Below are 230,686 nucleotides of genomic sequence, written 5' to 3'. Positions count from 1 at the left end.
AACATGGTTCAGCGCCTGCTGATCCTGGGTGAGGTCGATCACCTGATAACCAATCCCTTGTTTATCGAATGCGCGATAGGTGGCGTTGCACTGGACACAGTCCGGTTTACTGTAAATAATAATGCTCATGATTCGCATTTACCTTTTAGGCTGAAGGAAAGGCGGACAGGTCAGATAACGGAGCATTGAACGGCGTTTCTGACGGCGTTACCAACCGCTACATGTTCCCTGCGGTTGATGGGTTAAATACTATATGTGGATATTTAATTTATCAACCACGCTATATATGGTGTTTTGGCAGGATTCACGTTGAGGCCGCATCAGGGCTGGAAAAGCAGAGGGAAAAATTTTTTTTGGCGGTTGTTGGCGGGAAACCCCTCTCGGGCGAGAGGGGGATAAGTGCGGTTTCGTCATTGACGCATGCTGATGGCCAGGCGGTTAAAGGCGTTCATGATGCTGATGGCGAAGGTTAAATCGGCAATCTCCGCCTCGCTAAAGTGCGTCTGCAGCGCTTCAAACGCGCTGTCCGGTGCGCCAGTTGCGGCGATCAGGGTCACGGAGTCTGCCCACTCAAGCGCCGCGCGCTCGCGGTCGCTGAACGCATGACTCACGCGCCAGCCCGCCAGTTGGTCCAGCTTGGCGTTGTCAACGCCACTTTCTCTCAGTGCTTTACCATGCATATCCAGGCAGTAGGCACAGCCGTTAATCTGCGATACGCGCATAAACATCAGCTCAATTGTCGCCTTGTCCAGCGCGCCTTTCTCCAGTGCCATCAGGGCGGTCACCATGCCTTTGTAAGGGGCGGGAGAGAGTTCGGAATATTTCAAACGTTGCTTAATCATGGTCAACCTCAGTTAGCGAACAGCAGAATAATGAGGCTACTTTAATGGCGATATGGACTATGCTATAGAGCCATAAAATGATTATTTAACCAGGCCATGATGCGTCAGTTTCTCTCCTCTTTGCGGCTGGATGCTCAGCTCGCAGATCCTTTGTACCGGCAGATTTATCTGCGAATTAAAGACGCCATTGCGCAAGGAAGCCTGCAGGCGGGCAGTCGGCTACCTTCTGTACGTGGGCTGGCGAGCGATCTGGGCGTGGCGCGGGCCACGGTGGAAAGCGCTTACGGCCAACTTATCGCCGAAGGTTTTCTGCAAAGCCGGGGACAGGCTGGCACTTATGTTTCGCCGCAGCTGCAGAATCTGCCGGTACGCGCAGCATTGACGACGGAAGTGTTGCCGGCGGTGGCGGCTAATCCATTGCATCCGAGTGGGGCAACGCAGCCTTTTCAATTGGGGCTGCCGGCGCTGGATGCTTTCCCGCGCGCACTATGGCAGCGGATTGTCGGTCGCCAATTGCGTACTGCTCCTTTGGCGGCCATGGCTCATCCGTCAACTCAAGGGTTGCCAGAGTTGCGCGCGGCGATCGTGAATTATTTGCAGCTTTCGCGTGGTATCAATTGTCGACCGGAACAGGTTTTTATTTGTGCCGGCTATCAGGCATTGCTGGATTTGGTGATCGGCACTTTACTCAAGACCGGTGACGAGGTGTGGCTGGAAGACCCTGGCTACCCGGTGACCCTACCGCTATTTCGCGCCGCCGGCATGCAGCCGGTGGCCGTGCCGGTTGATGAGCAGGGGATGAATATCGCCGTCGGTGTTGCCGCTGCACCCCGAGCACGCATGGCGGTGCTGACGCCGACCCACCAGAGTCCCCTGGGCGTCTCGCTTAGCCTGGCGCGGCGCATGGCCTTACTGGAGTGGGCACAGCAGCAGGGGGCATGGATCCTTGAAGACGATTACGACAGCGAGGTTCGTTATCATGGTCGGCCGCTGCCGCCGTTGAAAAGTCTCGATCGTCAGGGCAGGGTGCTGTACGCCGGGACTTTCAGTAAAACCTTGTTTCCGGCACTGCGTATGGCTTATTTGGTCGTGCCGCTTGAACAGGTGGACGCTTTTGGACGCAGCAGCCGGTTACGCGGTTGCGGCTGCCCGCCACTGATGCAGGCTAGCGTGGCTGATTTTATCCATCAGGGGCATTTCTATCGCCATCTGAAACGTATGCGGCCTCTCTATCGCCAGCGCCGTGAATGGCTGGCGCAGGCGCTTGCACGACAGCTGTGGGAGTATTTGACGGTATCGTCGCAGGCCGGGGGCATTCAATTACTGGCACGATTGACGGCAAAAGGCTTGGATCGGAGGATCGCGCAAGAGGCCTGGCAACGCGGGTTGTCGATACAGGCACTTTCGGATTGGCACATAGCCAGTGCGGCGGGAGATGGCCTGCTGATGGGGTTTGCCAACTTTACCCAGCAGAGCGAGGCTGAGCGGGCAGTGGCCAGGCTAGCCGAGTTGTTTGAAGCCACAAATTAAACGGCCCGCGGTTTCCCACGGGCCAGACGCACATCTGTTGTTTTATCTTTATGACTGCAAGGGGTGTTAACGCCGGGCCAGCAGAACGCCGAGGACGATGCCAACCGCGGCCCCGATCCCTACGCCCTGCCAAGGTTTGTCGCGCACGTAGCTGTCGGCTTGTTCGACGGCATCGCGGGCGTGCTGTGTCAGATTGCTGGAACCATTGAAGCGAGCACGGGCGTCGCGTAACACGCCTTTGGCTTTGCTGTGCAGCTCTTTCAGTTCCTCTTTGGTTTTGTCACCGGATGCACGTAGCACCTCATCCAATGTATCAGCCAAAAGAGTGACGTCCTGATCAATGTCGCGTTCTACTTTTTCTGATTTCTTAAACATTCGACTCTCCGTTTTTGACACATGTCTCTTAAGTGTAGACCATTTCTCAAAATGTGCCGGCGATCACGGTAAAATACCTGATGGGATTACGTCACCGGCGATGCCTGTCTGTGTTGTACATTTGGTTACTCGGCGAAACCAATCACTCACGGAAGCGGCTCATCGATTCCTCTAGTATCTGCTTCAACGGCCCAACGGGGCTTACTGAAAAAACACTCTGAGGAATTAAAGATGAAAAAAGTATTAGCCCTGATCGTTGCTGCCACCATGGGTCTGTCTTCTGTTGCTTTCGCTGCTGATACTGCTGCAGCTCCGGCAACGGCTGCTCCGGCTGCAACCACCACTACCGCTGCGCCAGCTGCTGCTGAGAAGGCTCCTGCTAAAGCCACTCATCATAAGAAAGCGCACCACAAAGCGACCAAGAAAGCCCCAGCTCAGAAAGCCCAGGCGGCTAAAAAGCACCACAAAGCCACCAAGAAAGCCCCAGCTCAAAAAGCTCAGGCCGCTAAAAAGCACCAAAAAGTAAGCAAAAAAGCTCCAGTACAGAAAGCTCAGGCTGCTAAAACTCACCACAAAGTAAGCAAAAAAGCGCCAGCTCAAAAAGCCCAGGCTGCTAAAAAACACCACAAAAAAGCGCCAGTGCAGAAAGCTCAGGCCGCTAAAAAACACCACAAAGCCACCAAAAAAGCAGCAACTCCAGCCGCTTAATTGAGTGAGGAATGCGGTGCCTGAGGGGGCCGCATCATCCCGACGTTATTGAGACACCCGGCTTGGCCGGGTGTCTTCTTTTGAGGGCTAGCTCATGATGATCAATCGCTATCTGTTCGAAGTGATTTTCAGCGCCGTCACCCTGTGTGGGCTGATCGTGGCCTGGGAACTGTTTCTGGCCGACGGTTTTCTCTGATTACTGCGCGATGGGCGTTTCATGCAGGTGCCGCCAGCCCAGCCCGGTTTGGGTTTGTTCAAACACCACGGTGGAATTGCGCAGCGTCGCCGCCTGTCCAGGCAGCCTCTGTTTCTCGCGATAGCTGACCACAGCCCCCGTCGGCCATTCGGCCACCAACGTCATCTCTTCTATGCTGATTGCCAACCCCGGTTTGGCGGCCCGATGCGCACGGAAAAAAGCGCTCAGTGCGGCAAAATCGAGTCGGCTGCCGTTCAGCGCGATCATGCTGAAGGCGGGATCAAAACGCGCCAACAGCCCCTGTTCATCTCCGGCCCCTTTTTCCAGCCAGTTTTCAATGGCGACGTGTGCGTCGATCACTTCGGTAAAATATTGGTTCATTGGTGTTCCTGTTGAGTATTGAGACGGCGCACTATGGCGCGGTTTGCGATGCGCAGGCACAGCAGCATGGGGATCAGCGTGCTGGCGGCGGCCAGGTAAAAACAACTTTTGTAGGCGACGGCGGGGGTAAAATGTTCCAGCAGCAGGTTGAGTAACAAGCTGAGCAGGGCGACACCCAGGCAGAAGCTGAGCTGTCGGTTGATATTCCACAGCGCACTGGCGTCGGCCAATTGCTCATCGGCAATATGCAAAAAGGCGCTGCTCTGCGCGGTGCTGCTGCACAGGCTGCCGCCAAAGCCCATCAGGGCGAAGGCCGCAACCTGCAATCCGTAATCCCCAGCGTGCGCAATCTGTGACAGCGCCAAAATGCCCAACCCTTGCAGCAGACAGCCGAAGATAAACAGCGGTTTCGGGCCAAAATGGTTAAATTTCCTGCCGGTCAACGTGATGGCCAGGAACGAGGCCAGCGACCAGGGCAGCATCAGGCTGCCGACCTGCGCGGCACGCATGCCCAACTGATTTTGCAAATACAGCATGGCGATCAGGCTGACGCCGATAAACAGGCCGGGGATGCACTGATAAATCATCATCGACGTGCGCAACAGCGGATCCTGAACCAGGCGCAGATTCAGCAAAGGGTGGGTAATGCGCAGGCTACGGCGCAGGAAATAGGTCAAGGCGATCGCTCCTGCGGCCAACAGTAACGCGCCTTGCGCAAGGCCCCCGTTTTCCCCCAGTCGGGTGAGGCCCAGTAAGATCAGCGTCAGGGCCGTACAGGCGCTAAGCAACCCCTTGATCTCGAGCGGTCGACGTTGCGGATCGGGTACCTGAGGACGCAGCCAGAGTGCGGCCAACAGCAGCGCCAGCGCGGCGAGCGGCAGGTTGGCAAAGAACACCCAGCGCCAGTCGAGCCGGTCGACAATAAGCCCCCCCAATGCCGGTGACAGTGCCGGGGCCAGCAGGCCTACCAGCATAATGGCGGCGGAAAGCCCCGCGCGCTCATGGCTACGGTACAGTTGGTAGGTCAGCGTTTGGCCGATCGGGATCAACAACCCGCCGCCCATGCCCTGCAGCACTCTCCAGCCAACCAGTTCGCCGATGGAATCGGCATAGCCCGCCGCCGCCGTTGCCAGCATAAACAAGGTTAACGACAGCAAAAACACCCGCCGTCCGCCAATGCGCTGCGCTAACCAGGCGCTGAGCGGGATCACCAGCGTCAGGCCGAGAATGTAGCCGTTACTGACCCAGGCCAATTCACCGACCGAAGCCTGCAGCGCATGGCCGATTGAGGGGTAAGCGACGTTGGCGATAAACATGTTGATCAGATCGACAAAAAATCCGAGCAGGTAGACGATTGCGACTTTGATGCGATAGGGCATGGTGCCTCCGGTTGAAGGCCAGCAGTGTAACGGGCGGGAAAGTGCGGATAAATCGGCTACGAGCGATTACACTGTCAAAATTATTTTGACAATAAGGGGCGACAACATGCTTAACCTGCAGCGTTTGGCTATATTCGTGGCCGTGGTGGACGCTGGCAGTTTCACCGCTGCTGCGGTGGCGTTGGGGCAAACTAAGGCGGTGGTCAGCTTCAATGTCAAACAGCTGGAGAGCGAACTGGGGGTGTCGCTGCTGGTGCGCAGCACCCGACGGCTGGCACTGACCGACGCCGGCGAACGTTTTTATCAACGTTGTCTGCGGTTGTTGCAGGATGCGGAAAACCTCTTGGATGACGTACGTCGGGATCACCATGGATTGAGCGGCGTATTGCGCATCACCACTACGCCGGAATACGGCGCTCAGGTGGTGGTACCGGCGTTGGCGGCGTTTTCCCAATTGCATCCGCGCCTGCGCATTCAGCACGTTTCCTCTTCCTATCATGCCGATTTGATTTCAGAGCGTTTCGACGTGGCCATCCGGCTGGGACAACTGGCGGATTCCAGCCTGCGGGCGGCACTGCTCGACAGCTTTGCTATTGTGCCGGTCGCCTCGCCAGCCTACCTGGCCCGCCATCCCATTGCGTCTCTGGCCCAACTGGCACAGGCACAGTGGATTGCCCACAGTCGCCTCAGTTCGCCGCTGAGTTGGCAGGTCATTACCCCTGATCGCCAGGCGGTGCTGTTCAAGGTGGAAGATGCCGCCACGTTGATGGGCGACAGTGCCGCAGCGCTGTTGGCGTTTGCTTTGCACGGTGCCGGGGTGGCGCTGTTGCCCGAATGGCTGGTGCGGCCTGCCCTCGCCGAGGGCAAGCTGTGTCCGCTACTCACGGACCATCAGTTTCCTGCGCAGAGTATTTATGCGCTATACCCCAACACCCGCCACGTACCGGAAAAGGTGAGGGCGTTTATCGATTTCCTGCGGGCGCGGGTAGCCACGGATGAATAAATGCCATGATGGCGGCCAGCGTTTGCCGGTGTACGGCTTCGCGTTGTTCGCTGGAAGAGGCGCAAAGCACCGCCCCATCATCTTCTTCACTCGCCAGGATTTGCCGGCCTTTGGGCTGACAAACCGGCAGGAAATCGAAATGATTGCCGCTGGATAGCCTCAGTGCATGAATAGGTTGCTTTCCGTTATCCGCCGCCAGCGTGGCACCGCCAAGCCCGGGTTCCTGGCCGTCGGGCAAAAAGTGCTGTGGCTCGACGATCAGTAACGGTGCGCTGAGCCGACGCAGGCTGGTCGGCAGCAGGTAGGGCACCATGCCGGGATCTAGAGCCACCGCAAAGCGAATGCGCGGGTCGGTGTAGTCGGCGTCAAATGCCCTGGCGGAAAGCTTCGTCAGTGCGACGTTGGCTTGTGTATAAAACTGACAGTTGGGCGACTGCGGTGCTTGTCGGCAGCCATCGATGAAATCGCTCAGCCGGACTTTACCGCCGATAGCTGCAATGGTGCTGTAACCGCCCTTGGAGTGGCCGATAACGCCAATCGCCTGAGGGTTGAGCATCGGCTTCCAATGAGGGTCGGTGGTGACGGCGCTAATCAAGGCGGAAATATCGCTGGTTTGTAACCACAGCTCGGCAGATAAAGCCGGAACCGAGTTACCGGTAGTGCTGCCTGGGTGGTTGGCCGCCACCACGATCGCGCCTTGTTGGGCCAGCGCTGCCGCCAGCCAGGCCTGGCTGGCGTTATTGCCGCCGCTGCCGTGGCTGATCACGATCAGCGGAAAATGCCCACTTGCTGCCGGCGCGTCCGGCTGACTCTCAATGCCGGTAAAGACCGGGTTTGCACCGATGAGCTGCGGTTTAGCCGTTTCGGTGGTGGGGTAGTAAATTCGGCTGACTAACGAACGCGAGCCGGCCTGAAAGGTTTCATCGTGGGTGGCGACCTGATAGGGGGACGCGCTCGCAGCACCGCACCACAGCATCAACAACAACAAGGTTGTTTTCATTTTCACTCCTCAAGGTATCGAGATTGAGAGGGTGGCATTGGCGGTGCCATCCGGCGACCTCGATCGCGATCCGGGTCGTTAAATGATTGTTTTAACAGTACACTGTTGATTCCGTGTGCAAACGACAAGACCTTGATGATGCCGCTTATTCCTCTCACATTTCTGTTCGGTCTGCTGTGCCTGGGGCTGCTGTATCGCCTCGGTCGTCCAACGGCGCGGCGCTGGGTCTTTCAGCTATTGTTGTTGCTGTGCGCGTGGCAAAGCCTGCTGGTGGGTATCCGTTATGGCTACGGCATAACGCAATTCAATGGGCTGCAACCGTTCGGCGCGATGGCGATCCCTTCACTGGCTTATGTCGCGTTTTTGGTGAGTACCCAGGGCCGTTTGCGGCGGCGCGAACTGTGGCATCTGATGCCACTGTGCCTGACGCTGTTGGCCAGCCTGACGGCGCCCTTTTTGCTGGATGCCATGATTGTCGGGGGTTATTTGGGGTATGGAGCCGCATTGCTGTATGCGTTGCGGCGCGGTGAAAACGCTTTGCCGCAGGTGGCGCTGGCGGAAAGTTGGCTGAACTATCGACTATGGCGCGGTGTGGGGGGCTTGCTGATCATGGTGGCGGTAGCCGAAGGGGTGATTGCGCTCGACTTTTCCCTGTTTGACGGGCGGCACGCCGGTTGGCTGGCAACGATCGATAATCTGTTGGTGGCGTTGAGCCTATGCCTGGTGCTGTCGCGCAGCCGACCTGCGGAAAGCCCGGTTGAGGTCATATCGGAAACGGCGGATAGCGGGGGGGAAGATGAGGATCAACTGGCCGAGTGGTTTGAGCGGGTGCAACAACGGCTGCGGCAAGATGACTTTTACCTGGAGCCTGAGCTGAACCTGGCCCGGCTGGCGCGCAAGGTGGGTTTGCCGGCGCGACGGGTTTCGCAGGCTATCAATCGGCATACGGGAATGAATGTGTCGCAATATGTGAATCAACTGCGTATTCGTCAGGCGGCGCAGTGGTTGCTCGCCGGTGATGAGCCGGTGACTGATATTATGCAAAAGGCCGGATTCACTACCAAATCGAATTTTAACCGCGAATTCTTGCGCATTCAGGGTGTGAGCCCAAGTGAATGGCGCAGGCAACAACAGCGGCTTTAAATAATACTTTGTTATCCCTTGCCGGGTTTGGATCGGAGCTATGCTAAATGCTGTTGATGAGCCGTACGGGCGTGCCGTAGATCTCTTAATTTTACGGTACTGAGGGTGTTTCCGGGCGTGATGTTGACGCTGCGCCTGCTGTTGCAAAAACGGCAAAATACCTAGTTAAGGAATATTCCTAAACCCACATCTATACCGAAAAATTTATTGTTTCATCTCATGATTACGGTAAGGTCGCTCAGCGGTCCAGAACGAGAGGAGAAATCGATGTATTTACGGCCGGATGAAGTGGCTAGAGTGTTGGAGAGTACGGGGTTTGAGCGTGATTATGTCACCGATCAAGCCTATGGTTACCGCAAGGGTGAGCACTACGTGTATGTGAATCGTGAAGCGCGGATGGGCAGAACCGCGTTGGTGATCCACCCGGCGCTGAAAGAGAAAAGCGTGCATTTCGCCACGCCGACCTCGCCGATACGCACCAGCGATCAGTACCTTGAGTTTCCCCTGGATTTAAGCAGCGATACCCCGAGTGCGCGTTATGGCATTCCCCACGGTTTCAGCTCGCGTGACGCGCTTTCGCGCTATATCTACAGCATGTTTCTGTAATGCCTCCCCCGCCTGCGGGGGACATCTTCACCAATTGGCAATGGCTTCCTGGTTAAAACGCTCGTTGTAGGCGCGGCGGAACTGTGCCAGCTCGAAAGCATCGATATCCAGATCGGCAAAATAAAACAGCGCGGCTTCGGTGTGCTCGGCATGTAACTCTGGCGACAGACCGGCACGCAGCAGGGTTTCCCGCCACAGGGCAATCTGGTGGTCGTCTGCCTGTTTGATAAAGGTCAGATAGATAAACAGCAAATAGGCCGCCTGGTGCATCTCTTCGGTGTAACCGTTGTTCAGCATGCGGATAAAGGTCTGGCTGTTGCGGCTACCCATCTCCTGAATCATCGATTCAATAAGCATAGGTTTCACTTTCAACAGGTGGGCCAGAGAGTCAATGGCTTTGCGAGTATCGGAAGTCAGAATGCGGTAACCAATAATAAATACAACGATCAGGGCAGCGATGATGATCCAGGTCATTTATGATTTATTACACTCTCGGAACGCCAGTATTTGGCAGGAGGCGCTGCAGGACAGCGCCCGGTGTCAACGCTGTTCGCCGCTGAAATTGTCGGCTGCCCGCTGCTGATTGCGCAGGTGGTGGTTGAAGCTGGCGGCATCTTTGGCCAGTGCGTCCAGATGGGCGCCCAGCATTTTAATTTGCTTCACCAATGCGTGCTGCTCCGGCACTGAACTGGCGGTGCTCAGCTTGCGTACCAACTGTTCGTTCTGCATACGCAGTGCGACTTCGCGCTGTTTAGCCTCTTCCAGCAACTGCTGCAGGGCCTGATAGCTGTGCTGCCATTCACGGTGCTGCTTTTCGAAGCTGGCCTGCAACTCACTCATGGCATTTTGAAACTGGGTTTCCAGCTCGCGCATTTTCATGGGATCGATCCTTTGCGGCACTCAATAATGGTTTTGCAGTATAACGAAAACTGCACAGAACCTCACCCGTTGACGACGATTGCGGAAAATTCCCGGCTTGCAACCGGAGCTGTGGGTCTTACAATCAGGCTTATTCCGGCATGAAAGGCTTAGTGTCCAAGAGTGGCTTTGAGATGAGCAACCAAGACAAAGATTTTTTTGAACAGGCGATGGCGGATGTCATTCCGTTATCCCGTGGTCCCGAGACGTTGTACTTGAAGCCGCAGGAGACCATGGATAAGCGCGCGCGCCGTGAAGCGCAGGCGCTGCAGCAGGAAAACTTTCTCAGTACCGGCTTTCTCGAACTGATCCCCTGTGAGCAACCGTTGGAATATAAAGGCGAGGGCATTCAACAGGGCGTGCTCGACAAGCTGAGCCATGGCCGCTACCCGCCACAGGCCAGTCTGAACCTGTTGAAACAGCCGGTGGAGGCCTGTCGGCAAGCTCTGTTCCGCTTTATTGTGCAGGCGGAAAAGCAAAGTCTGCGTTCGCTGCTGATCGTTCACGGCCGTGGGCGAGATGATGAAAGCCATGCCAACGTGATCCGCAGCTATGTCGCCAAGTGGCTGGCCCAGTTTGAGCAGGTGCAGGCTTTTTGTCGGGCGCTGCCGCGTGATGGCGGTGAGGGTGCCTGCTACGTGACGTTGCGCAAATCTGCACAGGCGAAAGCCGATAACTTCGAACGTCACGCCAAACGTAGTCGATAAACGGGGCAACAGAAGGCCAGCCGGTAGCGAGGCCACCGGCTGGTGGGGGTTATTTATTGAAGAATTTATAATCCAGCGAATAACGTCCGGCGCCGGTGACCGCCAGCAGCAACAGCCCGCCAATAATGCTGATGTTTTTGAAGAAGTTTATTTCATTGCCCATCATTTCCATGCCGGTCATTTTCCAGAATGGGTGGCCGATAAACGCGGTGCCGAGTACGTAAAGGGCAAAAATAACCGCGATAGGGCGGGTAAATAACCCAAGAATAAGCGCAATGCCGAAAAAGAACTCCACCACCACGGCGATAATCGCCGCTAAATAAGGCATGGGCGTACCATACCCTTCCATTGCCGTGACGGTTGCACCAAAGCCAACCAGCTTCATCCAGCCAAATATGATAAACAGGATCATCAACAATATTCGGGATAGCAGAATAACGCCGTCTTTTGAGCTTTCACCCATTTTGAACTCCTCAGCCACTGTCACAATTATGTTGTGTTACTGATTAAAGAGTAGACTAATATTGGCTTTGTTGTAGCGACAACCGAGAGTTACGCACTTTTTTATAGGAATAAATTCTATGGATCTTAAATTTTTGGAAGATGAAAAGCGTTTCTATATAAACGATCAGCAGGGGAAGATGATTGCCGAGATATCTTTTGTGCCCAGCGGCGACAAATTAACCATCATTGATCACACCTGGGTTGACGAAGTGCTAAAAGGCCAGGGGGTAGGTAAAAAGTTGGTGGCGCTGGTGGTTGCCAAAATGCGCGCGGAAAACCGCAAAATCATTCCGTTATGCCCGTTCGCCAAACACGAATTCGACACCACGCCAGAATATCAGGATATACGCGCCTGAAACCTAGCGGGGCGTAACCACGTCCCGCTGCTCAGCGCATGTCAAAGTTGCTACCACTGCGTTGGCCGGAACCTGCGGTCTTTGCGCGTAATCCATGCTGATAAGCTTTTCCCCCAATAGCTAACTCGCTCTTTGTGGCAGCGCTGGTTGCATAATAATCGCTGTATAATATATTACATAACGATTATTAAAACAGGGGGATAGCCATCTAATGCCGGGATTATTGATGTTCTATGTGGGCGGCACCGCACCGGGTGCCAATATCGAATTGCACGACGTACAATTCGTTGCAGCGGAGCGGCCAGAACAGGCTTATCCCTTGCTGCGCGAGAAATGGTTTGGCGATAAGAACAAGGTGCATGTTGATGGCTATGCGCGTATTGAATGGGCGGATGGCTATGACGTGGCGCTGAAGGCTGAGCCGTTCGTCGGGCCGGAGAAGCTGTTCTTCGTTAACGTGGGCGGTTATCGCAGTGACGAGTTGGCTGAGCTGCACGAGTTTGGCCTGTTTGTCGCGCACAGTGCGGATGAAGCCAAAGAAAAAGCCAAGCAGACGCTACTGACCAGCAGCTTCAAGCAGCATAAGGATGATCTGGCTGAGGTGGACGATTGCCTGCTGTTGCAGTCACTACAGGGATACCATGTACATTTGCAGGCCAATGCGCAGGGTAAAGCGGCGCAACCGCTGTGGCAGGGCTATTTGCCGATCGGCGAGTAGAACGTGATAGTGGCGCCGATGCCTGCAACCGCGCCCTAAGCCATTGGGGGGAGGCAGCCTCCCCAATATTGGATGTGTTCAGGATTTATTGCGGAAAAGAAGCATTAAGCAGGTTTATGAGCGGCGAGAATAAATATCATTGGGCGCTCTTTTTCTTCGTCCAGCGCCGGGTTTTCTGCGATTTGTTGAGCCGAAGGGCCCCATTCGTTCAGATAGCTAATGACGAAGCCTTGCCGGATCAGCAAGTTTACGTAGCTGCCAAGCGTGCGGTGCTGCTTGATGACCCCATCTGCCAACCAATTTGAAATCCGCTGACCTTCCTGCTGATAGCCGTTAACCGGCCACGACTTCTGCCCGTTTTGATCGACCCACCATCCCTGATGCTGCGGTGCGGTATAAATGGGGTGCTCAGCGGTGAAGATAAACTGCCCGCCAGCCGCCAGCGCCTGATAAACCGTGGCGAACAACCGCGCCAGATCTTCGATGTAGTGCAGCGTCAGTGAGCTGTAGGCGATATCAAAAGACGCCTGCGGCAACTGAAGCTGTTCCAGATCCTGCTGGCGGTATTCAATGCCGGCATCCTGGGTCATCGACTGCGCTTTACCCAGCATTTTTTCTGAGACGTCCAACCCCAGTACGCTTACGGCACCTTGTTCACGAGCGCTGCGGCAGAACCACCCGTAGCCGCACCCGAGATCGACTACCCGCTTGCCGTGCAAATCCGGCAGTATGCTGCGGATAGTCGGCCATTCCGGTGCGCCGTCCAGCCCGTTCACCGAGCGGCTGAGCTGGGCATAGCCGTCGAAGAAGGCCTGATTGTCATAAATATTTTGCGTCATAATGACTCCTGTTTTGGTGAAATCGCTGCCGGTTAAGGGGCAGCGTTGCCATATTATCTGCCCACCCTGCTGATTTCCATGATAAAGGTCGTGCTAACCTCCACGGGTTGCCGCATAATTTTACGCCAGAAAAAGAATGAAAAATCACCTCAGGAAAAGATATGAAGATTATTTCGGTGCGTCAGTCCCCCGAGTTTAAACAGCAAGCGATCGGTTATTTCCAACAACAATGGGCTTCGCAAGAAACGTTGATGATGTATGAGGATGCCATCACTCGTTGCATCGGTGCGGCTAATCCATTGCCGCAGTGGTATTTGCTGGTGGATAACAGTCAGATCCTGGGGTGCGCAGGATTAATCACCAATGATTTCATTAGCCGCGGTGAACTCTATCCATGGCTGTGCGCGCTGTATGTGGAGGAGGCCCACCGTAACCGCGGTTACGGCAGGTTGTTGATTAACCATGTGGCGCAGGAGACTCGTCAGCTGGGTTTCCCACAGTTGCATTTGTGTACCGATTTGGAAGGCTACTACGAGAAACAGGGATTTGCCTTTAATGGGTTGGGTTACCACCCCTGGGGTGAGGCTTCGCGAGTGTATACACGGGATCTGTAAGAGGATTAACTGGCTCTGATAGCCAGTTAATAACGCTTTGGCAGCCGGTTAACCGCCAGCAAAATACCTTTTTCGACGGTAATATAATCTCCCTTGCGCAGGTCAGATAATATTTTCATGATGCCACTGCGCGAGAGCTGCGTTCGTTGCTGAATATAGCGTGGAACCGTGGTGGATAAGCGAAAGGCTTCTTTTTCATTCATTAGCATCAGCAAGTGATTGCAGACAACCTCGTAGGCATCGTTGCCTGACAATAACCTGTCGCGGATGCTCAGAGCTTGGATGACATAGGCTTGTATATGCACTAAGTTTTGCCAAAGGTTTTCCCGTGCTAGCGTTTCCAGTACATCACTTTCCTGGTACATCACCAGTTCAACCGGTGATTCGGCCAGGAAAAAGATCAACTCTTTAGGGAAGAAGGTTTCCGCGATACCGGCGAGCGAGGGTTCTCTAAAGTTGGCTATTTTCAAACCATCACTGTCGCGGCATGCGGACATTTCACCGGACTGGAGCAAGAACCAATGCCGAATACCATTGTGAAATAAGCGAATTTTTTTGCCCGCTGGAAAAGAACATTTTTTACCATAGGGCATTAAGGCGTGCTTAATCGCCAAGATATGCTCTATCGGCTTATCATCTTTATTAAATAAAGTGGCTGAGTTTCTTTTCCCAAGAGTGAAGGGAACGTCTGTTTCCATAATGTCATGTTCCAGGGGCGTAAATTTATTACGGTGAAGCCAGGGTCGAATTTTTCCGCATACTATATTATGCCTTGTAGCTATGCAATTATGCGGCTCTGTCTGGTGGGTGGTGGCGGGCAGTGAATGGTAAAATAGGGTGAATGTGATTAAAAATCAATTTGTTGCCTGGTGTGCATTTTTGGACACTTAAGCCGCTATCAGACAATTACCCTGGTGGAGTAGTATGCACGGCGTTTGATGCTCCCACTATGGATGATAATAATGAAACCGTGCTCAGATTTTCTAACTCCTCGCATTAGGGGGAGTAAGTTTAGTATTTCTCTTTCGCTAATTTTTGCTTACCTTATTTATTCGCCTTTTTCAGTTGCAGCGAGCTGGTCCTTAGGGGCAGCTGCGATGGTGAATGATTATGGTTATGTTGATACCGATGCTAAAACCCAGGGATTGCCCACGTTAAACTATGAGAAAGGGAACTTTTATATTCACTCTTTGGCGGCGGGATATTATCTGCTGAATATGCCAAAGGATCAGATTTCGATCATCACCTATTATTCCCCCCTGGGTTTTGATCCGGATGATAGCAATAACAGCCAAATGAAAAAGCTGGATAAGCGCGATGGCACATTAATGGCCGGGATGGCCTTCACCCATAAAGAGAAATGGGGGGTTATTCGCGCCTCGCTGGCTGGTGATACCCTTGATAACAGTAACGGTGTGGTAGGGGACGTGGCCTTCCTGTATCCAATCAAGGCGGGCAAGCTACGCCTTGTTCCCGGTATTGGCGCGGTCTACAACAACGGTAACCAGAACGATTACTACTATGGCATTGGCCATGCGGAGGCAAAAAGCAGCGGTTTCTCAACGTATTCGGCCGGAGAGAGCTGGAGCCCTTATGTGGAGCTGAGCGCCAACTACCAGTTTAACGAACATTGGTATGCCTTGGCGTCAGTGCGTGCCGTGCAGCTGAGCAGTGAAATCACCGATAGCCCAATGGTGGATAAAGATATCTCCAGCCAGGCTTTACTGGGCGGTGGATACCGGTTTTAAGCTACATGTTCGTAAGCCTGTGCCGCCTTCAGGGCATGCGTGCCTGTCTGCTCTGGCGACGCGACCAGGTTGCGAGCGAAGTGACGATCGGGAAAGACCGGTAAACGAGTAACTGTCGACGGTTCGGAAAGACGAACAGCATCACCTCGCTTCGGCGGGGTTTTGCTTTTAGTGTTTGTGGCCGTTATCGCTAAATCAGGCGCTGCTCATGCAATTTCATGTTATGCATGATGCTGTCCATCATCACCTGAACCCTGTGGGGTAATACTCCACGCTGGCGATAAATAAGAAAGGCTTGCATATCGATACAGCGCTCACGTTCAATGCAAGGCATCAGTGACCCCGATTCCAGCGCAGAAGCGACGGAGTAATAAGGGGCATAGACGATGCCAAGCCCCTGTTTTGCCAGCTCGATGGCCGGCAGAATATTGTCGCATATGCTGCTGCCGGTGACTGCTACCTGCATCAATTGGCCCTGAGAACTATAACAGCTCCAGGTATTGTGGCTCCCTCCCAGCACCCGCAAGGTAATGCAGCGATGCGCTGTCAGCTCCTCTGGCTCGACAAGAGGGGCGTTTGCGATATAGTCCGGTGAGGCAAATAACCCGACGCGAAAACGGGTCAGGGGCCTGGCGATCAGGCTTTCATTTTGCGGCTGGAAGAAACTGATCAACAGATCGCAGTCACTGTCGAATACCGCACCGTACTTCTTCTCACGTTCATCCGGATTGCGGGTGACCAAATCGACGATCAGCTCCGGCGATTCGCGTAACAGCGGCGGCAGCAGATAACGGGTCAGGAATGAATGGATACCAATAGGTGCGCCCAGCGTCACCATGCCATTCAGACTGCGTTTATAGGTACCTGATATATCGAGCAGATCGTTATGCTCATCTAACAGCTGAGTGGCTCGGCGTAAAAATTGTTCGCCAAATTCGGTTAGCGACAAGCTGCGCGGGGTGCGTAAGAAGATCTCCAGGCCAAGCCGGCGCTCCAGCGCCGTCAGGGTGCGCGACACATTTGACTGTGGCATGTCTAGCCGCTGAGCGGCCTTGCTGACGCTGGCCGTTTCGGCAATGCAGCGAACGATCCTGAGTTCGTCGATCTTGAAGTCTTTTGATTTCACTCTACGCGCCAGTCTGATTTTGTATATCAAAAATGATATACATTTTTGCCTGTATTGTCATATGACTTATCAGTCACTAGCGGGTACTATTTCGATTAATTATTTATTGCTTATTAAATTAATATTGGAAGTTATGATGAGAAAAAAACGTGCGGCCATTTTGCCCTTGGTATTCATTCTGGCCGCTTGTTCATCCAAGGTCACCGAAAAAGAAAAGTATTCTACGTTCCTGAATAATTACAATGATATTACCCAGGGGAAATCGGCCTCCGGTAAGGACGTTTTATATTGGAAACAAACTAACGTTGACTATTCTAAATATAAATATTTGGTTTATCAGCCGATGATCTATTTCCCGCGTCCGAAACCCACTGAGATGGTAAGCCAGCGCGCACTTGATAATATCCTGAACTACACCAACCAGCAGTTTAAGCAGTCTATGGCATCCCATTTTATCTTAGAAGATGTGCCACGTGAAAATACGCTTATTTTCCGAGGGGCTATAACGGCTATCGATACCCATAAAAAAGGGCTTCAGGTGTATGAGGTACTGCCAATCACGCTGCTGGTGGCGGCAACACAGAGCGTAACCGGTCACCGCACCATGGAGAGCTCTGTGTATATGGAAGGCGAGTTTATCGATGCTTCGACTAATCAGCCGGTTATCAAAGTGGTGCGCAAAGCGTCCGGAAATAATTTGAATAATGAAAAGGCAAAACTCACCGTGGACGATGTTAAAAATGCCATTGATATCATTGCCAAAGATATCAAAGAGTATAAGACAACATAAGCCTCGATGCGTTATTTAGCGTTACCAGCCAGGGTGTAGCATGTTTCTAGATTATTTTGCTTTAGGCGTATTGATCGCCGTGTTTTTGATTTTATTTTACGGCGTGATAATTATTCACGATATTCCTTATTTGCTGGCCAAAAAACGGCAACATCCCCATCAGGATGCCATTCACGTTGCAGGCTGGGTCAGCCTGTTTACCCTGCATGCTATTTGGCCACTGCTGTGGATTTGGGCGACGTTATATCGGCCAGAGCGGGGCTGGGGCATGAGCGAGAAGGCCGAACACCCTGAAGTGCTGCAAGCGCGAATTCATCAGTTACAAAGCGAGTTGCAGCGAATGCAGATGCCTGCTGCGGATGAAAGCTCGTCGTCCAATAAAGGGTGTTGAAAGGGTATGGATCTCTTAATTATTCTCAGCTACGTAGCGCTGAGCTACGGCGTTTTCAAACTGTTCCGTATCCCCATCAATAAATGGACCGTGCCGACCGCGGTATTGGGCGGCATTTTTATCGTAGGAGCTTTGATTCTGGGGATGAATTACAACCATCCTTATACCTACCGGGCGCAGAAAATCGCTGTTTCGGTGCCCATTGTTCCCCAGGTATCGGGAGTGATTGCCGAGGTTACGGATAAGACCAATGTGCTATTGCATAAGGGCGATGTGCTGTTTCGCCTGGATGATACCCGCTACCGTGCCCGGCTGAACAAGCTGCAGGCAGATCTTGCCAGCGCGCAGGCGGATGTCAGAACACGACAGGCTACGCTAAATGAGTCCTCGGCCAATGTGCAGCGGGTTTATGCCGAGTATGAACGCACGCGCCAGGATTATCAGCGTTACGCCAAAGGCGCGGCAATGGCAGTTAACCCTTTCTCTGAACAAGACATCAATCATGCCCGGCAGCAGTATCAAGCGCAATCTGCAGCGCTGCAGGCTGCCAAAGCTCAGCATCAGCAGGCGCAGGAGCGGCTTTCGGGCCACTACAACGGTGAGGACGCCCGCATTGCCAGCCTGAAATCACAGATTGCGGAAGCGACCTACAATTTGGAACAAACGACCATTCGAGCACCCAGCGAGGGTTATGTTACCCAGGTGCTGGCTCGGCCTGGCACCACCGCAGTGCGCTTGCCGTTCAAGCCGGTGATGATTTTTATTCCGCAGCAAAAACGGCAGGTGGTGGCGGTATTCCGTCAAAACTCGATCCTGCGTTTAACCCAGGGCGATAAAGCCGAGGTGGTATTTAACGGCTTGCCGGGGAAAATCTATGGCGGCTCGGTCACGCGGGTGCTGCCGATAGTCCCCGACGGCAGCTATCAGGCCAGTGGTGTTATGCAAGGGCTAAACGTTGGCGCTCAGCAGGAGGGGGTTTACGTAATGATCGATTTAGACCCTGTTCCCGCGCTGGACAAATTGCCCGATGGGGTTACCGCACAGGCTGCGGTCTACACCGAGCACTTTGAGCATCTTTCCATCATGCGCAAAGTCCTGCTGCGCATGACCAGCTGGCTGCATTATCTCTATCTGGATCACTAACGACCAGTCTGCGCTACAGACACAAAAAAGCCCGCAACGTGAATTGCGGGCTTTTTCGTTATTGCCACCGGATCTATCTGGGGTCACCGGTGACCTATTTGGTGGGCTGGGGGGATTTGAACCCCCGTCCGAAATTACAACGGTGCAGGCCAAAGATAAAACCATGGTGCTGGTCACGTTAACCTTGCTGGCCGGTGCAGTGCAGCATATTGCCGAGGGGGATTACAGCGTAGCGACCAAGGGTAATTTGGTGGCCAGTGTGGGAGGAGATGCCACCACGGCAGTGGCCGGCAGCCTGACGGAGAAAATAGGCAATATCCGAAGTAGCATTGCAGCAGTGCACCAGAATGTTATTGCCCCGGTGGTGTGGATAGGTAGCCAACAAATCAACGTGATGGCGCTGATATTGGAAACCCTGGAAGTGTAGCAGGAGCTGGCGCAGCAGACTGCCGTCCATACGTACAGTAACACCGGCGCGCCGCAGAACGCGGCGGCACTCAGCGCCGCCGGCACGAAGTCCAGCCAGCTGAAAAGAAAATACGCGCCAGTGATTGGGTAGGGCTAAATATTGGTCGCCCACACCGATCAATAATGAGTAATTGATCTACACAACCAATTATCTTTTGAGCGCGTAACCGTGTAGAAATTGAACAAACAAGAAAGCAAGCACCAGGAAAGACCAGCCCGCATTGCGCGGGCTTTTTTAATGTTTTGATCTGACATGGAGGTGTTAGTAGGATTACGTGAAAGTCCAGAAAGTGCCAAGAGCAGACGTTGGTCACATCATTGCCCATCAATCAATTGACAGTTATTAACTTTATATATCTGTAAGATACAGACGGTGGGTAACTTTATCGACATCTACTAGCGGAATAAAGCCAGCACGTTCATAGAAGATGAACGCTGATTGAGGCGCGTTAGTGTTGATAAAATCAAACCAGCGGCCAGAACCCTCCAGTATTGCCCTGAGCAAAGCAATGGCAACTTGCCTTCTTCTCCATTCAATTCCTACATAGAGATGACGGAGTCGTCCAGTCCGAACTGAAGGCGTGTAGGGGTCTTGGTTTAATCCACACACGCCAATGAGTAGCCCGTCGGCATAAAAACCTAACAGGTTCTCACCTGCCTTATCAAAGCGGTTTCGCCCGTTCAGCCAGTTTTCTTCCAGTCTGTGTAGCATGTTAAATCCAGGAGCCATGCTCTCTGCTTTTAACGCAAAAAAGCCTTTGTTATCCGGGGTAATGCTCTCGATAAGAATATTCATGAGTAGTCCCTTTGCATTTAAAGTATTAAGTATCCCGAATAGCTGACTGTGCGCCAGGAGCGGCAGTTAGATCCGATAAATGCAATCAGTACAATAACTTTGAGAAACAGACGGCTTCTTCTCTGCCTATGTATGGGCCATAATTATCAATACGAACATATCCATTTTTCTCGTAAAAATTGACAGCCCGGAGGTTGATATGTCGGGTTTCCAGCTTAAGTTCTCGATATCCCATTTGCTTTGCAGAGGTTTCCAGAAAAGTAAGTAATGCACTACCCACGCCTGGCTCGCTTCGGTCCGAAAACATTCTTTTAAGCTCAGCTATGTTTTGTGTTAATGGGCGGATTGCACCGCATCCTATCGCGTCGCCATGTGCATTTTTTGCCAATACCCATAATGTTTTGTCATTGTTCATAGCTTCAACGCTGAAGTTGGTCTTGCCATTATCGCCAGTAATAGCAGCAAGTTCAGCTGACAGCATTTCGATTAAGCGATAGGATTCTGAAGAAAATGGGTTTGATTTCGCTACTGTTATCATGGCCATATCCTGTAAAGGGAGTTTAACCAGAATACAGTGCGCCGCCTAAAAAATCACCATATTGGAACAGATAATGGTGCATGCATCCCTGTAATCCGAACCATTCACTTTTAGAGATCTTCCGACATACTGATTATGTCCCCGGAGGAGATCGCTATGCGTAAGATCCGATTCACCGAACACCAGATCATCGCCGTATTGAAGTCCGTCGAAGCCGGACGTACCGTCAAGGATGTGTGCCGTGAAGCCGCTATTTCGGAAGCCAGCTATTACAACTGGAAGGCAAAGTATGGCGGGATGGAAGCGGCCGATATTAAAAAAATCAAAGATCTGGAAGACGAGAACCGGAGGCTCAAACAGATGTTTGCTGACCTCAGCCTTGAGTGCCGGGCACTTAAAGACGTCATCGAAAAAAAGCTTTAAAACCAGCGATAAAGCGTGAACTCGTCAGCTATCTGACAGCGCAATTTGCCATGAGTTTACGTCAGGCCTGCAGGACGTTATCGCTGAGCAGGACTGTCTATTTTTATCAGCCCGATACCCGGCGTGATGAACCGGTGATCCATGCGCTGACTGAACTGGCAGAACGCTATCCGCGCTACGGTTTTAAGAAGCTGTTCCAGCTGCTGCGCAGGCAGGGCAATACCTGGAACCACAAACGCGTTCACCGGATTTACTGCCTGCTGAAACTGAATTTTCGTCGTAAGGGAAAACAGCGGCTGCCGGTACGCAACCCGTCGCCACTGGTTACGCCTGAGGCACTTAACCAGAGCTGGTCGATAGATTTTATGCATGATGCGCTGGTCTGTGGTAGACGCTTCCGAACCTTCAATGTGGTGGATGATTTTAACCGGGAAGTACTGGCGATAGAAATTGACCTGAATATCCCGGCTCAACGTGTTGTCCGGGTACTGGAGCGGATCGTGGCAAACCGTGGCTACCCGCTGAAAATGCGGATGGACAACGGACCAGAACTGATCTCACTGACGCTGGCACAGTGGGCTGAAGAACATGGTGTGTTGCTGGAATTATCAAGCCTGGCAAGCCGACACAGAATGCCTTCATCGAACGGTTTAACCGGACGTACCGGACAGAAATCCTGGATTTTTACCTGTTCAGAACACTGAATGAGGCCCGGGAAATCACAGAGCGCTGGCTGACGGAATATAACAGCGAACGCCCTCACGAATCGCTGAACAACCTGACGCCGGAAGAGTACCGGCTGATGGCTGAAAACACGGAAGTCTCAAAAAGTGCGTGGAACTAAAACGGGTATGCTTACAATGTGATCTCGTTTAGCTTTCATACGTTCCGCCGGGATACGCCATTCACGGTTTTCTATATCGATTTCAGCCCATGCGGTTGCCGAGGCTTCTGCAGGACGTATAAGCGTAAGTAGTTGCCACTCAAGTAAGCAGCGGGTAGGGATTGATAAATTGCTCATCGAGATTGTGCGCATCAGCTTAGGCAATTCTTCGGGGCGTATAGTTGGCATATGCTGTTTCTTAGGGCGCTCGAACGCATTGCCGATACCAGAAGCCGGGTTAGCATCAATCAATCCGGTGTTGACGGCGTAGATCATGATTTCGTTGATGCGTTGCACTAATCGGCGAACAGTCTCTAATGCACCACGAGCCTTGATAGGTTCCAGTACCTGGATCAGCAAACGTGCTTTGATGTCCTGAACCGGGACATTTTCGATAGACGGTAATATGTCCTTCTCGAGAGAACGCCAGATGTCCTCCGCATGCTTAGCGCTGACGCTGGCCTGTTTCAATGTGAACCATTGTTTTGCCACATTCAGGAAAATGCTTTCTTGCGCTATCTGCTGCTGTTCCGTTTCTGCTGCCTCTTTAGCCTGCGGGTCAATGCCTCTCGCCAGTATCGCGAGCTTTTCGGCGCGTATTTGTCGGGCGTCGGCAAGTGACAGGGCAGGGTAGGCACCGAGGCTAACCATAGTTCGTGAACTGGTGCCGGGGCGGAGGTAGCGGAAACGCCACAATTTCTTGCCGGTGGTTTTGACTAACAGGAACAGACCGTCACCATCGTGTAGGGTGAGGTCTTTCTCGATTGCTTTGGCTTTTTGTACTTCGGTATGTGTGAGGGAGCGTGTAGTCCGCGCCATGTAAGGATTCTTCCATAATTGGTATACGTTTATGGCATACCTTTTAACGTATACCTGAATGTATGCCAATAAACCCCCGGATTTAGCCGGATATTCTTGGACTACTACAGACACAAAAAAGCCCGCAACGTGAATTGCGGGCTTTTTCGTTATTGCCACCGGATCTATCTGGGGTCACCGGTGACCTATTTGGTGGAGCTGGGGGAATCTGAATAAATCGATTAGTTTGTTGTAATCATTGATAAAAAATGAGTTCAGATTTGTTGGGTATACCTAAACGTATACCAATGCAGGAAAGTGACACCGATTTAGAGGGTGATTCTAGAATCTGGTATCAGCAGTTAGCGCCTTTTTTCCCATGCTTGTTTGATGAGCTGCACATCAGGTTTGAAGCGCGACATGTGGCGGATACCTACCACAGGCACATCGAATTGCTTAAACCGTGCCGTAAAGCAGAACGTGGAGTAGTAGCGGTTTCGGCTTATGTACTCGGGTTCATCAACATCGCCGAATGCTTTTAATAGCAAGCGAGCTGCTGAGTGGGAATTCATTCCGTTACTGTAAGCAATAATTAGCTCAGGTTTGCATAGGGGGACGGTAACGTTTTCAAAGAAACCCATCGATTTTTCAATCAGTCGATCCAAACTGCCAATTGCGCTCTCTTGAGCACTTTTTTTGAGCGACAGGGCATCTTTAGAGCACATGAGTAGTGCGTTGGTGTAGACAGTATCTTGCCATCTAAAGCCTAGCTGCTCAGGGATTGATTGCAGGCGGTTTGCCAAATGTTTTATACCCCATTCACCTTCAGTACCGGCCTGAACATTAGAGAAATAAGGTGAATTAAAGCCGCTTATCACTGCTTCAGCATTTGTAAAACCGTCATCCGCAGATGAACCATTGAACCCAACCATGATTAAACGCTTTCTTGCTGGCTTGGCGGCCAGTAATTCGAAGGAACAGTCATAAGGGCGGCCGGGGAGTTTGCTTAAACCATGCCGCTCTAATCCTTCCATAATTATTTTCTTGGTCGTTTCCATCTTAGTGGTTACCCCTTAAATGAGTCTGTTTTTGGCTCTGCCCCATGATAGATGCAATCCGTCATCTCACTCAGAAAAAAAAGATTTATAGAAAAACTGGTCACACTGTTCACTTTTTGTTTTAGTTGTTTTAAAACAATACATTAACTGGTTATTAGTCGGTGATGAGTTTGCCCTGACTGGTCACTTACCGTGAACAGTCAGCCCCAAAAAGGCAAAATGCCGACTTGAACCGATTATTGAGTTACTTTTCACTATGATGTCGGTGATTTCTGCTGTCGCAGAATTTGAGCGGGATCTGTTGCTTGAGCGCACGCACTCAGGTATTGCGAGGGCAAAACAGCTGGAAAGCGATTTGGTCGTCCTTCAGCACTGAATGAAGAACAGCAACTTACTGTGATTATACGTATAAACACCGGGATCAGTGTCAGCGCCTTTGCACGGGAATTTGATAACACCTGATAAACAATACTCTGGGTTAACAGGTTGCTATGTGCCAGAAGCAAACCCTGCGAGCATCACTGTGTAGTAAACGGGTATTACCATATCTCCAACCTTTATTAATCAGGTTTTTTATAAATAGGTTTTTAGTAATGTGATGCTCTCCCAAGTTAAAGGCAGCAGTTAGAAGTATGATGCTGGCTAGATTGTGGCAGATGCCCATTACATCGTTGCAAAAATGACCAAGCCCAACAAATTTAACAAGATATCCGAGAAACCACGTTATTTGAGATTTTCATTTACCTGTTGGAGTGATTTAATCGAGTCTCAATTTATTTAGGATACCTGTAGCCTCGGGATTGCTTAGATGCAATATTTTGAAGTGGATACGTTTTATGACGAGGTCCCTACATGGGCTGCTACTGCTCTAAGTCTGGGCTATCGGTGGAACCTAGGTTGCGGTAATGCTCGCCGGATCGGTCTGTTGTCTATGCCGTGCGAGTCGGAGGCTGCTGGTCTTATCGCTCTGGGCGCCCTGCGGAATGATCTGGAGCGTACGACGGCAAACCACGTGGATATGCACTTCGATTTTCTGCTGCGAACATGCCACGAGCGTATTGCCGCGAAGGTGCGATGCGGGGCCCATCCTGAAGAGCTCTCGTGGGATGTGCGTGACTCCGTTGACGATACTCGCTGGCGTTTTGTTGCCTTTAATGGCGAGTTAGATGCCATTGTTCTCGAGAAAGCTACATACCGGCCTTTTGTCAAAAGGAAGGGCAAAAGCATCCCTAATCCGCACGGGGTCTGCACCTGTTACATCATGCGTGGCAACGCCATCCGCTGGCAGTTGCGCGATTGCCCCTTGCCGCAGTTACCTCATGACGGGAAGGGGCTGGAATACTCCGAGTATCGCGATCTCCCGGGATGCGTCGGCCCTATCTTGGAAGCAAATCTGCGTCAGTCCTATGATGGCCTAGTCTTGGTTGGGCAGGGGGGGGCGCGTGACTCCAGTTATATGCAGAAGCTTTATTCTGCGGGTTTCGCAACAGCTGACCGCAGATTTTCGCTGGGCGATCTGCTGACTCTGCATCACACTGAGCGGCAATACATACGGCGCCTTCGCTTCCTCAACGAGAGAGTGCATCAAGACGAGGCCATACATGCGGCCTGGTTAGTGGTGGCCGATGGCATATCGGCGCTGCTCTGTGCGGAGAAACTGTTCCCTTCGAGCGACATCATTGGTGTCTGCAACCGTGATGCATCTGTCGAGTCGATCCTCCAGCTCAAGGACTGGTTGAATAATATCAGCCGCTACTACAAAGATAGGGACGCCAGCAATTGTCTGTTGGGTGAAATGCAAACCGGAATGCAGCTGCGCGTGCTGCAACGAAGGATGTGACCATGATTATCCCGACAACCGCGCGCTTGCAGTTTCTAGATAGTAATCCGCCGTTCCAAGAGCTCTTTATTGGCGAGTCTCCGCTTTTTTCCGCGATCCGCCACCATATGCGGATACTTTATTCAGCACTTTACCAGCTAGATAGCGGCCCTGACGTGAACGAGTCGGCCCTGCTGCTTCGCTTCGAGATGCAGAAGTGGCTGACGTCACCTTTGATACCCGATATTGGCCTCTTTCCCCGCTGTGGCCTTGCCGATGCAGCGCAGATTCGCCGGCAGTGGGGGGCGCATGCCGTACAAACCGTCGAGCTCCTGAAAGACCTGATCACCTGTTACGCTGAGGAGGGCTCTGTACTTAATGCGGAGTTCGTCCGGTTATTCATCGAACTTAAGTACGAATATGGGAAAGACAACGTCAGGATTTGGTGCCATCCCAAAGAACGCGACCTTTTTCGCAAGCTGCTCGAAGGGTTGGTGGACCTCAATGATGGGGGATTCGTAAGCACACTTGCAGAGTACCGCAAGATCCCTCCGGCAGATGCGTTGATCCGATTCGGACCTTTGCGCACGCGTGGCTTCGGCAGTGCGCCGGAGGCATTAATTACTTCCCCATCATACCGTCGGCTGGTCCGCTTTGTTTGGTCAGGGCTGGCAGATGAGGAAGGATTTGCCGATGATCCGGTACTGCCCACCTACAACTATCTGGCCAGCCTGCGTTCAGTTCGGACTACCGTCAGCGAGAATCCCAGAACGATGACTGTGCCTCCTACGGCTGAACAAGTTGATGATCTTGTGTACCTTGACAATAAGACGTCCACGGGCAAAGCCTTGCATCGATGTGTGCTAGTGGAGTTTCCAGCTGAGTACGGAGTGCTTCTTCGTCCGGGGTCCCGCTTGCTGGTATTCAGTCCCCATCGCACCGACATTGAGGCCATTGGCTACAGACAGATTAATGAAGTAGAAGCAGATGATTACCTGCTGATTCACGATGCTGATGCTGACCTTGGTGAGGTTAGTGTCGATGCCTCTAAAGCGCCGCTGGCTGCCCTCTGGAAAAAGGCGCTGGCTGATGCTTGGAAACGACATCCCAATATATGTCTTCAGAAAATGCAGCAAGCTGGCATTGATCTCCAAGATCTGCATCGTGCGGTCCACAAATGGAAAGAAAGCAATGGTACTGTGATTCCGGCGCCGCTGCGTAAGAGGCATTTCGAAGCATTGCTGATAAAGGTACTTGATCCGGATCTTATTCCACCGATGGTGGTTAATGGCAGAACTGTTCCTGGATGGCGTCGGGCGTGGAGAGAGGTCGAGGCCTCTCGGGTTAACGCGATACAACATGGAGCGGTTGAGCATGCCATTGTAAACGAACAACTAACTGCGGAGCTGCGTAGAGAATTGCCTGCTATTCGCAGTATGCTCTCGTTAGTATATGTATATCCTCACCGGCTTGAGCCGGAAAGTGGCCTGACCGGCAGCGTGTTATTTAAACCTGTGATTAGTATTTCGCCGGACTTTGCTGCTCCGGCAGAGGTGCTGGAAAAACTGCTCAAGCTGCCGATTGCTGAACGGTATCGCGCAGGCTTAGGAGGCGAGCATTTGTGCGTATGATTCCCGGATTTATCGACGAGACTTCACCGCCCGGTGAGATTGACCTTTACCGGAAACTCGAAAGTGCCCGGTGCAACTGGACCGTTATCCATTCGCTGGATCTGGCACCGAGCAACCATAACAGGCGCACCGAACTTGACTTTGTGATTGTGATTCCCGACGTTGGCATTCTCTGCATTGAGGTCAAATCGCATCGAGAGATTGGCTTCGACGGCGATCACTGGTACCCAAAAAGCATTACAAAATCGCCGTTCCGCCAAGCACAGGATGCTCGTTATGTTCTGCGTCGTCGGCTGGTGGAGCGGTTAGCGATCTTTTCTCAAGTCCCAGTGATTCACTGCTGTGTTTTCCCTCGGGCAGATTTTACCGTGCCGCCCAATCTGTCGGTTAGTCCATACGAGGTGATGGACCGTTACCGGTTCGATGCCTGTACAACGGGCGATGCGCTGTGTGAAGCTCTTAAAAAAATGGCCCTGCGGATCATCTATGCGGATCCAATGATCGCCCTGCTGAAGGCACCACTGTCAGGGTCGCAGGTAGAAGATTTCGTCAGTTTCTGCTTCCCCATCCGTACACGCCGGCCGGAAAAATTCACCGAAATTCGCTATCGCGAGGAGGAGCTTGAGAAGCTATTGCGCGATCAACAATACCCGGTGCTTCGTTTGACGGATTACAACCCGAGGGTGCTAGTTGAAGGGGGGGCAGGAACCGGTAAGTCACTAATAGGTATTAGCGTGGCTCGGCTCAAGGCGGCTCAAGGTCTAAGGGTAGGTTATCTCTGTTTTAACAGGTTGATCGGTCAATGGGCTGCCAGTCAGCTAGAGGAAGAACACAACCCGCTTTTGGTCGGGGGCTCTGCCTTAAGCGTGTTGATGTCCCTTACTGGGGTAAGTGTGCCGGAAAATCCAAACGATGATTTCTGGTCCAGCGTAGCGCTGGAGGTTCAAGACCGCCTCACGGATCCATCTTGTGCGCATGATGCTCGGTTCGACTATCTGGTCATCGACGAGGCGCAGGATATTCTCGGGCGCCCAGACCTGTTGGACTGCCTCCGTCTGCTTATAGATGGTGACCTAGATGGCGGCCGCTTCCTTATGTTAGGTGACTTCCGCAATCAGGTACTGACAGGAGCAACGGCACTGGAGGTCCCCCTAGCTACCGTGCGGAAGAGTTCAGCCCGCTGGGTACTTACGGAAAACTGTCGCAACTACAAGACCGTTGGCCAGTTCGCAATGAAGCTCTCTCAGGCAGACAGGAGCACCTACTCCGGTTACCTACGACAGGGGGGCGGCCTGAATGCATGGAACCTTGAGCTGTACAAGGACGCAGCGGATCAAATCCGCAAGATAATGATATGTATAGATTCAGCTTTGGCCAGCGGATTCCGGGAGGCCGACATTACGGTGCTTTCCTTCGGGTCTGAACGTCGCTCAGTGCTCCCATTGCTTCGCGAGGCCTGCAACCGCGCATTCGTCTCCGTCGGAAATTCGAGCACCAAGGGTATACGCTACTCCACTGTTCCAGCCTACAAGGGGCTGGAGAACAAGGTCATCATCATCACTGATGTAATTCCTTCTGATAGTGGGTTTGATCGCAACCGCTTTTATACGGGAATCACCCGGACCCAAGAGCGGCTCCATCTATTTTGTCATGCATCAGGTGCATCACAGCTAGCTGAATGGGTGACAAGTGCCAGGTAAAAAGTATGAATAAGGAACGATCTGCAGAAATCGAGTCTCTTCGTGGAGAGCTGGTGGGGCCCTCGCGCGTCATCGAAACCGTTACAACCTTCGGAATGGTTACTATTGATGCACAAGGCAGCTTCCGGCTTTCCGGGGAAGAGTTCGGGCCCCTTTACTACCAATGCGGAGACAGCGATGTTCTGCAGGAAATCGTCCACTACAATGGCGAAACGCCTATGCAACGTTATGGCGCGGGCCTTTTGTACCCACGTAAATATATGCAGGGGATGGTAATTGACGATCATGCGGACCCTGGATCATCCGCTGGGCTAATAAACGACGGTGAGAATGGAGAGAACGCATTGACTGAGACAGTGCTGGCAGTGGTCTCCAATCCGGAAGTGTCGACGTTGCCTGCAATGTTTACCAGCGGTGACCCAGCTTCAGAGGGAGGTGGCACTGAGGCGGATGACGATGATTTCGAGGTTGGCAGTGACGATATGTACCAACCCTCGGTCATGGGTATTAGCTTCTGCCTGGAGGAGAGTGAAGGCGAATTTGTCGTATCGCTTCCCGCTGCTAAAAAGTTCTTTTGGCAGCTACCAGAGGCCGCCGCGTTCCCAGTCAACGGAAGGTATGAACCCTGTATTAAAGTAACGAGCAAGGAGAATGGTGAACATCGTGCGGAGGCGTGGCGGCGTGTGCCGGCTACAACTGTTGCTACGTGTGAACGATTTCTGTTGGCTAGCCTAAAGCCCGGAAAAACCGAGTCAAGGAGCCTGAGCTTGCCTGGGGGGCTTGCTTTACAGATCCAAGTTTTTCCACGACGCATGCATGGCAAGTGGATTGTCACATGCGTACTGCGCAACCAACAGGATGCCCAAGTGGCCAAGAGCAAAGCAGATCAGATCCGAAGCATCCTCTTTCAGGCGTACTTCCAGGTGCGGGTGCAGGGCGGTGCAGTCTTTAGCCGTTACCCTGAAGGAGTCAGGCCGTTCGAACAGCTCGATGATGACGAGAAAACGCTCTCCCTGCTGTACCGTGACCAAGCTACTTGGGCGATCGGACACGGTTGTGCGGCGGGATGGGATCTTGTCGAAGGGGGAGTACCGGATGCTATTTTCGCGGATGTGATGCCGGCCGTGGAACTGCCGAGTATGACTCCTGACATCACGGACCGCGAGGGAGACCCTGTCACCCTATCTATGCGTGATCTGTCGGGGCTTACAACCTTTGCCCCGGGCGCTCAGGACTGGGCACCACTCGATAGTCTCGTGCAAGAGTATGCTGCTTGGATTGATGCTCGCGAGGCAGGCAGCGAGAAGCTATCGCCCCAGTTGCGTGATGTAGCCACAAGCCATCTGGAAGACTGCCGCCAAAGCCTCAAGCGCATCAGACACGGCATTGCGATCCTGCAAACCGACACCACTGCACTAGAGGCATTTCGTCTGGCCAATCAGGCAATGCTGCTCCAGCAGGTAGCGTCCAAACAGATCTCTCGTCGCCCGCTAGTCCTCCTCAACAACTATGTGGTTGCTGAGGAGGTACCTGAAGGACAGCCACGCACACCATGGGAGGTGTGGATTGATGGTTCCGAAAAACAGGGTGTCGGCAAATGGCGAGCCTTCCAGGCAGCGTTCTTGCTTATGAGTATCGCCGGACTGGTTGAGGAACGTTGTGATGACCGGGAAATCGTCGACCTGATCTGGTTCCCCACAGGCGGAGGCAAGACCGAAGCCTATCTCGCAGTCGCCGCTTTCTACATGTTCCACCAACGCTTGATTTCGCGCGTAGATGATGAACTGCGTCGTGATGGCACCAATGTATTCATGCGTTACACCTTGCGGATGCTGACCACACAGCAATTCCAGCGTGCTGCCAGCCTGATCTGCGCTATGGAACAAATCAGAGTACGCCGGGAAAAGGAGGCCGCCAGCCCCTCGCTAGGGACCTCCTGCTTCACACTTGGACTCTGGGTTGGTGGTGATGGTTCACCAAATAAATGGGCTGATGCCAGCAAAGCGGTCCGCAAATATGACTCCGGAGATGTGACAGGAAATCCGTTAGTCTTGACGGAGTGCCCTTGGTGCCGGAGCACAATCGGCCGGTTGACTCAAGCCTCGTCCAGTAAAGGCAAGAAGAACAAGAACAGCAATCTCGCTGGGCTGGTCGGTGGAAGGCAGCCGTACCTGATGTGCTCTGACACTGGATGTGAATATGGTGGCGAACGCAGCAGGCTACCTGTCGAGGTTATCGACGAAGCCATCTACAAAGATCCACCATCCATGTTCATCGGGACCGCTGACAAGTTCGCAATGATGGCCTGGAAGCCGGAAACCGGCGCACTGTTTGGCTTGGATCATGGCAAAGAGGGAGAAGTGATTCCTGTCAGACGCCCCCCAGGATTGGTGATCCAAGATGAGTTTCACCTGATTTCAGGGCCTTTGGGTACGATCTATGGGTTATATGAGGGGGTGATCGAGCAGCTTTGCAGCGCAAAGAACAGGCGTTATCTGATAAAGCCCAAGATAATCGCCTCGACCGCCACCATTCGGGGGGCGGCAGAGCAGGTACGTACTGTCTATGCCCGTGAGAAGCTGCAGCTGTTTCCCAGCCCAGGGCTGGAGATGGGCGACTCGTTTTTCGGCCGTTACGCCAAGGACAAAGATGGACAGCTGAAACAAGGCCGACTCTACCTAGGAATTCACGCCAGCGGTTATCGGTCTTTCCTGACAACTCAGGTCCGTGCATTTTCGACTGTGTTGTTCAGAGCGTGGATGTTCGATGACAACAAGAAAGATGCATGGTGGACCCTGCTGGCGTTCTACAACAGCTTGCGTGAGCTGGGTGGTGCCCAGACCCTGTTCCAGTCTGACATTGCTGCGCGTCTAAAGGACTATTCATCGCGTTATGGGCTCAAAGGCGGCCCTCAACGCTACCTCAATACTGTGGAAGAGTTGACCAGTCGTCAGAGTCAGGCACAGCTGGTTGAGTTAATGGATCGGTTGGCGCTCCCTTGGGATGCCAAGGACAGCTTGGATGCCTGTCTTGCGTCCAATATCATCGAAGTTGGAGTGGATATCGACCGGCTAGCGTTGATGGCTGTTGTCGGTCAGCCCAAGTCAACCGCTCAGTACATTCAGGTGACAGGCCGGGTAGGACGGCGCTGGTGGGAACGTCCTGGACTGATTCTGAGCATGTTCAACCCGGGGAAGAGTCGCGACCGCTCGCACTTTGAGCAGTTTCATAGTTATCACCGCCGTCTCTATGAGCGGGTCGAGCCGACTTCGGCTACACCATTTTCGGTTGAAGCAGTGGAGCGCGCACTGGCAGGAGTAATGCTGCTCTGGGCACGGCAGCGGCATGGTGCCAGCTCGCCTGGTGAGGCCTTCGGCGACTATGCCGACTATTTGAACGAGGCGCTTGAGCTGCTGCTTGAACGATGCGGAGCCATCATGGAGGTTCAACCAGATGAATTGGATCGAGTATGCGAAGCCATGCGCAAAGTACACAGTGAACTCCTCAATAAGTGGAAAACCAATCCACAACAGTGGTGGGAGTACCCGCAAAAGAAAGATGGAGAGTATCTGATGCTATGGACAGGTGAGTTCGCGACTAGGGAGCAGAAACGAAAAGGGATGCGGGTTCTCAGCAGCATGCGCAATGTTGACGGCACTGCCCGGGCAGCAATCAGCAGCAACTATTTAGGCGAGGAGCATACAGAGCATGGCCAGTGACATTCGGCTGGGGCAATTGATTGTCCCCTTCGGGCCGGGGAGCATCTATACCGACAAGAACGGTGTACCTAATATAATCTGCGGGCTAGACTTCTGGCATAAACAGATGGATGAGAAAGGCAAGTGGACGGTGGATGAGGCCGCCATGCGCAGGCATGTGATTGACGAGCCTCGACTATCTGCTCTGCTTCAGGTTCCACAATTCCGCCAGCCGCCAGAATACTGCCGTGACGACCAGAATCCAGGGCTATCGGGGCTGGAAATCCAGACTCACCGCTTTCCTACTTGGTATGTCGACAGCTACAGCGGAAAAATGCGCCGTTTCAGCCTAGAAACCCGGAAACTTACCCCGCTCCCAAATGACAAAAAACCAAATTGGCGCCCCGTGCGTTTCATCAGCGTCTGCAGCCAAGGGCATATTGCAGATTTCCCATGGAAAGCTTGGTGTGGATGTACCTGCCCAGGGGATAGCGGACTGGTGCTTAAGGATTCCGGCGGCCCAGACCTGAGGTCCGTTAAAGTCACCTGCTCGATATGCAAGAAATGGAAAACCTTGGCGGGAGCAATGAGCATGGTTCGCGATCCAGACAGTGGCAAAATCGATAAATCCGGACTTAAGTCGGCAGGGATCTTCTGTAGTGGTGAGCGTCCTTGGTTGGGCTTGGCAGCTCAGCCATGCCAAGAACCCCCTGTTGCAGTGCTGATCAACCAGTCGAACATCTATTTTGGAAAAGTGCTGTCTTCAATCTATCTGCCGAATATGAGCAGCGAACAATGCGTTACTGACATTCAGAAGATACTGAGAAATGATGATCTGGATTTAAGCGTCGTAAAGCTATTTATCCAGCTCGGAATTATCTCGGAAGCACTAAAAAAGCTCCATGAGATCCTGCTCCCCTATTACCCCAGCCTGCCTGATGACGCGTTGATAATGCGGGCCATGGACGCTCTCAACCAAGGCAGCTTGCTGGCAGATGGAGGCCCTCAGCCTGTAATGGCAGAATCAGAGTCTCAGAAATACCGTCGAGCCGAGTACAACGTACTGCGCAATGAAGTAGCCCTCGGAGTAGACAACGAACTAAGGGTAATTCCAAGCTTGGTTCCGCTTGGGCTGAAATCTTGGTTCGGGCGGATCAATCTGGTTGAAAAGCTGCGGGAAACCCGGGTTTTTTGTGGCTTTGACAGACTTATACGGGAAAGGGAGCCGTTGGCTAGCATGCCGGACTCAGCTATGAACCAGCTTTTCCTTCACCCGCCGGCACCAGAATCCCAGTGGCTGCCTGCTATCAAGAATTATGGTGAAGGTATTTTCGTCGAGTTGGATGAGGGCGCCATCAGCAATTGGCTTGCAGAGAATGCTGAGTGGCTTGCACATCGGCTGGATCAGGCGTTTGTGGCACGCATGGCTGACGAGAAAAACCTGATGCCACCGCTCCAGAGTAATTACGTTACGTCGCAATGGGCTGCCCGATATCTTCTGGTTCACACCTTGGCTCACATCATGATCAATCAGATGGTGTTTGAATGTGGTTACTCCTCAGCCTCGCTGAAAGAACGCATCTTTGTATCTAACGATCCAGATGCACCAATGGCATCCTTCCTCATTTACACTGCAGCCGGAGATTCGGAAGGTAGTCTGGGGGGGCTGGTTCGTATCGGCCGGACTGAGCTTTTCGAGCCGATGGTTCTTAGGGCCATTTCCCGTGCGTCTTGGTGTTCTGCTGATCCTGTCTGTTCAGAGGATTTGGGTGGGACGGGTTCGCGACGGGTCAACAAAGCAGCCTGCCATGCCTGTGTACTATTGCCGGAAACAGCATGCGAAACACTCAACAGCGGGCTGGATCGTGCTATGGTCATCGGGACGCCGCAGGCACCGCATCATGGATTCCTATCGGAATTGATTAAGGGTTTTCTATCTGACTTGCTTTAGCAACTCAGCACAGTAATCCAAGGAAAGGCTACGATTAAAACTGATCTAGGCGGTACCATTAAAGTGATGAAGATATAATCTCACATTTTCTCAACAGGTTTAGAGCTATGCCGTGTCCCGCGTTAGCTGTTATCAGCTGAACAATGTACAATGAAAAATGGGGCTCATCGAGCCCCATTTTTCTTATCGTAGTCTGAGTGGACGGCCTACACGTGAACCAGTCTTAGTGCTCAATGGTATTCTCTTTAATCACTAGCCTGTGAACAAGCTTGTGTGGCTCTACCACCGAGCAAAGAATTAGGAGCAGAGCATAACAGGCCAATCCAGCTGGTTTGTGTCACTTCTAATAAGTTTCGGTAGCATTTCTAGTGCCGACTCATCAGTGTAAACATCCCGCTTAACCTGACTATTCACTTTTAGATATCTTCCGGCAAACCAACTTCTGCTCTTCGCTCAAAGCTGCCAGTGAGCTGTACCTAGGCCGTTCAGTGCCAGAAGCAGACATTGCTTGTTCCTCGCTGTAAAAAAATCATAATGCTAACTAGCGAGGACTATAAGTTGTCAATCGACAGTATTGTGTTTATTTTGTGACTCATAAGTTAAATTGGAGGCGTTGTTATATGGATATTAATGAATTTCCATCGGGAGTAATCGAACATCTTGGCTGGTATGTATACCGCTTGATTGACCCGAGGGATGGCAGTACGTTCTACGTAGGAAAAGGGAAAGGTAATCGTGTCTTTGCTCATATGCGAGGTGAGGTTGCAGGAGTGGATGATGATGAGTTACTTAGTAACAAACTCAAGCAACTTCGAGAGATTAGATTAGCAGGTCTTGAGGTTATCCATGTTATCCATCGGCACGGCATGGCTGAAGAAAAGACCGCTTACGAGGTTGAAGCAGCACTCATAGACGCCTATCCCGGTTTAACTAACATCATGAACGGTTCTGGCAGTAATGAATTCGGTGCTGCGCACATCAAAGAGTTAATCGCTACGTACCAACCTGAAACAATTACGTTCCAACATAAGACCCTGATGATATCGGTTAACAGGAGTTCAAAGGATATTGCCCTCTATGATGCTGTACGTTTTAGCTGGCGTGTCAGCGTTGAACGCGCTCGTAAAGCTGAGGTCATCCTGGCGATAGTAAGAGGAATAGTGAGGGGCGTATATATCGCTGATGAGTGGCTCAAGTCTACCCGTGAGAATTTCCCAGAAATACCCTCATGGGATGCAGACGATGAGTTTGAAGCGACTCAAATTTCCCGCTTTGGATTCCGGGGGAGTGTGGCATCTCCAGAGATCACGCAGCTTTATTTAGGTAAGAAGATCCCTGATGACCTCAGAAAGAAAGGTGCTATGTCTCCTGTGAGATATTCTCCAGGTTTTTGATTTCTTAATGGAGCTGGAGTCACTTTTCGCGCATGACTACTGTGGGAGCCCGTCATAACTGGCTCCTCCGTGTCAGGAGCGGACAATGAATAAAAAAGCATTAAAGAGGTGTTTAAAAAATGGACTGTAGTGAGATTCGAAAGTTGGACAAAGGAGAGTTGCATGTTCATCTAAATGGTTTGGTGAGCACTTCGGTAATTAAAAAATTATTGGAGAAAACTGATAATGAAATCCTGAATCAATGTGATTTGGATACTGACCTTAACATAATTCGCCCTGCAGGTTCACTTGTTGAGTACCTAAAACCTTGGAATCTATTAAGGTTAGTGCCAATCAGTAGGTATGACTTGAAATTAATTGTTGAAAGTGCCTTCTTAAACCTTTTAGAAGATAATATTAAGTTTGTAGAGTTACGAAACAGTGTTATTTATATAGCGCTTTTAAATAATATTTCTGTTACTGATGCTTTGGAATGGGTGCTAACAGAGATAAACACGTGCTCGAATAAATTTAATATTCAAGCTGGTCTTATTTTAACAGTAACTCGTGGTGAATATACTTCTGAACATTTACGTTCTCTTCTCAATGCCTACAAAAATTTAGGATGTCCTAAAAATGTTATTGGCTTGGACTTGGCTGGCAATGAAGATATTGAACCACCACGAGATACCGCGGGGTTATTTCGCGAAGCAAAAGATTCGTACGGCCTAGGAATAACAATCCATGCAGGAGAAACCGGAAACTATACAAACATAAAAGATGCAGTAATTAATTATGGAGCTGATCGCATTGGACATGGCACTGCAGTTGTTAAATCTCATGAGATTATGGACCTAATTATTGACCGAAATATATGTATAGAGGTTTGCCCTATAAGTAATCGATTAACAAAAGCTGTACCTGAACTTGAATCTCATCCAGTGAATGAAATGATAAAGTATAGTGTACCATTTGTTTTATGCTCTGATAACCCAGCGATTCATGCTTCAAGTCTTAGCGAGGACTACCTTGTTTTTATGAGAGAAACTAACAACAAAAAAAACTTAGATGAAATGTATAAGACTCAGAAAAAATATACTTTTTTAGAAGGTTTAAAATGAATATTAGATTCATAACTAAAAACAAATATAAAATAAAGGAGATAACATCACTCCTTGAAAACACAGGGGTGTCTATTATTGCCGCAGAATACTCCATAGATGAAATTCAAACGGAAAATGTAGAGGCACTCATTAGAGATAAGCTTTTAAAAGCCTTCAACTTAGTAGGGAGGCCAGTTTTTGTTGAACACACAGGATTGTACATCGAAAGCTTAAACGGATTCCCTGGCGGTTTGACTCAAATATTTTGGGACAAACTTCAAGCCGATAATTTTTCGAAGCTATTAGGTGTCGGAGAAAATACAAAATTAATAGCTAAAACAATCATTGGATATTGTGACTCGATGAAAATACATATATTTGAAGGTGAGGTATATGGAAAGATCTCCCCAGTGCCAAAAGGTCCTCGAGATTTTCAGTGGGATTGTATATTTATTCCTGATGGGGAAAACAAGACATTTGCCGAAATGGGGGGAATGAAAAATGAAATTTCCATGAGAAAAAAAGCGTTTGATAAATTTAAACATTATTTGTTAGGAGAGTGAGAATGATGGAACAGTTACTTGCTGACTATAAAAGGGGAAATGTTATTCTTTTTGTCGGTGCTGGAGTTTCAATGAATTTAGGCTTGCCGTCATGGAATCAACTTATTGACCATATTGCGACAGAGTTGGGTTATGATCCGGATATATATCGTACATTCGGAAGTGCGCTTGAATTAGCTGAGTATTATAAATTAAAAGTTGGTAAAATAGGTCCACTTAGAAGTTGGATGGACAGGAAGTGGCATTCTAATGACATAGATATAAATAAATCAAAAGTACATGAATACATTGCAAAAGCCAATTTCCCGATAATATACACGACAAACTATGATCGTTGGATAGAAAATTCATTAGAAAACTATGGAAAACAATTCACAAGAATAGCTTCGGTTTCTGATATAGCTAAGATTGATAACAAAAAAACTCAAATTATTAAGTTCCATGGGGATTTTGATGATGATAGTTCCATCGTTCTCGATGAAACAAGTTACTTTCACCGCCTTGAGTTTGAAACACCATTAGACATAAAATTCAGAGCCGACGTCCTCGGTAAGTCTGTACTATTTATTGGGTATAGCCTTTCAGACATTAATATTAGACTTCTTTTCTATAAATTATCTAAACTATGGAAAGAACAAAATCTCGAAGAGGCACAGCCTAAATCATATATTTTTTCACCTCGGCCCAATCCAATCCAGGAAGAGATACTAGAACAGTGGCGAATAAGTATGATTTCTTCCGAGATTGACAACCCAGGGGAAGCACTAGAGGAGTTTTTGAAAAATTTTGTATCTGCTTAGACATTGAATTCAGGAGATAAAGTGATGGTTGCATTTTGAACATCACTTTATTACACATAATTAGCTAAAATCATTATTTTCGCTCACAGTAGCCTGCTTCTAAAGGTATTCCATATAGTTAACCGCTTTCATCAACTCATTTTCTATAAGCGGCGATACCACACTTTCCCCTGTATCTTTCTAAACTTTTATCAAAAACTCGCCGCAAGCAATTCCCAATCATTTCGCCAAGTGGTTAATGCAACTCGGTGCGTGGGATGCTCTGTGCGTCAAGGGGCATGATGTATCCAAAACCTTTCTTTATGATGACGAGTGAGACAATAATTCCTCCTTAAGTCGAAACTATCATCCATACAGGCATTATCCGATAAGAGAAATGATAGATGTTGCTCTTCAACTTCTACCCAGAGACACCGCTTGTATTATTTCTTAAGCCACAAGATCTGAAGATGGTTATAGTGTCTGCTCCTCGCTCACAGCAGACCTGTAGCTCTGTTACCTTGTCCGCTCCGAGCCAAGAGCGGATCTTGCTAATCTGCCTGTGTATGGAGCAATGGGAACTAGTCACAGGACAATCTGCTTCTAATTGCTTAATATTCTGGGCATCGGTTGTACAAAATTTCAATTTTCTGTCAGGACTATGCCGTGGCGATCTTCGATATCGATAAAGATGAATTACTCGGACTCTCAGATACTCTTTTGGAAGAGTTAATTGCGCGCCTTGCTGAAGCCGAAGTGGCGGCCTGCGGTCATAGCCCGGCTCGGGTGCGCTGGTCGGGATCGATAAACGCACCTGATGGTGGAATTGATGTCCACGTGCAGGTGCCGGTTGAACAGCTCAACTCCGGGTATATTGAGCGACCGGATACCGTATTCCAAGCAAAAAAACACAGAATGCGCAGGGCAGATATTCTGCGAGAGATGGCTCCTTCTGGCGTCCTTTCTCCCATGATATCCGGCCAGGCCACAAAGGGGGGAGGCTATATCATTGTCAGTCTGGATGAGGACTGTTCCCCCTCTATGCTTGCCGAACGCGGCAAGGCGATGCATGAGGCCGTCAGGCATGATCCCTCTCACCCAACTCTTCATCTGGCTTTCTATGATCGCGCAAAGTTGGCTCAGTGGATAAGACAGCATCCGTCAGTAATGCTGTGGGTAAACAGAATTCTGGGGCGGGGATATTCCGGCTGGCAGCCATATGGAGCATGGAGTTGCCCTCTAGAGGGGGCGGAAGATACCCTGATTACCGCGTCAGGTATCACGATCTCACTTCCGTCAGAAAAAGGTCACCCCCTTAGTATTAAGGATGCCATCGGGCCGATACGCCAGCTTATCCGGACCACTCGGAAGGCCGTGCGTATTACTGGTTTATCTGGCGTCGGTAAAACGAGGATTGTTCAGGCCTTGTTTGATGAATCCATAGGAGCTGATTCCCTGGACCGCACCCTGGCGGTCTATGCCGATGCAGGTGACGGTCCGCTTCCTTCGGCTGCAGCCATGCTGGAACGCCTCATCGCTGACCAGCGCAGCGCAATTATGGTTCTTGATAACTGCCCGTCTGAACTGCATGCTTCCCTAGCGGCGAGAGTTACCTCGGTGGGGAACAGGATCAAGCTAATTACCGTTGAGTATGATATTCGGGAGGACAAACCTCAGACTACGGAGGTTATCCACATTGAGGCGATAGGAACGGAAGTCGCGGAAAAACTTCTGCTACGGCGGTTCCCCGGTATCGGACAATTGAACGCCCGTAGAATCGCTCAATTCGCTGACGGGAATGCCAGAGTCTCGCTAGCTATTGCCGAGAGAGTGGAGGAAGGGGAGTCGCTGGCCGTTCTGTCTGATGCACAACTCTTCAACAGACTTTTTGAACAACGTCATGAACCGGACGAGGGATTACGGGAGCAGGCCGAGCTACTTTCACTGGTCTACTCGTTTTCGATTAACTTTTCTGAAACAGGCAATAGTGAACTGGCGAGCCTGGGTACGCTCGCGGGCTATTCACATAACCAGCTGTACCGGACGCTCAAAAAGCTGACCGATCGCCACACTCTTCAGGCCAGGTCGCACTGGCGAGCCATCTTACCCCATGCTATCGCGAACAGGCTGGCCGCCTCCGCGTTGGATAGCTTTCCGGTGGCGTTTCTTCGTTCATGCTTTGAATTGCCGGGACGGGAGCGCCTGCTTATGTCGTTTGCTCACCGGCTGGGCCATTTACACGATCATCCGGTGGCAAAGGAGATTGCAGCTGCATGGCTTCAGCCGGGGGCGTTGCTGAGTAACTTGCTGGTGTTAGAGGACTTACCAGCTCGTATGCTGGAGTACATTGCACCGGTGGTGCCTGACGTTCTACTTAACCGGATTGGCGAGGACCTCAGGACTACAGACTTTAAAGGCCTGAAAAGACATTACGATCCGTGCTGGAGCACTATCCTCGACCTTTTACAGGCACTGGCCTGGGAGTCTTCATACTTTGACCGGTGCGCCAGCCTTCTGCTGCAAGTCGCGGATCATGAAACGGATAAGCCTGGTCAGAAGAATGCACGGGACAAACTCACCTTGTTCTGTCAGCCCTACCTGTCAGGCACACATGCTTCTCTGGAGCAGCGAATTGCGCTTCTTGAAGAATGTCTCTCTTCAGGTATGTCACAGCGTCGGGCGCTCGGACTGAGAATGCTTTCTGCTGGACTTAGCGGTTCGACGTGGACAGGTTCGGGTATCTGTGAGTTTGGTGCCCGGCCGAGGGATTATGGGGCAGAACCAGACTATAAGGCGTTGATGACGTGGCGGCGTGTGTTCATTGCGATTGCTGTTCGCGTCGGGAACTCTGGTGATATGCGTCTTGCCAGCGGTGCACGAACTATTCTGGCAAATTCACTCAGCGGCCTGTGGAGTGATAAGAAGATGGGCTCAGTCTTGGTTGATGCCGCACGTACACTACATGCTCATCATTCGTGGGGGGAGGGCTGGAAGGCTATTCGGACAAAACTGTACTTTATGCAGAAGGATCCTCAAGTATCACCCGTTCTGCTTGAAACTTTTGATGCTCTGCAAAGGGAGCTCAGACCGAATGATTTGCTTTCAAGTATCCGGCTTTACGTCTTGAGCAAAGGTCACTACAACTGGGTGCTTGATGACGAATTTAACCGAAATGATCAGGACCTATACGCTGAAGCTGAAGAGCGACTGATGGCCAGAGCAGAGCAACTGGGGCGTGAGTTTGCCGCTTCAACACTTTGCCTTTCTGATCTGACGCCCAATTTGTTCTCTTCTGAGTGGATGCCTTACCGGAGCGCATTCGGGCAGGGGCTTGCTCAGGGAACTGCGAGCCCTCGTGACATCTGGCAATTGCTTATAAAAGAACTAGAACAGGACTCTACAGAAAATAAAGATTTTTCGGTCTTTCTTGGCTTTATCGACGGTGCGGATCGTATTAATGAAGCTATGGCCCATGAATTTCTGGATCAGTGTGCTGTGCATCCTTCCCTATGTCGAGTTCTGGTTAAATTGCATCCTCGGCGAGATTTTACAGAAAGGGATTTGGATCGATGCATGTCGCTTCTGGATAAACCGGATATCCATCCGTTTATGTATGACACCTTTTTATGGGATAAAAAATGCTGGCATCTTCCAGTTTCCCGGGTGCTCGAACTGGCTGAACGACTATTAGTCATGGAAAGCGGCGAAGAACCGGTTTTGAATGGACTCGGCATGAGGCTACACGGCAAAAAAGCGACAGAGGACATGCCTGGGCCGGAACTTCTTCAAGTCGGTTTAAGGGCAGCCATTCAGGTTTTACAGAAAGATACTGACGCTCGGGGTAGTCTTGTAGATGTCTTTATGGAATCGGTTGTGGCGGCGGCATTGCAGTTAGACGAACATGACGTGCTCAAGCATCAGTGGCTGGATGCTGTCTTCTCAGCGATTGATAAACACTACGGCTATATGAATGAGTATCGTAAAACCATAGAGACAACAGTGGCACTTATACCTGAAGCGTTTCTCTCCCGCCTGTTTGCAGATTCTGAAGACCAAAGGTGTATGCGATTGTTCTTTATGCGTGGAAGCATTGGGGATACTCCGCTGCTTTCAGGCGTTGACATCGAAACCTTGATTGACTGGTGCTCCAGCAGTGACGATCCTAGGATATGGGCATTTGTGCCGCAGGGGTTAGAACTTTGGGTAATAATTCCTGACACAAGCGGGACGGTCTTACATGAAAATGCTGTCAAATTCCTAGAGGCGGCACCTGAACCATCCTTGGTCCTCGATTCTTTTGCAGAATTAACGAGTTCCACAAGCTGGAGTGGCAGCCTTGCAAACATATGGCAGTCACGGGCTGACGCTTTCAGTAAACTCATTGAACACGAGCGGGACGACATTTCAAACGTTGCAAAAAAAATCCACGAGGGATTGATGCTTATGATTGAGCGTCAAAGGAATCGGGAACAACAGGAAGATCGTAAAGGTGAACAGCGGTTTGAGTAATGATGACTATCCATAAGGATCTTAATGACACTTTAACACAAGTGTTTTCAGGCATCTCAATTGCAGTCAAATCGTCCGCTGTTGCTCAAAGCTGCCTGTCAGAATCTGTTTGCCTAAAAAAGTCTTAGAGTGGGATTTTTTCCGTTTTCCAAACGGCCCCTCTATGGCTGACGTTGAATAAGGCATATCATTTGAAGGTCTTTATAGATACCCAATGAAAGGATTCGGATGATGCCATTTGAAGATAAGAAGAAAAAGGCAATAGCCCTGATGGAAGATAAAAAGATGTGGCGGAGCAATTATGCACCACCGATCTTGCGCCTGTTTTGGAAAATGGGGGGTAAAATGCCACCGCCACCGTTTGCCCCCTTCTGGCTGAATACGTTGTTCTTCGCCGTTTGGTTTGGCCCTCTATGGGGTGTGATCATGTGGTTTAGTAGCTGGAAAAATCAAGACTTCAGCGTATTACTTGCGGTGTTTACCGCCCTTTTTGCCGGTTTGCTGTTTGGTTTATTCATGGCGTTAATCCACTCTTGGCGCAAGCGTGCCAACAAACTGCCAGACTGGAAAAGTCTCTAGCCGGGCGACAATCTAAAAGCCAGAAAAAAATAGATTTATAGAAAAACTGGTCACAGTGTTCACTTTTGATTTTAGTTGTTTAAAAACAATTAATTAACCGGTGATTAGTTGGTGGTGAGTTTATCCTGACTGGTCACTCACCGTGAACAGTCAGCCCTATAAATGCAAAATACCGGTCTGAGCCGGTTATTTATTGTGCTGTGGGTGAGCGGCAGGGAAAGATTTCAGGCATAGAAAAGGCCTGCAATGCAGGCCTGAGTAGTCACCGCTACGGGGTTCCCCGGTGTTGGGTGTATGCGGTTTGTACCGCTCGACTATAAGCGGCCCCGCGTAACAGCGTCCAATGGGTTCGGCAGATCAATAGCCGCCTATTGATCGGCAGAAACGATCGTGATGCCATTCACTCAACGCATTTCACACTTGGGGAGCCAGTCGGCTTCGCAGTCTTCGCTCAATATCAGGTTGGTCTGCATTCCCTGATTGGTCTTGCGCTTCAACAGCGCTATTTCGTACTCACGCAGGGTTTGCGGCACGGCACGCCCGAATGCGGTCAGATTCAATGGGTACTTGTGTCCTCGCGCTTCCATGTAAGACAGATACGCGTGATACAAGTACTTGCGCGGGTTAGCCGGGGTAATGTTGGCATTACCGATATACAGACCGTCGGGTGCACTGACTGCCAGCAGGTAGCCGCAAAAGTCGACCAGCGGATCGGCACTGCGTTTAATCTCCAGCGCCTCGTCGGAGTTCTGTTGCGCTTCGAGCAATACGCGTGCGTCATTGGGCACAGCAAAACGCTGCATCAGGTGGCGCACGATCACCGCCAGTTCGCCGGTGATTTTCGTCAGTAACTGCGGGTCACGCTCGTTGGCCGGTATCACCTCCGGGAACGGCAGGATCACCCGGCGACGGGACACCCCGCCGCTGCGGTCACTGAACTGCATCGGATTGTTATTCACCGCCAGAATCACCGCCGGAATGTGCGTGGAGTAGGCATCCCGGTATTTTGGGTCGATAGCTACCGCATCGCCGCCGGTGATCGCTTTGATGCCCGCCCCGTCACCGCTCCATTTCTCTTGGTCAGGCAGGATAATCAGCGAGAACCCAACCACAGAAGCGCGTTCCCGCGATGATTCCAGCGTATCGATGGTTGCTGAGGTGGTGTTGTCTTTTCCGGCCAGCAGGCTGGCTATGGCGGCCATCACGCTTTTGCCGCTGCCGCCCGGCCCGGTGACCTCAAGGAACAGTTGCCAGTCATAGCGGTTCGCCAGCACCATAAACAGCGCGGCAAGAATACGCACCTGCTTGTCGGGTTGCTGTCCGGCGGCACGGGTCAGCCAGCGCCAGAAGTGCGGGGCGTGGTCGGCCAGATTTTCCCCGGCCTTGGGGGGCGTGTAGTCCACGCTGTTGACGGTGCGCAGCCAGTGCGTTTTTTGGTGCGCACTGAATTGCTCGGTGGTGGTATCAAATACCCCGTTACGAAAGCCAATCAGGTAGCGTGCCGGCGTGCCCATTTGCGGCACCATCAGCCTGAGCGTGTCCAGAATGCTGTTGATACCCGCCGCCGAGAACGGGGCACGGATTTTCTGAAACAGCGCGGCAATCTCCCGGCTGAGTACCCGGTACGGTAACACCTGCCATGCGCCATTTTCATAACGGCACAAGTCTTCACCGACCTGTGGCACGGCCAGCAGATGCTGGTAGTGCTCCGCCAGCAGTTCAGCCTTTTCACTGGCGCTCAGGGCTTTCAGGTCGGCATCGCTGAGCGTATCAAACGGGCTGGGTTGCTTGGGCTGGCTGAAGGCCGCCAAACACGCAAGCGCGGCCAGCTTGCCCTGTCGCAGGTAAACGTCGTTCCAGTCTCCCGTCTCTGGCGGTAATGCCGGTTTACCGCCGCTCAGTTGCGCGGCTTCGGTGGCACGGGCCTGCCCGGTGCCGTTCTCATCATTGTCGGCTGCCAGCAATAGCAACGCATCAGGGTAGTGGGTGCGCAACTGCTGCGCCATCGCTGGCAGGTTATTGGCGCTGAGCGCGACACATACACTTTCCCCGGTCAGGTGGTGCACGGTCAGGCCGGTGGCGTAACCCTCGGTTAACCAGATAACGGCATTATCCTGCCCCGGCAGGAAATGGCAGGTGTTTTTCACCTGTCCCCCGGCCAGCGTGCGCTTGTCGCCTGCGGCATTGATTAACTGGACGTTAACCACGTCCCCGGTGCTATCGGTCAGCGGCAACAGCAGGTCGCCGGGCTGGTAAGTGATACCGCCCACGCGCAGTGACGGCTCCTGTAATGTCAGGGCGTCAGTGTCCGGCCAGCCCTTGGCGATAAGATAGCTATTCCCGGCCTGCTGACGGGCGCTGGCGAGCAGTTGTCTGGCCTGCTGCGCTGCATGATGCTGTGCCTGCGCCTTGTCCTGCTGTTCCTGCTGGGGATTGTGCTCCGGCAAGGCGCTGCCCGATGGCTCACCCAATACCCTGGCTACCTTCACAGCGGCCTCTTTGGCGGTCACGGCCAGTGCCTTTTCGACCAGATTCAGGCCATCGCCACCGCCGCACTGATTACAGAACCATGTGCCGCGCCCCTGCAGGTTATCAAAGCGGAAGCGGTCTTTGCCGCCGCAGACCGGGCAGGGCTGCGCCCGGCCTCCGGCAGTGATATGAATGCCCAGCGCGAGGAGTAAGACCGGCCAGTGGCCGGTCGCTGCACGTGAGGTGTGAGAAACGCTTAATGCGGTCATTGTTTTGCCCCCTCAGTGCACGGTGGTGTGACAGGCGACGGCCATCCTGCCACAGCACAGCTCATCCATCATCTTTTGCCCGAGCGTGGTCAGGCGCGGCGGCGCTACCAGAATATCTGGCTGCACCATGTCACTGAGCATGGTGCAGGCCATGTCCATGCCCACCTCTGCGCCGTGCTGGCGGACAAAGTAGCCCTCAATGTCCATCGCAATCGCCATTTGCAGCTCATCCAGCGTGTAGCCGGGATTCACCCGGTAAAAGGCGCAGGTATCGAGATAGGCATGCGCCAATGCGCGACGGTAAACAGCGGTACGGACTTCAACGGGTAAACAAGACTGTGGGGTGTTCATGCGGCGGAAGCCTCCATGCTGGCGATAATGTGGGAGTCGCAGGTTTTGACGACCTGTCCGAGCTGGTCTGTAAGTACCGCTATGACAGACGCGAAAGCGGCTTTTTGAGTGGCGTCCGGACACTGGCCGGTCGATTCGAGGATGTCCAGCATGTCGAGAAACAGCACGCCGGTAGAATGCGCGTGCTGAAGACGCAGGAAATCAGCATGCGGAATAGGATAGAAGGTTTCACTGTGGAAACGGGCGGCCAGCGTATTCATGCCACCCCCTGTACGGGCAGACGGCCCGCAAACGACAGAATGTAGTCACGCGCCAGCAGGCGGCGTGCGCTGTGCTCGGAATCTGCCATGGTGCGGAGCATGCACGGGGTTGCCGTCAGGGCAGTACGGCGAATGGCCGCAAACAGGAAACAGAATTCAGGGTGAGTCGGGGTGAGGATGGTAGCCATGGTGGCAGCCTCCAATAAGTATTGGTTATTGCTACCACCGAAGTTCCTACGCTTATGGGTGGTAGCCCAGACGGGGGTAGGAATACCGGCCTTATTGGAAACCGGCCAGCCCGAAGGCTGCCCCGCCTGAGCCACCATTGTTTGATAGCCACAGTAGCATATAAACCACTGTGCAAAAAATGAGCGCACTAAGGCCACGACATAAAAAAACACGCATGGCGCGTGTTGTGTCGCCAATAAGTAACACGGGTTCCTACGCCCGGCTGCCGAATGTGCGACAGCGGGGGGACTATAGCGCAGGGCCGGATGCGGGGGCAAGCGGTAAGACACCCCCGGATGTTCAATCGATCGCATAGTGATCAACAGTCGGTAAGCTGGTCATTGCGGGTATAACGTGGTTCGGCCAGGCTGCTGGCCAGGCGGATCACGCCGTGCTTATCGCTGCGGTGTTCCGGCAAGGCAATATCGGGCTGTTTGCGTTGCAACAGGATAGCCTCTGCGACAAACAGTGCGTCGTTATCGTTCAAGGTAAAGCTCTGTCGGCCGAGCGTTAACCGCATCATGCTGTGGCCCCCTGATGACGGTTGGCAATGCGTTCAGCCATCCAGTTTTCGATTTCTGATTCGAGCCATGCCACGGTTTTACCGCCAAGGGAGATTTGGGCCGGGAACTGACGGCGGGTCATCATCTCGTAGACGGTAGAACGTGAAAGCCCGGTGGTGTACAGCACTTCCGGCAGGCGAATGAAGCGATCGCGTGGCGTGTAATCAACCGGGACGGGCGAGAGTGTGGAAGGGGTCTCTGTGGCAACTGCAAGCATGGAATGCTACCTCGTTTATGCCCGGTGGGATCTCACCGGCGCTGTGTGGGTTCGTCTGGTAGCGCCCTATTATGTGAATATTTTCCCGGTTGGCAACAAGGTACTGTTGTGTGATGGACTAAGGAATTGTACGTAAAAACAACGAATTGCACTAATTTTCATTAGCTCATCTCTTCTCGTACTTCCACACCTTTAGTCCATAGTTTTCAACAATCAATAAGCGATTTATAAATAGGCAGGAATATTAAAAATAAATCTAACCATGGCTAGCCAGGGAAAAGGTCTTTTTTAGAAAAGTGAACAGTAGTGAACACTCGGTGATGAGTTTTAGATAAACTGGTCACTACTTTATTTACTGATTTATCTACCTTTTTAATTAAAGTGAACAGTAGTGAATAGTTTTTATAAGAACTAAAATCTCCTTGATGGTTTTATCGTCAGTTTTTGGGGCTGTTGTCCTGCAGACAGTCCAACGGGATGAATGGCGATGTTGTACGGCAGTCAGCAGAATAGCTTCACATTGACTGACACCGGAGATAGCCCCATGAGCACGACTGCATTACCCCAGCACATCAACGACAAGCTGCAAGCTCTGCGTGACGCACGCGCCGCCCACGACAAGAACTATCAGGCGCTGACAGACGTCATTACAGGGATCGCCCGCTGCCATCAGCAGAAGAAAGACACAGAGGTGGAAAGTCACGAGGCGGAAGGTCAGTGGCGCACCCTGTTCCGCAAGCTGCGTGGGGAAATGACCCCGGAGCTGCAAACACAGCACCACAGCCGGATCTCCAAACGGGAACTGGCGAAAGAGTTCGACGGTCTGGTTGAAGAAATGGAGATGGATAAAATGCAGCCTCACCTCAGTTGTGGCAGTACAGCCCCGAAGGTGGTGACGGCGCCCGAAGCGGCTCTGAAGGCCTTTGCCGAACATGCGATGGATAAGGCCGTCGATGCCCTCAATGCCGCCATGCTCAGTGCCGAGGTGGTTAATGCCTGCGCCCTGGCGAAACAGGCTTACGGCGTGTATTGGCGCGACCCGCAGGAAATGCTTGAAAAACGCCTGCGGGGGGCGCTGAGTGGTCGTGTTATTGCGGCCACAGCGCTACAGAATATTGAACACCTGGTGCTCAATGACATCGGTCTGACGATCCCTATTGAGACGGGAGTGTTGCCAGAACTAAAAAATAGCCCGATGACACGGATGAAGGTTGCGAGAGAACTGGCGGAAAAACGCCAGCGCTTGCAGCAAAAGGAGGCAAAATCATGATGCGTTGCCCACTGTGTACTCATTCGTCTTATACCCGTACCAGCCGTTATGTCACGGAACAAACGAAAGAGGCTTATTATCAGTGCCAAAACATTGTGTGCTCTTGCACCTTTAAAACGGTAGAGAGCGTCGATAAAATTTTATGTCAGCCCATTCAGATAGAGACGGTGACCGGTGATGATTTACCGCCGCCGAAAAAAAGGACATTAAATCGTTACCGCCGTTATAGCCGAAATCAAACACTTCACTGATGGAACTGGCCCCGCTGCAATGCTTATTTTGTTGCGGGGCTTTTACCGTTCCCCAAGTCCAAAAACAGCTTTTTTCTGGCTAGCCTGCCTTAAATCGAGCTTGCATGCATAGGGTGCATGATTTTGCATTAATCCCCAGCCTCTCAAAACACCCGAAACCCCGCGCCAAAAGGGCTTACAGGGCCTCTGAGTCATGCATGAAATGTGCATGATAAAGTCAGAGCGCGTAGGCGAGGGAGTATTGCGCGCGGCTTGATTCAGAGTCATTGCAGTTTGTCCAGCCTACTAGTGTATATCCAATGATTCGTTTTTAATTCAGATAAGGAAAATCGTATAATATATTCCCAATCATAATTAATGTTGTTATTTTTACAAATAAAAACATTGAGGAGAGTGTCATAAACTTGAGCAGATATCAGGTCAGTATCATAAAGTGTTTTATAAGTCTTCAGTTGTTTTGCATTTCTCCAAAATGAATTGCTTATCATTTCTTGATGGAGTAATCCTATTTTTACGTTTTTCAGATGAAAGTTAATATGTTTTTTTACAATGCTTGAAAGTTTGTTGTTGGCAGTAACAACGAAACTCATATCGACATTTAAAAATGGGTTTTCTTTGAAAACAACTACTATCGGTGGTTCATTTGGCAGTAGTGAATCATAATCATCATAATACGGGTTGATTATCCTTTTCCATTTTCCAAATGATTTTTTAACACTTTTATCCTTATTACAATCACCACAGCAAGGTATAAGGTTTTCGGGTAAAAATGAGAATTGAGGTAAAAGGGCTTTGTTATAATAGTGATCTAATGTTCTGCAGGGAGATACGCCGCAGTAAGGACACAGGATTCCGTTGTTTACGAAGGAATCTCTTATTTTTTTTATAAAATCTGTTTTTCTTTTAGCGCTAGGGTTATTATATATCCACTCTAGTTGTGCTTTAAATTTAGAAAAGTTAACTCTTCCATTATGAGTTAGTCGTTTGTTTTGTGACATCTCGGTATGGTAATTTGTAATTTCATCTAACCACTCTTGCTTTCTATTATTTAGTTCTGATATGCCAGCGGGTTCATCGAGTGAAGTTATTTCATCTATAGTTAATACTAGATCAATATCTCTTTCGATTATTTCTAATTCAGGTGGTTTAGTAAGGGTTCTCATCTTGATTTCACCTCCATTATTATTTTATTAATTAACTCTGAAGATAGGTGTGAGTAGTTACCCAATATTTCAGAGATACTCTTGTTTTCTGCTATTTTTGAAATCTCTTCTCGGAAAATTGCGTTTGAGTGAAGATCTCCAAATATATCAATCATTATTTGATGAGTATCTGCCCCAAATGTTTCTATGTTTGGTTTTTTGAATTTAGTGACATTTCCATTTCTATTCAAAATTGTCACTTGAATAGAAGGTATCTCTCTCAAAACCAAAGCCGAATGAGTAGATATTATAGCAACAGAATTTGTATCTCGTAATATATTGGTGATTGAGTTTATGAAGTGAGTCAAGAGGCTAGGGTGTAAGTAATTTTCAGGCTCTTCTATAATCACAAGGCTATTAGACTCAACAATTGAAATCAGTGAAAACATACAAGACATAAATGCTATTTGACCAGAGCTTAATTCGAAAATATCATTGTTTTTATAAAATACAATCTCTCCAAGAGGTAAAATATATTCTATTTCAGCGCCGCTAATTAAATCCAGATTACCATTGAGGTTGACAAGGCTGTAACGGTCAATTAAGCTTGAAAAACTTGGCGACCTTATTTCTGTGAGGTTGGTTTTAATGCCAATAGAGAAGCCCGGAATTATTGTTTCAGTAACGCGGTCTAATAATTCACTTTGCTTGAAAAAACCTTCTTTTGTTAAGTCTCTATCTTTAATTATTTCCATAAGAGATAGTAGGGTTAACTTTCTCCCGCGAGGAAAGAAATTATTGAAATATTTTTTAGAAGTAAGCGACACAAAGTGATAATTATTTGTCTTGGATTTATTTCTTGTTATTTTCTGTGGGCGATAACATTCATCATTGATCGTATTGGATAGTGCTATTATCCTACTGAATACCTCGCCTTTATAATATACCTCATGACCAAATGTTAAATAATCTTTCACTATCCTTCGTAATAAGTATGTTTTACCACTGCCATTTTTACCTATAAGCACGTGGAGTGGTATTCTTATATTTTCACGATTTGAGAAATGTAACTTATACTTTTCATTCTCAGAGCTTAATATTGTCAAGTGCTCTGGGGGTTGCGTTTGAAATATAATCCCACCTTCGGATCTTAAGTGTTTATATCCATTTTCAAATGCGTAACGGCTAGACGTGTTATGCATTAGTAGGTTAAAGAAAATTTTATTCGAATATCTTTTTATAATTCCACTTGATTTTCTTATGTTATAAATAGTCCCCATGTCTTTTATTAATGACAAGAAAGCTATGGAAATTTCGCTACTCATGTTTTTATTTATATAGCGATAGGTTTCTTCATCATCAACTTGGCTCAAGTGGTCATAGTTCATTTTAGAGGATAACTCTCTTAACGAAATTTTTCCAGAGTTTAGTTTTTGGAGTAATCCATATTCTGTATCGTCATCACCAATTAAAAGCATTGTGAGAATGTTTTGATTCTTTTCTTTACTATAGGACTTACTCCTTCCTTCAATAGAGCTGAAGTCCATAAATATCTTAATAACGAAAATGGTTTTATTTAAATATGTACTTTTCGATTTAGTCACATCAAGAACTTCGAGGTAAATACTGTTCTTGGAGTAAGCTAGTCTTTGTGCTTCCCCAAAAATAATATCATCAACTAATATCATTTAACTATCCCCTTATTGCAATAAACGTAAATTCCCCACCAACCCATTAAATCATTTCTCTGTTTGAGATAAATAGAACGGTTATATGCCTTTCTGACTTCATTTTTATCACTGTGCGCCAAAGCAGCTTCAATTACGTCCGAATTAAACCCAGCCTCATTCATGGCTGTGCTGGCAATAGAACGTAGACCATGAGCCACGAGCTTTCCACCATAGCCAATACGCTTCAAAGCAGCATTAGCAGTCTGACTGTTCATTGGCTTGCGTGGGTCGTTGCGGCTTGGGAATACGTACTCACGCTGGCCGCTGATAGGGTGCATGATTTCGAGTATCTCTAAAGCTTGGTCTGAAAGTGGAACAACATGATCACGCTTAGCCTTCATACGTTCCGCCGGGATACGCCATTCACGGTTTTCTATATCGATCTCAGCCCATGCGGTTGCCGAGGCTTCTGAAGGACGTATAAGCGTAAGTAGCTGCCACTCAAGTAAGCAGCGGGTTGGAATTGATAGATTGCTCATTGAGATAGTGCGCATCAACTTGGGCAATTCTTCAGGCCGTATAGTCGGCATATGCTGCTTCTTAGGGCGCTCGAATGCATTACCAATACCAGAAGCCGGATTAGCATCAATCAAGCCAGTGTTGACGGAGTAGATCATGATTTCGTTGATGCGTTGTACTAATCGGCGAACTGTCTCTAATGCGCCACGGGCTTTGATCGGTTCCAGCACCTGGATCAGCAAACGTGCTTTGATGTCCTGAACCGGGATATTTTCAATAGACGGTAATATGTCCTTCTCGAGAGAACGCCAGATATCTTCCGCATGCTTAGCGCTAACGCTGGCCTGCTTCAACGCGAACCATTGCTTTGCCACATTCAGGAAAATGCTTTCTTGCGCTATCTGCTGCTGTTCCGTTTCTGCTGCCTCTTTAGCCTGCGGGTCAATGCCTCTCGCCAGTATCGCGAGCTTTTCGGCGCGTATTTGTCGGGCGTCGGCAAGTGACAGGGCAGGGTAGGCACCGAGGCTAACCATAGTTCGTGAACTGGTGCCGGGGCGGAGGTAGCGGAAACGCCACAATTTCTTGCCGGTGGTTTTGACTAACAGGAAAAGGCCGTCACCGTCGTGTAGGGTGAGGTCTTTCTCGAGGGCTTTGGCTTTTTGTACTTCGGTATGTGTGAGGGGGCGTGTAGTCCGCGCCATGTAAGGGTTCTTCCATAATTGGTATACGTTTATGGCATACATTTTAACGTATACCTAAACGTATACCAATAAATCCCGGATTTAGCTGGAAGTTCTCGGACTACTACAGACACAAAAAAGCCCGCAAACCTAGGTGGAATGCGGGCTTTCCGTACTTCTCCGGACTTATCTGGTAATACCCGGATCATTATTTGGTGGAGCTGGGGGGATTTGAACCCCCGTCCGAAATTACTACACCGTCGGCACTACATGCTTAGTCCAATCTTTACATTCGCCGGTCAGCTGCGGATGGACACGCCACTAACAAACTAGCCTGATTGGATTTAACGCTTCAGCCCCAGGCAGGACATCCACGCGATCTCTTTTGGGTTTGACCTCTCTTGATCCCCGTCCTAAGAGCGGAGGCTAGGGAGAGAGGGCTCTTAGCAGGGTATTAAGCTGCTAGGGCGTAGTTTTCGTCGTTTGCGACTATTTTTTTGCGGCTTTTTACGAGGCCAACCGCCCCTCGGCATGCTCCTAGGGCTTCGCAAATCCCGTCGAATCCAGAATCAGCCCCAAGTAACTTTGTGCAGTATACCAGAAGTTTAACCCGTTAAGCCAGAGGCTTATCGGTTGGCGTGCTTCATGATACGGGCTTTCGCCGTCTGCCACTCACGATCTTTGATGTCATCGCGCTTATCGTGTTCTTTCTTGCCTTTGGCTACGCCGATTTTGACCTTGACCCAGGCATTTTTCCAATACATGGACAGGGCAACAACGGTATAGCCTTCGCGGTTAACGCGGCCGAACAGCGAATCCAGCTCGCGCTTGTTCAACAGCAGTTTGCGGGTACGTGTCGGGTCGCAGACCACATGCGATGAAGCCACGCTGAGCGGCGTGATGGTGGCGCCAAAAAGATAGGCTTCACCGTCACGGAAGGTCACGTAGCTGTCGCTGAGGTTGGCTTTGCCGGCACGCAACGATTTGACTTCCCACCCTTGCAGGGACAGGCCCGCCTCGATTTCTTCTTCAATGAAGTATTCGAAACGTGCTCGCTTGTTTTGCGCAATGGTGGCTGAACCAGGTTTGTGAGCTTTTTTCTTTGTCATAGTGCGTTCATTATACTGGATGCGACAGCGAAAGAAATCCTTTACCGCTCAGCACCTGCGCAATTTTTCGCATTTTTGGCTCCTGTCTTGCATAGCAGATTTTTTGTTTGCCGATAGATAAATGGTATGATTTGTATGTTTTGTGTCTCACAGGAAATGATATGCCCCAGATCAGTCGGTCTGCGTTAGTGCCGTTCAGCGCCGAGCAGATGTATCAGTTGGTTAACGATGTTCATTCTTATCCCGATTTTCTGCCAGGTTGTACCGGTAGCCGGGTGATTAACGCGTCCAACAATGAAATGACCGCCGCGGTGGACGTTGCCAAAGCCGGTATCAGCAAAACTTTTACCACGCGCAATACGCTGCTGGATAACCAGAGCATCAATATGCAACTGGTTGACGGCCCGTTCCGCAAGTTGATGGGGGGCTGGCACTTTACGCCGCTCAGTCCGGAAGCTTGTAAGGTTGAGCTGCACCTGGACTTCGAATTTACCAACAAACTGATCGAGTTGGCGTTCGGCAAGGTATTTAAAGAGTTGGCTGGCAATATGGTGCAGGCATTCACCCAGCGGGCGAAAGAGGTTTACAGTGTCTGAGATACGGGTTGAGGTGGTTTACGCCTTGCCGGAGCGTCAGTATCTGCGTAATGTGAAACTGGCAGAGGGCAGCAATGTTGAGCAGGCGATTGTGGCCTCCGGATTGCTGGAACTGCGCAGTGACATTGATTTGAAAAGTAACAAGGTGGGCATTTATAGCCGACCGGCCAAGTTGGGCGATGTGCTCAATGATGGCGACCGGGTGGAAATCTATCGCCCATTGATTGCCGATCCCAAAGAACTGCGCCGTCAACGGGCAGAGAAGGCAAAAAAATAAGGCGCTGAGTGCGCCTTATTTTTTATCAGAATTTTATCTTCCGAGTTGCAGCCTGTGACTGTCATGAAGAACTTGATTCGTCCCTCACGGGCCGGACGACAGTTCCTGTGCTGATTATTTGGTCAGCGCAGGCTTGTTCTGAATATCCGTCAATACGCCCGCGCTGTTAAAGGTCAGCGTCAGAGTTTGCTGGGTGATATTTTCATGACCCGGCTGCTGGCGGAACACATAGAACCACGTCTGAGTACCGAACGGATCCTGCAGCATTGGGGTTCCCAATGTATAAGCGACCTGTTGCTGGGTCATACCTTTTTGGATTTTAGCTACGTCGGTTGACGTCAGGTAGTTCCCTTGGTTGATGTCAGGCCGGTAAACCACCTTCTCAAAAGTAGAACAGCCTGCAGTCAGCATCACAAGAACCACAGCGGCGGCAGTCAGCGTTTTACAGCGCATAGTAATCACATTCCTTTAGGGCATAGGATGCCGATGATAATAGACCTTGCAGCAGTTGGAAACCTTTACAGGGCCCCAATATGACCTCAGGAAAGTAAAAAAGTTGAGCTTTTCTATGCAGCAAGCAGTTCTTTTGCGTTCGCCAGGGTGTTTCGGGTGACTTCGCTGCCGCCAAGAAGGCGCGCCAATTCTTGCAAACGAGCACGTTTATCCAACGGTGACATCTGCGTTTCGGTTTCCGTGCCGTCAGTTTGCTTGCTGACAAACAGGTGCTGATGCCCACAACCGGCCACCTGTGGAAGGTGGGTGACGCACATGACTTGGGTAGATTCTCCAAGTTGACGCAACAGGCGCCCAACAATGGCGGCCGTCGGACCGCTGATGCCGACGTCCACTTCGTCGAAAATCAGCGCCGGGGTTTCCATCTTGCGAGCGGTAATCACCTGGATAGCCAGCGCAATGCGGGACAGTTCGCCACCGGAGGCCACTTTCGCCAGCGCTTGCAGCGGTTGGCCTGGGTTGGTGGACACACAGAATTCGGTGCGGCTGGCCCCTTCAGCACTCAAATGCTGCGGCTCGAAGCGAACGTCGATATTGAATTTGCCGTGCGGCATGGAGAGGGCCTGCATGCTGTCGGTAATCAACGTGGTCAGCTCTGCGGCATAGTGCTGGCGCTTCTGGTGCAATTGTTCCGCTAACAGCAGCGCCTGCTGATGATGCAGAGTGACCGCCTCGTTAAGGTGTTCATGGTCGTTCTCTTGCTGCGACAGTAACTGCTGCTCATCCAGCATCTGTTGGTGCAGCTGTGGCAGTTCCTCTGGCGCAACGTGATGTTTCCGCGCCAGGTTAATTTGGCGCGACAGACGCTGTTCCAGCTCTTGCAGGCGGTTGGGGTCCAGATCCATGCGATCGGCATAGTGACGCAGTTCGTCGCTGGCCTCACTGATTTGGATCGACGCCTCTTCCAGCATGTCTAGCAGGCCGCTGAGTTTCTCATCCATGCCGACCAGCTCAACCAGCAGATGTTTGGCGGTGTAAAGCTGGCTCAGCATGTTGTTTTCTTCATCGTCAGCCAGCAATTGCAGGGTCTGCTGGCTGATGGTCAGCAATTGGCCGCTGTTGGCCAGGCGTTTGAACTCCGAATCTATCTGTTCGAACTCACCGGCCACAGGCGCAAACTCGTTCAGTTCTTTCAATTGGTATTGCAGCAACTGTTGGCGTGCGTCGCGTTCGATGGACTGTTGCTGATGATGGGCCAGTTCGCGACAGCTTTGGTGCCAACGCTGATAAACCTGCTGCATCTGCGCCAGCAGGGCAGGTTCGTCGGCATAGGCGTCGAGCAGCTGCTTCTGGTGATCGGGTTTGAGCAGCAACTGGTGGGCATGCTGACCGTGGATTTGAATCAGCAACTGACCGAGTTCGCGCAGTTGCGAAAGCGGCACGGAAGTGCCGTTGATAAAGCCGCGTGAGCGGCCGTCTGCATTGATGACCCGGCGCAGCAGGCACTCATTGCTGTCGTCCAGGTGGTTCTGTTCGAGCCATTGGCGTGCAGAAGGGGTATCTGCCAGTGAAAAACGGGCGCAGATATCGGCACGGGCGGCTCCCAGCCGGACGACGTTACCGTCGGCGCGGTTGCCGAGGCACAGCCCCAGTGCGTCGATGGCGATAGATTTACCGGCGCCGGTTTCACCGGTAATCGCCGTCATACCCGGTTGAAAATCAATTTCCAACTCACGAACGATAGCAAAATTGCTGATGGTCAATTGCGCCAGCATGGGAACCTTCCTGTGTATAAACACATAACTGTAGTTTCATACAGTATAAACTGGTTTTATATACAGTAAAGGGGCTGGCGATATTTTTAGAACAATTTTTTAGACCAGCCCAGCTTGGTGCTTAACGTGTTGAAATAGCTGTAGTCCTTTGGATGAATAAGATTCAAATGGAAATCACTGCGGCGTATCAATACTTCCTCGCCTTCCTGGATAGGCAGTGCGATCTGGCTGTCGCAGCTGATTTCCAGATCGCTGCCGATCTGCGAAAACTTCAGGCGAATGGTGCTGTTGCCGTTGATCACCAACGGGCGGGCCGAGAGGGTATGCGGGAACATCGGCACCAGCGCGATGGCTTCCAGCGATGGCGTCAGGATCGGGCCGCCGGCAGAAAGCGAATAGGCAGTCGAACCGGTCGGGGTAGCGATAATCAGACCGTCAGAGCGTTGCGAGAAGGCGAAGCGATCGTCGATATACACTTCGAACTCGATCATGTGCGCCACTTTACCGGGGTGCAGCACCACTTCGTTGATGGCGGTACTGATGCGGCACTGTTGGTTCTCTTTGTGCACGATGGTTTCCAGCAGGAAGCGCTGTTCATCGATGTATTCGCCCTCCAGCACGTCGGCCAGTTGCTGCAGTGCGTTGTCGGGGTCAAGATCGGTCAGGAAGCCGAGATTGCCGCGGTTAACGCCGATCACCTTGATGTCGTAGCGGGCCAGAACGCGGGCTGCGCCGAGCATATTGCCGTCGCCGCCGACCACTACTGCCAGGTCGGCCTTTTGGCCAATATCCGCCAGGCTGCCGGTAATCGCATCTTTTAACCCCAAATCCTGAGCGATTTGGCGTTCAATCATCACTGAATAGCCTCGGGCGACTAACCAGTGAAACAACATCTCATGCGTTGCCAGCGCCGAAGGGTGACGCGGGTGGCCAACAATGCCAATACAGGCGAATTTTTTATTCATTGTTGTGATTTTCCTCACCGGGACCAGTTTATGCCCCACATTGTGACCGGTTGACTTGAAACCCCGGTTTTGATCCCCATAATAAGCCAAGTTGCGAGATTAATGCTAAAACGCGGAGATATTCATGAGTAGTAAAGAACAGAAGACGCCAAACGAGCAAGTCTCGGAAGAAATGGAACAGCAGGAAGTCTTGCCGGAAGCGGCTGAGGGCGTCGATCTGCGGGATGAGCGCATTGCTGAGCTGGAAGCTCAACTGGCCGAAGCCCAGCAGCATGAACGCGACAGCCTGCTGCGTGCCAAAGCGGAAATGGAAAACGTCCGCCGCCGCACCGAGCTGGATATCGAAAAAGCACACAAATTTGCGCTGGAGAAGTTTTCCGGTGATCTGCTGCCGGTGCTGGATAACCTGGAGCGCGCGCTGGAACTGGCGGATAAAAACAATCCGGAACTGACGGCGATGATTGAAGGCATCGAGCTGACGCTGAAGTCCCTGCAGGACGTTGTGCGTAAGTACGGGATTGAAATCGTTGGTGATATTAACGTGCCGTTCAACCCGGATGTGCACCAGGCAATGAGCCTGATGGAATCTGCCGATCACCAGCCGAACCACGTCATGATGGTGATGCAGAAAGGTTATACGCTGAATGGTCGCCTGCTGCGCCCGGCGATGGTGGCGGTTTCCAAAGCCAAGGCTTAAGCCGAATTCAATAAGGAAAAGGCACCTGCGGGTGCCTTTTTTGCGTCTGGGTTATGCCTGCGGCAGCCGCGGTAGCCAGTCGATAGGCGCCAGCCCCTGCTGTTCCAACAGTTGGTTGGTTTGCGAGAAGTGGCGACAGCCCAAGAACCCTCGGTGGGCGGAAAGCGGCGATGGATGTGGCGCTTTCAACACGTGGTGGCGGTTGCGATCGATAAAGTTGCCTTTTTTCTGCGCGTGCGATCCCCAGAGCAGGAACACGATGCCTTCGCGGTTTTCATTCAGCGCGGCGATCACTCTGTCGGTAAAGGTTTCCCAGCCCAGTTTGGCATGGGAGTGCGCCTGGCCGCCTTCTACGGTCAATACCGTGTTTAACAACAGCACACCCTGTTCCGCCCAGCTTTGCAGGTAGCCATGGCTGGGGCGCTCAAAGCCCGGGATATCCGTCGCCAGCTCTTTGTACATGTTTACCAGCGAAGGGGGAGCGGGTACGCCAGGGAGCACCGAAAAGGACAGCCCGTGGGCCTGATTCGGGCCGTGATAGGGATCCTGACCGAGGATTACCACCTTCACGTCCGCCAGCTCGGTATAACGAAAGGCGTTGAACACGTCTTTTTGCGGTGGATAAATGGTCTTACCGGCCTGGCGTTCAGCGGCAACAAAGGCAAGCGTTTCATGAAAATAGGGCTGCTCTTTCTCCTTGCCGATAACATCATGCCAGGTGAGGGAGGTGGACATAAACGCTCTCCTTTGTTTTCGTTAACAATTCACTGGGCATAGCTTACCGTTTAGTGCCACGCAGCGAAACCCGCTTTTCTTTTTCCGCCGCACTCCTGCATATAAATATTTTTTAAAATTTACAAAAATAATTGCGATGTGCTCTACAGGGAAAATTGACATAAAACATAAACTTGCCCATTCTCGCTCTGTGGGTACCCCGTGAAAATTGACTTTAATCAAAGAATTGCCCCGGCCAGACTGGTATACAGAACAACAAGACAACAATGGTTTTACCAAATGGCCGAAACCAACATTGGGTTTTCTTTCGAAGTAGAATTTTTCGCCCTTGTACGGAGGCAACAAAATGATTACTGGTATTCAAATCACTAAAGCGAACGACCAGGCGCTGGTGAACTCTTTCTGGCTGCTGGACGACGAAACATCAGAAGCCCGCTGCGTTTGCGCTAAAGCCAACTATGCGGAAGATCAGGTGGTACCGGTCAGCGAACTGGGCCAGATCGAGTACCGTGAAGTGCCATTGGAAATGCAATCGACCGTTCGCGTAGAAGGTGGTCAGCACCTGAATGTGAACGTGTTGCGTCGCGAAACTCTGGAAGACGCGGTTAAGCATCCGGAAAAATACCCGCAGCTGACCATCCGCGTGTCCGGCTATGCAGTGCGTTTCAACTCGCTGACGCCAGAACAGCAGCGTGACGTGATTACACGTACTTTTACAGAAAGTCTGTAATTTTACGCACGCTTAATAAGGGAGCTTCGGCTCCCTTTTTTCTTGCCGCAACGGCCAGAAAGTGAATCCGGATCACATTCCTCGCAAAGATAATTCTTCTCATTACAGAACTGCTCCGACCTGCCGATAGCTACATCAGCACCCAATGAGGTGCGGCATTGATAAGTCTATCGACAAGGAGTCGGCATGAGTATGTCTTTGAGTTTTACCTCTGCGGTCAGCCCCGCGGCGATTCTGCCCCCGGCAACGCGTACGCTGCCAGAGCGTTTGGATCCTTCCCAGCCTACTGAACCCTCGGCATCAAAGGCCCCCGCGGCCACGCTTTCCCAGAATAGCCTGAATGCCCAGAACCTGCTGAACACGCTGGCGAGCGATTTGTCGGCAGCAGCGCCGGCGGCGGCGAATCAGGGCGTGACACGCGGTCAGCAGCCACAGAAGGGGGACTATACGCTGGCGTTACTGGCTAAAGACGTTTACAGCACCGGCAGTCAGGGCGTAGAGGGATTCAATCGGTTGAGTGCCGATGCTTTGCTGGGGGTCGGCATTGATCCTGCCAGTCTGCAAGATGCAGCGTCGGGTTTTCAGGCCGGGATCTACAGTGATAATCAGCAGTATGTGTTGGCCTTCGCCGGCACCAATGATATGCGCGACTGGTTGAGCAACGTGCGCCAGGCGACCGGCTATGACGATGTGCAGTACAATCAGGCGGTATCCCTTGCGAAAAGCGCCAAGACAGCCTTTGGTGATGCGCTGGTGATCGCCGGTCATTCGCTTGGCGGCGGTCTGGCGGCTACGGCAGCGCTGGCAACGGGTACGGTGGCGGTGACTTTTAACGCTGCGGGGGTTTCCGACTATACGTTGAATCGTATGGGGATCGATCCGGCAGCGGCGAAGCAGGATGCACAAGCCGGTGGTATCCGCCGTTACAGCGAGCAATACGACATGCTGACCGGCACGCAGGAATCCACTTCGCTGATCCCGGATGCTATTGGGCATAAAATCACGCTGGCCAATAACGACACCCTGAGCGGCATTGACGACTGGCGCCCGAGCAAACACCTGGATCGCAGCCTGACTGCTCATGGGATTGATAAGGTGATCGGCTCGATGGCGGAGCAAAAGCCATGGGAGACGAAGGCCAATGCCTGAACGGCGGCGCCTATGGCAGACGTTAATGGTCGCCACGTTGGCGGTAATCGCGATCGCCGGTTTGCTGATGATGGCTAAGGAACAACAGATGAATCAGGAAATTTCTCCGTTTAACGGGCGCAGCAATCTGGCACTGGCTCAGGCAGTGGCGCGTGGTGACACCAACGGGATTGCCGAACAGGCAACTGAGGCGCGCCTGCATGAACAGGGGGACCGTCAGGTCACTTTGCTGCAATGGGCCATACTGTCGCAGCAAACGCAAAGCCTAAGCTCGCTGCTGGCATTGGGGGCCGATGCGACCACTCCGGGCCTGGATGGCAATAGCGCGTTGCATACCGCCGCTGCGGTGCAGGACCCGCAGTATCTTCGATTGCTGTTGGCTCACGGAGTGCCGATGAATCCGCGCAATGCGGTGACCGGTGCTACGCCGCTGGCAGCGGCAGTCTTGGCGGGGCGGGAGGAGCAAGTACGGCTGCTGTTGGTGTCCGGTGCCGATGTCACCCTTAGCGATCGGCTGGGGGATACGCCTTTGCACTTGGCGGCAAAAATCAATGCGCCGCAGTTGGCGCTGATGCTGTTGCAGGCGGGGGCGGACGCCAAAGCGCGCAATCAGCAAGGCGTGGCCTTCCAGTTCTATTTATCGCAGACGCCGACGGCATTGCAGAATGAAGAAATGCGCGATCGCTATCGTCAACTGAACGCCTGGTTGAAAGCCCATCAACAGGCGGCGCAATACGGACAGCAGTAACGGGGCATAAAAAAACCGCCTGCGGAAAAGGAGGCGGTTTTTATTCACTGCGGCGGTATTACTTCGCGCCGCTGCCCTCAGGCTTGGCCTTTGGCTGGCGGCGTTTGCCTACGTTTTTCGCATCGCGATGACGTACTTTCACCTTGGCTTTTTCTTTGTTCTTTTCTTTGTCTGACGCGCGTTTGGCCAGTACCTTCTTCGAAGGCTTGCCGTTGCTCTTTTCGCTTGGCACTTTGGTTGATGGACGCAGTTCATCGATCACGCGTGCTTTCAGCGGTTCGTTCAGATAACGGCCCACTTTGCCCAGCAGCAGGTGGTCGTGTGCTTCAACCAACGAAATTGCGGTGCCCTTGCGCCCGGCACGACCGGTACGGCCGATACGGTGCAGATAGGTATCTGCGGTGCGCGGCATGTCGAAGTTGAACACGTGGGTGATATCCAGGATATCCAGACCTCGCGCAGCAACGTCGGTTGCGACCAGCACGTTCACACGGCCGTCCATCATACGTTTTACCGCTTCGTTGCGCTTGGCCTGCACCATTTCGCCTTCGAGGTAACAGGTGTTGATGCCAGCCTCGCGCAGCCAGCCGGCCAGCTCATGCACACGCTCACGTTTGCGCACGAAGATAACGGATTTCTGCACGTCCGGTTGCTGCAGCAAGTGCACCAACAGGGCGGTTTTATGCTGTACGTCGTCGGCGCGGTAGTACCATTGCAGGATCTTTTTACGTTCGCGGCGTGACGGATCGGCTTCGACCTCTACCGGTTCTTTCAGAATGCGTTCGGCGAATTCGCGGATGGCATCGCCTTCCAGCGTCGCGGAGAACAGCAGGGTCTGGTTACGCCAGCGGGTCTCGGCGGAAATGGTTTCGATGTCCTGCGCGAAGCCCATGTCGAGCATGCGGTCGGCTTCATCGAGGATCAGCGTCTCTACTGCGCGGCAGTCGAAGTTTTCTTCTTTAATATACTGCAGCAGGCGGCCGGTGGTCGCGACCACCACGTCCTGGTTTTCACTGAAGACTTCCGCGTGGTTCATATAGGCGACGCCGCCGGTAATGGTGGCGATATCCAGCGAAGTATGAGCAGCCAGTTCACGAGCCTGATCGGCTACCTGCATCGCCAGCTCGCGCGTCGGAGTCAGGATCAGTACGCGCGGTGGGCCGGACTTCTTACGTGGGAAGTCGAGCAGATGTTGCAATACCGGCAGCAAAAATGCCGCGGTCTTGCCGGTGCCGGTTGGCGCCGAACCCAATACGTCGCGCCCATCCATCGCAGGCGGGATCGCCTCGGCTTGAATGGCGGTTGGGCGTTCGTAGCCTTTATCGCGCAGGGCGTTTATCAGGCGTTCATCGAGTTCGAGTTCGGAAAAATTGGTTACTGTCATGGTCTACCTCTACTTGGGGCGCCGATTATAGACGGGTTGGCCGCGTTCTTCACCTATTTAAGCGGAAAGCATCTCTTTTCCCAAAAATCAGATTGCCTTATGCTACGCCAGTTTTGTCTTCAGGTGGTTATTGTGAGTACTCAATCGAAAGCAAATTTCACCCCGCGTCGCGGTGGTTTTACCTTTAAGCAGTTTTTTGTTGCTCACGATCGCTGTGCAATGAAGGTGGGCACCGATGGCGTGCTGCTCGGCGCATGGGCGCCCTTGGCGCAGGCGCAACGCGTGCTGGATATCGGCAGCGGTAGCGGACTGATCGCGCTGATGTTGGCACAGCGTTCAGCCGAGTCCGTGCTGATTGACGCCGTGGAGCTGGACGAGGCTGCCGCCGCGCAGGCGCGTGACAACGTGCAGGAATCGCCTTGGCCTGAGCGTATCCAGGTGCATGCGCAGGACATTCATTATTATGCCCAGCACCATGCCGGCCAATACGACCTGATCGTCAGCAACCCGCCATATTTTGAGCCGGCTGTCGCCTGCCGGGACCAGGCTCGTCACAACGCGCGTTATACTGAAACGCTTACCCACGATGCTTTGTTGGAAAGCGCGGAACGGTTGATTGCCCCACAGGGGAATTTTTGCGTAGTGCTGCCGCATGATATTGGTGAGGCCTTTGAAAGTAATGCACAACGCCGTGGATGGCATACTGCGCAACGGCTGAACGTCAGCGATCGTGCTGATACGCCGTTGCATCGCGTGCTGCTGGCTCTGACCCGTCAACCGACGGAAGAAAAAGCGGCGCAAAGCCTGGCGATCAAGCTGGCTGATGGCAGTTACACCGAGGCGTTCCGCCGTTTGATTACCGATTTCTACTTGTTCTATTGAAATGAAAAGGGCGCCACAGTGGGCGCCCTTGCGGTGTCGCTGCTAGGGTTGCAGTATGGTCGGAAGCGCTTCCGGCAGCATATCCGGATAGTCCAGCGTAAAGTGCAACCCACGGCTTTCCTTACGCGCCATGGCGCTGCGTACGATCAATTCCGCCACCTGCACCAGATTTCGCAGCTCCAGCAAATTGTTGGAGATACGGAAGTTGGCGTAGTACTCATCAATTTCCGCCTGCAGCGTATTGATGCGGCGCAGTGCACGCTCCAACCGTTTAGTGGTGCGCACAATACCCACGTAGTCCCACATAAATAGCCGCAACTCATGCCAGTTGTGCTGAATGACCACTCGTTCATCAGCGTCATCCACGCGGCTCTCATCCCATTGCGGCAGCTGTTTCGCCAGCTTGATAAACGGCAGGCGCATCATGATGTCTTCTGCCGCTGACCAGCCGTAAACCAAACACTCCAGCAGAGAGTTGGACGCCATGCGGTTGGCGCCATGCAGGCCGGTATAGCTGACTTCGCCAATGGCATACAGCCCGTCCAGATCGGTACGACCATGCTGATCGACCATTACGCCGCCGCAGGTGTAGTGCGCGGCAGGTACGATAGGGATAGGTTGCGTAGTCAGATCGAAACCCAGCGTCAGCAGTTTTTCATGGATCATCGGGAAATGCTGAGTAATGAATTCAGCCGGTTTATGGCTGATATCCAGATACATGCAGTCCGCACCCAGGCGCTTCATTTCGTGGTCGATGGCGCGGGCAACGACATCGCGTGGTGCCAGTTCGCCTCGTGGGTCAAAATCGGGCATAAAGCGGCTGCCGTCCGGGCGCTTCAGATAAGCCCCTTCACCGCGCAAGGCTTCGGTCAGCAGGAAGTTACGTGCCTGCGGGTGGAACAGGCAGGTCGGGTGAAACTGGTTAAATTCGAGGTTGGCGACCCGGCATCCTGCGCGCCAGGCCATGGCGATACCATCTCCGGAAGAGATATCCGGGTTGGTGGTGTATTGATACACCTTGGCTGCACCGCCGGTTGCCAGCACCACCGTTTTGGCACGATAGGTTTCTACCTGCTCCAGCTCGCGGTTCCAGACGTAGGCGCCGACGACTCTGCGGGTGCCCGGCAGGCCGATTTTGTTGGAGGTGATCAGATCGACCGCATTGCGGCGTTCCATCACGCAAATATTGGGGTGGGCGCTTGCTTTCCCTACCAGTGTGGTCTCTACTTCTTTACCTGTAGCATCAGCGGCATGCAGGATACGGCGGTGGCTGTGCCCCCCCTCCCGCGTCAGGTGGTAATGCTCTTCGCCCTGAGCGTTGACTTCGGTGTCGAACAAGACCCCTTGGTCAATCAACCACTGCACGCAGTGGCGGGCATTGCCAGCGATAAACTCAACGGCGTCTCTGTCACACAGGCCGGCTCCGGCAATTAAAGTGTCATCAACGTGTGAGGCAATACTGTCCGTTTCATCGAAAACCGCGGCGATCCCGCCTTGGGCATAGAATGTGGCGCCTTCGTTGAGCGGCCCCTTGCTGAGTACGGTAACCTTGCAATGCTGCGCCAGGCGCAACGCCAGTGACAAGCCCGCAGCACCGCTGCCGACGATCAGTACATCGCTAACATGTTCAGATGATGGTTGCATAACGTATGATGTGTGCAGAAGAAGAGTGAAATTCATGTTAGCCTAATTGTCCGGGCAAAAGCCACGGATGGGTGACATCAACATAAAAAACAATGGCAATACGGAACTTCGCGTTCTGTATGAACTCCAAGCGAGTGCTTGCTCAGGAAAATAATGTATGGCTGGCAGTACAATTTTACGCGTGGAGACGGATTTGGGGAGAGTTTACCTCGGATGAGCGAGCAGTTAACGGATCAAGTTCTGGTTGAGCGGGTCCAAAAGGGCGATCAGAAATCGTTTAACTTACTGGTAATTCGTTACCAGCATAAAGTTGCGAGTCTGGTTTCCCGGTATGTACCGCAGGGCGATGTGCCGGATGTGGTGCAGGAGTCGTTTATTAAAGCCTATCGCGCACTGGAATCATTCCGTGGGGATAGCGCTTTCTATACCTGGTTGTATCGAATTGCCGTGAACACGGCAAAGAATTATTTGGTTGCTCAGGGCCGTCGTCCGCCATCCAGCGATGTGGATGCCAACGACGCCGAAAATTACGAAAGTGCGGGTGCACTGAAAGAAATTTCGAACCCTGAGAACTTAATGTTGTCAGAAGAGCTGAGACAGATAGTTTTCCGTACCATTGAGTCTCTCCCTGAGGATCTTCGCATGGCGATTACCCTGCGGGAGCTGGATGGTCTAAGCTACGAAGAGATAGCGGCCATCATGGATTGCCCGGTCGGAACCGTACGTTCGCGTATTTTCCGCGCCAGGGAGGCTATCGATAATAAAGTTCAACCGCTGATTCAACGTTAGCAATGGCGGACACAGGAAGGGTACTTAGGCATGCAGAAAGAAAAGCTTTCCGCTCTGATGGATGGAGAATCGCTCGACAGCGAGCTACTGAGTTCATTGTCTAAAGACAGGGCGCTTCAACAAAGCTGGCAGAGCTATCACCTGATACGTGACACACTACGGGGTGATATCGGGCAAGTCATGCATTTCGATATCGCAGATCGTGTTGCTGCTGCACTTGAGAAAGAACCCGCACGTTTGGTTCCTTCTGCCGTGCCTGAGTCTCAGCCGCAACCGCATACCTGGCAAAAAATGCCGTTCTGGGACAAAGTTCGTCCTTGGGCCAGCCAGATCACACAGATTGGCATGGCGGCCTGCGTGTCGTTAGCGGTGATTGTCGGCGTACAGCAGTACAATCAGCCGGCTGCGCAATCGGGTGCTGCAGAATCACCTGCATTCACCACATTGCCAATCATGGGGCAGGCGTCACCGGTTAGCCTTGGTGTACCGGCAGACAGTTTCTCTACCGGCAGCGGACAACAGCAGCAGGTGCAGGAACAGCGCAAACGCATTAACGCTATGCTGCAAGATTATGAGTTGCAACGTCGTTTGCATTCTGATCAGCTGCAGCTTGAGCAAAGCACACCACAGCAGGCTGCTGTTCAGGTTCCCGGAACTCAGTCTTTAGGAATGCAACAGCAGTAATGAAGCAAATTTGGTTCTCCGTCTGTCTATTGACGGGCAGCCTGCTCTACTCAAGCATCGCCCCGGCGCAGCCCACTGCGTCCGGGGCGTTGTTGCAACAGATGAGCAGTGCCAGCCGTTCGCTCAATTATGAACTCGCCTATATCAGCATCAGCAAGCAGGGGATTGAATCGCTGCGTTATCGTCATGCGGTGATCGATCAATTGCCGCTCGGTCAACTGCTGCATATGGATGGTCCACGTCGTGAAGTGTTACAGCGCGGCGGCGGGATCAGCTATTTCGAACCCGGTTTGGAACCCTTTACGCTGTCCGGCGATCATATCGTCGATGCGTTGCCGGCGATTGTTTATGCCGATTTCAGCCGCCTGGCGAAATATTACGATTTCATCTCCGTTGGCAGCACCCGTATTTCCGATCGTCCCTGCGAAGTGATTCGCGTGGTTGCGCGTGATGGCTCACGCTATAGCTATATAGTCTGGATGGACGAAGATACCAAGCTGCCACTGCGGGTGGATCTGATCGATCGCGACGGTGAAACGCTGGAGCAATATCGGGTGATTTCGTTCGTGGTCGGGCCGCAAGTGCAGGGCGTGATGGAAGGGCTGATCAAAGCTAACCTGCCACCATTGCTGTCGCTGCCTGCGGTAGATAAAATCAAGCTGAGCTGGAGCACGGGCTGGTTACCGGCTGGGGTGGACGAGGTGGCGCGTAATCGCCGTAAACTGCCGAATGTGACAGAGCCGGTAGAGTCACGGCTTTACAGCGATGGTTTATTCAGCTTCTCGGTCAATATCAGCCCTGCGGGCAGCGGTGCGGGCCAGCAGTATTATCGTCAGGGTCGACGCACGATTCAAACCGAAGTGCGTAACGGCAATGAGATTACCATTGTTGGCGAATTGCCGCCGGCAACGGCCAAACGTATTGCAGACAGTATTTCCTTCAAGGTATCACCACAATGATGAAAGAGTGGGCCACGGTCGTCTCGTGGCAACAGGGCGTGGCGCTGTTGCGTTGTGAACCTAAAGCCGGATGCGGCAGCTGCACAGCTCGCTCTGGATGCGGTGCGCGCGCGTTAAACGAATTGGTGCCGGAAACCGAACACCAACTGCAGGTACGCATTGAGCAGCCGCTCGAGCCGGGTCAACGCGTCGAAGTAGGCATTGCAGAAGGCAGCTTGCTGCGTTCAGCGATGCTGGTTTATCTGACGCCGCTGGTGGGAATGATGCTGGGTGGCAGCCTGTTGCAATACTGGCTGGGTACTGACGCTTCTGCCGCGCTCGGTGCATTGCTTGGCGGTGGCCTGGCTTTTATTCTGGCGCGTGGTCTGGCTCATCGTCTCGGCGAGCAAGCTAATTACCAACCTGTCGTTTTGCAAATTGGTTTACCGCCTGGGGCCATGCGCCTGCAGACGGAAAACGAACCTCTGCGTTAAAACTTCGGCCGCGTCACCGCCGGTTATGGTAGGCGGGGATGCGGCTGTAGATCATATGCTCTAACAGTGCGACAAACAGGTCTGCGCTGAGCAGCGAAAAATACCCTATCGTAAACAACGCATTCCCCTGGTTATCCAGCAGTCGAATGGTGCCACGTCGTGGATTATTCTCGAGTTCACGGATCTGTTCAATCGGGATTGATCCTTGTGCCGTGATAACCGCCGTTGCGCTCAACTGCAGCGTTTGAACCTGTTTTCCTTGTCGGTTTCCGGGCAATAAATGATTCAGCCAGCGAGCTCCGCAGCTGAGATAGTGAAACGACAGCACTTCCCCCTGATACAACGCATTCAGCGCCAGTGGCCCACGTTGCTGGATCTGCTGATTAATAATGGTATCAGCCAGCCGCCAGGAGTGAGACAGGTTGCTGAACACCGGGTACCAGGGGTGTTCAGCCGAGGCACGAAATGCCATTACGTCGAATAGCCCGCCAAACAGTCGCCCGCCGCGAAAACGATAAATATCCCCAATTTTTTCAAAGGGGATAAAGCGTTCTTTGTGACTATGTTGGTTAATCACCCTAACGCCATGTTCGTACAGACGGTAAGTCACCGCTGGCCGCAGATAGTGGCGTAGCGCCAGAAGAATACAGCCGAGTACAATAGTGGCTGCGCCGGTTTGCAGTAGGGTCAGTATTGCATTTTCATCCATATGGCTCAGCAGCGGCAGCAACAGCAGCGCCGCACCAATGGTTAACAGCAGCGCCGCTGCCGTCAGAATGCCCCAATTGACCTTAGAAAAATCGTGCCGGCTCAGCATTTGCCCTTTATCGATCATTTTGCACCTTCCAATCAATACGTAGAGATATGCTGGTGAACCCCGGTGGGCATGCCGATGTAGTGCCCTGAATTATGTTTTGTCACGGTGTTCACCTTCATTTCTATAGAAGCTACCGGGAGGCGTATATGGGGTTTTTCCTAAAGCCGAAGGGGGAGACTGCAATTCTAAGATATTGATCCAGATATTATTTAATCAATAACTCGGAGAGGGTTTATTGCGTTATTGGCGGTTATGTATTACTGCCGGATCCCGCCGATGGCGGTGAAAGAAATGCGGAGGGCAACGGCTGTTGCAACTCGGTGTTGTGAGCACGCTGAGTTTTGTTAACATCGGCTTTCATAACCCGGGGCGCTCTGTAACATTAAAGTGCACATAATAGAATGCCTTCACTGCACCGATCGCTAGGTTTTCAGTGTTGTGACATGTAGAATGCAGCGATTCAGGCGCAAGACGGCCGAACCCATTCACTGTCGCTTTAGGTCCATGCGGGTTTCTATAGGCGAGTAATTCAGAAATACCAAGGCAGAAAAACTTTTATAATGAAGCATATACGAAATTTCTCCATTATTGCCCACATTGACCACGGTAAGTCGACGCTGTCCGACCGCATCATTCAAATTTGCGGTGGCTTGACCGAACGTGAAATGGCCGCGCAGGTGCTCGATTCTATGGATCTGGAGCGCGAGCGCGGTATTACCATCAAAGCGCAGAGCGTCACGCTGGATTATAAAGCGCAGGACGGTCAAACCTATCAGCTCAACTTTATCGACACCCCAGGGCACGTTGACTTCTCTTACGAAGTTTCGCGCTCACTGGCCGCCTGTGAGGGCGCGCTGCTGGTGGTCGATGCCGGGCAGGGCGTAGAAGCTCAGACTCTGGCTAACTGTTACACCGCGCTGGATATGGATCTGGAAGTGGTGCCGGTACTGAACAAAATTGACTTGCCGGCTGCCGATCCTGACCGCGCCGCGCAGGAAATTGAAGATATTGTAGGCATCGACGCGACCGACGCGGTGCGTTGTTCCGCCAAAACCGGTGTTGGCGTGCCGGAAGTGCTCGAACGCCTGGTGCGCGATATCCCGGGGCCGCAAGGCGATCCGGATGCGCCACTGCAGGCCCTGATCATCGACTCCTGGTTCGATAACTACCTGGGCGTAGTTTCCCTGGTGCGCGTTAAAAACGGCACCATGCGCAAGGGCGACAAGATTAAAGTCATGAGCACCGGCCAAACCTACAACGCCGATCGTCTGGGTATCTTCACGCCGAAGCGTGTCGATCGCGACGTGTTGAACTGTGGCGAAGTAGGCTGGTTGGTCTGCGCAATCAAAGACATCCTCGGTGCGCCGGTGGGTGATACCCTGACGTTGGCGCGCCAGCCGGCGGACAAAGCCTTGCCGGGCTTCAAAAAAGTGAAGCCACAGGTTTATGCAGGCCTGTTCCCGATCAGCTCCGACGATTATGAGTCCTTCCGCGATGCGTTGGGCAAGCTGAGCCTGAACGACGCCTCCCTGTTCTATGAGCCAGAGAGCTCCACCGCGCTGGGCTTCGGCTTCCGTTGTGGCTTCCTCGGCCTGCTGCACATGGAGATCATCCAGGAACGTCTGGAACGTGAATACGATCTGGAGCTGATCACCACCGCACCGACGGTAGTGTATGAAGTGGAAACTACCAGCAAAGAGACGATTTACGTTGATAGCCCGTCCAAGCTGCCGCCACTGAACAATATCGAAGAGCTGCGTGAGCCGATCGCCGAGTGCCACATGCTGATGCCGCAGGAATTCCTGGGTAACGTCATCACGCTGTGTATCGAAAAACGCGGCGTGCAAACCAACATGGTTTATCACGGCAATCAGGTTGCGCTGACTTACGAAATCCCGATGGCGGAAGTGGTACTCGACTTCTTCGACCGTCTGAAGTCTACGTCACGCGGTTATGCGTCGCTGGATTACAACTTCAAGCGCTTCCAGACCTCTGACATGGTGCGTGTCGACGTGCTGATCAACAACGAGCGTGTGGATGCGCTGGCGCTGATTACTCACCGCGACAATGCGCAATACCGTGGCCGCGAGCTGGTGGAGAAGATGAAAGAGCTGATCCCTCGTCAGCAGTTCGACATCGCCATTCAGGCGGCGATCGGCACCCATATCATCGCGCGCTCCACGGTGAAACAGCTGCGTAAAAACGTTCTGGCAAAATGCTACGGCGGCGACGTTAGCCGTAAGAAGAAGCTGTTGCAGAAACAGAAAGACGGTAAGAAACGTATGAAGCAGGTCGGTAACGTAGAGTTGCCGCAAGAAGCGTTCCTGGCCATTCTGCACGTTGGCAAAGACAGTAAGTAAGAGCGATAAGTTCGCGTAACTAGGGAGTTTGCATGGCGAATATGTTTGCCCTGATCCTGGCGCTGGCAACGTTGGCAACCGGGATCATTTGGGCCTTTGAGCGCTTTAGATGGGCGCCTGCCCGCCGGGCCAAGATTGCGGCGGTGAATGCACAAACTGCGGGTGCCGTGGACGATAAAACGCTGGCCAAAGTGGCGAAACAACCGGGTTGGATTGAAACCGGCGCGTCGGTGTTCCCGGTGTTGCTGCTGGTCTTCGTGGTGCGTTCGTTTATTTACGAACCTTTCCAGATCCCGTCCGGTTCAATGATGCCGACGTTGTTGATTGGCGATTTTATTCTGGTGGAGAAATATGCCTACGGCATTAAAGATCCTATTACCCAGACCACGCTAATTGAAACCGGCCATCCGAAACGCGGTGATATTGCGGTATTTAAATATCCGCTGGATCCTAAATTGGATTATATCAAGCGCGTAGTCGGCCTGCCGGGCGACCGTGTAAGTTACGATCCGGTCAATAAGCGCGTAACCGTTCAGCCATCCTGTAATAGCGGTCAGTCATGCGATACCGCGTTAGCGGTGACTTACAACGATGCGCAGCCAAGCGACTTTGTTCAATTGTTCAGCCGCAGCGGTATGGGCGAAGCCAGCAATGGCTTTTACCAGATCCCGTTGAGCGACAACGTGCCGCAGGGCGGTATCCGTCTGCGTGAACGCCAAGAGACGCTGGGCTCGGTTTCTCACCATATTCTGACCGTGCCAGGCACGCAGGATCAGGTGGGCGCTTACTACCAGCAGCCGGGTAAACAGTTGGCGGAATGGGTTGTGCCGGCGGGTCATTACTTCATGATGGGTGATAACCGCGACAACAGCGCCGACAGCCGTTACTGGGGCTTCGTGCCGGAGAAAAATCTGGTGGGTAAAGCCACGGCTATCTGGATGAGTTTTGAAAAGCAGGAAGGCGAATGGCCTACCGGCGTAAGATTTAGCCGCATCGGTGGAATTCATTAATCAGGCGTCTATAAACGCAGCATTATATTTCCACTCGTTGTAGAATACCGGCTCGAGCGATAAAAAGTTGGCTCCCTGTTGGGAGCCACTGCAAACGAAACAGCTTTGGATTGGCTTTCGGCGAAGCAGGCCTGTTCCGTATGCTGCAAGTTTTTGACGCATTCTTGATCTATTGGTAACTCATGAACCCCATCGTAATAAATAGGCTACAGCGGAAGCTGGGCTACACTTTTCAACAGCAGGAGCTCTTACTGCAAGCGTTAACTCACCGTAGCGCCAGCAGTAAACACAATGAACGTCTTGAGTTTCTGGGTGACTCTATTCTTAGTTTTGTCATCGCCAATGCGCTCTATCATCGTTTTCCTCGCGTAGACGAGGGTGATATGAGCCGCATGCGTGCCACGCTGGTGCGCGGCAATACGCTGGCGGAGATGGGGCGCGAGTTCGATCTGGGCGAATGTCTTCGCCTCGGGCCGGGTGAGTTGAAAAGTGGTGGATTCCGCCGCGAATCAATCCTGGCGGATACGGTGGAAGCTTTAATTGGCGGCGTGTTCCTGGATAGCGATATTCAAACTGTTGAACGACTGATTTTGGACTGGTATCGCAGCCGGTTGGACGAAATCAGCCCCGGTGATAAGCAGAAAGACCCCAAAACCCGTTTACAGGAGTTTTTGCAAGGTCGTCATCTGCCATTACCTTCTTATCTGGTGGTGCAGGTTCGCGGTGAGGCGCACGATCAGGAGTTTACTATCCACTGTCAGGTGAGTGGTTTGAGCGAACCCGTGATGGGTACCGGCTCAAGCCGTCGTAAAGCCGAGCAGGCGGCAGCGGAACAAGCGCTGAAAAATCTGGAGCTTGAATGAGCGAAGTAAAACAATACTGTGGTTTTATTGCGATAGTCGGTCGTCCCAACGTGGGCAAATCCACGTTGCTGAACCAACTGCTGGGGCAAAAAGTCTCCATCACCTCGCGTAAACCGCAGACGACCCGTCACCGCATTATGGGTATAGACACCGATGGCGCCTATCAGGCGATCTACGTCGACACCCCGGGTCTGCACATCGAAGAAAAGCGCGCCATCAACCGTTTGATGAACCGCGCCGCCAGCAGCTCAATCGGCGACGTCGAGCTGGTGATCTTCGTAGTTGAAGGCACTAACTGGACCGCCGACGATGAAATGGTGGTCAACAAACTGCGCAGCCTGAAATGCCCGGTTGTGCTGGCGATCAACAAAGTCGACAACGTCACCGACAAGTCCAAGCTGTTGCCGCACATTGCGTTCCTCAGTCAACAGATGAACTTCCTCGATGTGGTGCCAATCTCTGCGGAGAAAGGCATGAATGTCGATACCATCGCCGCTATCGCGCGCAAGGTATTGCCGGAAGCGGAACACCACTTCCCGGACGATTACATCACCGACCGTTCTCAGCGTTTTATGGCGTCGGAAATCATCCGTGAAAAGCTGATGCGTTTCCTGGGTGAAGAGTTGCCTTACTCGGTGACGGTTGAGATCGAACAGTTTGTGCCGAACGAGCGCGGTGGTTACAACGTGCACGGTCTGATCCTGGTTGAGCGCGAAGGCCAGAAGAAAATGGTCATCGGCAACAAGGGTGCGAAGATCAAAACCATCGGTATCGAAGCCCGTCAGGACATGGAACAGATGTTTGAAACCAAAGTGCATCTGGAACTGTGGGTGAAAGTGAAATCGGGCTGGGCGGACGACGAACGTGCGTTGCGTAGCCTGGGCTATACCGACGATCTGAAATAACCTCTCCAATGGACGGCTGGGAGCGCGCTTTCGTCCTGCATGGACGACCGTACAGTGAAACCAGCCTGATGCTGGATATGTTCACGGAAGGTCATGGACGGGTGCGCTTGCTGGCAAAAGGCGCGCGCAGCCGTCGTTCTAATCTGAAGGGTTGTCTGCAGCCCTTTACCCCTCTGTTAGTACGCTGGGGCGGTCGTGGCGAAGTCAAAACGCTGCGTAACGCCGAAGCGGTGTCCCTAGGTTTACCTCTCAGCGGCATGATGCTGTACAGCGGCCTCTACGTGAATGAGCTGCTGTCACGGGTGCTTGAGCAGGAAGCCAATTACTCGGTATTGTTCTTCGACTATCTGCAATGTTTGCAGGCGCTGGCGGCAGAAGACGTTTCGCCGGAGCAGGCACTGCGCCAGTTCGAATTGGCCTTGCTGAATCACCTGGGTTACGGTCTGGACTTCCTGCACTGCGCCGGCAGCGGTCTGCCGGTCGATGATGGCATGACCTACCGCTATCGTGAGGAAAAAGGCTTTATCGCCAGTCTGGTGGTGGATCACTACAGCTTTACCGGCCGCGAATTACGCGCGCTGGCGGAGCGTCAGTTCCCTGATGTGCAAACCTTGCGTGCCGCCAAGCGTTTTACCCGCATGGCGCTAAAACCCTACCTGGGCGGTAAGCCGCTCAAGAGCCGCGAGCTGTTCCGTCAGTTTGTCCGTAAACAGCCGGATACGCCGGTCGACGACGCCTGACCTTTTCTCCTTTTGCGCTACTGCACCCGCGTGTAAACTACCGCCACTGAAAATCGTTTTTTAGAGGGTTGTCATGGCTGATTTGCTGCTGGGCGTCAATATCGATCACATCGCCACGTTACGTAACGCGCGCGGAACCCAATATCCGGATCCGGTTCAGGCGGCATTTATTGCCGAGCAAGCAGGGGCTGACGGAATCACGGTGCACCTGCGTGAGGACCGCCGTCATATCACCGATCGCGACGTTCGCATTTTGCGCCAGACCATCCAGACGCGCATGAATCTGGAAATGGCCGTGACCGATGAAATGGTGGATATCGCCGTTGAGCTGAAACCGCACTTTTGCTGTCTGGTACCGGAAAAACGCGAAGAAGTGACGACCGAAGGTGGGCTGGACGTTGCCGGGCAGCAGGAAAAAATGGCCATCGCCGTTGAACGCTTGGCGCAGGCCGGTATTCTGGTTTCGCTGTTTATCGATCCCGATCATCGCCAAATTGATGCAGCGGTCGCGGTGGGCGCCCCTTACATTGAAATTCATACCGGCGCTTATGCGGAAGCTGAAGGCGAACTGGCGGTCAAAGCCGAGCTGCATCGTATCGCCGTTGCCGCCACCTACGCCGCAGAGAAAGGTCTGAAGGTCAACGCTGGCCACGGCCTGACTTACCATAACGTTCAGCCGATCGCGGCCCTGCCGGAAATGCATGAGCTGAATATCGGTCATGCGATTATCGGCCAGGCGGTCATGTGCGGCCTGCCGGCGGCGGTGACGGATATGAAACTGCTGATGCGTGAAGCGCGTCGCTAATGGCCGTACTGGGGCTGGGCACCGATATCGTTGAAATGGCGCGCATCGAAGCGGTCGTAGAGCGCAGCGGCGATCGCCTGGCGCGTCGCGTACTGAGCGATGCCGAATGGGAAGTGTATCAGCAGCATCAGCAGCCGGTGCGCTTTCTTGCCAAGCGTTTTGCAGTGAAAGAAGCTGCCGCCAAGGCCTTCGGCACCGGGATACGAAACGGATTGGCGTTTAATCAGTTTGAAGTGTTCAACGACGGTCTCGGCAAGCCGAATATCCGCTTGCATGCTCGCGCCGCCGAGCTGGCGCAGCAAATGGGGGTGACCTCCATTCACGTTTCGCTGGCAGATGAACGCCGTTATGCTTGCGCGACGGTGATTATCGAAGGGTAAGCCGGCGATCGGCGATGAAAAAAAGGGCGCCTGTTGGCGCCCTTGTCGATCTGAATTTCTGTGTCACAGCCGATCGGCATGATGCAGCACCACAAATTTGTCCCACAGCTGTTCGTTGGTTTCGCGGTGCTCTGGATTGACGATAATGGTGTTGTCGATCGGGCACACCTGCTGGCAGGTTGGGATATCGTAATGACCGACGCATTCGGTACAGCGATCTGTATCGATCTGGTAGATATCATCGCCCATCGAAATGGCCTGATTTGGGCATTCCGGTTCGCACATGTCGCAGTTGATGCATTTTTTGGTAATCAGCAGTGCCATTTCAGTTATCTTTTAATCGGTGCACACGAACAGGCGCGCAATCTATCATAAAACCCATTTTATTAGGCGTTTTTCCACCGGCGCCCGCCAATGCGTTGCTGCAGAGCGCTCACCCCTTGAGATGGCCGTCATAATAACTCTGGCGGGTCATTGGCCAACTGATCGAAATCAACCATTTCCTGACCATTGAAGATGGAGCGCTCACCCGTACCAGTTGCTGCTGTATGAAGCTGCGGATATGTCGCTACCATGCCTGCCTGTTAGGCAAACAGACTGATAAATGCGAAGGCGCTGTGCGGAACCTAAAAAAGCTGCGTTTTTATACCTTGGTGTTTGTGACGCGGACACCATACGGCTCAGACGAGTTTTTTCATTAATTGTTCGCTGTGTTTGATGCGTTCGGGGGCGCGATCGAGATCGTGCTGAATTAAGGCCATAAACAGCAGGTCGGTGAGGGCGTATTGAGCGGTACTGGAAGAAATGGCAGCGCTGCGGGTATTGGGCTCTTCGGCAATGGTATATAAACAGTGATCGGCACGTTGCTGCAGGCCGTTGGGTGAAAAACTGGTGAGCGCCAGCACTTTTGCGCCGGCAATGCGGGCTTCTTCCGCCGCCAGATTGATTTCCCGCCGTTCACCGCTGAACGAAATTGCCAGCAATAAATCCCGCTTATCCAGCGCCTGAACCGCCGCCAACTGAACGTGCATATCCTGCTCGGCTACGGCAATAACGCCGATTTTCAACAGCTTGTATGAGAAGTCCTTGGCGACCAATCCGGAAGCGCCGATCCCCAATAAAATAACCCTCCGCGCCTGACGCAGCATTTCCAACGCTTGATGCAGGCGCTCTTCACTGTTGATATCCAGCGTGGCGCGCAGTGCAGCCTGCTTTTCCACCAACAGTTTTTCGCCGACGGCTTTCAACGAGTCGCTGCTGAGGATCTGGTTATGCACCGTGACCACAGGTTCCTTTTGCGGCTGGGCTAGCGTTTCACTCAGCGCCAATTTTAGCGCCGGGAAACCTTTGTAGCCCATCTTCTGAGCAAACTTCACCACGCTCGACTGGCTGATACCGGCCAGTTGAGCCAGCTTCTGCGAACTGAGATGGCGTGCCTGCTCCGCGTTATGCAGCAGAAAGTCCGCCAGCTTGCGGTCATTTTGAGCCAGCGTTGGATACATCTGGCGAATACGAAGAAGGGTACTCATTCATTTTTCCCTTGAGGCCAGCGGCCATTCTGCCACGTGGGAGGCGAAAACGCGCGGTGAAAATTTTTTGTGAGCGAGACTTTAAAATAGCAAAAAGCGCTCGCTTTGTTGAATAAAATATTCAAATAATGATTTCAGTTTGTGAATTAAAAATTCAAAGGTGAAGAGATGAATTTAGGCGCATTAGTATCCGAAAGCCGCAACCCGGCCACGCTTCGACTCGACGAGATGACAACGTTGGAAATGGTGAGTTGCTTCAATCAGGAAGACCGCAAGGTGCCGGAGGCGATTGAAAAGGTGTTGCCGGCTATCGCACAGGCAGTGGACCTGGCTGCGGCGGCATTGAAGGCGGGCGGTCGGCTGATTTATCTCGGTGCCGGGACCAGCGGCCGCCTTGGCGTGTTGGATGCCTCTGAATGCCCACCAACCTTCGGCGTGCCGCACGGCATGGTCATCGGGTTGATTGCCGGCGGTCCGGGTGCGTTGCTCAAAGCGGTAGAAGGCGCGGAGGATGATGCGGCGTTGGGTGAAGCCGATCTTATCGCACTGGATTTGACCGCGACCGACATGGTGGTGGGGCTGGCGGCTTCCGGGCGCACGCCTTATGTGATTGGTGCGCTGCGCTATGCGCGACAACTGGGCTGCCCGACGGCGGCAATCTCCTGCAATCCGGACTCACCGATCGCCCATGAGGCGCAGGTGGCGATTTCGCCGGTAGTGGGGCCAGAGGCCCTGACGGGGTCCACTCGGCTGAAGTCGGGCACCGCGCAGAAGCTGGTGTTGAACATGTTGTCGACCGGGGCGATGGTCAAACTGGGGAAGGTCTACCAAAACCTGATGGTGGATGTAAAAGCCACCAACGTCAAACTGGTGGATCGTGCCTGCCGCATCGTGGTAGAGGCCACCGGTGCTGAACGCAGTCAGGCCGAAGCGGCGCTGACACAGACCGGTTTTGAGGTTAAACCGGCAATCCTGATGATTCTGGCCGGCGTTGACGCTGAAGAGGCGCAGTTGCGCTTAAAGCAGCACGACGGCTATTTACGCGCGGCGTTGACGCGCTAACGACACCTGGGGCGGGCGATGGACAAAACAACGGCACTGGCAACACAGATTCTGGCAGGCATTGGTGGGGAAGGGAATATCCTCCGGCTGGAGAACTGCATGACACGGGTACGCGTCGAGGTTAGCGACGAGCAGCGCCTTGATCTGGCGGCGCTCAAGCAGTTGCCAGGCGTCAAAGGCTATATCAAACAGGGCGAACAGCATCAGTTCATTGTCGGGCCCGGCGCCGCCGCCAAAGTGGTGGACGCGATGCGTTCATTGCTCACGGGGGCCCCTGCGGTTGCGGCTGCCGGAGACAACATCGCCCGCAACAAGGCGCAGGCCAAGCAGAAATATGCCGCGCCGATGAGCGGTGCGCTGAAAAAGCTGGCCGATGTCTTTATCCCTTTGATCCCGGCTTTCATCGCCTCTGGCCTGATTACCGGCATCATCAACCTCTTGAAGCGGCCGGACATTGCCGGCGAACTGGCGGTGAATTACCCCAACGTGCTCGGGCTGCTGGCCATTTTCGGCAGCGCGGTGTTTGCCATCATGAATATTTTGGTGGGGGTTAACGCCGCACGGGTGTTTGGCGGTTCGCAGGCCATGGGCGGTGTGATGGCCGGGATTCTCTCAAGCCCGGCATTGGCGCAGATTACTTTATTCGGCGAAGCGCTGCAGCCGGGGCGCGGTGGGGTGATTGCCGTGCTGTTGGTGGTGGCGTTGATGTGCTGGGTCGAAAAACGCCTGCGCAACTGGCTGCCGGAGTCGATAGAGCTGATCCTAAACCCGCTGATCACCACCTTGGTGACCGCATCCCTGGCTATTGTGATCCTGCAGCCGTTGGGCGGTTATATTTCAGACGTGATTGCCCACGGCGCCAATCTGGCGATCGACAAAGGTGGCTTACTGGTGGGCGCGGTGCTGTCCGGGCTGTTTCTGCCGCTGGTGCTGTCCGGTTTGCATCAGGGCCTGGTGCCGATCCACGTCGAACTGGTTCAGGCGCATGGTTCCAACCCGTTATTGCCTATTTTGGCGATGGCCGGGGTTGGGCAGGTCGGGGCCGCGTTGGCGGTATTGATGAAAACCCGCAATGCGCGCCTCAAAAAGGTCATCAAAGGGGCGTTGCCGGTCGGCATTCTCGGTATTGGCGAACCCTTGATTTTTGGTGTCACTCTGCCGCTGGGCAAACCTTTTATTGCCGCCTGTCTCGGCGGTGCGGTGGGCGGTGCGCTGATCAGCTATTGGAAAGTGGCAACGGTGATCACCTTTGGCATCTCGGGTTTACCTTTGGCGTTAACCATCGTCTCGGGTAAGGTGATGTTGTATCTGACCGGCCTGGTGATTACCATTGCCGCTGGATTTATTTTCACCTGGATAATGGGATTCAACGATCCTGAGGAGTAGCCCTTGAGCGAGAAACAGAGCCAGCAGGCCGGGGAAGGCCGCCGCGTGGTGTTCTTTGATCTGGACGGCACGCTGCATCAGGAAGACATGTTTGGCAGTTTCTTGCGTTTTTTGCTGCGCCATCTGCCGTTGAATCTGCTGCTGGTGGTGCCGCTGCTGCCGGTTGTCGGGTTGGCGCTGCTGGTGATGGGCCGTGCAGCCCGTTGGCCAATGAGCGTACTGCTGTGGTCGATCACCTTTGGGCGTTCCGAGGCCAGGTTAAAGGCGCTGGAGCAGCGTTTTGTGACTTATTTCCGCAATAAGGTGACCGCTTTCCCGGTGGTGCAAATGCGTTTGCGGCAGTACCTCGAGGCGCATGATGCGCAGGTATGGTTGATTACCGGTTCACCGGAACGGCTGGTGGAGCAGGTGTATCAGGATTCGGCCTTTCTGCCGCAGATTCACTTGGTGGGCAGCCGCATCCTGCGGCGTTACGGTGGTTGGGTGCTGGCTTTACGTTGCCTGGGAGTCCAAAAAGTGACGCAGTTGGAACAACGTCTAGGCACGCCGCTTAAGCTGTATAGCGGCTATAGCGACAGCAAGCAGGATAACCCGCTGTTGTATTTCTGCGAGCACCGCTGGCGAGTCAGTAAACTGGGTGAGCTGCAGCAGTTGGAATAACCAAAGGGCGGATTTTCCGCCCTTTGCCGTTTTTGATGACTTACATTGCCGCGCGGAAAATGGCGACAATCTGCGCGTGAGTGGCCTGTATTGGGTTAGTGAAGCCGCAAGCGTCTTTCAGCGCGTTGGTGGCCAGCGTATCCAGATCCTGTTCTTTCACCTGCAAATCACGCAGCCCGGCCGGGATGCCAACGTCTTGCGCCAGTAACCGAATGGCGGCAATACAGGCCGCGGCACCCTGCTGGTCATTAAGGTAGCTTACATCCAGCCCCATGGCGGCGGCGATATCTTTCAGGCGAGACGCACAAACGCTGGCGTTAAATTCCTGCACGTGTGGCAGCAACACCGCATTACACACCCCATGCGGCAGATCGTAGAAACCGCCGAGCTGGTGCGCCATCGCATGCACATAACCGAGAGAGGCGTTGTTGAAGGCCATCCCAGCCAGGAATTGGGCATAGGCCATATTTTCGCGCGCTTGCATATTGCTGCCGTCGGCGACTGCGTCGCGCAGCGATTCGGCGATCATGGTGACGGCTTTCAACGCGCAGGCATCGGTAATCGGGTTGGCGGCGCTGGAAACGTAGGCTTCAATCGCGTGGGTTAAGGCATCCATCCCGGTGGCGGCGGTCAGGCCTTTCGGCATCCCGGCCATCAGATGCGGATCGTTTACCGACAGGATCGGCGTAACGTGTTTGTCGACAATCGCCATTTTTATGTGGCGTGCTTCATCGGTGATGATGCAAAAACGGGTCATTTCAGAGGCGGTGCCGGCGGTGGTATTGATGGCGATCATCGGCAACTGCGGTTTTGCAGAGCGGTCTACGCCTTCATAGTCCTTGATGTCGCCGCCGTTGGTGGCCAGCAGCGCGATGCCTTTGGCGCAATCGTGCGGTGAGCCGCCCCCCAGGGAGATCACGCAGTCGCATTGATGCTCCTGCAGCAGCGCCAGTCCCTGTTTCACGTTCAGCGTGGTGGGGTTAGGGTGAGTGCCGTCATAAACGCAGCTTTCGATCTGTTGTGCGGTCAGCAACTGTTGAACCTGAGCCACTACGCCAATGTTATTCAACACTTTGTCGGTCACGATCAACGCTCGGCGCAACCCCTGTTGTTTCATGGTCTTTGCCGCTTCGTCCAGACAGCCGGAGCCAATCATATTGACGGAAGGGATAAAGAAAGTTGAGGCAGCCATAAATCACTCCTGGATAAAAGCTTTATTGCTTGCCTCAAACACTACTCCGCTAATTATTAAGTCATCATGATCTATCGCAACATCAAGGTGGTTAGGTCAGGTGATTGATTTAGTTTTAGTTTAACCATTTACACTTTGTGGGTTTAACCCGATTAGAGTCAAACCCAGCAGCAACTCTTACCGTTAAAACCGCATGGGTTCAATCATCGGTTTGGTCGTGCGGCTTACGGCCCAATTGCCAGACTTTTTCCGCGTAATGCCCCAGCGCCCATAGGCTCAGGCCGAGCACCACAAAGAAAATTGCCTTGGGCATGGCGTTCCAGAAAAATTCGAAGAAGCGGGTATAAAGGTTAATACCGAGGAAGGTCAATCCAAACCCACGCAGCATGGCATCGTCGCGTTTCAGCCCCAGCCAGATGCACCCGACGGCGGCGATGCCGAACAACAGACCCCAGTGGAGCAGTTCAATCTGGCGTGCGTTATACCAGCTGTCGAGATCGCCATAATTACCAAAGATCGACAACAGCCACAGCGCGATGAACAGATACAGCAAGCCCATCGCCAGCGAAACTCGCTCCAGTCCACGGCGAGCGAGCAGTGGTTGCAACAGCAGCGCCGCGGCGATCAGCACCACGCCAAAGGCGATAAAGCGAATCGGGAAACTCATGCCCAGCCAATAAGCGCCCCAGCCGGACAGATAGCCGGTCTCGGCACCAAAAGCGTTGCCGAGCGACAGTAGTGCAAACCACCACACCAGCCCTGAGCGGCCGCACCAGCCAATTACGCCATACAGCAGCGCAGCGAACATCAGCAGCAATGAAACTCGGCCACTGCCGTTATCCAGCCAGACCCCCATTTGCCACAGGGCGCAGGCGGTGAACAGCACGGCAACGAACAAGGCGGCTTCATTACCATAGCGTTTCTCCGGATGTTGACTGCGACGGTTCAGCGCCCAGACATAGCAAAGAGCGGCTAACATGGCGGCAATTATCATACGTACCGGCGCATCGAAACGGAACAATTCACCCAAGCGGTAAAGTAACATGCTGTCGGCGAACAGGCTGCTTATGGCAATCACCAGCGAAGCCAGCGCGGCGAGAAATGCATAACGTGCCAGCCGTCGCCAGTCGAAGGGCTGTACTTCAACGTGTTGCAGCAGCTGTTGCTGCTGTTGCGCCGTTAGCGCACCTTCATCTACCCAGCCGTCCAGTGCTTTGCGCACGATGGTGGCGTTCTTCTTGCTGAATTTCATGTTTTCTATCCTTGAAAAACACTGTTAATAGACAAGTATATACCGGTTGAATTTCAAGCGATAGAAAGTCGCACTGCCGCCGTTTTCTGGGGGACAAATATATTCACCCCGGTTAACACAGGCGCAGCAAGCATCGCCCCTACTGTGTATAATGCCCGCCGCAAAGTGCACGAGGAATGATGCAATGACTGAATATAACGATGAATACTGGATGCGTCAGGCATTGCGGCTGGCCCTGCGTGCGCAGGAAGAGGGAGAGGTGCCGGTCGGGGCGCTGTTGGTACTGGACAATCAGGTGATTGGCGAAGGCTGGAACCGGCCGATTGGCCGCCACGATCCGACCGCGCATGCAGAAATCATGGCGCTGCGACAGGGCGGGGCCGTGTTGCAGAATTACCGCCTGTTGAATGCGACCTTGTACGTGACCCTGGAGCCGTGCGTGATGTGTGCGGGGGCGATGGTGCATAGCCGCATTCGTCGATTGGTTTACGGGGCTGCCGATGTGAAAACCGGGGCAGCGGGATCGCTGGTGGATATTTTACGCCATCCCGGTATGAATCATCAGGTGGAGATCCTCTCCGGCGTGCTGGCCGATGAATGCGCAGCTACCTTGAGCAACTTTTTCCGCATGCGCCGTGAACAGCAAAAGGCGTTGAAGCAAGCGCAACGCGCGCAGGCAGATAAGGACCCTGAATAATCAGAAGTTAAGTGCCAACTCCGGCGCCACCGCCGGATAGCCTTTCCCCAGCTCCGCCTGCTCGGCCGCTTCCTGCGCCGCCTTTCTTTCCCTTTCTTGCAGATACCCCACCAGGCTGACCTGATAGCGGCGGATGTTTTCCACGTAGTTATAGGCTTCGCGTCCGCGCGCATAGCCGTAGGTCAACTGCGGGTAGTAGCGCTTCTGGCTGAGCATCGGCAGGCGCTGTTTGACGTCGACCCAACTGTCCGGGTTGCCTTTTTGCATTTTGGTCAGCTTGCGGGCGTCGAGCATATGGCCCCAGCCCATGTTGTAGGCCGCCAGCGCAAACCAGATACGCTCATCTTCCGGCACGGTGTCGGGCACCTTGGCCATCAGCCGCTGTAAATAGAGTGCGCCCCCCTGAATGCTCTCCTCGGGATCGAGGCGATCGTTAACCCCCAGACCGTCGGCGGTGGCCCGCGTCAGCATCATCAGACCACGAACGCCGGTGGGTGAAGTGGCCTGCGGGTTCCAATGTGATTCCTGATAGGCAATGGCGGCCAGCAGCTTCCAGTCGATCTCGCTGGCGTATTTTTCAAACAGCGAACGGAAGGTGGGCAGAACCGAATCTATCGCCGACAGGAAGGTTTTGGTATCAACGTAATCGAAACTGCCCACGTGGCCGAGGTATTTCTCTTCCAGCCGCGCCAGCGTGCCGTCATCCACCATCTGGCTGTAAAAATCCAGCATGGCCGCGTACAGGCTGTCGTCGGTGCCGCGCTTCAGGTACCAGGTAACAGGTTCTTCATCGGTGACGTCGAAAGCCACCGCCAACTGCGGATGGATGCGCTGCAGCAGGGCGATGGTCACGGAGTCGCCGAGGGTGTAATCCAGTTTGCCGTCGGCGACCTGCTCGAGCAGCTCTTTGGAGGTGAGATCGCTGGAAGCTTCCCAACTGAGGTCCGGGAACTTACTTTGTTTGAGCTGTTTCAGCGTGCTGACGTGTGCCGAGCCGGAGGCGACCGCCAGCTTGCCTTTAATATCGGCAAAGCTTTTGGGGCGTGCGGTGCCCAGGCGATAAACCAACTGCTGGGAAACGGAATAGTAAGCCGGGCCGGTTCGGGCGCGGCTGAGGCGATCCTGATTGTAGATCAGGCCGGCGGCCAGCAGGTCGGCATCGTCATCGTCCAGATCGTCGAACAGGTCGTTGATGTTCTTATGCGGGATCACCACCAATTTCACCCCCAGATAGTTGGCGAAACGTTTCGCCAGCTCGTAGTCGAGACCACTTGGCCCCTGCTTGGTGGTGAAATAGGTTAACGGCGAGTTTAGCGTACTGATACGCAACTCTCCGCGGGATTTGATCTCTTCGAGTTGCCCGCCCTGGCCGCCGCGCCAGGTAATATTGGGCCACAGGGCGAGCGCCAGAAGCAGGGTGACAACACCGATTAGAATGTAGTTTATTTTAAGGCGTTTCAAATAGTTATCCAGTGGTGGCACAGGTGCACTGCCGATTGTCATCCCGCTTTTTCTTATGGTTAAATCACCAGTGCCGGGGCATTTTGCGCAACAAAACGCCAGCGTGCAACTTTATTGATACGTTATGACAATTCGATGGCGCGAACAGCTTTTATCAATAATAGCTACGCAAACGGTTTCGTCTATCGCGCAGATTCTCTATAATGACGCGCGTTTTCCCCCTGTTGCGCCCAATGAAGTGCTGAAGTCAGTTGCTTCGAAGACGAGAGAACTTTGATTATGGAAATACTGCGTGGTTCGCCCGCTTTGTCGGCTTTTCGTGTTACCAAACTGTTGTCCCGCTGTCAGGACGCCCAACTTCCGGTCAGTGATATCTACGCCGAGTACGTCCACTTTGCCGATGTTAGCGCACCGCTCAATGCCGAAGAACACGGCAAGCTCACGCGCCTGCTCAAGTACGGTCCCTCTCTCGCCGAACATGCCCCTGAAGGTCGCCTGCTGTTGGTGACACCGCGTCCGGGCACCATTTCTCCCTGGTCTTCCAAAGCCACCGATATCGCCCATAACTGCGGTTTGAAGCAGGTGGTGCGGTTGGAGCGCGGTCTGGCGTTTTACGTCAAGGCACCGACGCTGACTGAAGCGCAGTGGCAACAGCTTGCCGCATTGCTGCACGACCGGATGATGGAAACCGTCTTCAGCAGCTTGCAACAGGCAGAACAGCTGTTTGCTCAGCATCAGCCGGCGCCTTATCAGGCGATCGATATGCTGGGGGAAGGGCGCAGCGCGCTGGAACAGGCTAACCTCAAGCTCGGTCTGGCGCTGGCCGAAGACGAAATCGACTATCTGCTGAATGCCTTTACCGGGCTGGGGCGCAACCCGACGGATATCGAACTCTATATGTTCGCGCAGGCCAACTCGGAGCACTGCCGTCATAAAATTTTCAACGCCGATTGGATCATCGACGGCGAACAGCAGCCGAAGTCGCTGTTCAAAATGATCAAAAACACCTTCGAGCAGACGCCGGATTACGTGCTGTCGGCTTATAAAGACAACGCCGCCGTGATGGAAGGTTCGCAGGTTGGCCGTTTCTTCGCTGCGCCGCAAAGCGGTCAGTATGACTATCATCAGGAAGAGGCCCATATCCTGATGAAGGTGGAAACCCATAACCACCCGACGGCGATCTCCCCGTGGCCGGGTGCCGCTACCGGTTCCGGTGGCGAGATCCGCGACGAAGGCGCTACAGGTCGCGGTGCCAAACCCAAAGCCGGTCTGGTGGGCTTCTCGGTTTCCAACCTGCGCATTCCCGGCTTCGAGCAGCCCTGGGAGCAGGATTTTGGCAAGCCGGATCGCATCGTAACCGCACTGGATATCATGACCGACGGCCCACTGGGCGGCGCGGCGTTCAATAATGAATTTGGCCGTCCGGCGCTGGTGGGATACTTCCGTACCTACGAAGAACAGGTTAACAGCCATAACGGCGTCGAGTTGCGCGGTTATCACAAACCGATCATGCTGGCGGGCGGTATCGGCAACATCCGCGCCGATCACGTGCAAAAAGGTGAAATCACCGTCGGCGCCAAACTGGTGGTGCTGGGTGGCCCGGCGATGAACATCGGTCTGGGCGGCGGCGCAGCCTCTTCTATGGCCTCCGGCCAGTCCGACGCCGATCTGGATTTTGCCTCGGTACAGCGCGACAACCCGGAAATGGAGCGCCGCTGCCAGGAAGTGATCGACCGCTGCTGGCAGTTGGGCGAACAGAACCCGATTCTGTTTATCCACGATGTGGGGGCGGGCGGTTTGTCTAACGCCATGCCGGAGCTGGTCAGCGACGGTGGCCGCGGCGGCCGTTTCGAACTGCGCGATATCCTTAACGACGAACCGGGCATGAGCCCGCTGGAAGTCTGGTGCAATGAATCGCAGGAACGCTATGTGATGGCGATTGCCCCGGCGCAGATGGCGCAGTTCGACGAGATTTGCCGCCGTGAGCGTGCCCCTTATGCGGTGATCGGTGAAGCCACCGAAGAACAGCATTTGACGCTGAACGACAGCCATTTCGACAACCAGCCGATCGACATGCCGTTGGACGTGCTGCTGGGCAAAACGCCGAAGATGACGCGCGACGTGACTCGTTTGCAGGCTAAAGGCCAGCCGGTACAGCGCGACAACATTACTCTGGCCGATGCGGTAAAACGCGTTCTGCACCTGCCGGCAGTTGCCGAGAAAACCTTCCTGATCACCATCGGCGACCGTACCGTGACCGGCATGGTGGCACGCGATCAGATGGTCGGGCCATGGCAGATCCCGGTAGCCGACTGCGCGGTTACCACCGCCAGCCTGGACAGTTACTACGGTGAAGCGATGTCGATCGGCGAACGCGCGCCGGTTGCCCTGCTGGACTTTGCCGCTTCCGGCCGCCTGGCGGTGGGGGAAGCGCTGACCAACCTGGCGGCGACCGAGATCGGTTCGCTCAAGCGCGTCAAACTTTCCGCTAACTGGATGGCGGCAGCCGGTCACCCGGGTGAAGATGCCGGCCTGTATGAAGCGGTAAAAGCGGTGGGCGAAGAGCTTTGCCCGGCGCTGGGCATCACCATTCCGGTGGGCAAAGACTCAATGTCGATGAAAACCCGCTGGCAGGAAGGCAACGAGCAGCGCGAAATGACGTCGCCGTTGTCCCTGGTGATCACTGGTTTTGCCCGCGTGGAAGATGTTCGCCACACCGTGACGCCACAACTGCGTACCGACAAGGGCGACACGGCATTGCTGCTGGTTGACCTCGGTAACGGCCATAACGCGCTGGGCGCCACTGCGCTGGCGCAGGTTTACCGTCAACTGGGCGACAAACCGGCCGATGTGCGTAACGTCGAGCAACTGGCAGGTTTCTTCAACGCGATGCAACAATTGGTCGCCGACCGCGCACTGCTGGCCTACCACGACCGCTCCGACGGCGGCCTGTTGGTGACGCTGGCGGAAATGGCGTTTGCCGGCCACTGCGGTGTACAGGTAGATATTCAAGGGTTGGGCGACGACGCGCTGGCAGCGCTGTTCAACGAAGAGTTGGGCGCGGTGATCCAGGTGACGGCCGATCGGCTTGAAGCGGTACAACAGGCGTTTGCTCAGCATGGCCTGACGGACAATGTGCACCACATCGGCAGCGTACAGGCCGGCGATCGCTTTGTGATTACCCAGGGCGACAAACCGGTGTACAGCGAAAGCCGTGCCACGTTACGCACCTGGTGGGCGGAAACGACCTGGCAGATGCAGCGCCTGCGCGATAACCCTGAATGTGCCGATCAGGAGCACCAGGCCAAGCAGAATGAACGCGATCCTGGCCTGAACGTCAAACTGAGCTTCGCACCTGAAGAAGATATTGCGGCACCTTATATCGCCAAGGGGGCTCGTCCTAAAGTGGCGGTACTGCGCGAGCAGGGCGTTAACTCCCACGTTGAGATGGCGGCAGCATTCCATCGCGCCGGTTTTGATGCGGTGGACGTTCACATGAGCGATCTGCTGGAAGGGCGCCGTGACCTGCAGGACTTCCATACCTTGGTGGCCTGCGGCGGTTTCTCTTACGGTGACGTGTTGGGCGCAGGCGAAGGTTGGGCGAAGTCGATTCTGTTCAACGAGCGCGTGCGCGACGAGTTCGAATCTTTCTTCCACCGTCCGCAGACCCTGGCACTGGGCGTGTGCAACGGCTGTCAGATGATGTCGAACCTGCGCGATCTGATCCCCGGAGCCGAACATTGGCCGCGTTTCGTACGTAACCTGTCAGACCGTTTCGAGGCCCGTTTCAGCCTGGTGGAAGTGGCGGCCAGCCCGTCGCTGTTCATGCAGGGGATGGCGGGTTCGCGTATGCCGATTGCGGTATCGCATGGTGAAGGTCACGTCGAAGTGCGCGATACGGCACATCTGGCGGCGCTGGAGCATCATGGTCTGGTGGCGTTGCGCTTTGTCGATAATGCCGGTCAGGTAACGGAAAGCTACCCGGCCAACCCGAACGGTTCGCCGAACGGTATCACCGCCGTCACCAGCGCCAATGGGCGTGCGACGGTAATGATGCCGCATCCGGAGCGTGTGTTCCGCACCGTCAGCAACTCATGGCATCCGGAAGAGTGGGGTGAAGACAGCCCGTGGATGCGCATGTTCCGCAACGCCCGTAAGCAGCTGGGCTAAGCGATAACGCTGTGCTAGCCGAAAGGGACGCAAGAGATTGCGTCCCTTTTCTATTAAGGCTATGGCGAGGACGATGGCGGTTGTCTGCATTTTGCGACAGAGGGTATTTTCATTGTCTCTAAAAAGAGACACGTAACTTATTGATTTTTAATGACCTGAAATTAATTGGCTTAAGTTGTCGGTTTTTGGCGACAGGGCGGTGTTTTTTTCTTCGCCCGCATGCCTGAGAATGAGAGTACTTTGATGTTAATTTAATTTATTTTACTTTAAATTCATTGTGTTAATAAATATATTGAAAAGTTGGCACGTTAAGTGCATTATTCTGCCCAGTTGCTCATTCAACTTTTTATGACGGCCCCGTAAATAGACGGAACAGTTGCCTCATAAGCCCCCCGAATGATGCCAAAGAAATGGTGCCTATCGTCCAACCAAACCGATAACAGTCGCGTAAGCGCTTTATCAAGCATCGGGCGACACGTGGAGTGAGGCACCGCCTGTATCCAACTGTGATGAGTGTTCATCAATTCCGGATACTTACGGATGCTATTCGTCCTATTCGATGCCAGCCATTGTGCTACATCACCCTGGGGACGAGAATTAAGGGCATCCACACTTTCTTGCGATGGGGCAGTCTTGCCCCAACGTCAAATACCAAAGCATGCTCACCACTCTTTACCGACAAGTTCTGACCCGTACTCCCTATCTATGGCCTGATTCTCCTTATTTCCTGACGCTCCGCTGAACGCCGGGCTTTCCTCTCATCGGCGACTCGGTTAGCATCGAAGCAGACTAGAGACAATGAGATGATTTCGTTGAAAAGATGGCGTTTATTTCCCCGTTCGCTACGTCAACTGGTGTTGATGGCGTTCTTGCTGGTGCTGTTGCCGCTGCTGGTGTTGGCCTATCAGGCTTACCAGAGCCTGGATCACCTCAGCGCCCAGGCGGCGGACATTAACCGCACTACGTTGGTGGATGCACGACGCAGCGAGGCGATGACCAGCGTGGCGTTGGAAATGGAGCGTAGCTATCGCCAATATTGCGTGCTGGTGGATCCCACACTGGCGCGCCTCTATCAGAATCAGCGCAAACAGTATTCGCAAATGCTGGATGCCCATGCCCCTATCCTTCCGGATGAACGCTACTATCAAACCTTGCGCGATCTGTTGACTCAACTGGCAGCGATTAAATGCCAAAGCAGCGGTCCGGATCCGCAGGCTTCCACGCTGTTAGAATCGTTTTCACGCTCCAATGCCGAGATGGTACAGGCCACGCGCGCCGTGGTGTTTTCCCGTGGGCAGCAGTTACAGCAGGCGATTGCAGAGCGCGGTCAGTTCTTCGGCTGGCAGGCGCTGATGCTGTTTTTGGTCAGCGTGATGCTGGTGGTATTGTTCACCCGCATGATTATCGGCCCGGTCAAGGCGGTAGAGCGAATGATCAACCGTTTGGGGGAAGGGCGAGCCTTGGGCAGTACGGCTTCCTTTAAAGGGCCGCGTGAATTACGTTCGCTGGCACAGCGCATTATTTGGTTGAGCGAGCGCCTGGCCTGGCTGGAGTCGCAGCGCCATGAGTTCTTGCGCCATATCTCGCATGAACTGAAAACGCCGCTGGCCAGCATGCGTGAAGGCACCGAACTGCTGGCAGATGAAGTAGCAGGGCCGCTGACCTCCGATCAAAAAGAGGTGGTGACCATCCTCGATCAAAGCAGCCGACACCTGCAGCAACTGATTGAACAACTGCTGGATTACAACCGCAAGCTGGCCGATGGCCCGGCGGAACATGAAAATGTCGAGTTGACCGAAATGATCGAGATGGTCGTGGCTGCGCACAGTTTGCCGGCCCGGGCAAAAATGATCCGCACCGAGATCCAACTGGATGCGGAAATATGCTGGGCAGAGCCTACTCTATTAATGCGCGTGCTGGATAATCTCTACTCCAATGCGGTGCACTACGGCAAGGAATCCGGTAACATTTGGATCCGCAGCCGTCAGGTTGGACAACGGGTGCAGATTGATGTCGCCAACAGCGGCACGCCAATCCCCGAGGCCGAGCAAACCATGATTTTCGAGCCTTTTTTCCAGGGTAGCCACCAGCGAAAAGGGGCGGTAAAAGGAAGCGGTCTGGGGCTGAGCATCGCGCAGGATTGTATCCGCCGGATGCGCGGTGAACTGCAGCTGGTTGAAGTCGCTGGCGCAGACGTCTGTTTCCGTATTGAATTGCCATTAACCGCCGAGAATGAATAATAATGTACACATGGTCTAAACGCCTTCGTCTTACGCAGACCGAACGTTCACCGCGTGCCGCACTGGGTACGCCACTCGGCAAGCGTCGATTTTCTTTTTTAGGCAGCGTGCTTTTTATGCCGTTTCTGTTGGCAGGCTGTGTCGATCGCGCAGTCAGCGGTGGTCTGAATCAACCGCAGCAGGAAGCGATCCCGGACACCAAAGTGGTGGATTACCGCATTGCGGCCTGTGACAGTCTGTGGGCGCTGGATGATAAAGATGCGTTGAATAATTCACTGTACTGGCTGCGCGCTATGGACTGTGCCGATCGTATCGGTTCAACCCAGGCACGTGCGCTGGCGAAAACTCTACCCGGCAACAGCTGGGACGGAATTTTCAAACAGAGCATTCTGCTGGGCAGCGCCGAACCGACTTCGGGCGAGCGCCGTCAGATTATCGATCGCCTGAACAGCTATCGCCTGGAGTTCCCAAGCTCGCTGCGCCCGCTGCTGCAGTTGTGGCGTCAACAGCAGGTACTGCAGGTCACCCTGTTTGATGAAAAAGCACGTTATCAGCACCTGCAGGAAAGCTCCGACAGCCAGATAGATCTGCTACGCCAGAATCAAATACGCCTACAAGCGCAGCTGCAGGATACGTCACGCAAGCTGGAAAACCTGACCGATATCGAACGTCAGCTCTCTTCACGCAAGCAGCTGCAAAGTGAAATCCCGGATAACAGCGGGACACAGCCAAAAACCGACGCAGCGGGCAAGAAAGTGGCGCCGGCCAAGGCCGAAGAATCGGACGCCGAGCCGGAAAAGGGCACCGCCCTGCCGGTCGAGCCGGAAGATACCTACGCGCCGCCCGTTAATAAGGAGTCTCACGCGCAATGACAGCACGCAAACCGGCCAATTTGTTATTGGTTGACGACGATCCCAGCCTGCTCAAGCTGTTGGGCATGCGCCTGACCAGCGAAGGGTTTCATGTCACCACCGCCGAAAGCGGCCAGGAAGCGCTGCGCCTGTTAGGGCGCGAGAAGATTGATCTGGTGATCAGCGATCTGCGGATGGATGAAATGGACGGCATGGCGCTGTTTGCCGAGATCCAAAAACACCAACCGGGCATGCCGGTGATCATCCTGACCGCCCACGGTTCGATCCCGGACGCGGTGGCGGCCACTCAGCAGGGAGTGTTCAGCTTCCTGACCAAACCGGTGGACCGCGATGCGCTGTACAAAGCCATCGACGAAGCGCTGTCCCAATCATTACCGGCCGGTGACGACAGCTGGCGTGAGGATATCGTCACCCGCAGCCCTATTATGCTGCGCCTGCTGGAGCAGGCGAAAATGGTGGCGCAGTCAGACGTCAGCGTCTTGATCAACGGCCATAGTGGCACCGGTAAAGAAGTGTTGGCACAGGCGATCCACGGCGCCAGCCCGCGCGGCAAGAAGGCGTTTATCGCCATTAACTGCGGTGCGTTGCCGGAGCAACTACTGGAGTCCGAGCTGTTCGGTCATGCCAAAGGGGCGTTTACCGGCGCGGTCAGCAGCCGTGAAGGTTTGTTCCAGGCGGCGGCAGGTGGGACGCTGTTCCTCGACGAGATTGGCGATATGCCGCTTTCGCTGCAGGTGAAGTTGCTGCGCGTGCTGCAGGAACGCAAGGTGCGTCCGCTGGGCAGTAACCGCGATCTGGACATCGATGTACGCATTATTTCCGCTACCCACCGCGATCTGCAAAAGGCGATGGCGAAAAATGAATTCCGCGAGGATTTGTATTATCGCCTCAACGTGGTGAACCTGAAGATCCCGGCGCTGAACGAGCGGGCCGAGGATATTCCGCTGCTGGCCAATCATCTGCTGCGCGAATCTGCCAAGCGACACAAGCCGTTTGTCCGCAGCTTCTCTTCGGACGCCATGAAACGCCTGATGACCGCCACCTGGCCGGGCAACGTGCGCCAATTGGTGAACGTGATCGAGCAGTGCGTAGCCCTGACTTCCGCACCTGTTATCAGCGAAGCGCTGGTAGAGCAGGCGTTGGAAGGGGAAAACACCGCCTTGCCGACCTTTGTCGAGGCGCGTAATCAGTTTGAATTGCATTATTTACGCAAACTGTTGCAGATCACCAAGGGTAACGTCACCCAGGCCGCGCGCATGGCGGGCCGTAATCGTACCGAGTTTTATAAATTGCTGTCGCGCCATGAACTGGACGCCAACGACTTTAAAGAATGATGTTTTCCGCCGCGGCCTGCGCACGCAGGTTCTCAACAAACACGGCGGAATGATTTACACTCCGTTCTCAATTGCTGGCATGACCAAACGCAAAGCACCATGGAACGTATTAAGCGGGACCCTAAACAATGAGCAGATCACTTTCCATCGCACTGGCCCAGTTGAATCTGTTGGTCGGTGACATCGAAGGCAACACCGAACGAATGTTGCAAACCGTGCAACAGCAGCAGAAGGCGGGAGCCGATCTGGTCATGTTCACCGAACTGGCGCTGTCCGGCTATCCGCCGGAAGACCTGCTGTATCGCAACGATTTTTACCAACGTTGTGACGAGCAACTTCTGCGTTTGCAGCAGGCTTCCACCGACGTGGCGATCCTGGTCGGCCACCCGTGGCGCGAAGGCGACAAACTCTATAATGCGCTGTCGCTGTTTTCTGAAGGGCAATTGCTGGCGCGTTACTTCAAGCAGCAGTTGCCGAACTACGGCGTATTCGATGAGAAGCGCTACTTCCAGGCCGGTAACGACACCTGCGTGGTTGAGCTGAAAGGCTACCGTTTGGGCCTGCTGATTTGCGAAGATCTGTGGTTCCCGGAGCCGGTGGATGCCGCCAAGGCCGCCGGAGCCGAAATGATTCTGTCGATCAACGCCTCGCCTTACAACCGCGAAAAACCGTACATCCGTAAAACCCTGATGGCCGGTCATTGCCAGCGCACCCATTTGCCGTTGGTCTATCTGAACCAGATTGGCGGACAGGATGAGCTGATTTTTGACGGTTGTTCGAAAGTCTTCGACGCGGCCGGCAACATGACCCATCGCCTGGCGGCGTTTGCCGAGCAGGTAACCCTGCTGGAATTCAACGAACTGGACGTGGTGCCGATGACCGCTCCGGCCGCCGAGCTGCCGCAGTTGGCACAGGTCTATGAAGCCCTAGTGCTGGCGGTGCGCGATTACGTGACCAAAAACGGCTTCAAGGGTGCCGTGCTGGGGCTTTCTGGCGGTATCGATTCGGCGTTGACGCTGGCGATTGCCGTCGATGCGCTGGGCAAAGACAAGGTGCAGGCGCTGATGATGCCGTTCCGTTATACCGCGGACATCAGTATTGCCGACGCCAAGGAAGAAGCGGAAATCCTGGGCATTGAATTCGATATCGTTTCGATTGAGCCGATGTTCGACGCCTTTATGGGCCAGCTGACGCCAATGTTCGCTGGGACCGAGCGTGATACCACGGAAGAGAACCTGCAGGCGCGCTGTCGCGGCGTGGTGTTGATGGCGCTGTCCAACAAGCGTCGCAGCATCGTGTTGACCACCGGCAACAAAAGCGAGATGGCCGTAGGTTACGCCACGCTGTATGGTGATATGGCCGGTGGCTTCGACGTGTTGAAGGACGTGCCTAAAACGCTGGTGTTCAAACTGTCCGAATACCGCAATACCGTCTCTTACGTGATCCCGCAGCGTGTTATCGATCGTCCACCGTCCGCCGAGCTGGCGCCGGATCAGCTCGATCAGGACAGCCTGCCGCCGTACGACATTCTGGATGCGATTCTGGAAGGTTACGTCGAGCGCGATAAATCGGTTGCCGATCTGGTGGCCGAAGGCTTCGACGAGGCGATCGTTCGCAAGGTGATACGCCTGGTGGATATTAACGAATACAAGCGGCGTCAGGCCGCCGTCGGGCCGCGCATCACCGCCCGCAATTTCGGCAAAGACCGCCGCTACCCAATCACATCCGGCTTTGGCCGCAAAAATTGGTAAAGGAAAGAAGATGAAAAAGATCGACGCTATTATCAAGCCGTTCAAACTGGATGATGTCCGTGAAGCGCTGGCTGAAGTTGGCATTACCGGGATGACCGTGACCGAAGTGAAAGGTTTCGGCCGTCAGAAAGGGCACACTGAGCTGTACCGTGGCGCTGAGTACATGGTCGATTTTCTGCCGAAGGTGAAAATTGAGATCGTCGTGGCCGACGATATCGTCGATACCTGCGTGGAAACCATCATGCAGACCGCGCAGACCGGTAAAATCGGCGACGGTAAAATCTTTGTCTTCGACGTGGCGCGCGTAGTGCGTATCAGGACCGGCGAACAAGACGAAGAAGCGATTTAATGTGATCGTCTACCGAGCACCGCCAGCTTGAGCTTGGGCTGTGCTCGGCCTCCTCGTGTACTGCGTGTACACTCCGGGGCACTGCGCGCAGGCCGCACCCAATCTGGCTGGCGCTCGCTACGCCCTTGATTCCCGAGTCTGTGATCCTCTACCGAGCACCGCCAGCTTGAGCTTGGGCTGTGCTCGGCCTCCTCGTGTACTGCGTGTACACTCCGGGGCCCTGCGCGCAGGCCGCACCCAATCTGGCTGGCGCTCGCTACGCCCTTGATTCACGAGTCTGTGATCCTCTACCGAGCACCGCCAGCTTGAGTTTGGGCTGTGCTCGGCCTCCTCGTGTACTGCGTGTACACTCCGGGGCACTGCGCGCAGGCCGCACCCAATCTGGCTGGCGCTCGCTACGCCCCAAATCTCCGTCAACCTCTCCGCTGTTCTGATTGTTTTCATCATTAGCATTCTAAAAAAGCGAAGGCTATCGCGTTTTTGATACTTTTCCCGATCGCTTTACGCGCGGCGTCTACACTCAACTCAACTATTTTGATTAAGGCGATCCCCAATGAATGTCAAGTTGCGGCTAGGCGGCAAGGGCGTGCATCCCCAGGAGCTTACTCAAGTAAGTGACTGGGGTAAGCGCACGCAGACAACAACGCAGCGGCTTGAAAGGCGATGGGGATGATGACGCTGCGCCAAATCCGCCATTTTATCGCGGTGGCCGAAACCGGCTCGATCTCTGCCGCCGCCCAGGCGGTGTTTGTTTCCCAGTCTTCGCTGACGCTGGCTATCCAGCAGTTGGAAACCGACATCGGCGTACGTCTGTTTGAGCGTCACGCCAAGGGCATGAACCTGACGCATCAGGGTCACCAGTTTCTGCGCCAGTCATATCTGATCCTTGCCACGGTGGATAACGCCAAGCGCAGCCTGCAACTGGGAACCGAAAGCCTGACCGGCAAGCTGACCATCGGCGTGACCAGCCTGGTAGCGGGCTACTTTTTGGTCGAGCTGCTTAAGCGCTTTAAATCGGCATACCCCAACGTCACCATTCAGGTGATTGAAGACGAGCGGCCCTATATTGAGCACTTGCTGGTCAGTGGGGAAATCGATATCGGCGTGCTGATCTTGTCGAACATCGAAGACCGCGATGCGCTGCAAAGCGAAGTCCTGATGCATTCACCTTATCGCCTGTGGTTACCGCCGCTGCATCCACTGCTGGATCATGAAAGCATCAGCCTGGCGGATGTGGCGAAGCTACCGCTGATCCAGCTTAATGCCGACGAAATGGACGTGCATGCGCGGCGTATCTGGGCGCGCGCAGGCTTAAAACCGGAAATAGCCATGAAAACCGCTTCAACCGAGGCGGTACGCAGCCTGGTGGCGGCGGGAATGGGCGTTTCTATCTTGCCGGACATGGCCTACCGTGCCTGGTCTCTGGAAGGCAATATGATTGAGGCGCGCAAGCTGGCGGATTTGCTGGAACCGTTGGATATCGGTTTGGCATGGCGGCGCGGCAGTGCGCGGCCGGAGCTGGTTACGCCATTTCTCACTATTGCGCGTGAAAACGGCAATATGCACGCGGCTGGGCTGAAGCATTCGATTTAATCGAACGCGTCGTTCAGTATTTAGAATTTGTTGGCTGCCTGATGCTCGCTTAGTCTGATTAAAACTAACTTATTTCACATTTAGTTAACGTTTTTGTCACTCAGAGGCGATACGCAATGGCAGATGTGCACCTCCTTTCAGGTTTATCCTGTCAGCAATTTATTAACGGTCAATCGGTCGAAGGCGAAGGCCAGCAAGAGTGCATCGTTAATCCGGCGAATGGCGAGACGCTGGTCTCGATCACCGAAGCCTCATCTGTCCAGGTCGGCAACGCAGTGAAAGCGGCGCAACAGGCGTTCGCTTCCTGGTCGCGGACTACCCCCGCCTACCGCGCGGCTATTCTGTTGCGTATTGCCGATGCCATCGAGCGTCAGGCCGAGCGCCTGGCCGGTCTGGAGGCGCTCAACTGCGGCAAACCGCTGCATCAGGCGCTTAATGACGACCTGCCGGCGGCCATCGACGTCTTTCGCTTCTTTGCCGGCGCGGTGCGCACCCAGCAGGGGCAGTTGGCCGGGGAATATATCGAAGGGCACACTTCAATGATCCGCCGTGACCCGATCGGCGTGGTGGCCTCTATTGCGCCCTGGAATTACCCGTTGATGATGGCAGCGTGGAAAATTGCGCCAGCGCTGGCCGCGGGCAACACCGTGGTATTCAAACCTTCCGAACACACCCCTCTGACCATTTTGGCGCTGGTGCCCGCGTTACAGGAGATCCTGCCGCCGGGGGTGCTGAATATCGTCTACGGCGGCGGGGAAGGGGTCGGCAGCCATTTGGTCGGCCACCCGCAGGTACGGCTGGTTTCGGTCACCGGCGATATCGTTACCGGGCAGAAAATTCTGCAGGCGGCGGCGAAAAGCGTCAAACGCACGCACCTGGAGTTGGGGGGCAAGGCACCGGTGATTGTCTGCGATGACGCCGATTTGGACGAGGTGGTCAACAGCATTCGCACCTATGGCTACTACAACGCCGGGCAAGACTGCACCGCGGCCTGCCGTATCTACGCGCAGGCGGGGATCTATCCGAAGCTGGTGGATGCGTTGGGCGAGGCGGTTGCCAGCCTGCGCTTTGCCCGCAAACGCGATGAGGATAACGAAATCGGTCCACTGATCAGCAGTCGCCAGCGCGATCGCGTCGCCAGTTTTGTCGAACGTGCGCTCAGCCAGCCACACATTGAATTGATCACCGGCGCCGCCGCGCATTCCGGTCCGGGTTTCTATTACCAGCCCACGCTGCTTGCCGGCTGTCTGCAAAGCGATGAAATCGTCCAGCGGGAGGTGTTTGGGCCGGTGGTGAGCATCACCCGCTTTGAACATCTGGAGCAGGCGGTCAACTGGGCAAACGATTCCGAATACGGCCTGGCCTCATCGGTCTGGACGCAGAATATCGATCGGGCGCTGCATATCGCCGCCCATCTGCAATACGGCAGTACCTGGATCAACACCCATTTCACCCTGGCGAGTGAAATGCCGCACGGGGGCCTGAAACGCTCCGGCTACGGCAAAGATCTTTCCAGCGATTCACTGCAGGACTACAGCGTTGTCAGGCATGTGATGGCGAAATTTAAAGCCAGCTTCTAAAGGCAGCATACCCGTCGCTTTTCAAGCTGCAGCGATGTTACCTGCACTCATCCCAGTGGCTTACTCAAGTAAGTGTCTGGGGATGAGTGAGCTGGTCGCCTGGCTGTGCTGTACAGGGATGTACAAATGCCGCGAGCGCATGGACGCGCTAGAGCGGCCAACTTGAAATTCATAGGGTAAATAAAATGAGACTAGGGCGGCAGCCGTTCCCTGCCGCACACAGATAGGCCACACAGGGGTAATTACGATGGGAAAAACTACCGCAGTCACCACCACAGTTTCCGCACTTTGTTTCACCGTACTTTGCGGTTTGGCCCAGGCGGCCGATCTGCCGCAGGCGCTCGGCAAGGGCGAAGGGCGACTGGATATCATTGCCTGGCCCGGTTACATCGAACGCGGTCAGTCCGATAAAAACTACGACTGGGTCAGCCAGTTTGAAAAGCAAACCAGCTGCGCGGTGAATGTGAAAACCGCCGCCACTTCCGACGAAATGGTCAGCCTGATGGCCAAAGGAGGCTACGACCTGGTCACCGCTTCCGGCGACGCTTCGCTGCGGCTGATTTTCGGCAAGCGGGTGCAGCCGATCAATACCGCCTTGATCCCTAACTGGAAAAACATCGACCCGCGCCTGTTAAACGGTGCCTGGTACACCCTGGACGGCAAAACTTACGGCACGCCCTATCAGTGGGGCCCAAACCTGCTGATGTATAACACCAAAACCTTCCCGACACCGCCGGACAGCTGGGCAGTAGTGTTCCAGCAGCAGAACCTGCCGGATGGCAAAACCAATCAGGGCCGGGTTCAGGCCTATGATGGGCCAATCTATATCGCCGATGCGGCGTTGTTCCTGAAGGCCACGCAACCGCAGCTTGGCATCAGCGATCCGTATCAGCTTAACGAAGAGCAGTATCAGGCGGCGCTGAAGCTGTTGCGTACCCAGCATGCACTGATCCACCGCTACTGGCATGACACCTCGGTACAAATGAGCGATTTCAAAAACGAAGGTGTGGTCGCCTCCAGCGCCTGGCCGTATCAGGCCAATGCCCTGAAAGGGGAAGGCCAGCCGATCGGTACGGTATTCCCGAAAGAGGGGGTGACCGGTTGGGCCGACACCACCATGCTGCACGCCGATGCCAAACACCCGAACTGCGCCTATCTGTGGATGAACTGGTCGCTGGAACCGAAAGTGCAGGGCGACGTTGCCGCCTGGTTCGGTTCTGTCCCGGCGTCGCCGGCGGGTTGCAAGGCCAGCACGCTGTTGGGTGATAAAGGTTGCGAGACCAACGGTTTCAACCAGTTCGACAAGATTGCCTTTTGGAAAACGCCACAGGCGCAGGGCGGAAAATTCGTGCCCTACAGCCGCTGGACTCAGGATTACATCGCCATCATGGGCGGTCGGTAACCCGTGCGGGCGTAGTTCGCTACGCCCGATTAACGTCAATCAGGAGCGCAGATCATGACCATTGCCGTGCAATTTATCGATGTTTCGCGAAGCTTCGGCGAGGTTCGCGCCGTGGACCGGGTTTCAATCGAGATACAAGACGGGGAATTCTTCTCCATGCTCGGGCCTTCCGGCTCGGGGAAAACCACCTGCCTGCGGTTGATCGCCGGTTTCGAACAGCTCACTGCCGGCTCGATTCGTATTCACGGGCAGGAGGCCGCCAATTTGCCGCCGTATCAGCGCGACGTGAATACCGTCTTCCAGGATTACGCGCTGTTCCCACACATGTCGGTACTGGAAAACGTCGCTTACGGGCTGATGGTTAAAGGCGTCGCCAAGCGTGAACGCCTGGCCCGTGCGCAGGAAGCGCTGGACAGCGTGGCGTTGGGGTTTGTAGCCGAGCGCAAACCGGCGCACCTTTCCGGCGGCCAGCGGCAGCGTGTCGCACTGGCTCGCGCACTGGTCAATCGGCCGCGGGTGCTGCTGTTGGATGAACCGCTCGGCGCGCTGGATCTCAAGCTGCGCGAGCAGATGCAGGGGGAGTTGAAAAAGCTGCAGCGCCAGCTCGGCATCACCTTTATTTTCGTCACCCACGATCAGAGCGAAGCGTTGTCGATGTCCGACCGGGTGGCGGTGTTCAACAATGGCCGTATTGAACAGGTGGACGCGCCGCGCGAACTCTACATGCGACCGAAGACGCCGTTTGTCGCCGAGTTTGTCGGCACCTCTAACGTGGTGCGCAGCGATTTGGCGCAGCGGCTGTTGGGCCAGGCCGCCACCTTCTCTATCCGTCCCGAGCATATTCGGTTCGCGGATCAGGCCGGCGCAGCGCAGGGGGAAATTCAGGTGCAGGGTACGCTGCAGGAGATCCATTACCAGGGGGCGGCGACGCGCTACGAAATTGCGTTGAACAGCGGTGAAAAACTGCTGGTCAGCCAGGCGAATCCTCAATGGCTCGCCGACGGGCAGCCGCATCTGATCGGCCAACCGGTCACCGCCTGCTGGTCACGTGAGGCGATGGTGCCATTGCTGGAGGCGAGGTGAAATGGAGATGAGCATCGATTATCCCGCGCCGCGCCGCGGAACCTTGCGCACCCTGTCGACCTACCTTTATCGCCGGCCGACGCTGTACCTGCTGCTGTTACTGGTGCCGCCGCTGCTGTGGTTTGGCGCGGTCTACCTTGGCTCATTGCTGACGCTGCTGTGGCAGGGGTTTTACACCTTCGACGACTTCACCATGACGGTGACGCCGGATCTGACCTTCGATAACCTGCGGGCGCTGTTCAACCCGGCCAATTACGACATCATTCTGCGCACGCTGACGATGGCGGTACTGGTGTCCCTGGCCAGCGCGGTGCTGGCGTTTCCCATTGCCTATTACATGGCGCGCTACACCAGCGGCCGCACCAAGGCGTTTTTCTACATCGCGGTGATGATGCCGATGTGGGCCAGCTATATCGTCAAGGCCTACGCCTGGACGCTGCTGTTGGCGAAGGATGGCGTAGCGCAATGGTTCCTGCAGCATCTTGGGCTGGAGCCGTTGCTGGCGGCGATCCTGACTGTACCGGGTGTCGGCGGTAACACGCTATCCACCTCCGGGTTGGGCCGTTTTCTGGTGTTTGTTTATATCTGGCTGCCGTTCATGATCCTGCCGATCCAGGCGGCACTGGAACGCCTGCCTCCTTCGCTGCTGCATGCTTCGGCGGATCTGGGCGCACGCCCTGCGCAGACCTTTCGTTACGTGATCCTGCCTTTGGCGGTGCCGGGGATCGCCGCCGGATCAATCTTCACCTTCTCGCTGACGCTGGGGGACTTTATCGTGCCGCAACTGGTGGGGCCGCCGGGCTACTTTATCGGCAGCATGGTGTACGCCCAGCAAGGGGCGATCGGCAATATGCCGATGGCTGCGGCCTTTACTCTGGTGCCGATTGTGCTGATCGCGATTTATCTTTCCATTGTGAAACGTCTGGGGGCTTTCGATGCACTCTGAACGCGCGCCGTTAGGGCTAAAACTGGCCGCCTGGGGCGGACTGATTTTCCTGCATTTCCCGTTGGCGATTATCGCCATCTACGCCTTCAACACCGAGGATGCGGCTTTCAGCTTCCCGCCGAAGGGGTTTACGCTGCATTGGTTCAGCGTTGCAGCCGGGCGCCAGGACATTATCGATGCGATGCTGCTGTCCGCGCAGATTGCCGCGCTGGCCACCGTTGTGGCGCTGGTACTGGGCACGCTGGCGGCAGCGGCTCTCTACCGGCGTGACTTCTTCGGCAAAGACAGCATTTCGTTGCTGCTGCTGTTGCCGATCGCGCTGCCGGGCATTGTCACCGGTCTGGCACTGCTGGCGGCGTTTAAGGCGCTGAATATCGAACCGGGGGTGCTGACCATCGTCATTGGCCATGCCACCTTCTGCGTGGTGATCGTGTTCAACAACGTGATTGCCCGTTTCCGCCGAACCTCCTACAGCCTGATCGAGGCCTCTATGGATCTCGGTGCCGACGGCTGGCAAACCTTCCGCTACGTGATATTGCCCAACCTAGGTTCGGCGCTGCTGGCCGGGGGCATGCTGGCGTTCGCGTTGTCGTTTGATGAAATCATTGTCACCACCTTCACCGCCGGCCATGAGCGCACGCTGCCGCTGTGGTTGCTGAACCAGCTCGGTCGCCCACGTGACGTGCCGATCACCAACGTGGTGGCGCTGTCGGTGATGCTGCTGACCATGATCCCGATTTTGGGGGCCTATTACCTGACCAAAGGTGGCGAAAGCGTCGCCGGCAGCGGCAAATAGCTTTCCCCTTCGTCTTTCAAGCTGCAGCGTTGTTGGCTGCGAGCGTAAACCCCAGTCACTTATTTTGTATAAGCTCCGGGGGATTTACGCTCTTGCCGCCTAGCTGCAACTTGAAATCCATTGGGGAAAGGGATCATGTCGCTAAAAATAAATAACTGAGGGGTTCGTCTATATGCAAAGCCAATTGTTGATTAACGGCCAACTGGTTGCCGGCCAGGGGGCGTTGTTGCCGGTGTATAACCCGGCGACCGGAGAGGTGGTGGTGCAGGTGGCTGAAGCCAGTGCGGAGCAGGTCGATCAGGCGGTGTTGGCAGCCGACGCCGCGTTTGGCGAATGGGGCCAGACCACACCGAAAGAGCGTGCCGAGCACCTGCTGAAGCTGGCGGACCTGATCGACCACCATGCGGAAACCTTTGCCCGTCTGGAGTCGCTTAACTGCGGCAAACCTTACCACTGCGTATTGAACGATGAGTTGCCGGCGGTGGCGGATGTGTTCCGCTTCTTCGCCGGTGCCAGCCGTTGCCTGAGTGGGCTGGCGGCCGGTGAATACCTGGCCGGGCACACGTCGATGATCCGCCGCGATGCGTTGGGGGTGGTTGCTTCAATCGCTCCCTGGAACTACCCGCTGATGATGGCGGCGTGGAAGCTGGCTCCGGCATTGGCGGCAGGTAACTGCGTGGTGCTTAAGCCTTCGGAACAAACCCCGCTGACCACCTTCAAGCTGGCGGAGCTGGCCGCCGATGTGTTCCCTGCGGGCGTATTCAACGTGCTGTTTGGCCGCGGCGCCAGCGTCGGTGACCGGCTGACCGGCCATGACAAGGTGCGCATGGTGTCGCTGACCGGCTCAATCGCTACCGGTGAACACATCATTGCCCATACCGCGCCCGGCATTAAACGTACCCATATGGAACTGGGCGGCAAGGCACCGGTACTGGTGTTCGACGACGCCGATCTGCAACAGGTGGTGGACGGCATTCGCAGCTTTGGTTTCTACAACGCTGGCCAGGATTGCACCGCCGCTTGCCGGATTTATGCCCAGAAAGGCATTTATCCGCAGTTGGTAAAGGCCTTGGGTGAGGCTATTGGCAGCCTGAAGATAGGCCCGCCGGAAGATCCAGACAGCGAGCTGGGCCCATTGATCACCGCTCAGCATCTGGAGCGGGTGGTGGGTTTTGTCGAGCGAGCCAAGGCGCTGCCGCACGTGCAGGTGGTGACCGGCGGTACGCGAGTCAACGGCCCCGGCTACTATTTCCAGCCAACGCTGCTGGCCGGTGCGCGCCAGGAAGATGAGATTGTGCAGCGTGAAGTGTTCGGGCCGGTGGTAACCGTCACGGAGTTCGAGGATGAGGCGCAGGTATTGGCCTGGGCCAACGAGTCACAGTATGGCCTGGCGTCGTCGTTGTGGACCCGGGATGTCGGTCGGGCACACCGTCTAAGCGCTCGTCTGCAGTATGGCTGCACCTGGGTGAATACCCATTTCATGCTGGTGAGCGAGATGCCGCACGGTGGCCAGAAGCTGTCCGGCTACGGCAAGGATATGTCGATGTATGGCCTGGAAGACTACACTGCGATACGTCATGTGATGTTCAAACATTGATTTTACTGTATTTATCCGCAAAATAACGCGGCCTTCAGACCGGCCCCGCCGGTCTGATGATAATAAAAACTGAAAGGAAGCCAATTATGGGCATCACCAGACGCGATTTTCTTAATGGAGTGGCGATCACCATCGCTGCCGGGCTGACGCCGATGCAGATCCTGCGGGCATCGCCGCAAACCGCCAATCAAACCCTCTACTATCCGCCGACGCTGACCGGACTGCGGGGCAATCACCCCGGTTCCTTTGAACATGCGCACCAATTGGGGCGTGACGGCAGGGCCTTCGATTTTGCCGCCGTACCGGCGACGGAAGAGTTTGATCTGGTGGTGGTCGGTGCCGGGATCAGCGGGCTGGCCGCGGCCTGTTTCTGGCAGCAAATGAAGGGGACGCAGCAGCGTATTTTGCTGATCGACAACCATGATGATTTTGGTGGCCATGCCAAACGCAATGAATTCAGCAGTGAGAACGGGACCATCCTCGGTTATGGCGGCAGCGAGTCGCTGCAGTCGCCGCGTTCCAACTTTAGCCCGGTAGCGATGGGGCTGCTGAAAAAACTGGGTGTCAGCATCGACAACCTGGAAAAGGCTTTCGACACCACTTTTTACCCCAATCTGAACCTGAGCCGCGGTGTCTATTTCGACCGTAAGAACTTTGGCGTCGACAAAGTGGTGAGCGGCGATCCCGGTCGTATGGTGGCGGACGATATTCCGCATGACCGACTCAACGGCCGTTCCTATGAAGCTTTTATCGGCGATTTCCCGCTGCCGGAAAGCGACCGTCAGGCGCTGATTGCACTGCATACGGTGGACAAGGACTACCTGCCGGAAATGAGCCAGGAGCAGAAAAGCGAATGGCTCGACAAGCACAGCTATACCGAATTCCTGCGTGAAAAGGTGGGGCTGAGCGAAATGGCTATCCGCTATTTCCAGCAAACTACCAGTGATTTCCAGGCGGTGGGCATTGACGCGACTTCATGCAGCGACGCCCGTATTTGTGACCTGCCGGGCCTGAACGGTATGAACCTGCCGCCGCTGGACGAAGAGTCGCAGGCGGATCTCGACGATCCTTATGTGTTCCACTTCCCGGACGGCAACGCTACCCTGACGCGTCTGATGGTACGCCATCTGATCCCGGCGGTTTCACCGGGCGGCAAAGACATGAATGACATCGTTCTCGCCAAGTTCGATTACAGCCAGCTAGACCGTGCCGATTCGCCGGTAAAACTGCGATTGAACAGCACCGGATTGCACGCGGCCAACGTCGGTGACAAGGTCGAAGTGACCTATATGACCGGTGAGAAAATGACCAAGGTGCGCGCCGGGCAGGTGGTGATGGCGGGGTACAACATGATGATCCCGTACCTGGTACCGGAAATGTCGACCGAACAGCAAGAGGCGCTGAAGCAGAACGTGAAGTCACCGCTGGTGTACAGCAAAGTGGTGATCCGCAACTGGCAGCCGTTTATCAAACTGGGCGTACATGAAGTTTACTCCCCAACCGCCCCTTATTGCCGCGTGAAGCTGGATTATCCAGTGAGTATGGGCGGCTATCAGCACCCGCGCGATCCCAACCAGCCCATTGGCCTGCATATGGTATACGTGCCGACGTTGGCGGGCAGCGGACTCAGCCCGCGCGAACAGTCACGTAAAGGCCGTGCCCTGCTGTTGGGCACACCGTTTGAAGTGCATGAGCAGATGATCCGCGAACAATTGCAGGGCATGCTGGGGTCGGCCGGGTTCGATCACCAGCGTGATATTGAAGCCATTACCGTCAACCGCTGGTCGCACGGTTACTCCTATTTCCTCAACGGCTTGTTTGACGACGAGGACGAAGCGAAGAAAATCATTGAGACGGCGCGCCAGCCGATCGGCAAAATCGTGATTGCCAACTCGGATTCAGACTGGAGCCCGTACGCCAACTCGGCGATCGACCAGGCATGGCGTGCGGTCAATGAGCTGGCCTATGGCAAGGTTGCCGCGAAGGAGGGAGCATGAGAATGCGTTCACTGTATTTGCTGACCTTACTGGCGACGGGCGGTTCGGCCCAGGCGATGTCGGCCGGGGAATACGTGGCCAAGGCCGGTGACTGTACCGCCTGCCATACCTCGGCAGGCGGCGCATTGTTTGCCGGCGGCATGAAGTTCCCGACGCCGCTGGGCAATATCTACGCCACCAATATCACGCCGGACAAACAGCAGGGCATCGGCGCTTATTCTTTTGACGAGTTTGACCGCGCCATGCGCCAGGGGATCGCCAAAGACGGTCACCGGCTTTATCCGGCGATGCCGTATACCTCTTACGCCAAAATGAATGCGGAAGATATGCGCGCGCTGTATGACTACCTGATGAACGAAGTGCCGGCGCAGAATACCGCCAACCGCGCCAGTGACATCAGTTGGCCGTTGTCGATGCGTTGGCCGCTGGCGGTATGGAATCAGCTGTTCCATGACGATACGCCTTACCAGCCTGACCACAACCAGAGCGCAGAGTGGAATCGCGGCGCCTATTTGGTTCAGGGGGCGGGGCACTGTGGCAGTTGCCATACGCCGCGTGGCTGGGCGATGCAGGAAAAAGGTCTGGACAGCAAAGAGCCGGCCTTCCTGAGCGGCGCCGAGCTAGACGGTTGGTACGCTTCCGGGTTACGCGGAATGAAGCAGGACGAAGTGGTTGCCCTGTTGAAAACCGGGCGCAGCCAACATGCCGCGGTTTCCGGGCCGATGAGCGAAGTGGTGAGCCACAGTACGCAGTATCTTACCGACGGCGATCTGAACGCTATTGCCACCTATTTGCACAGCCTGGCGGCGGAGCAACCCGCGGCGCAGAAAGTGACGCCGCTGGCCGCCGACCATCAGCAGGCGGGGCAGCGCAGCTATGCGATGTACTGTTCAACCTGTCATGGCAATAAGGGCGAGGGCAGCGACAACACCATTCCTGCGCTGGCGGGCAACACGACGGTGACGGCGGAAAATCCGATCACTGCGCTACGCGTGGTGCTGGAAGGTGCACACACGCCAATCACCCAGCACGCCACCGCGATCGCCATGCCGGGCTACGCCTGGACGTTGAACGACCAACAGGCAGCCGATCTGATGAGCTATCTAAGAGGCAGTTGGGGGAATCAGGCTGCACCGGTGACGGCGCAGCAGGTGCAGGAGACACGCAAGCTGGCGGAGAAATAATCATACCCGTCATACTTGAAGCTGCCTCTTTGTTGGCTGCCTGCGCTTACCCCAGTCACGTACTTATTGTACATTTCTGGGGATGCGCTTAGTTGCCGCCGCGATGCAACGCCAATTATTTAGCGTATAGGGCGCGGTTGTGGATGAACTGCGCCCTTTTCAATTACATCACCTTGTGTGGGCCGAAGCATTCGTAGTGGATACGATCGGCGCTGACGCCCATCTCCAGCAACTGTTTGCCCACGTGTTGCATAAACGGCACCGGTCCGCAGAAGTAGTAATGCATCTGCGGGGTGCTGAGCGTTTCGCGCAGGGCGCTGAGATCCATCAGGCCACGGCTCTGGTAGTCTCGGCCTTCCACATCATTAGCATTCGGTTGGTTGTACCACACGTGGCGGCTCAGGTTTGGCATGCGCCCAGCGATGTCCGCCACTTCATCGGCAAAGGCGTGAACGCTGCCATTTTCCGCCGCGTGCAGCCAGTGCACGTCCGCCTGATGCTGGTTATCGTGCAGGGTATTGAGCATGCCGAGCATAGGCGTTTGGCCAACGCCGGCGGAGATCAACGCCACCGGAGTATCCGGCTTGGCTTCGAGGAAGAAATCCCCGTGCGGTGGAGCAAGGTAAATTACGTCGCCTTCTTTGGCCTGCTGATGCAGGAAATTCGAAACCTTACCCTGATCTTCACGCTTCACCGCAATGCGATAGTATTCGCCGTTCGGTGAGGTGGTCAGCGAGTATTGGCGAATCTCCTGATTCTCCATGCTGTCGTGCTTGATATAGACCGCCAGGTATTGCCCCGGTTTGAAGTCGATTACCCGGCCACCGTCAACCGGCGCCAGCACGAAGCTGCAAATCACCTCGCTCTGCGGTTGTTTTTTGACGATGCGGAAAGCGCGCAGATCGCGCCAGCCGCCGTCGGCGCTTTCGCTGGCCTGATAAATCTGGCCTTCACGCTGGATAAACACGTCCGCCAGTACGCCATAGGCTTTGCCCCAGGCATCCAGCACTTCCTGACCCGGGCTGAACATTTCGTCCAGGGTCGCCAGTAAATGGCCACCGACAATCTGATATTGATCCGGCTGAATATTCAGGCTGGTGTGCTTCTGGGCAATACGTTCTACCGCCGGCAGCAGCGCCGCCAGATTTTCGATATTCGCGGCATAGGCGCAGATCGCATCGAACAGCGCCTGACGCTGATCGCCATTGCGCTGATTGTTCATATTGAACACGTCTTTGAGCTCGGGATTGTGCTCGAACATACGATCGTAGAAATGTGCGGTCAGCTTCGGCCCGGTAGCGGCCAGCAGGGGAATAGTAGATTTTACGGTGGCGATGGTTTGGCTATCCAGCATGGCAGCGCTCCTTGGTCGATCATTATTGGAATAATGTAATGATGCATTTTAAATGCATCTTTAAGTTTAAGCGCATCCTAACGGTTTCTGTGGTGGCTGTAAATACCCCTGTTTTTGTTACGGGGTCGGCGAGCGGCGATCCCGCTCACAGAACATGAAAAAACCGCATTCCCAGCATGAGTAAAAGTCCGTTGCCGAATGGGGATATTTATCGGATCAAAGCCTTGCCGCGCCTAATGCCAATCGTTTGCGTAAAAACCTCTGTCAAGGCCTATCCTCGGTGGGGGGAAACAGTTTACACTGTGCCCCAGAACCCAAACGGGTAGTTATTTGGTGATTTTTTAGTTAGCCGATTTAAGTCAGGAGAAGCCGGATGTTAAAGCGTGAAATGAACATTGCTGATTACGATGCCGAACTGTGGCGTGCAATGGAGCAAGAAGTGGTGCGTCAGGAAGAGCACATTGAGCTGATTGCGTCTGAGAACTACACCAGCCCGCGCGTAATGCAGGCTCAGGGTTCCCAGCTGACCAACAAATACGCTGAAGGTTATCCGGGCAAGCGTTATTACGGCGGCTGCGAATACGTGGATATCGTTGAGCAACTGGCTATCGACCGTGCCAAAGAGCTGTTCGGTGCCGATTACGCCAACGTACAGCCGCACTCCGGCTCCCAGGCTAACTTTGCCGTTTACACCGCGCTGCTGCAGCCGGGCGACACCATTTTGGGGATGAACTTGGCGCACGGTGGCCACCTGACCCACGGTTCTCCGGTTAACCTGTCCGGCAAACTGTATAACGTGGTGCCTTACGGTATCGACGATAAAGGTCAAATCGATTACGAAGATCTGGCCAAGCAGGCGCAAACTCACAAGCCAAAAATGATCATCGGCGGCTTCTCTGCCTTCTCCGGTATCGTTGACTGGGCAAAAATGCGTGAAATCGCCGACAGCATCGGCGCTTACCTGTTCGTTGATATGGCGCACGTTGCGGGCCTGATCGCCGCCGGCGTTTATCCGAACCCGGTTCCACACGCTCACATCGTGACCACCACCACCCACAAAACCCTGGCGGGTCCGCGCGGCGGCCTGATCCTGGCGAAAGGCGGTGATGAAGATCTGTACAAGAAGCTGAACTCCGCCGTGTTCCCGGGCGGCCAGGGCGGCCCGCTGATGCACGTGATTGCCGGTAAAGCGGTAGCGCTGAAAGAAGCGATGGAGCCTGAGTTCAAGATCTACCAGCAGCAAGTGGCCGATAACGCCAAAGCGATGGTGGAAGTGTTCCTGGAGCGCGGCTACAAAGTGGTTTCCGGTGGCACCCATAACCACCTGTTCCTGTTGGATCTGGTTGACAAGAACCTGACCGGTAAAGAAGCTGACGCCGCCCTGGGCCGCGCCAACATCACCGTGAACAAAAACAGCGTGCCAAACGATCCTAAGAGCCCGTTCGTCACCTCAGGTGTGCGTATCGGTACTCCGGCTGTAACGCGTCGCGGCTTCAAAGAAGCGGAAGTGCGTGAGCTGGCCGGTTGGATCTGCGACGTGTTGGACAACATCAATGATGAGGCCACCATCGAACGCACCAAGAAGAAAGTGTTGGATATCTGCGCCCGCCTGCCGGTTTACGCTTAATTCCGCTTTCTGTTTAAAAACCCGCTTCGGCGGGTTTTTTTATGCCCGTGGCAGGCAAACTGTGAACTGCTTAGCAGTCTATGGCCTCGCACCTGAATGTACATTGCTAGCCAGTGTGAGCTCTGTCAAAGTATTGCCTTCACACCGGAGGGATCATGGTACTGCAATCAACGCGTTGGCTCGCTCTCAGTTATTTCACCTACTTCTTTTCTTACGGCATTTTCTTACCCTTTTGGGGCGTTTGGTTAAAAGGCGAGGGGATACCCCCTGAAACCATCGGTATTCTGCTCGGTGCCGGGTTGGTTGCGCGTTTCCTCGGAAGTTTGCTGATTGCTCCCCGGGTTAAGGATCCCTCTCATTTGGTGACGGCTTTGCGGCTGCTGGCATTGCTGACGCTGGCTTTTGCCATCGGGTTCTGTTTCGGTAACGGCTGGGGCTGGCTGATGCTGGTGATTGCCGGTTTCAACCTGTTCTTTTCGCCGCTGGTGCCGCTGACCGACGCACTGGCTGCGACCTGGCAAAAACAGATCACCATGGATTACGGCCGGGTCAGACTGTGGGGCTCGCTGGCGTTTGTCATCGGTTCGGCGCTGACCGGACAGATGGTTTCCGTCTGGGGGCATAACGCGATCCTTTACAGCCTGATCATCAGTATTTTGGCGATGCTGTTGGGCATGATGCTGAAACCGAGCGTGATGCCACAGGGAGAAGCGCGCAGCCACAGCGAAGCCGACCGTTCATTGTGGGAGATGTTAAAAGAGGGGCCGGTCTGGCGCTTCCTGCTGTGCGTCACCTTGTTGCAGGGCGCACATGCCGGCTATTACAGCTTCGGCTCGATCTATTGGCAGGAAGCGGGGTATTCGGCTTCGACCATTGGCTACCTGTGGTCGTTGGGTGTGGTAGCGGAAGTGATCATTTTCGCTAGCAGTAATTTCCTGTTCCGTCGCTGGAATGCCCGTAATCTGCTGCTGCTTTCCGCCTGCTGTGGCGTACTGCGCTGGGGCCTGATGGCGTCCAGTACCGAACTGGGGTGGTTGCTGGTGATCCAAATTCTGCATTGCGGCACTTTCACCGTTTGCCATCTGGCGGCCATGCGTTTTATCGCCGCGCGCAAGGGGCCGGAAGTGATCCGGTTGCAGGCGGTCTACTCGGCGCTGGCGATGGGCGGCGGCATTGCGATTATGACGGTGATTGCCGGTTTCCTGTTCGAACATCTGCAGGGCGGGGTGTTCTGGGTGATGGCAGCGGTGGCTCTGCCGGCGATGTTTATTCGCCCGCCGGCGGTGGCAGTCAGCGGCAGCCGTTAAGAGGTTTCCAGCAGCGCACGGATGGCTTTGCGCTGCTGGCGTTCCAGCGGTAATTCGGTGTAAATCAGCGGTGGCTCCGACTCGGTGTGTTCTGCGGCATAAGGGGTAATCACCAACGTGATGCCCTGTGGCGCGCCAGAGCGCAGATAATCGCGTAGCGGCAAATATTTGATGTTCAACGGCAGCAGCGTTAATTCGCGGATTTGATACTCCACTTGCTCTTCCAACTGCGGGTTGTCCAGCGTCAGCAACAGCACCTGCTTTTCCTGCAGCGCATTGCCCTGCATCAGCCAGGCGCCAAAACTGATGGCGACCAAGCCCGCTTCCTCACTGGAAAAATGAATGTCGTACTCCTGCTCCAACGGCGCCAGTGCCTCCTGAGCGGTACGCATCAGGCGTGGATACTTACGTTCGACCTCTTCCAGCAGCTGGTTATCGATGCCAATCTCAAAGCGACAGCGCTCCACCGCCGGCGCCAGATGAGCAAATAACTGGCTAATCAAATCCTCTTCACTGCTGAAGGTCATGCCGGAGATCTGTTGGAAGCGATCGACCATGTTTTTTATCGCCGCCATCAGCCGCAGATCTTCCGCTGAGTCGTTGCTGTGGTAACTGTGGTTTTTCAACATGGTGAACGTCAATACCAAAAAGTCACTTTCGCTGGCCACGGGCGGCAGGGTAAAGAGCTGATTTAACGAATGATGCAGCAAAGCGGCCGCCTGGTATTCCGGTTTCTGATGCAGCCAGTCGTGCTGAGCGGGGGTAAAAACAGGGTGTCGTTGGCGCTGGTTTTCCCAGACACAAAAGCGCAGGTAGTGCTGCAGAAACTGACGATCGCGTCGATCAAAACTGCGGTTGAGCAACGCTTCGCATTCGCCGATGCACTGCTCCAACTCTGGCGTCAGCTCTGCACCTCGTCCCAGCGCCTGCTGTAACCACTGGGAAAAGTGATGTTCGACAAACTCCGGGCTGCAGCGCAGGGCTCGTCGCAGCCAGTGGATCAGGCAGAGGCGTTGGTTGAGCGCGCTGCCTCTGATCCGGTAGCCTTCGTCGGGATTGCCGTCAATTTCCAGGTGATGGAAACGCTGGATTTCACTGGCAACCTCGGCTATATCTTGCCGGGTGATGAGGGGGGCGACGCCATTAATTTGGCTGATAGTCTCCAGTTGTACTGCGGGCACCGGCGCGTACAGCATCAATAACAGATGGCAGCGTCGCTGTTGACCGGAGAGCTCAGGCACGGGAGAAGTGTCCAGGCTCATATCACCTTCTGGCGGGTAACGATTAAATTATGAATAAGCATAGCAAAAGGCGATGCGCGGCGCGGCGACGGCACCCGGTTTTACTTCGGCTTACAACTTTCGTCACAATTATTGGCTGTAATGGCGACGGTTAAGGTTGGTTGATGTTACTTTATAACAATAATGAGTATCGTTAGATGATGAAGTTACGATTTATTCTGGCCGGTTTTTTGACGCTTTTCAGCGCCGGTGCTGTCGCTCACCCACACAGCTTTATTGATATGAACACCACTTTCGTGGCTAAGGATCAACAGCTGGTTGGCTTGAAAATGGTTTGGGTTATGGATGAAATTACCTCGGCGGATCTGCTGTACGATGCGGAAAACGCCAAAGACGACTCGGAAGTGTGGAAGAAGTTGGCGGCGCAGGTGATGGCCAACGTGCTTGGCCAACACTATTTCACCGACATGTATCGCGACGGCAAACGAGTGAAGTACCTGAACCTGCCGACTGAATATCACCTGTCGCGTCAGGGGCATCAGGCGGTGCTGGAGTTTGTGTTGCCGCTGGCCGAGCCGCAGCCGCTGGCGGGCAAGCCGTTTGAAATCGCCACCTACGATCCCACCTACTTTGTCGATATGACCTATAAAGATAAAACGGCGCTGCATTTGCCACCGGAAATGGCCGCTCAATGCAAGTTCAAGCTGATGACGCCAAAACCGAACTCCTCCTTGCAGGCTTATGCGTTATCCCTCGATAAGAACGATTCCCCCGGTGAAGATATGGAGCTGGGGCAACAGTTTGCGCAGAAGGTCAGCCTGCAATGTCGGTAAATCTCAGCCAGCCCGTCACGCGTAAACGGCACTGGGTCTTCAGCCTGTGGCCGCTGTTGCTGTTTGCGCTGCTGCTGGCACTGGGTGCCCGGTTGGCGTGGCACTATTGGCCGCAGTTGCTGTTGCAAAGCGTGGTGTGGCAAAAAGGTTTGCATCTGCAGATGGCCGGTCTGTTGCAGCAGGTCAAAGCGGCACCGCAGCAAGCCGGATTGGCCTTGATGCTGTTCAGCCTGAGCTATGGGGTGTTGCATGCGCTCGGGCCCGGCCATGGCAAGGTGGTGATTGCCACCTATCTGGCTACCCACCCGGCGCGGCTGAAAAGCAGCCTGAAACTGACCTTTGCCGCCTCGTTGGTGCAGGGGCTGGTGGCTATCGCCCTGGTAACGCTGATGCTGGTGGTGCTGCAACTGTCATCACGGCAGTTGCATCAGAGCAGTTTCTGGTTGGAGAAGGGCAGTTTTGTTCTGGTGATGTTGCTTGGGGTGCTGCTCACTTGGCGCGCGTTGAAGCGTTTGTATCACGCGCTGAAAACCCTGCGTCCGCAACCGGCGCTGCGAATCAACAGCCTGCAACCTCTGCCGGCGGATCACGTTCACAGCGAGCATTGTGGCTGTGGTCACCGCCATTTGCCGAGTGATACAGAGCTGCAGGCCGGCAGCGATTGGCGTACACAGACTGCCATCGTACTGGCGATGGGTATGCGGCCCTGCTCGGGGGCAATACTGGTGTTGCTGTTTTCCAAAGTGATTGGCGTTTTCGCCTGGGGAGTGGTTTCCGCATTGGCGATGGCGCTCGGCACTTCACTGACTATCTCGTTGTTGGCCTTGCTGGTGCATTACAGCCGCCGACTGGCGGTGCGACTCAGCCGTTCACGCGCTCCCGCTGCCTGGAGTGCGGTGGCCTGGGGTTCGCTGGCGCTGGCCGGCGGTTTGATTTTGCTGTTTGCCGGGTTGTTGTTATACGCCAGTGCCCAGCCGGAATTCGGCGGCGGCATTCGGCCTTTCTCCCGCTAGCAGGCATAAAAAAAGCGCTGCAGTGATTGCAGCGCTTTTTCTTTATTCATTCACTTCCACTTCACGATTAACGCTTCAGCGCTTCGCTCAGTTCATCACGCATGGTAGAAAGCATGGCTTTCACAACGCGTGGGTTACCGGCTACCACGTTGCCGGAGCTGAAGTGGTTGTGGCCGCCAACGAAGTCGGTCACCAGGCCGCCAGATTCGCGGACCAGCAGTTCACCCGCGGCGAAATCCCATGGCTTCAGGCCAATTTCGAAGAAACCGTCCACGCGACCGGCAGCCACGTAGGCCAGATCCAGTGCGGCAGAACCGGTACGACGGAAGTCGGCACATTGGGTAAACAGCTTGCCAACCACGTTGATGTATGGTGTTGCGTGCTGCTTAACTTTGAACGGGAAGCCGGTTGCCAGGATGGTGCCATCCAGGTCTTTGGCGTTGGTGCCGCGCAGACGGTAACCGTTGAGCTGTGCGCCCTGACCGCGGGTAGCGGTGAACAGTTCGTTACGCATTGGATCGTAAACCACAGCGACTTCGGTACGGCCTTTAATGCGTACAGCGATAGAAACTGAGAAGTGTGGGAAACGTTTGATGAAGTTTGATGTGCCATCCAGTGGATCGATCACCCATTGTACGTCTTTATCTTCGCCGACCAATTCGCCGCGTTCTTCGGTAACAATAGTATGTTGCGGATAGGACTTGCGAATGACTTCGATGATCAGATGCTCTGCATCGCGATCGACGTTAGTGACAAAGTCATTGGTCCCTTTTTGACTCGCTTCTACAGCGTCTGGGGTTTCGTAGTTTTTGGCAATCAGGTTACCGGCCTTGCGCGCAGCGCGCACGGCGATCGTCAGCATCGGATGCATGGGTATCTTCCAACTAGGATGTTAAAGAACAGGAAACGGCGCGAAGTATAGCAGGTGTTCGGTAAAATGCCTACGGCTGTGTTAAGATGCTGTGATTTTCCGCTACGCTCAGAGTTTGTATGCTGCATAACATCCGCATTGTTCTGGTAGAAACCTCTCATACCGGCAACATGGGCTCGACCGCCAGAGCCATGAAAACCATGGGGCTAACCAACCTTTATCTGGTTAACCCGCTGATAAAACCCGATTCTCAGGCGATCGCCCTGGCCGCTGGCGCCAGCGACGTGATCGGCAACGCCACTATTGTTGACACTTTGGACGACGCCATTGCCGGCTGTAGCCTGGTGGTGGGTACCAGCGCGCGTTCACGTACTTTGCCGTGGCCGATGCTGGAACCCCGTGAATGCGGCGTACGCGCGGTGCACGAAGGTGAGCATGCGCCAGTGGCGTTGGTCTTCGGCCGTGAACGTGTCGGCCTGACCAATGACGAACTGCAAAAGTGTCATTATCACGTCGCCATTCCTGCCAACCCGGATTACAGCTCGCTGAATCTGGCGATGGCGGTGCAGATTCTGGCCTATGAAGTGCGCGTGGCTTACCTCGATCGTCAACAGGCGGGCGTGCCGCCGTTGGAAGAGACGCCGTATCCGCTGGTGGATGACCTCGAACGTTTCTATCAGCATCTGGAACAAACGCTGCAAAATAGCGGCTTCATTCGTCCGTCCCATCCGGGGCAGGTGATGAGTCGTTTACGCCGTTTATTCACCCGCGCACGGCCGGAAGCTCAAGAGCTGAATATTTTGCGCGGCATGCTGACGTCGATAGAGAAACAGGACAAACAGCAAGGTCATTAATTTTGGGGCTGCGTAACGGTTAACGGTAATAGCATTAGTTATCCAAGGGTTATAACATGTATTTTATATGCATTTTGCATGGCTAAGTACAAAATGTGCTAATACTTGAGTAAATTACTAGGTTAAATAGTTGACTGATTTACTCGGGAATGTCAGACTTTCGGCCATGTTTGACCAACAGGTAACCACTTAGCTATGAGACTGACATCTAAAGGCCGTTATGCCGTAACCGCTATGCTTGACGTGGCATTGCACTCCCAGGAAGGGCCAGTCCCTCTGGCGGATATTTCTGAGCGCCAAGGTATCTCGCTCTCTTATCTGGAACAATTATTCTCCCGTCTGCGTAAAAATGGCCTGGTTGCCAGCGTACGCGGACCGGGCGGTGGTTATCTGCTGGGCAAAGACGCGGGTGAGATTGCCGTTGGTGCAGTTATCACTGCCGTCGATGAATCGGTAGATGCAACCCGTTGCCAGGGTAAAGAAGGCTGTCAGGGTGGCGATCGCTGCCTGACCCATACCCTGTGGCGCGATCTGAGTGAGCGCATCAGCGGGTTCCTGAACAACATTACGCTGGCTGAACTGGTGAACAACCAGGAAGTGCTGGTGGTGGCGGACCGTCAAAACAACGATACCCGTCGCACGGCCAACGGTCGTCCGCAAGAAACTATCAACGTTAATCTGCGCGCATAAGCAGCTGGCGATACTTTTTTTAGTTTTTGGAAGTGATGTACGGAGCACAAGAGCAATGAAATTACCGATTTATCTGGATTACTCAGCAACGACGCCGGTTGATCCGCGCGTCGCTGAGAAAATGATGCAGTTTTTGACTCTGGACGGGACTTTCGGTAACCCGGCTTCCCGTTCCCACCGTTTCGGGTGGCAGGCGGAAGAAGCGGTAGATATCGCCCGTAACCAAATTGCTGAACTGGTTGGCGCTGACCCGCGCGAAATCGTGTTCACTTCCGGAGCAACCGAATCCGACAACCTGGCGATTAAAGGCGCTGCCAATTTCTATCAAAAGAAAGGCAAGCACATCATCACCAGCAAAACCGAACACAAAGCCGTGCTGGACACCTGTCGCCAGCTCGAGCGTGAAGGCTTTGAAGTGACCTACCTGGCACCGCAAAGCAACGGTATCATCAGCCTGCAAGCCCTCGAAGCCGCGATGCGCGACGACACCATTCTGGTTTCGATCATGCACGTGAACAACGAAATCGGCGTGGTGCAGGATATCGAAGCGATCGGCGAAATGTGCCGCGCACGCGGTATCATCTACCACGTTGATGCGACCCAGAGCGTGGGCAAACTGCCTATCGACCTGAGCAAGCTGAAAGTCGATCTGATGTCCTTCTCCGGCCACAAGATTTATGGCCCGAAAGGTATCGGTGCGCTGTACGTGCGTCGTAAACCGCGTATCCGTATCGAAGCCCAGATCCACGGCGGCGGTCATGAGCGCGGTATGCGTTCAGGTACGTTGCCAGTGCATCAGATCGCCGGTATGGGTGAAGCCTACCGTATCGCCAAAGAAGAAATGCCGACCGAAATGGCGCGTCTGCGTACGCTGCGTGACCGCCTGTGGAACGGCGTGAAAGATATGGAAGAAGTGTATCTGAACGGCGACCTGGAACACGGCGTTCCTAACATTCTGAATGTCAGCTTCAACTATGTTGAAGGTGAATCGCTGATCATGGCGCTGAAAGACCTTGCCGTCTCTTCAGGCTCCGCCTGTACCTCCGCTAGCCTTGAGCCATCTTACGTGCTGCGCGCGTTGGGTATGACCGACGAGTTGGCGCATAGCTCGATCCGTTTCTCCCTGGGGCGTTTCACCACGGAAGAAGAGATCGATTACACCATTCAACTGGTGCGTAAATCCATTGGCCGTCTGCGCGACCTGTCTCCACTGTGGGATATGTTCAAGCAGGGCGTGGATATCAACAGCATCGAATGGGCACATCATTAATTCTCAGGATTCAGGAGCAAGGTCATGGCTTACAGCGAAAAAGTAATCGATCACTATGAAAACCCGCGTAACGTGGGTTCTTTCGACAACGAAGATCCTAGCGTCGGTAGCGGTATGGTTGGCGCACCGGCTTGTGGCGACGTCATGAAGCTGCAGATCAAAGTCAACAATGAAGGCATCATTGAAGACGCGCGTTTTAAAACGTACGGCTGCGGCTCCGCCATCGCTTCCAGCTCGCTGGTGACCGAATGGATGAAAGGCAAATCTCTTGATCAGGCCGAAGCGATTAAAAACACCCAAATCGCCGAAGAACTGGAATTACCGCCGGTAAAAATTCACTGCTCTATCCTGGCGGAAGACGCCATTAAAGCAGCGATTGCCGACTACAAGAGCAAACATAACGCCAAGTAATTCTTGTGTAGGGGCGCTGTATGCCGCGTCCGCATTGATTGGGGCGAATATATTCGCCCCCTACACCGGTTAGCCCCCCAACATCGGTTTTGCTACAGGTTGGGAATATTGAGTATGAGGTTGTGATGTCAATTACCATGAGCGACAGCGCTGCGCAGCGTGTTCAGGCATTTATGAATAACCGCGGCAAGGGTCTTGGCCTGCGTCTGGGGGTGAGAACCTCTGGCTGCTCCGGGATGGCGTACGTGCTGGAATTTGTTGACGAAATGAACGATGACGACATCGTTTTTGAAAACAAAGGCGTTAAGGTGATCATTGACGGCAAGAGCCTGGTCTACCTTGACGGCACCGAGCTTGATTTCGTTAAGGAAGGCCTGAACGAAGGCTTCAAGTTCAACAACCCCAATGTTTCAAGCGAGTGCGGCTGCGGCGAAAGTTTCAACGTCTGACAGTCCGTCAAGCTCCCCCGCCGGCGCGGGGGAACTTCATCCGATAAAGCCCAGAGCACGCTATGGATTACTTTACTTTATTCGGGCTGCCAGTTCGCTATCTCGTGGACGGCAGCCTGCTTGCATCTCGCTATCAGGATCTGCAACGCCAATTCCATCCCGATCGCAATGCTCTCCAGCCGGAACGCGAACGCCTGATGGCGTTGCAACAGGCGGCGACTATCAATGAAGCCTACCAAACGCTGAAGCACCCATTAAAACGCGCAGAGTATATGTTATCTTTGCACGGTTTTGATTTGGGTAACGAGCAGCATACCCTGCGGGATACCGCTTTCCTGATGGAACAGCTGGAATTGCGTGAAGAGCTCGACGCCATTGAGCGCAAAGCGGAGGCGGAAAGCCTGCTGGCCGACTTTGGCGCGCGGGTGAACGAAACGGTCAAACAGCGCACTGCGCTGATGGTGCAGCAGCTGGATAACCAGCAGTGGCCCGAGGCCGCCGATACCGTGCGTAAGCTACGCTTTTTGGACAAACTCCAGCAACAGGTTGAACAACTCGAAGAAAAACTGCTGGGTTTTGAGTAATTCTTTTCATTTATACCCAAAATAATTGGAGTTGCTTGTAGGCGGCAACTGAGTGAATCCCCAGGAGCTTACTCAAGTAAGAGACTGGGGTGAGTGAAGGCAGCCAACACCCAAGCAGCTTCAAGTATGAAGGATATGGGAAGCTTCAATATGGCCTTATTACAAATTAGTGAGCCCGGCCTCAGCGCCGCGCCGCACCAGCGCCGTCTGGCTGCCGGTATTGATTTAGGCACCACCAACTCTCTGGTCGCCACGGTGCGCAGCGGGCAGGCGGAAACGCTGGCCGATGCTCAGGGGCGCGATTTACTGCCCTCGGTGGTGCACTATCAGGCTGATACCTTGCGTGTCGGTTGGGATGCGCGCCAGCAGGCCGCACAGGATCCCGCCAACACCATCAGCTCAATCAAACGCATGATGGGCCGCTCTCTGGCCGACGTACAGCAGCGTTACCCGAACCTGCCGTACCAGTTCCAGGCCAGTGAAAACGGCTTGCCGATGATCCTGACCGCCGCCGGACCGGTTAACCCGGTAGGCGTTTCCGCCGATATCCTCAAAGCGCTTGCCGTGCGTGCGCAAACCGCGCTGGAAGGGGATTTAGACGGCGTGGTGATCACCGTTCCCGCATATTTTGACGATGCACAGCGCCAGGGCACCAAGGACGCTGCGCGTCTGGCCGGGCTGCACGTGCTGCGCCTGCTGAACGAACCTACGGCGGCAGCGATTGCCTATGGCCTGGATTCCGGGCAGGAAGGCATTATCGCGGTTTACGATTTGGGCGGCGGCACCTTTGATATTTCCATTCTGCGGCTGAGCCGCGGCGTGTTCGAAGTGTTGGCCACCGGCGGCGATTCCGCGTTGGGCGGCGACGACTTTGACCACCTGCTGGCCGATTGGCTGCGGGAACAGGCCGGCGTGGCCGACCGTAGCGATCATGGCGTTCAGCGTCAACTGCTGGACGCGGCCATTGCCGCCAAGATAGCACTGAGCGATGCCGACAGTGTGAGCGTGGAAGTTGCCGGTTGGCAGGGCGAAGTGACGCGAGCACAGTTCGACGCCTTGATCGCCACACTGGTTAAACGCACCCTGATGGCTTGTCGCCGTGCGCTGAAAGACGCCGGCGTCAATGCTGAAGACGTGTTGGAAGTGGTGATGGTTGGCGGTTCCACTCGCGTACCTTTGGTGCGTGAGCAGGTAGGCGCGTTCTTTGGCCGCACGCCGCTGACTTCGATTGATCCCGATAAAGTGGTCGCCATCGGTGCCGCCATTCAGGCCGATATTCTGGTGGGCAACAAACCGGACAGCGACATGCTGCTGTTGGATGTGATCCCGCTGTCGCTGGGTCTGGAAACCATGGGCGGTCTGGTCGAAAAAGTGATCCCGCGCAACACCACCATTCCGGTGGCGCGTGCCCAGGAGTTTACCACCTTTAAAGACGGCCAAAGCGCGATGATGATCCACGTGCTGCAGGGTGAGCGTGAGCTGGTACAGGATTGCCGTTCGCTGGCGCGTTTCTCGCTGCGCGGCTTACCGCCGCTGCCTGCCGGTGGCGCACACATTCGCGTCACCTTCCAGGTGGATGCCGACGGCCTGTTGAGCGTTACCGCGATGGAGAAATCCACCGGCGTTGAGGCTTCGATTCAGGTTAAACCGTCGTATGGCCTTTCCGATGCCGAAATCGCCGGTATGATCAAAGACTCGATGGCCAATGCGCAGAGCGATGTTGGCGCACGTAAGCTGGCAGAACAGCGGGTTGAGGCGTCTCGGGTGCTGGAAAGCCTGCAGGGCGCACTGGCAAGCGATGCTGCTTTACTGAGCGAGGCCGAAAGTACGGCGATCGCCGCGGCGGTGGAAGCTTTGCAACAGGCGACGCAGGGCACCGATCCTGCCGCTATCGAAGCCGCAATAAAAACATTAGATGCACAAACGCAAGACTTTGCCGCGCGCCGCATGGATGCTTCCATTCGCCGTGCGCTGGCTGGCCATTCTGTGGATGAGGTTTAATCATGCCTAAAATTGTTTTCCTGCCCCATCAAGATTTATGCCCGGAGGGGGCGGTACTGGAAGCTGAGCAAGGGGAGTCAATCCTCAACGTTGCACTGCGCAACGGTATCGAAATTGAGCACGCCTGCGAGAAATCCTGCGCCTGCACCACCTGTCACTGCATCGTGCGCGAAGGCTTTGACTCTCTTGAAGAGAGCAGCGAGCTGGAAGACGACATGCTGGACAAGGCCTGGGGTCTGGAGCCGGAAAGCCGCCTGAGCTGCCAGGCGCTGGTGGCCGACGAAGATTTGGTGGTCGAAATGCCGCGTTATACCGTTAACCATGCGCGTGAGCATTAATTGCTAGCCGCGGCGCAGAGCTGGAGATAATAATGGGACTGAAGTGGACCGATAGCCGTGAAATCGGCGAAGCCCTGTACGACCAATACCCGGATACCGATCCGAAAACCGTACGTTTTACCGACATGCATCAGTGGATTTGCGATCTGGAAGATTTTGATGACGATCCACAGGCTTCCAATGAGAAAATACTGGAAGCGATCCTGCTGGTCTGGTTAGATGAAGCGGAGTAAATAGCGTAACGGGCTGCCATAGGCGGCCCGTTTATTTTGTATCCGACACGATTAATAAAAGAATAATCCGGAGTAAGAAGGCTATGACAACTGAATTCATGCAGGTAACGCTGTCGAACCAACCTGCCGACGCTCGCTGGGGCGAAAAAGCGCTGCTGAGCACTGATGATCGAGGAATGACCATTCACCTGATCGGCAACGACAAGCTGGGGGGCATCCAGCGTGCTGCCCGCAAGATTGACGGCCAAGGTGTCAAGAACGTCAAACTGGCCGGCGATGGCTGGGATCTGGAGAACAGCTGGGCGTTCTGGCAAGGTTTCCGCGGGCCAAAAGGCAAGCGCAGCGTCGAATGGGCAGAGCTGCCGGAAGCGGAACGCAAAGAGCTGGAACAGCGTCTGAAGATCGTCGATTGGGTACGCGACACCATCAATATGCCGGCGGAAGAGCTGGGGCCGGAACAACTGGCTACGCGCGCGGTTGATCTGATGTGTGACGTTGGCTGCGATGCCGTCAGCTATCGTATTACCAAGGGTGAAGATCTGCGCGAGCAAAACTACGCCGGTATTCACACCGTGGGCCGGGGTTCCGATCGTTCACCGGTGCTGTTGGCACTGGACTTCAACCCGACCGGCAACCCGGAAGCGCCGGTATTTGCTTGCCTGGTGGGCAAAGGCATCACCTTTGACACCGGTGGCTACAGCCTGAAGCAAAGTGCCTTTATGGATTCCATGAAAGCGGATATGGGCGGTGCGGCCACCATTACCGGCGCACTGGCGCTGGCGGCGGCACGTGGTCTGAAACAGCGCGTGAAACTCTATCTGTGCTGCGCCGATAACATGGTTAGCGGTAACGCCTTCAAACTGGGCGACATCATCCGTTATCGTAACGGCAAAACCGTTGAGGTTATGAACACCGATGCGGAAGGGCGCCTGGTACTGGCTGACGGACTGATCGATGCTTCTGCACAAAACCCTGAGTTGATCATCGACTGCGCCACCCTGACCGGTGCGGCGAAAACGGCGGTGGGTAACGATTACCATGCGTTGTTCAGCTTCGATGATGCTTTGGCACAGGAACTGCTGACCAGCGCGGCTGCCGAGCAAGAGCCTTTCTGGCGCCTGCCGTTGGCTGAGTTCCACCGCAGCCAGCTGCCGTCCAACTTTGCTGAACTGAACAATATTGCCGGCCCGGCCTACACTGCCGGTGCCAGCACCGCGGCTGCATTCCTGTCGCATTTTGTGCAGAATTATCAGAAAGGCTGGTTGCACATTGACTGCTCCGCCACTTACCGTAAGGGTGCGGTGGATCAATGGTCTGCCGGTGCGACCGGTCTGGGTGTGCGTGCCCTGGCCAACCTGTTGCTGAGCAAAGCCAAATAATGGCATGCTCGCCTTGGCGGGCGGCTTGAACGTCGTTTTATTGTCGGGGCCCAGCATGCTGGGCCCCGTTATTTGATTGCTGGAGTTTGTCATGAGTTCTCACCATCACGATACCGCCACAGGCGAAAACGAACTTGAACGCCTGCTGAAGCTGGCGGTGACCGAGCCGGCCCATCGCCCGGCGTTTTTCCGTGAGTTGCTCGACGCGACGGTGTTGATCCTCGGTGACAGCGAACAGGTACAGCATGGCGGTGACATCACGCTGAACGCCGATACGCCGGTGAATATTCAGCACTGGGAAAAACAGGACGGCGGCAGCATCATTCCGTTTTTTAGCTCGGTAGAAGCGCTGCAAAAGGCCGTTGAAGACGAACAGCCGTTTATCGCCATGCCGGCGCGGGTATTGTTCGAAATCACTCAGGGCGCGGATCTGTTCCTCAACCCTAAAGCCGAGTACGGCAAAGAGTTTTATCCTGAAGAAGTGGCAATGCTGCTGGCCACCGGTGGCGTAGCCAAACCGGCGGAACGTTATATCGACAAGGATACCCAGATCCTGTTGGGTCAGCCGGAGGAGTACCCGTCGGCGATGGTCGATGCCTTGACCACGCTTTTCAGTCAACGCAAGCCAGTGCGCCGTGCGTTTTTGGCACTGATGCACGATCAGGCGGTCGACGAAAAACCAAATCTGTTGGTCGGACTGGAAGTGGACGGTGAGCCGGCGGAAATTGAAGCGCTGATCAACGAAGCCGGAAGCGTTGCCAGCGAAACTGCGCCCAACGACGAGCCGGTAGATTTTTGTCTGGTCTCTGAAAAGGAGCGTGGGGTCAGCCATTACCTGATCACTCATACCCAACCTTTCTACCAGCGCCGCTGGGGCAGTTGGCTGCGTAATATCATTCCTTCGACCGACAAAACCCAGTAATCCTGTTTTTCGCTACCGGCGCGCATTCTGCCGGTAGCGCTTGCTTTTTCCTGCTGATCAAAGCGACGGTTTTAATCGCGCAAGCCCTGCAATGGCGCTTTCAAGATATTGACGCGGGCAGCCGAGATTGAGGCGGATAAATCCTTTTCCCTGTTCCCCAAAGCTGACGCCCATGGAGGCAGCAATTTTTGACTGGTGGATCAGCGCCTGTTGAAGCGCATTGTCATCCAGGCCCAAAGCGCGACAATCCAGCCAGGCAAGATAGGTGCCTTCGGCCCGGGTCATTTTGCACCAGGGGGCGGCATAGGCTAAGGCCTGTTCAAACCAGCGCCGGTTGTCTGCCAGATATTGCTGCAGAGCATCAAGCCAGGTTTCCCCTTGCTGATAGGCGGCCGTGGCGGCGGTCATCGACAGCGCATTGAAGACATCCAACCCATGGGCATTGAGGCGTTCGACAAACGCATTTCGGGTTTGATCGTTGGGGATCAGGAAGTTTGAGATGCGCAGTGACGACAGGCCAAAGCTCTTGCTGGCGGAAGTCGCAGAAATCACATGGTCTTGCCAGCTCTCGTCCAGATGCAGCACGGAGGTGAAGGTCTCGCCAGGCAGCAGCAGATCGGCCCAGATTTCATCGGAGATAACCGTTACGCCATAGCGGCTGCACAGCGTCATCAACTGCGTCAGTTCGTCGCGGGTCCAGCACCGGCCCGTTGGGTTATGCGGATTGCACAGCAGCAGCAACGGGGGCTTGCGCTGTTCAAAACACGCCTCCAGATGATCGAAGTCGAATTGATAGCCTTGCGGGCCGAGGGCTAAAGGATTTTCAAGCACCTCTCTGCCGTTCAGGGTAACGATCTTGGCAAAAGATCCGTAGTACGGCCCCTGGATCACGATCGGATCTCCGGGCTGGCTTAGCAGTTGGATCAGGATCGCCAGACCGGGAACCACGCCTTCGATGGAGGTGAACCACTCCCGCTGCAAAGGCAACTGGTGCCGTTTTGAGAACCAATCCATCACCGCTTGGTAATACTGGTCATCGCGTTCGCTGTAACCGAATATGCCGTGTTCAACGCGGTGATGCAGCGCCTGTCGGACTTCCAGCGGACACTGAAAGTCAAAATCGGACACCCACATCGGCAAAAGATCGGTTTCATCGAGCTGCAGATAGCGGTCGATAAAGTCCCATTTCACCGAGCCGGTGTGGTGGCGGTTGATGATCTGGTTAAAATCGGTTTGTTTCACGTCAGGCTTCCTTACGCTGTAAATCTTGTTGTGGCTGTATCTTGGCAATGCCGAAACCGGTAAATCCGTAAATCAGGGCGAATACTACGGCGGCGTAGCATTGGATGGCCCAGGGCAGCAAATCCAGCGTGCTGACCCCCAGGGTGGTCGCCATATAAATGCCTGCGGCGGTCCACGGAATTAACGGTTCGATGACGGTGCCTGCATCTTCTACGGTCCGCGATAGGTTTTTATTGTCCAGGCCCATGCGGCGATAAGCGCCTTTGAAGAGTTCAGCGGGGATCAGCAGCGCCAATTTGCCGTCGCTGGTGGCGCCGGTGACCAGAATGGTGGTTGCAACCGTTGCGGCGATCAGTTGGCCGGTAGTGTGAACCACTTTCAGCAGCCGATTGATGATGACGGTCAATGCCCCGGTCAGGGTTAATGCGCCCGCAAAGGAAAAGGCGCAGAAGACCAGCAGGATGGTACTCATCATCGAAAACATACCGCCCCGGTTGAGCAGGCGAGGCACATCTTCGACGATATCGTTGATGCCGTGCCCTTGAGTGGCAAACATTGAAAGGTTAAAACCATCCATCAGCGCATTTAAGCCTTGTTGCAGACTGAACCCCTGCAGAAGTACGCCGATGGCGATAGCCAGCGCACAGGCTGCCAGCATGACCGGGATCACCGGACGTTTGGTCACCGCGCCCCACAGCACCAGAACCGGGGGCAGGATTAGCAACAGGTTGAAGTGATAAAGGCTCTCTAGCGCCGTCACGATCTCGGTGACTTTTTCCGGTGTAGCCACGCTGCCGACGGCGCTGGTGTGTCCGGCAATCAGATATACCACCGCCGCTAAAATGAAGCTCGGAAGCGTTGTATACATCAGGTGCTGGATATGGCTGTAAAGGTCGGTGTCCGCAACGATGGCCGCGAAATTGGTTGAGTCAGACAATGGGGATATTTTGTCGCCAAAATAGGCCCCGGAAACGACAGCTCCCGCGGCGGCGGCCAATGGCACATCCAGCCCGGCGGCTACGCCCATCAGCGCGACCCCGACGGTGCCTGCTGCCCCCCAGGATGTACCGGTACACACGGAAATCACGCTGGTAATGAAGAACGCGGCGATCAGGATATATTGAGGGCTGATCAGTTTGAGCCCCCAATAAACCATATAAGGAATGGTACCGCTGAACATCCAGGTGCCGATCAGCCCGCCCACACAAATCAATATCATAATCACCGGCATGGCTTTGGCCAGTTTGGCGACGATGGAATCAATGATGTCGTCCCAGCGGTAGCCCTGCCAGTAGGCCAGCGCAGCGGCAATGCCGGCGGAAGCCAGCAGCAGCGGTTCGATCCGCAGTCCCAACTGGCCATAGCCTATGATAAGCAGCAACAGCATGGCCACAATGGGGAGCATCGCTAACCCCAGGTTGAGCTTCTTTTTGTCATTCATTTACAACTCCGGTTAAGGATGGGGATGTGACGCAAGCCTAATGAATTTGCAGTGAATGAGGTGTGAGCACGGGCCATTGGCGATGTAATCGGTTACATGAAGACGCGTTATGTGAGAGATCTCTCACTTGGCGGCCTTGTTTTCTTCAAATGGGGGATTTTTTTCCATAAAGGCCACCGAGTCCCGCAGGATCAGCTCAGCGGAAAACCGATTGTTCTGCGGCGTAACAGCGGTGCCTGAATTGAGTTGCAGCGCCAAATTGGCCGCGCGTCGGGCCATTTTCTCAATCGGATAATGCACGGTAGTCAACGGCGGGTGGAGGTATTTTGCCAGGGCTACGTCATCGAAGCCGACAATCGAGATATCTTCGGGCAGGTTCATCCGCCGCTGGCGAAAGGTGCGCATAATGCCGGCGGCCATTACGTCGTTGAATGTCAGCGCGGCGGTAAAAGCCTGCTTACTGGCGAGGATTTTCTCTGCCGCTGCTTCGCCCCCTTGCTCATTGAAGGGGACGCTGATGATCCAGTCACCCGGCACCGCAATCCCGGCTTCGGCCATCGCGGTTCGATATCCCTCGAGACGCTGCCTGCGGTCATCGATCGGCAGATCTGTGGTGATGCAGGCAATGTTGCGGTGTCCGCGCTCGATGAGCATTCGGGTGGCAGCCTGAGAAGCGCTGACGTTGTCCAGCCAGATGCAGCGATTGGCGATGGCGGGCAAATAGCGGTTGATCACCACCATCGCCGGAGTGTGGGCGGCATAACGTAGAATATCGGCATCGCTCATGCGGGTGACGTGGGCAACAATCGATTCGCAGCCTTGATTGATCAGGAAATCCAGGCCGTTTTTCTCCAGTTCGGCCTGATGGCCACCGCTGCAGACCATCAATTTTACACCGTCTTTGCGCGTGATATCTTCCACGCCTCGGGCTAGTCGCGAGAAAAACGGATCGTCGAGGTTACCGGTCAGCAACCCCAGCATATTGCCGCTGCGTTTCGCCAGCGCCAGCGCGGCGGCATTTCGATGATAGTTAAACTCGCGCATGGCTTTTTCAACGCGTTCACGGGTGACGGGTTCAACATAAGCGGTGCTGTTGATCACCCTGCTGACGGTGGCGGTGGAAACGCCAGCGCGTCGGGCAACGTCTTTCATGGTGGCCATATCATTTCCTGCTGGTTTCGCGGCTGCCGAAGTGGGCGGAGCCAAGTCTGGATGATTTTTATTATCTTTTTGTTTTAAAAGAATATAGTCATAAACTCAACCCAGAGTGCCACGCACTGTGATCGGCATGGCAGTTCGTTGTGAAGCAGGGAAGGGTCGGTAACGGCAGCGCGTTTTGAGACTCGGTCCGTATGAGTTCGTACAACCTGTGCTCTGGGCCGCAAAGTGAAGAATCAGGATAATAATTTTTTAATGAAATGTTGATTTTCCCGTAGGCAAGCGTTAACGGCACACATATAATCTGCGCCACTTGAGAAGGCCGGCACCTGTTTTCAGACCGGCCTGTTTTGGAAGTTATACAGAGGCCATCATGACCGTAGAACGTACCTTTTCCATCATTAAACCAAACGCTGTAGCTAACAACGACATCGGCGCAATCTATGCTCGCTTTGAGCGTGCCGGTTTCAAAATCATCGCATCCAAAATGCTGCGTCTGACTCGCGAACAAGCCGAAGGCTTCTACGCTGAGCACAAAGGCCGCCCATTCTTCGATGGTCTGGTTGAATTCATGACCTCTGGCCCGATCGTGGTTCAGGTCCTGGAAGCGGAAAATGCAGTACAGCGCAACCGTGACATCATGGGCGCAACCAACCCAGACAACGCTCTGGCCGGCACCCTGCGTGCTGACTACGCGGACAGCTTCACTGCCAACGCCGTGCACGGTTCTGACGCAGTAGAATCTGCTCAGCGCGAAATCGCTTACTTCTTCAACGAAAGCGAAATCTGCCCGCGTTAATTGCTGTCATTTCGACGCTGAAGTATGGCATTCACTGGCTGAAACAATAAAAATGCCCTGAATGCCTTTCAGACGTGGAAAGCTACTACTAAAATTTGTACAATGCCGCGCCCCTGATGAGTCATCTTGTCAGGGGCGCGCTTTTAGCGCCGTCGCCCGATTTCTATGGGCTGAGCGACGCACTTACTTTCCACTCTTTCGCGCCATAAAGTGTAACAACGAGGCCAGAGATCAATTATGTTAGAACCCATCACGTCCGAGCACATCGTGTCTGAAAATAATTCGCTGACTACTCAATCCGTTAACGCGGAAAAACCGGCTGTGGCCAAAATTAATCTGCTGGATCTGAACCGTCAGCAAATGCGTGAGTTTTTCGCCAAAATGGGCGAGAAACCCTTTCGTGCCGATCAGGTGATGAAGTGGATGTACCACTATTGCTGCGATGATTTTGAGCAGATGACCGATATCAACAAGGTCCTGCGCAATAAATTGCAAAGCGTCGCCGAAATCCGTGCGCCAGAAGTGGCGGAAGAACAACGCTCAGCCGACGGCACCATTAAATGGGCTATCAAGGTGGGCGATCAGCAGGTCGAAACCGTGTATATCCCGGACGGCGACCGTGCGACCCTGTGTGTTTCTTCCCAGGTGGGTTGCGCGCTGGAATGCAAATTCTGTTCGACCGCTCAGCAGGGCTTTAACCGCAACCTGCGCGTGTCGGAAATCATCGGCCAGGTGTGGCGTGCGGCGAAAATCATCGGTGCACTGAAAGTCACCGGCGAGCGCCCGATCACCAACGTGGTGATGATGGGCATGGGTGAGCCCTTGCTTAACCTGACCAACGTGGTGCCGGCGATGGAAATCATGCTGGATGATTTCGGTTTTGGCTTGTCAAAACGCCGCGTGACCCTGTCGACCTCGGGCGTAGTGCCTGCGCTGGACAAGCTGGGTGATATGATCGACGTCGCGCTGGCGATCTCGCTGCATGCGCCGAACGACAAGATCCGCGATGACATCGTGCCGATCAACCGCAAATACAACATTGAGACCTTCCTGGCTGCGGTACGCCGCTATCTGGAAAAATCCAACGCCAATCAGGGCAGGGTGACGGTCGAGTACGTGATGCTGGATCATATCAACGACAGCACCGACGACGCACACCAGTTGGCGGAAGTCCTCAAGGACACGCCATGCAAGATCAACCTGATCCCATGGAACCCGTTCCCGGGCGCACCTTACGGCCGCAGCTCCAACAGCCGCGTGGATCGTTTTTCCAAAGTGTTGATGGAATACGGCTTTACGACTATTGTTCGTAAAACCCGTGGTGACGATATCGATGCCGCCTGCGGGCAACTGGCGGGTGAAGTGATCGACCGCACCAAGCGTACCCTGAAAAAGAAAATGGCCGGGGAACCTATCACCGTGCGTGCGGTCTGAATCCTATAGCATGATTTTTGTTATCTTACAGTCTGTTATGTGAAAAGACGTCAAGGTAACATCAGACAAGGAAATGAATGCAGGCATGAAGCTGATTCTGTGGGGTACGTTGCTGGCGGCCGGGTTACTGGCCGGTTGTTCCGGTTCAGCGCCGGAAGAAAAAGACGCGCTGCCTGAAGCCAGTCAGACGCGATTGCAACTGGGTCTGGAATATCTGAAGCAGGGCGATTTAAACGCCGCGCGCCAGAATCTGGAGAAAGCGGCAGACGCCGCCCCACAGGATTACCGTACCCAATTGGGTATGGCGCTCTACGAGCAGCGGATGGGCGAGAACAGCGCGGCTGAACAGCGTTATCAGCAGGCGCTCAAACTTGCGCCGAACAATGGCACAGTGCTGAATAATTACGGTGCGTTTCTTTGCAGTTTAGGGCAGTATGTACCGGCACAACAGCAGTTTAGCGCAGCAGCCGTGGCACCGGATTACGGTCAGGTTGCCGACAGCCTGGAAAACGCAGGTTACTGTTTTCTCAAAGCCGGACAAAACGACGAGGCACGTATTTTGTTAACACGTGCTTTGAAGATCGATCCGGACAAGGGCACTCCACTGTTGGTGGAGGCAGAAAAGCAATTTGGAGAAGGGAAGCGCGCACAGTCGCAACTTTTATTGGATAGTTATCAACATGTTCTGCCGGCCAGCGCCGACAGCTTATGGTTACAGATTCGTTTCGCCGCGTTAGCCGGGCGCCAAGATAGCGTGCAACGTTATGGCAAGCAGTTATCGCGAAGTTTTCCACAATCCAAACAGTACCAGCAGTTCTTAGCTAATGAATACTGAAGCCTCCCAAGATAAAACCGTATCAATGACGACAGGCGAACGTCTGCGTCAGGCCCGTGAACAACTCGGGTTGAGTCAACAGGCTGTTGCAGAACGCCTGTGCCTCAAAATGTCTACCGTGCGCGATATTGAAGAAGACAATCTGTCCGCAGATCTGGCTTCAACCTTCGTACGTGGTTATATCCGTTCCTATGCCAAGCTGGTGCGTTTGCCAGAGGATGAGCTGCTGCCGATGCTGGCCAAGCAGGCACCGTTGAAGGTCGCGAAAGTGGCTCCGATGCAAAGCTTCTCTCTGGGCAAGCGCCGTAAAAAACGCGACGGCTGGCTGATGAGCTTCACCTGGTTGATCGTTTTCGTGGTGGTCGGCTTGACCGGTGCCTGGTGGTGGCAAAATCACAAGGCCCAACAGGAAGAGATCGCCACGATGGCCGATCAATCTTCTGCCCAGCTTTCACAAAACAATGAAGGCCAATCTGTACCGTTGACCGACAGCAATGCCGACAACAGCGCACCTTTGGCTGACAATGGCTCCACACCGGTTGACACCGGTGCGGGCGCAGCAGCACAGCAATCACAGACTCCGGCCGTGACCGGCAGTGCAACCGCGCAGCAGCCTGCGGTGGTTTCACCAAGCCAAACCACGTTGCCTGAGACAACGCCTGCGGCGCCAACCGCACCGTTGCCGACGGCAGATGCGGGCGTAGCTGCACCGGCGGTTGATCCTAACGCGCTGGTGATGAACTTCACCGCCGACTGCTGGTTGCAGGTGACTGACGCCAGCGGCAAAACGTTGTACAGCGGTAGCCAGAAGAACGGCGGTAAGCTGAGCCTGGCGGGCACCGCGCCTTATAAACTGACCATTGGCGCACCGGCCGCAGTACAGATTCAATATCAAGGTAAGCCGGTTGATTTAAGCCGGTTTGTTAAGTCAAACCGTGTTGCTCGTCTGACCGTTGCCGCGCAGTAATTGCGCGGCCATTGTCGTTAAGTCAGAGCAACAATGGAGAGTAAGTAATGCATAACCAATCGCCCATCATCCGTCGAAAATCAACGCGAATTTACGTCGGCAATGTGCCTATTGGTGATGGTGCGCCGATTGCTGTGCAGTCGATGACTAACACCCGTACTACCGATGTCGAAGCCACGGTCAATCAGATTAAAGCGCTGGAGCGCGTGGGCGTCGATATCGTCCGCGTTTCAGTCCCCACCATGGATGCCGCCGAGGCATTCAAGCTGATCAAGCAACAGGTCAACGTGCCGCTGGTCGCCGATATCCACTTCGATTACCGCATTGCGCTGCAGGTGGCTGAATACGGCGTAGACTGCCTGCGTATCAACCCGGGCAATATCGGTAACGAGTCGCGTATCCGTTCAGTTGTGGACTGCGCACGCGATAAAAACATCCCAATCCGTATCGGGGTAAACGGCGGCTCGCTGGAGAAAGACATCCAGGAAAAGTACGGTGAACCTACGCCGGAAGCCCTGCTTGAATCCGCCATGCGCCACGTTGATATCCTCGATCGCCTCAACTTCGACCAGTTCAAGGTCAGCGTCAAGGCTTCCGATGTGTTCCTGGCGGTGCAATCCTACCGGCTGCTGGCGGCGCGTATCGATCAGCCGCTGCATCTCGGCATTACCGAAGCCGGTGGCGCACGCAGTGGTTCGGTGAAGTCGGCGATTGGCCTGGGTCTGCTGCTGTCGGAAGGCATTGGCGATACCCTGCGTATCTCGCTGGCGGCCGATCCGGTGGAAGAGGTCAAGGTCGGTTTCGACATTCTGAAGTCGCTGCGTATCCGCGCTCGCGGCATTAACTTCATCGCGTGCCCGACCTGTTCACGTCAGGAGTTTGACGTTATCGGTACGGTGAACGCGCTGGAACAGCGCCTGGAAGATATCATCACGCCGATGGACATTTCGATTATCGGCTGCGTGGTCAATGGGCCGGGCGAAGCGCTGGTGTCCACGCTGGGCGTTACCGGCGGCCATAAAAAGAGCGGCTTCTACGAAGACGGCGTGCGCCAGAAAGATCGTTTCGACAACGAGCAGATGATTGACCAGCTGGAAGCCAAAATTCGCGCCAAGGCGTCGATGATGGATGAGAGCAATCGCATCTCGGTCAACCTGCTGGAAAAATAAGCATTATACCGATGCGGCGGGCTTTTTAGCCCGCTTGTTTATGAACCCGGGAGCAGAACTCTGCATTCGCGTTGAATACGGGACGGCAAAGTCCCTATAATCGGGTTCATTTTTATAGACAACGGACAGAGAACTCACGTGGCAAAGAACATTCAAGCCATTCGCGGCATGAACGACTACCTGCCGGAAGAAACGGCATTATGGCAGCGTATTGAAGGCATCCTCAAGCAGGTGCTGAGCGGCTACGGTTACAGCGAAATCCGCTTGCCGATTGTAGAGCAGACCCCGTTATTCAAACGCGCGATCGGCGAAGTGACCGACGTCGTAGAAAAAGAGATGTATACCTTCGACGATCGCAATGGCGAAAGCCTGACGCTGCGTCCGGAAGGGACCGCTGGTTGCGTTCGCGCCGGCATCGAACATGGTCTGCTGTACAATCAGGAGCAGCGTCTTTGGTACGTCGGTCCGATGTTCCGCTACGAGCGTCCGCAAAAAGGCCGCTACCGTCAATTCCACCAACTGGGTGCCGAGGTGTTTGGCCTGCAGGGTCCGGATATCGACGCCGAGCTGATCCTGCTGAGCGCCCGCTGGTGGAAAGCGCTGGGCATCGCTGATCACGTTAAGCTGGAGCTGAACTCCATCGGCTCACTGGAAGCTCGCGCCAATTACCGTGATGCTTTGGTGGCGTTCCTGGAACAGCATCAAGACAAGCTGGACGAAGATTGCAAACGCCGCATGTACAGCAATCCGCTGCGCGTGCTGGACTCCAAAAACCCGGAAGTGCAAGCGTTGTTGAACGATGCGCCGCGCCTGTCCGAGTATCTGGATGAAGAATCCAAAGCCCACTTCGAAGGTCTGTGTGAACTTTTGGCCCAGGCAGGTATCCCATATACCATCAATGAACGCCTGGTACGCGGTCTGGACTATTACAACCGTACGGTATTCGAATGGGTGACCACCAGTCTGGGCGCTCAGGGGACGGTGTGCGCCGGTGGCCGTTATGACGGTCTGGTCGAGCAACTGGGCGGGCGTGCAACGCCGGCAGTCGGTTTCGCGATGGGCCTGGAGCGTTTGGTGTTGCTGGTTCAGGCGGTCAACCCAGAGTTTAAAGCTCCGGCGACCATTGACGTGTACGTGATCTCTTCCGGTGCCGGTACGCAGAGCACGGCGATGCAGTTGGCTGAACGTGTTCGCGATGCCGCGCCGCAGTTGAAACTGATGACCAACTACGGCGGCGGTAACTTTAAGAAGCAGATCACCCGTGCGGATAAATGGGGCGCGCGCGTTGCCTTGATCCTGGGCGAGAACGAAGTCGCAGCCGAGCAGGTGGTCGTCAAGGACCTGCGCAGTGGTGAACAAGAAACGCTGGCGCAGAGCGAAGTCGCTGTGCGTCTGGCTTTGATGTTAGGTTAAGGAGAAGGACACCGTGGAAGTCTATACCACTGAAAACGAACAAGTCGACGCCGTGCGTCGGTTCTTTGCCGAAAACGGCAAAGCGCTGGCAGTGGGCGTGGTGCTCGGAATTGGTGCCCTGGTCGGCTGGCGTTACTGGCAGAGCCACGAGAACTCCAACATGATGATTGCGTCCCAATCTTATCAGGAAGCCAGCGATCGTCTGGCGGTCGGTAAACCGGACGACGTGGCCGCTGCGGAGAAGTTCGCCCAGGCCAACAGCAACAGCTACGGCGTGCTGGCCTCGCTGGAACTGGCGAAGCATTTTGTTGAGCAGAACGACTTTGCCAAAGCGGACCAACAGCTGGTGCTGGCTCAGGGCCAGACCAAAGATGAAAACCTGCTTTCGATGATTAACCTGCGTCTGGCCCGTGTGCAGTTGCAGGAGAAAAAGCTGGATGAAGCGCTGAAAACGCTGGATGGCGTGAAAGGCGAAGGCTGGGCGGCGATGGCGCAGGATACGCGCGGCGACGTGCTGTTGGCCAAAGGCGACACCAAAGGTGCGCGCGAGGCGTACAGCAAAGGCATTGAGTCTAACGCTTCTCAGGCGCTGCAGGTTCTGCTGCGCATGAAATTGAATAACTTGTCCAGCTAAGGGGAATTCCCATGCAATTGCGTAAAACACTCTTGGTCGGACTGGTTTCCGTTGCCTTGTTGAGTGGTTGCTCACTGTTCAACAGTGAAGAAGACGTGGTTACCATGTCGCCGCTGCCGAAAGTTGAAAATCAGTTCACGCCAAGTAAGGCGTGGAGTACCTCGGTCGGCGACGGCGTCGGTGAGTTCTATTCTCACCTGCGTCCTGCTTTCCAGGACAACACCATTTATGCTGCCGATCGCCACGGTCTCGTGAAAGCGATGGATGCCGACAGCGGTAACGAAAAGTGGAAGGTTGATCTCTCCGAGAAGACCGGCTTCTTCTCCAGCAACCTGCCGGCGCTGCTGTCGGGCGGTATGGCTGTTGCGGGCGACAAAGTTTATGTCGGCAGCGAGAAAGCCGTTGTTTACGCTCTGAACACCGCTGACGGTAAGGTAGCCTGGCAGACCAAGGTGGCCGGTGAAGCGATTTCGCGTCCGGTGATCAGCGACGGCATGGTACTGATCCATACCTCCAACGGTCAATTGCAGGCGCTAAATGAATCTGATGGCGCAGTGAAGTGGACGGTTAACCTGGATATGCCTTCACTGTCGTTGCGCGGCGAGTCTGCTCCGGCCGTTGCCTTTGGCGCAGCCATTGTCGGCGGTGATAACGGCCGCGTCAGTGCCGTGCTGATGCAGCAAGGTCAGTTGATCTGGCAGCAGCGTATTTCCCAGCCGAGCGGCGCGACCGAAATCGATCGTCTGAACGATGTCGACACTACGCCGGTGATTGTTGAAGGCGTTGTCTACGCATTAGGTTACAATGGCAACCTGACGGCGCTGGATCTGCGTTCCGGCCAGATCTTGTGGAAGCGTGAACTGGGCTCGGTAAACGACTTTATCGTTGATGCAGGCCGCATTTACCTGGTCGATCAGAACGATCGCGTGGTCGCGCTGAGTACTGAAGGTGGCGTCACCGTATGGACGCAGAGCGAGCTGTTGCACCGCAACCTGACCCCGCCAGTGATGTATAATGGTTACCTGGTGACCGGTGACTCCGAAGGTTACCTGCACTGGATTAACACCACGGACGGCCGTTTTGTTGCCCAGCAGGAAGTGGATAGCTCCGGCTTCCTGTCTGCGCCGATGGTAGCCGGCGATAAGCTGGTCATCCAGGCGAAGGGCGGAAAAGTTTACGCTTTCACCCGCTAACGCCGCTCGTCGTGACCCTTCTTGCACCCGAAAGCTTTCGGGTTGCAGCCAGGCGGCAAGCGCATGAGTCCTCGGGAGCTTAGTGAACTAAGTGACCGGGGCGAAGGTGCGTAGACAACGCCGCTGTGGCGCGAAAGATGAAGGGGAAAACGGCTCCTGAGTGTTCAGGGGCCGTTTCGTATTTTATAAGCTGCACTTCTGGTGTCTATCCATAGTGCAGTAACGCATTGATTATTAAGTAATGAGGCTTCACAATGATACCTGTCGTCGCGCTAGTTGGGCGCCCGAATGTGGGTAAATCCACCTTGTTTAACCGTTTAACACATACGCGCGATGCGCTGGTGGCGGATTTCCCCGGGCTAACGCGAGACCGCAAGTATGGTCGTGCAGAAGTTGAGGGCAATGAATTCATCATCGTCGATACCGGGGGTATTGACGGTACCGAAGATGGCGTTGAAACCCGCATGGCTGGCCAGTCGCTATTGGCGATCGAAGAAGCAGACATCGTGCTGTTTATGGTCGATGCCCGCGCCGGTCTGATGCCTGCCGATCAGGGCATCGCCCAGCATCTGCGCAACCGCCAGAAAGCCACCTTCCTGGTCGCCAACAAAACCGACGGCATGGATCCAGACATGGCCACCGCCGATTTCTACTCGCTGGGGCTGGGTGACGTGCATGCGATTGCCGCTTCCCACGGTCGTGGCGTGGCGCAGCTGATCGAACACGTGCTGGTGCCGTTTGTCGGTGAAAAACCGGAAGAAGTCGAGCTGACCGAAGAAGAGGCTAACGCTGCTTATTGGGCCGAGCAAGAAGGTGAACTGCCTGAAGACGAGGAAGAAGAGCCGGAAGACGACTTCAACCCGCAAGATTTGCCGATCAAGCTGGCAATCGTTGGCCGTCCTAACGTTGGTAAGTCCACACTGACTAACCGTATCCTCGGCGAGGAGCGTGTGGTGGTGTACGACATGCCGGGCACCACCCGTGACAGCATTTATATCCCGATGGTCCGCGACGAGCGCGAATACGTGCTGATCGACACCGCCGGGGTGCGTAAACGCGGCAAGGTAACGGAAACCGTAGAGAAATTCTCGGTAATCAAAACCCTGCAGGCGATCGAAGACGCAAACGTTGTGCTGCTGGTCGTCGATGCGCGCGAAGGCATTTCCGATCAGGATCTCTCGCTGCTCGGCTTCATCCTCAATAGTGGGCGCTCACTGGTGATTGCGGTCAACAAGTGGGATGGCATGAGCGAAGAAGATCGTGAGCACGTCAAAGAGATGCTCGATCTACGCCTGGGCTTTGTCGACTTCGCCCGTGTGCACTTTATTTCCGCTTTGCACGGCAGCGGCGTGGGTAACCTGTTCGAATCGGTACAGGAAGCTTACGAGTGCGCGACGCGTCGCGTGAACACCTCGATGCTGACCAAAATCATGCAGATGGCTGCCGATGACCACCAGCCACCGTTGGTGCGTGGCCGCCGCGTGAAGCTGAAATACGCGCACGCCGGTGGGTACAACCCGCCGATTGTGGTGATCCACGGCAACCAGGTAACCGATCTGGCCGACTCGTACAAACGCTATCTGATGAACTACTTCCGTCGTTCTCTGAAGGTGATGGGTACGCCAATTCGCATCCAGTTCAAAGAGGGTGAAAACCCGTTCGCCGGCAAGCGCAACCTGCTGACGCCGAACCAGATGCGTAAACGTAAACGCCTGATGAGCCACCTGAAGAAAAGCAAATAATCAGTACAAGGGGCGCGGTAACCATACCGCGCCCCTTTTTTATTGCGCCGAAATCGTTTTATTATCTGAAGATTACCGCCGTCAGCTTGAAGGAACACCATGTCCTGGGAAACCTGGAGTTTTGCGTTCAGCGTCACCGTACCCAATCTGTTAATGATGTTGCTGGGCGTGCTGCTACGCCACTGGCGGATGATGGATGACCGCTTTATTGATGGCGCCACGCGGTTGGTGTTCAATCTGGCGCTGCCTTGCTTGCTGTTCTTCAGCATTGCCACCAATCATCCGCAACTGCTGGGTAACCTGTCGCTGGTGATCTACGGTGCGGTCGGCACCGTCGCCACTTTCCTGTTGCTGGAGATAGCCGCCGTCTGGCTGGTGAAAGAACCGCGTGAGCGCGGCGTCTTTGTTCAGGGTGGTTTCCGTGCCAATACCGCCATCGTCGGCCTGGCTTATGCCATGACCGCTTATGGCAGCGAAGGGGTTGCGCTGGGGTCGTTATACCTGACGGTCACGGTGATCCTGTTTAACGTACTGTCGGTGGTGACCCTGACCCGCAGCCTGCAGGGCGGAGAGGGTAAGAAGATCAGCCGGCTGTCGCTGTTGCGCAGTATCGTCACTAACCCGCTGATTATCGGCCTGGTGTGTGGGTTGCTGTTCGCCCAGACCGGGCTGGAAATCCCACAGGTTATCCGGCAAACCGGCAGCTATATCTCAGGGTTATCGTTGCCACTGGCGCTGCTGTGCACCGGTGCCAGCCTGGATTTGCGCGCCATGTTCCGCTCGTCTAATGTGGCGGCGCTGTCCTCCAGCGCTAAACTGTTTCTGGTGCCGATATTGATGACGTTGGGTGGCTGGCTATGCGGTTTCCAGGGCGCGGCATTGGGGATTATCTTCCTGTTCTCGGCCACGCCAACCGCCTCCGGCAGTTATGTCATGACGCGCGCCATGGGCGGCAATGCCACGCTGGCGGCGAACATTATCGCCATCACCACCGTCGGGTCGTTTTTCACCACCGCGCTGGGGATCTATTTCTTACGCTCATGGGGCGTAATTTAACTCGGGAGAGTCTATGGAAGCGCTATGTCCGCAATGTCACCAGGCAATGCAGCGGGTGAAGGGTCACTATCATTGCGAAGCCTGTCACCGCGATTATCGCCAGTTGGCCGAGTGTCCGGAATGCCGGCAGCAGCTGCAAGAATTGAAGGCCTGCGGCGCGGTAGATTATCTGTGCCAAAATGGCCATGGGCTGATATCGAAAAAGCGCGTGTTGTTCAGCTATACACCTTGGGTAGAGGGCGAATAAATTCGCCCCGATTAACTCGCCGTTGCGTCCCTAACTTTAGAACCGTTCACTCATCGACCTGACCGGTTTTCCAAAGGTCGATCAATGCCTGCGGGGCGCTGGTTTCCGGTATCAGCAGCACGATTTCACTACTCAATGTTTGGCTGTAATAGCTGATTTGCACGCGGAAGTAGCGCTGGTCGCCGCAGCCGGGAGAACCTGGCTGCCCCTCCTCTTGCGCGTAGGGCAGCGTCTGGTTCAACAGTTGATTCAGACGTTGCCGCTGTTCCGGCGTAATATCGGCAAGCGCAATGCGCCGCTGGCCAGCCAGTTTGGGAATAAAGGCGAAGCCGCCTTCACGTGCCAGCTCAATGACCGTGTCCTGATTGAGCGTCGGCAAGGGTTTCATTATTCCACCCCCACCTGATGCCAGGCCTGCTGCACCTTATCCGCCACGTCACCGTCGAAACGTTGTTGCGCATGTTTTACCGTAGTGCGGGCAAAGGTAGCGAAGTCGGCGTCCTGCGGCAGCGTCTTGTCGCAAAGCGTGTCGTACCAAATATAGCCCGCTTTTTCCCAGGCAAAACCCCCCAGTGCTTTAGCTGCCAGATAGAAAGCGCGGTTGGGGATGCCGGAGTTAAGGTGTACGCCGCCGTTATCCTCTTTGGTCTGAATATAGTCCTTCATGCTGGTCGGTTGTGGGTCTTTCCCCAGCAGCGGATCGTCGTAAGCCGTACCGGGGGCCGACATGGAACGCAGGCCCTTGCCGTTGATGCCTTTCGCCAGCAGTCCCTCGCCAATTAGCCAGTCGGCTTTATCCGCGGTCTGTTTGAGGTGGAATTGTTTAACCAGAGAACCAAACACGTCGGACAGCGACTCATTCAGCGCACCAGCCTGCTGGAAGTAAATTAACCCTGCTTCGCTTTCGGTAACGCCATGCGCCAGTTCATGGCCAACCACGTCGATGGCGATGGTAAAACGGTTAAAGATTTCGCCGTCACCGTCGCCGAAGACCATCTGCTGGCCGTTCCAAAAGGCGTTTTGGTATTCCTTGCCGTAATGTACGCTGCCGGTCAGCGGCAGACCGCGATTGTCCAGAGAATTACGTTTGAATGCCTGCCAGAAGAAATCGTAGGTCACGCCGAGGTAGTCGTAAGCTTCATCTACTGCGACGTCGTGGTTACTGGGTTGGCCCTCATTACGCACCTGTTTTCCGGGCAGTTGGGTACCGTTTTCGGCGTCGTAAATATCGCGAATAACCTGGCCGGCGCTGGCGGTTTTCGCGCCGGGCGCACGCAACGGCTTGTTACCGAGCAGGCTCTGGACGTGGTTCAGGGTATGCAATGCGCAGTCGCGCTGCGGTAGGCTGCCGTGTTCAATGATTCGGCGCAGCATATAAGGGGGAATGACTGAACGTGCTGTCAGGGTCGGCATAGTGGCTCTCCTTAGGCAAAAAATTTAGCCCTCATCTTTAAGCTATCGGGTATTTATAAATATTCTGCCACTAAGTGTAGTTCAGACATCGTAAAGGCGGTGGTCATGGGTGCTGACCGCCGGGCTGGTTTTATGGGGACTGATGCGTTTGACCGAGGCGCGTACCGCCAGTTTGCCGTGCAGCAGCAGGTTACAAGGCGGTGCATCGGCGCGCAGCATGCGGCGTTGCAGCAGTTGGATCGCCTCATAACCCAGCTCGTCGCGCGGTACCTGCACCGAGGTGAGCGGCACGTCGTGAATTTCCGCCAGATTGAAGCCGTCGGTGCTCATCACCGAGATATCCCCCGGCACGCTCAGCTGCAGCTTGTTCAGCGCCTTGACCGCGCCGACCGCCATGTAGTCGCCACCGGCAAGAATGGCCGTTGGCAGCTGCGAGCGGTGGCTCACCCGGTTGATAAAGGTGGTAAGCGCCTGTTCGGCCTCTTCGCTGCCGAAGCCGGAAGTTGTCACCAGATGGCGGCCGTCGTCAAAGGCGATATTGTGCCGCGCATAGGCTTGTTTAATACCCGCCAGCCGCAGTTCCATGGTGTGGCGGCGCAGGCATTGCAGATTCAAAATATGGCTATGCCCTTGTTGCATCAGATAGTTGGCGGAGAACTCGCCAATCAGTTGGTGATCGGGTGACACGCTGTCGAGCCGCATCTGGCGGTCGGTGCAGTTAATCAGTACGCAGGGTTTATTCAGGTCGGCGGCCAACTGGTGAATGTGTTCGTCGTCGATGCCGATTATCAGCGCCGCCTGAGTTTGCGGATCGCTCATTTTTTCCAGAAACAACGCGCCGTCGCTGTGCAGTTCTTCCAGCCCACAATAGCGGATCCGCACTTCATGCTCAGCTAATGCGGCGGAGATCCCCTGGATCACTTTGTAGTAGAAGATATCGGTGCGCACATCAAAAGCGCGCTGGGGGGCGAAGACCATCACGTTATTGAGCATCAGCCTGCCGCTGGAAATGCCCTGCAGAATGCCGTTCTGTTGAGCGCAGGCCAACACCTTTTGTCGAGCTTCGACGCTGGTATTGGACTTACCGGCTAATACACGTGAAACGGTGCTGATCGACAGCCCGGTTTGCCGGGCAATTTCCTGTATTTTCAGCTTTCCGTTCATTCTGTGATCTCCTTCAAATTCGGTAATGAAAATATTTTCACGGTGTTTTTTCAGCGTACTGTCAGGCTTCTGTCGCCATTATGGCGAGCTTTTATTCTATGCATGAGAATTTTTGCAAAAAACCTCGTTTCGCTCACGCTTCCGGCTGGTTAGTCTGAATTGGTATACCAACTTTATAGATTTATCAGTCCAATTAATGGGCTGAATTATAAATAAAACGAAAATAAATCATGTGGTTGTGATCGTGATGCGTTGGTCTTTGTCAGACATAGCGCAGTTTTCCACGGCCCATACCTTCGATACCAAAACGTACCCTACCAAAAGGCGCGCTGTTGCACCGGGCAGCCGTCGTGGAGAGAAGACAGATGAGTGTTGAAATTAATCAAAGGGTCGCCGATACCGGCCGGCGCAAGTTCAAATCGCTGCGCTGGTGGATGTTGGCGCTGTTTTTACTGGGCGTAACGGTCAACTACATCACCCGTAATTCGCTGGGCATTCTGGCACCTGAACTGAAAACCAGCCTCAACATGACCACCGAGCAGTACTCCTGGGTGGTGGCGTCGTTCCAACTGGCCTATACGGTATTTCAGCCGATCTGCGGCTGGCTGATCGACGTTATTGGCCTGAAGATGGGTTTTCTGATCTGCGCCAGTATCTGGGCGGTTGTTTGCATGCTGCATGCCGGCGCGGGCAGTTGGCTTCAACTGGCTATACTGCGGTTCTTTATGGGCGGGGCGGAAGCGGCGGCCACACCGGCCAACGCCAAGGCGATTTCCGACTGGTTCCCTAAAAAGGAGCGGCCGATCGCCGCCGGTTGGGCGGGCGTCGGTTTCTCTATTGGCGCCATGCTGGCTCCGCCAATTATCGTGATTGCCCACGTTTCCTTTGGCTGGCAGGGCGCTTTTTTGTTCTCCGGCGCGCTGGCGTTGATCTGGGTAGTTTTGTGGTGGTTGTTCTATCACTCGCCGCAGCAGCACCCCAATCTGAGCCAGCAGGAGCTGGATCTGATCCGCGAAGACAATGAACCGGAACTGCCCAGATTGCCGTTTCTCAAGTCGCTGGCGATTTTGTGCCGCAACAAAAAGTTCTATGGCATCGCCATTCCGGCCTTTCTCGCCGAACCGGCCTGGGCGGTGTTCAGTTTCTGGGTGCCGCTGTACCTGGCCACCGAGCGCGGCATGGACTTAAAGCACATCGCCATGTTTGCCTGGCTGCCGTTTTTGGCGGCGGACATCGGCAGCGTCGCCAGCGGCTATCTCACCACCCTGTACCGCAAGTGGTTCGGCTGCAGCCGCGTCAACTCGGTGGTCGCCAGCTCGGTGACGGGCGCCTTTATGATGGTTTCGCTGGCGTTTGTGGCGATCACCAAAGATCCCTACGTGGCGATCGCCCTGATCTCGATCGGTGGCTTCGGGCACCAGGTGATCTCCTGCATGCTCAGCGCGCTGGTGGTGGAGTCGTTCGATAAAAACCAAATGGCGACCGTCAACGGCATGCGCGGCTCCAGCGCCTGGATCGCCAGCTTCCTGTTTACGTTGCTGATCGGTGCGGTCTCCGACACCGTCGGTTTTAACCCCTTATTCATCGCCATGGGCTTCTTCGACCTGATCGGCGCCCTGTTCCTGATTGCTTTGATCGCCGAACGCGGCGGTAAAAAAACACTCAATAGTTAAGTTGGATGCCTATGAAAACCTTAAAAAACTGGACGCTGGCAGGACAGTATGCCGATCGTATTGAACTGCTGGTCGATGAACGCCATCTGTTTTGCCTGTACGTGTTGGAAAACCACCTGTGTCGCGTGTTGATCAAGCGCAGCGGAGAGCTGGCGCTGGATCGCACCTGGAGCATTGCGCCACAGACCGACGTGCCCTGGGAAGGGCGCGACCGGCTGAGCGTCGCCGGTTTCAGCCTGCCGGGTTACCACTTGCAGCAGCATGAGGATCGACTGGTGCTGACCACCTCTGCGCTGCGCGTGACCGTGCATCAGCCGCTGTGGCTGGAATGGGAACACTGTAACGCCGCCGGTGAATGGCGTCCGCTGGCAGCCGATCGGCCCACCAGCGCCTATTTGCTTAACCCGCACGGTGACGGCGTGGCCCATTATCAACGTCGCCATGCCGCCGAGCGCTATTATGGCCTGGGCGAGAAGGCTGGTGATTTGGAGCGCAGTGGCCGCCGTTTTGAAATGCGCAATCTGGATGCAATGGGTTACAACGCCGCCAGCACTGACCCGCTGTACAAGCACATTCCTTTCACCATCACCCGTGGAGAAGAGGCCAGCTTTGGGCTGTTTTACGACAACCTGAGCAGTTGCTGGCTGGATTTGGGTAACGAGATCGACAATTACCACCTGGCCTATCGCCGCTATCAGGCCGAGGCGGGGGATTTGGATTATTACCTGTTCCTCGGGCCAAAGGTGCTGGATGTCACCAAGGCGTTTGTACGCCTGACCGGCAAGACACACTTCGGGCCCAAATGGAGCCTGGGCTACAGCGGATCCACCATGCATTACACCGACGCGCCGGATGCTCAACAGCAGCTACAGCAGTTTATTGAGCTTTGTCACCAACATGACATTCCCTGTGACTCCTTCCAGCTGTCCTCGGGTTATACCTCGATCGGCAACAAGCGTTACGTGTTCAACTGGAACTACGACAAGGTGCCGCAACCCAAGCAGCTGAGTCAGGCTTTCCACGATGCCGGATTGAAATTGGCGGCCAACATCAAGCCGTGCCTGTTGCAGGATCATCCGCAGTATCAACAGGCGGCGCAGTTAGGGCTGTTTATCCGCGATTCAGAAAGCGATAGGCCGGAGCGTTCGAGCTTTTGGGACGACGAAGGCTCACATCTGGACTTCACCAACCCGGCGGCAGTGCACTGGTGGCAGCAGGGCGTGACTCAGCAACTGCTGGAAATGGGCATCGATTCCACCTGGAATGACAATAACGAATATGAAGTGTGGGACGGCGAGGCGCGTTGCCACGGTTTTGGCCGGCCGATTGCCATCAAACATATTCGCCCGGTGATGCCGTTGCTGATGATGCGCGCCTCGATGGAGGCGCAGCAGCGCTTTGCTCCTGAGCTGCGGCCGTACCTGATTTCACGCTCCGGCTGTGCCGGTATGCAACGTTATGTGCAGACCTGGAGCGGCGATAACCGTACCAGTTGGCAAACCCTGCGTTACAACATTCGCATGGGGCTGGGCATGAGCCTGTCCGGTTTGTACAACCTCGGGCACGACGTGGGGGGGTTCTCCGGCGACAGGCCGGACGCCGAACTGCTGGTGCGTTGGGTGCAAAATGGCGTGATGCATCCGCGTTTCACCATCCACTCCTGGAACGACGACGCCACGGTTAACGAACCCTGGATGTACCCTGCGGTGACGCCGGCAGTGCGCGAGGCGATTGCTTTGCGTTATCGGCTGATGCCGTATTTCTACACCTTGCTGTGGCAGGCCAGCGTCGACGACGAACCGATGCTGCGCCCGACCTTCCTCGACCACGAGCATGATGAGCGCACGCTGAACGAAACCGATGATTTTATGATAGGTCGCGATCTGCTGGTGGCCAGCGTGGTGGAGCAGGGGCAGCGTCAGCGGCCGGTGTATCTGCCGGATAACGGCGACGGCTGGTACTGCTTCTACAGCGGCCAATGGTTCAGCGGCGGCCAGGAGGTGCTGCTGGAAGCACCGCTGGAGCGCTTGCCGCTGCTGGTACGTGCCGGTGCCGCGATACCTTTGTCGTCGCGATTGGCGCATGTTGACGTGACGGCGGACGATCGGCGCGAGCTGAAGCTGTATCCGCTCAAAGGCTGTGGCAGCGCTTCTGGGCTGTTATTCGAAGATGACGGGGAAAGTTATGGCTGGCAGCAGGGCGATGCGCTGTGGCTGCGCTGGGAGATGCTCAGCGACACTCAACGCATCATGCTGAACATCACTGCCGAAGGCCGGTTCAAACCGGCATGGCAGACGTTGGCCTGCAGTTTGCCAACTGGAGAGACGCGAGAACTGTGGATTAACGGCGTACCGGGCAGCCGTTTTACGCTGGAGTAAGCGGGATTATTCGGCCGCGCGTTTCTTGCGCGGCTTTTTGGCAACGGTGATGGTTTTCACCTCGCTTTCCACCCAACCATCCTGCAGACGGGTTTTCAGCAGTTCGCCAACCTGAGCCTGCTTGGTGGTTTTCAGCAGTTCGCCGCGCGGGGTTTGCGTCACGCTGTAGCCGCGGGCCAGCGTCGCCAGCGGGCTGACGGCCTCGAGTTGGCTGCAGGCGACGCCGAAGCGCTGGCGCAGGCCGTTAAGCTGGCGATCCCATGCCTGCTGCAAACGGTATTCCTGTTGCTGCACGCGTTGTTGGTAGCGGTGAATACGCGCCTGCGGTTGCATCTGCGCCAGCCGTTGCTGAACCCGCTCGCTGCGACGCGAAGACAGACGCAGTTGGTTTTGCATGCCGTCTTCCAACCGACGTTGCAGTTTGAACAACAGCGTTTGTTGGCGCGCCAGACGCAGGTGCGGGTGCTGCTGCTGCAAACGGTGGTTGATGCGGGTGAACTGCTGATGGCGCTGCGCCAGGTAGTAGTCCATCGCCATTTCCATCCGCTGTTGCTGTGATTGCAGCTGACGCAGCAGTTCCAACTGATTGCGACTGACCAGTTCGGCAGCGGCAGAAGGGGTTGGCGCACGCAGATCGGCGACAAAGTCGGCAATGGTGACGTCGGTTTCGTGGCCGACGGCGCTGACAATCGGAATGCGGCTGGCGAAAATCGCCCGCGCAACGCGTTCGTCGTTAAAGCTCCACAGGTCTTCCAGTGAACCCCCGCCACGGCCGACGATCAGCACGTCGCACTCGTCACGGCGGTTGGCCGTTTCGATGGCACGTACAATCTGCAGGGGGGCTTCCGCGCCCTGCACCGAAGTAGGGTAGATAACGATGGGCAATGAAGGATCGCGCCGTTGCAGCACCTGCAGCACATCGTGCAGCGCCGCGCCGCTGGCGGAGGTGATCACCCCGACGCGTTTGGCCGGGCTGGGCAGCGGCTGTTTGAACTGTTGGTCAAAAAGTCCTTCGGCGCTCAGTCGCTGTTTTAACTGATCGAACTGCTGTTGCAACAGGCCGTCGCCGGCGGGCTGCATGCTTTCGGCGATCAGCTGATAGTCGCCGCGCGGCTCATACAGCGTGATGCTGGCGCGTACCAGCACCTGTTGGCCATTTTGCGGGCGGAAGGTAGTACGACGGTTAGTGTTGCGGAACATCGCGCAACGCACCTGCGCGCGGTCGTCTTTCAGCGTGAAATACCAATGACCGGAAGACGGCTGGGAGAAGTTGGAGATCTCGGCGGAGAGCCAAATCTGGCCCATTTCCATTTCCAGCAGCTGTCGAACCGTCTGATTCAGGCGGCTTACGGTAAAAATGGAAGGCGAAGCAGGTATCGACATGTGACCCAGATCAAATTTCAAAACAAGCACTTAATTGGTCGATACTACATGGCTAAAAAAGGTAATCAAGAGTTTTTGTGAGAAAGTGCTGGAGGCAACCGATTACGCTCTGTATAATGCCGCGGCAATATTTTATCTTTTTCACAGCCCACTCTGGTGAGATATTGCCCATGCTACGTATCGCGAAAGAAGCACTAACGTTTGACGACGTTCTCCTGGTTCCAGCTCACTCTACGGTTCTGCCTAATACCGCTGAGCTCGGCACCCAACTGACCAAAAATATCCGCCTGAATATCCCTATGCTGTCCGCAGCCATGGATACCGTTACCGAATCCGGCCTGGCCATCGCGCTGGCGCAGGAAGGCGGTCTGGGCTTCATTCACAAAAACATGTCTATCGAGCGTCAGGCAGAAGAAGTCCGCCGCGTGAAAAAACATGAAAGCGGCGTGGTAACCGATCCACAAGCCGTAACCCCTGCCACTACCCTGAAAGAAGTGAAAGAGCTGACCGCACGTAACGGCTTCGCCGGTTACCCTGTCGTCACCGAAGAGAACGAACTGGTCGGTATCATTACCGGCCGCGACGTCCGCTTCGTCACCGATCTGAACCAGCCTGTTACCGCCGTGATGACGCCGAAAGAGCGTCTGGTTACGGTGAAAGAAGGCGAAGCGCGTGAAGTCGTGCTGCAGAAAATGCACGAAAAACGCGTTGAGAAAGCGCTGGTAGTGGACGACAGCTTCCACCTGCTGGGCATGATCACCGTAAAAGACTTCCAGAAAGCGGAACGCAAGCCAAACGCCTGTAAAGACGAGCATGGCCGTCTGCGCGTTGGCGCAGCGGTGGGGGCAGGCGCAGGTAACGAAGAGCGCGTTGATGCGCTGGTCGCCGCCGGCGTTGACGTGCTGCTGATCGACTCCTCGCATGGCCATTCCGAAGGCGTATTGCAGCGTATTCGCGAAACGCGCGCCAAATACCCGGATCTGCAGATCGTGGGCGGCAACGTGGCTACCGCAGCCGGTGCCAAAGCGCTGGCTGACGCCGGCGTCAGTGCGGTCAAAGTAGGTATCGGCCCTGGCTCCATCTGCACTACTCGTATCGTAACCGGCGTAGGCGTCCCGCAGATCACCGCCATCGCCGATGCGGTTGAAGCGCTGGAAGGGACAGGTATCCCGGTCATCGCCGACGGCGGCATTCGCTTCTCCGGTGACATCGCCAAAGCTATCGCGGCCGGCGCATCCTGCGTAATGGTCGGCTCCATGCTGGCGGGTACCGAAGAATCACCGGGCGAAATCGAGCTGTATCAGGGCCGTTCGTTCAAATCCTACCGTGGTATGGGTTCACTGGGCGCGATGTCCAAAGGCTCTTCCGACCGTTATTTCCAGACCGATAACGCCGCCGACAAACTGGTGCCGGAAGGTATCGAAGGCCGCGTGGCTTACAAAGGCATGCTGAAAGCGATCGTACACCAGCAAATGGGCGGCCTGCGTTCTTGCATGGGCCTGACCGGCTGCGCCACCATCGACGACCTGCGTACCAAGGCTGAATTTGTTCGCATCAGCGGCGCCGGTATTCAGGAAAGCCACGTGCATGACGTGACCATCACCAAAGAGTCACCGAACTACCGCATGGGTTAATTTCAGGGGCTGCGGCCGGCGCATTTGTTCGTCGTCCGCTGCTCGCATTGCTCATTGACTTTATGTCAACTGCGCATGCTGTGCTGCGGGCGACCACCAACTGTTTGGCCTCGCCGACTGAAACTGTCCTAACGTTTTAGATTTTCCTTTTTCTCTGTTGCTGGAATTCGCCTCACATGACAAAAAATATCCATAAGCATCGCATTCTGATTCTGGACTTTGGTTCGCAATACACCCAACTGGTCGCCCGCCGCGTGCGCGAAATCGGCGTTTACTGCGAGCTGTGGGCCTGGGACGTTAGCGAAGAGCAAATCCGCGAATTCAATCCGAGCGGCATCATCCTGTCCGGCGGCCCGGAAAGCACCACCGAAACCAACAGCCCGCGTGCGCCAGAATACGTGTTCACCGCCGGTGTACCTGTGCTGGGCGTATGCTACGGCATGCAGACCATGGCAATGCAGCTGGGCGGCCATGTGCAAGGTTCCAACGAGCGTGAATTCGGTTACGCGCAGGTGGAAATTACCACCGACAGCGCACTGGTTCGCGGCATCGAAGACGCGCTGAGCCCAACCGGTAAACCGCTGCTCGACGTGTGGATGAGCCACGGCGACAAAGTGACCGCTATCCCGTCCGACTTCGTGACCGTTGCCAGCACCGATACCTGCCCGTTTGCCATTATGGCCAACGAAGAAAAACGCTTCTACGGCGTGCAGTTCCACCCGGAAGTGACCCACACCCGTCAGGGCCAGCGCATGCTGGAGCGTTTCGTGCTGGATATCTGCCAGTGTGAAGCCCTGTGGACCCCGGCGACCATCATCGAAGATGCGGTAGAGCGCATTCGTGAGCAGGTGGGCGAAGATCACGTGATCCTCGGCCTGTCCGGCGGCGTCGACTCTTCCGTGACCGCAATGCTGCTGCATCGCGCCATCGGTAAACGCCTGACCTGCGTGTTCGTCGATAACGGCCTGCTGCGTCTGAATGAAGCAGACCAGGTGCTGGAAATGTTTGGCGACCACTTCGGCCTGAACATCGTTCACGTGGCGGCGGAAGATCGCTTCCTGAGCGCGTTAGCCGGCGTTGACGAACCGGAAGCCAAGCGCAAGATCATCGGCCGCGTGTTCGTTGAACTGTTCGACGAAGAAGCCTGCAAGCAGACTGAAGTGAAATGGCTGGCGCAGGGCACCATCTATCCGGACGTGATCGAATCCGCCGCTTCCGCCACCGGCAAAGCGCACGTGATCAAATCGCACCACAACGTGGGTGGCCTGCCGAAAGAGATGAAGCTGGGCCTGGTCGAGCCGCTGAAAGAGCTGTTCAAAGACGAAGTGCGCAAAATCGGTCTGGAACTGGGCCTGCCGTACGACATGCTTTACCGTCACCCGTTCCCGGGCCCAGGTTTGGGCGTACGCGTACTGGGCGAAGTGAAGAAAGAGTACTGCGATCTGCTGCGCCGTGCCGATGCGATCTTCATCGAAGAGCTGCACAAAGCCGATCTCTACAACAAAGTCAGCCAGGCATTCACCGTGTTCCTGCCGGTGCGTTCGGTTGGCGTGATGGGCGATGGCCGTAAATACGACTGGGTTGTTTCACTGCGCGCAGTGGAAACCATCGACTTTATGACCGCACATTGGGCGCACCTGCCGTACGATTTCCTCGGCCGCGTCTCCAACCGCATCATCAACGAAGTCAACGGCATTTCCCGTGTGGTTTATGACATCAGCGGTAAGCCACCGGCTACCATTGAGTGGGAATGATGAACCGCTAATCACTGACTATCAGTGATGATTTTAAAACCCCCGTTGCGGCTATGCTGTGCGGGGGTTTTCTTTTTTCCGACACCCACGAAATATTCCCTTTGCGTGCCTCCTTGTATTCATTTTGGTTATACCAAAGATCCCTTTTTTGATTATTCCCTGATATCAGCACAGCCCTATACTCGGTCAATCCCTGCTCTCTGGAAAACCTGCCCCTGCAGCGCTACCCAGTAAAACACCAGGGTATGCATAAGCTTCGGAACTGGCAGAAGGTAAATTATTACTAATCAGTATGTTGGCACCATTTCATTCACCGGTTAATCCCGGGCCGTGCTGCCGGTGGTGGCGTGCTTTTCATGATGCAAGGTAATACAAAAACAAGAAAAGAGGATTTTTGCCATGAACAAACAATCCGTCACCGACATTGTCGATCAAAGCCCGCTTGGCGGTTTGCAGATAATGACGCTGCTCTTGTGTTTTATTGTATTGATGATTAATGGTCTGGATGCCAGCGCGATGGGTTATATCGCCCCTGAATTGGCTCAAGAATGGGGGATTGATCGCGCCGAGTTGGGCCCGGCTTTCGCAGCAGGTCTGTTCGGCATGTTACTCGGCAGTTTCATTTGTGGCCCCGCGGCGGACCGTTATGGGCGCAAAACGGTGTTGCTGATCTGCTCGGTTATCGTCGCTTTAGGCACCCTGGGTTATGCCTTTTCCTCATCGATTAGCGTGCTTGTGGCACTGCGGTTGCTGACTGGCATGGGACTAGGCGGCGTATTGCCCGGTTGCATTACTCTGGTGTCAGAGTATTCGCCCATTCGCTGGCGCATGTTGCTGGTCACCTTGAGCTTTTCCGGTTTTACCTTGGGTATGGCGCTCGGCGGCTGGGTGGCCGACTTGCTGCTGCCGGTGCTGGGCTGGAGAGGCCTGCTCTTTGTGGGCAGTATCGCTCCTTTGGTGATGCTGCCAGTGCTGTATTTCATGCTCCCTGAGTCGATCTGTTTCCTGGCCAACAGGCCGCAACAGAGAGCTAAATTACTGCGGATCGTCGAGCGGATTGGCGGCCATAGGAATTGGCAGGACGTAATCTTTACCGACGGTATGGACAGAAAGCCCGGTGAAAAAAACCTGCAGCTGTCTCCCGTGGCGGCGCTATTTTCTGAAGGGCGAACCGAGCGTACGCTGCTACTCTGGCTGACCTTTTTCTGCTGCTTATTCTCGTTCTACCTGTTGAGCAATTGGCTACCCACGGTATTGCGCAGCAGCGGCTTTGACGCTCGGATGGCCTTACATGTTGCCGCAATGCTGCCTCTGGGGGGCATGATCGGTGGCATAATTACCGCACTTCTCATCGATCGAATCGGTATCGCCAAAATACTTCCTCCTTTAGCCTTATTGGCCTCGGTCGCGCTGCTGGTTACCGGCAGCCAGCTCGGCAGTTCTACCCGTTTATTGGTTTGCGTTTTTTTCGTGGGTTTTACCCTCACGGGAGCATTGAACAACATCAGTATCTTGAGCGCTGGCCTTTATCCCACCACGGCACGTGCGACCGGAGTGTCATGGGGGATCGGCGTGGGTCATGTGGGTTCCATCACGGGGGCTTATCTTGGCTCTTGGCTATATACCGTGGTTGGTGATTTGCAGAATTTTTTCTACTGGATGGCGATTCCCGCATTAATTGCCGCTTTGGCGTTGTTCTGCATGACCAGGAGAAAGGATCTGTTTGCGGTACAGGCGGGTTCTTAACGACGGGTACGATCAAAACAAACGGGGCTGAGGAGAGGGTATGAAGCAACTGCATGCAGAAATTGCTGGGGCAGGTATCGCCGGGCTTACGGCGGCGGCGGCGCTGGCTCAGCGTGGCTGGAGCGTGAGAGTGCATGAGCGTTCGGCAAACCTGCGCACCTTTGGTGCGGGCATCTATATCTGGAGTAATGGGCTGCGTGTGCTCGAGGCGATTGGAGCCTATGACGAAGCTATGGTGGGGGCACACGAAGGGGCCGTATTCCAGACCCGGGATCACGGCAACGCAACGATGGAGGATATTCCGATCAACAGCAGCGGTGCCCCACGTCTGGTTACCATCCTGCGCGAGCGGCTGCTGCTGTCTTTGCTCAATGCGGCTCGCCGCGCCGGTGCTGAAATTGTCAGCGATTCCGAGGCGGTGGGGGCGACACCGGATGGAAAGCTGCTGATGGCGGACAAGCGAATGCTGTCAGCCGATTTGGTGATCGGCGCTGACGGTATCAACTCACGGGTGAGAGAATCTCTGGACCTGCTGATGTACCGCAAGCCGCTGCACTATGGCGCGGTCAGAATGATGTTGAAGCGCGATGACGATGACGTACCGCCTGCAGATCGCTCGAACTACATTGAGTACTTTTCAGGCACGAGGCGGATCCTTTATACGCCCGCCAGCGCGACCGATTTGTATGTCGCGCTGTGCTGCGCTGAGGACGATGTGGGTGCCTATCAGCTTCCGATTGCCCCGGCACTTTGGCGCAAATCCTTCCCACACCTTTCCGGCCTGATCGCACGTTTTGGCGAGGCCGGCCGCTGGGATGTGTTTGAGGTGCTGAAGCTCAAGGCCTGGAGCAAAGGGCAGGTGGCGATCCTTGGCGATGCAGCCCATGCAATGCCGCCCTACCTCGGCCAAGGGGGCGGTTGCGCACTGATGAATGCTCTTGGATTGGCTGTCAGTCTGGAAAATAACCGGGATATTCCGGCGGCGCTGGCAGCCTGGGAAGCGCAGGAAAGGCCGTTGACCGAACATACCCAAGACACGGCGGAACGCATGGGGCATATGAACCTGTGGCCAGACGACGTTCGTTCGGCCGTTTTGCGGATCACCGGACGCTGCGAGCAGATCGGCGCAGAGCGTATGAAAACGGCGTTAAGCCTGCCGACGGGCACTTTGGCCTGATCATTGCTCCGGCCCGAGAAACGGGGCCGGGACTAACCACTTTTTCATTCCGCAGCCGCTGGGATATGGCGGTATTCATCAGGGAGGTTGAAAAATGACGCTTTTGGCAGACGAAGTGTTTATGGATCCGGCACGCCTCAATGAGGATTACGATGCACGCGCTACGGTAGGTGTCGACGGCTTCGCCAAAGAAATGGCGCGTTATCGCTCGCAGTCTGAAAAGATGAAACAGGCTTATGGCCTCCATTTTGATATCACCTATTGCCAGAAAAGTGGCCAGGCTCTGGATATTTATGGGCCAACGGTGAATGGAAACGGGCCGCTGCTGCCCGTTTTTCTTTTTATTCACGGGGGATACTGGCGAGCGCTGTCGAAAGCAGATTCCGCGATGATGGCGGGCACATTGGCGGCAAATGGCATTGCCACGGTGGTTATAGATTATCCGCTTGCGCCGGCAGCCGGCATTGGTGACATCGTCCATGCCGTACGCAGTGCGGTGGCGTTCATTTGGCGGCGGGGACATGAGTTTGGGCTGGATCCGCAACGGATCTCGCTGGGTGGCAGCTCTGCTGGTGGCCATTTGCTTGCAACGCTATTAGCACCAGGCTGGCATGTAGCTTTTGGCGTGCCGACCGATGTGGTGAAGTTTGCTTTTCCCATCAGCGGGCTTTTTGAACTCGCACCTTTGATGAAGACGCCCGTGCAGGCATGGCTGGCACTCTCCGACACCAGCGTGGCCGATTACAGCCCGATGCGTCACATCCCTGCGCCGGGGTGCCCCATCACCGTTGCCTGGGCTGAAGGCGATCCGCCCGGCTTCAAGCGGCAGTCCGAAGCCTTTGCCGCTTTGTATAAAGCGGCCGGTGCGGAAACGGATCTGCTCGAGGTGCCCCATTGCAACCATTTCGATGTGCTGATGGAGTGGGCTGACCCGACTTCTCTGCTTTCCAGGACGCTGATCTCGGGAATATTCCGCAACCTCTGATCGCCTCCCACTCATTTCTAGAGTTTCGGTTATCGCCGGGTGATTACTGGATGTACGCGGCCATTCATCGCAAGGAAAAGTGAGGCAGGAGCCTCACTGTTCAAGCTGCTGGTTTTGCTCATCATATCTGCGCCGGCAGTCCTGAATAGCCTCCATATTCCCCATAGTCCACTCAAACAGAATAGAGAACGGCCCTTGCAATGACTGGCCGAGCGGCGTCAGCGAATACTCGACGCCGAGCACCCGCCCATCCAAAACCTTGCGGTTCACCATGCCGTTACGCTCCAGCTTGCGCAGCGTCTGGGTGAGCACACGTTGAGTGACGCCATCAAGGCGACGCTTGATCGCATTGAAGCGCCTCGGCTCACGCAGCACCTCCAGCACCATCATTGACCATTTGTCCGCGATCTGGTCGAGAATGATTCGGCTCGGGCAGTCAGCGCGGTAGACAGTTTCATTCGTCTCCATCGGTATCCTCCAGCATCCCTGGGATGCTTCAAGTGCGTAATTGACGCCAGGTATGCAAAGTATACCATTCGATCGGCGGCGCGAAAGTCCAGCGCCGATACCCTGACAAACAAGGACATCGACATGAAAGATACCGATTTCAGCAAACTCAGCTTGTCTCACGCAAAGGGGGTCTTGACGATCACCCTCAATAATCCGCCGGTCAACGTGCTTGATGTGGCTTTGATGTCGGAAATCAGCCGCTTACTGCGTGCCTTGCGTGGCGACCCGGATACTCGCGTGCTGGTTTTCCAGAGTGCGGATCCGGAGTTCTTCATTGCTCATGTCGACATGACCTTAATCGATGAACCGCATGCTTTCGATGAGCTGGCGCGTAATGCGCCGGAAGGGCTCAACCCGTTCCAGGCATTCGGTGAGTTGCTGCGCAGCCAGCCCCAGGTGACTATCGTTAAGCTTGCCGGGTTGGCGCGTGGGGGCGGCGCAGAATTCGTTGCGGCGGCCGACATGGCTTTTGCCGCCGAAGGGCGGGCAGGACTGGCCCAATGCGAAGCCTTGATGTGCATTACGCCCGGTGGCGGCGCGACGCAATACCTGACGAACCGCATGACGCGTGGTCGCGCGCTTGAAGTGATCCTGGGAGCCGATCTTATCGACGCGGCGACCGCAGAGCGCTATGGCTGGATTAACCGCGCCTTGCCCGCATCCGAACTCGACGACTTTGTCGAACGCCTGGCGCACAACATTGCGGCACTGCCCGAAGGGGTTATCGCGGCGGCCAAGCAGGCGATGCCGGCGGCAGATCTGCGGGAAGGTTTTTATCGTGAGCATGAGGCCTGGGCGGGGCTTTTTGAACGCCCTGCAGCGGAGAGACTCATTCGGGGCGGACTGAAGGCAGGCGCCCAAACCAAAGTGGGTGAGCGCAACCTCGAAGGCCTGCTGCGCAATCTTGGTGCCTAAGCGGCAGCCTCAGCCGCAATCTTGCCGATGCCGGAAATGCAACGTCGGCAGGATAAAGCCCCGAACAGGCCTGGCACCGGCTAGCAGGATGACCACTGCGACAGCAAGGCATGCAGCTTCGCAGGTTCCAGCGGCTTTCTTAATACCAGATAACCTTCCTGTTCGGCCTCTTGCAAAATGGGGGAGTTGAATTCCCCGCTGACCATGGCGCCGCTGGTGTTCGGCAGGCGTTCGAACAGCGCTTTCAATATATCGAAGCCGCTTTCACCGGAGCGGAGCCGTTGATCGCAAAGCACGGCGAAGGGGGTGAAGCCTGCGTCGATAATCGCAAAAGCCTCCTCGGCGGAAGCGGCGCAACGCACGGTGATCCCCCAGGTACTCATCAAACTCGACCAGGCGGAGGTGACCAGCGGATCATCATCCACCACCAGGCAGGCGCCGCTCAATGACTCATAGCGGGTAGGGATCTGGCTGTGGGTATAGGCGTTGAGGTTTTCTGGCGCTTTGACTTCGCCGGTATAGAGGGCAAAACGCATCCAGAAATGCGATCCCTTGCCCTCCACGGAGCGCATGCCGTATTTCACCTTCATCAATTTGGCGCAGCGGGCCACTACCGCAAGGCCTAACCCATGACCGGCGCTATCGATTTTCCACGCCAGTTCGGGGCGATAGTAGGGGGAGAAGATTTTGCCTTTCTCTTCGTCGGCGATGCCCACGCCGGTGTCCCAGACTTCGATCAGGCATTCTCCCTTTTGTGGGCGGATGGCAATCAATACGCCGCCTTTCTGGGTGTAGCGCAGCGCATTTTGTATCAGGTTAATCAGCGATTGTCGGATGAGCAATTGATCGCCCATAACGGCAATGCGTCGCTTGGGGCGCCATGTCCGCAGGGATAATCCCCGGCTGTTCGCTTCTTCACGGAACAGGGTAATCACCGAGTCAAGCAGGGTTCCAATATCGACATGGGTGGTCGCCGTACTGACGTTGCCGGACTCAATCTTGCTGAGATCGAGCAAAGAATTGAACATCAGGTGCACGGAGCGCACGCTCTGCTGCAGATCCAACAGCTGGGGGGTTAAAGAGGCATCGCGATTTTTATGGATGATGGCCTCGATCAGGAAACCCATGGCATGTACCGGTTGGCGCAAGTCGTGACTGGCGGTGGTCAGAAACTGGTTTTTATCGAGCAGGGCTTGTTCCGCCTCCTCTTTGGCCTGGCGAAATTGCTCCGCAAGGCGAGAGCTCTTCTCTTCGAGACGGGCTTGCTGAATAAAAAACTGATGAGAACTCAATGCGTGGCGGTAGATGGCGAACCCGTAAAGCAGGTTGAGCATCAACACAATGAGCATGACGTCGTTTAAACGCCAGATGATGCCAATGTTAAGCATGCCCCAGCAGGCAAAGAAGAACAGGGTAAAGGTACTGATGATGGGCGTCAAATGGGTCGCGTTCGCCGCGACGATGGCCGCGATGCTGATATTTAATAACAGGAAAAAATCGAAATTATTTATTTGTGGGGTTATTAAATATAATGAGGATATACCTATCCCATGTACGAAGGCGACTTTGTTGATATGTGGGAGCCAGCGGTTAAGAATAACGCCCGCATCCTCTTTATCCGCTTCGCGTTGATATCTTTGGTGCCATAATCGGATAGCCAAAGCGCAGAATAAATACACTATTATCCAGCTGATTATCGGCCACAGCGGTTCACCCAGTAAATATATCCAAATAGCAAAGGGGATGCCGACACAGGGCACAGCACTGAAACTAAAGACCAATCGAATAAACGTATTGTTCAATAATCGGATTTGCGCGTGCGACGAAATGCCATCATCTTGTAAAGATTGAAGTAGTTTCATTCGGACGGCCCCTGCCTGCCATGCAGTAACGTAATAGCTTCTACCCGACTGTTTACGCCTATTTTTTTAAGGATATTGCTGATGTGCTCTTTAACCGTAGGTTCGGAAATAGCAAGCTGAGAGGCTATTCTCTTATTGGGGAAGCCGCGCATCATCATGGTCAAAACGTCAATTTGTCGCGGCGTTAAATTGAAATTTTGAAGATGGCTTTTGGCACTGGAAGCCTCCAATAGATTATCCATAGGAAACCAGCTTTGATTTTCTAACAGCGCAGCAACGGCTTTGGCGAATAATTCTGGTGGCTCATTTTTGAGCACGAAACCATGGCCTCCGGCATCACGTACCTTTTGGCCTATTTCATTATTTTCATCGCCGCTGACCACTAATAATCTTACCTGTGGGTAAAGCTGTCTGATCTCTTTGAGTAATTTTAATGCCGTGCCGTCGGATAACCAAAAGTCGATGACGATTAAACGCGGGGCGCCATTTTCCAGAATATGTCGATAACAACTCTCCTCGTTTGTCATCACGTAGGCGTGTTTAAATCGACAGTGCGTACTCAGGAAATTGGCGATGCCACTTGCCACCAACGGATGGTCATCAACGACCAACGCATAATCCTGCCCCAAGGGTATCTCCTTTTGCTAAAACCTATCAGATTGGTCTGACGACTTGTTATTTTCTACCCTCCCTACTTTAGGAGGGTTTTTTCGGTTAGGAAAGGGAAATATATTATTCAGGGATTTTGATAAGGTAAAACATAAAGCCATTCAGCATTTGGAACTGTTTGGTTACAAAGGACAATTTATGAGAAAACCACTTATCGCATTAACCGTTACGCTTCTGGTAGCTGGCTGTTCCACATTGAAAACCGATCAGGCAATACCGCTGCTGCAGGCGGAAACGGCCAAAATGCTGGGCCTGGGTTCATCGGATGAAATTACCGTCACCAATGTTAATGGTGCCCAACCCGACGCCCTTGGCGGGCAAAAACTTTCTTACCGTGCCACTACGGAGAAAGGACGAATCTTTGACTGTTCCTCGATGATGATGCCGGGTATTTTAGGTTCAGCCCCGTCGTTAAGCACACCAAGCTGTACCCCGGTCGTTACGCATAAATAATTCACCTGACGCGTTTAGCGAGGGTGGATGATCAATACCGATCCGCAGTTCCCATCATTTTGGCATCGAGACGTTAGCGCTGGGGGGCAATAAGCTAGTGTCTCGATGACAAATCAGCCTGTGTTCTCGCAAAACGCGCCGCGCATCCTCTAATGCATTGAGTTTTTCATATAAATAATAACTTTGATGGCATCAAGATAATTGGGCCGGAGAGAAAACATGAAAGATAAAACATCGCATAACTTAGCGGTAAGAAAACCGCTTTCGAAAGTTTACCTCGCACTTTTTTCCGCACCGTTGATATTGATTGGCCCAGCCGACGTGGCGCGTGCCGATGATGCTATTTTTGATGGTGAATCACGTATTACCGAATCTTTGACTTACACCGGGGATGTTTACGTCGGCCGTAATCAAAGCGGAAACCTGTTGATCGATAATGGCCAAATCAATGCCTATAACGTCAATATTGGCCGTCGTGCTAATGGCCAGATATACGAAAGCCTGGTCACGGTCAAAGGGCCGAATGCCGTATTAAATGCGATCAATGACCAATCCGTTATGCACGGCAGTCTGAATCTGGGGCTGGGGACGTTACGGGTAGAAGAGGGCGGATTGGCGACGGCGGAAGAGATTATCGTCGGCACCACCGGGGGGTATGACAGCCATCTTAATGTCAAAGGGGCCGGTTCCCAGGTGATCAGTGAGAGACTCGGTCTCGGCTTCGGACAGGGCGCACGTTCAACCTTGCTGATTGAAGATGGCGGGGTAGTGACCACCACGGCCGCCGCCAGAATCGACAGCGGTTTTCGCCCCGACGAGGCTGACAAGCTCAACCCCAAAGCCACGGTGACCGGCAATAACTCTCTGTGGAATATCACCCAGTCGCTCACCGCCAATGGCGATGTGGACGTGCTGAACGGCGGTGCGGTCAACGTTGGTAGCGCGGAGATTGCCGGTGTTTCAGGCTCAAGAAAAACCGCAGAGCTTTACATCGCCGGCAACGGCTCACGCTTTACCAGTGCGGGCAATGTCAACGTAGGGGATTATGGCAACGGGGTGCTGTCGGTTGTTGATGGCGGCTCATTCTCTGCCGGCAGCAACGAATTGCGGCTGGGGGATACCGGGTCCGGCTCTAACCGCGGCGCGTTGATTATCGGCAGCCGCGGCAACATGGATACCGGCACCGGCTTGACCGAACCTACGCTCGGCGCGGCGGGTGGTGCGGGTACTGTCGATGCCCAAACGGTGGTCAATCTGCGTGGCGGGTTGTTCGGCAGCTACGTTTACTTTAATCACAACTCAGATAACTACGACTTCCGCAACAAGATGGTCGGCGAAGGCGAAGTCATCAACACGGCCGGCCAGACGACGTTGAGCGGCGACCTGACTCAACTCCAGGCGAATGTCACCGCACGCGGCGGCAAAATCACCATCGCCAGCGACATCAATACGCAGCAAGAAGACAACGTTTTCGATGTGCAGACGCTGAGCGCCGAGAATGGCGGCACGCTGATCCTGAACGCCACTGCCGGTTCTGACGTCAGCAATGGTCTGGGTTACAGCAGCGCCGCGTCAATCAAAGCCGGCGGGACGCTGGGCGGCAACGGCACCTTGGGGCAGGCTGAAATCCAGTCCGGCGGCCACATTTCCCCTGGCGACGGCAACATCGGTACCCTGACGCTGAAACGCTATCTGAATTTCCTGGGTGAATCCTTCTATGACGTCGATATCGCCGGTGATGGCAGCAGCGACAAACTGGTCGTTTCAGGCAAAACCACCATCAGCGATCAGGCCAAGGTGCAGGTGACCGCGTTGGATCCGCAAACCAGCTATCAAACTGGCCAAAGCTATCGCATTTTGACCTCGGATGGCGGGATTGACGGTCGGTTTGCTGAAGCCGTCTCAAAATCTGCATTTTTGGACGTTGCGCTTAACCACAGCACCAACGCTGTGGATCTGACGATTGCACAAAAGGACGGTAATCCAGGCGAGGGCGGTAACCCAGGTGAAGGTGGCAACCCAGGTGAAGGTGGCAACCCAGGTGAAGGTGGCAACCCAGGTGAAGGTGGTAACCCAGGTGAAGGTGGTAACCCAGGCGAAGGCGGCAAGCCCGGTATTTTCCAGACGGTCGCGCAAACCAGTAACCAGTGGAATACCGCCGGTGCGCTCTCGACGTTAACGCAAAGCGGTCCTTCGCTGGCCTTGTATAACTCTGTGCTGCTGTTGAGCGCACCGGAAGCGCGCGAGGCGTTCAATCAACTGTCCGGTGAAGTTTATCCGTCCATTCAGTCTAACCTGATCGCCGGCAGTAGCATGCTGCTCAACGTGTTGAATCAGCGCATGCTTCGCGTATTTGATAATGATGCGCTGCCTGTTCCACCGATGGCGATGACGTTGGTTCAACCGGCTCAGGCTGAAAATAACGGCGTTTGGGGGCAGACGTTCGGCTCCTGGATGAGAAACAGCGGTAATGACAACGTTGGGAAATTGGACGGCCACACCAGCGGTTTCCTGTTGGGCGCCGATCGTAAACTCGCTGACCACAGTATCCGCGTAGGGGGATACGTAGGCTATAGCCGTGGCGACTATGATGTCGATAGCCGTCGCTCCAGTTCCGACAGCGATAATTACCACCTGGGTCTGTACGCTGCAGGGCAGCAGGATGCCTTCTCCCTGCGCGGTGCGCTGGGCTATACCTGGCACCGACTCGAAAATGAGCGCAACGTTAATTTCGGCAATTACTCGGATCGGCTCAAGGCGGACTATGACGCAGACTCGCTGCTGGCGTTCACCGAAGCGGGTTACCGTTTTGGTCAGTTGGATGCGAATATCGAGCCATTCGTCAACCTGAGTTATATCCGTTTGCATACCGATAACTTCCAGGAGAAAGGTGGGGCAGCGGCGCTGAGCGTCCGTAATGAAACGATGAATACGTTCTATTCAACGTTGGGCGTGCGGGGATCTACCGAACTGCCGAAAAACGTCAGCCTTTACGGTTCATTAGGCTGGCAGCACGCTTACGGCGATAAAAATACGTCATCGCGCATGGCATTTGCCGGCAGCGACGCATTTATCACGCAGGGACAGGCGGTAGATGACAATCTGCTGGTGGCGGATGTGGGGGTGAGCGTGAAGCTGTCGCGTTCCACTACGTTGGCTCTCGGTTATCAGGGGCAGTACGGTTCTGATACCCAGGTCAATTCGGTCAATGCCAATATCAGATGGTCGTTCTGATTCACTGAGGAAAAGGGCCTTTGGTCTTGAGATGTCGTTGGGCAACTTGCAGTTTTACCTGGTTGCCTGGCGATATCTCTGCTCCAGAAAACCTTCACTCCGTGTCGAGATTTTCGCTGACATCAGGCGCTAGCGAAACGGGCAGGCGAACATCCTCGCAAGATGAGTGCTCAATCAGCTTAAACAGCACGTTCTTTTCGTCACCGGTCAAATCTCGCCATTCGCCCAGCGGCAATCCAGTCAAATCGACGTTCATAATGCGCACACGCTCAAGTTTGGTGACGTGATAACCAAAGTATTTGCTCATACGGCGGATTTGGCGGTTAAGGCCCTGAACCAGCGTGATGCGAAACATCTGCGGCGCGATTTTCTCCACCCGGCACTTTTTCGTCACCGTATCCAGGATGGGGACACCGGCGCTCATCCCCTGAATAAATGCGTCGGTCAGCGGCTTATCGACGGTAACCAGATACTCTTTTTCGTGGTTATTGCCGGCACGAAGGATCTTATTGACCAGTTCGCCGTGATTGGTCAGGAGAATCAGCCCCTGGGAATCTTTGTCCAGACGGCCTATAGGAAAGGTGCGTTTGCTGTGATTGACGAAATCACCGATGTTATTTTGCACGTGCTTTCCCATGCTGGTGATGATGCCCACCGGCTTGTTCAGCGCGATAAGCACCAAATCTTCCGCATTACGTGGCTCAATCCGCTGGCCGTTAACTTGCACCACGTCCCCGACAAATACCTGAGCGGCCACGGCGGCTACGTTGCCGTTGATGAAAACGTTGCCCTGTTTGATATGACGATCGGCACTGCGGCGTGAACAGATGCCGCTGTCGCTAATGTATTTATTAAGGCGAATGGATGATTGAGTCAGCATGATTTCCCCGTAAAACGCGGACTATACAGTAACCCTTGAGGCCTTGCGAAGGGGCATATGGGGTAATGCGTAAACCGAAAGATCGCCCCCAATAAAATCGTGTGAATAATTTTTGCTCAAGAAATCGAATGAGCGAATCGAACGATTCAGTCGAAAGGTAATGAAAATGCATATTCTGACAGCCAATGAAGCCAAAACCCAGTTTGGCGATTTGCTGCTTAAGGCTCAGCGTGAACCGGTACAAATCACCCGTAATGGCAAGCCCGTTGCGGTTGTGGTGTCTGCCGAAGATTACGAGCAAATTGAAGCGATGAAACTCCAACTGTTACAAATGAAGATTCAGCGTTCCCAGCATGATATGGCGATCGGCAATGCCGTTGATGGCGAGACGTTTTTCTCTGAGCTGCTGGAGCAGGCTAAAGGATAAATGGCCAGTTAGCGACTGGCCGGTGAGGCGCAAAGCGATATCCGGGAGATTCGCGACTACACATTGAGCAACTGGGGCATGCAGCAATCCAGAGATTACCTTGTAAGGCTGCGCCAATGATTAACCAACCTGGCGGAAATACCAGGCATTGGGCAGCATCGAGTCGAGGATCTAGGGAACGGTGTTTATAGCCTTCCCTACCTCAGCCATATGATTTATTACGCTACAGCAAACAGCGAAATTACCATTCTTGCAGTTTTGCACCAAAGCCGCGTTCCAGCCAAACATCTGCCTCAGCGGCTCTAAGGTTCAACTAATGTGATTTTACTCTTCACCCACCTTTACCACCCGGGTATTCAGCGGTGTGAGCGTTTGCCCGACGCTGCCGGTCGGCGTCATGCGTGGGATCGGTTGGCCGCTGTCGCTTTCGACTAAGGTTGAAGGCGCCTCTTGCTCGGCAAACAGATGATCTTCCCCCCATTGGCGCAAGCCGACGATCACCGGGAACAGGGCCCGGCCCTTGTCGGTGAGAATATACTCCTGATAGGCGCTGCCGTCTGAGGCCGGTGCGATCTCCAGAATGCCCTGTGCCACCAGGGTGCGCAGACGGGTGGAAAGGATATTTTTCGCCATCCCCAGCCCCTTTTGGAATTCACTGAAGCGGCGCACGCCGTCGAAAGCGTCGCGCACAATCAACAGTGACCACCAGTCGCCAATCACATCCAAAGTGCGTGCCACCGGGCACGGCGCATCTTCCAGGCTTTTACGTTTCACATTATCCCTCCTGCCACATTATCTGGTTGCATTATAAAACCTCTGCGCGTAATGTCCATTGGGTTTAATAATGAAACCACTTTGGAGAAAACGATGAGTGACAAAACGCTGGATCCGATCTGCGTATCTCAGGCGAGGGGACTGAGCCGGCTGCCGGCTTCGCTGGTGTTGTTGCTGGCAGGCGCCAGCGCTTTTAGCGTGGCTAATGTCTATTACGCCCAGCCGTTGTTGGATGCCATAGCCCAGGAATTTACTATCAGCGTGGCGTCGGTGGGTATGGTGATCACCGCCACCCAGCTTGGTTGCGCGTTGGCGCTGGTATTGGTGGTACCGCTGGGGGATCGCATTAATCGCCATCGGCTGTTAGCGGTACAGCAACTGTTGTTGATTGCCGCATTGTGCATGGTCGGTTGGGCAAACAGCAGCCTGCTTATGCTGATCGGCATGTTGCTGGTGGGATTATTGGGCACCGCCATGACACAGGGACTCATCGCTTTTGCCGCCACGCTGGCGGCACCTCATGAGCGTGGGCGGGTCGTGGGGGCGGCGCAGGGCGGTGTGGTGCTGGGTTTGCTATTGGCGAGAACCCTGTCCGGCGCGTTGGCAGACGCAGGAGGTTGGCGCACGGTGTATTTTTTTTCCGCCGGAGTGACGCTGGTCTTGCTGCCGATTCTGGCACGTTTGCTGCCTGCACCGAGCACGCCGCCTTCAACGCTTAGCTACACCGCCTTGCTGCGTTCGATGCTGACGCTGTTGCTGCGCGATCGCACGTTGCAAATTCGCGGCATGCTGGCGCTGTTGATGTTTGCGGCATTCAGCATCTTCTGGAGCGCATTGGTGCTGCCGCTGAGTCAGGCACCGTTCAACTTTTCGCATTCGGTGATTGGTGCCTTTGGCCTGGTGGGCGCAGTGGGGGCGCTGGCGGCGGTAAGAGCAGGGCACCTGGCGGACCGCGGCTTGGCGCAGGTGGCGAGCGGCATCTGTCTGCTGCTGTTGGTGCTGGCCTGGCTGCCGCTCGGCATGCTGGGTTATGGCCTGGGGTGGTTGATTATCGGCATTGTATTGCTCGATTTGGCAGGCCAAGCCATTCATGTGTTGAATCAGAGCCTGATTTTCAGCGCACATCCGCAGGCGCATAGCCGGTTAGTGGGCGTCTACATGCTGTTCTATGCCATTGGCAGTGGGCTCGGCGCTTTTGCCAGCACTCACGTATTCGCCCTGGCAGGTTGGCAGGGGGTGTGCTGGCTGGGGGCGGGCGTCAGCTTTATTGCCCTGGTGTTCTGGGGCCTGACGCTGCGTGCGATGCCGATGACATTGGGAAAATGACGGCGTTCTTGATTCTGCCTGGCCCCTTGTTTAATCCGCAGTAAGAGAGGACCGGAGGGGGGATCTTGCCCAAGGTTGCCAAGATCCCTTCTGTTCTGGGACCGAAGTCACACATAAAATCCAATACCCCCATTGTTTGTCATAATTCACCGCGATACTGTTGTGCAATCTGGTTTAAACCAATTAGGTATGGATATGGAAAACAGCTCAACCGTTGAATTGGCAAAGGCCAGGTTGAATGACTGGCTGAGCCAGGGGGCAATCGCTCCCGGTGACAAGCTTCCTTCGGAGCGAGAACTGGGAGAATTGCTGAACATCAAACGCATGACGTTACGTCAGGCGCTGTTGTTCCTGGAAAGCGAATCGAGGATCTTCCGCAAGGATCGACGGGGTTGGTTTGCGGCACTGCCGCGTTTTAACTACAACCCCAATTCCTCCACCAGTTTCAAACAGGCGGCTATCGAGCAGGGCCGTTGTCCCTCCTGGGACTATATGACCAAAGAGTGCGTATTGGCAGCTCCGGGGTTTATCAAAGAGTTATTGCAGGTCGACGCGGCGAGCGAGATCTACAAGATTTCTGGTTGGGGAGCGCTGGATCATCACATCGTGTTTTATCACGAAACCTTTATCAGCCCGCGCGTGGCACCCGGTTTTATCGAACGCCTGGGTGAGAACTCGTTTGCCGAGGTCTGGGAACAGGCTTATGGCACTTCCACGCGAACCCGTCATCTGGCCTTTAAACCCACTCGGTTATCCGGAGAGGCCTGCAAGGTGATGGGCGGAAACGCCAGCACGCCTGCGATTTTGGTCGAAAAGCATCGTGCCGATGCCGAACGCCGTATCGTGCAGGTGGATATCGAGCACTGGCGCTTCGAGTCGGTAGATTTCTTTATTAACTTATAGGTGAATATCATGGATCGCTTAACGGCGGAGAAAGTCCTTCTACGGGCGCATAACTTGCCCCTCTACCTGCATGCTTACGCCTTTCATCTCAATATGCGTATGGAGAAGATCCTGCCAGAGGATTTGTTGAGCATCGCCCATCAGCAGCGGTTGCGAGGGGTGAAGGTGCATGTGCTGGATGGGGAAAGTCAGGCGCTTTGCCATGCTGATGATGCCCGGCTGCGCCGGTTTGGCGAACAGGCTCGGCGCTATGGATTGGATATTCATATCGAAACCAGCGCCTCCGACTCGCAAACTATCGATCAGGCGGTGAATATCGCGCTGAAATGTGGGGCCAGCTCAGTGCGTTTTTATCCGCGCTATCAGGGCCCTTTGCAAGAGGTGTTGGCGCGCATCGGTGCGGATATTCAGTACATCAAACAGCGTTATCAACACAGCGGCCTGAGTTTTACTCTGGAACAGCATGAAGATCTCAAGAGCCATGAATTGGTCGGCCTGGTCCGGGCGGCAGATTTCCCTCAGCTTTCCCTGCTGTTTGATTTCGCCAACATGATTAACGCCAATGAAGAGCCGCTGCCGGCACTGGCGGCAATGAGTGGGGAAATCACTCAGGTGCACATCAAGGACGCAATTATTGTGCGAGAGAACAAGGGGATGGGGCATCGTGCCTGTATTTCCGGACAGGGAGATCTGCCATTCCGAGAACTGTTATTGGGGCTGATCTGTCTGGGTGAAGATCAACCGCAGGTCACCGCCTACGGGCTGGAGGAAGAGGTGGATTATTACGCACCGCCGTTTCGTTTCAGCGACGAAGGGAATAATCCTCCCATTCCATGGCGAGAAATGAGTGAAACAGCGTTACCGGAGCAAGGGTTGGAAGCGCGATTAAAGAAAGAAACTCAAGATGCTTTAAATCAAATTCACTACGTTCGCACCATCATTGACAGTTTAACGCAGCAAGCTCAGGAACTGCTAAATCCGGCATAATATAAAAATAAATCTATAAATCACATATTCTCGCTGATGAGCGATCAACGCTCGTCTCATTATCGGGTAAACAACACCGCTTATTAATTATTGGCTGTGAGGGGACTATGTTAACTAAAAAAAGATGGGCATTATTTAGCTTGTTGGTTTTATGTGGAGGGACAATCTATAAATTGCCTTCCCTTAAAGATGCTTTTTATGTTCCGATGCAACAGTATTTTCACTTGAGTAACGGCGAAATAGGCAATGCCATGTCGGTTAACTCGATTGTGACGACCATTGGCTTCTTCTTATCAATCTATTTTTCCGATCGTCTGCCGCGACGTTTTACCATGTCGTTTTCGCTGATTGCTACTGGCTTGCTTGGCATCTACCTGTCCAGCATGCCGGGGTACTGGGGCATACTGTTTGTCTGGGCGCTGTTCGGCGTGACCTGTGACATGCTGAATTGGCCGGTGCTGCTCAAATCGGTGAGTATGCTGGGGGATAATACTCAGCAGGGGCGGTTGTTCGGCTTTTTTGAAACCGGGCGCGGGGTTGTGGACACGGTGGTGGCCTTTTCTGCGCTGGCGCTGTTTACCGCATTTGGTAGCGGCTACCTGGGTTTTAAAGTCGGCATATTGTTTTATTCGGCCATCGCCATTTGCGTAGGGATTATTATTCTGTTGGTGATGAAAGAAAGCCCAGAGGAAAAGTTACCCGCTAAAGAACAAACCCCTGTCAATAAAAAGCCTGGCATGGGCAGCGTATTGAAAAACAAAACGGTATGGCTGATTGCCTTCAGCGTTTTCTGTGTTTACGCGGTGTATTGCGGATTGACGTTCTTTATTCCTTTCCTGAGTCATGTCTATGCGCTGCCGATTGCACTGGTGGGTGCTTACGGGATCATTAATCAATACTGCTTAAAAATGGTGGGTGGACCGATTGGTGGTCTCATTGCCGATAAAGTATTAAAGTCTCCCAGCAAGTATTTATTCTATACCTTTATTATCAGCGCCATTGCGCTGGCGCTATTGATCCTGTTACCGCATGAACAAATGCCGGTTTACTTGGGCATGGTCTGTACGCTGGGATTTGGTGCAGTGGTCTTTACCCAGAGAGCGGTGTTCTTTGCCCCCATCGGTGAGGCCGGCATTGACGAAGAACATACCGGTGCGGCTATGGCACTGGGCAGCTTTATCGGTTATGCCCCGGCGATGTTCTGTTTTAGCCTGTACGGTCATATTCTCGATGCCTTCCCAGGACTGACCGGTTACAAGATTGTTTTCGGGCTGATGGGTATGTTTGCCTGTGCCGGGATCATAGTGTCGGGGCTGTTGGTCAGAAATATCCGCGCACGTGCAAAACTGACCCCGGCAGCTTCTGTCGCCTAAGCCGGGGGCTTTAATGAACGGGCACGGTTTGCGCTGTGCCCTTATTTTATTTTGCCGGGGAATGCAGCAGGTAATATTCTTCCCCGCCGTCATTGCCAGTAGTGATGATTCGCCAACCGTGCTTGTGGTAGAACGCCAGCGCCTTCTCATTCTTCACCAGGCATTTCAGCGAACCGGTGGCGGTAAAGGTCTGTTCCGCCGCTTGTAACAGAGCGCTGCCGACGCCGAGCGGCGGCAGATGCGGATCGACATACAGGTTGTGAATAAAGTTGTCCTGGCGATAAATCGACACAAATCCCAACCGCTTCCCCTGATCCTCCGCCACCCAAATATCTTCGCCCAGCGTTGAGCGATCGAAATCCTCCAGCCGGTAATCTTCGGTATCGCGCCACGGAAATGCCGCTTTGCGCGAAGCCAGATACAGGGTGCGCAGGAAGGGGCGATCGGCCTCTTGGTATTTTCTTATCTGCATGGCGCCTCCTTTTTATTTTTTGCCACTATAGCGCGATTGACCTCACCGGCGGCAACCCCAATAATGGCCGTCTTGACTCGGGGTGCCCTGCGCGATGTGCGGTGGCTGAGATTTTACCCGTATTACCTGATCTGGATTATGCCAGCGTAGGGAAGTCTCGGTGCCCCAACCGGTACCCGCCTTCTTGAACGCCGGTTGGGAGGAATATGCTCGCTCGACCTGATGTTTTCCCCGGCGCCCGCGCCGCGGCCTGTTTGACTCAATTTAAACGCCAATCGCCCCTGATCCATTGCCTGACCAACGAAGTGGTGCAGGAACTGACGGCTAACGTCCTGTTGGCGCTCGGCGCTTCGCCGGCGATGGTGGTGGAACCGACCGAAGCGGCGCAGTTCAGCCGACTGGCGGATGCGGTGCTGATCAACGTTGGTACCCTCAATGCATCACGCGCTGAATCCATGTTAGCCGCGGTGGAAGCTGCCAACGTGGCACAAACCCCCTGGACGCTGGATCCGGTAGCGGTCGGCGGGTTGGTCTATCGCACCGCGTTTGCCCATCGCTTGTTGGGTGAGAAGCCGACGGCGATCCGCGGTAACGCTTCTGAAATCATGGCGCTGAGCGGTCTGCAGGCTAACGGACGTGGCGTAGACAGTGCAGACGACTCGCTGGCGGCATTGCCGGCGGCGCGCGAATTGGCGCGCAGCAGCGGTGCGGTAGTGGCAGTAACCGGCGTTGTTGATTACATCACTGATGGCCAGCGTGACTGGGCGGTTACCGGCGGCGATGTGCTGATGACGCGGGTGGTCGGTACCGGTTGTGCACTTTCTGCAGTGGTGGCGGCATTTTGCAGTTTACCGGGCGATCGGCTCGATAACGTGGCGACCGCCTGCCGGGTGATGTCGCTTTGCGGTGAACGGGCCACGCGCCGTGCCGCCGGGCCGGGCAGTTTCACCCCGGCGTTCCTCGACGCACTGTATCAACTGCGCCCGGAGGAACTGCAATGAAACGCATTAACGCACTGACAATTGCCGGGACCGATCCGAGCGGCGGCGCCGGCATTCAGGCCGATCTAAAAGCTTTTTCTGCGTTGGGGGCCTATGGTGCCTCGGTGATTACCGCGCTGGTGGCGCAAAACACCCGTGGTGTGCAGTCGGTTTACAACATAGATCCGGCCTTTGTCGCCGCTCAGCTGGATTCCGTCTTCAGCGACCTGCGTATCGACAGCACCAAGATTGGCATGTTGGCCAACGCCGATATTGTGCAGGCGGTGGCGGAGCGTTTGCGCCATTATCAACCGTCGTTTGTGGTACTGGATACCGTGATGCTGGCAAAAAGCGGCGATCCGCTGCTGGCGCCGGAGGCGGTGGATTCGATCCGTCGTGAATTGTTGCCGCTGGTGTCGATCATCACGCCGAACCTGCCGGAGGCGGCGGCGCTGCTGGCGTGCGCCCCGGCGGAAAATGAGCGCCAGATGCGCGAGCAGGGCCGGGCGCTCCTGGCGATGGGGTGCCAGGCGGTGTTGATGAAAGGGGGTCACCTTAGCGAAAGCGAAAGTCCGGATTGGCTGTTTACGGCCGAGCAGGAGCTGCGGTTTACCGCGCCGCGCGTGGCGACCCGACATACTCACGGCACCGGCTGTACGCTGTCTGCCGCCCTGGCGGCGCTGCGACCGCGTCACGACGACTGGGCCGGAACGGTCGCTGCCGCCAAGGACTATTTGCAACAGGCCTTGCTGCAGGCGGATACCCTGGAAGTGGGGCACGGTATTGGGCCGGTACATCATTTTCATGCCTGGTGGTAAGCCAACTTTTTGCTACCCTTGTGGTCTGACTAGATCCAGACCCGGCTTGGGCCGGGTGCAACCGAATTATTCTAGGGAGAAGGCCATGACAGGACAAAACGCACTTCGCGGCGCCATCTTCGGCGCGTTACTCAGCTTCAGCGTGGGTGGTTTCGCTCAGCAGATCGTCACCACCTCGGACGTGATCCAACAGCCGGGTTACCAGACCAGTTGGCAAAATATGGTCAAAGGGCAGGCTCGCTTGCCGGGTTGGGCGCGCAAGGGGATGGGAACCTCCACGCCGGCGCAGAGCCTGAGCTGGAAAGGGCAGAACTATCTGGTGGGCAATCTGTGCAAGCCGCATGACTGCGCCAACAACTTTATGATAGTGGCGTTTAAGGAAGACAAATCACAGGCCTGGGCCGTGCGCGTTGAGGTGGCGGATAAGCCGGAAGCGGTTGACCATCCGAAGAAATACGCCAAATACCAATGGCTGGGTAAACCGAACGACGATATGAAGGCGTTGCTGAAACAACAGTTTGAGAATAATCCCGACTGGAAATAATCAGTTTTCGGCTGAATGCAGATGCCTTCAGCCGAATTTTTAAGGTATGTGTCTATTATTGAAATGAAATTTATATAAAATAAATCCTAGTGAGGAATGTATTGCTTCATCATGAATTAATTATCTAATTGTATCTATGCTTTATCATTTTGTTTTTCCTGTTATATATATTCCTTTGTCATTTAATTGGTTGCATGATTTATGGTTATTTTTGCCTGATAACCTTGTTGGATTTATGGTTTTATTTTATTTAGTGTCTATGATCTTGTTTGGCGAATTTATTTCACCTGAAATAAATAATCATTGTTAATTTTGCAATGGTGTCTGGGGTTAAATATCCAAACGGAGCATTATGATCATGGCAACTAATCACGTCACTCTTTCTGAAGATGAAAAAGCCTCTTTGTATTTGTTGGATGAAACGATGGGATTCACCGTGCAGGCCGCCTTGCGGGCTGCGGCTGAGCTGTGCGTGGCCGATCATCTGATCGACGGCCCCAAAACGGCCCAGGAGCTGGCAAGGAAGCTGGAAGTAAATAGCAGAATGCTGCATCGGGTCTTGAGTATTCTGGCATCGCGCAATATTTTTTCCGCGTCCGAAGACGGACGTTTCTCGCTTAACCCGGTAGCGCAATATTTACGTTCAGACTTGCCGGATTCACTGCGCGGCGGTGTAATGATGCTGACGGATGAAACAATGTGGCGTCCGTTGGGAAAATTGGCGGCAACGTTACGCGGCGAACCGGTATTTAAACAAATATTCGGCATGCCATTCTATGATTATTGGTCGCAAGAGGATATTCCTGACGCGGAAAATGATTTTCATATCGGCATGGCATCGATGTCGGCGTTGGAAAATAAAATTTTGATGCGTAGTTATAAATTCCCCGAGCATTCTACGGTGGTAGATATCGCCGGGGGATTTGGCGGATTGTTGCTGAGCGTATTACGCGCCAATCCGACGGTTAAAGGCATTCTTTTTGACCAACCGCAGGTATTGCCAAGAAACCGCCTTGGTGAGTTGGGTGATGATTCGCGTTGGGAAACCTGCGCGGGCAGTTTCTTTGAAGCTTGTCCGACGGCAGACTTTTATCTGTTGAAATTTATCGTCATGGACTGGGCCGATGAGCCGGCCAGTCGCATATTACGCACCTGTCGTAATGCGATGCACCCGCAATCGAAGCTATTGCTTATTGAACCTGTAATAGTGCCGAATAACACCGCCTGGGACAGCTGCCGGGAGCTTGATTTGGTTCTGATGGGCAGTTTTGACGGTGGGCAGGTGCGCACCGAAGAAGAACTGAAGGCGCTGTTGGCCAGCGCCGACCTGAAGCTGAACCGGATTATCGATACCGGTTGTTATTTGTCGATCGTCGAGGCTGTACCGAATTGATACCCGAGATGAATAGGCAAGGAGAAACCCGCATTGCTGCGGGTTTCTTCAGTTTAATTAGCCGATCCCGGCCTGATGCAAATCGTGCAGATTGATCGCGCCGACCAGCACGCCGTCCAGATTGACCACCGGTGCGGCACTGATATGCTGTTCATGCAAAGCTTCCAGGGCTTCCCCTGCGCGCCACTGCTCCGGCAAGCGATAGCCAGGGCGGGTAATGGCCGGGCTCAACGCATCCTGCAGGCTATTGCCTTTTACCAGCCAGCGGCGCAGGTCGCCATCGGTAAATACCCCCACCACTTTCTGCTGTGCGTCGCACACCGCGACTAACCCCAGCCCGGTGCGGCTCAGTTCGAGCATGGCTTCCATCACGTTGGCGCTTTCACTGACTTTCGGCAGACGATCGCCGGTGCGCATCAGGTGATGTACCCGGTTGAGCAAACGCGCACCCAGGCTGCCGCCCGGATGTGAACGGGCAAAGTCTTCGGCGTTGAAACCGCGCTGGCGCATTAAAGCCATTGCCAATGCGTCGCCCATCATCAGCGTATTGACCGCGCTGGAGGTCGGCGCCAAACCCATCGGGCAAGCCTCGCGTTCGACGCTGATGTCCAGCATGCAGGCCGCAGCCAACGCCAGAGGTGACTCTTTGCCGCCGGTGATGGCAATCACCGGGATGTTATTTTCCGCCAGCAACGGCAGGATTAAATCCAGCTCTTTGGCGCGGCCGGAATAAGAGATAAACACCACCACGTCGTCGGCGCCAATCATGCCGAGATCGCCATGCAGTGCTTCTGCCGGGTGCACGAAGAACGACGGAGTGCCGGTACTGGCCAGCGAGGCGGCAATTTTTTTACCGATGTGGCCGGATTTGCCGATGCCGGAAATCACCGCCTTACCCCGGCAGTTCAGCAGCAGTTCGCAGGCGCAGACGAAATTATCGTCCAGTCGCGCCAGCAGGCGTTGTGCTTCAGTCAGCTCAATTTCCAGCGTTTCGCGGGCAAAGGCCAGCAGGGCAGCGGCGTTACTCATCAAAATCTCCTACCAGAATGATATTGATCCCTTTCGCCTGCAATGCGGCGAGGTAATCCGGATTGATGTTTTTATCGGTGATCAGGGTATCCACGGCGCTCAGGTCGCAGACCACGTTCGGGCTTTTGCGGCCGAACTTTGACGAGTCCACCAGCAGGATAATGCGGCTGGCGGCTTCGCACATCGCCTTGCTGACGTTGTGCACTTCGTTAAAGGTGGTGACACCGGCATTAAGGTCCACGCCGTCCGCCCCGATAAACAGTTTGTCGAAGCTGAACTGCTGGAAAGCCGATTCCGCAAGGCTGCCGTGAAAGGACGCCGACTTTTTGCGATAGGTGCCGCCGGGCATCAGGATGGTTTGGTCGTTATCCAGCTCCACCAGCGCATTGACGATGTGCAGGCTATTGGTCATGACCGTGATGTTATTGAACTGCGCCAGATGCGGCACCATTTGCAGCACGGTGCTGCCGGCGTCGAATATCAGCGAGTCGCCGTCGTTGATAAGCCCAATGGCGGCATAGGCGATCTGGCGTTTCTTTTCGGTATTGATATGGGTTTTGCGATCGATAGGCTGATCGCCATCGTCGCGGCTGAGCACCACGCCGCCATAAGTGCGGATCACTTCACCTTCCTCTTCCAGCAGGGTGAGATCCTTGCGGATGGTGGTGCCGGTGGTGGCAAAGTGCGCTGCCAGGGCATCCACTGCCGTTTTGCCATGCCGCTGCAGATATTCAAGGATAGCGGCCTGCCGCTGCTTTGGTTTCATAGCCCGTCCTGTTCACAAGAGTTGCGCATTTCCCTTCGGCTAACAATTCAATATGAAAGGTAATGTCTTTTAATGTGAAAATATCATGATTTAGGGGCAATCGCTAACGATAGTGCAGTCTGGCATGCGGGATCCTCGGGGAAGATCACATCCGGGCGAAGATCGCGCTGATGCAGGCCGTGCAGCCGGGCGATAGGTTTCGGTTGGGCAAAAATGGTCAGGCCGCGCATTAACATGCTGCCGCAAACCCGCCGCTCGGAATCAAAGGCCAGCGCCAGCACCACCCGGGGTTGAAAGCGCCCGCCGGAACGCCCGACACCGACGGCACCCAGTCGGCACAGGCCGTCGAAGGCACGGTTGAAACGTTGGATCTGCCACCAGCCGAGGGCGATTTGCAGTAGCCAGGCCAGAACTGCGAAGGTGATCAATGCCTGAGTCATATAGCCTCCTGTTTGTTTTCCCTCTCCAGAAGGAGAGGGAGCGTTGACAAGATCAGAACATCACCTGACCGCCGGTAATGTTGATCGACTGGCCGGTGCAGTAAGAAGCCTTATCGCTGGCGTAAAACAGCAGGGTATTGAGCACGTCCTGATAGTCACATCCGCGTTTCAGCGGTACCTTGTCGGTGTAATACTTTTCAACCTGATCCGGCGCGATCCCCAGTTTTTGTGCGTACTGCGGCAGCAGCGACTGGAACATCGGCGACTTCAACAGGTTGCCCAGCATCAAGGAATGCACGGTAATGCCGTATTCCGCCAGATCGAGCGCCAACGACTGTGTCAGCCCCACGCCGCCGAACTTGGCGGCGCTGTAGCCCGAGTTGTGCTTGCTGCCGACCTTGCCGGATTTAGAGTTGATCTGAATGATACGTCCGGCAATGCCGTCGCGGATCATCAGGCGAGAAAACTCGCGGGCACAGAGAAAATAGCCCACCAGATTGACCTGCAGCGAGCGGTCGAAATCCCCCAGCGGGAAATCGGTGATCGGTGCCGCCTTGGCGATACCGGCGCTGTACACCAGCAGGTTGGCCGGGCCGAATTCATCGTCAACCGCTGCCGCCAGCGCAATCACGCTTTGTTCGTCGGTGGCGTCGGCCTGGAAACCACGCGCGCTGCCCGCGCCGTATTGGTCGTTAATCTGTTGTGCTACCTGCCGGGCGTTATCCGCGTTTAAATCGGCGACCGCCACGCGATAGCCCGCCTGCGCCAGACCCTGGCACAGAAATGCACCCAACGTTTGGCCACCGCCAATCACTACAGCTACTTCAGACATGGTTTACTCCTTATGCGATAAATTTCAGCGTGCTGCCCAGCGGGATATCCGCCGGCGTGGTGCCGGATACGTGGATCGAACCGGGGAATTCGGCCTGCGGCTCTCCGTCGAAACGTACGGTGAGGTGACCCAATTCACGCAGGTTTTGAGTGGCGACGTCACCGACGGCGGTGATTGGATAACGTTGCTCTGCCAGCTCCATCCACCCCCCGGCCTGCAATTCACCGGAAGTGTTGCCGTGCTGGTGGATGAAACAGAATTCTTCGATGTCTGCCGGTGCGCCTTCACGGAAGGTGATCAACATGTCATCTTGCAGCGCCTCGCGGGCGCAGTCGCCAATCTGGGTGATGATGGTCTGGAAAATGGTATTCATAACGGCTCCCTGGCAAACGAAGTTATTGGTAGATGAAGGCGGATGCGGCCCAGGCGATCAGCACCGTCGGTGCGCCGGTCAGGAAACGTCCGACCAATACCGAAGGAACGCCGACCCTAACCGTGTCCTGCTTGGCCTCCGCCAGCGACAGGCCGACGGGAATAAAGTCACAGGCGGCCTGCGCGTTAATCGCGAACAGCGCGGGCAGCGCCAGCTGCGGCGGAATATGGCCGAGGCCTATCTGCACCCCGACCAGCACGCCGATCACCTGAGCGATCACCGCGCCAGGGCCGAGGAACGGCGACAGCAGTGGGAAGGAGCAGATCAGCGCCAGCGTCACCAACCCAATCGGGCTGTTGGCCAATGGCGTCAGGCCATGGGCGATAAAATCCCCCAGGCCGGAAGCCATGATGATGCCGATCAGCGCCGAGACGAACGCCATAAACGGCAGTATGGTCTTCAGCACCGTGTCGATGGTGTCGCGCCCGGCCTGGAAAAACACCGCCACCACCGATCCCATGCCCATACCTACTTTGGCCAACAGGCCGTCGCTCTGCTCGGTGATTTTTTTGCTGGTGTCGTAATCCCGTCCCTTGGGTTGTGACGTGGCTGTCGGGATCTGATCGGTAGCCGCTTCCACCCGGCTTATGTTGCTATCACGCACGCCGGAGACGTAAATATCCTCGAGGATAAACTTCGCCAACGGGCCGGATTGGCCGGTAGCGTGAATGTTGACCGTCGGAATACGGCGCTTCGGGTACAGGCCGCAACGCAGGGTACCGCCGCAGTCGATCACCATGACGCCAATTTCGTCTGCTGGCGGTTCGCCTTCTTTAAAGCCATCGACGGCAGGCCAGCCGGTCAGTTCGCTAATCCGGTCGACGATCGATGGGCGGGTACCGGCAGTGATGTACACCACTTTTTTGCCAGGTTCGATCGGCAACGTTAATGGGCCACCCCAGCCGCTGGCGCCTTTCTCAATACGGATATAAGCACTCATGCTGCACTCCACGAATTAAAGTTGCACCTGGCGATCCAGGCAGATCCCCATCTTGCGTTCGAACAGGCTGGTGGTGAGATCGGTGATCCAGCCGCGGAAAAAGTTGGTGAACAGCCCGACCAGAAAATAGCTCACCGCCAGCGGCCCCAGTGGCAGGCCGAGGGTGGTCAACCCGCTGGCAATGCCGAGATAAACGAAGAGTTCGCCAGGGTTGATATGTGGGAACAGACCGTTCATCGAGTGGCAACTGTAGGACGCTGCCGCGTAGTAGCTGGGTTTATATTTCTCGGGCATAAAGCGCCCTAGGCTGAGGGTCATCGGGTTGCAAAAAACAAAGGTGCCGATCAGCGGCAGCAGCAGGTAACGAGAAACCGGGTTTCCCGCACAGCGCTGCGCCAAGCGTTCGATACGTTCCTGGCCTACAAATTTGATCAGCGCGTTCATAATGACCAACAGGCTGATTAACAAAGGTAAAATGCCCGTCACCATGCCGACAAACACTTCACCGCCTTTCTGAAACAGGCCGATAAACCATTCGGCTCCGTGGGTGATTAGCTCAATCATTATTATTCTCCTGTGATGGAAGGTATGGCCTGGAGCGAACGGCGGCTCTGTCGCCATGGGCCTTACACTAATCACTTTATGGATTCATTTGTTTTAAATAGATCACAATTCGAAAGATAAATATTTTATTGTGAAAGTTAATAATGAAAGAAAAATAACATTAAGCGGCGGGGGGAACAGAAAAGGGGAGCGGGGATCGGCAGAAAAACGCGACAAAAAAGCCCGGCGAACCGGGCTGGAGAAACGAACTGGGTGTGGCTTGGGATCAGGCGATGGTGACTTTCTTGTCCAGGTAGGTGTCCTGAACGGCATTGATCAACGCCACGCCTTCTTTCATCGATTTCTTGAACGCCTTGCGCCCCAGAATCAGGCCCATGCCGCCCGCGCGTTTGTTGATGACCGCGGTGCGAACCGACTCCTGCAGGTCATTCTCACCAGCGGCACCGCCGGAGTTAATCAACCCGGCGCGGCCCATATAGCAGTTGGCCAGTTGGTAACGCACCAAATCGATCGGGTGGTCGGTAGTCAGCTTGCTGTAAACGCGGTCATCGGTATAACCGAATTTCACCGCGCGGTAGCCGCCGTTGTTTTCCGCCATTTTTTGCTTAACGATATCGGCGCCGATGGTGGCGGCAATGTGGTTGGCCTGGCCGGTGAGATCGGCACTGGAATGATAGTCCACGCCATCTTTGTTGAACGCCGGGTTGCGCAGATAGGCCCACAGCACGGTGACCATACCCAGCTCGTGCGCGCGCTCGAAGGCGCTGGAAATTTCTTCAATCTGGCGGCGTGACTGCTCGGAACCAAAGTAAATAGTGGCGCCGACCGCAACCGCGCCCATGTTGAACGCTTGCTCAACGCTGGCGTACAGCGTCTGGTCGTATTGGGTCGGGTAGCTCAGGGTTTCGTTATGGTTTAGTTTGACCAGGAACGGAATTTTGTGCGCGTAGCGGCGCGAGACTGACGCCAGCACGCCATAAGTGGAGGCGACGCAGTTACAACCGGCCTCAATGGCCAGTTCGACGATATTTTTCGGATCAAAATACAGCGGGTTAGCGGCGAAAGAGGCGCCGGCAGAATGCTCAATGCCCTGATCGACCGGCAGAATAGACAGGTAGCCGGTGCCGGCCAGGCGGCCATGGTTAAGCAGGCTTTGCATTGAACGCAACACGGTGTTGGGGCGGTTGTTATCGATCATTATCCGGTCAACAAAGTCGGCGCCCGGCAGGTAGAGATTTTCAGCAGGGATGGTAGTACAGCGGTGTTGCAACAGGTCTTCCGCTTCCTTTCCTAACAACTGTGCAATATCAGTCATGATTAACTCCCGATTTAGCTTCTTCATACACCGGCAACCTAAGGTATCTGACCACCGGCGTAGCAAAAAGCGGTGATTGAAGCTGATAGAACGATAGTAATGAAATCCTGATGGCAAGGAGAAACAATAGATGCGATTGAGAGGAATTGCCATTTGCGTGGCCAAATACGTGGGGACGATCGCCCCACGGAAGATTTGTGGCTGATTATTCGACTTCAAACCACTCGGTATTTTGCATAGAGATAGGGGTAATGGAGTAAATCATCTCTTGCAGGTGTTCATGAATGGCGCGCTCGGCGGCGTCGGCATCCTGTGCTTTCAGCGCTTCAAAAATGCGGTAATGCTGTTGGATCAGGCTTTCCGGCGGCGAAACCTCGCTCAGGCTGAGAAAGCGCACCCGATCCATGGTGGCCTTGATGGTTTCGATGGTTTCCCAAGCCAGCGGGCAGTCGGCAAACTGGGTTAGCAACTGGTGGAACTCGTCGTCTAGAGCCAAAAACTCACGGGTTTGCCGATTTTGCGCCGCCAACGTCTGGCGATGCAAATTATGCTCCAGCGTCATCAGCTGCTCCGCCGTGATCCGTTCTGCGACACGACGAACAATCGCGCATTCCACTGCCTGACGAATAAAGCGCCCGTCGGCTACCCGCTTGGCGGAAATCTTCATCACGAAAGTACCGCGCTGCGGCAGGATCTGCACCAGTCCCGCTTCCGCCAGCTTGATAAAGGCCTCGCGCACCGGCTGACGTGAAACGCAAAAGCGGGTGGAGATCTCTTTTTCAGACAACAAGGTGCCGGGGGGAATAGTGCAATCGACGATATCCTTACGCAGGAACCGATAGATTTGCTGATTGACCGGGAGGTTGTTGGTAAGGCTGTAGGTTTCAGACATGGTGAAGATCGGTAATCTGGCTGAGATTCGGGTGCCACCATACTAGCAGATTATTCTTTGATGGCGGGCGGATTAATCCACCCACTTAATATGATAACTCAATGATGTCATTCGCTGGCCAGGGGCTTCGGCACAGTGACATCCATCATCGTGCTTCCGATGTGTTTTCGATGACGGGCAGCGCGGCAACGGTGGCTCGAGCCCCCTGCGCCAGCAGCGTAAGGTAGGCATCGGTCACCGCCTTGACGAACCGTAAGCTGTCCGGCAGATCGCGCCCAAACACCGTTTCAAGCTGCAGCAGCGCCAATACCCGTTCGGCGCCTTCGCGGCTGTTGCCGACCCGTTCGGCAAGACGTTCACGCAGGGGATCGTTGATTTCGATAACCTGACCCTGTTCGTCCTGGCCGCCGACGTAACGCATCCAGGCGGCAACCCCTAAAGCCAGGCAGCTAAAATCGCTGCCCTGTACCAGGTGCCAGCGGATGGCGTCCAGCAAACGCTGTGGCAGTTTTTGCGTGCCGTCCATGGCGATTTGTCCGGTGCGGTGCTTCAGCGCACCATTGCGATAGCGAGCCAGCAGCGATTCGGCGTACTGCGTCAGATCCACACCGCTGACTTGCAGCGTCGGCGCCTGTTCCGCCAGCATCAGATGGCGCGCCGCACGCACAAAATGCGCATCCTGCATGCAGTCGCTGATATGCGCATAGCCGGCCAAATAGCCCAGATAAGCCAGAAAAGAATGGCTGCCGTTGAGCATCCGCAGCTTCATTTCTTCGTAAGGCAGCACGTCGTGGACCAGTTCGACGCCGATCTTTTCCCACGCCGGACGCCCCTGTGGGAAGTTATCTTCTATTACCCATTGGCTGAAGGGCTCGCAGGCGACAGCGACCGGATCGACGATACCACCCAGTAAACCTTCAATCTGCCGCAGCGTTTCCGTCGTCATCGCCGGAACAATGCGGTCGACCATGGTGGAGGGAAAGGCGACATGCTGTTGAACCCACGCCGCCAGTTCCGCATCCTGTCGCTGCGCCAGTTGGCAGAGCAGGTTGCGGGTCACCTGGCCATTGGCCGGCATGTTGTCGCAGGACATCACGGCGAATGCCGGCAGCCCACGCTGACGACGTAGCCGTAGCGCCGCCAGCAGCAAACCGGGGGCGGACTTTGGCCGCTGCGGGTGGGCGATATCATGCTGAATGTCCGGATGTTCAGCCAGCAACTGGCCACTGGCGGGATGATAACAGTAGCCTTTCTCGCTGATGGTCAGTGAAACGATAGCGACCTCCGGCTGCGCCATGGTTTCAAGTACGGCTTCCAGCCCGTCGACCTGCAGATGCAGCGCTTGCCTGATAATGCCGACAACCTGACCTCGCCAGGCGCTGTCGTCCATTTCGGCCACCGTATATAACAGGTCCTGACGTTGTATATCGGCGATTTTTTGCTGGCCGTTGTGCATGCTGATCACGCCGTAGCCCCAATCGCTGGCGTGATCCTTTGCCAGACGCTCGGCGTAAATCGCCTGATGAGCCCGGAAAAATGCGCCAAAACCGAGGTGTACGATTCGTGGTTTTAGCCGTTGGCGATCGTAGCCTGGTGCTGCAATTGCCGCCGGTAGCGCGGCGGTGCTGGAAAGCGTCATGTTGTCGTTCCTGAAGAAGGGGAAAGCGGGGCGACCTTGGCCGCCCCTGAAGCATTAAGATTTCGAGATTTGCGGCTGTACGGTGTTGCGCGGTGCCTTGATCACCAACAGCACCAGCACTGCACCCAGCGCAGCCACGCCGCCTGCCAACATAAAGGCGCTGTCGAACTTACCGGTGTTTTGCACAATGTAGCCGGTCACGATAGGGCCAATGATGCCGGAAACGCTGCCGACCAAATGGATAAAGCCGCTGGCACCGCCGACCCGGGACTTATGCACCACGTCCTGAATAATCGCCCAGTAAATGGCGCCGGTGATGTACAGGAAGAAGATCGACACCGACATCAGCACCACCGCCGGTACTACGCTGCTGACGGTACCCGCCAGGGCCACGCAGATGGCCGCCGCCAGCAGGCTGGTGACCAGCACGATCTTGCGCGACAGCAATAGCTTGCCGGTGATATTGAAAATCTTGTCGGAGATATAGCCGCCGAGCGCCAGCCCGACAAAGCCGACAATCCACGGGATCATGGTGGTGAGGCTCATTTCCTTGATGTTCAGGTTATGCGCCTGAACCAGATAGGAAGGGAACCAGCTCAGGAAGAAGAACAGGATGTAGTTGTAGCAGAAGAAAGCGAACGCAGTGACCAGGATGATCGGCTGTTTCAGGTAGTAACCCAGCCCGTGTGCCGCGTTGCTCAGCTCTTCTTCCGCGCTGTGGGTTTCCTGTTTCATCCGGTTGACCAGCGCAAGTTCCTCATCGCTGACGCGTTTGCTTTTCGCCGGATTATCCGCCACCACGAAGAACCACACCAGCATCCAGACGATACCGATCGAGCAGATAATCATAAACGCCGGTCGCCAGCCGAACGCCAGTGCCAGATAGCCGACGATTGGCCCGGCGACGGCACCACCCAAAGGTGAACCGGCGCTGAGCAGCCCCATGGCGGTTGCGGCCTGTTTCTTCGGGAACCAGCCGTTGATCATCTTATTGGCCGAGGCGCAGATTGGCCCTTCCGCCATGCCGAACAGCACGCGCAGGATCAGCATGGAATAGAAACCGGTGGCTAATGCCGTCATGCCGCAGAAAATCGACCACAGGCCAACGGCGACACCGAGCACCAGCGTCGGGCCGAACTTGTCTACCGCCAGCCCGCCGACAAAGTTGAAGATGGCGTAACCGAAGAAGAAGCTGCCGAAGATGATGCCGAACTGTTCGGCATTCAACATCAGATCCTTCTCGATCATCGGCACGGTAATCGACAGCGCAACGCGGTCGAGGTAGTTGATCATGTAGACCATAAACAGCAGGAACACTATGGTCCAACGCAGGTTTTTAAACATAAAATCACTCCACTTGGTATAGGCTGTGTCCCGTCATTGTCCGTGGCGCCGTCGCAGACCCAAAGGCCCGTAATCAAGGCGGAGGGTGCTGGGCATAGTGGGCCTACGTTCAAGCCCGACAACACAGAGTACGGGTCTTTGGGGCGCGACCCGGAGGGCTGGGGCCATTCGAACGCGCGCGTGTATTGCATGCTGCTTATTTGGCCTGCCAAACCTCACAGCTCGCGCCTTGTTGCGCGTTCAAATGACCACCAGCGGCGTTCACGTACAGTGACGAGGCGCAGCCTGGCTTAATTGCGAAGCTTCATGGTTGAAGAGGGCGCTTCCTGCCTCCCTCTGCCCTGGTAAATTCATCAGTCAAATTGCAGTAACACCTTGCAGCAGGTGCGCTGATCTTGTTCGAACATCAGCATCGCCTGCTCAACCTCGCTGGCCGACACGCAGTGGGTAATTAATCGTTGCGGATCGATTTTGCCGCAGGCCATCCAATCGATGACCTGCGGGAAGCGCCCGCTGTTTAGGCGTGAGGAGAAAATCGACAGCTCCTTACTGGTGATGCTTTGCTGGGTCAGGGTGCAGGCCTCGCCGGAGAAGCCCATGATGCCGATACGTGCCGCCGGTGATGCCAGGTTAATCGCCTCCTGCAAAATGGCCGGATGGCAGGCGGCGTCGACGATCAGCGTCGGCCGGAGTCCGCGCCGCTCCAACTCGGCTTCCAGCGAGCCTTCAGCGTTATTGAAGGTCCAGTCGGCACCGTTTTCCTGCGCCATCACCAGGCGCTCACTGATGCGGTCGGTCACGATCACCTGCTTTACGCCGTAGACCCTTTTCAGCGTTTGGATCACCGTCAGCCCCATCGGCCCGGCGCCGTAGATCAGCGCGATGTCATCGGCGGTGGGTTGCAGGTGGGCGGTGATATTGGCGCCAATGGTGAAGGGTTCGACCATGGCGGCATGGCGATCGCTGATGCTGTCCGGGATGCGGTAGGCATTGCGCGCCGGGGCGCAGGCGTAGTCGCTGAATCCCCCGTCGCGGTGTACGCCAATTACCTGCAGCTCGGTGCAGACGTTAGGGCGGCCTATAGAGCAAGGGTAACAATGCCCGCAGCTGACGACCGGATCGACCGCAACGCGTTCCCCGATGCGTTGCGGATCGACATCGCCCCCCACTTGGTCAATGACGCCAAAAAACTCATGCCCGATGACGCGCGGGTAGCGAGCGAAAGGGTTATGGCCATGGTAGATATGCACATCTGAGCCGCAAATACCGGCGAACTTTATCTTCACCCGCACTTCGTTGGCTGCCGGCTGCGGCAAGGGGCGTTGCTGGATAACCAGTTGGCCTGGTTTTTCAATGACCACGCTTTGCATGGTGCGTTCTTCTTTTACCAGTTCCATAAGGTGCCATCCTCCAGGCGTGCGACCGGCAGATAAGCCGGTTCATAGGGATAACGGGCCGCCAGTTTTTCATCGAACTCGATACCCAGCCCCGGCTTGTTGCCCGGATGCATGTAGCCGTCGTTGAAGCTCCAGCTGTGCGGGAATACTTCGAGCATCTGTTCGGAGTAGCCCATGTATTCTTGTACGCCGAAGTTAGGGACCCACAGATCAAAGTGCAGCGCCGCCGCCATGCAGATAGGGGACAAATCGGATGGCCCGTGTGAACCGGTACGTACCTGATACAGCGAGGCAAAGTCGGCGATACGGCGCATGCCGGTAATGCCGCCGGCGTGGGTCAGGGTGGTACGGATATAGTCGATCAGCTGTTCTTCGATCAGTTGCTTGCAGTCCCAAATACTGTTGAAGACTTCGCCGACGGCGATAGGGGTCACGGTATGCTGGCGGATCAAACGGAAGCATTCCTGATTTTCTGCCGGGGTCGGATCCTCCATCCAGAACAGGCGGTATTGTTCAATGCTTTTACCGAAGCGGGCGGCTTCGATAGGGGTCAGCCGGTGGTGCATGTCGTGCAGCAGGTGTTCGTCGAAACCAAAACGGTTACGTACTGCTTCAAACAGCTTGGGGGTGAAATCGAGGTATTTTTCCGTTGACCACAGCTGTTCTTCCGGCCAGTTGCCTTTGGTGGCGGGTTCATAAGCCAGGCCTTTGCCTTTGGCCATGCCGTAGGTGGTTTTCATGCCAGGCACACCGCATTGGGCACGAATGGCTTTAAAGCCCAACTCTTTATGTTTGGCGTAGTCGTCGAGCACTTCGTCGATGGAATGGCCGGTGGTGTGGCAGTACACCATGACGCCGGTACGCGATGCGCCACCGAGCAATTGGTACAGCGGCATATTGGCGGCCTTGCCCTTGATGTCCCACAGCGCCATGTCTACGGCAGAGATGGCGGACATGGTGACAGGCCCACGGCGCCAGTAGGCGCCTTTATAGAAGAACTGCCATATGTCTTCGATCTGATGGGCGTCCCGGCCGATCAACTGCGGACAGACATGATCTTTCAGATAGGACGCCACCGGTAGTTCACGGCCATTAAGCGTGGCGTCACCGATGCCGGTAATGCCCTCGTCGGTAGTGATCTTCAGCGTGACAAAATTCCTGCCTGGGCAGGTCACAAATACCTCTGCGTTAACAATCTTCATAACGTCTTTATCCTGTTCCCACGGGTCATCATATTGGACGGAAAATACGCTATGAACTAACTACCATACAAGTATGATTTAAAGAATTTGCCGGAGAGGATCACATTTCGATGCGGAATAAAGTGCAGGCGACAGGCGGTAAATTATTTGGGATAAAGGGGCTGATGCTATGACGAGTGGCGCTCAGCCTTGCCGGTGAGCGCCATAGACGGTTATTCGGGGGTAGGGCCTTGACCCAGCAGCCCGCAGTTTGGCGGTAGGCGACATTCAATGGCATGCGGCAACACTTCAATGCGAAAATGCTTGCCCTTCAGGGGTTCACCGTCGAGGTTAAAGGTCATCTCGTGCGGGGCCTTGATCTCCAACCATGGCAGTGCGGCGCTGATGACGTTTTTGTTTTCTTCATCGTTAAACAGGCTGGCTACCAGCGCCGGCAGTAGTTCATCCGCGATCAACAGGCGCAGTTGCAGCAAGCCGTCGTTAATCAGCGCGTCCGGGCAGAGTTGCTGACCACCTCCGGCCTGTTTGCCATTGCCGATGCCGATGACCAACGCATTGCCTGCCCAGTGGAAATCCGGCCCGCGGATCTCGCAGCGGTCGGCCTTGAGCGTATCCATGCGCAACAAACCGTGGATAAAGTAGGACACGCCACCCAGCGCCGCCTTCAGCTTTTCTGGTGTTTCGGTGGTGATGCGTGTGCCGAATCCGCCGGTTGCCATATTGATGAAATAGCGTTCATCGTTCACTTTCGCCAGGTCTATTGGCACCGCGCGGCCTTTTACTGCCAACCGCAATGCCTGTTCCGGCATCAAAGGAATGTTGCAGGCCATGGCAAAGTCATTGGCGGTGCCCAGCGGCAGAATACCCAGTACCGGGCGCCCGGCCGCCGGCAAGGCCGTTAGCGCCGCAGCCACTTCGTTGATGGTGCCGTCACCACCGCCGGCAATCAGCGTTTTAACACCCAGTTGGCAGGCTTCCCGTGCGTAACGCGCTGCGTCACCCTGTTCCCAGGTTACGCGAACGTGAAGAGGCTGGCCTTCATCTCGCAACTTTTGTACTGCAAGGCGAACCTCGTCGTTGCCGGCGCCTTTGCCGTTAATGATAAGAAGCGCTGGTGCTGGTGAATGCATTCCCGATATCTCCCGGCTGTAAACTATAGGGCAACGATAAACTACCCATCGGCGGCAGGCCATCAGAATATTCAGTTAATTCTGATTAATCCTGACCTGGCAGAGATTATTTCTGCAGGATTGACTTAAATTAAGATATATCCGTGGGCAAGTTAGTGGTTTTTGTTAATGCATTAATTAATCGTTGTAGCTTTATTTTTATATCGCCATGACAACAGGGCGTAATGAAAAATAGGCAAGTCAGTGAATTGAAAGCTAATGGATATATTAGATAGGGTTATTTCACGACAGCAAAGAAAAAGCCAGTCCAAGGGAGATTGGACTGGCTAAGGAGGTGGTTCCTAGTATTGCTATGCAAATCTTTTTCGTTCTTAGTTTTAAGCAGCCTGATGTTAACCAAGCTGCGGAGTAATTGATGTGATCCAATTCTAATATTTGCTAAAAAATGCCATTAAAGGATCGCTCCCTGCATTTTATGCCGCAGGAGTATTGGTATCCGGCAAATTTCGGATCAGCAACGCGTAATTGAGATCGATATCTTGCGGGATCGGCAAATAAACGATATGGCCGTTACCCGGCGCCACGTCGATCGCTTCACCTTTCTTATTTTGCATGCTCTCCAGGGTAAACAAGACGTTACCTCCTGGGGTCATCATTTCTACGCTGTCGCCGAGCAGGAATTTGTTTTTCACGTCAACTTCAGCCCAGCCGTCACGCCGTACCCCGGTGAATTCGCCGACAAACTGTTGGCGCTCAGACAGCGATGAACCGTAATCGTAGTTTTGCTGCGCTTCATGTACGTGACGGCGCAGGAAGCCTTCGGTGTAACCCCGATGTGCCAGGCCTTCGAGCGTGGTCAACAGAGTGGGATCGAAAGGCTTGCCGGCGACGGCGTCATCGATAGCGCGACGATAGACCTGCGCGGTACGCGCGCAGTAGTAGAAGGATTTGGTGCGGCCTTCAATCTTCAGCGAATGCACACCAAGTTGCGTCAGGCGCTCCACGTGCTGGATGGCGCGCAAATCCTTCGAGTTCATGATGTAAGTGCCGTGTTCATCCTCAAAGGCGCTCATGTATTCACCCGGTTTCTGCGCTTCGGACAGCATGAACACCTTGTCGGTGGGGGCCCCGATGCCCAGCGTCGGCTCGACGGTCTGCACCGGGATCGGTTCATGCATATGCACGATGTTGCCGGTCTCGTCTTCTTTACCTTCTTCCGCTTTGTACTGCCAGCGGCAGGCGTTGGTGCAGGTGCCCTGATTAGGATCGCGTTTGTTGATATAGCCGGACAGCAGGCAGCGGCCGGAGTAGGCCATGCACAGCGCACCGTGGACGAAGATTTCCAGTTCCATCTCCGGCACCTGGGTGCGGATTTCTGCGATCTCTTCCAGCGACAGTTCACGCGACAGGATCACCCGCGTCAGGCCCATTTGCTGCCAGAATTTTACCGTCGCCCAGTTTACCGCATTTGCCTGTACCGACAGGTGGATATCCATCTGCGGGAAGGCTTCACGTACCATCATGATCAGGCCGGGATCGGACATGATCAGCGCGTCCGGACCCATGTCGATCACGGGTTTAAGATCGCGCAGGAAGGTTTTCAGCTTGGCGTTGTGCGGGGCGATATTCACTACCACGTAGAAGCGTTTTCCCAACGCATGGGCTTCGTTAATTCCCTGCGCCAGATTCTCGTGGTTGAATTCATTGTTACGTACCCGCAGGCTGTAACGCGGCTGGCCTGCATAAACCGCGTCGGCGCCATAGGCAAAGGCGTAACGCATGTTTTTCAGCGTGCCGGCTGGGGAGAGGAGTTCCGGTGTAAACATAATGAGTCTCGGTCTGATTTCAGGTCAGTACCACACCACCAAATGGCGCAGTAAAAGCGGGGAATTGTAGCCGCAGCGCGGCGAGAAATCAGCAGGTAACCGGATTTATTACAGGGAGATTGATCCTGGTCATAAGAAAAACGCGCGATGGCGGGCATCGCGCGCCTTACAGATGCATTAAGCGCTCAGATCGCGCACGTCGGTGGCTGGACCGTTTTTGATCACCGACTGAATACCGTTCTTTGCCGCAGTTTCAGAGCTGTACATCTCACTGACGCCGATCACCTGATGGTTTTTGGCTTTCAGCACGAAATAAGGCTGATTGCTGGTGCTGTGCTTGAGTTCGTACTGTGCTTCGTGGGGGGAATTGGTTTGCACCGAGGCAATGCCATTCTCCGCCGAGGCCTTGCTGGCGTACATCTCGCTGGCCAGAATGATTTCGCCATTGCTGGCTTTCAGGTTGAAGTGGTATTGCCCATTCTTTGCTTTTTTCAGCTCATAGTGACCGATTGCCATGGTTCTTCTCCTGTGGGTTCCGATTAGTGATGTAAGTGTAGCCAATGGCTTGAAATTGAGCGGCTAATAAACCGGACTTGAGAAGGGTAGCGCAAAAAAAACGCCATTTTTTTGCGCTGACAGGGAGTTTTGTGCAGCGGATACTGCTGTAGCACGGGAAGCTAACGGGGGATTGTCATGCCGAAAGTTTGCGCAGCCCGCCGCATTCTTGAGCACGTAGTCTTTCAACCGTAACCTGGGAAGGCTAGGGTGAGGCCGTTGCATTATTATTGCGGTCAAAAAATAAGCGCCGCATATTGGCATCTCCCCTCAACAGGCATATGCTTAGGCCTATGCCTGTTGAGGGGGATGGAAATGGAAAGGGTCGCGAAACTGTTTAAAAACGGCAGAAATCAGGCGGTGAGGTTACCCGTGGAATTCGAATTTGATACAGATCGTGTGTATATCCGCCGCGATCGGGAGGGAAACGTGATTTTATCTAAATATCCGGCCAAACCTGACAGCTGGGCTCCGCTGCTGCAAATGATCGAAAAAACGCAGGTACCGCATGACTTTCTGGCGGCTGATGAACGTCAGCAGGGCAGTGCCACCCGCGATCCGTTCGCCGGGGAAGAGTAAGCATGTATATGTTTGACACCAATACGGTCAGCCAACTGTTCCGCCGGCATCCCCGCTTGCTGAGCCTAATGGAAAAAATCCCGCCTTCTGCGGTATGCATTTCCAGCATTACGCAGGCGGAACTGCTTTATGGCGTGGCCAAGCGGCAGAACCTTGCGCTGAAAGCGACGGTCGCGGCATTTCTTGATTCCGTGACGGTATATGCCTGGGACAGTGAAGCCGCGCATTGCTATGGCACGCTGCGGGCGGAAATGACGCAAAAGGGGCGGGTGATGGGGGCCCTGGATCAGCTTATTGCCGCCCACGCGCAGAGCCGCGGAGCGACAATAGTGACTAACGACCGGGCGTTTGCCATGGTGCCAGGCCTGACGGTAGAAGACTGGACCTAGGGCCGATTAAAGCCCGTTCACCAGGCGGCAAGGTTCGGACTCCCAGCGGTAACCGACGCCGTACACGGAGCGGATAAATGATTTCTCGCCGTCGATCAGCTCCAGTTTGCGCCGCAGGTTTTTGATGTGGCTGTCGATGGTACGATCGGTCACCACCCGGTAGTCGTCATACAGATTATTCAGCAACTGCTCGCGCGAGAACACGTTGCCCGGCTGGCTGGCCAGGGTTTTCAACAGGCGAAACTCCGCCGGAGTGAGATCCAGCATCTGCCCCTGATAGCTGGCCTGAAAGCGCGGTTCGTCAATGTGAAGCTGCGTTTCTTCCTGCATATTGTCCAATGGGCGATAGCAGCGGCGCAAAATGGTTTTTACGCGCGCAACCACTTCACGCGGGCTGTAAGGTTTGCAGATATAATCGTCTGCACCGATCTCCAGCCCCAGCAGGCGGTCGATCTCTTCAATTTTTGCCGTCACCATCACCACCGGAATGTCAGTGAAACGGCGCAATTCTCGGCATACCGTTAACCCATCGCTGCCCGGCAGCATCAGATCCAACAGGATCAGCGCCGGCGAATGTTCATGTACCGCCGGGACCACCTCGCTGCCGTTGGTGAGCCAGCGCGTGGCATATCCCGCCGCCTGCAGGTAGTCCACCAGCAGTTGGCCGAGCTTGGGCTCATCTTCAACAATCATAATTTGCAACGGTTGATTCTGGGTTTCCATCATGACGCCTTATTCATTACCGGGGTGGCGAATTCTACTGTAATCCGCACGCCGCCCAAAGGCGAGTGCTGGGCGTAGATCGTCCCGTTGTGTGCTTCCACTATGTTTTGACAGATTGACAACCCCAGACCGGAGCCGCCACTGGCGCGGTTACGCGAACCTTCGGTACGGTAAAAACGTTCGAAAATGCGCGCCAACTGATCGTCATTGACGCCCGGTGCGCTATCCTGCCAGTAAATCAGCAGGCGGCCTGGCTGCGTCTGGGCGCCAATCTCCAGCTTGCCGCCGGCGTCGGTGTAACGCAGGCTGTTTTCCAGCAGGTTGTTGAATAGTTGGTTAAGCCTGTCCGGATCGCCAAACAGCGGTGCCTGTTCTGGCAGTTGGGTCACGATGTCCAACCCTTTGGCGTGAAAACGCTCGCGGAAGCTGGCTACCGCGATTTGCAGTAAATGCACGCAATCAACCTGCGATTTACGGTAGGCGAGCGCACCGAGATCGGATAACGACAGTTGATGCAGATCGTCCACCAGTTTGGTCAGGGTGGAGACTTCGGCCTGCAAGGATCCCAGCGAAGCAGCCGTAGGCTGACGTACGCCGTCCTGCAGCGCCTCCAGCTCACCGCGCAGCACCGCCAGCGGGGTGCGCAACTCGTGCGAGACGTCGGCCATCACGGCGCGGCGCATCTGCTCATTTTTTTCCAATGAGGTAGCGAGCTGGTTGAAGTCATGCGCCAGCCGACCCAGTTCATCCTGGCTGCTGACGGCTACGCGGGTGCTGAAATCGCCAGCCGCCAGCCGGTGGGTACCGGCTACCAGGCGTTTGACCGGCGCCAGCAACCCGCGCGACATCACCCAGGTGACCGCCGCTGCCAGCAGGGTGGACAGGGCGACAATCATCCAACTGGTGCGTCTTTGCTGCTGATCGAAACTGATGTCGGTATTACGTGTCAGCCTCTCTATGGGCGTCGTAATTACCCAGCCGACGATTTCATTGTTGTAGCGAATCGGATGACGCGGGCCCTCCTTCGGTACCGGGCCGGAATGCCCCACCAGCCGGTTGTACTGGCTGTCCACCACCCAAAACTGGGTGCGCCAGCCTTTGGGCGGCAAATTGTGGCTGCTGTCGCTGTTTTGTTCGAACGAACGCATGATCTGGTAAATCACCTGATCGTTATTACGCAGAAAAACCCAGTTACCGTGACGACTGTACTGTTCTTCCAATGCTTCGCTCAGCATGTTGATGCGCTGCTCGTTGCTGTTTTTGATGTAGTCGATAAAACCGCGCTCGAAGCTGATGCGAACGCCCCAATGCATGGTAATGAGCACCAACATGCAGGTGGCGAAAATGGCCATGAACAGCTTGCCGGTGATGCCTATTTTCATTATTGCAACCTCGTGGAGCCGGTCCCCGGCTCTTTGGTCAGCGTACGGTTGGGGGCGGTATCGGCCGGAACGCGGGCGAAGGCCAGCGCGGGCAGCGCGATGATCAACGCCATGCAACAGTAGCTGTAAATAAATGCGCTATGGATGGCCGGGCTGTCGGTAACCACCTGATGATGGGCAAAGCTGCCGATCAGAATACCGGCGATGCTGACGCCGAGGCTCATCGACAGCTGCATCACCATCGACAGCAGGCTGTTGCCGCTGCTGGCCAGCCGATCCGGCAGATCTTTCAGCGTCAGGGTGTTCATGGCCGAGAAGCGCAATGAGTTGACCATGCCCTGGAAGAACAGTACTACCGGCAGCAGCCAGATCCAGCCCAGCATCGCCACCAGCGGGAAACTCAGGCTGATCAACGCCAGCATCAGCGTGGCGGCAACCAGCACGTTACGGTAACCGAAACGGTTAACCACCCGCACCACAATGCGTTTCATTCCCATGCTGCCGATAATCATCGGGATCATCATCAGCCCGGCGTGGAACGGGGAGAAGCCCATGCCGACCTGCATAAACAGCGGTGTCATAAAGGGCAACATGCCGCTGCCGATACGGCCCAGCAGGCTGGCCGTCAGCCCCACTTTATAGGTTTGGGTTTTGAATAACCGCAGTGAGAACAATGCGCGGCTATTGCCATGCGCATGCCACCAGTAACCCGCCAGTGCCGCGATGCCGGCAATCACCAGCGCGGCGATGGCGGGAGAGGAGAGCCCCATCCCTTTGTGGCCGTCGAGCGCCAGCGTCAGCGTCGCCATGCCGATCGCCAGCATGATAAAGCCGCTGATGTCGAAGCGACGGGTCTGCATGCGGTAATTGGGCATCAGCAGCAACGTGGCGATGGCACCGGCTATCCCCACCGGGATATTGATCAGGAAAATCCAGTGCCAACTGGCGTACTGCACCAGAAAACCGCCCAACGCCGGCCCCATTAACGGGCCAATTTGGCCGGGCAGGGTGACGAAGGTCATCGCGGCCATATACTGTTCGCGCGGGACGATTTTCATCACCGTCAGGCGACCCACCGGTACCATCATGGCGCCGCCGATGCCCTGGATCACGCGCGAGGCGATCAGCTCATTCAGCGTCTCAGAACGGGCGCACAGAATGGACCCCAGAGTAAACAACACGATGGCGCTGAAGAACACCCGCTGCACCCCAAATCGATCCGCCAACCAGCCGCTGGCAGGCAGCATCACCGCCACCGTCAGCACATAGGAGACAATCACCGACTGCATGCGCAGCGGGTTCTCCCCCAGGCTGACGGCCATCGACGGCAGGGCGGTGTTGACGATAGTGGTGTCCAGCGTCTGCATAAAGAAGCCGAACGCCACGATCCAAAGTTGCCATTGTACGGAGGCGGTGTGTTTTATCAGCATCGGGTGGCCATTATTGGGGCAATGGATCCAGTTTCTTGCCGCGACGGAATTTCATCTGCAGCCGGTCAAAATACAGGTACACCACCGGGGTGGTGTACAGCGTCAACAGCTGGCTGACGATCAGGCCGCCGGCGATGGTGATGCCAAGCGGTTGACGCAGCTCGGCGCCGTCGCCGTGAGTCAACACCAGCGGCAATGCGCCAAACAGCGCCGCCAGGGTGGTCATCATGATTGGCCTGAAGCGCAGCAGGCACGCCTGGAAAATGGCGTCATGTGCGTTGATGCCGCCATTGCGCTGCGCGTCGAGGGCAAAATCGACCATCATGATGGCGTTTTTCTTCACGATACCGATCAACAGCATAATGCCAATCAACGCTATCAGGCTGAACGGCGCACCGAACAGCTCCAGCGCCAGCAGGGCACCGACCCCGGCGGAGGGCAGGGTGGACAGAATGGTCAGCGGATGAATGTAACTTTCATAAAGAATGCCCAGCACGATATACACAGTAGCGATGGCGGCGGCGATCAGCAGCAACTGAGATTTCAGCGTTTCCTGGAACACCTGGGCGGTCCCGGCAAAAGCGCCGCGTACGGTGGAAGGCACGCCGAGCGCCGTCATGGTTCGCTCTACGGCGGAGGTGGCGTCCGACAGACTGCCGCCATCCGGCAGGTTAAACGAAATAGTCGACGCGGCCGACAGGCCCTGATGATTGACCGACAGCGGTGCATTGGCGGGCCGCCAACTGGCAAAGTAGGACAGCGGGATTGCCTTGCCGTCTTTGTTGATCACAAACATTTTGTCCAATGAGCTGACGTCCTGGGTGTATGGGGGGGCGACTTCCATCACCACTTTGTACTGATTGAGCGGTTGATAGATAGTCGAAATCTGACGTTGGCCAAAGGCGTTATTCAGCAGGTTGTTGGCATCGGAAACTGAAATACCCAAACGGGCCATGGTCTCGCGATCGTAAACCAGATCCATTTCTGAACCTTTGTCCTGTTGATCGGAGTTGACGTCTGCCAGCTCTGGCAGTGCAGCCAGCGCAATACGAATTTTCGGTTCCCATTCGCGTAGCGCGGCGAGATCGTCCGCCAACAGCGTGTACTGGTAACTGGCGTTAGCCTGCCGGCCGCCGACGCGGATATCCTGCACCGCCATCAGGAACAGACTGGCTCCTGGTTCTTTCGCTAACCGGGCACGCAGCCGGGCAATCACTTTCTGTGCATCGTCGCTGCGCACTGACAGCGGTTTTAACGAGATAAACATCGATCCGCTGTTGGTGCGTGAACCGCCGGTGAAACCGGTGACGTTTTCCACATCCGGATCTTCACGCACGATCTTCATGAAATCTTCCAGCTTAACGCGCATAGCCTGGAAGGAGATGCTCTGGTCTGCCTGGATAAAGCCCATCAGTCGGCCGGTGTCCTGCTCCGGGAAGAAGGTTTTCGGAATGCTGATATACAGCCAGACATTGAGCGCGATGGTGGCGAGAAATAGGGCCAATACCCAGCGTGAATGGCCAAGCACCCAGCTCAGCGAGCGTCCATAGCCTTTTTGCAGCGCCAGCAGCATTTTACCGAAACCACGAATGCGCCGCTGCGCTCGCGGCGGCTGGTGACGCAGCAGGTAGGCGCACATCATCGGCGTCAGCGTCAGAGAGATAATCAACGACAGCCCGATCGAGACTGACAGAGTGACGGCAAACTCGCGGAACAGCCTGCCGGGCAGGCCTTCCATCAGCAGCAGCGGGATAAATACCGCCACCAGCGACACGCTCATCGACAGCACGGTAAAGCCGACCTCCCGAACCCCCTGCAACGCGGCGTTCAGCGGTTTCATGCCGGCTTCGACGTGGCGCGAAATATTTTCCAGCACCACGATGGCATCATCGACCACAAAGCCGGTGGCGATGGTCAGCGCCATCAGCGACAGGTTATTCAGGCTGAAGCCGCACAGGTACATCGCGGCAAAAGAGCCGATCAGCGACACCGGTACTGCCACCGCCGGGATCAGCGTCGCGCGTCCGGACCGCAGGAAGATGAACACCACCAATATCACCAGCCCAATGGCGATCACCAGCGACTGTTCCACTTCCGCCAGCGAAGCACGGATGGTTGGCGAGCGATCCTGCGCGATATTCAGCTGAATGGACGCCGGGATGTTGTCTTGCAAGGCGGGCAATTCGGCGCGAATGCGATCGACGGTTTCGATGATGTTGGCGTCCGGCGCCCGGCTGATGGCCAGAATAATCGCCGGTTTGGCGTTGGTCATCCCGGCGTTGCGTACGTCCTGTACCGAGTCTTTGATCTCGGCCACGTCACTCAGGCGCACCGCCGCGCCGTTGTTGTAGTGGATAATCAGCGGGCGATAAGTCTCGGCGGTTTTCAATTCATCATTGGCCTGGATCTGCCAGCGCTGCTGCTGATTGTCTACCGAACCCTGCGGCCTGCGTACGTTGGCATCACTGATGGTTTGGCGCACCGCATCGAGCGATATCCCCTGATTGAACAGCGCGCTTGGGTTAAGTTCGACCCGCACCGCAGGCAGTGAACTGCCGCCGACCGAGACGTCGCCCACCCCTTCGGTCTGGGCGATTTTTTGCGCCAGCTGAGTCGAGGCGAAGTCGTAAAGCTGGCCCTGGCTGTAGGTGTCGGAGGTCAGCGTCAGGATCATGATTGGCGCATCTGACGGATTGACCTTACGGTAGCTCGGGCGGCTCGGCATGCCGGTGGGCAACAGGCTTTGCGCCGCGTTGATCGCCGCCTGCACGTCACGGGCCGCGCCGTTGATATCACGGTCGAGATCGAACTGCAAAATGACCCGGGTGCTGCCGAGTGAACTCATCGAGGTCATTTCATTGACCCCGGCTATCCTGCCCAGAGCGCGTTCCAGCGGTGTAGCTACCGACGAGGCCATGGTTTCCGGATCGGCACCCGGCAACGAAGCGCTGATCGAAATCACCGGATAGTCGACCTGTGGCAGCGGCGATACTGGCAACAGGCTAAAACCAATCACACCGCTGATGGCAATTGCCAACGTCAGCAGCGTGGTGGCCACTGGTCGGTAGATGAACAGGGCGAAGAATCTCACGGCAGCTCCTGCACATCCGGCTGCCGGCGAGTGTTACGCGCCAGCTTGTCAAAAAGCAGGTAGATCACCGGGGTGGTGAACAGCGTCAGGATCTGGCTCATTACCAGCCCGCCGACCATGCAAACCCCGAGCGGGTGTCGCAGTTCCGCGCCGACGCCGGTGCTGAGCATCAGCGGCAGTGCACCCAGCAATGCCGCCAGCGTGGTCATCAGTATCGGCCGGAAACGCAGCAGGCAGGCCTGATAAATCGCATCGTACGGCGTCATACCTTGCTCACGTTCGGCGGCCAGCGCGAAGTCGATCATCATGATGGCGTTTTTCTTCACGATGCCGATCAGCAAGATGATGCCGATGATGGCGATCACATCCAGTTCGCTGCCGGCCATCATCAGTGCCAGCAAGGCACCGACCCCGGCGGTGGGCAAGGTAGAAAGAATGGTAACCGGATGAATAAAGCTCTCATACAGCACGCCCAGCACGATATACATCGCTACCACCGCCGCCAGGATCAGCCACAGGGTCCCCCCCAACGCCGCCTGGAACGCCAGCGTCGCGCCCTGGAACTGGGTGGTGATATCTTTCGGCATATCGAGATTTTTTTCCGCCAGGGTGATGGCGTCGACCGCTTCCCCAAGCGAATAATTGCCGGCCACGTTAAAGGAGATGGTGGCCGCCGGGAACTGATCGAGATGATTGACCGATAGCGGTCCGAAGCGCTCTTCGATTTTGGCAATGGTGTTCAGCGGCACGATGGTGCCGTTGCTGCTGGTCAGGCGGATCTCACTCAGCGCCGCCAACCCTGGCGTGGTGCTGACGTCATGTTCCAGCACCACCCGGTACTGATTGGCCTGGGTGTAAATGGTGGAGATCAACCGCTGGCCGAAAGCGTTGTACAGGGCGTTATCCACGTCACTCATACTGATACCGAGGCGGGAAGCCGAATCGCGATCGACGTTCACGTAGGCCACCAGTCCTTGATCCTGCCAGTTACTGGTGACGTCCGCCAACTGCGGTGCCTGTTTCAATTCCGCCATCAGCTGCGGTACCCACAGGCTGAGCTCGTCCAGCGACATGGCCTGCAGGGTAAACTGGTACTGGGTGCGGCTGACCTGGGTGTCGATGGTCAGATCCTGCACCGGTTGCAAATACAGCTTCACGCCGGGGAACTGTGCGCTCTGCTGCTGCAGACGAGTGATGATGGCCGGAATACGGTCGCTGCGTTCGCTCAAGGGTTTGAGGTTGATTTGCAGCCGGCCGCTGTTGAGCGTGGCGTTGCTGCCATCGACGCCAACAAACGACGTCAGGCTCTCCACCGCCGGATCCTTGAGAATTTCTGCCGCCACCTGCTGTTGGCGCTCGGCCATATTACTGAACGACACTGACTGCGGCGCCTCCAGCGTGCCCTGAATAATGCCGTTGTCCTGTACCGGGAAGAATCCTTTCGGGATCAGCAGGTAAAGCAAGACGGTGAGCGCCAGCGTGCTGAACGCCACGCCTAGCGTCAACCAGGGATGATTCAGCACGGTTTTCAGCCATTTGCCGTAGCGGGCGATGACCCGGTCAAAGAAGCGTTCAGAAGCGGCGGAAAAACGGTTCTGCTTGCGCAGGGATTCGTGGCTCAGCATGCGTGCGCACATCATCGGCGTCAGCGTCAGCGAAACCACCGCCGAAATCAAAATTGCCACCGCCAGCGTCACGGCAAATTCACGGAACAACCTGCCAACGATATCGCCCATAAACAGCAAGGGGATCAGCACGGCTACCAGCGAGAAGGTCAGTGAAATAATGGTGAAGCCGATTTCGCCGGCGCCTTTTAAGGCGGCGTCGAGCGGTTTCTCGCCCTTTTCGATATAGCGTGAAATGTTCTCGATCACCACGATGGCGTCATCGACCACAAAACCGGTGGCGATGGTTAGCGCCATCAGCGTCAGGTTATTGATCGAAAAGTCCAAAAAGTACATGGCGGCGAAGGTACCGATCAACGACAGCGGTACGGCGACGCTGGGAATAATAGTGGCCGGGACATTGCGCAAGAACACGTAAATCACCATCACCACCAGCGCTACCGCCAAGAGCAGCTCGAACTGCACGTCGCTGACCGAGGCGCGAATGGTGGTGGTTCGATCGGTCAGCACCTTGACGTCGACCGACTTGGGCAGGCTTTTAATCAACTGAGGCAGCATCTCGCGGATGCTGTCGGCGGTGGTGATGACGTTTACGCCTGGCTGGCGCTGAATATTGAGCACGATGGCCGGCTGCTTATTGGCCCAGGCCGCCAGCCGGGTATTTTCCGCGCCTTGTTCGATGGTGGCGATATCCTGCAGGCGGATAGCCGCACCGTTCTGGTAAGCGACAATCAGCTGACGATAGTCGTCGGCTGATTTCATCTGGTCATTGGCCGAAAGGGTGACCGAACGCGTCGGGCCGTCCAGGCTACCCTTGGCAGAGTTGACGTTGGCGTTGCTGATGGCGGTGCGGATGGTTTCGCTGTCCAGACCGTAGGCGGCAACGGCCGCCGCATTGAGCTTCACGCGGACCGCCGGCCGTTGGCCACCGGAAATGGTCACCAGTCCGACGCCGGTGACCTGAGATATTTTCTGCGCGACACGGGTTTCCACCATGTCTTCCACCTGGGTCATCGGCATGGCGCTGGAGGTCACGGCCAGCGTCAGGATCGGTGGATCGGCCGGGTTAACCTTGCTGTAAATCGGCGGGTAGGGCAGATCGTTCGGTAACAGGTTGGTGGCGGAGTTGATTGCCGCCTGCACTTCCTGTTCGGCGACGTCGAGCGGCAGCTCAAGCTGGAATTGCAAGGTGACGACCGAGGCGCCACCGGAACTTTGCGATGCCATCTGCTTGAGGCCGGACATCTGGCCAAACTGACGCTCCAGCGGGGCCGTGATCGCCGAGGTGACCACGTCCGGGCTGGCTCCGGGATACAGCGTGACCACCTGAATGGTCGGATAGTCGACCTCCGGCAGGGCGGACACCGGCAGAGCGCGATAACCGATGATCCCCGCCAGCAGGATCGCCAGCATCAACAGCGTGGTGGCAACCGGCCGCAGTATAAACAGGCGGGATGGACCGCCGCCGGCGTTAGGTGGCATCACCTGCATCAGGATTTCCCCTGGGTGCGAGGTGAGTGGATTGGTTTGCCGGCCGCAGAAGCCGCCTGCGGCGTGACCACCTCAACCTGCATGCCTTCGGTCAGGCGATCTATGCCGTCGGTCACCACCCGGTCACCGGCGTTCAGCCCGGCGTTAATCACCACTTTTTGGCTGTCCTGCACGCCGGTGGTCACCAAATGTTTACTGACCTTGTTATCTTCGCTCAGGGTCCAGACGAAGTTGCCTTCGTTGCCCATCTGCAAGGCCGCCGTAGGGATAACGATCGCATCCAGCAGCGTTGCCACTTTCAGGCGTGCATTAACAAATTGGTTGGGGAACAGCGCGTCGTCCTCGTTGGTGAAGCGCGCTTTCAGTTTGATGGTGCCGGTGGTGGTGTCGATCTGGTTATCCAGGCTCAGCAGTGAACCGGTCGACAGCAGATTTTGGTTGGTGCGATCCCAGGCTTCGACGCTGACCGGGCCGGCTTTTTGCGCTTTGATCAAATCGCTGATAGTAGCCTCAGGCAGGGTAAATACCACATCGATAGGGTGAGTTTGGGTGATCACCACAATGCCGGTGGTGCTGCCGCTGGTGATGTAATTACCGACGTCCACCAGCTTCAGACCGACACGACCGTCAATTGGTGCGGTGATACGGCTGTAGGTGATTTGCAGCTTGGCGCTGTCGACGGAACCCTGATCGGCTTTGATTGCGCCTTCGGTCTGTTGCACCAGCGACAGCTGAGTGTCCAGATCCTGCCGCGACACCAGATTGGTTTTGGCCAGTTGCTGATAACGTGCCAGATCGCGCCGGGCATTGGCGAGGGTGGCCTGATCTTTGGCCAGTTGTCCCTGCGCTTGAGCCAGCTGTACCTGGAACGGACGTGGGTCAATTTCAACCAGCAAATCGCCGGCTTTGACCTGTTGCCCTTCGGTGAAGTGGATCGCCATCAGTTGGCCATCGACCCGGCTGGTGACGGTCACTGTGTTAGCGGCGGTAGCCGTGCCCAGCCCGGAAAGGTAACGCGGCACCGTTTGCTGTGTGGCGGTCGCAGCCTGTACCGGTGACATTGGCGCTCCCCGTCGTCCTGCGCCTGCCGCCGCTTTGCCCCCACCGGCGTGACGCGCCCCAGGGGCAGCATTGTCGGCCGGCTGCGGAGCGCTGAAGTGACGCCAAATCAGCACGGCGGCAATAGCCACAATAACCACCACCAACAGGCGCAGTAACAGTGAACGACGTGGGTTTTTTGCATTCATGGTGGCGAAAATCTCTCCAAAAGGCAGGCGTGCGGGCACTCATTGCCAAAAAAGTTACACTCCTTACAGAATACTAGTTTAGCGAGGAAAGACGGCATAAAAATGAAGGAAATATGGAGGAACCGTCAGCATTGTCCGAATAAGTTGTAGATTTGATCATGCTATGTTTATAAGCGTTGCCATCCGGCTTATAGCGAATGCGTTTTAGCGGATTTCCTGCTTTCGCGCTAATAATTATCCTGCGAATCATCAACTCCATGGAGCATGCAATGAGTCATAAAGAACTGGGCCGTTCGGGCATCAAAGTGCCGGCATTGACCTTCGGCGGTAACGTGTTTGGCTGGACGGCGGATCGCGAAACTTCATTCAGCCTGTTGGATGCGCTGGTGGAAAATCAGCTCAACTTTATCGATACCGCCGACGTGTACTCGAGCTGGGTGCCGGGCAATCAGGGCGGTGAATCGGAAACCACCATCGGCCAGTGGCTAAAAAAGAGCGGCAAGCGTGACCAGGTGATCATCGCTACCAAAGTCGGCAAGCCGATGGGCGAGGGTAAGCAGGGGCTGTCACCACGCTATATCCAGCAGGCGGTAGAGGATTCACTGCGGCGTTTGCAGACCGATTATATCGACCTTTATCAATCGCATGACGACGACCGGGACACGCCGTTGGCGGAAACCCTGGCGGCGTTCGACGGCTTGATCAAGGCCGGTAAGGTGCGGGCGATAGGCGCTTCCAACTATCAGGCCGATCGTCTGGAGGAGGCATTGAAAGTCAGTGAAGAGAATGGGTTGGCGCGCTATGAGACCCTGCAACCGGAGTACAATCTTTATGCGCGTGAGGAGTATGAACGCAGCCTGGCGCCGGTGGTGCAGCGCCATGGATTGGGCGTGATTAACTTCTTCTCGCTGGCCAGCGGTTTCCTGACCGGCAAATACCGCAGTGAAAAAGATATCGGCAAGAGCCAACGTGGTGACACCATCGTTGAGCGATACCTTAATCCACGCGGTTTCAAGATCTTGGCTGCGCTGGATCGGGTTGCGGAAAAACACCACACCTCGCCAACGCAGGTTTCACTGGCCTGGCTGATAGCGCGGCCGGACATCACCGCGCCGATCGTCAGCGCCACGTCGCTAAAGCAGTTGGATGAGCTGATCAGCGCTACCCGACTGCGGCTGGATGCCGAGGATATCCGCATCCTGAACGACGCCAGCGCCTGGTGACCTGCTCAGTTGTCGACGGCGTTAATCAAGGACAGCAACTGAGCCACGGTGGCTTCCACTGGCTGGCCTGCGGTATCAATACGGGCCACCGGGGTATGCCAGGGTAGGTAATCGTGGCGGGTGACGCTGTGCCAGTTAGGGAGGCGCAGTCCGGCAACGTCCCCGTCGCGGGTTTCAACCCTGCGACGGTGCTCTGCACTGTCTGAGCAAACCACCTCAAAATCTATGCAGGCTACACCAGCCCGTAGTGCGACGTTATGCCAGGCTTCGCGAGTGACCGGCAACGGATTGACCGAGTCGGCAATCACCCAGTGGCCCAGACGCAGGTTGTCTTCGGCAACGCCATAAGCGGCAAAATACCCGGCGGGGCCGACGTCATCGGCCAGGGAGCCACTGTTACGGATAGCTTGTTCAAGGGTATCGATACGCAGATGCATTGCCGGTAATGCGCGAGCCAGCGCCCGTGCGAGCGTGGTTTTACCGCTGCCTGGCAGCCCGGAAAGAACGATCAGCATTGTTGTTCCTGCCATGATTATGGTTCCAGCCGATACAGTACCTGATTTCGCAGCGAATGGCTTGGCGGCGGGGCGCGGCATTGAGCTACCGCGCCCTGGTGCCCTTAACGGAACAGCGTCTGCGCCCAGCGAGCCAACCCGGCGGTGACCGAGCCGAAGTCGTTGCCGCCGACGATAGGAATGCCCGGCAACTGCTGTTGTAGCGCGGCGCGCAACAGCGGGGAACGTGCGCTGCCGCCGGTGAGATAAATCACCTGCGGTGCGGTCTGGCTACTGGCCAGCGCGGCGCTGACCTGCTCCTGAATGCGCAGCAGCGGCTGTGAGATGGCCTCGGCAAGCTGATCCTGGCTGATGGTTTCTGCCAAATCAGTCTGGACGAAGGCCAGCGGAGCGCTGATGTTTTGCTGTGCTGACAGGGCGATTTTACTCTCCTCCGCGGCGCGCACCAGACGGTAGCTCAGGCGTTGCTGATGCACTTTCAGCAGGCGTTTAACTTTTTCAGGCTCGGCGGCATCGCGGATCAAATCGCGCAGCATGCGGCCATTGGCAGCGCTGTAAAAGTCGATCTGCGCCGGAACGTCGTTGGTGGCTACCGCGTTCCAGTAAGGCAACGCAGGCAAAGCGATGCCTTTTTCAGTTTCGCCACCCATACCGAACAGCGGCATCAACTGTTTGAACGCCAGCATGATGTCCAGATCGTTACCGCCAACGCGGCAACCGCTGTGGCCCAGCAGGCTTTGCTGGCGATCGGCACGGTCACGCCATTGCGGCCCCATCAACAGCACCGAACAGTCGGTTGTCCCGCCGCCAATATCCACCACCAGCACGGTTTTTTCTTCTTCCAGAGTCGCTTCGAAATCCAGGCCTGCGGCGACCGGTTCGAACTGGAATTCAATGTCTTTGAAGCCTGCACGCTCGGCAGCGCGGTGCAAAATCCCCTGCGCCTGGCGGTTGGCTTCTTCGCCACCGATGCCCTGGAAGTTGATCGGACGGCCGATCACCGCCTGGCTGATGCTGTCTTGCAGTACGTTTTCCGCCTGACGTTTGATGTGGAACATCATGGCGCACACCAGATCTTCAAACAGCGCGATCTGTTGTGGTTTCAGGCCGTTGGCGCCGAGGAAGGATTTCGGGGAGCGGACAAAATACACTTCTTCCGGATCTTCAACGTAGTGCGCCAGAGCCTGCAGGCCAAACAGCACGCTGTCGCTGGCGACCGGGATATCTTCTTCGCGGTTATAGTTGATTGCCCGGCGCAGCAGTTGCTGGTTTTCCTCGCTGGCGGTCGGCACCTGCCAGTGGCGGTGCAAACACTCGCTGACGGCTTCGCGCGTCGGAGCACACAGCATCGACGGCAGATAGGGCTCGTTGTTTTCCAGCGTCAGCAGCTCGGGGCCATTTTCTCGCATCACTGCGACGGAACAGTTGGCCGTTCCGTAGTCAAATCCAATAAACATGTCTTTTCTCTATCCCCATGCCAATGAAGGGGGGCGACTTTACCCGAGACTCGGCCCCTGGGCAATCTGAGAGCGCTTAACTGACGAAAAATTTAGCGGCGACGGCGCTAGCATGCTTAACTTAATGTCCGAATCCCGCACGTCAGCGCACCCATCGAGTCGCATAATGCACAAAAAACTGACCCCGAGCGTGGCTATGAAAAACCAACAGCAGGCGTTGTATGAGGCACTGAGCGCGCGCGATCGCAAATTTGACGGTCGCTTCTTCGTCGGCGTTTCGTCGACCGGTATTTATTGTCGCCCGGTGTGCAGCGCCCGTACGCCAAAAATTGAAAACTGCACGTTTTACCCGAGCGCGGCGGCGGCGGAACTGGCGGGGTTTCGCCCCTGCCTGAAGTGTCGGCCGGAATTGGCGCCGGGGTTGGCGTTGATCGATCTCGGTAATCGTTATGCTCAGGTGGCGGTGCAGTTGATCGAGCAGGGGTATCTGTCTGAGCACAGCTGCGAGCAACTGGCAACGCGGCTAGGCATTTCCGATCGCCACCTGCGGCGTATTTTTGCCGATCAGTTTGGCGCCTCGCCGATTGATTATGCCCAGTCGCACCGGCTGTTGCAGGCCAAACGCCTGCTGGCGGATACCGATATGCCGTTGAGTGAGGTGGCCTTTGCCGCCGGTTTCGGCAGCCTGCGGCGTTTTAACGAACTGTTCAAGGCGCGCTACCGGCTGATCCCCTCGGCACTGCGCAGCAGCAGCGGCCGTAACGAACGTACCGTCGCCAGCGGGCTGGTGTTTCATCTGGGCTATCGACCGCCCTATGACTGGTCGCGCATGCTGGGTTTTTTGCAAACCCGTGCGGTGAGCGGTGTGGAGCGGGTGGAAGGGCAACAGTACCTGCGGGCGATAGCCATCACTCAGGGCGGCATCGAATATCGTGGCTGGGTCAGCGTGCAGCCGGAAGAGGCGCATAATCGGGTACGGGTGGAAATTGCACCTTCCCTGAGCCGGGTGACGACGGAAGTGCTGCGCCGCACTCGCCAACTGTTTGATCTCGACGCCGCGCCGGACCTTATCGCTCAGGCGTTGGGGCCGTTGGCTGCCGAGGCGCCGGGCCTGCGGCTGCCTGGCTGCGTCAACGCATTCGAACAGGCGACCCGTGCAGTGCTTGGGCAGTTGGTCAGCGTCAAAATGGCGGCGATCTTTGCCGGACGGATGGCTGAACTCTGGGGCACCCCGCTGGAACAGCCCTACGGTGGCATTACCCACGTCTTTCCCACTGCCGAACAGATTGCGCGATTACAGCCTGAGGCGCTGCGCCCCTTGGGCGTGCAACTGAAACGAGCGGCGGCGTTAATCGGTATTGCGCAGGCGGTTACCGAAGGGCGGTTGCAACTGGAGAACGTGCTGGATATTGAGCAGGGGATCAAGGCGCTGACTGCGCTACCGGGGATTGGCAGTTGGACCGCCAGCTACATCGCCATGCGAGCCTGGTCGTGGCCGGACGTGTTCCTGGCGGGGGATTATCTGATCAAACAGCGTTTTCCCGGCATGACGCCACGCCAGATTGAGCGCTATGCTGAAAGCTGGCGACCCTGGCGTTCCTACGCCACGCTGCATCTGTGGCATAACGATGGCTGGGCGCCGTCAACGGAGGCTGTCGGGTAGCGGCGACGGGCTAGTCTTTGGCAGCAATGCGCGTCAGCAGGCCGTCTATTCCTTCGCGCATCAGGAAGGCCAGTACCTTCTCGCGTTCGTTTTCGTTCAGGTGATAGTAATATTCGACCCACACCGCCAGCGGATCCTGACGTTCAACCTGGTATTCGGCGGGATCTTCTCGCAGTATCAGCAGGCTGCGCGCTCCGGTCGGCAGGCTATTGATGTGGTATTCCACCGCTTTGCCCTGCACGCCTTTGCGCCGGCGACTGATCCAGCCTTCGCGGCGGGCCATTAAATTGATGCCCTGTGGCGAGGAGGGCAGTCCTGCAATGCCGGTCAGCTCTCTGGCGGCAAACCACTCTTTTTTCATAGCCATTCATCCCTGAACAATTAGGTGTATTGAGAGAGGAAAAAATTAATTCGCATGCTGATTTCCGTATCGAGGTGTTATGCAAGCGATTAACTTTGACCTGTTAGTTATACCACTAACCTCAGGTGGGCTAAGCAAAAAAAGCAGAATGGATGAGATGCGGCGGCGAGGCCGCCGCTCGAAAGGCAGGGGGATATTGCTGGGAATGGCGACTAGCGGATACCAAAGTAACCGCCGCTGAGCAGTTCCGTCAGCGATTGTTCCAGTGCGATAGCGTCGCCGTCCGACAGATCGATGCCAATCGCCTGCAGGGTGTTCAGCGTTATCTGCTGGTGTGCCGGGCCGGCCAGCGTTTGGGCGTGCACCCGATGCGTCGCCCCATTGAGCATCGATACCATCAGTTCGTCCATCTGGTTGCAGTGCACGTTGGTGATGAAGCGTTCGTCGACGCGGATATAGTCAATCTTTTGGCCATGCAACTCGTCAAAGGCGTTGAGGCTGTGCCCAAAACCGTTAACGATCAGCTTGCAGCCCCGTTGCTGCAACTGCTGGAGGAACGGCCTGCAAATGCCGGCGTGCTCCAGCACCACCGCATCATCGACCGCCAGCAGCAATGCCCCTGGTTGCAAGGGGGAGGCGTCCAGCGCTGCCAGCAGATCGTCCTGGAAGCTGGCGTCCAGCAGGCTGTCGGTTGTCAGCGGCAGCGCGATGGACAACCCCTTGCGGGCAATATCAGGGGCGCGCTGCGTCAAAATCTGCCCGATGATCCAGCGGTCAACCTCTTTCGTCAGATCGTATAGCCGGGCAGCGGAGATAAAATCGTCGCTCGCCAGCGCCTGACCGTCCTGATCCCTCACCTGCAGTTTCAACTGATAGAAACAGACCGCCAGCGGCGTTTTTGGCGGTGCGACCGCCCTGACATGCAGCAATAATTGCCCATCGTTGATGATGTCCGTCACTTCCTGGCGCGTCAGCAGTTCATGCTGACGTTCCAGGATCATTTTTTGACGCGCCTCATAGAGATAAACCTGGCCACGTCCGCGATGCTTGGCGGTATAACAGGCAATATCCGCCTGCGCCAGCAGCTCGCTGCTCTTGCCGGCATCGGCATCAATACGGGTTACGCCTGCACTGGCGCCGACGTGGTAAATCTTCCCTTCCCAAAAGAAGGGGTGCTGGCTGATGTGATTAACCAATTGCTGTATCAGCGACTGGGCCTGTTCCCGCGTGCAGTCGAATAGGATCAGCCCGAACTCATCGCCGCCAAGCCGGGCCAGACAGTCGCTGTTACGCAGATGGTGCCGCATCAACAGGGAAAGATCTTTCAACAGCGCGTCGCCCGCGGCGTGGCCGGCATTGTCATTGACCGCCTTGAAACGGTCGAGATCGAGGAACACCAGCGCGTGCTGCAGTCGTTTTTCAGTAGCGTTGGCAATAGCGGCCTTCAGGCGCTTTTCAAAACTGGTGCGATTGGGCAGCGTGGTCAGGGCATCGTGCGACGCGCTGTAACTCAACTTCTGCATCAGTTCGCGCGAGGCCGTGACATCCTGCAGTACCATCACCGCGCCCATGACGTTGCCGTCGATCGTTTTCAATGGTGATACCGACTGCTGGATGTCAAAACAGCGACCGTCGCGACCATGCAGCACCAGGGCATAGTCTGGGGACAGCTGCCGGTTTTCCTGCAGGCAGCACTGGATCGGGTTTTCTACCTCTTCACCGTCTTTGCCGTTGGTCATTCGAACCACGCCGGCGACGGGCATGCCGATCGCCAGACTGAGCGGCCAGCCGCACATTTGTTCGGCCACCGGGTTCATAAAGGTAATGTGCATTTCGTCGTCGGTGGATATCACCGCTTCGCCGATCGCATCGAGCGTAATGTGCAGACGCTCTTTTTCTTCGTGCAGTGCTTCGGTCAGATTACGGACCTCCGTCATGTCGATATTGGTGCCGATCATGCGCAGCGGCAGACCCTGAGCGTCTAAAATAACGTTACCCTGGCCGCGGATATGCCGCACTTTTCCCTCGCGGGTGAGCAGTCGGAACTCCAGTACAAAGGGGCCCGGCCGCTTCAACAATGTGGCCATCTCACGGTCGGTGCGTTCACGATCCTCCGGTACCAGCAGCGTCCGCCATAGCGAAAACGTTGGCGTCTGGTCCGGGCTGAGGTCGTAAAGTTCAAACATACGCTTGTCCCAGGTAAGCTCTTCGCCGTGCATCATCCATTCCCAAACGCCGATGCCGCCCACTTTATTCGCCAGCGTAATACGCTCCATCAGTCGATGGTTCTCTGCGGCCGTGCGTTTCAATTCGCTGATGTCTTCTACCTGCGAAATAAAATACAGCGGCAGCCCTTCGGCATCGCGCACCAGCGATACAGCCAGTAACGCCCAGACGTGCTCGCCGTCGCTGCGAATATAGCGTTTCTCCAGGGTGTAACTGCTGATATGCCCGTCGAGCAGATCGTGCAGCTGCGTCAGATCGGCGTTCAGATCGTCCGGGTGGGTGATTTCCTGGAAAGTCAGGCGCCGCAGAGCCTCCGGGGTATAGTCGAGCAGTTTGCACAACGCCTGATTGACCTGCAGCCATTTCCCCTGCGGCGACACCAGCGCCATGCCGATGGCCGAATATTCCAACGCATTACGAAAGCGAGTTTCACTCTCGACGATATGCTGTTTCTCCACCCGGAAGGCGTGCATCACCATGGCCATCGAATGCGCCGGGATCAAAATTAACAGGATCGGCAGGTAAATCTCGATATCGCTGAACGGACCGGTGGGCGCATGAAAATGCAGCAACCCGATGGAAATCATCACGGTGATCATCAGCGTAGTGCAAAAGCAGATGACGAAAGCCTCGAGCCGCGGCAGCGCGATTGCCGCCCACAGCAGCGGCAGAATGACAAAGGTGAACGGAAAGGGCAGGTAGCTCAGAGCCAGATAGCTGAAGGTCAGCGCGACTATCAACGTCAGCAGCAGAGTGTACAGATTCAGCGTATCCAGCATGCGACGGCGATAGACCAGCCCGATGGGCGTCAGCGACAGGACGCCAATAGCTTCTGAAATAAACCAGGTACTGAAGGGGTGCCAGAAAGGGTGACCCGGGGCGGGAACCCACCAGGCGGCCAGCAGGGCGCTGAACAACGGGGTGAATATCACCGCGCAGACGACAAATTTAAGCCAACTGGCCAGGCTGTTCAGCGGATCGTCCTGCAGCAGCATGCGGCGCAACAGCAGGGTGCAAACCACGGCTTCCAGCAGGTTGATCAGGGTCAGTTTTACCGGGAACCAGCTAAAGCCGAACAGCGTGAAGCTGGCGGCCACGATGCCAACCCCACATGCCAGCAGCGGTAACCCCCATTGGCGTGGCGAGTGGCGGAACAGTACGGCAATAATGGCGGCAGTGGGGAACCACAGCGGGGTAAAGTGGCTGGATTCGTTCGACAGCGTCAGGCACAGCAATGCCAGTAAAAATACCGCCATCGCCGCCAGCAGGCTGTGCGTAAACAAGGCGCCCTGACGCGTGATGAGATGATTCGGTGCGCTGATATCCATAGACAACCCTTAACTCTGGCATCTGTCACTGAACGAGGTCATGACGCGAATGAGATGGAAAGTTTATTGGCAAAGGGTAGTACAGCGCGGCAATAAAACCCACTGAATCAGACAGCTTTAGTGAGCAAACGCAAAAGCCGGCGCGTGGCCGGCCTTCTGGAGGTTTAAAGCAGGAACAAGGTAGCCAGTCCGAGGAAGATAAAGAAGCCGCCGGTATCGGTCAGAGCGGTGATCAATACGCTGGAACCTACCGCCGGATCGCGCCCCAGTTTGAGCATGGTCATCGGGATCACCACCCCCATCAGCGCGGCTACCAGCAGGTTGAGGATCATCGCCAGCGTCATGACGCCGCCCATCGCCCAGTCACCGTACAGCAGCCAGGTCACGACGCCCATGATGCCGCCCCAGACCACGCCGTTGATAATGGCCACCCCGAGTTCTCTGAACATCAGGCGGGAAATGTTGCCGACCTCAATTTGGTGCAGTGCCAGCGCGCGTACGATCATGGTGATGGTCTGATTACCGGTATTGCCGCCGATCCCCGCGACGATCGGCATTAACGCCGCCAGCGCCACCAGTTGTGAAATGGTGTGTTCGAACAGACCGATGACGCGCGAGGCGATAAACGCGGTACACAGGTTGATGGCCAGCCACGCCCAGCGGGTTTTCACCGCCTTGCTGACCGGGGCAAACACATCTTCTTCCGGGCTTAAGCCCCCCATGCGGCGCAGGTTGCTGTCGCTTTCTTCATTGACCACATCGACGATTTCTTCGATGGTCAAACGGCCCATCAGCTTGCCCTTGGCGTCGACCACCGGGGCGCTGATCAGGTCATAACGTTCGAATGCGCTGGCTGCCGCTTCGGCCTTGTCATCCGGCTGGAAGCTGGTAGGGTCGCTGTCCATGACCGTCTGGACCAGGGTTTCCGGGTCATTAAGCAGCACGGCGGTGAGCGGCAGTTCACCCAGCAGAGTATTTTTACGATCGGTGACGAAGAGTTTGTCGGTGGCTTCCGGGATGGTTTTGCGCAGGCGTAAGAAGCGATGTACGGCACCGATAGTGACGTCGGGGCGTACCGTGACCAGTTCAAAATCCATCATCCAGCCGACGGTGTCCTTGCCGTAGTGGATCATCTCGCGCACCTGTGCGCGTTGATCCGGTTCCATGGAGGTCAACAGGCGGCCCATCAGGTTACGCGGCAGGTATTGTGCCAAATAGGCCTGTTCATCGACGTCCAGCGTCTTGATCGCTTTGAGCAGGTCCTTGTCGCTCATCTCTTCGATCAGGCTGTCCCACACGGGCTCGGCAACTTCCACCAGCGTTTGACCGCGTTTGGCGTTCCCCACCAGCCGCCACAGTGCCAGGCGCTCGTCTTGGGGCAGCGCTTCCAGCAGGTCCGCCAGGTCAGCGGCGTGCATGTCGTCCAGCAGGCCGGTGATTTCTGCCGTCTGGTTTAGCAGCTCGCTTTTGCTGAGGGCGTTCTCATCCCCTGGCCGGCCGAGAATGCCATCGACCAGATCTTTGTTGTTTAACAGCAGAGAAAGAATGCGCTGGCGGTACTCAGCGACTTTTTTAACGTTATGTGTTGCAGCTGACATGGTCTTCCTTACTGGCACTCAGTGATCCTTAAGACCCACTCTGGACTAGATAGAGCATAGTGAATGCAGGCGTCATTTTTATGAAATGGGAGCAGTTGCTGAGGAATAAGTAAGGGGTCTGGCGCGCCGAGATACTGGCCGACGGCAGGCTGCTTAACTATTCGCAAGCCCTGCGGGATAACTTGAATCTGTGAGTTCAGGGAGTGGTGTCCCGGTTTTCGTCGCTCATCTCAGTGGTGCTTTGCTGAGGGGCGAGTTTTTTTTCCTGATGGTGGGGCACCGCGACGACCGCGGCATACAGCAGACGGCCGACTAAAATGATAAAGCTGACAAACAGCACTATTTTGGTCATCTGTCCGGTGGATTTTCTACGCATATATCACCCGGCATGCCGGTTTCCTGTGTTATGCCCGCCATCTTTCACGCTGGCCGTGCTGCGGCCACTTGAAATTTATAGAGATATTGAACGCTGATGCAGGCCGATAGAGTGTAAACGGAATTCTAGCCATTGATGACAAATATTGTCTATTTATTTCCGGGCAGCAAAACCCGGTATCTCGCCGCTGTTTAGCTTAAGTTTGGCTTTATCTGTCGGATCAGCAGCTTAAGATGAGACAAAAAATAGGCTTACACATTTTTACCCAACTTTTCCTCTTTGGTTGATCGGAGTCAAGCCTCACCCCCGCCTGGCGCCTAAAATTTCCGCCATTCTCCTGTCGCATATGATACTTTCAGCTTGCCTCATGAATGGATAGAGGTACGAAAAGGAACCTGCCTTGTTACCCGAACGCGTGAATGGAATTACGCCCTGACGGACTCGTTATTTTTATGATCAAGCCAATATTCTGGAAGCATTTACGCGAGCGCTGGTGGGGGTGTCCTCTCCTCTGGAGCCTGTTATTGATCCCGTTCGCAGGTTGGCTATCGCCGCGGATAATGCTGCCTGAAGGCAAAGTCTATCTGCTCTATCTACCGCTCACTGCCTGTATTGCACTGTTGATGGTCTACGACTGGCGGGCGCTGCCGGGTATTGCCCTCGCCATCATGCTGCGTTACGCCCACCGGCTGGGGCTGGAAAGTGGCTTGCTGGTGACGCTGCTGTACCTGTCTTGCCTGAGCCTGTGTTGGCTGGGGTATCGCAGGCAAACGCAACGCCGTTGGTGTGCGGCCCCAGGTGGTGCGGCGCTGGTGAAGGAGCGGCTAATCTGGCTGGTGGTGCTACCGGCATTGCTGTTTGTCTTCGGCCTGAAACTGCTGGTCGCCTTTGCCCGGTTGCCCGACGAACTCGGGATGATGCCCGGCGATAACAGCTACCTGATGGCGCTGGTTAATTTTCAAGCGCTGCTGCTGGGCTGTCTCTCCGCCATGCCCTTGCTCTACATCATGTTGCGCATCTTGAATAAACCCCGTTTTGCCCTGACGCTCTGGCGACGCTTTGGTCGTGAAATGGCGCCAAACGTCGATAAAAAAGAGCTGTCGCTGTGGCTGTTGGTGCTGGTGGGGATGGTGGCGGTGCTGTCCCATCACGCTAAAGAAGCCATTCCCCTGTTGCTCGGGGGGTACGGATTGGTCTTACTGCTGCCGGTAATGCTCTACGGTGCGATGCGTTTTGGCTATCAATTCAACTGCCTTATCTGGTCTGCCACTCTGTTGGTGCTGTTTTTTCATTATCCCGGCGCTTCACAACCCGACAACCTGTTGCATAACCTGGCGGTCATCTCTTCGATGATGGTGGTGTTCACCCTGTGCATTTTCCTGATGTCGGCGCTCAATACTCACCAACGGTTAAGCCATGCCAGGGCACAAAGCGCCTCGCTGCAAGATCCGGTAATTGGCCTGCCGAACCTGCGTGCCCTCAAGCGTGATCTGGCTCAGTCTCCGCCTTCAACCCTGTGTTTCCTGCGCGTCAGCGAACTGGATTTGCTGAGCCGTAACTATGGCATGCAGCTTCGTATTCGTTTCAAACAGCAACTGGCGGCGCTGCTGCATCGGGTATTGGCCCCTGGTGAAGGGGTTTATCATCTGCCGGGCTACGATTTGTTGCTGCGAGTGGATGCGGACAATAGCGAAGAAAAGGTCGAAGCGATTTACCGCGCGTTGGAAAAATTCCGCCTGATCTGGAACGGTTTGCCGCTGCACCCCCCGCTGGGATTAGGGTATTGCAGCGTGCTGCCCGATTTTGAACACCTCTACCAGTTGCTGGGGGAGCTTAGCGCGTTGGCGGAAGTCTCGCTGACCAGCGGTAAGCCGGAGAATGTGCAGAGCAGCGGCAATTTGGTGCAGGATGAAGTCAAACGCAAGGTGGCGCTCTTGCATGGGGTACAACGTTCGCTGGATAACGACGGCTTTATCTTGATGGCGCAGCCGATAGTGGGCCTGCGCGGTGATCGTTATTATGAGATTCTGCTGCGTATGCGCGACGATCAGGGGAACACAGTATCGCCGAATGATTTTCTGCCGGTGGCGCATGAGTTTGGCCTGGCTTATCGGCTGGATTTGTGGGTGCTGCGCAATACGTTGAAGTTTATGGACCAGCACCGTATCGATCTGCCCAGTGCACGCTTTGCGGTGAATTTAACGCCCTCTTCGCTGTGCCGACCGATGCTGAGCCAGGATGTAGACAACCTGTTGCAGCAGTATCGCATCGAACCGTATCAACTGACGTTGGAGGTGACCGAGTCGCATCTGCTGCAGAATACGGATTACGCCGGCGCCAACCTGCAGGCGCTGCGTGAAATGGGCTGCCGCATTGCTCTGGATGACTTCGGCACCGGCTATGCCGGTTACGATCGGCTCAAGATGTTGCCGGTTGATATGCTGAAAATCGACGGCAGCTTTGTACGTGACATGCTGACCAGCGCGGTGGATTTCCAGGTGATTGCCTCTATCTGTAAAGTCGCGCGAATGAAGCGCTTGACCATTGTGGCGGAATACGTAGAAAGCATGGAGCAGTTGGTCGCGTTGAAAGGGGTGGGCGTAGACTATATGCAGGGGTATTTCGTCGGCGAACCGCAACCCTTGGTGACGTTGCTATCAGAACAGAATTGATTATCGCCCCCGCAGTACGGGGGCGACAGACTCAGGCCGAGCGCTGCTCGTCTTGCGAACCTTCCTCTTCGCAAATCAGTTTCCAACCCACGACGTCGTTCCAATAGGCCTGTTCACGTTCGAGATCCAGTTGCACCAGGTTGTTCAGCGCCAGATATCCGGCCGGGAAGCGCAGCGTCCAGTGGTTATCGTCGGTGCTCAGGCGCAGCGTTTCCGGCGTGGTGGTCGACTGGCGCTGGTTGTTGAGCAGGGTACTCAGGCGCAACAGTTGGATCAGCGGCAGGTAATGCTTTTTCTTGAACAGGTTCAGGCGCGGCAATTCTTCCAGCTTGATACCCTTGCGATGGAAGCGTACCAGCGCCGACAGCAGCAACTGCTGCTCCTGGTTGAAGCCCGGCAGGTTGGTGTTTTGCAGAATGTAGGCCGAGTGGCGATGCATGCCGCTGTGGTTGATGCTCAACCCCACCTCGTGCAACATCGCGGCCCATTTCAGCAAGGCTTCCAACTGCGGGTTCGCCAGCTTGGTATTTTGCGCCATCCACTGCGCATACAATAGCTCAGTGGTATCCAGCACCCGTTTGGCCTGCTCGCGGTCGATATTGTAGTGATCGGCCAGGCTCTTGGCGGTGCGGCTGCGAATGTCCTGATGACGGAAACGGCCCTCCATCTCGTACAGCACGCCTTCGCGCAGCGCACCGTCGGAAAGGCGCAGGTCGCGGATCGCCAACGCATCGAACACGCCGCACAGGATTGCCAACCCCGGCACAAACACCGACTGGCGGTCTTCCGACAGCCCCGGCAGGCTCATTGCGCTGAAATTTTTAAACTGCAGCACCTGTTCCGCCATCATTTCCAGTCGCTCGAGGGTGATCAGGCCATCTTTTTCGCCCATTGCCACCAGCACTTCGTGCGCGGCCTTGATGGTGCCCGACGCGCCCAGAGCATATTGCCAGCCCTGAATGCGGTACTGCCAGGCCAGCGTTTCCAGCTTCTGTGCCGCCGCCAGGCGTGCCCGTTTGAAGTTGTTTTTGCTGATTTCGCCGCCCGGGAAGAACTGTTGGGCGAAGCTGACGCAGCCCATGCGGCGGCTTTCCGCCAGCAGGGGTTCAAAATCTTCGCCGATCACCAGCTCGGTAGAACCGCCGCCGATGTCGATCACCAGCTTGCGGCCTTTTTCCGGTTGGGTATGTTCCACACCCATAAAGATCAGGCGAGCCTCTTCCTGCCCGGCGATGATTTCGATCGGGTAGGGGATCACTTTGGCTGCGCGCTTGAGGAATACCTCGGCGTTCACCGCCTGGCGCAAGGTGTGGGTACCGACGATGGTGACGTTATCCGCCGGGAAGCCTTGCAGCCGTTCGGCGAACAGCGCCAGGCAGGCCAGGCCGCGTTCTATTGCCTCTTCACTGAGCACATTGTTGCTGTCCAATCCATCGGCGAGGTGGACCCGCTGTTTTAAACGCCCCAATACCTGTAAGGCGCCATTGACGACGCGGGCAATCACCATGTGGAAGCTGTTCGACCCGAGGTCGATGGCAGCGATTTCCTGCGGTTTGTTCGTTGCAGTGCTTTTTAGCGGCATAGTTGCTGGCCTACTGTCCTGGTTGTTCCAGAGCTTTTAAATACTCGTAAATGGCAACCTGAGAACGGACTTTGCGGCGGTTGCCGCGCGGCACGTACTGGTTGCTCAGTTCTTTATCGAGGTAACGTGCCTTGACCGTGTCGCTGAACAGGATTTCCAGAATATCCAGAACCCGTTGTTTCAGCGTTGGATCCAGCAGCGAGACCGCGACTTCGATGCGGTAATCTATGTTACGGGTCATCCAGTCGGCAGAGGACAGATAAACCAGTTTGTCACCTTTGTTTTCGAAAACGTAAACCCGATCGTGTTCCAGATAGCGGTCGACGATGCTGATTATCTGAATATTGTCACTGATCCCCGGCAGGTTGGGAATCAAAGAACACATCCCGCGCACCAACAGGCGGATTTTTACGCCGGCGCCGGAGGCGGTATATAACCGATCTACCAGCCCTTTATCCACCAGATTGTTGATTTTCAGCATAATGCCGGCCGGAAGCCCGGCTTCGGCGTTGGCAATTTCGTTGTCGATCAACTCATACAGTTTCAGACGCGAGTTCTGCGGCGACACCATCAGGTTGTCGAAGGTGACCGGCCGGTACGGGTTTTCGATAAAGTTGAACACCCGGCGTACTTCGTTGGTGATGCGCGAATCGGCGGTCAGCAATGAATAGTCGGTGTAAATGCGCGCGGTTTTCTCGTTAAAGTTACCGGTGCCGATATGAGCATAGCGCACAATCTCGTCGCCTTCACGGCGTGAGATCAGGAACAGTTTGGCGTGAATTTTCAAGCCAGGCGCGGAGAAAATAACGTGCACCCCGGCTTCCGTCAGGCGCTTGGCCCAGTGGATATTGGCCTCTTCATCAAAGCGCGCCTGCAGCTCCACCACCACCGTGACTTTTTTGCCGTTATGGGCGGCGTGGATCATCGATTCGATGATGCGCGAGTCTTTTGCCACGCGGTAAATATTGATTTTGATCGCCAGCACGCTGGGGTCGAACGACGCCTGGCGCACCAGCTCCAGCACGTGTTCAAAGGTGTGGTACGGGTAGTAAAGCAGCACGTCGTGCTCGCGAATGGCGTCAAACCCGTTGCGGAATTTTTCGAACCAGGTATGGCGCAGGCGCGGCAGCGGTTTGTTGACCAGGTTGGCCTTGCCGACGTTCGGAAAACCGATGAAGTCTTTGAAGTTATGGTAACGGCCGCCGGCAATGACCGAATCATAGTTGGAAATACCGAGCTTGCCGCGCAGCAGTTCCACCATTTCATTGGGCATGTCGCGCTGATAAACAAAGCGCACCGGCTCTGCAGTCAGGCGCTGCTTCAGGCTGGAAGACATCAGTTCCAGCAGGCTGGATTCCATCTCGGTAACCAGATCGTATTCCGCATCGCGGGTCATTTTCATCGAATAGGCGTTGAGCGCGTCGTAATCGAAGAAGCCCTTGAAGATGTCGTCCAGGCAGTAGCGAAGAATGTTATCCAGCAGGATCATCGGCTTGCGGCGACGAGGGGCTTCCGGCGGCAGGTTGACGAAGCGCGGTACCTTGTCGGACGGGATCTCCAGCAGCGCGTAATCGATACGCGTACCGCGGATAATCTCCACCGCCAGATAGGTATAGTCGTCTTTCAGGAACTGCACCAGGTTGGTTTCATTGTTGATCAGGATCGGCGTGATGTGCTGGCGCAGATGCTGTTTAAAGTATTGCCGCAGCCAGATTTGCTGGTTTTCCGACACCTGGCGTTCGTTGATCAGGAAGATCTGGTTGCGTGCCATTTCCAGCAGCAAATCGTTATACAGGCTGTCGAATTCTTGATCGGTTTTTAATACCTTGGCCTGGATCTTTTTCAGCAGATGGCGTGAAGCGCCGCCAGAGCCCTGTTCTTCGCTGATCAGAATGCGTCGTTTGAGATCGGCAAAGCGGACCTTATAGAACTCGTCAAGGTTATTGGAGTAAATGCCCAGAAAACGCATGCGCTCAATCAGGGGATTGCTCTTATCTGCGGCTTCCTGCAACACGCGTTCATTAAAGGATAACCAGCTTAGTTCTTTTTCGATGTAGAGCTTTTCCTGACCCATTGCCACTCCAGTTCAATTTTAGAAAAGGATCCGGGACGCAGCGCCCGGATGCCGCTCTAGTGTCCTTCATCATTATTGCGAGAGATTGACAGGAAAGTCCAACATATCCATTACCTTGGGGCGAGGCATTTTAAGGCGTAAAAATATTCTCTGCGGCGTCCGGGGCGTTGAACATGTCGGAGCAATATAAAATGAAGACAATAATGCTAAATATCTCTACAGATGATCGGCTTAACCATCATTTTTCAGCAATATATAGGGTTAATAATGCTAATGAATAGCGTTAAATTCGATAATGGCGGCAGGCAACTTTGTCATGCAAACGTCACAAAACTGACATAAGATGCCCGGTTATTCTATGGCGCAAGCCTGCTTACATCAGCGACAGCGAGAGACATGGCACAAACTACGGTAAACCAACATCCCCGGGATCGCCTGCGCGCGCGCATCGACCGTAGCGTTCAGGCGGCGGTTACCGTCAGCGGGCTGCTGGTGTTGATGACGCTGATGCTGATCTTCGTTTACCTGCTGTTTGCGGTGCTGCCGCTGTTTAAACCGGCGGCAATGGGGCAGGCGAAACCGCTGACGATCAATGCCTCTGCACCTGCGCTGGCGCTGGGTATGGATGTGCAGCAGCGGATAGGTTACCGCATCGATGCGCAAGGGCAGGGGCAGTTCTATCCTCTGACGCAGCAGAACGCCCATCCTCTGACGCAACAGACGCTGCTGGCCAAACCGACGCTGCTGACTCAGGCGGCCGGCGAACGCGATCTGTTTGCTTTGGCACAGGCCGACGGCCGGTTTATCGTCGCCAGCGCGGACTTCGCAGCAGCCGGGGCGTCGGCACCGCAGTGGTTGTTTCCGCTTGGGCAACGACCGCTGACGTTGGATAAACAGGGGCGAGCATTAACGCTGCTGACGTTGGCTGAAGCACGCCGTGGGCAGTACCTTCTGGCCGGTGTTACCGAAGATCGTCGTTTGGTGTTTGGCCGTTTCGGCAGCGACCACCCGCCGCAGCTAAGTGAGATCACGCTGGACAGTGCGGTGCAGCAGTTGGTGTTGACGCCCGACGGTCGCCAATTGTATCTGCTGGCGGGGAATCGGCTGGCGCGCTACCAAATTAACGACACGCAGCTGCAGCTAAAAGAAACGCGTACGCTTGGCGAACAGTCTCCTTATCAACTGACGGCGTTGCCTGGCGGCAGCGCGTTGCTGATCGAAGCGCCTGACGGCAGCGTACGCGAATGGTTTGATGTCGAAAAAGATCGGCGCTGGCAACTGACGCCGGTGCAGCATTTCGACCACCAGTCCGAGCCGCAGGATTTGCTGGTGGCCGAACCTTATCGCCGGGTGTTCGCCACCCTGAGACCGGACGGCGGTTTCTCGCTGTTTTCCAGCATCCAGCCGCAGCCACTGTTGAACGGCAGGCTGAGCGCCGGGGTACAGCAGATGGCGTTCGCTCCACGCGGTGATGGCCTGCTGCTGGAAACGGCACAGGGCTGGCAACATTATGCGATCGACAACCCTTATCCCGACGTCACCTGGCGCTCGCTTTGGCACAAGGTGTGGTACGAGAATTACCCCGAACCGGCTTACGTCTGGCAATCCACCTCTGGTGAGGACAGCTACCAGGCCAAATTCAGCCTGATGCCGGTGATTTTTGGCACCTTCAAGGCCGCGGCCTATGCCATGCTGTTCGCCATTCCGCTGGCGCTGGCCGGGGCCGTTTATACCGCCTATTTCATGTCGGCCGGACTGCGGCGGGTGATTAAACCGGCGATTGAGGTGATGGGGGCTTTACCGACGGTGGTGATCGGGCTGGTGGCGGGCATCTGGCTGGCGCCGGTGATTGAATATTATCTGCTGGCGGTGTTGTCGCTCCCCTTGCTGTTGGCGGCGGTGGTGCTGGCATGCGGTGCGCTGATGAACCGGTTTGCCCCGCGACGCCTGCCGCCGGGCGTCGATCTGCTGATCCTGTTGCCGCTGATTGTACTGACCGTCTGGCTGGCGTTTAGCGTGGGACCCTGGCTGGAAGTGAAACTGTTCGGCGAGCCGCTGCATTTCTGGCTGGGCGATGATTATGACCAGCGCAATGCGCTGGTGGTTGGCGTGGCGATGGGCTTTGCGTTAGTGCCGATTATTTTCTCTTTGGCGGAAGACGCGTTGTTCAGCGTACCGGCAACCCTGAGCCAAGGGTCGCTGGCGTTGGGGGCGACCCAGTGGCAAACCGTCATACGCGTGGTGCTGCCTTCGGCCAGCGCCGGCATTTTCTCGGCGCTGATGATTGGCTTTGGCCGCGCGGTGGGGGAGACCATGATTGTGCTGATGGCGACCGGAAATACGCCGGTTATCGACGGCAGTCTGTTCCAGGGCCTGCGCGCCCTGGCGGCCAATATCGCCATAGAAATGCCGGAAGCGGTCGCCGGCAGCAGCCATTACCGGGTGCTGTTCCTGACTGCGCTGGTGCTGTTTATTTTCACCTTTGTCTTCAACACCCTGGCGGAGGCGATCCGACTGCGGCTGCGTGAGCGCTATACCCTGAACCAGGAGGCGCCATGAAGCGCTGGGCGAAGAGCGGTTCGCCGTGGATCTGGCTGACCGCCGGGTCGGTGGCCGTCAGCCTGTTGGCGCTGATCGGCATTATGCTGCTGCTGGCCGGACAGGGGATGCGCTATTTCTGGCCGAGCCCGGTCTATCAGTTTGAGCTCAACCAGAGTGCCGCAGGGCCGGTGACGATGATCGGCGAGCTGTATCAGCAGCAAAGCATTCCGCGCCGGCAACTGCTGGAGTCCGGTATCGCACTGCCGCCGGGGAATGCGCAAAGTTTTGAGCGCTATCTGATCAAGGTAGGCAACCGCGAGAGCGAAGGACAAGACTTCCGTACGCTACTGGCCGGTGACATTGTTCGCCAAAGCACACCGCGCGATCTGCTGGTGCTGGAACGTAATAACAACGGCACCGCTTACGGTTATCTGGCCGGTATGCTGGAGGATGGTCAGCCGCTGACCGGCCGCAATCTTAGCCAGGCGCTGCTGCAACGTTTGCCGCAGATTGCCGCGCTTTCGCGTCAGGCCCATGATATTCAGTTTCGCGATATGGCGCGCATTAACCAGCGGTTCGATACGCTGCGTCTGCGAGAGAAAAGCTTACAGCGGGAAGATAAGCTAGACGCCCGCGCACAGGCGTCAATCAATGCCGAGCGGCTGGAACTGCAACGTCAATATCGACTGCTTTCCGATCGTCTGGAAGGTTTGAACCGCGATCGCCACCGCGATGCGCTGTTGCTGCGTGACATGCACGGCCAGACCCATACCATTGCGCTAAGCCAGGTGCGTGATGCCTGGTACCCCAACGCGATGAATACCACGCAAAAGCTGGTGCACTGGGGCGAACAGGTGAAGAAATTCCTCAGCGACAGCCCGCGAGAGGCCAATACCGAAGGCGGCGTATTCCCGGCGATTTTCGGCACGGTGCTGATGGTGATCCTGATGTCGATCGTGGTGATGCCGTTTGGCGTGATTGCCGCCGTTTACCTGCATGAATACGCAGGCAATAATCTGCTGACGCGGCTGATCCGCATTGCCGTGGTTAATCTGGCCGGTGTACCGTCGATTGTCTATGGCGTGTTTGGCCTTGGCTTCTTCGTCTATATGATTGGCGGCACGCTCGATCAGCTGTTCTACCCGGAGTCGTTGCCTAACCCGACCTTTGGCACGCCGGGCGTGCTGTGGGCGGCCTTGACGCTGGCGCTGTTGACGTTGCCGGTGGTGATTGTCGCTACCGAAGAGGGGTTGTCGCGCATTCCTGCTTCGTTGCGCCAGGGCTCGTTGGCGTTGGGCGCCAGCCGGGCTGAAACGCTGTGGCGTATTGTGTTACCGATGGCGGCGCCGGCGATGATGACCGGCCTGATCCTGGCGGTGGCGCGCGCCGCCGGGGAGACGGCACCATTAATGCTGGTGGGGGTAGTGAAATCCGTGCCGGTGCTGCCGGTAGATGATATTTTCCCGTATCTGCATCTGGAGCGGAAGTTTATGCACCTGAGCTTCCAGATCTACGATATGGCCTTCCAGAGCCCGAGCGTGGAGGCCGCCCGGCCGCTGGTGTTCGCCACCGCCTTCCTGCTGGTGGCGATTGTAGTAGGCTTGAATCTGGCGGCGATGGGCATTCGCCATTCGCTGAGGGAGCGGTACAGAGCATGGTCGCAGTAACAACGATGTTATTCCTGGGGAGTGCCTAATGAGTTTGATGACGCCAGGCAGTTTGCCCCGGTTGGATGTCCAGCACCTTGATGATGAACATACCGCGCTGGCGGTAAACGACCTCAACCTGTTTTATGGCGAAAAACAGGTGCTGCACGATATCTCGCTGCGTATTCCCAAGCACCGGGTGACGGCGCTGATCGGCCCGTCCGGCTGCGGCAAATCCACGCTGCTGCGCTGTTTCAACCGTATGAATGATTTGGTGGACAACTGCCGGATTGAAGGCGATTTGCAACTGAACGGTCAAAGCATTGGCGGCGCGCAAATCGACGTTGCGGCGTTAAGACGGCGGGTCGGCATGGTTTTCCAACGGCCGAACCCTTTCCCGAAATCGATTTATGAAAACGTGGTTTACGGCCTGCGTCTGCAGGGCGTGCGTGACCGACGGATCCTTGATGAGGCGGTGGAGCGTTCGCTGCGTGCCGCCGCGCTGTGGCACGAGGTCAAAGACCGGCTGCGCGAGAACGCGTTTCGTCTTTCCAGCGGCCAGCAGCAAAGGTTGGTGATTGCCCGGGCGATAGCCATCGAGCCGGAAGTGCTGCTGCTGGATGAGCCGACCTCGGCGTTGGATCCGATCTCCACATTGACCATTGAAGAGCTGATTTCCGCGCTGAAGCAGCAGTACAGCGTGGTGCTGGTGACGCACAACATGCAGCAGGCGGCACGCGTCTCCGACTACACCGCCTTTATTCATCAGGGGCGGCTGGTGGAGTACAACGACACCGACGACATCTTTACTTCACCGCGCCAGCGCCGCACCGAGGATTATATTACCGGGCGCTATGGTTGATTGATTGTAGGGCGCAGCATGCTGCGCCTTTATGACTTTAAAGTTCTTTATTCCCGCTTGACTGCAATACTCCGACTGCCTGCTGGGCAGTCTCTCCCTGCCATTTGTTTGAATAAAAACAATACTTATTCGTATAGAACTGAGGAGATAAATGTTTATAAATCGCTAATTTGTGTAAATTAACGTAAATAGATGTTTTCAAGTGTGTGTATGGAAGCAGGGATTCCAGGTTGTGGCGTTGCTGGTTTATGGCGGGCTGATTTGCTCTGCGCAGGCGGCCGAGCAAGCCAGCCCGGCCGATCGCGGCAGCATTACTCAGCAGCAAAAAATGCTGTTGGAGCAGGCACAACAGCAGCGTGAGGCGTTGCAAAACAACGTTTCTCTGCTGGCCTTACCCTTGCCGGCGCCTCCCGCCGCTGGTGAAGCCTGCCAGCTTGTGCGGCAGATTAAGTTTCAGGGGGCCTAACATCTTTCCTGGTCGGTAAAAACCCGGCTGGCCAAACCCTACCAGGGGCGCTGCCTAACGTTGAGCGCCATCAATCGCCTGGTGCGTGAAACCACCAATGCCTATTTGCAACGCGGCTATGTCACCTCGCAGGCCTATCTGCAAGAACAAGATATTTCTACCGGTATGCTGACCATCAGCGCCAGCGAAGGGCGGGTCGAATCCATTACTCTCGATGGCGAAAGCAAACTGGCATTGGGCATGGCGTTCCCCGGCATGGCCGGCGATGTATTGAGTCTGCGGGATATTGAACAGGGCATGGAGCAGCTCAACCGCTTGCCTTCGCAGCAGGTGAGCATCGATATCCAGCCCGGTGCGCATGCGGGGTATTCACGGGTGGTGCTGCAGCGCAGCTCTGTGCGTTGGCCCGTCGCGGTTTCCGCCGGGGCGGACAACAGCGGCCAGAAAAACACCGGTACCGGGCAGATGAATGCCGGCGTGACGCTGGACAACCCGCTACACCTTGCCGAACAGTGGTCGCTGTCCGCCGCGCGTAACGACGATTTCAGCCGTAGCCATCGTAGCCGCAGCCTGAACGGCAGCCTGACTTTGCCTACGGCTACTCATTGCGGCGACCGGCGTGACTGGGGTATCTGCCTCGTCGATAGTCTATGGGTCGGTCTATGCCGGCATGACGTCGCTAGCATCGCAGGTGGCTGTGGAGCTGGTTGACAATCAGGGAAATCTGTCAAAAACCCTGAGAGCATTGGGCAGCAGCGAGACGGTCAAGGCGACGGCAATGGCGATTGGTGGTGCACTGGCGGGCTTTGACCAAGTGCTGGACGCCAATGTGCCGGCAGACAAGGCGCGATTGCCAGCGCTGATAAAGGATGAAGGGTGGCGCAAGATTGTTCAGCGTGTAGCGGGGCAGTCGGTCATCAGTTCAAGTCTGAATACCGCCACCAACGGCGGCAGCTTCAAAGACAACTTGACCAACGCGCTGCTGATCAACCTCGGCAACCAGATTAACGCCGAGGGAGCAAATCTTATTGGCGATAACGGCGATATTCTGGGGTTGCCTGGCAAGGCCGTCAGCCATGCGGTGCTGGCGGGTATCAGTGCGGAAATCGGCACCGGAGCCATCGCCTCCGGAAGCACGCTGGTTGTCGGCAAGACGGCAGACGCGGCGAAAACACTGGCGCAGCAAACGGTGAAAACCGTTGATGAATCGCTGAAGAGCCGAGTGTTCAACACCCAACCTGTTGCGGATTTGGTAAAAGCGCAAACGGCGACCGACGCCAGACTGTCGGCGCAGACGGCAGAAAAACTGCAGGCGCTGCAGAAGACCAGCACCGATCAGCTGGTTAAAGTATTTGACCCGAAACAGAGCGAAAGTAAGCTGAGCGTGTTTGGCCAGCAGTTTGAGCAGGTGCTGGGCGAGGGGGGAGGCAACAAGTCCGGAACGACCAAAGTTTTTGCGACGGAAAAACTGTCAAGACAAGAAATCATCGACTACGCCCAATCGCTGGCAGGAGCCGTGCCTCTGGAAGCGAAAAACACCCCGCAGGGCATGGTTTATTATGCAAAGAAAGATGGTGTCACTATCAATCTGAGGGAGTATTCAGATAGCAAGGAGCAAACAAAGGCGCGCTGGACTATTGATATTATTGGCAACGAAAGTCTAGAGGCCCTGCAAGGAAAGGTTAAAAAGAGAATTGAAATAAAGTTACGATGAGGTTTCCATATGCTGTATAGCGATGAAGAATACAAGCTGTTTAGTGATGAACTAGAAGGAACATCTATTGGTACGGTGTGGTCAGCCATGAGAGCTGACAACTTTGAAAAAGCTGCAATGTCGTATGAAGAGAAAAAAGCTTATTTTTTAGAACTCCTACATCGACTTATGCAGGATGGGAAAATAAAGTTAGCCAACAGAGGCAAACTCTTGGAGGGAAGTGTCGCTGAGCAGATTGCACTGTATCGCGAGAGATTTCCCAAAAATCAAGAAGAAATGGACGCTGATGCCTTCGACGGATTCTGGTTTCTGACAGAGGAATGCCCTGGCGGCATTGTCTGGATCCATGACAGCGGTTATGAAGATTGGACCTGATATACACAGAAGCGGCTCCTCGGGGCCGTTTTCTACTTAATTCTTACGTCAAAAATACCAATATGCATAGTGAGATACGGTCTTATCGAGAAGAGGGTAACAGGCGTGCAGAGCAAGATTTTCCCGCTGGCGGCGGAGCTGGCCGGGGTCGTGATGCAGAGCACGCTGTTTGAACCCGCTAACCTCAATGAAAAGGAACGCCAGCTTTACCGTTTGCAGTATGCGCTGGATAATCAGAAAGATATTTTGGCCGCTGATAAAGGCGATGTTGCTGCAGCAAAACGTGTTGTGGCTCGCCGAGAAGCTGCCGCAATAGTGGCGACCGTTGGTGGCGGCGGTCTGGTACTTACTGCGGGAGGGAAGACGCTGGTGGGAGCTGCGCCAGAATTGGTTCTGGCTGTACGATTGGCGATTGCTGGCTGTAAAACCAACCCCGCGCTTTGTCTGAATCAAGCCGGTATTTTTGCGGCGGACATTGTGGCACCAGAGGCCATTATTCGTACGGGCGCCGTAACTACCGGCAGCACATTGATTCTGGGTAAAACCGAAGACAGTGTGAGGAAGTTGAGCCGATAGCTGGTGAACGCTTCCGATGAATTATACAAAACAAAAACGTTCAACACTCAGCCAGTTGCCGATTTTATCAAAGAAGAAATGGCTGTTGGGGCGAATTTGTCGACTAAAACGGCAGATTATCTGCGGGACATGCAGAAGGCTAATACTGACCAACTGGTTAAACTTTTCGATAAAACGCAGCCAGATGGTAGCGTAACAGTTTTTGGTAAGTCTATAGCTCAAGTTTTGGGCGAGGGCGGGAGCAATAAATACGGAACGGCTAAAGTTTTTGCGACAGAGAGACTGTCGGAACGGGAGATCATCGATTATGCCCAATCGCTGGCTGGTGCGGTACCTTTGGAAGAGAAACGAACGCCATTAGGGACAATCTATGTTGCTAAGAAAGACGGAATGACCATCAACCTGAGAGATTTTTCGAGCAGTCAGGAAGATACGAAAGCACGCTGGACTATTGACGTCATTGGGGATAAATCGGTTACAGACGTAGTAGGAGAGAAAGTCAAACGTGTAGAAATTAAGTTTAGGTGAATATAATGAAAATTACAGCATCGCTCTACGAGGAAAGAGCAAGGGCATTAGAAGGTATGTCTATAGGAGCCCTTTGGGAAGTCAGTTGCCCAGATGAAGACATCTGGAATGACGTCTTCCCTTTTGAAGAGAAAAAAGAATATTTCTTTGCGTTTCTTCAACGTTTACTCGAAGACGGGAAGATCAAACTGGCCAGCCGAGGCAAATTCTTGGAGGGAAGTGTCGCTGAGCAGATTGCACTGTATCGCGAGAGGTTTCCTAAAAATCAAGAAGAAATGGATGCCGATGCCTTCGACGGATTCTGGTTTCTGACAGAGGAATGCCCTGGCGGCATTGTCTGGATCCATGACAGCGGTTATGAAGATTGGACCTGATATACACAGAAACGGCTCCTCGGAGCCGTTTTCTACTTAATTCTTACGTCAAAAATACCAATATGCATAGTGAGATACGGTCTTATCGAGAAGAGGG

General features: G+C 55.0%; 207 protein-coding genes, 1 other RNA gene, 7 pseudogenes and 1 riboswitch (1 of these 216 running past the window's edge). Of the genes and pseudogenes, 130 read left to right on the top strand and 85 right to left on the bottom strand.

Features of this window, described 5'->3' with window-relative positions:
- Positions 1-129, bottom strand: partial view of a glutaredoxin-like protein NrdH gene (gene nrdH, locus NR114_RS14675; protein ID WP_020828299.1) — the 5' portion only. 108 nt of this gene lie to the left of the window's left edge; 129 of the gene's 237 nt are visible here — the first part of the coding sequence; the start codon lies at positions 127-129; its stop codon lies beyond the left edge, outside the window.
- A gap of 281 nt (positions 130-410) precedes the next feature.
- Positions 411-842, bottom strand: coding sequence for a carboxymuconolactone decarboxylase family protein (locus tag NR114_RS14670; protein WP_020828298.1), 432 nt, complete (start codon positions 840-842; stop codon positions 411-413).
- Positions 843-938: 96 nt separating this feature from the next.
- On the opposite strand from NR114_RS14670, the gene NR114_RS14665 reads away from it, so the two are divergent.
- Complete coding sequence (locus NR114_RS14665; RefSeq protein ID WP_234530783.1) at positions 939-2,372, top strand: PLP-dependent aminotransferase family protein; 1,434 nt, start codon at positions 939-941, stop codon at positions 2,370-2,372.
- 66 nt (positions 2,373-2,438) lie between these two features.
- Here NR114_RS14665 and NR114_RS14660 read toward each other — a convergent pair whose 3' ends face one another.
- Entirely contained in the window at positions 2,439-2,747 is a 309-nt protein-coding gene (locus NR114_RS14660) for a YqjD family protein (RefSeq protein ID WP_020828296.1), read from the bottom strand.
- Between the two features lie 231 nt (positions 2,748-2,978).
- Here NR114_RS14660 and asr point away from each other — a divergent pair, with 231 nt between their 5' ends.
- The gene (gene asr, locus NR114_RS14655) at positions 2,979-3,455 is read left to right on the top strand and encodes an acid resistance repetitive basic protein Asr (RefSeq protein WP_116691888.1); all 477 of its coding nucleotides are present in this window, start codon (positions 2,979-2,981) and stop codon (positions 3,453-3,455) included.
- 196 nt (positions 3,456-3,651) lie between these two features.
- Here the strand turns inward: asr and NR114_RS14650 are convergent, their stop codons facing one another.
- Both NR114_RS14650 and NR114_RS14645 read right to left on the bottom strand, forming a co-directional pair.
- Entirely contained in the window at positions 3,652-4,032 is a 381-nt protein-coding gene (locus NR114_RS14650; RefSeq protein ID WP_129941734.1) for a DUF4440 domain-containing protein, read from the bottom strand.
- A complete protein-coding gene (locus tag NR114_RS14645; protein WP_256814412.1) occupies positions 4,029-5,411 on the bottom strand; it encodes an MFS transporter in 1,383 nt (460 codons plus the stop codon). The genes NR114_RS14650 and NR114_RS14645 overlap by 4 nt, the downstream gene beginning before the upstream one ends.
- Before the next feature lie 106 nt (positions 5,412-5,517).
- Between NR114_RS14645 and NR114_RS14640 the strand changes: the two genes are divergently transcribed.
- Positions 5,518-6,414, top strand: coding sequence for a LysR family transcriptional regulator (locus NR114_RS14640; protein WP_115058169.1), 897 nt, complete (start codon positions 5,518-5,520; stop codon positions 6,412-6,414).
- Here the strand turns inward: NR114_RS14640 and NR114_RS14635 are convergent.
- On the bottom strand, positions 6,374-7,414 hold the full coding sequence (locus tag NR114_RS14635) for a dienelactone hydrolase (protein WP_256814411.1): 1,041 nt from the start codon (positions 7,412-7,414) through the stop codon (positions 6,374-6,376). The genes NR114_RS14640 and NR114_RS14635 overlap by 41 nt on opposite strands.
- Before the next feature lie 138 nt (positions 7,415-7,552).
- Between NR114_RS14635 and NR114_RS14630 the strand changes: the two genes are divergently transcribed.
- Together NR114_RS14630 and NR114_RS14625 are read left to right on the top strand one after the other, a co-directional pair.
- Positions 7,553-8,557, top strand: a complete 1,005-nt coding sequence (locus NR114_RS14630) for an AraC family transcriptional regulator (RefSeq protein WP_234530449.1) — start codon at positions 7,553-7,555, stop codon at positions 8,555-8,557.
- Between the two features lie 267 nt (positions 8,558-8,824).
- The gene (locus tag NR114_RS14625; RefSeq protein WP_048761078.1) at positions 8,825-9,163 is read left to right on the top strand and encodes a DUF2002 family protein; all 339 of its coding nucleotides are present in this window, start codon (positions 8,825-8,827) and stop codon (positions 9,161-9,163) included.
- A 27-nt stretch (positions 9,164-9,190) separates the two neighbouring features.
- Here the strand turns inward: NR114_RS14625 and NR114_RS14620 are convergent, their stop codons facing one another.
- Positions 9,191-9,637 (bottom strand): DUF1198 family protein, encoded by a 447-nt coding sequence (locus NR114_RS14620; RefSeq protein ID WP_020828288.1) that lies wholly within the window; start codon positions 9,635-9,637, stop codon positions 9,191-9,193.
- Between the two features lie 66 nt (positions 9,638-9,703).
- Positions 9,704-10,042, bottom strand: coding sequence for an MbeD/MobD family mobilization/exclusion protein (locus NR114_RS14615; protein WP_020828287.1), 339 nt, complete (start codon positions 10,040-10,042; stop codon positions 9,704-9,706).
- A 173-nt stretch (positions 10,043-10,215) separates the two neighbouring features.
- On the opposite strand from NR114_RS14615, the gene smrA reads away from it, so the two are divergent.
- Entirely contained in the window at positions 10,216-10,788 is a 573-nt protein-coding gene (smrA, locus tag NR114_RS14610) for a DNA endonuclease SmrA (RefSeq protein ID WP_041415633.1), read from the top strand.
- 49 nt (positions 10,789-10,837) lie between these two features.
- Here the strand turns inward: smrA and NR114_RS14605 are convergent, their stop codons facing one another.
- Entirely contained in the window at positions 10,838-11,251 is a 414-nt protein-coding gene (locus NR114_RS14605; RefSeq protein WP_020828285.1) for a DoxX family protein, read from the bottom strand.
- A 118-nt stretch (positions 11,252-11,369) separates the two neighbouring features.
- On the opposite strand from NR114_RS14605, the gene NR114_RS14600 reads away from it, so the two are divergent.
- Positions 11,370-11,648: a GNAT family N-acetyltransferase gene (locus NR114_RS14600; protein ID WP_020828284.1), complete on the top strand. Its 279-nt coding sequence runs from the start codon at positions 11,370-11,372 to the stop codon at positions 11,646-11,648.
- A 211-nt stretch (positions 11,649-11,859) separates the two neighbouring features.
- Positions 11,860-12,366: a DUF1543 domain-containing protein gene (locus NR114_RS14595; RefSeq protein ID WP_256814410.1), complete on the top strand. Its 507-nt coding sequence runs from the start codon at positions 11,860-11,862 to the stop codon at positions 12,364-12,366.
- A 104-nt stretch (positions 12,367-12,470) separates the two neighbouring features.
- On the opposite strand, the gene NR114_RS14590 is transcribed toward NR114_RS14595, so the two are convergent.
- Positions 12,471-13,205, bottom strand: a complete 735-nt coding sequence (locus NR114_RS14590) for a bifunctional 2-polyprenyl-6-hydroxyphenol methylase/3-demethylubiquinol 3-O-methyltransferase UbiG (protein ID WP_020828282.1) — start codon at positions 13,203-13,205, stop codon at positions 12,471-12,473.
- A gap of 161 nt (positions 13,206-13,366) precedes the next feature.
- Between NR114_RS14590 and NR114_RS14585 the strand changes: the two genes are divergently transcribed.
- The gene (locus NR114_RS14585) at positions 13,367-13,819 is read left to right on the top strand and encodes a GNAT family N-acetyltransferase (protein ID WP_020828281.1); all 453 of its coding nucleotides are present in this window, start codon (positions 13,367-13,369) and stop codon (positions 13,817-13,819) included.
- Between the two features lie 26 nt (positions 13,820-13,845).
- Here the strand turns inward: NR114_RS14585 and NR114_RS14580 are convergent, their stop codons facing one another.
- Entirely contained in the window at positions 13,846-14,517 is a 672-nt protein-coding gene (locus NR114_RS14580; RefSeq protein WP_020828280.1) for a winged helix-turn-helix transcriptional regulator, read from the bottom strand.
- Positions 14,518-14,781: 264 nt separating this feature from the next.
- Here NR114_RS14580 and NR114_RS14575 point away from each other — a divergent pair, with 264 nt between their 5' ends.
- Positions 14,782-15,567 (top strand): MipA/OmpV family protein, encoded by a 786-nt coding sequence (locus NR114_RS14575; protein ID WP_048761091.1) that lies wholly within the window; start codon positions 14,782-14,784, stop codon positions 15,565-15,567.
- A 190-nt stretch (positions 15,568-15,757) separates the two neighbouring features.
- Here the strand turns inward: NR114_RS14575 and NR114_RS14570 are convergent, their stop codons facing one another.
- A complete protein-coding gene (locus NR114_RS14570; protein WP_020828278.1) occupies positions 15,758-16,693 on the bottom strand; it encodes a LysR family transcriptional regulator in 936 nt (311 codons plus the stop codon).
- Positions 16,694-16,829: 136 nt separating this feature from the next.
- On the opposite strand from NR114_RS14570, the gene NR114_RS14565 reads away from it, so the two are divergent.
- The 4 genes from NR114_RS14565 to NR114_RS14550 all read left to right on the top strand — a co-directional run bounded on the left by NR114_RS14565 (position 16,830) and on the right by NR114_RS14550 (position 19,444).
- Positions 16,830-17,483: a DUF3313 domain-containing protein gene (locus tag NR114_RS14565; protein WP_115058173.1), complete on the top strand. Its 654-nt coding sequence runs from the start codon at positions 16,830-16,832 to the stop codon at positions 17,481-17,483.
- Between the two features lie 40 nt (positions 17,484-17,523).
- Positions 17,524-17,874: a DUF3302 domain-containing protein gene (locus NR114_RS14560; protein ID WP_020828276.1), complete on the top strand. Its 351-nt coding sequence runs from the start codon at positions 17,524-17,526 to the stop codon at positions 17,872-17,874.
- 6 nt (positions 17,875-17,880) lie between these two features.
- Positions 17,881-19,017 carry an HlyD family secretion protein gene (locus NR114_RS14555; RefSeq protein WP_234530423.1) on the top strand — a complete coding sequence of 379 codons (1,137 nt, stop codon included), beginning with the start codon at positions 17,881-17,883 and terminating at the stop codon, positions 19,015-19,017.
- 142 nt (positions 19,018-19,159) lie between these two features.
- A complete protein-coding gene (locus tag NR114_RS14550) occupies positions 19,160-19,444 on the top strand; it encodes a hypothetical protein (RefSeq protein ID WP_256814409.1) in 285 nt (94 codons plus the stop codon).
- Positions 19,445-19,834: 390 nt separating this feature from the next.
- Here the strand turns inward: NR114_RS14550 and NR114_RS14545 are convergent, their stop codons facing one another.
- Both NR114_RS14545 and NR114_RS14540 read right to left on the bottom strand, forming a co-directional pair.
- Positions 19,835-20,281 carry a GNAT family N-acetyltransferase gene (locus NR114_RS14545; protein WP_256814408.1) on the bottom strand — a complete coding sequence of 149 codons (447 nt, stop codon included), beginning with the start codon at positions 20,279-20,281 and terminating at the stop codon, positions 19,835-19,837.
- An 85-nt stretch (positions 20,282-20,366) separates the two neighbouring features.
- Entirely contained in the window at positions 20,367-20,819 is a 453-nt protein-coding gene (locus NR114_RS14540) for a GNAT family N-acetyltransferase (protein WP_142814540.1), read from the bottom strand.
- 156 nt (positions 20,820-20,975) lie between these two features.
- Here NR114_RS14540 and NR114_RS14535 point away from each other — a divergent pair.
- Positions 20,976-22,086, top strand: a pseudogene (locus tag NR114_RS14535) (IS3 family transposase).
- 6 nt (positions 22,087-22,092) lie between these two features.
- On the opposite strand, the pseudogene NR114_RS14530 reads toward NR114_RS14535, so the two are convergent.
- Both NR114_RS14530 and NR114_RS14525 read right to left on the bottom strand, forming a co-directional pair.
- Positions 22,093-22,944: pseudogene (locus NR114_RS14530) on the bottom strand (integrase arm-type DNA-binding domain-containing protein); the annotation flags it as partial.
- A 341-nt stretch (positions 22,945-23,285) separates the two neighbouring features.
- Positions 23,286-23,981 (bottom strand): hypothetical protein, encoded by a 696-nt coding sequence (locus NR114_RS14525; protein ID WP_234530424.1) that lies wholly within the window; start codon positions 23,979-23,981, stop codon positions 23,286-23,288.
- Between the two features lie 259 nt (positions 23,982-24,240).
- On the opposite strand from NR114_RS14525, the pseudogene NR114_RS14520 reads away from it, so the two are divergent.
- From NR114_RS14520 to NR114_RS14465, 13 genes and pseudogenes are all read left to right on the top strand, one after another.
- Positions 24,241-24,443: pseudogene (locus NR114_RS14520) on the top strand (helix-turn-helix domain-containing protein); the annotation flags it as partial.
- Positions 24,444-24,789: 346 nt separating this feature from the next.
- A complete protein-coding gene (locus tag NR114_RS14515) occupies positions 24,790-25,821 on the top strand; it encodes a hypothetical protein (protein WP_234530425.1) in 1,032 nt (343 codons plus the stop codon).
- Positions 25,822-25,823: 2 nt separating this feature from the next.
- Positions 25,824-27,431 carry a hypothetical protein gene (locus NR114_RS14510; protein WP_234530426.1) on the top strand — a complete coding sequence of 536 codons (1,608 nt, stop codon included), beginning with the start codon at positions 25,824-25,826 and terminating at the stop codon, positions 27,429-27,431.
- Positions 27,428-29,131: a nuclease-related domain-containing DEAD/DEAH box helicase gene (locus NR114_RS14505; RefSeq protein WP_256814419.1), complete on the top strand. Its 1,704-nt coding sequence runs from the start codon at positions 27,428-27,430 to the stop codon at positions 29,129-29,131. Before NR114_RS14510 ends, NR114_RS14505 begins: the two co-directional genes overlap by 4 nt.
- A 5-nt stretch (positions 29,132-29,136) precedes the next feature.
- Positions 29,137-32,850, top strand: a complete 3,714-nt coding sequence (locus NR114_RS14500; RefSeq protein ID WP_234530427.1) for a helicase-related protein — start codon at positions 29,137-29,139, stop codon at positions 32,848-32,850.
- Positions 32,840-34,780: a DUF1998 domain-containing protein gene (gene drmB, locus NR114_RS14495; protein ID WP_234530428.1), complete on the top strand. Its 1,941-nt coding sequence runs from the start codon at positions 32,840-32,842 to the stop codon at positions 34,778-34,780. Before NR114_RS14500 ends, drmB begins: the two co-directional genes overlap by 11 nt.
- A gap of 157 nt (positions 34,781-34,937) precedes the next feature.
- Positions 34,938-35,027 (top strand): annotated as a pseudogene (locus NR114_RS24295) (IS5/IS1182 family transposase); the annotation flags it as partial.
- Positions 35,028-35,400: 373 nt separating this feature from the next.
- Positions 35,401-36,174, top strand: a complete 774-nt coding sequence (locus NR114_RS14490; RefSeq protein ID WP_256814407.1) for a hypothetical protein — start codon at positions 35,401-35,403, stop codon at positions 36,172-36,174.
- A gap of 119 nt (positions 36,175-36,293) precedes the next feature.
- Positions 36,294-37,274, top strand: a complete 981-nt coding sequence (locus NR114_RS14485; protein ID WP_234530432.1) for an adenosine deaminase — start codon at positions 36,294-36,296, stop codon at positions 37,272-37,274.
- On the top strand, positions 37,271-37,819 hold the full coding sequence (locus tag NR114_RS14480) for a non-canonical purine NTP pyrophosphatase (protein ID WP_234530433.1): 549 nt from the start codon (positions 37,271-37,273) through the stop codon (positions 37,817-37,819). The genes NR114_RS14485 and NR114_RS14480 overlap by 4 nt, the downstream gene beginning before the upstream one ends.
- Before the next feature lie 2 nt (positions 37,820-37,821).
- Complete coding sequence (locus NR114_RS14475; RefSeq protein ID WP_372907096.1) at positions 37,822-38,619, top strand: SIR2 family protein; 798 nt, start codon at positions 37,822-37,824, stop codon at positions 38,617-38,619.
- Between the two features lie 645 nt (positions 38,620-39,264).
- A complete protein-coding gene (locus NR114_RS14470) occupies positions 39,265-43,107 on the top strand; it encodes a hypothetical protein (protein WP_256814406.1) in 3,843 nt (1,280 codons plus the stop codon).
- Between the two features lie 231 nt (positions 43,108-43,338).
- Positions 43,339-43,686, top strand: coding sequence for a DUF6404 family protein (locus NR114_RS14465; protein WP_234530451.1), 348 nt, complete (start codon positions 43,339-43,341; stop codon positions 43,684-43,686).
- A gap of 404 nt (positions 43,687-44,090) precedes the next feature.
- On the opposite strand, the gene NR114_RS14460 is transcribed toward NR114_RS14465, so the two are convergent.
- The 6 genes from NR114_RS14460 to NR114_RS14435 are packed head-to-tail and all read right to left on the bottom strand — an operon-like array spanning position 44,091 to position 48,043.
- Complete coding sequence (locus NR114_RS14460; protein WP_234530437.1) at positions 44,091-46,424, bottom strand: primase-helicase zinc-binding domain-containing protein; 2,334 nt, start codon at positions 46,422-46,424, stop codon at positions 44,091-44,093.
- 12 nt (positions 46,425-46,436) lie between these two features.
- Positions 46,437-46,775, bottom strand: coding sequence for a DUF5375 family protein (locus NR114_RS14455; RefSeq protein WP_234530438.1), 339 nt, complete (start codon positions 46,773-46,775; stop codon positions 46,437-46,439).
- Positions 46,772-47,035, bottom strand: coding sequence for a hypothetical protein (locus NR114_RS14450; protein ID WP_234530439.1), 264 nt, complete (start codon positions 47,033-47,035; stop codon positions 46,772-46,774). Before NR114_RS14450 ends, NR114_RS14455 begins: the two co-directional genes overlap by 4 nt.
- Positions 47,032-47,577: a host cell division inhibitor Icd-like protein gene (locus NR114_RS14445; protein ID WP_234530440.1), complete on the bottom strand. Its 546-nt coding sequence runs from the start codon at positions 47,575-47,577 to the stop codon at positions 47,032-47,034. The genes NR114_RS14450 and NR114_RS14445 overlap by 4 nt, the downstream gene beginning before the upstream one ends.
- Before the next feature lie 5 nt (positions 47,578-47,582).
- A complete protein-coding gene (locus tag NR114_RS14440) occupies positions 47,583-47,786 on the bottom strand; it encodes a hypothetical protein (RefSeq protein ID WP_234530441.1) in 204 nt (67 codons plus the stop codon).
- A complete protein-coding gene (locus NR114_RS14435; protein WP_234530442.1) occupies positions 47,783-48,043 on the bottom strand; it encodes an AlpA family transcriptional regulator in 261 nt (86 codons plus the stop codon). The genes NR114_RS14440 and NR114_RS14435 overlap by 4 nt, the downstream gene beginning before the upstream one ends.
- Positions 48,044-48,587: 544 nt before the next feature.
- Between NR114_RS14435 and NR114_RS14430 the strand changes: the two genes are divergently transcribed.
- Positions 48,588-49,313, top strand: coding sequence for an NAD-dependent aldehyde dehydrogenase (locus NR114_RS14430; RefSeq protein ID WP_234530443.1), 726 nt, complete (start codon positions 48,588-48,590; stop codon positions 49,311-49,313).
- Complete coding sequence (locus tag NR114_RS14425) at positions 49,310-49,564, top strand: ogr/Delta-like zinc finger family protein (protein WP_234530444.1); 255 nt, start codon at positions 49,310-49,312, stop codon at positions 49,562-49,564. Before NR114_RS14430 ends, NR114_RS14425 begins: the two co-directional genes overlap by 4 nt.
- Before the next feature lie 263 nt (positions 49,565-49,827).
- Here NR114_RS14425 and NR114_RS14420 read toward each other — a convergent pair whose 3' ends face one another.
- The 5 genes from NR114_RS14420 to smpB all read right to left on the bottom strand — a co-directional run bounded on the left by NR114_RS14420 (position 49,828) and on the right by smpB (position 54,684).
- Entirely contained in the window at positions 49,828-50,727 is a 900-nt protein-coding gene (locus NR114_RS14420) for a hypothetical protein (protein ID WP_234530445.1), read from the bottom strand.
- Entirely contained in the window at positions 50,724-52,394 is a 1,671-nt protein-coding gene (locus NR114_RS14415) for an AAA family ATPase (protein ID WP_234530446.1), read from the bottom strand. The genes NR114_RS14420 and NR114_RS14415 overlap by 4 nt, the downstream gene beginning before the upstream one ends.
- Entirely contained in the window at positions 52,391-53,596 is a 1,206-nt protein-coding gene (locus tag NR114_RS14410) for an integrase domain-containing protein (RefSeq protein ID WP_234530447.1), read from the bottom strand. Before NR114_RS14410 ends, NR114_RS14415 begins: the two co-directional genes overlap by 4 nt.
- Before the next feature lie 192 nt (positions 53,597-53,788).
- Positions 53,789-54,152, bottom strand: a transfer-messenger RNA (tmRNA) gene (gene ssrA / locus NR114_RS14405).
- Positions 54,153-54,201: 49 nt separating this feature from the next.
- Positions 54,202-54,684, bottom strand: coding sequence for an SsrA-binding protein SmpB (smpB, locus tag NR114_RS14400; RefSeq protein WP_020828274.1), 483 nt, complete (start codon positions 54,682-54,684; stop codon positions 54,202-54,204).
- Positions 54,685-54,845: 161 nt separating this feature from the next.
- On the opposite strand from smpB, the gene NR114_RS14395 reads away from it, so the two are divergent.
- Positions 54,846-55,280 (top strand): type II toxin-antitoxin system RatA family toxin, encoded by a 435-nt coding sequence (locus tag NR114_RS14395; protein WP_020828273.1) that lies wholly within the window; start codon positions 54,846-54,848, stop codon positions 55,278-55,280.
- Positions 55,273-55,557, top strand: coding sequence for an RnfH family protein (locus NR114_RS14390; protein ID WP_130016690.1), 285 nt, complete (start codon positions 55,273-55,275; stop codon positions 55,555-55,557). Before NR114_RS14395 ends, NR114_RS14390 begins: the two co-directional genes overlap by 8 nt.
- Positions 55,558-55,671: 114 nt before the next feature.
- Here the strand turns inward: NR114_RS14390 and bamE are convergent, their stop codons facing one another.
- From bamE to nadK, 3 genes are all read right to left on the bottom strand, one after another.
- Entirely contained in the window at positions 55,672-56,010 is a 339-nt protein-coding gene (gene bamE / locus NR114_RS14385) for an outer membrane protein assembly factor BamE (protein ID WP_012146393.1), read from the bottom strand.
- Between the two features lie 113 nt (positions 56,011-56,123).
- On the bottom strand, positions 56,124-57,785 hold the full coding sequence (recN, locus tag NR114_RS14380; protein ID WP_234530448.1) for a DNA repair protein RecN: 1,662 nt from the start codon (positions 57,783-57,785) through the stop codon (positions 56,124-56,126).
- Positions 57,786-57,871: 86 nt separating this feature from the next.
- Entirely contained in the window at positions 57,872-58,750 is an 879-nt protein-coding gene (gene nadK, locus NR114_RS14375) for an NAD(+) kinase (RefSeq protein WP_128865109.1), read from the bottom strand.
- 124 nt (positions 58,751-58,874) lie between these two features.
- Between nadK and grpE the strand changes: the two genes are divergently transcribed.
- Complete coding sequence (gene grpE / locus NR114_RS14370; protein ID WP_020828269.1) at positions 58,875-59,447, top strand: nucleotide exchange factor GrpE; 573 nt, start codon at positions 58,875-58,877, stop codon at positions 59,445-59,447.
- A gap of 51 nt (positions 59,448-59,498) precedes the next feature.
- On the opposite strand, the gene ung is transcribed toward grpE, so the two are convergent.
- Positions 59,499-60,182 (bottom strand): uracil-DNA glycosylase, encoded by a 684-nt coding sequence (ung, locus tag NR114_RS14365; RefSeq protein WP_020828268.1) that lies wholly within the window; start codon positions 60,180-60,182, stop codon positions 59,499-59,501.
- A 346-nt stretch (positions 60,183-60,528) separates the two neighbouring features.
- On the opposite strand from ung, the gene grcA reads away from it, so the two are divergent.
- From grcA to NR114_RS14350, 3 genes are all read left to right on the top strand, one after another.
- Positions 60,529-60,912, top strand: coding sequence for an autonomous glycyl radical cofactor GrcA (gene grcA / locus NR114_RS14360; protein ID WP_020828267.1), 384 nt, complete (start codon positions 60,529-60,531; stop codon positions 60,910-60,912).
- Positions 60,913-61,098: 186 nt separating this feature from the next.
- On the top strand, positions 61,099-62,061 hold the full coding sequence (locus tag NR114_RS14355; protein ID WP_129941318.1) for a DUF2974 domain-containing protein: 963 nt from the start codon (positions 61,099-61,101) through the stop codon (positions 62,059-62,061).
- Positions 62,054-62,809, top strand: coding sequence for an ankyrin repeat domain-containing protein (locus NR114_RS14350; protein ID WP_256814404.1), 756 nt, complete (start codon positions 62,054-62,056; stop codon positions 62,807-62,809). The genes NR114_RS14355 and NR114_RS14350 overlap by 8 nt, the downstream gene beginning before the upstream one ends.
- 58 nt (positions 62,810-62,867) lie before the next feature.
- Here the strand turns inward: NR114_RS14350 and srmB are convergent, their stop codons facing one another.
- Entirely contained in the window at positions 62,868-64,193 is a 1,326-nt protein-coding gene (gene srmB / locus NR114_RS14345) for an ATP-dependent RNA helicase SrmB (protein WP_020828264.1), read from the bottom strand.
- A gap of 99 nt (positions 64,194-64,292) precedes the next feature.
- On the opposite strand from srmB, the gene NR114_RS14340 reads away from it, so the two are divergent.
- Positions 64,293-65,075 carry a tRNA1(Val) (adenine(37)-N6)-methyltransferase gene (locus NR114_RS14340; RefSeq protein WP_256814403.1) on the top strand — a complete coding sequence of 261 codons (783 nt, stop codon included), beginning with the start codon at positions 64,293-64,295 and terminating at the stop codon, positions 65,073-65,075.
- A gap of 42 nt (positions 65,076-65,117) precedes the next feature.
- Here NR114_RS14340 and nadB read toward each other — a convergent pair whose 3' ends face one another.
- Positions 65,118-66,719 (bottom strand): L-aspartate oxidase, encoded by a 1,602-nt coding sequence (nadB, locus tag NR114_RS14335; protein WP_197821596.1) that lies wholly within the window; start codon positions 66,717-66,719, stop codon positions 65,118-65,120.
- 213 nt (positions 66,720-66,932) lie between these two features.
- On the opposite strand from nadB, the gene rpoE reads away from it, so the two are divergent.
- The 4 genes from rpoE to rseC are packed head-to-tail and all read left to right on the top strand — an operon-like array spanning position 66,933 to position 69,624.
- Positions 66,933-67,508, top strand: coding sequence for an RNA polymerase sigma factor RpoE (rpoE, locus tag NR114_RS14330; RefSeq protein WP_012146382.1), 576 nt, complete (start codon positions 66,933-66,935; stop codon positions 67,506-67,508).
- 30 nt (positions 67,509-67,538) lie between these two features.
- Positions 67,539-68,192, top strand: a complete 654-nt coding sequence (gene rseA, locus NR114_RS14325) for an anti-sigma-E factor RseA (RefSeq protein ID WP_020828261.1) — start codon at positions 67,539-67,541, stop codon at positions 68,190-68,192.
- The gene (gene rseB, locus NR114_RS14320) at positions 68,192-69,151 is read left to right on the top strand and encodes a sigma-E factor regulatory protein RseB (RefSeq protein ID WP_020828260.1); all 960 of its coding nucleotides are present in this window, start codon (positions 68,192-68,194) and stop codon (positions 69,149-69,151) included. Before rseA ends, rseB begins: the two co-directional genes overlap by 1 nt.
- Entirely contained in the window at positions 69,148-69,624 is a 477-nt protein-coding gene (gene rseC, locus NR114_RS14315) for a SoxR-reducing system protein RseC (protein WP_046372820.1), read from the top strand. The genes rseB and rseC overlap by 4 nt, the downstream gene beginning before the upstream one ends.
- Here rseC and NR114_RS14310 read toward each other — a convergent pair.
- A pseudogene (locus tag NR114_RS14310) lies at positions 69,621-70,459 on the bottom strand (hypothetical protein). The gene rseC and the pseudogene NR114_RS14310 sit on opposite strands and share 4 nt — an antisense overlap.
- Before the next feature lie 542 nt (positions 70,460-71,001).
- On the opposite strand from NR114_RS14310, the gene lepA reads away from it, so the two are divergent.
- From lepA to acpS, 7 genes are all read left to right on the top strand, one after another.
- Positions 71,002-72,801, top strand: a complete 1,800-nt coding sequence (lepA, locus tag NR114_RS14305) for a translation elongation factor 4 (protein ID WP_020828257.1) — start codon at positions 71,002-71,004, stop codon at positions 72,799-72,801.
- Between the two features lie 32 nt (positions 72,802-72,833).
- A complete protein-coding gene (lepB, locus tag NR114_RS14300; protein ID WP_020828256.1) occupies positions 72,834-73,811 on the top strand; it encodes a signal peptidase I in 978 nt (325 codons plus the stop codon).
- Positions 73,812-73,993: 182 nt separating this feature from the next.
- Positions 73,994-74,674: a ribonuclease III gene (gene rnc, locus NR114_RS14295; RefSeq protein ID WP_041414862.1), complete on the top strand. Its 681-nt coding sequence runs from the start codon at positions 73,994-73,996 to the stop codon at positions 74,672-74,674.
- Entirely contained in the window at positions 74,671-75,579 is a 909-nt protein-coding gene (gene era, locus NR114_RS14290) for a GTPase Era (protein WP_020828254.1), read from the top strand. Before rnc ends, era begins: the two co-directional genes overlap by 4 nt.
- 8 nt (positions 75,580-75,587) lie before the next feature.
- Positions 75,588-76,319, top strand: a complete 732-nt coding sequence (gene recO / locus NR114_RS14285) for a DNA repair protein RecO (RefSeq protein WP_020828253.1) — start codon at positions 75,588-75,590, stop codon at positions 76,317-76,319.
- Positions 76,320-76,392: 73 nt separating this feature from the next.
- Positions 76,393-77,124, top strand: coding sequence for a pyridoxine 5'-phosphate synthase (gene pdxJ, locus NR114_RS14280; protein WP_046372886.1), 732 nt, complete (start codon positions 76,393-76,395; stop codon positions 77,122-77,124).
- On the top strand, positions 77,124-77,504 hold the full coding sequence (gene acpS / locus NR114_RS14275; RefSeq protein ID WP_020828251.1) for a holo-ACP synthase: 381 nt from the start codon (positions 77,124-77,126) through the stop codon (positions 77,502-77,504). Before pdxJ ends, acpS begins: the two co-directional genes overlap by 1 nt.
- A gap of 63 nt (positions 77,505-77,567) precedes the next feature.
- Here acpS and NR114_RS14270 read toward each other — a convergent pair whose 3' ends face one another.
- Positions 77,568-77,828 (bottom strand): YfhL family 4Fe-4S dicluster ferredoxin, encoded by a 261-nt coding sequence (locus NR114_RS14270; protein WP_044554541.1) that lies wholly within the window; start codon positions 77,826-77,828, stop codon positions 77,568-77,570.
- Between the two features lie 356 nt (positions 77,829-78,184).
- Positions 78,185-79,033 carry a MurR/RpiR family transcriptional regulator gene (locus NR114_RS14265; RefSeq protein ID WP_041414843.1) on the bottom strand — a complete coding sequence of 283 codons (849 nt, stop codon included), beginning with the start codon at positions 79,031-79,033 and terminating at the stop codon, positions 78,185-78,187.
- A gap of 168 nt (positions 79,034-79,201) precedes the next feature.
- Between NR114_RS14265 and murQ the strand changes: the two genes are divergently transcribed.
- The 3 genes from murQ to yfhb are packed head-to-tail and all read left to right on the top strand — an operon-like array spanning position 79,202 to position 82,141.
- Positions 79,202-80,095 carry an N-acetylmuramic acid 6-phosphate etherase gene (murQ, locus tag NR114_RS14260; protein ID WP_122080034.1) on the top strand — a complete coding sequence of 298 codons (894 nt, stop codon included), beginning with the start codon at positions 79,202-79,204 and terminating at the stop codon, positions 80,093-80,095.
- Positions 80,096-80,113: 18 nt separating this feature from the next.
- Entirely contained in the window at positions 80,114-81,481 is a 1,368-nt protein-coding gene (locus NR114_RS14255; protein WP_020828195.1) for a PTS transporter subunit EIIC, read from the top strand.
- Between the two features lie 3 nt (positions 81,482-81,484).
- Positions 81,485-82,141: a phosphatidylglycerophosphatase C gene (gene yfhb, locus NR114_RS14250; protein WP_020828194.1), complete on the top strand. Its 657-nt coding sequence runs from the start codon at positions 81,485-81,487 to the stop codon at positions 82,139-82,141.
- Positions 82,142-82,181: 40 nt separating this feature from the next.
- On the opposite strand, the gene yiaY is transcribed toward yfhb, so the two are convergent.
- Both yiaY and NR114_RS14240 read right to left on the bottom strand, forming a co-directional pair.
- Positions 82,182-83,333, bottom strand: coding sequence for an L-threonine dehydrogenase (yiaY, locus tag NR114_RS14245; protein ID WP_046372888.1), 1,152 nt, complete (start codon positions 83,331-83,333; stop codon positions 82,182-82,184).
- Between the two features lie 199 nt (positions 83,334-83,532).
- A complete protein-coding gene (locus NR114_RS14240) occupies positions 83,533-84,411 on the bottom strand; it encodes a DUF2157 domain-containing protein (RefSeq protein ID WP_372907095.1) in 879 nt (292 codons plus the stop codon).
- 23 nt (positions 84,412-84,434) lie between these two features.
- Between NR114_RS14240 and NR114_RS24290 the strand changes: the two genes are divergently transcribed.
- Both NR114_RS24290 and tadA read left to right on the top strand, forming a co-directional pair.
- A complete protein-coding gene (locus NR114_RS24290) occupies positions 84,435-84,578 on the top strand; it encodes a twin-arginine translocation signal domain-containing protein (protein WP_368857986.1) in 144 nt (47 codons plus the stop codon).
- Between the two features lie 158 nt (positions 84,579-84,736).
- Entirely contained in the window at positions 84,737-85,282 is a 546-nt protein-coding gene (tadA, locus tag NR114_RS14235) for a tRNA adenosine(34) deaminase TadA (RefSeq protein ID WP_372907094.1), read from the top strand.
- Here the strand turns inward: tadA and mltF are convergent, their stop codons facing one another.
- Complete coding sequence (gene mltF / locus NR114_RS14230) at positions 85,283-86,743, bottom strand: membrane-bound lytic murein transglycosylase MltF (protein WP_128865118.1); 1,461 nt, start codon at positions 86,741-86,743, stop codon at positions 85,283-85,285. It lies immediately after the preceding gene.
- A gap of 276 nt (positions 86,744-87,019) precedes the next feature.
- On the opposite strand from mltF, the gene purL reads away from it, so the two are divergent.
- The 15 genes from purL (at position 87,020) to NR114_RS14155 (ending at position 109,637) form a co-directional block, all read left to right on the top strand.
- On the top strand, positions 87,020-90,913 hold the full coding sequence (purL, locus tag NR114_RS14225; RefSeq protein ID WP_234530457.1) for a phosphoribosylformylglycinamidine synthase: 3,894 nt from the start codon (positions 87,020-87,022) through the stop codon (positions 90,911-90,913).
- A gap of 803 nt (positions 90,914-91,716) precedes the next feature.
- Positions 91,717-93,153 carry a HAMP domain-containing sensor histidine kinase gene (locus NR114_RS14220; protein WP_256814399.1) on the top strand — a complete coding sequence of 479 codons (1,437 nt, stop codon included), beginning with the start codon at positions 91,717-91,719 and terminating at the stop codon, positions 93,151-93,153.
- 2 nt (positions 93,154-93,155) lie between these two features.
- Positions 93,156-94,025, top strand: coding sequence for a two-component system QseEF-associated lipoprotein QseG (qseG, locus tag NR114_RS14215; protein ID WP_020828187.1), 870 nt, complete (start codon positions 93,156-93,158; stop codon positions 94,023-94,025).
- On the top strand, positions 94,022-95,359 hold the full coding sequence (gene glrR / locus NR114_RS14210; protein ID WP_020828186.1) for a two-component system response regulator GlrR: 1,338 nt from the start codon (positions 94,022-94,024) through the stop codon (positions 95,357-95,359). Before qseG ends, glrR begins: the two co-directional genes overlap by 4 nt.
- A 128-nt stretch (positions 95,360-95,487) precedes the next feature.
- Positions 95,488-97,110: an NAD+ synthase gene (locus NR114_RS14205; protein ID WP_020828185.1), complete on the top strand. Its 1,623-nt coding sequence runs from the start codon at positions 95,488-95,490 to the stop codon at positions 97,108-97,110.
- A 10-nt stretch (positions 97,111-97,120) separates the two neighbouring features.
- A complete protein-coding gene (gene glnB / locus NR114_RS14200; RefSeq protein ID WP_004847623.1) occupies positions 97,121-97,459 on the top strand; it encodes a nitrogen regulatory protein P-II in 339 nt (112 codons plus the stop codon).
- Positions 97,460-98,128: 669 nt separating this feature from the next.
- Entirely contained in the window at positions 98,129-99,052 is a 924-nt protein-coding gene (locus NR114_RS14195) for a LysR substrate-binding domain-containing protein (RefSeq protein ID WP_020828183.1), read from the top strand.
- Positions 99,053-99,168: 116 nt separating this feature from the next.
- Positions 99,169-100,632: a gamma-aminobutyraldehyde dehydrogenase gene (locus tag NR114_RS14190; RefSeq protein ID WP_020828182.1), complete on the top strand. Its 1,464-nt coding sequence runs from the start codon at positions 99,169-99,171 to the stop codon at positions 100,630-100,632.
- Positions 100,633-100,879: 247 nt separating this feature from the next.
- A complete protein-coding gene (gene ydcS, locus NR114_RS14185) occupies positions 100,880-102,034 on the top strand; it encodes a putative ABC transporter substrate-binding protein YdcS (protein WP_020828181.1) in 1,155 nt (384 codons plus the stop codon).
- Between the two features lie 54 nt (positions 102,035-102,088).
- Positions 102,089-103,117 carry an ABC transporter ATP-binding protein gene (locus NR114_RS14180; RefSeq protein WP_129941369.1) on the top strand — a complete coding sequence of 343 codons (1,029 nt, stop codon included), beginning with the start codon at positions 102,089-102,091 and terminating at the stop codon, positions 103,115-103,117.
- Between the two features lies 1 nt (position 103,118).
- Complete coding sequence (locus tag NR114_RS14175; RefSeq protein WP_020828179.1) at positions 103,119-104,063, top strand: ABC transporter permease; 945 nt, start codon at positions 103,119-103,121, stop codon at positions 104,061-104,063.
- The gene (locus NR114_RS14170; RefSeq protein WP_020828178.1) at positions 104,053-104,859 is read left to right on the top strand and encodes an ABC transporter permease; all 807 of its coding nucleotides are present in this window, start codon (positions 104,053-104,055) and stop codon (positions 104,857-104,859) included. The genes NR114_RS14175 and NR114_RS14170 overlap by 11 nt, the downstream gene beginning before the upstream one ends.
- 172 nt (positions 104,860-105,031) lie before the next feature.
- Positions 105,032-106,456: an aminobutyraldehyde dehydrogenase gene (gene patD / locus NR114_RS14165; protein ID WP_234530454.1), complete on the top strand. Its 1,425-nt coding sequence runs from the start codon at positions 105,032-105,034 to the stop codon at positions 106,454-106,456.
- A gap of 86 nt (positions 106,457-106,542) precedes the next feature.
- A complete protein-coding gene (locus NR114_RS14160) occupies positions 106,543-108,453 on the top strand; it encodes an FAD/NAD(P)-binding protein (RefSeq protein WP_116689952.1) in 1,911 nt (636 codons plus the stop codon).
- A complete protein-coding gene (locus NR114_RS14155) occupies positions 108,450-109,637 on the top strand; it encodes a cytochrome c (RefSeq protein WP_256814397.1) in 1,188 nt (395 codons plus the stop codon). Before NR114_RS14160 ends, NR114_RS14155 begins: the two co-directional genes overlap by 4 nt.
- A 163-nt stretch (positions 109,638-109,800) precedes the next feature.
- Here the strand turns inward: NR114_RS14155 and hmpA are convergent, their stop codons facing one another.
- Positions 109,801-110,991 carry an NO-inducible flavohemoprotein gene (gene hmpA / locus NR114_RS14150; RefSeq protein ID WP_020828174.1) on the bottom strand — a complete coding sequence of 397 codons (1,191 nt, stop codon included), beginning with the start codon at positions 110,989-110,991 and terminating at the stop codon, positions 109,801-109,803.
- A 373-nt stretch (positions 110,992-111,364) separates the two neighbouring features.
- On the opposite strand from hmpA, the gene glyA reads away from it, so the two are divergent.
- Both glyA and NR114_RS14140 read left to right on the top strand, forming a co-directional pair.
- Positions 111,365-112,618 carry a serine hydroxymethyltransferase gene (gene glyA, locus NR114_RS14145; protein ID WP_020828173.1) on the top strand — a complete coding sequence of 418 codons (1,254 nt, stop codon included), beginning with the start codon at positions 111,365-111,367 and terminating at the stop codon, positions 112,616-112,618.
- A gap of 155 nt (positions 112,619-112,773) precedes the next feature.
- On the top strand, positions 112,774-113,925 hold the full coding sequence (locus NR114_RS14140) for a 3-phenylpropionate MFS transporter (RefSeq protein WP_020828172.1): 1,152 nt from the start codon (positions 112,774-112,776) through the stop codon (positions 113,923-113,925).
- Here NR114_RS14140 and csiE read toward each other — a convergent pair.
- A complete protein-coding gene (gene csiE / locus NR114_RS14135; protein ID WP_174574637.1) occupies positions 113,922-115,187 on the bottom strand; it encodes a stationary phase inducible protein CsiE in 1,266 nt (421 codons plus the stop codon). The genes NR114_RS14140 and csiE overlap by 4 nt on opposite strands.
- Positions 115,188-115,363: 176 nt before the next feature.
- On the opposite strand from csiE, the gene NR114_RS14130 reads away from it, so the two are divergent.
- Complete coding sequence (locus NR114_RS14130; protein ID WP_256814394.1) at positions 115,364-115,999, top strand: DUF1007 family protein; 636 nt, start codon at positions 115,364-115,366, stop codon at positions 115,997-115,999.
- On the top strand, positions 115,990-117,012 hold the full coding sequence (locus tag NR114_RS14125) for a nickel/cobalt transporter (protein ID WP_256814392.1): 1,023 nt from the start codon (positions 115,990-115,992) through the stop codon (positions 117,010-117,012). Before NR114_RS14130 ends, NR114_RS14125 begins: the two co-directional genes overlap by 10 nt.
- 67 nt (positions 117,013-117,079) lie before the next feature.
- On the opposite strand, the gene suhB is transcribed toward NR114_RS14125, so the two are convergent.
- Positions 117,080-117,883, bottom strand: a complete 804-nt coding sequence (gene suhB, locus NR114_RS14120; protein WP_020828168.1) for an inositol-1-monophosphatase — start codon at positions 117,881-117,883, stop codon at positions 117,080-117,082.
- 119 nt (positions 117,884-118,002) lie between these two features.
- Between suhB and trmJ the strand changes: the two genes are divergently transcribed.
- From trmJ to sseB, 11 genes are all read left to right on the top strand, one after another.
- Positions 118,003-118,737 (top strand): tRNA (cytosine(32)/uridine(32)-2'-O)-methyltransferase TrmJ, encoded by a 735-nt coding sequence (gene trmJ / locus NR114_RS14115; protein ID WP_020828167.1) that lies wholly within the window; start codon positions 118,003-118,005, stop codon positions 118,735-118,737.
- Positions 118,738-118,932: 195 nt separating this feature from the next.
- Positions 118,933-119,427 (top strand): Fe-S cluster assembly transcriptional regulator IscR, encoded by a 495-nt coding sequence (gene iscR / locus NR114_RS14110; protein ID WP_020828166.1) that lies wholly within the window; start codon positions 118,933-118,935, stop codon positions 119,425-119,427.
- 55 nt (positions 119,428-119,482) lie between these two features.
- Positions 119,483-120,697, top strand: coding sequence for an IscS subfamily cysteine desulfurase (locus NR114_RS14105; RefSeq protein WP_020828165.1), 1,215 nt, complete (start codon positions 119,483-119,485; stop codon positions 120,695-120,697).
- A 24-nt stretch (positions 120,698-120,721) separates the two neighbouring features.
- The gene (iscU, locus tag NR114_RS14100) at positions 120,722-121,108 is read left to right on the top strand and encodes a Fe-S cluster assembly scaffold IscU (protein ID WP_020828164.1); all 387 of its coding nucleotides are present in this window, start codon (positions 120,722-120,724) and stop codon (positions 121,106-121,108) included.
- Positions 121,109-121,233: 125 nt separating this feature from the next.
- Positions 121,234-121,557, top strand: a complete 324-nt coding sequence (iscA, locus tag NR114_RS14095; RefSeq protein ID WP_004952089.1) for an iron-sulfur cluster assembly protein IscA — start codon at positions 121,234-121,236, stop codon at positions 121,555-121,557.
- A gap of 62 nt (positions 121,558-121,619) precedes the next feature.
- Positions 121,620-122,141, top strand: a complete 522-nt coding sequence (hscB, locus tag NR114_RS14090; protein ID WP_020828163.1) for a co-chaperone HscB — start codon at positions 121,620-121,622, stop codon at positions 122,139-122,141.
- Positions 122,142-122,291: 150 nt separating this feature from the next.
- Positions 122,292-124,142, top strand: coding sequence for a Fe-S protein assembly chaperone HscA (hscA, locus tag NR114_RS14085; protein WP_256814389.1), 1,851 nt, complete (start codon positions 122,292-122,294; stop codon positions 124,140-124,142).
- A 2-nt stretch (positions 124,143-124,144) separates the two neighbouring features.
- Positions 124,145-124,480 carry an ISC system 2Fe-2S type ferredoxin gene (fdx, locus tag NR114_RS14080; RefSeq protein ID WP_004952086.1) on the top strand — a complete coding sequence of 112 codons (336 nt, stop codon included), beginning with the start codon at positions 124,145-124,147 and terminating at the stop codon, positions 124,478-124,480.
- A gap of 32 nt (positions 124,481-124,512) precedes the next feature.
- On the top strand, positions 124,513-124,713 hold the full coding sequence (gene iscX, locus NR114_RS14075) for a Fe-S cluster assembly protein IscX (RefSeq protein WP_020828161.1): 201 nt from the start codon (positions 124,513-124,515) through the stop codon (positions 124,711-124,713).
- Between the two features lie 83 nt (positions 124,714-124,796).
- Positions 124,797-126,092, top strand: coding sequence for an aminopeptidase PepB (gene pepB / locus NR114_RS14070; protein WP_165801822.1), 1,296 nt, complete (start codon positions 124,797-124,799; stop codon positions 126,090-126,092).
- A 91-nt stretch (positions 126,093-126,183) separates the two neighbouring features.
- Positions 126,184-127,014, top strand: coding sequence for an enhanced serine sensitivity protein SseB (gene sseB, locus NR114_RS14065; protein ID WP_020828159.1), 831 nt, complete (start codon positions 126,184-126,186; stop codon positions 127,012-127,014).
- A 57-nt stretch (positions 127,015-127,071) separates the two neighbouring features.
- Here sseB and NR114_RS14060 read toward each other — a convergent pair whose 3' ends face one another.
- The 3 genes from NR114_RS14060 to NR114_RS14050 form a co-directional block, all read right to left on the bottom strand.
- A complete protein-coding gene (locus tag NR114_RS14060) occupies positions 127,072-128,256 on the bottom strand; it encodes a MalY/PatB family protein (protein ID WP_048762726.1) in 1,185 nt (394 codons plus the stop codon).
- 1 nt (position 128,257) lies between these two features.
- Positions 128,258-129,697 carry a Na+/H+ antiporter NhaC gene (gene nhaC, locus NR114_RS14055; protein ID WP_116689959.1) on the bottom strand — a complete coding sequence of 480 codons (1,440 nt, stop codon included), beginning with the start codon at positions 129,695-129,697 and terminating at the stop codon, positions 128,258-128,260.
- 123 nt (positions 129,698-129,820) lie between these two features.
- Positions 129,821-130,858, bottom strand: coding sequence for a LacI family DNA-binding transcriptional regulator (locus tag NR114_RS14050; RefSeq protein WP_256814385.1), 1,038 nt, complete (start codon positions 130,856-130,858; stop codon positions 129,821-129,823).
- Positions 130,859-131,228: 370 nt separating this feature from the next.
- Between NR114_RS14050 and ndk the strand changes: the two genes are divergently transcribed.
- From ndk to NR114_RS13995, 11 genes are all read left to right on the top strand, one after another.
- Complete coding sequence (gene ndk, locus NR114_RS14045) at positions 131,229-131,654, top strand: nucleoside-diphosphate kinase (RefSeq protein WP_004952077.1); 426 nt, start codon at positions 131,229-131,231, stop codon at positions 131,652-131,654.
- A 237-nt stretch (positions 131,655-131,891) separates the two neighbouring features.
- Entirely contained in the window at positions 131,892-133,088 is a 1,197-nt protein-coding gene (locus NR114_RS14040; protein WP_020828155.1) for a bifunctional tRNA (adenosine(37)-C2)-methyltransferase TrmG/ribosomal RNA large subunit methyltransferase RlmN, read from the top strand.
- Between the two features lie 85 nt (positions 133,089-133,173).
- On the top strand, positions 133,174-133,923 hold the full coding sequence (gene pilW / locus NR114_RS14035) for a type IV pilus biogenesis/stability protein PilW (protein ID WP_256814383.1): 750 nt from the start codon (positions 133,174-133,176) through the stop codon (positions 133,921-133,923).
- Complete coding sequence (gene rodZ, locus NR114_RS14030; RefSeq protein WP_020828153.1) at positions 133,913-134,890, top strand: cytoskeleton protein RodZ; 978 nt, start codon at positions 133,913-133,915, stop codon at positions 134,888-134,890. The genes pilW and rodZ overlap by 11 nt, the downstream gene beginning before the upstream one ends.
- A gap of 47 nt (positions 134,891-134,937) precedes the next feature.
- Complete coding sequence (gene ispG, locus NR114_RS14025) at positions 134,938-136,059, top strand: flavodoxin-dependent (E)-4-hydroxy-3-methylbut-2-enyl-diphosphate synthase (RefSeq protein ID WP_020828152.1); 1,122 nt, start codon at positions 134,938-134,940, stop codon at positions 136,057-136,059.
- Positions 136,060-136,197: 138 nt separating this feature from the next.
- Positions 136,198-137,472, top strand: coding sequence for a histidine--tRNA ligase (hisS, locus tag NR114_RS14020; RefSeq protein ID WP_256814381.1), 1,275 nt, complete (start codon positions 136,198-136,200; stop codon positions 137,470-137,472).
- A 13-nt stretch (positions 137,473-137,485) separates the two neighbouring features.
- On the top strand, positions 137,486-138,106 hold the full coding sequence (locus tag NR114_RS14015; RefSeq protein ID WP_046372904.1) for a YfgM family protein: 621 nt from the start codon (positions 137,486-137,488) through the stop codon (positions 138,104-138,106).
- An 11-nt stretch (positions 138,107-138,117) separates the two neighbouring features.
- On the top strand, positions 138,118-139,299 hold the full coding sequence (bamB, locus tag NR114_RS14010) for an outer membrane protein assembly factor BamB (protein WP_046372905.1): 1,182 nt from the start codon (positions 138,118-138,120) through the stop codon (positions 139,297-139,299).
- Positions 139,300-139,553: 254 nt separating this feature from the next.
- Positions 139,554-141,041, top strand: a complete 1,488-nt coding sequence (gene der, locus NR114_RS14005; RefSeq protein WP_020828148.1) for a ribosome biogenesis GTPase Der — start codon at positions 139,554-139,556, stop codon at positions 141,039-141,041.
- A gap of 99 nt (positions 141,042-141,140) precedes the next feature.
- Complete coding sequence (locus tag NR114_RS14000) at positions 141,141-142,097, top strand: AEC family transporter (RefSeq protein WP_020828147.1); 957 nt, start codon at positions 141,141-141,143, stop codon at positions 142,095-142,097.
- A 13-nt stretch (positions 142,098-142,110) separates the two neighbouring features.
- Positions 142,111-142,344, top strand: a complete 234-nt coding sequence (locus tag NR114_RS13995) for a zinc ribbon domain-containing protein (protein WP_256814375.1) — start codon at positions 142,111-142,113, stop codon at positions 142,342-142,344.
- A 46-nt stretch (positions 142,345-142,390) separates the two neighbouring features.
- Here the strand turns inward: NR114_RS13995 and NR114_RS13990 are convergent, their stop codons facing one another.
- From NR114_RS13990 to NR114_RS13980, 3 genes are all read right to left on the bottom strand, one after another.
- Complete coding sequence (locus tag NR114_RS13990) at positions 142,391-142,732, bottom strand: protealysin inhibitor emfourin (protein ID WP_046372907.1); 342 nt, start codon at positions 142,730-142,732, stop codon at positions 142,391-142,393.
- Positions 142,732-143,757 carry a M4 family metallopeptidase gene (locus NR114_RS13985; protein ID WP_256814374.1) on the bottom strand — a complete coding sequence of 342 codons (1,026 nt, stop codon included), beginning with the start codon at positions 143,755-143,757 and terminating at the stop codon, positions 142,732-142,734. Before NR114_RS13985 ends, NR114_RS13990 begins: the two co-directional genes overlap by 1 nt.
- 81 nt (positions 143,758-143,838) lie before the next feature.
- Positions 143,839-144,921 (bottom strand): LacI family DNA-binding transcriptional regulator, encoded by a 1,083-nt coding sequence (locus NR114_RS13980; protein ID WP_020828142.1) that lies wholly within the window; start codon positions 144,919-144,921, stop codon positions 143,839-143,841.
- A 365-nt stretch (positions 144,922-145,286) separates the two neighbouring features.
- Between NR114_RS13980 and NR114_RS13975 the strand changes: the two genes are divergently transcribed.
- Both NR114_RS13975 and NR114_RS13970 read left to right on the top strand, forming a co-directional pair.
- On the top strand, positions 145,287-146,594 hold the full coding sequence (locus tag NR114_RS13975) for an MFS transporter (RefSeq protein WP_115058263.1): 1,308 nt from the start codon (positions 145,287-145,289) through the stop codon (positions 146,592-146,594).
- Positions 146,595-146,605: 11 nt separating this feature from the next.
- Positions 146,606-148,972, top strand: coding sequence for a TIM-barrel domain-containing protein (locus tag NR114_RS13970; RefSeq protein ID WP_256814371.1), 2,367 nt, complete (start codon positions 146,606-146,608; stop codon positions 148,970-148,972).
- A 6-nt stretch (positions 148,973-148,978) separates the two neighbouring features.
- Here NR114_RS13970 and xseA read toward each other — a convergent pair whose 3' ends face one another.
- Positions 148,979-150,355 carry an exodeoxyribonuclease VII large subunit gene (xseA, locus tag NR114_RS13965; RefSeq protein ID WP_256814417.1) on the bottom strand — a complete coding sequence of 459 codons (1,377 nt, stop codon included), beginning with the start codon at positions 150,353-150,355 and terminating at the stop codon, positions 148,979-148,981.
- Positions 150,356-150,525: 170 nt separating this feature from the next.
- Between xseA and guaB the strand changes: the two genes are divergently transcribed.
- The 5 genes from guaB (at position 150,526) to NR114_RS13940 (ending at position 157,651) form a co-directional block, all read left to right on the top strand.
- The gene (guaB, locus tag NR114_RS13960; protein ID WP_020828138.1) at positions 150,526-151,989 is read left to right on the top strand and encodes an IMP dehydrogenase; all 1,464 of its coding nucleotides are present in this window, start codon (positions 150,526-150,528) and stop codon (positions 151,987-151,989) included.
- A gap of 176 nt (positions 151,990-152,165) precedes the next feature.
- Entirely contained in the window at positions 152,166-153,743 is a 1,578-nt protein-coding gene (gene guaA / locus NR114_RS13955; RefSeq protein WP_020828137.1) for a glutamine-hydrolyzing GMP synthase, read from the top strand.
- A 399-nt stretch (positions 153,744-154,142) separates the two neighbouring features.
- A complete protein-coding gene (locus NR114_RS13950) occupies positions 154,143-155,489 on the top strand; it encodes an MFS transporter (protein ID WP_256814370.1) in 1,347 nt (448 codons plus the stop codon).
- A 40-nt stretch (positions 155,490-155,529) separates the two neighbouring features.
- Complete coding sequence (locus NR114_RS13945) at positions 155,530-156,666, top strand: NAD(P)/FAD-dependent oxidoreductase (RefSeq protein ID WP_256814369.1); 1,137 nt, start codon at positions 155,530-155,532, stop codon at positions 156,664-156,666.
- 94 nt (positions 156,667-156,760) lie between these two features.
- Positions 156,761-157,651 carry an alpha/beta hydrolase gene (locus NR114_RS13940; protein WP_256814368.1) on the top strand — a complete coding sequence of 297 codons (891 nt, stop codon included), beginning with the start codon at positions 156,761-156,763 and terminating at the stop codon, positions 157,649-157,651.
- A gap of 93 nt (positions 157,652-157,744) precedes the next feature.
- Here the strand turns inward: NR114_RS13940 and NR114_RS13935 are convergent, their stop codons facing one another.
- Positions 157,745-158,119: a helix-turn-helix domain-containing protein gene (locus NR114_RS13935; protein ID WP_020828133.1), complete on the bottom strand. Its 375-nt coding sequence runs from the start codon at positions 158,117-158,119 to the stop codon at positions 157,745-157,747.
- A gap of 123 nt (positions 158,120-158,242) precedes the next feature.
- Here NR114_RS13935 and NR114_RS13930 point away from each other — a divergent pair, with 123 nt between their 5' ends.
- Entirely contained in the window at positions 158,243-159,076 is an 834-nt protein-coding gene (locus NR114_RS13930; protein WP_256814366.1) for an enoyl-CoA hydratase/isomerase family protein, read from the top strand.
- An 80-nt stretch (positions 159,077-159,156) separates the two neighbouring features.
- On the opposite strand, the gene NR114_RS13925 is transcribed toward NR114_RS13930, so the two are convergent.
- Positions 159,157-160,938, bottom strand: coding sequence for a hybrid sensor histidine kinase/response regulator (locus NR114_RS13925; RefSeq protein ID WP_256814365.1), 1,782 nt, complete (start codon positions 160,936-160,938; stop codon positions 159,157-159,159).
- On the bottom strand, positions 160,935-161,567 hold the full coding sequence (locus NR114_RS13920) for a response regulator transcription factor (RefSeq protein WP_256814363.1): 633 nt from the start codon (positions 161,565-161,567) through the stop codon (positions 160,935-160,937). The genes NR114_RS13925 and NR114_RS13920 overlap by 4 nt, the downstream gene beginning before the upstream one ends.
- Before the next feature lie 178 nt (positions 161,568-161,745).
- On the opposite strand from NR114_RS13920, the gene NR114_RS13915 reads away from it, so the two are divergent.
- Together NR114_RS13915 and NR114_RS13910 are read left to right on the top strand one after the other, a co-directional pair.
- Positions 161,746-162,060, top strand: coding sequence for a lipoprotein (locus tag NR114_RS13915; RefSeq protein ID WP_041414827.1), 315 nt, complete (start codon positions 161,746-161,748; stop codon positions 162,058-162,060).
- 219 nt (positions 162,061-162,279) lie between these two features.
- On the top strand, positions 162,280-165,294 hold the full coding sequence (locus NR114_RS13910) for an autotransporter domain-containing protein (RefSeq protein ID WP_256824837.1): 3,015 nt from the start codon (positions 162,280-162,282) through the stop codon (positions 165,292-165,294).
- Between the two features lie 94 nt (positions 165,295-165,388).
- Here the strand turns inward: NR114_RS13910 and rluF are convergent, their stop codons facing one another.
- Entirely contained in the window at positions 165,389-166,174 is a 786-nt protein-coding gene (gene rluF, locus NR114_RS13905) for a 23S rRNA pseudouridine(2604) synthase RluF (protein ID WP_116689983.1), read from the bottom strand.
- 166 nt (positions 166,175-166,340) lie between these two features.
- Between rluF and NR114_RS13900 the strand changes: the two genes are divergently transcribed.
- Both NR114_RS13900 and NR114_RS13895 read left to right on the top strand, forming a co-directional pair.
- On the top strand, positions 166,341-166,601 hold the full coding sequence (locus NR114_RS13900; protein WP_116691114.1) for a type II toxin-antitoxin system Phd/YefM family antitoxin: 261 nt from the start codon (positions 166,341-166,343) through the stop codon (positions 166,599-166,601).
- 129 nt (positions 166,602-166,730) lie between these two features.
- The gene (locus tag NR114_RS13895; RefSeq protein WP_306217707.1) at positions 166,731-166,907 is read left to right on the top strand and encodes a type II toxin-antitoxin system RelE/ParE family toxin; all 177 of its coding nucleotides are present in this window, start codon (positions 166,731-166,733) and stop codon (positions 166,905-166,907) included.
- Between the two features lie 18 nt (positions 166,908-166,925).
- On the opposite strand, the gene NR114_RS13890 is transcribed toward NR114_RS13895, so the two are convergent.
- On the bottom strand, positions 166,926-167,375 hold the full coding sequence (locus tag NR114_RS13890; protein ID WP_116689984.1) for a helix-turn-helix domain-containing protein: 450 nt from the start codon (positions 167,373-167,375) through the stop codon (positions 166,926-166,928).
- A gap of 93 nt (positions 167,376-167,468) precedes the next feature.
- Here NR114_RS13890 and NR114_RS13885 point away from each other — a divergent pair, with 93 nt between their 5' ends.
- The 4 genes from NR114_RS13885 to NR114_RS13870 all read left to right on the top strand — a co-directional run bounded on the left by NR114_RS13885 (position 167,469) and on the right by NR114_RS13870 (position 171,964).
- A complete protein-coding gene (locus NR114_RS13885) occupies positions 167,469-168,701 on the top strand; it encodes an MFS transporter (RefSeq protein ID WP_256814354.1) in 1,233 nt (410 codons plus the stop codon).
- 195 nt (positions 168,702-168,896) lie between these two features.
- A complete protein-coding gene (locus NR114_RS13880) occupies positions 168,897-169,604 on the top strand; it encodes a GntR family transcriptional regulator (protein WP_115058275.1) in 708 nt (235 codons plus the stop codon).
- Between the two features lie 9 nt (positions 169,605-169,613).
- Complete coding sequence (locus tag NR114_RS13875) at positions 169,614-170,591, top strand: sugar phosphate isomerase/epimerase (RefSeq protein WP_115058276.1); 978 nt, start codon at positions 169,614-169,616, stop codon at positions 170,589-170,591.
- Positions 170,592-170,698: 107 nt separating this feature from the next.
- Positions 170,699-171,964, top strand: coding sequence for an MFS transporter (locus NR114_RS13870; protein WP_234529903.1), 1,266 nt, complete (start codon positions 170,699-170,701; stop codon positions 171,962-171,964).
- 46 nt (positions 171,965-172,010) lie between these two features.
- Here the strand turns inward: NR114_RS13870 and NR114_RS13865 are convergent, their stop codons facing one another.
- Positions 172,011-172,436, bottom strand: coding sequence for a GNAT family N-acetyltransferase (locus tag NR114_RS13865; protein WP_046372925.1), 426 nt, complete (start codon positions 172,434-172,436; stop codon positions 172,011-172,013).
- A 68-nt stretch (positions 172,437-172,504) separates the two neighbouring features.
- A riboswitch (TPP riboswitch) is annotated at positions 172,505-172,606 on the top strand.
- 36 nt (positions 172,607-172,642) lie between these two features.
- Between NR114_RS13865 and thiM the strand changes: the two genes are divergently transcribed.
- The 4 genes from thiM (at position 172,643) to NR114_RS13845 (ending at position 176,171) form a co-directional block, all read left to right on the top strand.
- Entirely contained in the window at positions 172,643-173,437 is a 795-nt protein-coding gene (gene thiM, locus NR114_RS13860) for a hydroxyethylthiazole kinase (RefSeq protein WP_234529905.1), read from the top strand.
- Positions 173,434-174,234: a bifunctional hydroxymethylpyrimidine kinase/phosphomethylpyrimidine kinase gene (gene thiD / locus NR114_RS13855; RefSeq protein ID WP_046372927.1), complete on the top strand. Its 801-nt coding sequence runs from the start codon at positions 173,434-173,436 to the stop codon at positions 174,232-174,234. Before thiM ends, thiD begins: the two co-directional genes overlap by 4 nt.
- An 85-nt stretch (positions 174,235-174,319) precedes the next feature.
- Complete coding sequence (locus NR114_RS13850; RefSeq protein ID WP_046372928.1) at positions 174,320-174,778, top strand: inhibitor of vertebrate lysozyme family protein; 459 nt, start codon at positions 174,320-174,322, stop codon at positions 174,776-174,778.
- Positions 174,779-175,136: 358 nt separating this feature from the next.
- Positions 175,137-176,171 (top strand): methyltransferase, encoded by a 1,035-nt coding sequence (locus tag NR114_RS13845; RefSeq protein WP_234529907.1) that lies wholly within the window; start codon positions 175,137-175,139, stop codon positions 176,169-176,171.
- A gap of 57 nt (positions 176,172-176,228) precedes the next feature.
- On the opposite strand, the gene gutQ is transcribed toward NR114_RS13845, so the two are convergent.
- From gutQ to NR114_RS13765, 16 genes are all read right to left on the bottom strand, one after another.
- Positions 176,229-177,200: an arabinose-5-phosphate isomerase GutQ gene (gutQ, locus tag NR114_RS13840; protein WP_020828113.1), complete on the bottom strand. Its 972-nt coding sequence runs from the start codon at positions 177,198-177,200 to the stop codon at positions 176,229-176,231.
- On the bottom strand, positions 177,193-177,966 hold the full coding sequence (locus tag NR114_RS13835) for a DNA-binding transcriptional repressor (RefSeq protein WP_020828112.1): 774 nt from the start codon (positions 177,964-177,966) through the stop codon (positions 177,193-177,195). The genes gutQ and NR114_RS13835 overlap by 8 nt, the downstream gene beginning before the upstream one ends.
- Positions 177,967-178,049: 83 nt before the next feature.
- Complete coding sequence (gene gutM / locus NR114_RS13830) at positions 178,050-178,406, bottom strand: transcriptional regulator GutM (protein WP_122080004.1); 357 nt, start codon at positions 178,404-178,406, stop codon at positions 178,050-178,052.
- Positions 178,407-178,458: 52 nt separating this feature from the next.
- The gene (gene srlD, locus NR114_RS13825; RefSeq protein ID WP_020828110.1) at positions 178,459-179,238 is read right to left on the bottom strand and encodes a sorbitol-6-phosphate dehydrogenase; all 780 of its coding nucleotides are present in this window, start codon (positions 179,236-179,238) and stop codon (positions 178,459-178,461) included.
- A gap of 10 nt (positions 179,239-179,248) precedes the next feature.
- Positions 179,249-179,611, bottom strand: a complete 363-nt coding sequence (srlB, locus tag NR114_RS13820; protein WP_020828109.1) for a PTS glucitol/sorbitol transporter subunit IIA — start codon at positions 179,609-179,611, stop codon at positions 179,249-179,251.
- Between the two features lie 22 nt (positions 179,612-179,633).
- Entirely contained in the window at positions 179,634-180,611 is a 978-nt protein-coding gene (locus tag NR114_RS13815) for a PTS glucitol/sorbitol transporter subunit IIB (RefSeq protein ID WP_020828108.1), read from the bottom strand.
- Between the two features lie 15 nt (positions 180,612-180,626).
- A complete protein-coding gene (locus NR114_RS13810) occupies positions 180,627-181,175 on the bottom strand; it encodes a PTS glucitol/sorbitol transporter subunit IIC (protein ID WP_234529909.1) in 549 nt (182 codons plus the stop codon).
- A 265-nt stretch (positions 181,176-181,440) separates the two neighbouring features.
- Positions 181,441-182,490 carry a class I fructose-bisphosphate aldolase gene (gene fbaB / locus NR114_RS13805; protein ID WP_012146277.1) on the bottom strand — a complete coding sequence of 350 codons (1,050 nt, stop codon included), beginning with the start codon at positions 182,488-182,490 and terminating at the stop codon, positions 181,441-181,443.
- Between the two features lie 205 nt (positions 182,491-182,695).
- Entirely contained in the window at positions 182,696-183,382 is a 687-nt protein-coding gene (locus NR114_RS13800; RefSeq protein ID WP_020828106.1) for a GntR family transcriptional regulator, read from the bottom strand.
- A gap of 145 nt (positions 183,383-183,527) precedes the next feature.
- On the bottom strand, positions 183,528-185,021 hold the full coding sequence (locus tag NR114_RS13795; protein ID WP_256814338.1) for a mannitol dehydrogenase family protein: 1,494 nt from the start codon (positions 185,019-185,021) through the stop codon (positions 183,528-183,530).
- A gap of 54 nt (positions 185,022-185,075) precedes the next feature.
- The gene (locus NR114_RS13790; protein WP_020828104.1) at positions 185,076-186,365 is read right to left on the bottom strand and encodes an MFS transporter; all 1,290 of its coding nucleotides are present in this window, start codon (positions 186,363-186,365) and stop codon (positions 185,076-185,078) included.
- A gap of 353 nt (positions 186,366-186,718) precedes the next feature.
- Positions 186,719-187,735, bottom strand: a complete 1,017-nt coding sequence (locus tag NR114_RS13785) for a Zn-dependent oxidoreductase (RefSeq protein ID WP_256814415.1) — start codon at positions 187,733-187,735, stop codon at positions 186,719-186,721.
- A 14-nt stretch (positions 187,736-187,749) separates the two neighbouring features.
- Positions 187,750-188,964 (bottom strand): D-mannonate dehydratase ManD, encoded by a 1,215-nt coding sequence (gene manD, locus NR114_RS13780; protein WP_020828102.1) that lies wholly within the window; start codon positions 188,962-188,964, stop codon positions 187,750-187,752.
- A 212-nt stretch (positions 188,965-189,176) separates the two neighbouring features.
- Complete coding sequence (gene yegS / locus NR114_RS13775) at positions 189,177-190,094, bottom strand: lipid kinase YegS (protein WP_020828101.1); 918 nt, start codon at positions 190,092-190,094, stop codon at positions 189,177-189,179.
- 473 nt (positions 190,095-190,567) lie between these two features.
- On the bottom strand, positions 190,568-191,920 hold the full coding sequence (gene yegQ / locus NR114_RS13770) for a tRNA 5-hydroxyuridine modification protein YegQ (protein ID WP_041414820.1): 1,353 nt from the start codon (positions 191,918-191,920) through the stop codon (positions 190,568-190,570).
- Positions 191,921-192,097: 177 nt separating this feature from the next.
- The gene (locus tag NR114_RS13765; RefSeq protein WP_020828098.1) at positions 192,098-192,436 is read right to left on the bottom strand and encodes a YegP family protein; all 339 of its coding nucleotides are present in this window, start codon (positions 192,434-192,436) and stop codon (positions 192,098-192,100) included.
- 354 nt (positions 192,437-192,790) lie between these two features.
- On the opposite strand from NR114_RS13765, the gene NR114_RS13760 reads away from it, so the two are divergent.
- Positions 192,791-193,054, top strand: a complete 264-nt coding sequence (locus NR114_RS13760) for an antitoxin (RefSeq protein WP_020828097.1) — start codon at positions 192,791-192,793, stop codon at positions 193,052-193,054.
- Positions 193,055-193,056: 2 nt separating this feature from the next.
- Positions 193,057-193,443: a type II toxin-antitoxin system VapC family toxin gene (locus tag NR114_RS13755; protein ID WP_020828096.1), complete on the top strand. Its 387-nt coding sequence runs from the start codon at positions 193,057-193,059 to the stop codon at positions 193,441-193,443.
- 6 nt (positions 193,444-193,449) lie between these two features.
- On the opposite strand, the gene baeR is transcribed toward NR114_RS13755, so the two are convergent.
- The 6 genes from baeR to NR114_RS13725 are packed head-to-tail and all read right to left on the bottom strand — an operon-like array spanning position 193,450 to position 204,432.
- Complete coding sequence (gene baeR / locus NR114_RS13750) at positions 193,450-194,166, bottom strand: two-component system response regulator BaeR (protein WP_020828095.1); 717 nt, start codon at positions 194,164-194,166, stop codon at positions 193,450-193,452.
- Positions 194,166-195,548, bottom strand: a complete 1,383-nt coding sequence (gene baeS / locus NR114_RS13745; RefSeq protein WP_234529915.1) for a two-component system sensor histidine kinase BaeS — start codon at positions 195,546-195,548, stop codon at positions 194,166-194,168. Before baeS ends, baeR begins: the two co-directional genes overlap by 1 nt.
- The gene (locus NR114_RS13740) at positions 195,548-196,978 is read right to left on the bottom strand and encodes an MFS transporter (RefSeq protein WP_129941451.1); all 1,431 of its coding nucleotides are present in this window, start codon (positions 196,976-196,978) and stop codon (positions 195,548-195,550) included. The genes baeS and NR114_RS13740 overlap by 1 nt, the downstream gene beginning before the upstream one ends.
- A gap of 10 nt (positions 196,979-196,988) precedes the next feature.
- On the bottom strand, positions 196,989-200,069 hold the full coding sequence (gene mdtC, locus NR114_RS13735) for a multidrug efflux RND transporter permease subunit MdtC (RefSeq protein WP_234529917.1): 3,081 nt from the start codon (positions 200,067-200,069) through the stop codon (positions 196,989-196,991).
- Entirely contained in the window at positions 200,066-203,185 is a 3,120-nt protein-coding gene (locus tag NR114_RS13730) for an MdtB/MuxB family multidrug efflux RND transporter permease subunit (protein WP_176984612.1), read from the bottom strand. Before NR114_RS13730 ends, mdtC begins: the two co-directional genes overlap by 4 nt.
- Complete coding sequence (locus NR114_RS13725) at positions 203,185-204,432, bottom strand: MdtA/MuxA family multidrug efflux RND transporter periplasmic adaptor subunit (protein ID WP_041415587.1); 1,248 nt, start codon at positions 204,430-204,432, stop codon at positions 203,185-203,187. The genes NR114_RS13730 and NR114_RS13725 overlap by 1 nt, the downstream gene beginning before the upstream one ends.
- Positions 204,433-204,701: 269 nt before the next feature.
- Between NR114_RS13725 and NR114_RS13720 the strand changes: the two genes are divergently transcribed.
- Positions 204,702-205,655 (top strand): aldo/keto reductase, encoded by a 954-nt coding sequence (locus NR114_RS13720; protein ID WP_115058290.1) that lies wholly within the window; start codon positions 204,702-204,704, stop codon positions 205,653-205,655.
- Positions 205,656-205,660: 5 nt separating this feature from the next.
- Here the strand turns inward: NR114_RS13720 and NR114_RS13715 are convergent, their stop codons facing one another.
- Both NR114_RS13715 and yegD read right to left on the bottom strand, forming a co-directional pair.
- Complete coding sequence (locus tag NR114_RS13715; protein ID WP_218167710.1) at positions 205,661-206,185, bottom strand: AAA family ATPase; 525 nt, start codon at positions 206,183-206,185, stop codon at positions 205,661-205,663.
- 89 nt (positions 206,186-206,274) lie between these two features.
- Positions 206,275-207,627: a molecular chaperone gene (yegD, locus tag NR114_RS13710; protein WP_020828087.1), complete on the bottom strand. Its 1,353-nt coding sequence runs from the start codon at positions 207,625-207,627 to the stop codon at positions 206,275-206,277.
- A gap of 166 nt (positions 207,628-207,793) precedes the next feature.
- On the opposite strand from yegD, the gene alkA reads away from it, so the two are divergent.
- A complete protein-coding gene (gene alkA / locus NR114_RS13705) occupies positions 207,794-209,290 on the top strand; it encodes a DNA-3-methyladenine glycosylase 2 (protein ID WP_234529920.1) in 1,497 nt (498 codons plus the stop codon).
- 10 nt (positions 209,291-209,300) lie between these two features.
- Here the strand turns inward: alkA and NR114_RS13700 are convergent, their stop codons facing one another.
- The 4 genes from NR114_RS13700 to NR114_RS13685 all read right to left on the bottom strand — a co-directional run bounded on the left by NR114_RS13700 (position 209,301) and on the right by NR114_RS13685 (position 215,179).
- On the bottom strand, positions 209,301-209,651 hold the full coding sequence (locus tag NR114_RS13700) for a DNA-binding protein (protein WP_046372944.1): 351 nt from the start codon (positions 209,649-209,651) through the stop codon (positions 209,301-209,303).
- A gap of 212 nt (positions 209,652-209,863) precedes the next feature.
- Positions 209,864-213,205, bottom strand: a complete 3,342-nt coding sequence (locus tag NR114_RS13695) for a diguanylate cyclase (protein ID WP_234529922.1) — start codon at positions 213,203-213,205, stop codon at positions 209,864-209,866.
- Positions 213,206-213,369: 164 nt separating this feature from the next.
- On the bottom strand, positions 213,370-214,803 hold the full coding sequence (gene mgtE / locus NR114_RS13690; RefSeq protein WP_020828083.1) for a magnesium transporter: 1,434 nt from the start codon (positions 214,801-214,803) through the stop codon (positions 213,370-213,372).
- 196 nt (positions 214,804-214,999) lie between these two features.
- Positions 215,000-215,179 carry a YfgG family protein gene (locus NR114_RS13685; RefSeq protein WP_020828082.1) on the bottom strand — a complete coding sequence of 60 codons (180 nt, stop codon included), beginning with the start codon at positions 215,177-215,179 and terminating at the stop codon, positions 215,000-215,002.
- 524 nt (positions 215,180-215,703) lie between these two features.
- On the opposite strand from NR114_RS13685, the gene NR114_RS13680 reads away from it, so the two are divergent.
- Complete coding sequence (locus NR114_RS13680; RefSeq protein ID WP_234529924.1) at positions 215,704-217,851, top strand: EAL domain-containing protein; 2,148 nt, start codon at positions 215,704-215,706, stop codon at positions 217,849-217,851.
- Between the two features lie 31 nt (positions 217,852-217,882).
- Here NR114_RS13680 and ppx read toward each other — a convergent pair whose 3' ends face one another.
- Positions 217,883-219,433 (bottom strand): exopolyphosphatase, encoded by a 1,551-nt coding sequence (gene ppx, locus NR114_RS13675; protein ID WP_020828080.1) that lies wholly within the window; start codon positions 219,431-219,433, stop codon positions 217,883-217,885.
- A 10-nt stretch (positions 219,434-219,443) separates the two neighbouring features.
- Complete coding sequence (gene ppk1 / locus NR114_RS13670) at positions 219,444-221,507, bottom strand: polyphosphate kinase 1 (protein ID WP_020828079.1); 2,064 nt, start codon at positions 221,505-221,507, stop codon at positions 219,444-219,446.
- Between the two features lie 396 nt (positions 221,508-221,903).
- Here ppk1 and NR114_RS13665 point away from each other — a divergent pair, with 396 nt between their 5' ends.
- The 11 genes and pseudogenes from NR114_RS13665 to NR114_RS13620 all read left to right on the top strand — a co-directional run bounded on the left by NR114_RS13665 (position 221,904) and on the right by NR114_RS13620 (position 230,589).
- Positions 221,904-224,066 carry an ABC transporter permease subunit gene (locus NR114_RS13665; protein WP_234529926.1) on the top strand — a complete coding sequence of 721 codons (2,163 nt, stop codon included), beginning with the start codon at positions 221,904-221,906 and terminating at the stop codon, positions 224,064-224,066.
- Positions 224,063-225,715, top strand: coding sequence for a phosphate ABC transporter permease PstA (pstA, locus tag NR114_RS13660; RefSeq protein WP_020828077.1), 1,653 nt, complete (start codon positions 224,063-224,065; stop codon positions 225,713-225,715). The genes NR114_RS13665 and pstA overlap by 4 nt, the downstream gene beginning before the upstream one ends.
- Before the next feature lie 28 nt (positions 225,716-225,743).
- The gene (pstB, locus tag NR114_RS13655; RefSeq protein ID WP_020828076.1) at positions 225,744-226,556 is read left to right on the top strand and encodes a phosphate ABC transporter ATP-binding protein PstB; all 813 of its coding nucleotides are present in this window, start codon (positions 225,744-225,746) and stop codon (positions 226,554-226,556) included.
- Positions 226,557-226,788: 232 nt separating this feature from the next.
- Positions 226,789-227,022 (top strand): hypothetical protein, encoded by a 234-nt coding sequence (locus NR114_RS13650; RefSeq protein WP_256814331.1) that lies wholly within the window; start codon positions 226,789-226,791, stop codon positions 227,020-227,022.
- A 24-nt stretch (positions 227,023-227,046) separates the two neighbouring features.
- Positions 227,047-227,202: pseudogene (locus NR114_RS24285) on the top strand (POTRA domain-containing protein); the annotation flags it as partial.
- A complete protein-coding gene (locus tag NR114_RS13645) occupies positions 227,188-227,733 on the top strand; it encodes a POTRA domain-containing protein (RefSeq protein ID WP_321041291.1) in 546 nt (181 codons plus the stop codon). The pseudogene NR114_RS24285 and the gene NR114_RS13645, both read left to right, overlap by 15 nt.
- A pseudogene (locus NR114_RS24250) lies at positions 227,630-228,736 on the top strand (DUF637 domain-containing protein); the annotation flags it as partial. The gene NR114_RS13645 and the pseudogene NR114_RS24250, both read left to right, overlap by 104 nt.
- A 9-nt stretch (positions 228,737-228,745) precedes the next feature.
- Complete coding sequence (locus NR114_RS13635; RefSeq protein WP_046374992.1) at positions 228,746-229,111, top strand: DUF596 domain-containing protein; 366 nt, start codon at positions 228,746-228,748, stop codon at positions 229,109-229,111.
- Positions 229,112-229,216: 105 nt separating this feature from the next.
- Positions 229,217-229,687, top strand: coding sequence for a hypothetical protein (locus NR114_RS13630; protein WP_234529635.1), 471 nt, complete (start codon positions 229,217-229,219; stop codon positions 229,685-229,687).
- Positions 229,688-229,690: 3 nt separating this feature from the next.
- Complete coding sequence (locus tag NR114_RS13625) at positions 229,691-230,215, top strand: hypothetical protein (RefSeq protein ID WP_256814328.1); 525 nt, start codon at positions 229,691-229,693, stop codon at positions 230,213-230,215.
- Positions 230,216-230,220: 5 nt separating this feature from the next.
- On the top strand, positions 230,221-230,589 hold the full coding sequence (locus NR114_RS13620; protein ID WP_046372949.1) for a DUF596 domain-containing protein: 369 nt from the start codon (positions 230,221-230,223) through the stop codon (positions 230,587-230,589).
- Positions 230,590-230,686 lie beyond the last annotated feature (97 nt).

This window comes from Serratia sp. Ser99, assembly GCF_024519545.1.
GTDB lineage: Bacteria > Pseudomonadota > Gammaproteobacteria > Enterobacterales > Enterobacteriaceae > Serratia > Serratia liquefaciens.
Note: the sequence above shows the minus strand (reverse complement) of the source record. Positions and strands in the feature narration are given on the sequence as shown.

Bases quoted from the DNA above. Each gene is read 5' to 3' on its own strand.
- NR114_RS13885 (WP_256814354.1), top strand. From the start codon at position 167,469: ATGAGTGACAAAACGCTGGATCCGATCTGCGTATCTCAGGCGAGGGGA.
- NR114_RS13850 (WP_046372928.1), top strand. From the start codon at position 174,320: ATGACAGGACAAAACGCACTTCGCGGCGCCATCTTCGGCGCGTTACTC.
- NR114_RS13980 (WP_020828142.1), bottom strand. From the start codon at position 144,921: ATGAACGGAAAGCTGAAAATACAGGAAATTGCCCGGCAAACCGGGCTG.
- era (WP_020828254.1), top strand. From the start codon at position 74,671: ATGAGCGAAGTAAAACAATACTGTGGTTTTATTGCGATAGTCGGTCGT.
- pstB (WP_020828076.1), top strand. From the start codon at position 225,744: ATGAGTTTGATGACGCCAGGCAGTTTGCCCCGGTTGGATGTCCAGCAC.
- thiM (WP_234529905.1), top strand. From the start codon at position 172,643: ATGCTCGCTCGACCTGATGTTTTCCCCGGCGCCCGCGCCGCGGCCTGT.
- grcA (WP_020828267.1), top strand. From the start codon at position 60,529: ATGATTACTGGTATTCAAATCACTAAAGCGAACGACCAGGCGCTGGTG.
- lepA (WP_020828257.1), top strand. From the start codon at position 71,002: ATGAAGCATATACGAAATTTCTCCATTATTGCCCACATTGACCACGGT.
- yiaY (WP_046372888.1), bottom strand. From the start codon at position 83,333: ATGGCTGCCTCAACTTTCTTTATCCCTTCCGTCAATATGATTGGCTCC.
- NR114_RS14590 (WP_020828282.1), bottom strand. From the start codon at position 13,205: ATGACGCAAAATATTTATGACAATCAGGCCTTCTTCGACGGCTATGCC.
- NR114_RS14525 (WP_234530424.1), bottom strand. From the start codon at position 23,981: ATGGAAACGACCAAGAAAATAATTATGGAAGGATTAGAGCGGCATGGT.
- NR114_RS14270 (WP_044554541.1), bottom strand. From the start codon at position 77,828: ATGGCACTGCTGATTACCAAAAAATGCATCAACTGCGACATGTGCGAA.
- rluF (WP_116689983.1), bottom strand. From the start codon at position 166,174: ATGCTGACTCAATCATCCATTCGCCTTAATAAATACATTAGCGACAGC.
- NR114_RS14265 (WP_041414843.1), bottom strand. From the start codon at position 79,033: ATGAGTACCCTTCTTCGTATTCGCCAGATGTATCCAACGCTGGCTCAA.
- NR114_RS14510 (WP_234530426.1), top strand. From the start codon at position 25,824: ATGATTATCCCGACAACCGCGCGCTTGCAGTTTCTAGATAGTAATCCG.
- manD (WP_020828102.1), bottom strand. From the start codon at position 188,964: ATGAAGATTGTTAACGCAGAGGTATTTGTGACCTGCCCAGGCAGGAAT.
- tadA (WP_372907094.1), top strand. From the start codon at position 84,737: ATGCCCGCCGCAAAGTGCACGAGGAATGATGCAATGACTGAATATAAC.
- NR114_RS13740 (WP_129941451.1), bottom strand. From the start codon at position 196,978: ATGCTGATAAAACACACCGCCTCCGTACAATGGCAACTTTGGATCGTG.
- NR114_RS14640 (WP_115058169.1), top strand. From the start codon at position 5,518: ATGCTTAACCTGCAGCGTTTGGCTATATTCGTGGCCGTGGTGGACGCT.
- NR114_RS14475 (WP_372907096.1), top strand. From the start codon at position 37,822: ATGATGGAACAGTTACTTGCTGACTATAAAAGGGGAAATGTTATTCTT.
- NR114_RS14435 (WP_234530442.1), bottom strand. From the start codon at position 48,043: ATGCTTGCAGTTGCCACAGAGACCCCTTCCACACTCTCGCCCGTCCCG.
- pstA (WP_020828077.1), top strand. From the start codon at position 224,063: ATGAAGCGCTGGGCGAAGAGCGGTTCGCCGTGGATCTGGCTGACCGCC.
- NR114_RS24290 (WP_368857986.1), top strand. From the start codon at position 84,435: ATGCATAACGTGCCAGCCGTCGCCAGTCGAAGGGCTGTACTTCAACGT.
- NR114_RS14650 (WP_129941734.1), bottom strand. From the start codon at position 4,032: ATGAACCAATATTTTACCGAAGTGATCGACGCACACGTCGCCATTGAA.
- NR114_RS14630 (WP_234530449.1), top strand. From the start codon at position 7,553: ATGCCGCTTATTCCTCTCACATTTCTGTTCGGTCTGCTGTGCCTGGGG.
- NR114_RS14040 (WP_020828155.1), top strand. From the start codon at position 131,892: ATGTTAGAACCCATCACGTCCGAGCACATCGTGTCTGAAAATAATTCG.
- NR114_RS13995 (WP_256814375.1), top strand. From the start codon at position 142,111: ATGGAAGCGCTATGTCCGCAATGTCACCAGGCAATGCAGCGGGTGAAG.
- acpS (WP_020828251.1), top strand. From the start codon at position 77,124: ATGGCCGTACTGGGGCTGGGCACCGATATCGTTGAAATGGCGCGCATC.
- NR114_RS13695 (WP_234529922.1), bottom strand. From the start codon at position 213,205: ATGGATATCAGCGCACCGAATCATCTCATCACGCGTCAGGGCGCCTTG.
- rnc (WP_041414862.1), top strand. From the start codon at position 73,994: ATGAACCCCATCGTAATAAATAGGCTACAGCGGAAGCTGGGCTACACT.
- NR114_RS13685 (WP_020828082.1), bottom strand. From the start codon at position 215,179: ATGCGTAGAAAATCCACCGGACAGATGACCAAAATAGTGCTGTTTGTC.
- murQ (WP_122080034.1), top strand. From the start codon at position 79,202: ATGAATTTAGGCGCATTAGTATCCGAAAGCCGCAACCCGGCCACGCTT.
- NR114_RS13835 (WP_020828112.1), bottom strand. From the start codon at position 177,966: ATGAAACCAAAGCAGCGGCAGGCCGCTATCCTTGAATATCTGCAGCGG.
- hscA (WP_256814389.1), top strand. From the start codon at position 122,292: ATGGCCTTATTACAAATTAGTGAGCCCGGCCTCAGCGCCGCGCCGCAC.
- NR114_RS13645 (WP_321041291.1), top strand. From the start codon at position 227,188: ATGCTGACCATCAGCGCCAGCGAAGGGCGGGTCGAATCCATTACTCTC.
- iscA (WP_004952089.1), top strand. From the start codon at position 121,234: ATGTCAATTACCATGAGCGACAGCGCTGCGCAGCGTGTTCAGGCATTT.
- NR114_RS14410 (WP_234530447.1), bottom strand. From the start codon at position 53,596: ATGGCGCGGACTACACGCCCCCTCACACATACCGAAGTACAAAAAGCC.
- recN (WP_234530448.1), bottom strand. From the start codon at position 57,785: ATGCTGGCGCAATTGACCATCAGCAATTTTGCTATCGTTCGTGAGTTG.
- NR114_RS14560 (WP_020828276.1), top strand. From the start codon at position 17,524: ATGTTTCTAGATTATTTTGCTTTAGGCGTATTGATCGCCGTGTTTTTG.
- ppk1 (WP_020828079.1), bottom strand. From the start codon at position 221,507: ATGGGTCAGGAAAAGCTCTACATCGAAAAAGAACTAAGCTGGTTATCC.
- bamB (WP_046372905.1), top strand. From the start codon at position 138,118: ATGCAATTGCGTAAAACACTCTTGGTCGGACTGGTTTCCGTTGCCTTG.
- NR114_RS14205 (WP_020828185.1), top strand. From the start codon at position 95,488: ATGAGCAGATCACTTTCCATCGCACTGGCCCAGTTGAATCTGTTGGTC.
- iscX (WP_020828161.1), top strand. From the start codon at position 124,513: ATGGGACTGAAGTGGACCGATAGCCGTGAAATCGGCGAAGCCCTGTAC.
- NR114_RS13970 (WP_256814371.1), top strand. From the start codon at position 146,606: ATGAAAACCTTAAAAAACTGGACGCTGGCAGGACAGTATGCCGATCGT.
- NR114_RS14585 (WP_020828281.1), top strand. From the start codon at position 13,367: ATGAAGATTATTTCGGTGCGTCAGTCCCCCGAGTTTAAACAGCAAGCG.
- srlB (WP_020828109.1), bottom strand. From the start codon at position 179,611: ATGAATACCATTTTCCAGACCATCATCACCCAGATTGGCGACTGCGCC.
- NR114_RS14665 (WP_234530783.1), top strand. From the start codon at position 939: ATGATGCGTCAGTTTCTCTCCTCTTTGCGGCTGGATGCTCAGCTCGCA.
- thiD (WP_046372927.1), top strand. From the start codon at position 173,434: ATGAAACGCATTAACGCACTGACAATTGCCGGGACCGATCCGAGCGGC.
- NR114_RS14485 (WP_234530432.1), top strand. From the start codon at position 36,294: ATGGACTGTAGTGAGATTCGAAAGTTGGACAAAGGAGAGTTGCATGTT.
- NR114_RS14500 (WP_234530427.1), top strand. From the start codon at position 29,137: ATGAATAAGGAACGATCTGCAGAAATCGAGTCTCTTCGTGGAGAGCTG.
- iscR (WP_020828166.1), top strand. From the start codon at position 118,933: ATGAGACTGACATCTAAAGGCCGTTATGCCGTAACCGCTATGCTTGAC.
- guaA (WP_020828137.1), top strand. From the start codon at position 152,166: ATGACAAAAAATATCCATAAGCATCGCATTCTGATTCTGGACTTTGGT.
- NR114_RS13985 (WP_256814374.1), bottom strand. From the start codon at position 143,757: ATGCCGACCCTGACAGCACGTTCAGTCATTCCCCCTTATATGCTGCGC.
- ispG (WP_020828152.1), top strand. From the start codon at position 134,938: ATGCATAACCAATCGCCCATCATCCGTCGAAAATCAACGCGAATTTAC.
- NR114_RS14220 (WP_256814399.1), top strand. From the start codon at position 91,717: ATGATTTCGTTGAAAAGATGGCGTTTATTTCCCCGTTCGCTACGTCAA.
- drmB (WP_234530428.1), top strand. From the start codon at position 32,840: ATGGCCAGTGACATTCGGCTGGGGCAATTGATTGTCCCCTTCGGGCCG.
- iscU (WP_020828164.1), top strand. From the start codon at position 120,722: ATGGCTTACAGCGAAAAAGTAATCGATCACTATGAAAACCCGCGTAAC.
- NR114_RS13730 (WP_176984612.1), bottom strand. From the start codon at position 203,185: ATGCAGGTGATGCCACCTAACGCCGGCGGCGGTCCATCCCGCCTGTTT.
- NR114_RS14130 (WP_256814394.1), top strand. From the start codon at position 115,364: ATGATGAAGTTACGATTTATTCTGGCCGGTTTTTTGACGCTTTTCAGC.
- NR114_RS14540 (WP_142814540.1), bottom strand. From the start codon at position 20,819: ATGATAACAGTAGCGAAATCAAACCCATTTTCTTCAGAATCCTATCGC.
- suhB (WP_020828168.1), bottom strand. From the start codon at position 117,883: ATGCATCCGATGCTGACGATCGCCGTGCGCGCTGCGCGCAAGGCCGGT.
- ung (WP_020828268.1), bottom strand. From the start codon at position 60,182: ATGTCCACCTCCCTCACCTGGCATGATGTTATCGGCAAGGAGAAAGAG.
- rpoE (WP_012146382.1), top strand. From the start codon at position 66,933: ATGAGCGAGCAGTTAACGGATCAAGTTCTGGTTGAGCGGGTCCAAAAG.
- NR114_RS14195 (WP_020828183.1), top strand. From the start codon at position 98,129: ATGATGACGCTGCGCCAAATCCGCCATTTTATCGCGGTGGCCGAAACC.
- ppx (WP_020828080.1), bottom strand. From the start codon at position 219,433: ATGCCGCTAAAAAGCACTGCAACGAACAAACCGCAGGAAATCGCTGCC.
- NR114_RS14180 (WP_129941369.1), top strand. From the start codon at position 102,089: ATGACCATTGCCGTGCAATTTATCGATGTTTCGCGAAGCTTCGGCGAG.
- NR114_RS14255 (WP_020828195.1), top strand. From the start codon at position 80,114: ATGGACAAAACAACGGCACTGGCAACACAGATTCTGGCAGGCATTGGT.
- glnB (WP_004847623.1), top strand. From the start codon at position 97,121: ATGAAAAAGATCGACGCTATTATCAAGCCGTTCAAACTGGATGATGTC.
- yegD (WP_020828087.1), bottom strand. From the start codon at position 207,627: ATGTTTATTGGATTTGACTACGGAACGGCCAACTGTTCCGTCGCAGTG.
- asr (WP_116691888.1), top strand. From the start codon at position 2,979: ATGAAAAAAGTATTAGCCCTGATCGTTGCTGCCACCATGGGTCTGTCT.
- glrR (WP_020828186.1), top strand. From the start codon at position 94,022: ATGACAGCACGCAAACCGGCCAATTTGTTATTGGTTGACGACGATCCC.
- NR114_RS14575 (WP_048761091.1), top strand. From the start codon at position 14,782: ATGAAACCGTGCTCAGATTTTCTAACTCCTCGCATTAGGGGGAGTAAG.
- rseC (WP_046372820.1), top strand. From the start codon at position 69,148: ATGATGAAAGAGTGGGCCACGGTCGTCTCGTGGCAACAGGGCGTGGCG.
- NR114_RS14175 (WP_020828179.1), top strand. From the start codon at position 103,119: ATGGAGATGAGCATCGATTATCCCGCGCCGCGCCGCGGAACCTTGCGC.
- NR114_RS13940 (WP_256814368.1), top strand. From the start codon at position 156,761: ATGACGCTTTTGGCAGACGAAGTGTTTATGGATCCGGCACGCCTCAAT.
- NR114_RS13755 (WP_020828096.1), top strand. From the start codon at position 193,057: ATGTATATGTTTGACACCAATACGGTCAGCCAACTGTTCCGCCGGCAT.
- fbaB (WP_012146277.1), bottom strand. From the start codon at position 182,490: ATGACTGATATTGCACAGTTGTTAGGAAAGGAAGCGGAAGACCTGTTG.
- NR114_RS14445 (WP_234530440.1), bottom strand. From the start codon at position 47,577: ATGCGATCGATTGAACATCCGGGGGTGTCTTACCGCTTGCCCCCGCAT.
- NR114_RS14350 (WP_256814404.1), top strand. From the start codon at position 62,054: ATGCCTGAACGGCGGCGCCTATGGCAGACGTTAATGGTCGCCACGTTG.
- NR114_RS14395 (WP_020828273.1), top strand. From the start codon at position 54,846: ATGCCCCAGATCAGTCGGTCTGCGTTAGTGCCGTTCAGCGCCGAGCAG.
- nadK (WP_128865109.1), bottom strand. From the start codon at position 58,750: ATGAATAAAAAATTCGCCTGTATTGGCATTGTTGGCCACCCGCGTCAC.
- der (WP_020828148.1), top strand. From the start codon at position 139,554: ATGATACCTGTCGTCGCGCTAGTTGGGCGCCCGAATGTGGGTAAATCC.
- NR114_RS13900 (WP_116691114.1), top strand. From the start codon at position 166,341: ATGCATATTCTGACAGCCAATGAAGCCAAAACCCAGTTTGGCGATTTG.
- NR114_RS13725 (WP_041415587.1), bottom strand. From the start codon at position 204,432: ATGAATGCAAAAAACCCACGTCGTTCACTGTTACTGCGCCTGTTGGTG.
- csiE (WP_174574637.1), bottom strand. From the start codon at position 115,187: ATGAGCCTGGACACTTCTCCCGTGCCTGAGCTCTCCGGTCAACAGCGA.
- NR114_RS13620 (WP_046372949.1), top strand. From the start codon at position 230,221: ATGAAAATTACAGCATCGCTCTACGAGGAAAGAGCAAGGGCATTAGAA.
- lepB (WP_020828256.1), top strand. From the start codon at position 72,834: ATGGCGAATATGTTTGCCCTGATCCTGGCGCTGGCAACGTTGGCAACC.
- smpB (WP_020828274.1), bottom strand. From the start codon at position 54,684: ATGACAAAGAAAAAAGCTCACAAACCTGGTTCAGCCACCATTGCGCAA.
- NR114_RS14440 (WP_234530441.1), bottom strand. From the start codon at position 47,786: ATGATGCGGTTAACGCTCGGCCGACAGAGCTTTACCTTGAACGATAAC.
- NR114_RS13700 (WP_046372944.1), bottom strand. From the start codon at position 209,651: ATGAAAAAAGAGTGGTTTGCCGCCAGAGAGCTGACCGGCATTGCAGGA.
- grpE (WP_020828269.1), top strand. From the start codon at position 58,875: ATGAGTAGTAAAGAACAGAAGACGCCAAACGAGCAAGTCTCGGAAGAA.
- NR114_RS14635 (WP_256814411.1), bottom strand. From the start codon at position 7,414: ATGAAAACAACCTTGTTGTTGTTGATGCTGTGGTGCGGTGCTGCGAGC.
- NR114_RS14615 (WP_020828287.1), bottom strand. From the start codon at position 10,042: ATGAAAATGCGCGAGCTGGAAACCCAGTTTCAAAATGCCATGAGTGAG.
- pilW (WP_256814383.1), top strand. From the start codon at position 133,174: ATGAAGCTGATTCTGTGGGGTACGTTGCTGGCGGCCGGGTTACTGGCC.
- NR114_RS14425 (WP_234530444.1), top strand. From the start codon at position 49,310: ATGATGCGTTGCCCACTGTGTACTCATTCGTCTTATACCCGTACCAGC.
- NR114_RS14000 (WP_020828147.1), top strand. From the start codon at position 141,141: ATGTCCTGGGAAACCTGGAGTTTTGCGTTCAGCGTCACCGTACCCAAT.
- NR114_RS13760 (WP_020828097.1), top strand. From the start codon at position 192,791: ATGGAAAGGGTCGCGAAACTGTTTAAAAACGGCAGAAATCAGGCGGTG.
- NR114_RS14125 (WP_256814392.1), top strand. From the start codon at position 115,990: ATGTCGGTAAATCTCAGCCAGCCCGTCACGCGTAAACGGCACTGGGTC.
- NR114_RS13845 (WP_234529907.1), top strand. From the start codon at position 175,137: ATGGCAACTAATCACGTCACTCTTTCTGAAGATGAAAAAGCCTCTTTG.
- qseG (WP_020828187.1), top strand. From the start codon at position 93,156: ATGTACACATGGTCTAAACGCCTTCGTCTTACGCAGACCGAACGTTCA.
- NR114_RS14420 (WP_234530445.1), bottom strand. From the start codon at position 50,727: ATGAGAACCCTTACTAAACCACCTGAATTAGAAATAATCGAAAGAGAT.
- NR114_RS14605 (WP_020828285.1), bottom strand. From the start codon at position 11,251: ATGGGTGAAAGCTCAAAAGACGGCGTTATTCTGCTATCCCGAATATTG.
- ndk (WP_004952077.1), top strand. From the start codon at position 131,229: ATGACCGTAGAACGTACCTTTTCCATCATTAAACCAAACGCTGTAGCT.
- NR114_RS14660 (WP_020828296.1), bottom strand. From the start codon at position 2,747: ATGTTTAAGAAATCAGAAAAAGTAGAACGCGACATTGATCAGGACGTC.
- NR114_RS13935 (WP_020828133.1), bottom strand. From the start codon at position 158,119: ATGGAGACGAATGAAACTGTCTACCGCGCTGACTGCCCGAGCCGAATC.
- trmJ (WP_020828167.1), top strand. From the start codon at position 118,003: ATGCTGCATAACATCCGCATTGTTCTGGTAGAAACCTCTCATACCGGC.
- NR114_RS13865 (WP_046372925.1), bottom strand. From the start codon at position 172,436: ATGCAGATAAGAAAATACCAAGAGGCCGATCGCCCCTTCCTGCGCACC.
- NR114_RS13800 (WP_020828106.1), bottom strand. From the start codon at position 183,382: ATGTCTGAAACCTACAGCCTTACCAACAACCTCCCGGTCAATCAGCAA.
- NR114_RS14355 (WP_129941318.1), top strand. From the start codon at position 61,099: ATGAGTATGTCTTTGAGTTTTACCTCTGCGGTCAGCCCCGCGGCGATT.
- NR114_RS13765 (WP_020828098.1), bottom strand. From the start codon at position 192,436: ATGGCAATCGGTCACTATGAGCTGAAAAAAGCAAAGAATGGGCAATAC.
- NR114_RS14580 (WP_020828280.1), bottom strand. From the start codon at position 14,517: ATGGAAACAGACGTTCCCTTCACTCTTGGGAAAAGAAACTCAGCCACT.
- yegS (WP_020828101.1), bottom strand. From the start codon at position 190,094: ATGCATTCACCAGCACCAGCGCTTCTTATCATTAACGGCAAAGGCGCC.
- smrA (WP_041415633.1), top strand. From the start codon at position 10,216: ATGAGCAACCAAGACAAAGATTTTTTTGAACAGGCGATGGCGGATGTC.
- NR114_RS14600 (WP_020828284.1), top strand. From the start codon at position 11,370: ATGGATCTTAAATTTTTGGAAGATGAAAAGCGTTTCTATATAAACGAT.
- NR114_RS14620 (WP_020828288.1), bottom strand. From the start codon at position 9,637: ATGACCTGGATCATCATCGCTGCCCTGATCGTTGTATTTATTATTGGT.
- NR114_RS13815 (WP_020828108.1), bottom strand. From the start codon at position 180,611: ATGAGTGCTTATATCCGTATTGAGAAAGGCGCCAGCGGCTGGGGTGGC.
- hmpA (WP_020828174.1), bottom strand. From the start codon at position 110,991: ATGCTGGATAGCCAAACCATCGCCACCGTAAAATCTACTATTCCCCTG.
- NR114_RS14415 (WP_234530446.1), bottom strand. From the start codon at position 52,394: ATGATATTAGTTGATGATATTATTTTTGGGGAAGCACAAAGACTAGCT.
- NR114_RS14505 (WP_256814419.1), top strand. From the start codon at position 27,428: ATGATTCCCGGATTTATCGACGAGACTTCACCGCCCGGTGAGATTGAC.
- srlD (WP_020828110.1), bottom strand. From the start codon at position 179,238: ATGTCTGAAGTAGCTGTAGTGATTGGCGGTGGCCAAACGTTGGGTGCA.
- NR114_RS13795 (WP_256814338.1), bottom strand. From the start codon at position 185,021: ATGACGCTTTCCAGCACCGCCGCGCTACCGGCGGCAATTGCAGCACCA.
- NR114_RS13785 (WP_256814415.1), bottom strand. From the start codon at position 187,735: ATGCAAAGCGTGGTCATTGAAAAACCAGGCCAACTGGTTATCCAGCAA.
- NR114_RS14515 (WP_234530425.1), top strand. From the start codon at position 24,790: ATGCAATATTTTGAAGTGGATACGTTTTATGACGAGGTCCCTACATGG.
- hscB (WP_020828163.1), top strand. From the start codon at position 121,620: ATGGATTACTTTACTTTATTCGGGCTGCCAGTTCGCTATCTCGTGGAC.
- NR114_RS14465 (WP_234530451.1), top strand. From the start codon at position 43,339: ATGCCATTTGAAGATAAGAAGAAAAAGGCAATAGCCCTGATGGAAGAT.
- NR114_RS13930 (WP_256814366.1), top strand. From the start codon at position 158,243: ATGAAAGATACCGATTTCAGCAAACTCAGCTTGTCTCACGCAAAGGGG.
- NR114_RS13945 (WP_256814369.1), top strand. From the start codon at position 155,530: ATGAAGCAACTGCATGCAGAAATTGCTGGGGCAGGTATCGCCGGGCTT.
- NR114_RS13875 (WP_115058276.1), top strand. From the start codon at position 169,614: ATGGATCGCTTAACGGCGGAGAAAGTCCTTCTACGGGCGCATAACTTG.
- NR114_RS14625 (WP_048761078.1), top strand. From the start codon at position 8,825: ATGTATTTACGGCCGGATGAAGTGGCTAGAGTGTTGGAGAGTACGGGG.
- yegQ (WP_041414820.1), bottom strand. From the start codon at position 191,920: ATGTTTACACCGGAACTCCTCTCCCCAGCCGGCACGCTGAAAAACATG.
- glyA (WP_020828173.1), top strand. From the start codon at position 111,365: ATGTTAAAGCGTGAAATGAACATTGCTGATTACGATGCCGAACTGTGG.
- pdxJ (WP_046372886.1), top strand. From the start codon at position 76,393: ATGGCTGATTTGCTGCTGGGCGTCAATATCGATCACATCGCCACGTTA.
- baeS (WP_234529915.1), bottom strand. From the start codon at position 195,548: ATGAAAATAGGCATCACCGGCAAGCTGTTCATGGCCATTTTCGCCACC.
- gutM (WP_122080004.1), bottom strand. From the start codon at position 178,406: ATGACTCAGGCATTGATCACCTTCGCAGTTCTGGCCTGGCTACTGCAA.
- gutQ (WP_020828113.1), bottom strand. From the start codon at position 177,200: ATGAGTAACGCCGCTGCCCTGCTGGCCTTTGCCCGCGAAACGCTGGAA.
- NR114_RS13665 (WP_234529926.1), top strand. From the start codon at position 221,904: ATGGCACAAACTACGGTAAACCAACATCCCCGGGATCGCCTGCGCGCG.
- NR114_RS13870 (WP_234529903.1), top strand. From the start codon at position 170,699: ATGTTAACTAAAAAAAGATGGGCATTATTTAGCTTGTTGGTTTTATGT.
- NR114_RS14340 (WP_256814403.1), top strand. From the start codon at position 64,293: ATGCTACGCCAGTTTTGTCTTCAGGTGGTTATTGTGAGTACTCAATCG.
- NR114_RS14555 (WP_234530423.1), top strand. From the start codon at position 17,881: ATGGATCTCTTAATTATTCTCAGCTACGTAGCGCTGAGCTACGGCGTT.
- NR114_RS14430 (WP_234530443.1), top strand. From the start codon at position 48,588: ATGAGCACGACTGCATTACCCCAGCACATCAACGACAAGCTGCAAGCT.
- NR114_RS14670 (WP_020828298.1), bottom strand. From the start codon at position 842: ATGATTAAGCAACGTTTGAAATATTCCGAACTCTCTCCCGCCCCTTAC.
- alkA (WP_234529920.1), top strand. From the start codon at position 207,794: ATGCACAAAAAACTGACCCCGAGCGTGGCTATGAAAAACCAACAGCAG.
- patD (WP_234530454.1), top strand. From the start codon at position 105,032: ATGCAAAGCCAATTGTTGATTAACGGCCAACTGGTTGCCGGCCAGGGG.
- NR114_RS13720 (WP_115058290.1), top strand. From the start codon at position 204,702: ATGAGTCATAAAGAACTGGGCCGTTCGGGCATCAAAGTGCCGGCATTG.
- rseA (WP_020828261.1), top strand. From the start codon at position 67,539: ATGCAGAAAGAAAAGCTTTCCGCTCTGATGGATGGAGAATCGCTCGAC.
- NR114_RS13950 (WP_256814370.1), top strand. From the start codon at position 154,143: ATGAACAAACAATCCGTCACCGACATTGTCGATCAAAGCCCGCTTGGC.
- NR114_RS14595 (WP_256814410.1), top strand. From the start codon at position 11,860: ATGCCGGGATTATTGATGTTCTATGTGGGCGGCACCGCACCGGGTGCC.
- mgtE (WP_020828083.1), bottom strand. From the start codon at position 214,803: ATGTCAGCTGCAACACATAACGTTAAAAAAGTCGCTGAGTACCGCCAG.
- NR114_RS13925 (WP_256814365.1), bottom strand. From the start codon at position 160,938: ATGAAACTACTTCAATCTTTACAAGATGATGGCATTTCGTCGCACGCG.
- NR114_RS13790 (WP_020828104.1), bottom strand. From the start codon at position 186,365: ATGTTTAAAAACCTGCGTTGGACCATAGTGTTCCTGCTGTTTATGGTC.
- baeR (WP_020828095.1), bottom strand. From the start codon at position 194,166: ATGGAAACCCAGAATCAACCGTTGCAAATTATGATTGTTGAAGATGAG.
- pepB (WP_165801822.1), top strand. From the start codon at position 124,797: ATGACAACTGAATTCATGCAGGTAACGCTGTCGAACCAACCTGCCGAC.
- ydcS (WP_020828181.1), top strand. From the start codon at position 100,880: ATGGGAAAAACTACCGCAGTCACCACCACAGTTTCCGCACTTTGTTTC.
- srmB (WP_020828264.1), bottom strand. From the start codon at position 64,193: ATGACAGTAACCAATTTTTCCGAACTCGAACTCGATGAACGCCTGATA.
- NR114_RS14490 (WP_256814407.1), top strand. From the start codon at position 35,401: ATGGATATTAATGAATTTCCATCGGGAGTAATCGAACATCTTGGCTGG.
- nadB (WP_197821596.1), bottom strand. From the start codon at position 66,719: ATGCAACCATCATCTGAACATGTTAGCGATGTACTGATCGTCGGCAGC.
- NR114_RS14645 (WP_256814412.1), bottom strand. From the start codon at position 5,411: ATGCCCTATCGCATCAAAGTCGCAATCGTCTACCTGCTCGGATTTTTT.
- rseB (WP_020828260.1), top strand. From the start codon at position 68,192: ATGAAGCAAATTTGGTTCTCCGTCTGTCTATTGACGGGCAGCCTGCTC.
- NR114_RS14105 (WP_020828165.1), top strand. From the start codon at position 119,483: ATGAAATTACCGATTTATCTGGATTACTCAGCAACGACGCCGGTTGAT.
- NR114_RS13910 (WP_256824837.1), top strand. From the start codon at position 162,280: ATGAAAGATAAAACATCGCATAACTTAGCGGTAAGAAAACCGCTTTCG.
- sseB (WP_020828159.1), top strand. From the start codon at position 126,184: ATGAGTTCTCACCATCACGATACCGCCACAGGCGAAAACGAACTTGAA.
- NR114_RS13715 (WP_218167710.1), bottom strand. From the start codon at position 206,185: ATGGCAGGAACAACAATGCTGATCGTTCTTTCCGGGCTGCCAGGCAGC.
- NR114_RS14160 (WP_116689952.1), top strand. From the start codon at position 106,543: ATGGGCATCACCAGACGCGATTTTCTTAATGGAGTGGCGATCACCATC.
- NR114_RS14170 (WP_020828178.1), top strand. From the start codon at position 104,053: ATGCACTCTGAACGCGCGCCGTTAGGGCTAAAACTGGCCGCCTGGGGC.
- nhaC (WP_116689959.1), bottom strand. From the start codon at position 129,697: ATGAATGACAAAAAGAAGCTCAACCTGGGGTTAGCGATGCTCCCCATT.
- NR114_RS14460 (WP_234530437.1), bottom strand. From the start codon at position 46,424: ATGACCGCATTAAGCGTTTCTCACACCTCACGTGCAGCGACCGGCCAC.
- NR114_RS13810 (WP_234529909.1), bottom strand. From the start codon at position 181,175: ATGATTGAGCTAATCACCCACGGAGCCGAATGGTTTATCGGCCTGTTT.
- NR114_RS14480 (WP_234530433.1), top strand. From the start codon at position 37,271: ATGAATATTAGATTCATAACTAAAAACAAATATAAAATAAAGGAGATA.
- NR114_RS13915 (WP_041414827.1), top strand. From the start codon at position 161,746: ATGAGAAAACCACTTATCGCATTAACCGTTACGCTTCTGGTAGCTGGC.
- NR114_RS14450 (WP_234530439.1), bottom strand. From the start codon at position 47,035: ATGAATACGCTGGCCGCCCGTTTCCACAGTGAAACCTTCTATCCTATT.
- recO (WP_020828253.1), top strand. From the start codon at position 75,588: ATGGACGGCTGGGAGCGCGCTTTCGTCCTGCATGGACGACCGTACAGT.
- fdx (WP_004952086.1), top strand. From the start codon at position 124,145: ATGCCTAAAATTGTTTTCCTGCCCCATCAAGATTTATGCCCGGAGGGG.
- NR114_RS14140 (WP_020828172.1), top strand. From the start codon at position 112,774: ATGGTACTGCAATCAACGCGTTGGCTCGCTCTCAGTTATTTCACCTAC.
- NR114_RS13635 (WP_046374992.1), top strand. From the start codon at position 228,746: ATGCTGTATAGCGATGAAGAATACAAGCTGTTTAGTGATGAACTAGAA.
- NR114_RS14190 (WP_020828182.1), top strand. From the start codon at position 99,169: ATGGCAGATGTGCACCTCCTTTCAGGTTTATCCTGTCAGCAATTTATT.
- NR114_RS13975 (WP_115058263.1), top strand. From the start codon at position 145,287: ATGAGTGTTGAAATTAATCAAAGGGTCGCCGATACCGGCCGGCGCAAG.
- guaB (WP_020828138.1), top strand. From the start codon at position 150,526: ATGCTACGTATCGCGAAAGAAGCACTAACGTTTGACGACGTTCTCCTG.
- bamE (WP_012146393.1), bottom strand. From the start codon at position 56,010: ATGCGCTGTAAAACGCTGACTGCCGCCGCTGTGGTTCTTGTGATGCTG.
- NR114_RS14155 (WP_256814397.1), top strand. From the start codon at position 108,450: ATGAGAATGCGTTCACTGTATTTGCTGACCTTACTGGCGACGGGCGGT.
- rodZ (WP_020828153.1), top strand. From the start codon at position 133,913: ATGAATACTGAAGCCTCCCAAGATAAAACCGTATCAATGACGACAGGC.
- xseA (WP_256814417.1), bottom strand. From the start codon at position 150,355: ATGTCGATACCTGCTTCGCCTTCCATTTTTACCGTAAGCCGCCTGAAT.
- NR114_RS14545 (WP_256814408.1), bottom strand. From the start codon at position 20,281: ATGAATATTCTTATCGAGAGCATTACCCCGGATAACAAAGGCTTTTTT.
- NR114_RS14565 (WP_115058173.1), top strand. From the start codon at position 16,830: ATGAGAAAAAAACGTGCGGCCATTTTGCCCTTGGTATTCATTCTGGCC.
- NR114_RS13880 (WP_115058275.1), top strand. From the start codon at position 168,897: ATGGAAAACAGCTCAACCGTTGAATTGGCAAAGGCCAGGTTGAATGAC.
- NR114_RS14455 (WP_234530438.1), bottom strand. From the start codon at position 46,775: ATGAACACCCCACAGTCTTGTTTACCCGTTGAAGTCCGTACCGCTGTT.
- NR114_RS13990 (WP_046372907.1), bottom strand. From the start codon at position 142,732: ATGAAACCCTTGCCGACGCTCAATCAGGACACGGTCATTGAGCTGGCA.
- NR114_RS14050 (WP_256814385.1), bottom strand. From the start codon at position 130,858: ATGGCCACCATGAAAGACGTTGCCCGACGCGCTGGCGTTTCCACCGCC.